The sequence below is a fragment of the Streptomyces sp. WMMC500 genome (assembly GCF_027497195.1).
Classification (GTDB): Bacteria; Actinomycetota; Actinomycetes; order Streptomycetales; family Streptomycetaceae; genus Streptomyces.
Window position 1 is genome coordinate 5,584,550 of sequence record NZ_CP114905.1, and the last position, 230,686, is coordinate 5,815,235.

The window sequence follows — 230,686 nt, forward strand, 5'->3', positions numbered from 1 at the left end:
GCGGCGCCAACGGCCACCGCGTGTACGGCGACGACGCGCTGCGGCTCGTCGCGCAGATCCGCACGCTGCAGGACTTCGGCTTCGAGCTGGAGGACACGCGGCCGTTCGTGGAGTGCCTGCGCGCCGGCCATCCGGCGGGCGACTCGTGCCCCGACGCGCGGGCCGTGTACCGCAGGAAGATCGCCGAGCTGGACGAGCTGATGGCCGAGCTGCGGGCGGCGCGCGACCACCTGACCGCGCAGTTGGCGCGGGCGGAGGCGCTGCCGTCGCCGTGCGGCGCCGGCGGGGCCGAGTCGGACGTGCCGCTGTGCGGCGGCTGAGGGGAGAGGTCACATGACGACGACATCGCAGACGACGGCGGAGGGCGTTCCGTACGTCACGGACGAGACGTTCACCGAGGAGGTGCTGCGCGCGGACGTACCGGTGCTGGTGCAGTTCACCGCCGCGTGGTGCCCGTCGTGCAGGCAGCTCACCCCCGTCCTCGGCGCGCTCGCCGCGGAGCTGGGCGACCGGGTCAGGGCCGTACGCCTCGACGTCGACCACAACCCGCGGACGACCGTCGCCCACGGCGTCCTCGCCGTGCCGACGCTGCTCGTCTTCCAGGGCGGCGAGCCCGTACGCTCCGTGGTCGGCGCCCGCTCCAGGGCCCGCCTCCTGCGGGACCTCGACGGCGTGATCTGACCCCTCCGCCCCCTGTCGCGTACGGGACTCCGTACGAGATGCTCTCTGCGACCGTGCAGAGGAGGGGCGTTGATCTCCCGCTTGATCCACCGCGACCGGCAGAGTCGGCTGCAGAGGCAGTTCACGAAGGCCGACGGGCTCATGGACAAGGCCGAGATGGACAAGGCCCTGCCCCTCCTCGAAGAGCTGCACGGCGAGCTGGCCGGCGAGGAGGACAACCCGCTCGCCTCACCCGTCGCGTACCGGCTGGCGTTCTGCCACTGGGTGAGGGGTGACGAGGACAAGGCCGTTCCGCTCGCGGAGCACGAGTACCGCACGCACACCGACCCGTTCGAGAAGGGCTGCCGCGGCCGGCTCCTCGGCATGTGCCACCTCACCACGGGCCGTACGGAGGAGGGCACCCGCCTCTTCGAGGAGAGCCTCGTCCACCTGGAGGCCGGCCGGCCCCTGGCCGGGCTGACCACCCGGCACACGCGCGAGCTGGCGGATCTCTGCGTGGAGGCGGAGCGCTGGGCCGATGTCGCGGTGCTGCTGGAGAAGGTGCTGAAGGGATACCGGGAGGGCCAGGCCCGGCTCGTCATCGACCAGTACGACGTCTTCAGCGTCCGCTGGACGCTGGCGCTCGCGTACTGGCGGGAGCGGCGCTACGACGAGGTCATGGAGCAGCTTGCCAAGTTCCGCGGCTACGGCCCCCTCTTCGAGCGGCACCCGGACTGGCGCAGGACCGCGGGGCAGGCGAGCGCGATCTACAACTACCTGGAGCATCACGGGCCCGACTTCGATGACGCCGACGCGGACCTGGAGCAGATCGCGGGGGTGGTCGCGGAGGACTGGCGCTCCCAGGGCCTGCTCTACAAGGGCCCGCGCGCGGACGGCATCGGCTGGGGCGCCGCCTCGGGGGCGTAGCGGCCGGGTCGTCCGGGCCGGTGGGAAATGCGTGGCGGCCGGGGCTGATCCTTGCGAGGGTCGTAGGTCCTCGATCCCAGCTCAGAAGGAGTGCCCGTGCCCTCTGCCGTCACGCTGATCCGTTCCGCCTCCCTGTCGGACGTCGCCGAGTACGCCTACGCCGCCACGGCGCCCGCCGGGGCCCGGCTGATCTACCTCGCGGGCGCCTGCCCCCTCGAAGCGGACGGCTCCACCGCCGCGGTCGGGGACTACGCCGGGCAGGCGGCCAAGTCCGTCGAGAACCTGCGCACGGCCCTGGCGGACGCCGGCGCCGCGCTGCAGGACGTCATCAGCACCCGCGTCCTGGTCGCCTCCACCCGGCAGGAGGACCTGGTGACCGCGTGGCAGGTGGTACGGGACGCCTTCGGCGCACACGACGTGCCCAGCACGCTGATGGGCGTCACCGTCCTCGGCTACCACGACCAGCTCGTGGAGATCGAGGCGGTCGCCGCCGTGCTGGACTAATCGCGGTCGTTCTGCCCGTCGGTCCGCAGGCTGTGCGCGAGCACGGCGCGGACCCGGCGGACGTCCGGGCGGGCGTCGGTGAGCAGGATGTCCGCGCACAGCCCGTCCGTCGCGGCGACGAGCGCGTCGACCGCCCGCGGGTCGGAGGTGTGCCGCTCGCCGATCTTCGCCACGACCTCCCGCCACCGCCGCGCGACCGGGCGCAGGGCGGGGCGGCGGGCCGCCATGGTGGACAACTCGCGTTCGGCGAGCGCGCGTTTGCGGCCGTCGCCGCCCGCGGACGCGACGAGGGCGGCGAGGCCGTCGAGGTCGTCGCCCTCGCCCTCGATGATCTCGTGCAGGCGGTGCGTGTACTCGTCGGCCACCGTGGACAGCGCCGCGACCAGCAGGTCGTCCAGGGTCGCGAAGTAGTACGCGGTGAGGCTGGTGGGGACGTCCGCCTCGCGGGCGACGGTGCGGTGCGTGACGCCGCCGGCGCCGTCGCGCTGGACGACCCGGAGCGTGGCCTCGATGATCTCCGCCCGGCGGCGCAGGCCGCGGGCGCGGCGGCCGTCGGTGACGGGCTCGGCCGCGCGTCGTGTCACGCCCTGCCCGGCCTTGCGTCGCGTCACGCCCTGCTCCACGATGCGGGCCTCCCGTCGGGGTCGTGGGTGGGACCAGGGTAGTCGGCGGGCTCAGCCCGTTTCCCGGGCCTCTGCCGGCTCCGCCGCTTCCGCCGCCTCCGTCGGCCCCACCCCTCGCAGCGCCACCGACGCCACCACCGCGAGCGCCGCCACCGCCGCCCCCGCGATCCCCGTGGCCACGTTCAGCCCCGCGACGAACGCCTCCTCCGAACGCCGCAGCACCCACGCCGGCAGCTCCGCCTCCCTCCCGGCCGCGGCCGGGAGGCTGTCGCCCGCCGCCGCCCGCGCGCCGTCCGGCAGCCCGGCCGGAATCCACCCCTCCATCCGCGCGCGGTACACCACCGTCGTGACGCTCCCCAGCACCGCGACCCCCACCGCCAGCCCCAGCTCCTGCACCGTCTCCGACAGCGCCGACGCCGACCCCGCCTTCGCCGGCGGCGCCGAGCCGACGACGAGGTCCGTACCCAGCGCGGCGAGGGCGCCGAGCCCGAGGTAGACGAGCGCGAAGCCGGTGACGACCGGGCCCGCGCCGGCCGTGCGGTCGACCGTGGCGAGCAGCCCGTACCCGATCGTGGACACGCCCAGTGTCGCCCCCACGACGTACCCCGGGCGGATCCTGCGCGCCAGCAGCGGCGCCCCGATCGCCGCGACGAACATCATCAGCGCCGGCGGTCCCATCCACACCCCCGCGGCCAGCGGCGTCATGCCCTCCACCAACTGCAGGTGCTGGGTGACGAGATACATCACCCCGCCGACCCCGACGAGCCCGGCGAGCAGCAGCCCCAGCGCGACCCCGAACGTCCGCTCGGCGAACAGCCGCAGGTCCAGCAGCGGCGCGGCGAGCGTGCGCTGCCGCCGTACGAACCACACGCCCGAGGCCGCGCCGACCGCGAGCGCCGGCACCGTCGCACCGCCCAGGCCGCCGGTGCCCTCGGCCGCGACGTGCTTGACGGCGTAGACCACGGGCAGGATCGCGCCGAGCGACAGCGCGACGCTGGGAAGGTCGAACGGGCCGTCCTGCCGCGCCCGGTACTCGGGCAGCAGGAAGGGCGCCGCGACCAGCACCACCGCGACCATCGGCACGGCGACGAGGAACGCCGAGCCCCACCAGAAGCGCTCCAGCAGCGCCCCGCCGACGAGCGGGCCGGCGGCCATGCCCAGGGCGAACATGGTCGCCCAGATGCCGATGGCGAGCGCGCGCTGGCGGGCGTCGGCGAACATGTTGCTGATCAGCGCGAGCGTGGACGGCATGAGGGTCGCCCCGGCGACCCCGAGCGCGGCCCGCGCGGCGATCAGCGCCTCGGCACCGGGCGCGTACGCGGCGGCGACCGAGGCTGCGCCGAAGGCGGCGGCGCCGACGAGCAGCAGCCGGCGGCGGCCGAAGCGGTCGCCCAACGTGCCCATGGTGACGAGGAATCCGGCGATGAGGAAGCCGTACGCGTCCATGATCCACAGGGTTTGGGTGCCGCCGGGGTGCAACTCGGCGGCCAGCGCGGGGAGCGCGAGGTAGAGGACGGTGACGTCCAGGCCGAGCAGCACGGTGGGGACGGCGAGCACGGCGAGGCCCGCCCATTCCCGGGGGCCGGCGCGGCGGGCGACGGACGTGGTCATACGGGCTCCCTCGGCGCGGTGGACGACCTTTCTTGAACGATAGTTCTAGTTGTTGTTTTGTTCAAATTGTTGGCTGGTGCGGAGAGGGGGGTGGGGTGGGGCTGGTTCAGGCGGTCCGGCCGGCCTCGGCGAGGAGCCCGTCGACGATGATCCGCAGCACCTGCGGGTAGAGGTCGAGGGCGGACCGCTCCGGCCACAGGGCGCCGATGGCCGCCAACTGCGGCTGCCGGGACGGGTCGAGGCGGCGCAGGCCGAACGCCAGGTCGGCGGCGCCGACGTCCGCGCGGCGGCGGTCCGAGCGGGCGCGTACGAGGACTTCGCCCACGGTGTAGTACCAGATGCTCCGGAAGACGTCGACGGCCTGCTCCCGCGTGCAGCCGGAGTCCACCGCTCCGGCGACGATCGTCTCGACGATCCACAGGGCGGAGTCGCCGAGCCGGCCGAGGAAGCCGTCCGCGGTCAGCGCCTCGGCCGCCCAGGGCCAGGCGGCCAGGGCGTCGTGCATCGTCGTGGCGGCGATGACGATCCGCTCGCGCGGGTCGTCGGGCAGCTCGGGGCGGTCGAGCTGGCCGAGGTGCTGGTTGACCAGCTCGACCACCAGGTCGTCCTTGTTGTGCACGTGGTGGTAGAGCGTCGTCGTCCCGACGCCGATCTCGGCGGCCAGCCGGCGGACGGTCAGCGTCTCCCAGCCGTCCTCGTCGATGACCCGGCGGGCCGCCGCCAGGATCTCGGCGCGCGACGTCGAGCGCGGCCGGCCGGTGCGGCCGGGGGGCGGGGAGGCGGGCTGTCGGCTGTCTCGTTGTCCGGGCACCGTCCCATCATGCTGCCCCGGGGTCTGCCCGGGAAATCGCCCCAGGTCGGGGGCTTGGCAGGGGTGTTGTCGGAGGGGTGGTGTACTTTAGGAACGTGTTCCGGAACATGTTCCGGAAGTCGGGCGATCGCGGGAGGGGCGATGACGGGGGACCGGGACGGGACGGCGGGCCGGGAAGAGGCGGGGAGCCGGAAGGGGGAGGCGGGCCGGGAAGGCCCGCCGGGCGGCTCCGCGGGTGCGGCGCGGGCGGGGCTCGTGCTGGCCACGGCGGCGGTGGCGCAGTTCCTGGTGTCGCTGGACCTGTCGGTGGTGAACGTCGGGCTGCCGGAGATCGGCGCCGCCCTCGGCTTCGGCGAAGTGGGCCTCACGTGGGTCATCCACGCCTACGCGCTCACCTTCGGCGGCCTGCTGCTGCTGGGCGGCAAGGCCGCCGATCGCTACGGGCAGAGGCGGATGCTGCTCGTCGGCCTCGGCCTGTTCGGCGTCGCCTCGCTCCTCGGCGGCTTCGCCACGGAACCGGGGCACCTGGTGGCGGCGCGGGCCGCCCAGGGCGTCGGCGCCGCGGCCCTCGCGCCGGCGGGGCTGGCGCTGCTGACGGCGACGTTCCCGGGAGGGCGGGCGCGGGTCCGGGCGTTCGGCATCTGGAGCGCGACGAACGCCGCGGGCGGCGCGCTCGGGGTGCTGATCGGCGGCGTGCTCACGGAGTACGCGGGCTGGCGCTGGGTGATGTTCATGAACGCGCCGATGGCGCTGATCGCGCTGGCCCTGACCTGGCGCTGCGTCACGGCCGACGGGCCGCGGGGGCTCGCCGGCGGCGAGGACGGGGGCGGGGCAGAGGGCGAGGACCGGGGCCGGGGCCGGAAGCGGGGGCGCCCCGATGTGCTCGGGGGAGTGCTCGCGACGGGCGGCATGTCGCTGCTGGTGTTCGGCATCGTCCGTACGGACCGGCACGCGTGGACCTCCGCCGTCACGGTCACGACGCTGGCCGTCGCCCTCGCGCTGCTCACGGCGTTCGTCCTGGTCGAACGGACCACGAGCCGTGACCCGTTGGTCCGCCTCGGCCTGCTCGCCAACCGCGCGGTGCTCGGCGCGATCACGTACACGCTGGTGATCGGCGCGGCCATGGCCTCGTCGTTCTACTTCGTGTCGCTCTACCTGCAGCGGGTGCTGGGGAACGGCCCGGCGGAGACGGGCCTGCAGTTCCTGCCGTTCGCCCTCGGGGTGGTCGCCGGCTCGGTGCTGGCGGTGAAGCTCGGCTACCGGTACGCGCCGAGGCTCCTGCTCGCCGGCGGCGGGCTGCTGACCGCCGCCGGCTTCGCCTGGTTCGGTCTCATCGACCCGGACGGCACGTACGCGGTGGACGTGCTCGGCCCCTCGATCCTGGCCAGCGTCGGCTTCGGCCTCGTCCTCGGCCCCCTGGTCAACGTCGCCACCGGCGGTGTGGCGGCGCACGAGGCGGGCATGGCCTCCGGCCTGCTCAACAGCGCGCGCCAACTGGGCGCCGCCCTGGGCCTGGCGGCCCTCGGCACCGCCGCGCACGACCGCACGGGGGAGTCTCCGACACCGGAGGCCCTCAGCGAGGGATACGCGCTGGGTCTGACGCTGTGCGCGGCGCTGCTGGTGGTGGCGGTCCTGATCGCCACCACGGCGCTGCCACGCAGCGCAGACGCTGGCGGGAAGCGACCAGCCGACGCGGCGCCGGGGAACGCCGCCCCGGCAGGCCCGGAAGCCGGCCGGCCACCGGCTCCGGCGCCACCACCGCCGGCGGACGCCGACCCGACCGCGGAGCGCCCGGCACCCGCCCCCGTTGCACCCCGGTCCGCACCCGCCCTCGCGCACCCGGCGGAGTCGCCGCGCACGATCTCCGGGCTTCTCCGCCCCCACCTCCGGGGGTTCGCCGCCGTCGTGCTGCTGCAGGTAGTCGGCGCCCTCGCCGGCCTCGTGCCGCTGCTCGCCGTCGTCGAGGCCGGCCGGACGCTGCTGGCCCCCGGGCCCGTCGACCGCGACCGGCTCTGGGCCGTCGTCGCCGTGGGCGCCGCCGGGCTGCTCGTGCGGCTGCTGTTCACGGCCGCGTCGTCCGGCGTCGGCCATCTCCTCGACGGCCGGGTGCAGTTGGCGTTCCGCCGCCGGCTGGCCGCCGGCCTGGGCCGTGTGCCCCTCGGCTGGTTCTCCCGGCGCCGGACCGGCGAACTCGCCAAGGTGGTCGGTGAGGACGTGGCGGCGATGCATCCGCTCATCGCCCACGCTCCCGGCGAGCTGATCTCCGCCTTCGTCGTGCCGGCCGCCTCGCTGGCGTACCTCTTCACCGTCGACTGGCGGCTCACGCTCCTCACACTCGTCCCGGTGGTCGTCGCCCTCGCGCACGTCCCGCTGTTCATGACTCCCGCGCGGGTGCGCGACCAGGAGGAGTTCGACGCGGCCATGGGCCGGATCTCCAGCGCCTCGGTCGAGTTCGCGCAGGGGATCGCCGAGGTCAAGGCGTTCGGCGGCGGCGAGCGCGCGCACCGCGCGTTCCGTACCGCAGCGGACGACTTCGCCGACACCTTCCAGCGGATGGTCCGCGGCCTCTCCCCGATCGGGGCCGGCATGCAGGTGGCGCTGTCGCCGCCGTTCGTGCTGCTGGTCGTGCTCGTCGGCGGCACCTCCATGATCACGGCCGGGGCGCTGGCCCCCGCCGACCTCCTGCCCTTCCTCCTCCTCGGGCTCGGCCTCACCGCCCCCGTCGCCGCCCTGGGCCACGGCTTCGACGACCTCCAGGGCGCCCGCCGCGCGGTCGGCCGTATCCGGGACGTGCTCGACGTGAACCCGCTGCCGCAGCCCACGCGTCCGCTCACGCCGCGGGGTCACCGCGTCGAGCTGCGCGACGTCCGCTTCGGCTACGACGCGGGGCGGGAGGTGCTGCGCGGGATCGACCTGGTCCTCGAACCGGGCACCGTCACCGCGGTCGTGGGCCCCTCGGGCAGCGGGAAGTCCACCCTGGTCCGGCTGCTGCCGCGGTTCTTCGACCCCGACCGGGGCGCGGTCCTCCTCGGCGGCGTCGACCTCCGCGACGTGGCGGGCCCCGACCTGTACCGCGCGGTCGCGTTCGTCTTCCAGGACGTCCGCCTGCTGCGCGCGTCCGTCGCCGAGAACATCGCCCTCGCCGTCCCCGACGCCGACAGGGCGGACGTCATCCGCGCCGCCCGCCGGGCGCACGTCCACGACCGGATCCTGGAACTGCCCCGCGGCTACGACACGGTGATCGGCGAAGAGGCGGAGCTGTCCGGCGGCGAGGCACAGCGCCTCTCCCTCGCCCGCGCCCTGCTCGCCGCGGCCCCCGTGCTCGTCCTCGACGAGGCGACCTCCTTCGCCGACCCGCAGACCGAACTCGCGGTGCGCCGCACCCTCGCGACACCCGCGGGCGACGACAGGACGACGCTGATCATCGCGCACCGGCCGGAGACCGTCGCGGAGGCCGACACCGTCGTGATGCTGGTGGACGGGGTGATCGCCGAGCAGGGCAGCCCGGCGGAACTGCTGGCCCGCGGCGGCGCCTTCGCCGAGTTCTGGCGTACGCATCAGATGGCGACGGCACCGGAGACGGCACCGGATCCGTCGCCGCCGCCCGCGGCCGCCGCGGCGGCGACGCCCGCGGCCGCCGCCCGCGGGGCCACGACCGCCGCCGCCCCACCCCGACCGGCCCGCACCCACGAGGCCCCACCCACGCCCAACACCCCACCCACGTGCGAGCCCGCACACACCGCCGACCCCCCACGCACCGCCGACACCCCACCCACCCCCCGCAGCCGACCCGCCTCCGACCCCCCGACCACCCCCGCGAGCGCGACGGTCGCCCCCGGTGCCGTCCCGCAAGGAGACGAGCAGCGATGATCCGTACCCTGCTGCGGGTGCTGGGCCACCAGCACGCCCGCCCACTGCGCCGGACCGTCGCGCTCATGCTGGTGACCGCGGTCGTGGAGGGACTGTCCTACGCGCTGCTGGTCCCCGTGCTGCGCGCGCTCTTCGGCAGTTCGCCCGAGGACGCCTGGCCCTGGCTGGCCGCCTTCGGCGCCGCCTTCGCGGTCTACGGCGTGCTGCGGTTCACCAGTGACCTCGCCGGCTTCCGCGTCGGCACCGAGTTGCTGCGCGGGCTGTACCACCGGCTCGGCGACCACCTCGCCCGGCTGCCCGTCGGCTGGTACAGCCCGGGCCGCGTCGGCGAGGTCTCCGCCCTCGCCGGCCAGGGCGTGCTGCAGGCCATGAGCGTCATCGCGCACCTGCTGGCCCCGTCCCTCTCCGCCGCCGTGACCCCGCTGACGATCGTCGCCGTCATGCTCGTCTTCAACTGGCAGTTGGGGCTTGCCGCGCTCGCCGCCGTCCCGGTGGTCGCCGCCGTGCAGGTCTGGACGAGCCGGTCGATGGCCGCCGCCGACGAGGAGCGGGTCGCGCGCGACCACGAGGCGACCGGGCGCGTCATCGAGTACCTCCAGGCCCAGCCCGTGCTGCGCGCCGGCGGCAGGTCCGCCGAGCGCTTCCGGCTGCTGGACGACTCCCTGCACGACGTGCAGCGCGCCTCCCGCCGCACCACGCTGTCCGTCCTGCCCGGCGCCCTGGGCCTCACGCTCACCGTGCAGGCGCTCTTCACCACGCTCCTCGCCCTCGGCGCCCACCTCGCCCTCACCGGCGACGCCGGCGCGGCCGAGGTGCTCGCCCTGCTCGTCCTCGCCGCCCGCTGCGCGGACCCGCTGCTGTCCCTGTCGGACGTGGCGGGCAAGTTCCGCGCGGCGCGCACCGTGGTGACGAAGCTCGACACCGTGCTGCGCACGGAGCCCCTCCCCGAAGCCCCCGACCCGGTCGAGCCGGTCGGCCATGCCCTGGAGTTCGACGCGGTGACCTTCCGCCACGGCGACCGTACGGTCCTGGACGGCGTGTCCCTCACCGTCGCGGAAGGCGAACGCCTCGCCGTGGTCGGCCCGTCCGGCGCCGGCAAGAGCACCCTGCTGCACCTCCTCACCCGCTTCTACGACGTCGACGAGGGCGCCGTCCGCGTCGGCGGCCAGGACGTCCGCGCGATCGGCACCGAGACCCTGATGTCCCGGATCGCCGTCGTCTTCCAGCACGTCCACCTCTTCGACGGCACCATCGAGGACAACGTCCGCCTCGGCCGCCCCGACGCCACCGACGCCGAGGTCCGCGCCGCCGCCACCGCCGCCCGGCTCGACGAGGTGGTCGACCGCCTCCCCGGCGGCTGGGCGACCGCCGTCGGCGAGGCGGGCACGGCGCTCTCCGGCGGCGAACGCCAGCGGGTGGCGATCGCCCGCGCGCTGTTGAAGAACGCCCCCGTCGTCCTGCTGGACGAAGTCACCTCGGCGCTCGACCCGGTGAACGAGGCGGCCGTCCACCAGGGCGTCGAACGCCTCATGGCGGGCCGCACGGTCGTCATCGTGGCCCACCGGATGCGCACCGTCCGCAACGCCGACCGGATCGTCTTCTTCGCCGCCGGCCGCATAGCAGAACAGGGCACCCACGAAGCCCTCCTGGCCCGCAACGGCCCCTACGCCGCCTTCCACCACGCCACCCGCACCCCGGCCCGTACCCCCTGACGACCGGCGCAGCCGGCTGCCCTGCCGGTTTGCCGCCCTGATCGGACGGCCCACGACATCGTGTTCTTCTAGGTGAGTCCGCCGCCGAGGCTCGACCAGCCGTTCCAGTTGCCGCCGGGAGTGGTCTGCCAGTTGTGGTGGAGGGCGCCGTCGGTGCCGCTCGCGAACACCTCGAGACGGCCGTCGGCGTTGCGGCCCACCACCGGATTGCTGGTGAGTTGACCGCCCAGAGTCGTCCAGTCGCCGAAGGCGGCGTTGGGGGCGGTCTGCTTCCTGTAGTGCAACGCGAAGTCGGTGCCGCGCACGAACACCTGAATACTGCCGTCAGCATTGCTCGCCACCGCCGCGGCGCTGGTGAGTCCGCCGCCGAGGCTGGACCAGCCGTTCCAGTTGCCGCCGGGAGCGGTCTGCCAGTTGTGGTGGAGAGCGCCGTCGGTGCCGCGCACGAACACCTCAAGTCGTCCGTCGATGCTGCGGCCCACCGCCGGCTCGCTGGGGAGCACGCCGCCCAGGTCCGGCTGATCGGTGAGTGCGCCGCCCAGACTCACCCAATCGTTCCAGTTGTCACCGGGAGCGCCCTGCTGCCTGTAGTGCAAGGCGGCGTCCCCACCGCGCACGAACACCTGAAGGGAATCGTCGGCATTGCGACCCACCACCGGGACGCTGGTGAGGAAACCGCCCAGGCTCGTCCAGTCGGCGAAGCCGGCATTGGGGGCGCCCTGCTTCCGGTAGTGCAGGGCGCCGTCGTTGCCGCGCACGAACACCTGAAGGCTGCTGTCACCGTTTGCGGCTACCGCCGGGGCGCTGGTGAGTCCGCCGCCGAGGCTGGACCAGCCGTTCCAGTTGCCGCCGGGGGTGGTCTGCCAGTTGTGGCGGAGGGCGCCGTCGGTGCCGCGTACGAACACCTCGAGACGGCCATCGACGCTGCGGCTCACCGACGGGCCGCTGGCAAGTCCGCCGCCCAGAGTCGTCCAGTCGGCGAAGGCGGCGTTGGGGGCGGTCTGCTTCCTGTGGTGCATGGCGCTGTCGGTGCCGCGCACGAAGACTTGAAGGCTGCCGTCTCCGTTTGCGGCTACCGCCGGGGTCATGGACAGCACCTGCGTTGACGCATCGGGCATGGAATCCACCTGTCCTGAACGGGGAGACGTAACGAGGGGAATCGCTGACCACGCCGACCACCGACAAGCGTCAGCGCGACGTGCCCACGCCGGCGCGAGTGCAGCGACCAGGTGTCGCCCGGAGTCCACGGGTCACATTTGTCACTATTGCTCACCCGTGGCGGAGTTTCACGCGGGTGGGGCCATGTGGGTGAGAAGGGCCCGGCCCTCGCGGTGCACGCCGTCCCGCCGCCCGCCCGGGGGTTCGCCGCCCGTCAGCGACGCGCGTGGCGTACCGTCAGCCGGCCGAAGCCCATGACGCCGGTGATCCGGATCGTCGGCCCTCCGGTGGCGGGGCGGCGCGGGGGCTTGTAGACGACGTCCCGGTAGCCGGTCGTGAGGCCGTCGAGGTCGACCGCCGCGTCGTGCGGCACCGTGATCGCCGCCTTGCCGGTGCCGACGTTCAGCACGATGTCGACCACCGGGTGCTCGATCACCGCCCGCGACAGGTCCAACTGCACCCGCCCGTACGCCGACTCCACCCGCAGTGTCCGCGGCACCCGCCACGGGCCGCTGCGCCGGACCCGCCCGGCGGCGGCGCCGATCGTGGTCGTCGTGCCGGGGTCCTCCGCCGGCAACGACGCCAGGGCCGCGGCCAGTTCGCCGCGCGTCGTGGCGGAGAGCACCCCGTCGAGGCGCGCGTCCATGTCCTCGCGGGTCAGCCGGCCTTCGGCGTACGCGTCCCGCAACCGCCGTGCGCCGCTGTCCCGTTCCTCGTCGCCGACCAGCGTCGAAGCGTCATCCGCAGGGGAGGTCACGCCCTCACTCTAGCGCCGCCCGCGTACGCCCCCGCCTGTGCGGCGCGCCCGCGCGCCGCCACGCGTCGTGCAATCCCCGCACCGGTCCCGGGGATTGGCGGAAATTCGCGCCGAAGGGTTCTACAACCCCTGAGGGGCGTCACGGGTCTTACCGGGTATCCAGGGCATGAGCCGCATGCTTCTGAAATCCCTCTGTGTCCAGAAAAGGGAGTACAGCTATGCGTTCCACCCGACTCAGGAAGTTCGCTCTGGCCGTCGCCGCGACCGCGCTGGTCCTCACGCCCGCCGGTGCCGCCTACGCGGGCAGCGGCCCCGCGCCGGCGCCCGCCGGCAAGGGTGACCGGGCCGCGGCCACCGCGCCGACCGCCCAGGGCAACCCCGAGAGCAAGCGGGCGCAAGCCGCCGGGGTCTGCGACGACGCGTACCAGATCGGCGCGACCGCCCACATCAAGCGGAGCGGCGCGACCGTCGCCTCCGTCAAGCAGTTCTACTCGCCGTCGTGCAAGGAGAACTACGGCTACCTGTGGGTGTGGGACAGCTTCCACACCACCGCCAAGCCCTACGACGTGACCCTCGGCGTGTTCAGCTACGACCAGGACGCCGTGCTCGGCAAGATCAGCCACGCGAACACCAAGCAGCAGGAGTTCTGGACGCAGGGCACCGACACCGCCGAGGACTGCACCGCCGCCGTCGGCACGCTGCGGGCCGAGGGTGCGCCGCTGCCCAACCAGGCCGCGTCCGAGAAGCGCTGCTGACGCCAGCGCCCGCCGCCGGGTGCCGTACGCCGACGGTCCCGCGCCCCGTGTCGCGGGGCCGTCGGCCCGCCTGCCGGTTCACCGGCCGGCGTCCGGTCCGGCTCACCCCCGGGCGGACGCCGGGCCGAAGGCGTCGACGCCCGTCATCTCCGCCGACAGCGCCCACAGCCGGGCGGCCTGGTCCGGATCGGCGGCGTAGTCCCGTACCCCCGGGCGCAGTTCCCGCTCCCCGCCGGGGCCGGCCGGCTCGGCGACGTCGCAGTCCTCGCAGTAGACGCCGCCCAGGCCGGCCAGCCCCGGCGCGGTCGCGGCCCAGACCTGGGTGGCGGCGCCCTGCTCGGTGGTCTTGAAGGCGCCGCTGATGTTGCCTTCCTCGTCGATCCAGCCCTGCGCGATCTGCTCCTCGCGGGGGATGTGGCGGGCGAGTTCGGTCAGGATCGACCCGGGGTGCACGCTGAAGGCGCGTACGCCGAAATCCCGGCCGAGGGCGTCGAGATGGAGGGCGAACAGCGCGTTGGCGGTCTTCGACTGGCCGTACGCGGCCCACTTGTCGTACGGCTCGGCGCGGAAGTGCGGGTCGTCCCAGCGGATGCCCGAGAAGTCGTGGCCGCGGGAGGACAGGGCGACGACGCGTGCGCCGCCGTCGTGTACGAGGGCGGGGCGGAGGTGGTTGGCCAGGGCGTAGTGGCCGAGGTGGTTGACGGCGAACTGCCCCTCCCAGCCCTCGGGTCCGACCCGGGTCTCGGGGCTGGCCATGACGCCGGCGTTGTTGACGAGGATGTCGAGCAAGCGGCCGGAGTCGAGGAACCGGTCGGCGAAGCGGCGGACGCCGTCCAGGCTGGCGAGGTCCATCTGCTCGACCTCGACACCGCCGGGGCCGGCGCCGTTCCCACCGGCGCCCGCCAGGCCGGCGAGCGCCTGCTCGGCGGCGTCGCGCCGCCGGGCCGGTACGACGACGCGGGCCCCGGCCCGTACGAACGCGCGGGTCGTCTCCAGCCCGAGGCCGACGTAGCCGCCGGTGACGACGGCGGTCCGGCCGCTCAGGTCGACGCCCCGCAGGACGTCGGCGGTGGTGCTCCGGGCGTCGAAGCCGGAGCCGGTTGGCTGCTGCGGAGTGGTCGTGTGCGTCATATCGGGGACGCTATGACTTCGAGGGCGCTCTATCGCAAACCCGACACGGGCGGGGGCGGTCGTGTCGCCCCCGCCCGCCTCCCCCGATGCCCGGTTTCTGCTGCTCCGGGGCTTGCCGGCGGTGCCCGGCGGATCCGGTCCCCTGTTCCGGACCCGCCGGCACCGACGGCGTGGAACGGTCGGGAACGACCGTTCTCCGCCCAGAGAGTAGTGTCGAGAACGGTCGTTCTCAACCGGCCGGACGCCCCCGGGACCGGATCGGGACGGCGCCGGTACTTTGTGATCGGCGCAGCGGTGTGACGGGCGGGCACAGCGGCGGGAACGCGGGACGGAGCAGGGCACATGGACGACGCGGAGAACGAGGCGGCCCGGCGGCGCGTACTCGAAGCCGCCGACGCACTCTTCTACGCCCACGGCATCCGCGCGGTCCGCATGGACCGGATCCGCGACGCCGCCGGCGTCTCCCTCAAACGGCTCTACCGCTGCTACGCCTCCAAGGACGAGCTGGTCGAGGCGTATCTGCGGCGCCGCGACCGCTGGGTGCGCGGGGAGCTGGCGGACTTCGTCGCGAAGGAGGCCACCGGCCTGCCGCACGAGCGGGTGCTGGCGGTCTTCGACTGGCTGCACTGGTGGTTCGGCCAACCGGGCTTCCGCGGCTGCCCCTTCACGAACGCCTTCAACGAGGTCGGCGCCGAGAGCGCCCGCGCCGCCGCCGCGGTCCACGACCACCAGCGCGCCGTCCGCGCGTACCTCCGCGGCCTGATCGCCGCCACCGGGGTCCCCGACCCGGACGCGGTCACGAACCGCTTCCTGGTCCTGTACGCGGGCTCCCTCACGGTCGCCGCCATCTCCCGCAGCAGCGCGCCGGCGCTGTACGCGCGCGAGACGGCGGCGACGATCCTGGCGGCGGAGTCCGCGCCCGGCTGAAGCGCGCCGCCGCCCGCCAGGGGGAGTCAGCCGGCGACCGATGCTCCGCCTTCGCGTGATCACCTGACGATCTGTAGGGTGGCCCGCCGAACCGGCCGTGGGATCAAGGGGGAGTGCATGCGGGGTGTGAGGTCGGCGGTCGGGGCCGTGGCGGTGCTGGGGCTGATCGCGGGCTGCGGGGGCGATTCCGGTGGCGACGGCGGCTCCGGCGACCCGGGCAAGGCGGGCGCAGAGGCGGGTGCCGAGGCGGACGGCGGGGCGGCGGCCGGGCCGGTGGGGACGTCGCCGGTGCCGCAGGCGTACGACGGGGCCGAGGGCTGGTCGCAGCCGCTGGAGTGGCTGGCCGGCTCGACGGCCACCGCGACGCCCGTGACCGTAGCGCCGCGCGCGGACACCGTGGCGTACCTCCTCGGCACCTCCGACGCCTCCGGCGGCTCGGGCGGCTACACCGTCGAGGCCCGCGACGCCCGCTCCGGCGATCTGCGCTGGTCGAGCGGGAAGTGGACCCCGCCGCCGCCCGCCGAGGATCCGTCGGCCGACGGGGCGCCGACGGTCCCCAGCGTGGCCACCGTGGTGCAGGACGGTCGCGAGTACGTCGTCGTCTGGGCACACGGCATGGAGGGCAAGGACGAGTTGCACGACGGCAAGGAGGTCGTGCGGCTGGCGGTCTTCCCCGCGGACGGCTCCGGCGACGCGACGGCGCCCGCGCGGCAGGTCTCCGTACCGGTGGACGCCCCGACCGGCGTGCAGGTGCGCGACGGCGGTGACGGGGCGCTGGTCACCTGGGAGCCCGTCGGGTCGGACACCTACGGCGTGTCCGTGGACCTGACGACCGGCGAGAGCACCGCGTTCGGCTACGAGGACCTGGAGATGCCGCAGTGCGGTCCGGGGTCGTGCATCGACGGGAAGGTCGTCGGGGCGGGCGGCGACGGTCCCGTGGTGAGCATGGCGAGCGGCGGCTTCGGCGTCCCGGGCGGCTGGTTCAACGAGGACTTCGCGCCCGAAGGCGTGTGGAAGGACCCGTACGGCGACGAGATCAACGGCCGGGTGACGGCCGCCTCCCCCACGCACGTGGCCGCCGCCTGGCGGGTCGGCGAGGGCGGATTCGACGCCGACTACATCTGGTCGGTGCACGACGCGCGGACCGGGGAACTCCGGGCGGAGGTGGACTGCGACGCGGAGGACGTGGCGGAGCAGGGGAGTGTGTGGGAGCGGGGGTCCGGCCGGACACCGGAGATGTCCGTCTCGCCGGGCGGCCGGTACGCGGCGGCGGGCCCGGCGGCGTTCGACCTGAAGACCGGCGAGGGCGTCTGCCTGGCCGGCGACGGCGACCGCAAGGACATGCACCTGCTGTCGGTCACCGACGACGGCACGGGCTACGGCTTCGTCACCGAGGAGACGGAGGGCCCGCAGACCGCCGTCCAGGTCGACCTCGCGACCGGCGACCCCGAGGCGCTGCCGGACGGCACCGACCTCCCGTACCGCCCCCTGCGGGACACCGCGCTGTTCCTCCCCCTGATCGGCGGCGGCGACACCCCGGCGGTGCAGGTGCTGCACCGGCGCTAGGAGCCGCCGCCGGGGCGGATCGGACCCGGGCGGTGCGCCGGCGCGCCCGGAGCGGGGCGGGTTTCCCGCCCGGCGAGGTGTGTGGCTTCGGGATCGCGGGCATGCCCTCGATCGCCGTTCGACCGAGAGGTGAGACGCCATGCAGCCAGCCACGTCAGCCACGGCCCGTGCGACACCGACCGCCACCGCGACCGCCGCCGCCCCGTCCCGGCGGCGCCGTTCGGCGGTGGCCGGGATGGTGACCGCGCTGGTGGCCCTGGGCACCGCGCTGCCGGGCACCGCCGCGGGGTCGGCGAAGGGGCCGGACGGGCACGGGGGTTGCGACGCGTCGGTGCCGTTCGTGTCCGGCGAGGGCGCGACGCTGTACCGCGTGCCCGCGATCGTCCGGGCGGCCGACGGCGCGCTCGTCGCCTTCGCCGAGGCACGCGAGACGCGCGCGGACACCGGCCCGATCGACATCGTCAGCCGCCGCTCCTCCGACGGCGGCTGCACCTGGGGGCCGCGGACGGTGGTCGCGGACCAGGGCGAGGACACGATCGGCAACCCCGCACCCGTGGTCGACCCGGTCACCGGCGACATCGTGCTGCTCAGCACCCGCAACGACGGCGACGCGACGGAGACCGAGATCCGCCGGGGCGAGGTACCGCCGGAGGACAGCCGCCGGGCGTTCGTCCAGACCAGCCGGGACGACGGGCGGACGTTCAGCCGGCTGCGCGAGATCACCCCATCGGTGAAGCGGCCCGACTGGCGCTGGTACGCCACGGGACCGGGCCACGGCATCGCGCTGACCCGCGGCGACCACCGCGGCCGGCTCATCATCCCGTCCGACCACACCAACGCGCCGCCCCCCGGGTCGCCGGACCTCGGCGACGAGCGCAAGTACAACGCCGCCCACAGCCTCTACAGCGACGACCACGGGCAGACCTGGCAGATCGGTTTCAGCGACGACACCGACGACGGCTACGTGAACTCCAACGAGACCACCGCGGCCGAACTCCCCGACGGCACCGTCTACTTCAACACCCGCGACGGCTACGGCAGCTCCCCCGAGAACCGCGCCGACGCCACCTCCCACGACGGCGGCGAAACCCTCACCACCCCGTTCCGCCCCCAACCCGACCTCGCCGGCCCGATCGTCCAGGCCAGCGTCCTGCAGATCCGCGGCCGCGGCGGCCCGCTCCTCTACTCGGGCCCGTCGGACCCCGGCAGCCGCGCGGCGATGGCGATCCGCGTCAGCGAGGACGGCGGCCGGAGCTGGCAGCACCGGTACCTGGTCTCCGACGCCCGCGCCGGGTACTCGGACCTCGTCCAACTGCCGGGCGGGCAGGTCGGCCTGCTGTACGAGACCGGTGAGACCGACACGTACGCGACGATCAGGTTCGTCCGCATCGACCTGGGGGACATCGCGGGGGCGAACGACTGAGCCACCGCCGCTGGGCGGACCGGCGTTCCCAGCCCCGGAGGTAGCCGAGGACCGCACGCAGCTCGGCGGGGTGAGCCGGGAGACGCTGCCCCGGGCACGCGGTGCAACGCCGCATGGGCCGCACGGGCCCTCGGACTCCCGGAGGCCCCCGGGTGGGAGCGATCAGGCGAGCGATGCCGGGTTCTGCCCGGCCGCGCTCGCCGTGGTGACCAGGCGTTTCGCCGTGCACCGCAGGGCTTCCACCCGCGCCGGCACCACCTCCATGCCGAAGGCGACGGCCATCTCCTGGCAGGTCAACGGACCCTGCCCGAGCCGGATCCGGTCCGCGAGCACGGCCAGGATGCGCTGGTAGTCCACCGACAGCACCGACCGGGCAAACCCCTCGCGCCACACCGGCACCTGCGACTTCGGCTTCGCCGCCCCCGGGACACCAAGGGTGCCTCCCCATCCCGCACCCGGGCGGCGACCTTGGTCTCGGCGGTGATGCCCCCGGCCGGGGCCAGCACCGTTTCGACCCGCCCACGGGCGATTACCCACTCCTGCTCCGCGAGTTCGGCCTGAACACGGTCGGCCTCCTCACGCAGTTCGTCGACACGACGACGAGCGGCGAGCTCGTGTTGTTCCAGCAGCCCGACCACCGACGGCATCCGCGCCCTCCCAGGAAACGACGACCCGACAGGCCACCACTCCCACGCACACACCGCACCCGTCCCCGACCAGCGAAAACTCAGTGATCACACCCGGAAAGACAACGGTTTCTCAGGGCTGGCGGTCCTCGGTGAGCGCTCGGCGGATGCCGGCCAGGCCGTACGCGAAGGCTCCGTCGACGTCGCCCCCTAGTCGGAAGACGCCGTTCAGCTCCATATCCATGAAGCCGATTGCCCAAGCCAGCATCAGGCGCGCAGCATCCTGCGCTTCCTGCTCCCCTACGAGATCCCTGGCGGCGATCAGTACCGGGCCGGCCACGCGGACGAGTGCCTGGGTCGGTGCATGCGTGGAGTTCATGAGCCGGAACCCCTCAGGCCGGTCCCGGGCGAACCGCCGGTACGCGTGTGCCAGTTCCTCAAGTGAGCCGTCGGTCGACTCCAGCAGGGCAACCAGGTCCCCAAGGGTGGCCTCTGCTACGGCGGCGAGCAGGGAAGCCCGGTTGTCGACGTGCTTGTACAGCGACGGTGCGCGCACCCCCACACGCTCGGCTACGTTCTGCATCGTCAATCCCTGCTGGCCACGCACCTCCAGCAGCTCGCGGCCAGCAGCGATGATCGCGCTGAGCGACGTCTTCTCAGGGGTTGGCATCGTCCGTCCTTCCACCTTCGACACGACAGCTATTGACGCTAGCCATCATAGCTACGTAGATTAGCCATCGCTCCCCAGGTCCTAGCTCACGGGAGGCACTCGTGACGCTCGCGCCCCCTCTGACCCACCGAAACGACGACGTGGTGGCCTGCCATCTCGTCGGTACTGCGGCAGGTACCACGCTCATCGGCGCCGGGTCCGCCCGGCCCCCGACGGGACCCGCCCCGCGAGCTTCGCTCCCCGGCCAAGTCCACCGACGATATCGGCGGACTCGCATCGATTCGCAGTGACTGCGATCACATCGGCCTCGCCGGCCGCCTGCGGGCCGCGGCGGCAACCACGCCGATTGCTGACGCGGATCGCCCGCGCGGTTTTTCCCCTGGCCACTCTCGTGGCTCCGGTCCGTTCTGCGTCCACGACAACCAAGCCGATCACGGTCGCCGGCTCGGCGACAGAACCAAAGGATGCCCTGGCGGAATCATGAACGAGCCCCATGAAGGATCTTTGCGGTTTTCGGTGCTGGGGCCTGTGCGCGGGTGGCGTGGTGATCGGGAGTTGGAGTTGGGTTCGCCCCAGCAGCGGGTGGTGCTGGCGGCGTTGTTGTTGCGGTGCGGGCGGACGGTGACGGCTGGTGAACTGGTCGATGCGGTATGGGGGGAGGAGCCGCCGGCCGCGGCCGTTTCCGTGCTGCGTACCTATGTGTCGCGGTTGCGTAGGGTGCTTGAGCCCGGTCGTGGTGCAGGTGTTGTGCCACAGGTGATTGTTTCGTCTGCGGACGGATATTTCGTCCGGGTTCCAGAGCTTGCCGTGGATCTGCATGTGTTCGAGCAGCGGGTTGCCGGGGCAAGGCGGTTGCGTGCTGCAGGTAACGTGCCGGCTGCGGGGGAGAAGTTGCGTGCCGCGCTGGAGGGCTGGGAGGGGGTGCCGCTGGCCGGGTTGCCCGGTCCGTTCGCGAAGGCTGAGCGATCCCGGCTGACGGAGCAGCGGCTGTCCGTGACGGAGATGCGGCTGGAAGCCGATGTCCAGTTGCGGCGGCACAGCGAGGTGATCGCCGAGTTGGCCGTGCTGACCGCTGACCATCCGCTACGTGAACAGTTGAGCCGGCTTCTGATGCTGGCGCTGTACCGGTCCGGGCGGCAGGCTGAGGCACTGGCGGCGTATCGCACTTTGCACAGCACCCTGGCGGCCGAGCTTGGTATTGAGCCCGGTGCGGCGCTGCAGGAGTTGCACCACCGCATCCTGAACGCCGACACCTCCCTGGAGTTCGCCTCCGCGGATCACGTCTCCGCGCAGTTGGACGGCAGGCAGGGCAGGGACGGGGACGGGGAGGGGAGCAGGGTTTCACCGGCCGCCGAGCGCCAGGGCCGTCCGGCGCAGTTGCCCGCGGATTTGGCCACGTTCACCGGCCGGCATGCCGAGCTGGCGCAGATCGAGGCCATGCTGCCCGTGGGGGAGGAGCATCCGGCCACGGTGATCAGTGTGATCGGTGGTATGGCGGGGATCGGCAAGACTGCCCTGGCGGTGCACTGGGCGCACCGGATTGCGCATCGTTATCCGGACGGGCAGCTCTATATCAACCTGCGTGGCTTCGACCCGGCGGACTCGGCGGTGCCGCCGGCGGAGGCTGTCCGGATCTTCCTCGACGCGCTCGGTGTGCCCGCCCACCGTATCCCCACCGACCTGGAGGCGCAGGTCGCGCTGTACCGCAGCCTGGTCGCCGGCCGGCGGATGCTGATCCTCCTCGACAACGCCCGCGACACCGAACACGTCCGCCCCCTGCTGCCCGGCTGCCCCGACTGCCTGGTCATCGTCACCAGCCGCAGCCAGCTCACCGGCCTGATCGTGACCAACGGGGCGCAGCCGCTGACACTGAACCCCCTGCCGTCCACCGAGGCCCACGACCTCCTGGCCCGTCGCATCGGCACCGCGCGGCCTGCCGCGGAACCGGCGGCGACACGAGAGATCATCACGCGCTGCGCCCGGCTGCCGCTGGCCCTCGCCATCATCGCCGCCCGGGCCGCCACCCACCCCGGCTTCCCCCTCAGCGCCGTCGCCGAAGAACTGCGCGTCAACCGGGGGAGCCTCGACGCCTTCACCGGCGGCGACCTCGGCACCGACATCCGCGCGGTCTTCTCCACCTCCTATGACGCCCTGTCCGTCCCGGCTGCCCGGCTGTTCCGGCTGCTTGGTCTGCACCCGGGCGCCGACATCTCCGCCCCCGCCGCGGCCGCCCTCTCCGCACTCCCCGTCCGCGAAACCCGGGGCCTGCTCACCGATCTGGCCCGCGCTCACCTGCTCACCGAACACGCCCCCGGCCGCTACACCCTGCACGACCTGCTGCGCACCTACGCCGCCGAACGCGTCCAGGCGTACGAAGCGGAGGAAGACCGCACACAGGCAACCGAACGGGTGCTGTCCTGGTACCTGCACACCGCGGACGGCGTCCACCCCCACCTCACCCCGCACCGCCGCCGTATCCCCCTCACCCCACCACTCCCCGGCTGCACCCCGCTGGTGTTCACCACTCGCGACCAAGCCCTGGAGTGGTGCGAGAAAGAGCGCCCCAACCTCGTCGCCGCCGTCCACCAGGCCGCCGCCCTCCAGCACGTCGGCATCGCCTGGAACCTGAGCGCCGCCCTCTGGGGATTCTTCTATCTCCGCAGCCACCTGCACGACTGGCTCGATGTCGCCAACACGTCCCTCAACGTCACCCGTGAAAACCACGACCGGGTCGGGCAGGCATGGAGCCATGGCGACGTGGCCAATGCGCTGACATCGATGCGCAGATTCGACGAAGCCGCCACCCACCTCCGCCGGTCGATGATCCTCTGGCGGGAACTCGGCGACATCCGCGGCAGGGCCCAAGCCGTGAGCAATCTGGGCAACGTCTCTCTCCATGTCGGCCGGCCTGACAAGGCCGTCGAATACGGCCGCCGCGCCCTGGCACTTCACCGGGCCGTCGGAAGTACCTGGGGAGAAGGCATCGTCCTGGCCAACCTGGGCGACGCCTACCAGCGCCTCGGCCGCTACGACGAGGCCGTCAGCCACCTCCAGGAGGCGCTGACGCTCCTGCGCGCCACCGGCAACAGCTGGGTCGAGGGCGTGACGCTCGACAGCCTCGGCACCCTCCAGCACCGGCTCCACCGCCACGAAGCAGCGATCGACCGCTACCACGAGGCACTCAGGGTGCACCGGGACGTCGGAAACCGCTGGGGCGAGGGCGACACCCTCGGCCACATCGGCGACGTCCTCCTCGACACAGGCGACCCGGAAGGCGCTCACACCACCTGGAGACAGGCACTCACAGCCTTGGAGGCGATCGACCACCCCGACACAGAGAAGATCCGGGAGAGGCTCCGCCGTATGGACGAACGCTCGCCCGGCGCGGTGCCGCACACCGTCGATGCGGTCGGGGCGCCATTCCTTGCCCCTACTGAACTTGATCGGGTGATGTCGGGCGGTCGGTCCGACAGTTGAGGGATTCGGTAGGTCAGTGCGGGTTTCGTAGCCGCGGGCCAGCCGGCGCGAGCGCATCAGCCAGGCGAAGGTCCGCTCCACGCACCATCGGCGGGGCAGCACCGCCAGCAGCAGGCCGAGAGTGTCGGTGACGATGTGCCGCTTGCGGCCGTTGACCTTCTTGCCGCCGTCGAACCTGTGGTGGCGGCCGGCACGCTCGCGGCGGCCTTGACCGCCTGGGCGTCGATGATGTCCGCGCTGGCTCGGCGTCCCGGCCCGCCGCCTGCCACACCTTCCCGCGCAGCCGGTCGTGCAACTCGGTGATCAACCCACTGTTGCGCCAGCGTCGCCAGCACGCGTAGACCCGCTCCCACCGCCCATTCTGTCCGTCATGTCCGTGGGATACCGAAGCTGACGCGCAGGCCGGCGCCAGCCGCCGGAGTGAACCGTTGCCAGAGCCCAGCCGTAGTGCCGGCCGAGCCCGCCCAGTGCTGCATCGAGAGGAGCCCGATGGCCGAGGCAGCCGCAGTCCTGGCCCGTTTCAGTGAACAGGTGCTGGGCGTCCCCCTGCCCGTGGGAATCCGCCTCTGGGACGAGAGCACGGCCGGTCCCGAAGACGGGCCGGCCTTCGTCCTGCGTAACCGCGAAGCCCTGCGGCGTCTGCTGTGGCGGCCCGGAGAGCTGGGGCTCGCCCGCGCCTGGGTGGCCGGAGACCTCGAAGTCGAGGGCGATCTGTACGAGCTGCTGGCACGGATCTCGACGCTGCTGTGGGAACGGGACCAGCCCGGCACCCGCGCGGCGGCGATCCGCAAAGCGCTGAGCGTGCTGACCACACCCGACAGCGTACGTACGGTGAGCCGGACGCTCGCCCTCGCGGGGAACGGGCTCCCACCGTCACCGCCCGACGAAGAGGTGGTGCGCCGTCGTGGGCCTGCGCACAGCCTGCGCCGTGACAAGGCAGCCATCAGTCACCACTACGACGTCGGCAACGACTTCTACCGCCTGGTGCTGGGCCCCTCCCTCGTCTACTCCTGCGCCTACTGGGAGGGGGACCCGTCCTCCACCGACTCCGGCGGCACTCTGGAACAGGCCCAGGAGGCCAAGCTGGACCTGGTCTGCCGCAAACTCGCCCTGCGCGAGGGGCAGCGGCTGCTGGATGTGGGCTGCGGGTGGGGATCGCTGGCCATGCACGCGGCCGAACACTACGGCGTACACGTCGTAGGGGTCACCATCTCCGGTGAGCAGGCCGCATTGGCTCGCGAGCGTGTCGCCGCGGCAGGGCATGAGCATCTGGTGGAGATCAGGTTGCAGGACTACCGGGAGATCGATGGCCCCCCTTTCGACGCGATCTCCTCGATCGGCATGGCCGAGCATGTGGGCAGGAAGCGGTACCGTGCGTACGCGGATGTCCTGTACGAACTGCTGAAGCCGGGCGGGCGGTTGCTCAACCACCAGATAGCGCGGCGCCCTGTGCGGGACGAGAAGGAGTACCGCATGGACCCCTTCATCGACCGGTATGTCTTCCCCGACGGCGAGCTGGCGCCCGTCGGCTCCACTGTGTCGCTGCTGGAGGAAGCGGGCTTCGAGGTAGTCGACGTCGAGTCCCTGCGCGAGCACTATGCCCTCACGCTACGTGCGTGGGTGGCCAACCTCGAAGCGCGCTGGGACGAGGCGGTCAAGCTGACCTCGCCCGGGCGGGCGCGGGTGTGGCGCCTGTACATGGCGGCCTCAGCCGTCGGGTTCGAGAACAACACCATGGGCGTCAACCAGGTACTGACGGTCAGGACCGGCGGTGACGGCCGGTCCGGCATGCCCTTGCGCAGCAACTACCTCGGGACCTCGGCCTCGGCGCTCGCCTGACGCGCCGCCTGGCCGTCGACGGCCCGCCGACGGGTGACCGCAGCTTACTGCGCGCGGGTGCCGCGGTGCCGGAGAGGGGCCCGAAGCTACGAGGCAATCGCCAATCTCCTCAACGTCGACCTGATCGCACACCCGCCACCGGAGCCCGTCGAGCCAAGCCGGGCGGTGGGCCGGTGGACCTACGGACCTGCGGCGCGAACGTGCCCGGATCAGCAGATCCATCGCCGAGCAGTAGGCGGCCCGCACGATGCTCGACGCCATCATCGGGGCCACCAGACGCTCACCGTACCGTGGACGGTGTCGGATGCCGCTGGGCAAGCGACAGCCGCCCGGACCAGGGCAGGCACACGACTGGGAGTGCCTGCCAAACAGCTCGGCGTCGGCCGTGTCGTGGCGGTGACGAAGTTCCAGCAGATCAAGTCCCTGGCCGGATCAGGCGCTGACGCCGCGTTCGCCGAAGACCTCGCGGACCACTCCGACGGCGTTGAGCGCCCGGGGGAATCCCGCATAGGGGACGGTCTGGATGACGGTCTCGATCACCTGCCGGGGTGACAGGCCCACGTTGAGCGCGGCGTTCACGTGTACCCGCTGCTGTGGCGCGGTGTCGCCGAAGGCGATCAGGCCGCCCAGCGTGACGAGCTGCCGCTGGGGCAGGTCCAGACCCGGCCGGGGGTACACGTCGCCGAAGGTGAACTCGACGATGTACCGGCCGAGATCCGGCGCCACGTCTTTCAGCGACTCGATGACCTCAAGACCGTGCGCGCCGTCGACCGCGCGCAGCATCTCCGCCCCCCGCCCGTAGCGGTCCCCGCCCGCGGGCACCTCGACCGGAGCGATGTGCTCGTGCCGCTCCTCGAAGACGGCGCGGGCGGCGGTCAGCGCGTTGAGCGTGCGGGGAAAGCCGGTGAAGGGGACCAGGTGGATCAGTGCTTCGACGATCTGCTCCGGGGCCAGGCCGGTGTGCAGTGCGGCAGCTATGTGGAAGCGGAGCTGCGAGGCGGTGTCTCCGGTTGCGGTGAGGGCGCCGACGGTGACGAGCTGCCGCTGACGCGCGTCCAGACCGGGCCTGGCGTGCACGTCCCCGTAGGCGAACTCGACGACGAAGCGCCCCAGATCGGGTGCGACATCGTCCAGGGCGGTGACGGTGTCGAGGGCGTCGGGGCCGGCGATCTGCCGCATGCGCGCCACGCCGCGCGCGTACCGCCGGGAACTCCCGTCGTGCGCCGCGGCCTGGCCGCCTGCCGGCAGGGAGGCGGTCATCGCGCCGGCTCCGCCGGCGGCTCCGTAGCGCAGCAGGGAACGGCGGCGGGCGGGCTTATCCTGCGGGATCGTCATCCTGGTCCTCCAGTAACCCTTCGTAATGGGTGATCTTGTCGCTGATGGCGGCGAGGTTGCGCATGACCGCCGCCTGCTCGTCGCGGACGCGGCGCTCGTGGGTGCGCAGCAACTCCAGCCGGTCGCGTACGGTGGCGTCCCCGCAGCGGCGGAGCCGGGCGAAGCGCAGCATCTCCTGGATGGGCATCGCTGTCGTACGCAGCCGCAGCAGGAATGCCAGCCAGGCGAGATCCGACTGCTGGTAGCGGCGGTGGCCGTCCGGGGCCCGGTCCACACGGTCGATGAGCCCGATGCGCTCGTAGTAGCGGAGCGTGGTAGGGCTCAGCCCGGTGAACGCGGATGTCTCGGCGATGGTCAGGGGCTTGGCGGTGGTCGAGGTGATCCGGGGTATGGACATGCCGGGGACGGTAAGGGTTGGAGCGCGCTTCAAGGCAACAGACCCCTCGTCATCCGGGCACGCGGTAGACGGCGGAGTCGCCCCAGGTCGCGGTGTGCAACTCGCCCGCGGCGTCGATGCCGAGGGCGACGGGCGAGTCGAGGCCGCGCAGGACGGGCCGGGTCGAGCCGTCGGGCCGTACGCGGGTGACCTGACCGCCCGCGCGGTCGGCAACGTACAACTCGCCGCCCTCGGTGACGACGATCCCCACGCCAGGGCCCTCGACGTCGTCCGAGAGGGGCTCAGGCTTCCCACCCGGCCGGATGCGTGCGATGCCGCCGTCGTAGTTGGCCACATACACGGTGCCGTCCGGATGCGCGGCCACCCCCACGGGGGTACGCAGACCGTCGGCCAGCGTGCTGCGTGCCCCGTCCGGTCCGATCCGGACGATCTCGTCGCTCGCCCGGTTGGCCACCAGCAGGTTGCCCTGCCGGTCGAAGCCGATGCCGGTGGGGGTGCGGAAGCCGTCGGCGAACTCCTCGAACTCACCTGCCCCGGTAGCCCGGTAGATCACGTCCGCGCTGTAGTCCGCGACGTACAGGACACCGTCGTCCCCCATCGCCAGCCCTGCGGGAGAGTCCAGGCCGTCGAGGTACGTCGAGCGGGCGCCGTCCGTACCGATGCGCTCCACGGTGCCCGCGGACCAGTTGGAGACGTACATGGCGCCGTCCGGGCCGAAGGCCAGCCCGGTCGGGGACGAGAAGCCCGTGTGCAGCGCCCCCGTCTCGTGCGCGCCGCTCGCGGAGGTCGGCGGCCCGACCGCCGCCGGGTCGCCTCCGTCGGCGCAGGCCGTGACGAACGCCGTCAGGAGTGCGCAGATGATGAGCTGTGACCGGTGGGAACGCATGATCACCTCGTGCTGGAGCGGCTGGCGGGTTCCGACTCGGTGAACGTACGAGTTGCAGCGCGCTACAACGCAAGAGGCGAAGTTCATGGCACGGATCCGGGTGCCACGACCCACCGGACGCCCCCGGACCGGGCCAGAGATGGTCCTCGGGGACAAGGCGTACTCGTCGCGGGCGATCCGCTCCGACCTGCGACGCCGTGGGATCCGGGCGGTGATCCCGCAGCCCTCGGATCAGGCCGCCCACCGCAAGCGGCTCGGCGGTCGCGGTGGCAGACCACCGGCCGGTGGCCCCGGCACCCGGGCCGCCGCCGGTCTCGACGACCCGGACCGCCTCGTCCGCGGCCTGCCGGAGGCGGTGTGCATGCACCGCCCAGACGAGCCGTAAGAGGCGACAACCCTCAGTCGGGTTGTCCGGTCGCGGCCTTGGTCTCCCGTTCGAAGGTGAGCAGGGCGTTGATGACGAGGGCCCGCTCGGCCGGTGTCAGGGGTTCGAGGGCCGTGCGCCAGGCATCGGCTCCGGCGGCCAGCCAGCTTTCGATGGCGGCGCGGTGTTCTTCGTCGATGCTGACGATGGTGCGGCGGCGGTCACCCTCGTCCTCGCGGCGCTGGAGGATCCCCTGACGGTTCAGGTCGCCGACCATGAGACTCACGGTCGTGGACGCGACCTGCAGTCCGGCCGCCAGTTCCTTGACCGTCGCCGGGCCGTCGTAGAGCAGCAGCGCAAGCAGCGACAGGTGACGGGGAGTCAGGGCGAAGTCACGCAGTTGGTCGGGGATGGGCATCCGCTTGGAGCGCGCCACGAGGCGGGGCATCAGGGAGATCATCTCGCGCACGCCCTCATCCAGCGTCGGCAGGTCCTTTGACACCGAGCACCTCCCGGTCTTAGGTTTGCAATCAAATCTATTTTAGAAAGCAACGCGATACGAGCCTTCAGGAGTACGCGATGACTGTCTACGACCTGGACCATCTCACGCTCGGTGTACGCCACCTCTACAAGGGCGCCGAACGACTGCGCCGCGAGACCGGGCTGCGCAGCCACGAAGGCGGCTGGCTGGATCAGATGCCCACGGCCAACCGGATCGTCCCGCTGCCCGGCGACGCCTTCCTCAACATCGAATCCGTCATCGATCACTGCACCGACGACCTGCCGCCCGGCGTCGGCGCTTTCGCCGCCTGGTTCGCCGGCACCACGCAGCGGGCCGACCACTGGATGAACTGGAACCTGCGCACCCGTACCCTGGCGGACCTTGAGGCGGTCGCGCGCCGCTTCGGCGGCACGGTCGTGACCGCACCGGGCTCCCACCGGCCCGACGGCACCGTCGCGACGACGGTCATGGCGCCCGGCAACGCGGCGGTCACCTGGGCGCGCGGGCTGCCGAACTTCTCCTACCACGCCGACATGGCCGCTCACCCCGCCCGCCGCGTTCCGCACGACCACGAGCGCCCGGTGCAGCGGATCGCATGGCTCGAAGTGGGCGGCGACCCCGCCGAACTCGCCCAGCACGTCGGCAGCGCGACGTTCGCCACCCTCCCGCTGCGCTTCGTCGACGCCCCGCCAGGACTGCACGGCATCGGCCTGACCACCCGTGACGGCGAGGAGCTGGCGGTACGTGCCCCCTCCGCCGCAGCCGACCTCGCAGAACTCGCGGCCCGCACGGCGTAGCGCTCTCGGCCACTGCTTCGACCCGCCAACGACGAGAACGGAACCTCATGGGCACCCTCCTTTACCGGCTAGGCCGCTTCAGTCACACCCGCCGCAGGCTCGTGGCCGCCGTGTGGCTGGCCGTCGCAGTCGCCTTCGGCGGCGCCGCCGCCACGCTCTCCGGCTCCACAGTCGACTCCTTCAGCCTTCCGGGAACCGAGTCCCAGGAGGCGTTCGACCTCCTGGACGAGCGATTCGCGGGTGTGCCGATGGACGGCGCCTCGGCCCGTGTGGTGTTCCTCGCCGAGGACACGGCGACGATCGACGCCGGCCGAGGGTGAGGTCCGCGACATCCTCAGGGACCTCCGGGCCGGTGAGCAGGTGCTGGAGGTCGTGAGCCCCTTCGACTCCGGACTGGTCAGCGAGGACCGCACGACGGCGCTCGCCGAGGTCACCTACTCCGCCCCCTACCCCGACCTGGAGCCGCAGACCAAGGACGCGCTGCACGCCGCGGCCGAGGCCGGGGAACGCGCCGGGCTGAGGGTCGAACTCGGCGGTGACGCCCTCGAACCCGAGCTGGCGGTCGGCGGCGAGCTGGCGGGCCTGGCCGTGGCGGCGCTCGTCCTGGTACTCACCCTCGGCTCCCTGCTGGCCGCGGGCATGCCGCTGGCCACCGGGATCACCGGCGTGCTCATCGGGGTCTGCGGCATCACCGCCGCCACCGGCATCGTCGACCTCGGCGCGACCACGCCCATCCTCGCGCTGATGCTGGGCCTGGCAGTGGGCATCGACTACGCCCTGTTCATCGTCTCCCGCTACCGCCACGAACTCGCCGACGGCCGCGCACCCGACCAGGCCGCCGGGGTCGCCGTCGCCACCGCCGGATCCGCGGTGGTGTTCGCCGGGCTCACCGTCGTCATCGCCCTCGCAGGGCTCTCCGTGGTCGGCATCAGGCTGCTCACCGAGATGGGTCTGGCCGCCGCCGCCACGGTGATCGTCGCGGTACTCATCGCGCTCACCCTCCTGCCGGCCCTCCTGGGCTTCGCCGGCCACCGGATACTCCCGCGCCGGCTGCGCCGGGGACGTACCACCGAGCTCGAACGCCCCGGACTCGGACGGCGGTGGGCCGGGGTCGTCACGCGCCGGCCGGGCGCGGTCCTGGCCCTGACCGTCGTGGCCCTGGGCGTCCTGACCGCACCGGTCGCGGCCCTGCGCCTCGGCTTCCCCGACCACGGCATCTACCCCGAACAGACCACGCAGCGGCAGGCGTACGACGCCATCGCCGAGAACTTCGGGCCCGGACACAACGGCCCGCTCATGGTGGTCGTCGACGCCGCGAACACCCCCGACCCGCAGGCTGCCGCCAAGGGCGTACGCCGAGCGCTCTCCGCCACCGACGGCGTCGTCACCGCCACTCCCGCACAGTTCAATCCCGCCCGGGACACCGCGGTCCTGACGGTGATCCCCGACGGCGGACCCGACAGCACCCGCACCGAGAACCTCGTGGAGACGATCAGAAACGACGTCCGCCCCGTAGCCGAACAGGCCGGCGCCACCATGGCCGTCACCGGCGGCACCGCGGTCCTCATCGACTTCAACGACACCATGGGCAAGGCGCTCCTGCTCTACCTGCCCGTCGTGATCGGCCTCTCGTTCCTCCTGCTGGTGGTCGTCTTCCGCTCCCTCGTCATCCCACTCAAGGCCACCCTGGGCTTCCTGCTCAGCCTGGGCGTCACGTTCGGCACCCTCGTCGCGATCTTCCAGTGGGGCTGGCTCGAACCGCTCGGCATCCAGCCGACCGGCGCGGTGGTCAGTACGCTGCCCATCCTGCTCATCGGCATCGTCTTCGGTCTGGCCATGGACTACGAGGTCTTCCTCGTCTCCCGCATGCGGGAGGAGTACGTCCACGGCAGCACCGCCACACAGGCGGTACGCCACGGCTTCGAGCACGGTGCCCGCGTCGTCGCCGCAGCCGCGATCATCATGATCAGCGTCTTCGGGGGGTTCGTGCTCGGCGACTCCAGCGACATCATCCAGATCGGCGTCGCCCTCGCCGTGGCCGTCGCGGTCGACGCCTTCGTCGTCCGCATGGCCATCGTCCCCGCCGTCCTCACCCTCGCCGGCGACCGCGCCTGGAGGCTACCGGCCGCCCTCGACCGAACCCTCCCCCACCTGGACCTCGAAAACCACCAGCTCGCAGACGACCCCACCCCCAAAACACCCGCCATCACGCCCGACCGGGACCCCACCCTCCTGTGACGCGCTTCCGGAGAGGCTCCATGACAACCCACCGACACCACGGCATGGCTGAGTTGCGGCTACTGGGTACCGTTGAACTGCGGGTCGAAGCCGGCAAGCCTGTCGACCTGGGCCCACCGCAGCAGCGCTGCGTACTGGCGGTTCTGGCGATGTCCTCCGGTCGTCCGGTGACGGTCGAGACCTTGATCGACTGCGTCTGGGGTCGGCAGCCGCCGGAAACCGTCCGGGACATCGTGTACACGTATGTCTCGCGATTGCGGCGAGTCTTTCGACAAGCCGGTATCCCTGACGTCCTCCGCCGCGGTGACGGCAGATATCGGCTGGAACTCGCTCCCGACGAAGTGGACCTGCATCGCTCGCGCATGCTCGTCCGTCGCGCACGAGAGGAACGCGAAGGGGCCGCTGAGCTACTGCGCGCGGCCACCGGTCTGTGGCGCGGCACTCCCCTTGCGGGCCTGCGCGGCGACTGGCCGGCCCGGGTCCAGGCCGGGCTGGTACGCGAGCGTGTCACCCTTCTCGGCAGACGTTTCGACGCCGAGCTGGAGTTGGGCCAGAGGCAATCGGAGAGGGCCCTGGCCCGTCCCTGCGTAAGCTCCACCACCACATCCTCCGCCAGGACCCCGGCCTGGACCACCACTGCGCCTCACTGCCCCGTCCTGCCGCAGCCCCGACCCTGCTGCCGGCCCAACGGCTCCCGGATGGAACGGTGGTCACCGGGCCGGGACGACGGCCCCGGCCGTCGATGCGCGGGAGGCTGATCGCGGCGCTGGTCGCCCCGTCTGCCGAGGGAGGGCACTCTGCGGGAGTGGCGCTCCCATGCACGCGCCCCGTGACGTCGGGGGACGGTTCGCCGTCGACCGCGTAGCCGCCGCAGCCCCGCGTGCGATGGCCTGCGGCACGCACTCTTCCCACGGCGGCCGATACCGCCGTGGAACCCGTAGTGGAACTTAGGGCACCGGTATGGCACGGCCGTGATCACGGGGAGGGGCCAATTCGAGAGGATCAAGCCTCTGAGCTGGCCCTTCGGCGTGTGCCCCCGGCAGGGCACCACACAGATGGGAACGGTCGTAGCCCCTGGTCGCCGGGCGGACGGATCTCCATCGGGTCCACCTTGCCCCTCTGAAGCCCCAGCGCTGACCGCGGGGAACTCAACTGCTCACCGGTCGGTCACGACATGGACTGAACCCGGCGTACAGACCGACTCGTCCGCCTTCACGGCCCTGAACTGGGTGTTACCTGGATCAGGGCCGTTTTCCACGTCTCTACCTACGGTTTCCCGGGGGTTCCCGCGCGGTTGCGTAATGGCTGTGTAACGCGATCTTGGTCGGGGGCAGCAGTGAGGCTGGATGACGGCTGGAGAGCGCTCAATAGGCGAGTCGGCGCAAGGGGACACTCGGTGTGTACGCCCGCGTCGGACGAGCCCTTCTGAGAACACGCCCCCAGGATGTGACCCGGGTGAACGGCCCTGCTTTCGCCCGCGTAGGCCACTGGGTGGAGCCGCTTGGCCATCCCGTCCCTTTGCTTGGCCGCAGGTTCGAGTCCTGCACGCGGCGCGGCGGTCATCTGTCAGCGCCCTCCGCTGCCCCGGGCCGGGTGACACGTGGAAGCGGCACAGGGGACGCCGTAGCCGCGCATTCCCGTTGGGCCCGCGGCAGCAACGCCGCCGCCGGTAGGCCGGCGGGGCCGGGGATGCCATAGAGCTCTTCGAAGGAGGCGGGGGGATTGGCCCAGCCGACCTCCCAGACGAGATAGCCGTACGTGTCCAGTGTCTTGGCCAGCCGCTTTCCCGGACGCACCCCGTTCAGCTCGCCCCACGCGGCCCGGGAGCGCCGCGACATCGGGAGGGGTGATCCCCGTGACGAAGCACGGGACTCCGACCCCGCCGGGTGGCGCGGGGTGCGCCCTGTGGTTTAGTCCTGTTCCCCGCTCCTGCGGGGAGGCCGAGGACGGCCAGGGGACCGAGGGGATCGGACGCGCGGATGGCCGAACAGCGGCTGACACTCGCGGCGGGCACGCGCCTGCTGCACATAGGCCCGTACAAGACCGGCACGACCGCGCTGCAGGGCGCGTTCCACCATTCGCGGGAGCGGCTGGCCGCGGGCGGCGCCGTGTACGCGGGGAAGGGCCGGCAGGCGCGGGTGGCGGCGGCCGCGGTGACGGGGGCGCGGCTGCGCAAGGGCTCGGTGACGCCGACGGCCGCCGACTGGGACGGGCTGTGCGCGGAGGTGGCAGAGGCCGGGGAGCGCCGGGTGATGATCAGCAGCGAGGCGTTCTGTAACGCGGAGGCGGACGCGGCGCGGCGGGCGGTCGAGGGCCTCGGCGGGGAGCGGGTCCACGTGGCGGTGACGCTGCGGCCGCTGGTGAAGATCGTGCCCTCTCAGTGGCAGCAGGACGTCAAGGACGGGCTCTGCACGCCGTACGAGGAGTGGCTGGAGACCGTCTTTCGCGGCCCGCGGCAGGATCCGGTGGCGGCGACGTTCTGGCTGCGGCACCGGCACGACGAGCTGGTGGCGCGGTGGGCGCGGGCGGTGGGCCCTGACCGGCTGACGGTGGTGGTGGTCGACGAGACCGACCGCGACATGCAGCTGCGGGTCTTCGAGGAGCTTTTGGGGGTCGCGGCGGGGACGCTGGAGCCGGAGGACGGGGTGATCAACCGCTCGCTGGCGCTCGGCGAGGTGGAACTGCTGCGGCAGCTGAACATCGAGGTGGAGGCCCGCGGCTGGTCGGGCGACCATTACCACAAGGTGATCCGCAACGGCGTGATGCGCCACCTCGACCAGACGTACGCACCCCCGCCGGACGCCCCACGCATCATGACCCCGCGCTGGGCGACCCAGGCCGCGGCGGCGGTGGCGAACGAGGTAGTCGCCGGCATCACCGCCGCCGGCGTCCGCGTAGCCGGCAACCTCCACTCCCTGGCCCCGCCCCTGACACCCCCCACCGCCCCCTCCGCTGCCCCGGCCGCCCCGCCGACGGCGACCCTCCCGGCGGAGGCTGCGGCGGCGGCGCTGTGGGGAGGCCTCCGGGCAGCGGCCCGCAAACCGAAGACGCCCGCCGCGCACCACCGCTGATGACTCGCGTGGAAGTGGAGGACTGTTCGCATAGGAGTGTCCAGCCGAAAGGTGCTGTGACCTGACCTGAAGCCATCTGTAACGGATCTGCTGATACTGGGCGGCCAGGAGGACAAGGCAGAAAAGGGTCGTGCTGGCCTGTAATTCCTCGACCAGGCCGCCCATTCCCTTCCTCGGCATGGACGGCGTCCTCAGCCCAGCCGAGCGTAGGCGATGCCGACCGCGGGACCCGGGTCTCGCGATCGGCATCGAAGACGACATGCAGCGCGCCGGCCTTCCCGTACTGGGCTGCGTCACCACGAAGAACAACTGGCAGAACCCCGCCGAGCCATCCACAATCCTGGCTAGCCGCCCGACGACGGCGTCGGCCACGTCGCCACCGCGATTCGCACCGCCTGGTAGAGGACTGTACAGCGCAGCCTGGGCGCAGCCCGCTCCCCCGGGGCCGGTACGACGCTCCTTCGGCGAGCGGGAGCAGGGGGTTGCCTCGATGCATCGGCACCGAGCGTCCGCCTGCACCTGGCTCCGGTGCGAGTTCTGCCGCGGCCGAGGCTCTCAGTACGCGCGAGGCTGGAGTCACGGGGGCGCCGGGTTGGTACTCCGCCTACAGATCGAACAGCGCGCGCAGTTCCACCTCGACGGCTTCCGTGACCAGCTCGCCTACCAGGCCGAGGTCGTCTTCGAAGCGGTCGGCGGACAGGGTGCGCAGCTCGGTCAGGGCGATCGTGCCGGCGGAGGGGGGTGGGCGACCGGGACGTCGACGACGGTGGACTTGTGGGTCTCCGGTAGATCAGCACGCAGGTGGCCGCCCTCTACACGTCGTTGAACACTTTGGAGGAGACGACGAGCACGTGGGCGGGAGCCGCCGGCGAAGTGGATCGCGTAGACGTGGCCGCACTTCAGCGGCCGGTCACCCGGCCCCCCGGGTCAGCGCCTCGTCCTCGCTCTCGCCGGGCACGGCCGTGGTGGGCATGATCCCGGCCTCCCGCCGCAGCCGCGTGGAGCGCTCCAACTCGTTCTTGATCATTTCCTGCCGCAGGACAGTCCGAGGGCTGCCAGGGGCCGTTGTTGGTCTCGGGCGGTGTGCCGGAGGTTGCGGCCGATGTTGGTGTGGCCCTTATTGGCGGCGGACGCTGATGGCGAGGACGCGCAGGTCGGCTACGACGCGGGGCCGGTGTCGGCTGCGGATCTTCGAGGTGTCCTCATGGAGGCGTGGTCGCGGACGTGGTGGAGTTCCGCTTCAACGTGTGAATCTTTCGAACAATCCCAGCTGTCCTGTATGCGTGCAGGTCAGAGTACGTTTCGTGTTCGAACGTGGTGGAATTCGACTGGAACGTTGAAGGGCGGTTCCAGGCGTCCGGCTATCTGTTTACGCAGGTCAGGTCGGTGTGATCGGATCGTTGGTCCCGGTTTGGGTTTCCCGGCCGCTGGATTTGTGCTGGATCCGAGACATACCCGCGGGGGTATGACGGGCGACGACTCCTGGCTCACGAACCGACCCCTGAGGGGGGTGGGGGCTGCCGGGTTGGCAGCCCCCACCGTGGATTGGACGGATCTCGCTTCAGCCGAGGGTTTGGTAGTTGGCGAATTGTTCGGAGGCTACGGTGATTGCTCCGGGTCCGTCTGGGGTGAAGTCTGCGAAGAATCGGAGTCTGCCGCTGTTGGGGGTGGTGGTCCAGAGGTCGAATGTGCCGTTGTTGTTGGCGTCGGGTGCGGCGGTGAGCATCGGGACGGTGTTCGGGCCGAAGTTGTTGGCGATGAGGATTCGGTGGGTGGGGTCGATCTGGCCTGGCCAGGTGGATGCGTCGGGGTTGATGGCGTCGTAGAGGAACAGCCCGCTGCCGTCGTTGTCGAAGCGGACGGCGAGGTCCGCGTACCCGTCCGCGTCGAAGTCACCCGGCGCGGTCATGGTGACGTTGTCGAGGGTGTTGGTGCCGGTGCTCATGCCGTCGCCGGCGGCCAGGAGGACGGGGTCGCGGAAGGCGTCGAGGTAGGCGCTGCCGCCCGGGTCGCCGTAGTAGAGCCACAGGTGCTGGCCGTCGTTGACGAGGAGGTCGGGGTAGCCGGGGGTGTCGATCTGGCCGTCGTCGTCGGTGTCGAGGGGGCCGTCGACGTCGCCGACGGCGAGGATTTGTTTTGCCCCTGTCTTCCAGTGGTTATTGGTCTCTTCGAGGACGGTCATTTCCTGGCGTTCGTAGGTGGTGGTGCTGCAGGTGGTGCAGGCGAAGCCGAAGCCGTTGTTCGGGTTGATCCACATACGTTTCTGGCCGGTGGCGGGGTCGTCTCGCAGCGCGATGAGGTCCTCGTAGCCGTCGCCGGTCCAGTCACCGCGGTGGGTGATCCGGGAGTTGGTCCAGTCGATGCTGCTGGCGAGACTTTGCTGGTCGGTGGCAGTGCCGTCGCCGTTTCCGTAGTGGCGGTGGAGTTTGCCGGTGCCGTCGACGGCCCACAGGTCGGCGTTGCCGTCGCCGTTGAGGTCGCCGGGAGTGTCGGGTGTGGACAGGCCGTTGACGTAGAAGAGGTAGGTGGCGACGTCGGAGCGGTTTCCGGCTTTGTCGAGGCTGCGGGCGTAGAGGTTGATCGGGCCGGTGAGTGTCGGTGTGACCTTGATGGAGACGGCGGCGCCGGGGGAGGGCGCGTTGACGGTGACGGGATCGGGGCTGGTGTCCAGCCAGTACTCGTAGGCGGTCACGTCCTTCACGCCGTTGGCAGCAATGGTGAAGGTGCCCTCGGTACGGGCCTCGCCGGTGTCGGCGGGCCAGCCTTCCGCACCGTCGGGGAACTGGGTGGAGGAGACGGCCGGGGGAGTAGAAGGGCGGTTGGGGTCGAAGACGAAGCGGCAGCCGGGTGCGCCGAGGGTGGGGTTCCAGTCGGAGGTGGCTTTGCCGTCGTCGGCCTGGGCTTTCCAGGAGAAGTTGCCGTTCGCCGTACCCAGATAGGGGGTCAGGGCGGACTTGGGCACTTTGACTCGTGCGACGGTGCCGGAGGTGACCGACACTGTCTGGTTGATGATCAGTGTTCCGTTGGGGTCGTCGTTGGGGTGGTGGCCGGTGGGCCACAGGTGGAATCGGGCCTTGACGGTGCCGCCGTCGCGGTCGCTGACCTTGGCGGTGAGGTAGAAGTCCGTGTTGCCTATCAGTCCGTAGGGGGACTGGTCTCCGCAGCCCTTGCTGTTGCGGGTGGAGACGGGCGCGGTGTCCAGGGAACTGGGCACGTTGGGGCGGGTGTTGTATTCGGTCGACAGGACGGAGGATTTGGCGGCGAACTTCTTCCAGCCGTAGACGTCCGTTTCGTCGGTGGCTTTGAGGCCGAGAGTGATGCTGTTCCACTTGCTGCCGGCGGCGTCCTTGGCCGCGGCGGTTGTGTCGAAGGCGAGGTTGCCAGCGGGGCAGTCGGAGGACCAGCCTTTGGCGTCGTTGACGATGTCGAGGGTCTCGCGTCTGTCGGGGCGGTTGTTCCAGGTGGTGTTCTCGTTCATCGGCGCGGTGCGCCAGAGTTCGACCTTGCGTGAACTGCACGACCAGGACCAGGTGTTCTTGATCCTGAAGGTGGACTTGGTGACGATCTTGTCGGTGGACCAGAGGTTCGCGGTGCGGAATCGGAAGTAGGAGCGGGCGAGCCCGTTGGTCTCGTTTTCGTACCCGACACGGGCGGTGGACGTGCCTCCGTCGAATCCCGAGCCGTTGTAGTAAGAGGTGTTGGGGTACTTCTGGTAGGCGATGGTCCAGGCCACCCGTGACCCGGAGACGGACGGGTCGAGGTAGACCGGGTACTGGGTGTCTGCGCCGGTCAGCAGATCCTGGTCGGGGGTGAGGGTGACGGTGTCCCCGGTCACCTCCAGGCCCATGGCAGCGTCGCGGCTGCCGACGGGCACCTCGAAGTCGCTCGTGGTGCGGGGCGCTTCCTCATCCCCGGCGACGCGCGGGGCGGTCACGGGTGGGCTGCTGTCCCACATGAGCGGGGTGGGCGCAGTGAACACCGTTTGTCCGGCCGGGTTGACGGCTTTGAGGTTGCCGTGATCATCGGTGCTGACGTCGACGCCGTCGGTGCCGAGGGCGAAGGTGATCTCCTTCAGCTGCGGACTGGCCGCGGCTTCCGCGGTCTTGACCACGAGGAGCTGGCTGAAGCCGGCCGAGGTGGCTTTGAGCTTGAGGTCGACGTCATCGAGCACGTTCGGGTAGGTGGCCGTATCGCCGGCCACCGTCGGCTCGGGCAGTGCCTCCGGCCACGTCCACGACATGCTGCGGCCATCGCGCGTCACGGTGACTGCCGGGGTGTCGCCGCCGCCGGAGAACCGAACGCCGACTTCTGCGGCCTGGGGGGAGAAGGTGCCGTCGGGGTTGGCCGCGAGTTCCGTGTCGATGGGCACCAGTCTGCTGCTCTGGCGAACGAACTGGGGGAGCACGTAGGTGTCTTCGGTGAAGGAGCCGTCCGGGTTGGCGAACACCTGGCTCGTCTCGGTGCGCCACGACATGATCTCCACCTGGTCGCCGCTCGCGGCAGCGGCCTGAAGGGCCCGAGTTTCCTCGGTCTGAGTTTCCTCGTACGGAGACGGGGCTGGATCGGCGGCAGCGGAAGCGCCGCTGAGCAACGGCGCGAGAACTGCCAGCGCCACTGTGGTGGTGAGTGTTCTCAGTTTCCGTCTCACGTAGAGGACCTCGCCCTTCATCGACGACAGATGGGTGCTCGGTGCGGCGAGACAGCACAGATCGGGAAAGGGTTGTACGCCAATCCGGAAGATCCTTAAAAGTCCTCTATGGGAACCGATACGTGCATAACGAATCGATGAAGATGGGCAGGTCAGAGCTACCCAACTCCCGGAAGTTCGGGGTAACTTCGCCGTCACTTTGGGTGATTCGATCTCGGTGGTGGGGAGACGTATGTCTTCGGGCGGGGACGGCTGTAGACGGCGCTTGGGCTGGGTGGGCACGCTGTGCGCCATGCTCGCCGGGCTGTTGCTGACTTCCTTCCTGGGCGGGCCGGTGGCCGCAGCAGCGGAGCTTTCGCTCCCCGGCCTGCAGGAGACCAAGCCGGTCCCGGTGGACGAAGTGGAACGCAAGGCACTCAAACGAACCGATGAGGCCGCCGACCACGCCCGCAAGACCCTCCCGGACAGTGCATGGCCGAAGGCCGGCACGGACGAGGCGGCCCTGCCCACGCCGGGGAACGGCACCGCCGATCTCAAGGCGGGCTCCGTGCCGTTGAGCCTGAAGCCGCTGGCCGGCGACCGCGCCCCCAGGCGCGTGCAGGCACAGGTGCTGAACCGATCCGCGACACAGGCACTCGGTGTCGACGGCGTGGCGGTCGCACTGCGGGGCGCCGGCGGTGAGGACGGTAGTTCTGTCCGGCTTGAGCTTGACTACGGCAGCTTCGCGCAGCGCTTCGGCGGCGCGTGGGCCTCCCGGCTCACGCTCCGGCAGATACCTGCCTGTGCCCTCCTCACGCCCGGCAAGACCGGGTGCTCCCCCCGGGGGAAGTTGGTTGGGTCGAGCAACAACCCCAAGGCTGGAACCCTTTCGGCCCGTACCGAACTCGACGCCGCATCACACCTAACCGGCGCCCCCGTCAGGCCCGTCCCTGCCGCTCAGCGCTCGGCCACCGGCTACACCGCCGGTGAAGGAACGGTACTGCTTGCCCTGACGGCCGCGGCCTCCGGAGCCTCCGGCGACTTCTCCGCCACGCCGCTCTCGCCGTCGGGCAAGTGGAGCGCCGGCGGCTCCTCCGGCGGCTTCTCCTGGTCGTACGACCTGGATGTGCCCGAGATCGCGGGGGACCTCCAGCCTGACTTGGCGCTGGAGTACTCCTCGCAGTCCGTCGACGGCCGCACCGCCGCCACCAACAACCAGGCCAACTGGGCCGGTGACGGCTGGACGATGTCCGCCGGGGCCGTCGAACGCCGGTTCGTGGCGTGTGAAGACGACCGATCAAGCGGTGGCAACAACCCGTCCTCGAAAGTCGGGGACCTGTGCTGGAAGACCGACAACGCCACCCTCACCCTCAACGGCCAGACCCACGAGCTGGTCAAGGACGACGGCAGCGGCGAGTGGCGTTTCAAGGACGACGACGGCACCCGGGTCGAGCTGATGACGTCGGCCAACCGGGCCAACGGTGACAACAACAATGAGTACTGGCGCGTCACCGCCCCCGACGGGGTCCGGTACTACTTCGGCACCCACCGGCTGCCCAGCTGGAAGGACGGCGACACCACCACGCAGTCGGTGTGGACGGTTCCGGTCTTCGGCAACCACTCCGGGGAACCGTGCCATGCCACCGCGTTCAAGGACTCCTGGTGCCAGCAGGCATGGCGCTGGAACCTCGACTACGTCATCGATCCGCACGGTCAGGCCCTGACGTACTACTGGGGCAAGGAGCACAACCACTACGGCCTGAACGTCAACGACGCCACCGGCAAGGCCACCTACACCCGCTTCAACCGCGGCGGCCACCTGGAGCGCATCGACTACGGCCTGGACGGCGACGCGCTCTACGCCGCCAACGGCGCCCAGGCACGTGTCGACTTCACCGTGTCGGAACGCTGCCTGCCCACCGACACCTTCGACTGCGCGGCGGCCAAGCTCAACACCACCAACGCTAAGCACTGGCCCGACGTGCCGTATGACCAGTTGTGCGGCTCGGGGCAGGAGTGCAAGACGTACTCGCCGTCGTTCTTCTCCCGCAAACGCCTGACCGGCGTCACCACAAAGGTGCGGGTCGACGGCGCCTACAAGCCCGTCGATTCCTGGAAGCTGGAGCACAGCTTCCCCGCCACCGGCGACGGCTCCGATCCGGCGCTGTGGCTGAAGTCCGTCCAGCGAACCGGGCACACCGGCGGCAGCGATATCTCCCTGCCCGCGGTCACTTTCTCCGGTCAGATGCTGAAGAACCGCGTGGAGAAGGCCGTCGACGCGGTACCGCCGCTGAACCGCTACCGCGTCTACGGCATCAAGACCGAGACCGGCGGCACCATCGGCGTCACCTATTCACCCGAGGACTGCACCGCGGGCAATCTGCCCGACCCGGCCGCCAACTCCAAGCGCTGCTATCCCGTGTATTGGTCACCCCCGGACGCGCCCGCCCCGGACTTCGAGCCCTACCGTGACTGGTTCCACACCTACGTCGCCACCCAGGTCCTGGAGTCCGACGACGTCGCAGGTGCGCCGGTGAAGACCACGTCGTACGAGTTCCTGGACGGCCTGGCGTGGGCCAAGGACAGCGATGAGCTGACCAAGGCCAAGCACCGCACCTACTCCGAACGCCGCGGCTATTCCCGCGTCCGTACGCGCGTCGGCGCCGGCAGCGAGACCAAGTCGCTTGCCGAGACCCGCTACTTCCGCGGCATCGATGGTGCGGACGTCGCCGACTCCGAGGGCAACAACGTCACCGACCGCGAAACGTTCGCGGGCATGGTCCGCGAGGAGATCGGCTACGGGCGCGATGGCGGCAGCATCATCGAAGCCACCGCCTACACCCCGTGGCGCTCGGCGGCCACCGCCACCCACGCCCGCGACGGACTGCCCGACCAGAGCGCCCACTACACCGGCGTCACAACCGAAGCCACACGCGAACTGAAGAAGGACGGCACCTGGCGCCGCACGACCACCGAAGCCACCTTCGACTCGTACGGGATGGTCAAGTCCGCCTCCGAGACCGGCGATTCGACCAAGACCGGGGACGAGCGCTGCACCACCACCTCCTACGCCCGCAGCACCGGCGCGAACATCATCGAGACCATCGCCGAGGAGAAGACCGTCGCCACCACGTGCGAGGCCACTCCGACGCTGCCGAAGGACCTGGTGTCCCTCAAGCGCACCTACTACGACGGATCCACCACCCTCGGGCAGGGCCCCACCAAGGGCAACATCACCCGCATCGACGAGCAGGACAAGGCCGGCACCGGCACCCAGACCGTCACCACCGCCACCTTCGACACCCACGGCCGCCCGCTCACCCAGACCGACATCCGCGGAAAGACCACCACCACCGCGTACACGCCGGCAACCGGCGCCGCGCCCACCAAGACGGTGGTGACCAACCCGCTGGGTCACACGCAGACCACCGAGATCGATGCTCGCCGCGGTATCCCCACCACCTCCATCGATGCCGCCGGCGCTCGCACCGACGCCGACTACGACGCCCTCGGACGTCTGGTCAAGGTGTGGCAGCCGGGCTGGGCCAAGGCCGACTACCCGTCAGCCCCGTCCCTCCAGTACAGCTACACCGTCTCCAAGACCGCGCCGGCGGCCATCGCCACCAAGACCATCCAGCCGGACGGCACCTACACCACCGCTTACACCCTCTACGACGGCCTGCTGCGCGAACGCGAGAAGCAAACCCCCGCCCCCGGCGGCGGCCGCGTCATCACCGAGACCTTGTACGACACCCGCGGCCTGGAAACCAAGATCTACCACGCCTACCACGCCACCGGTGATCCGTCCGCGAGCCTGGTCAAGGCAGCCGACAACACGGTGCCGAACATGACCGAGAACATCCACGACGGATCCGGCCGTGTCACCGACGCCATCTCCCGCAAGTTCGGCGACGAGACCAAGCGCACCACCAGCAGCTACAGCGCCGACCAGACCACCGTCATCCCACCCGACGGCGGCACCGCCACGACCGACCTCACCGACGCCCGCGGCCGCACGGTCGAGCGCCGCCAGTACACGAACGCCGCCCGCACGACCCATCAGTCCACGGCCTACGCCTACGACAAGCACGACCAGCTCGCAACGATGACCGACCCCGCCGGCAACATCTGGACCTGGACCCGCGACGCCCGCGGCAACGTGACCGAGGCGAAGGACCCCGACAAGGGCACCTCGACCACCACGTTCAACGCCGCCGACCAGCCCGCCACCGTCACCGACGCCCGCGACGTCACCCTGAGTACGAGCTACGACGACCTCGGCCGCCCGACCGCCGTCAAGAAGGGCGAGCAGACCCGCGCCGAATGGGTCTACGACACCCTCGCCGAGGGACAGCTCACCTCCACCACCCGCATCCACGACGGCAGCCGCTACACCACCGCGGTCGAGGGCTACAACGCCCGCATCCAGCCCACCGCCACCACCGTCACCGTCCCGGACACCGCCGGGGCGCTGGCCGGCATCTACCGCGTCGGTTACACCTACGATCCCGAGACCGGCAAGCGCACCTCGATCAGCCAGCCCGGCGTCGGCGGGCTGCCGAGCGAGCGGACGGCGACCGAATACAACTCCCTGGGTCTGCCCACCGCCACCAGCAGCGGCGGTGTCGCTCTGGTCTCCCAGGTCTCCTACGACAGCTTCGCCCGCCCCGTCCGCACCGAGTACGGCTCCGGCGACCGCAAGCTGTACCGCACCCACGAGTACGATGAGCACACCGGCGACCTCACCCGCCAGGTCACCGACCGCACCACCGGCCCGCAACGCTTGGACGACGTGCGCTACACCCGTGACGACGCCGGGAACATCACCTCCCAGACCACCACCAGCGGTCAGGACGCCCAGCAGACCACCGACCGCCAGTGCTACGCCACCGACGCACTGCGCCGCCTGACCGACGCCTGGACCACCACCGCCGACACCTGCTCCAACGAACCCGCCCCCGCGAGCGTCGGCGGCGGCGCCGAAGCGTACTGGCACTCCTACACCTACGACGCCATCGGCAACCGCACCACCGAGACCCAGCACGCCGTCGCCGGCACCGCCACCGACCAGGACGTCACCCGCACCTACGCCCAGCCCGCCCCCGGCCAGCCCCGCCCCCACAGCACCACCGAGGTCACCACCGCCGGCGGCACGGCCAACGGCACCAGCGAAACCCTCGACTACGACGCCACCGGCAACATGACCACCCGCACCGGCGGCACCGCCGACCAGACCTACACCTGGGACGACGAAGGCCACCTCGCCACCGCCACCGAAGCCGGCACCACCACCGACTACGTCTACGACACCGACGGCAACCGCCTGCTGGAAACGACCAGCGACAACACCGCCACCCTCTACCTGCCCGAAGGCAACGAACTCCGCCTCAACGCCGACGGCAGCGTCACCGGCACCCGCTATTACGCCCACGACGGCGAAACCGTCGCCGTCCGCACCCCGGGCAGCCCCATGCACTTCCTGGTCTCCGACCACCAGGGCACCGCCATGCTCGCCGTCTCCCTCGCCGTCGGCCAGGCCGTCATCCGCCGCAAACAACTCCCCTTCGGCGCCCCCCGCCCCACCACCCCCACCGGCACCGAACCCGACTTCCCCGGCACCAAGGGCTTCGTCGGCGGCACCCTCGACGACACCGGCCTGACCCACATAGGCGCCCGCGAATACGACCCCACCCTCGGCGCCTTCATCTCCCCCGACCCCCTCCTCGACCCCGCCAACCCCCTCCAGGCCAACGCCTACACCTACGCCAACAACACCCCCGTCACCGCATCCGACCCCACCGGTGAGATGCTCTACGACGAAGTCACCAAACACGGCTACGGCAACAACAAGGTCCGCAAAAGCTGGTACCGCAAACAGGGCTACACCAACAGCCGGGGCTACGTCACCAGCAAGTACCGCGCCCTCGTCCGCCACAACACCAGAAGCTTCAACTCCTACTGGGCCCAAACCCGAGCCCAACAAGCCAGAGCCCAGGAAGAGCGCTACCGCCTCGACAGCATCAAACGCGCCCAACTCCTCGCCGCCGCAAAGGCCAAAGCCGAATGGCAGAGAAAGCAGAACGAGAGAAGAGGCGGCATTCTGAGTAACCTGGTCCGAGGCGACATCGGAGGAGCGGTCGACGCATTTACCCGAAAATACGTACCTGAGTCGGGCGGAATCTGTGCCAATTTCGGCGCGTCGTTCGGTCTGTCAGTCGGTCTCAGCGCGTGCATCGTGAACATCGAAGGACCTGATGGCGAGTCCCACTCTTCACTCACCGTGGCACCCTCCGTTGGCCTGGGTGGGGTAGAGTTGAACGCTTCCGTAGATACTGCATATACGAATGCGGACGATATCAGTCAACTTGAAGGGTGGGGAGGCCAACTCGACCTCAACGAGGGTGAGATAGTCTCTGCGCATCAGTCGCTCGCCACGGGTGGCACACGGAACAGCAAGGGTGGACAAGTGTACTTTTCCCAAATTGGAGTCGGAGGTGGCGTAAACTACCTTCCACCAGCCATACCGGCCAACATGACTGGTGGAGTTTCGTATACGTTCACGCCCTTTGGATTCAATTGAGGAAGGAGTTGCCCGGGATGTTCGACACTTCCACCAGTGTCATGGCAGCAGAATATGCGGGGCAGACTTCTTCCGGGGCGAAGATGTTTACCCTGTTCGTGGGGCTGATCTTCTGTGCGTTCGGATTGCTTTGCTTCATTCGGTATCGCGATGTAGCGAGGTTCCTGCAGTCTCTTGTCTCGCAGACGGGCTCTCGCGTAAAGGGCGAGTTCCCTTCGCCTCGATATGTTCGGAATTTTGGTATCCTTTTCCTCGTCGTCGCAGCTGGGCTCTGCATCTTCGCAATCGCGCTGTTTTCCGGCTGGGACCCCTCGGCTGCTCCGAGGTCGTAGACCGGACCCCGCGCCTTGGGTTTCGGAGGGTTTGGTAGAGCGGCAGGTTTCACTACCGTAGAAAGTGCAAACCAGTCATGGTTTAGTTACAGGCATGCGCCAGTGACATCCATGGAGGATGTGTGACCGGAGGGCCTGTCGCCAATCCGGACCTTCCTGCGTATTCAGTGGATAAGGCGTCGAGCCAGGTGTGGTGGGGCGGAGCATCCTACATCCCGGGGTTTGGTGTATTCGTGGGAATGAAGTTCTCCTACGTGATCCATTGATTAAAGGGGAAAGGCGTGTCGGAAGATGTGGTATTTGCAGCTTCAAGGTCCCCTGGGCCGCCGCTGGCCACCTTGCTCCTGAGTCTCGTGTTGGTTGCAATCGGCGGAGGTGTTGCATGGAATTTCTTCGGGGTTCCTGAGAAAATCTTTGAAAAATTGTCAGGTAGGAGTGCGGTCGATCCAAAGGTCCCTTTTGGTGGCTCGTTCCGATTTCAGCGTCTCGCGGGTGCTTTCATGGCGATTGGTGGAAGTGTTGGTGTTATTTCCTCTGTGGTTCGGATGATTTAGAGGTCGGTCGTCCTTTTCCAGGTCCCATGCGGCGTCTTCGCTGGCAAGGTGAAAAGTATTACTGTCACGGAACTCTGGGCTGTTGTCGGCGTATCTCTGCAGATGTGGTGGATGTTGTTGATGCGGGCGGTTCTGGAAGCCCGGCAGAGGCCACCAGCCATGCAGTGAAGCAGCTCGAAGCGGCGTCGGAGTGGGTGCGGGCGGCTCTGGCGGATGTGGCAGAAGGGCACCGGTGCCGGGCGATTGGTCTGCAGCAGTGCCGCCCGCCGGCATGGCCAACGGTTCTCGCGGAGAGCCGGTCGGATCGCGCCCGGCGCGCGAGTGAAGGAGAGCTTGGTTTGCGTACGGCTGCCATAGGTACTGTGACAGATAGCGTGTTCGATGTGGGACGTAGCGCTGGCGATGATGACGAGTCTGGCGACGCCGGGCTCCTTGTCGAGCCGGACGAGGCGGGCCTCCGCTCTGCGGAGGTGATCCTCGTCGCATGCCGATACGGGCAGGGCGGGGAGCGTGCCAGTCCTGCCGAACGATCACGCACAACAGGCTGGCCAATCAAGCTGCGGGGTTGCGCGCTACGCCAGCTGGATACACATGGCATCATCATCAGGACAGCGGGCTCATGCAGTTGATCGACAGGAAAGTCCATGCGCAGACAGGGCACACGGGAGGGTTCTGATGACGGAGCTGTTCGAAGACAGCGATTACTACACCGGCCCTCCTGTCGATGGCGACATGATTCGTCGAGCGGAGGAAGTCCTGGGGGTGCGGCTACCGCGCAGTTACGTCGATGTTCTTCTCCTTCGGAACGGGGGAACTCCGAGGCGTCGCTGCTTTCCCACGATCTTTTCGACATCTTGGGCCGAAAATCATTTTGAGATCAGTGGGATTCGAGGGATTGGAGGATCGTGGGGGATTGCCTTGTCGTCGGGCAAGGGCAGCCCATATCTAATCTCGGAGTGGGGGTATCCGGAGATCGGTGTGGTGATTTGCGATACCCCTTCCGCTGGACATGATACGGTCATGCTGGACTACTCTGAATGCGGCCCTAAGGGGGAACCTGCTGTCGCGTATGTTGACGAAGACCGCGTTCCCCGCCGAGTGGCCAACACCTTCGATGAATTCATTAGAGGGCTGGTTTCCTGCGAGTCGATTGAATAGGGATTTTATCCGCTGCACGGAGTTTGCAGGTTGATCGACTCATAGGTTCAGTAGGTCTTCTCAGGGGGATATGATCTCTGTCAGCGTGCTGATCGGCGGATGTCCGGGCTTGACGGGCCCCGGCTCTGGGCAGATGTGAAGTCCCTGGTCGGAACACATCTGCCAGGGCCACTTCCGCTGATCCCCGCAGCCGAGTGCGGGCGCGCAGGGCGGTCTTCGCCCGGTCCTTGGATCCAGCGTGAACAGGGGGATGAACCCGCCGTTTCCGGTGGCTGGATACTGGCTGGATCCCGCTCGGACTTCCGGCGTTTCCGCAGGTCGAAACTGTGTAACCCGTGTTCCGCTTCAATGCATAGGCCACGCAATACCGTGGTTGCGGAGAATTGGCAAACTGCCAGGTCAGGCGGGAGCGGCCCGGTTTCGGGCCGTGTATCGTGGCTGGATTCTGGCTGCATGGCCTGACGGCTCGTGGTTGCGTCCTGGGAAGTGGTGTACGGGTTCGACCTGATCCGGGGGTTTGCTCCGGTGTCAGGATGAGTCCCGCATAGATGAACGGCCACCGGCTGATCTTCGAAGTGTCAAAGCCTCGAAGGAGATCAGCACGATGACCGCACCTGACAGTGTGCCCCTGCACGCCCTGACCGAAGACCATCTCGCCGCGGCGAGTCCGGATCTGCTGCGCGCGATGGTCAAGACGTTCGCCGACGCACTGATGTCCGCGGAAGCCGATGCGGCTTGCGGCGCCCCGTATGGGCAGGTCAGCGACGAGCGGGTCAACCAGCGCAACGGCTACCGCCCACGCGAGTGGGACACCCGCGCAGGCACCGTCGAACTCGCTGTCCCGAAGCTGCGGCACGGTAGCTACTTCCCGCACTGGCTGCTGGAGCGCCGCCGACGGGCCGAGCAGGCCCTGATCAGCGTGGTGGCCACCGCCTACCTGCTGGGCGTCTCCACCCGCCGGGTGGAGAAACTCGCCGAGACCATGGGCGTGACGCAACTGTCGAAGTCGCAGGTCTCGGCGATGGCCAAGCACCTCGACGAGCAGGTCACCATGTTCCGTAACCGGCCACTGGACCAAGGCCCCTACACCTTCGTCTGGGCCGATGCACTGACCCAGAAAGTCCGTGAAGGCGGCCGCATCGCCAACGTCCACGCGCTGATCGCAGTCGGTGTCAACGCCGATGGCCACCGCGAGATCCTCGGCCTGGACATCGCCACCACGGAAGACGGCGCCGGCTGGCTGGCCTTCCTGCGCTCCCTGACCGCCCGCGGCTTATCCGGCGTCCAGCACGTCGTCTCCGACGCCCACCCGGGCCTGGTCGACGCCATCGGCGCCACCCTGCCCGGCGCCTCATGGCAACGCTGCCGCACCCACTACGCCCGCGCCCTGCTGGCCCAGGCACCCAGAACCGCCCAGCCATGGGTGGCGACCATGCTGCGCACAATCTTCGAACAGCCCGACGCCGACGCCGTCCACGCCCAACTACGACACGTCCTCGACGCCCTGGAGACGAAGTTCCCCAAGGCCGCCCAGCATCTCGACACCGCCCAGCACGAACTGCTGTCCTTCACCGCCTACCCCCGCCAGCTCTGGCCCCAGATCTGGTCCAACAACCCACAGGAACGCCTCAACAAGGAGATCCGCCGCCGCACCGACGTCGTCGGCATCTTCCCCGACCGCACCGCCGCCATCCGCCTCATCGGCGCCGTCCTGGCCGAACAGAACGACGAATGGGCCGAAGCCCGCCGCTACATGGGCACCGAACTACTCACCAAAGCCCGCATCCACCCAATCGAGTCAGACACCCACGACCCCATCACCCACACCGAACTCACCGCCTAACCTCAACCAAAGATCACGCCAGTGGCCACCAATACACCACCACAACGGACGTGACCCGGCTCGTCATCTGTCGTCATCATTCGTTCTCCGCACGTTGTGGCGAGCCAGCGCACGGGGTGCGGCGGACGGCATGTACGCCAGGGTCGGCCGAGTTATCGGTAGAACGCACCCCCGGGGGCCCTGCGTGTGTGAACGGCACCGTCGCCGCCCCCGTGGGCCGCGGGCGGGGCCGCTCGGTCATCCCGTTCCCCCTCGAATCCTCGGTAAGGGACCCAGAACATGGGAGCAGGCGGGGACATCGGAGTGCGGGGGCCGTCAGTGATCGCCAGCACGATCCGGGTCAACCGATAGACAGCCGGTCGCCGGTTCGTGTCCTCCGCGATGGACGCTGCGCCTGAACCCACGTCACACGCGATCGCGACATGACCTTCTGCTCCCAACCCAGTGACAGCGATGCCCGCCGCGATCCGGAGGTGCCTGAGTGGCTGACGGAGCCCCTGAGCGAGGAGGCGGCCGAGGGAATCGCACGCGTGTGCCCGGATCTCTTCCGAAGTATGCCGACTTGAGTGCTATTTGGTTCATATCCACTGTGCTTTGACGAAGTACCTATTCCTGACTGGCTGTTCTCTATCCGCTCGGGTGGTCGGTGATGTTCGAACAGGGGCCTGGTGCGGGTGAGTTTGCCGGTGGGGGTGCATGGAAGAAGGGCCTCTTGGTAGCTCGCGGATGTCGAGTCCAGCGAGGAGCAAGAGGCCCTGTTGTCGAAGTGTCGCGTGGTCACGGTTGTCGGGTCCAGTTGGTCCACTCCTGGGTGTGACTGTCTCGCCCACAGGTTCGGGAATGCGGCCGACCGGCCGGGTCGCCGGCCGCGGTACGGCTCGGACATGAGCGATGCCGAGTGGGCTCTGGTGCGGGATCTGCTGCCGGTTCCCGGGTGGCTGGCGGGCCGGGGCGGGCGGCCGGAGGGCTACTGTCACCGACAGATGCTCGACGCGATCCGCTACCTCGTCGACAACGGCATCAAGTGGCGGGCGATGCCGTCGGACTTCCCGCCCTGGCCTCGGGTCTACGCCTTCTTCGCCCGCTGGCGGGATGGGGGACTCGTGGCCGAGTTGCACGACCGGCTGCGTGAGGCTGCCCGCGAGGCCGAGGGACGTGAACGTGAGCCCAGTGCGGGGGTCATCGACTCGCAGTCGGTGAAGGCGGACGCCACCGTCGCTCTCACCTCTCGCGGCTTCGACGCCGGGAAGAAGGTCAACGGGCGCAAGCGGCACCTGCTCACCGACACGCTCGGGCTACTGCTGGCGGTGCTGGTCACGCCTGCGTCGACCACCGACCGGGACGCCGCCCGCGTTCTGCTGCCGGCGGCCCAGGACCGCTTCGGGCGGCTGGCACGGGTCTGGGCCGACGGCGGCTACACCGGCCACCTCGTCGACTGGAGTGCAACACAGCTCGGCATCGCACTCGACATCGTCCGCCGCAGCGACACCGCCCGCGGCTTTGAGGCCCTGCCCCGCCGCTGGGTCGTGGAACGGTCGTTCGCCTGGTGCCTGCGCAGCCGGCGTCTGGTCCGTGACTACGAGCGGCGCACCGACACCAGCGAAGCCGTCATTCTGTGGTCGATGTCCATGCTCACGAGCCGCCGCCTGGCCGCCCGGCACCAGGGTCCTGCTCCGATGCGGGCAGCGTGAATCTGCCCGCCTTCTTCTCGACCAGCCAGCCTCGTTCCACCAGCCGCTTCAGCCGTGCTCTGGCTCCCTCGACACGGGAGGCCGACGCGCTGTCCCAGCCCAGCACCACCGCCGCCCGCCGGGCACCGAGCCCGTCGTCTCCCGCATCGGCCGCAGCAGCCATCAACGCCTGATAGTCCGGCGACAACTCCTCCACTTCACTCGCCTGTCGCCGGTGAGGCACCGCCCGGCGTGGACCGACCGGCTTCCTCCGCGACCCCTCACCGACCACGTCGGCAGGCACGTCCTCCTCAGCCAGCGCCTCCAGATACTGCTCCAGGCCGATCACCCGGCACCAGTGCACCTCTTCCGCCTCCGCCAGAGCCGCCCGCACCCGTTCCAACTCGGCTTCGAGCTGCTTCACCTCCGCGGCCGCGGCCTTCCGCCGCGTTTCCAAAACCGCCCGCATCGACGGCATCCGCCACCTCCACGACATCTCACCCGGCAACGAGCCGAGACTCCCGCAGCAGCAGCTACTTCATGCCTGACCAGCAAAGACCTCACACGAGGTTCGGAAAGAGAACGACCTCTGAAGGGGCAATTGGTGTGATGCAAGTCACGAGTGGCACGGGTGGATTACCGGTTTTGCCCCTTAAGAAGGTCTAGTCCAGTCGCACTCATCCCGTTAGGTTAACGCGACGTTACGTTCCGTTGTCTCAGGGGTGGGGCTCTGTGGTGATGCGTGAGCAATGGCGGCGATATCGGGCTTGGTTGATGGCGGGGTTGGGCGCTGCGCTGCTTCTGGGCATGGCGCCCGTCGTGGATGCGAGTGCCGCTCCGGGCAACACGCGCGCGCTCTCGGCGGCGTCGGATGCCAAGGCTGGTGCGGCGGCCGCGGACACCGAGGCTGCGGACACCGAGGAACAGGCGGCCGCACTGGCGGAACGTACCGGTGAGCCGGTAGAGATCGCCTCGCTGCGCGGAGAAACCAGCGACGTGTTCGCCACCCCTGACGGCAACCTGGAGGCGCGCGAGTACCTCCGGCCCGTACGGACCCGCGTGGGCGGTGAGTGGAAGGCCATCGACACCCGACTGGCCCCGGCCGACGGCGGCATGGTGGCGCCGGGAGCGACCACCGTGGGGATGGAGTTCTCCGGCGGCGGAACGGCGCCGCTAGTGCGGATGTCCAGGGCCGGGCGGGAGTTGTCACTCTCGTGGCCGGGCGCGCTGCCGCAGCCGCGGCTGGAGGGGGATGCGGCCGTCTACCCCGAGGTGCTGCCGGGGGTCGACCTGCGCATGGGGGTGCAGGCTGACGGCTTCACCCAACTGCTGGTGGTCAAGTCCGCCGAGGCGGCGCAGAATCCGGAGTTGGCGGAGCTTCGGCTGCATCTGGACTCGACGGGGATGTCGGTGCGCGAGACCGCGGCCGGCGGCCTTGAAGCGGTCGATGCCGGGGCCGGGGGTGCGGTGTTCGAGGCGCCGCAGCCGGTGATGTGGGACTCCAGCGGCGGGACCACCCCCGGCGCCCGCGGTGCGGCCGGCAGCGATCCTGCGGATGAGCCGGCGGCGGGGGAGTCGGGCAAGCTGGCGCCGGTCGATGTCGAGGTCGCGCAGGCGCCTGACCAGTTGGTGCTCACGCCGGACCCTCGGGTATTGAAGGGCGCGGACACGGTGTATCCGGTGTTCATCGATCCGCAGTGGTACTCGCCGCGGGCGTCGGCGTGGACGTTCGCGTCGAAGTACTGGGCGTCGTCGCCGCAGTGGAAGTTCAACGGTGAGGACAACGCCGGGATGGGTTACTGCGGCTGGGACTACTGCGCGCCGCACGACACAAAGCGTGTCTTCTACCGCATCCCGACGTCCCGCTTCGCGGGCAAGTCGATCCTGTCGGCGGAGTTCGTCGTACGCAACATCTGGTCCGCCTCCTGTTCCGAGCGGAGCGTGGAGCTGTGGCGGACGAAGGACATCAGCTCGTCCACCACGTGGAACAGCCAGGATGCGGGTTCCGGGTTCTGGCTGGACAAGCTGGACACGCGATCGTTCGCGTACGGCCATGACGGCTGTGCCGGGAAGGACGCGGAGTTCGGTATCAAGTCCGCGGTGCAGCAGGCGGCGAACAACAAGTGGTCGACGATGACGTTCGGGCTGCGTGCGGCCAGCGAGGATGACAAGTACGCGTGGAAGCGGTTCTCGGACAAGGCGTTCCTGCGGGTGAAGTACAACCGTCCGCCGCCGCAGATCAAGATGGCGCAACTCACCATGGAGTACGGCGGAGTGTGTAAGCGGCCCGGTGAGAAGGCCCGCATCCGCTCGTTGGGCAAGATCTCCGCCAACGAGATCCGGGACCCGGACGGTGACCACGTCGCGGTGCAGTTCCAGGCCAAGTGGACCGACGCGAGCGGTGCAACTCATAGGTGGAGTCCGTCTCGGACTCCGTTCGAGCCGTCCGGATCCAGCTTCACGGTCTCACTGCCGAATTCGGGCTCCAACTCCATCCCGAAGAACGAGAACGTGAACTGGTATGCCCGCGCCTATGACGGGGCGCAGTGGTCGCCGTGGTCGTACTCGGGTGATACGAAGACCGCCTGCTACTTCGTCTGGGACACGAACGAGCCCGCTGCGCCCACCGTCGTGTCAGGTGAGTATCCGGAATCCGATCCGGCGGACCCGAATGATCCATGGCTCGACGGAGTCGGCCAGTACGGGACGTTCACTCTCGACTCACCCTCGTCAGATGCGAACCGCTACTGGTACGGCGTCAACGGTGACCCCGTCCCCGGCAATCAGATCTCCACTTCTGGCGGCGCCGCCAGGGACGTGAAGATCCTCCCGACCCGGTCCGGGCTGAACTTCATCACGGTCCAGTCCTTGGATACCGCCGGTAACAACAGCACGATCCGCACCTACCAGTTCCGGGTGAAGGCGGGTCAGCCGGATCGTGCGACGTGGCAGTTCGACGAGCCGGCCGGTGCGACGCAGGCGGAGGGCTCCACGCCTGCACGGACGCTGGCCCTCAAGGGCGGGGCGGCCACCGGCGCCGCCGGGGCTGATGGCACGGCGCTCGGGCTGAACGGCACCGATGCCTATGCGGCCACTGATCTGTCGCCGGTCAACAACACCGGCGGTTTCACGGTCTCGGCGTGGGTGAAGCTGGATGCCAAACCGGTGACCGGGGCGGCGGTGGTCGCTTCGCAGCCGGGTAACGAGCGGATGGGTTTCGCCCTCCACTACGCGGCCGCCCATGACCGCTGGATCTTCAACGGTTTCTCCGCCGATACCCCCGACGCCACCGTCCACCGGGCCATGGCACCCAACCCCGGCGGCGTGCAGACCGGCACCTGGACCCATCTGGTCGGCTCGTACGACTCCGTCGAGGACAAGCTGCGGCTGTTCGTCAACGGCACCCTCGTCGGCGAGACCGCCTTCGTCAGCACCTGGAACGCGCGCCGCGGCCTGCAACTCGGCGCCGGCTCGGGCAGCGGTGTGGCGAAGGACTTCTTCCCCGGCACCCTCGACAAGGTCCAGATCTTCGACAAACGCATCGCCCAGGACGAGGTCGACAAGCTCTACGCCAAGCAGACCATCGGCGACCCCGGCCGCCCCGCCATCGCCGTCTTCGAACTCGACGAACCGGCTGGCGCCACCGAGGTCTCCGGCCGCGGCGGCGTCCTCCCCGCCCACTACCACGGCGGCGTGACCACCGGCGTGCCCGGCGTGGCCGGCAAGGCCACGAAGTTCAACGGCACCGACGGCTACGCCCGCATCGGCCAGACCTCCGGACCGCACATCAACAGCGAACGCTCCTTCGCCGTCTCCGCCTGGGCGAAACTCGACGCCAAACCAGACCGCCAGGCGACCGTCGTCGCGCAGGCAGGCGAGTTCGCCCTGGGCTTCGAGCTCTACTACTCAGCCGCCTACGACCGCTGGGTCTTCAACCAGTACGCCTCCGACACCCCCGGCGCACCCATCATCCGTGCCATGGCCGACCAGCCAGGAGACGCCTACGCGGGCACCTGGGCACACCTGGTGGGCGTGCACGACACCACCGCCAACACCCTCACCCTCTACATCAACGGCAAGAAGGCCGGCTCCACCACCCTGGTGGACGCCTTCTACGCCGCCGGCTCCATGTACGTCGGTGCCGTCTCCGTCAACAACAACCTCAAGAGCCACTTCCCCGGCACCATCGACGACGTCCGCCTCTTCGACCGCCCCATCTCCCCGGCCGAGGTCCAGCAGCTCTACAAGCAGCGTGCCTTCGTCAAAGGCCGGTGGCTCTTCGAGGAGATGTCGGGCGGCGTCCCGGCCACCACCCCGGACGCCAGCGGGGAGGGCAGGCCCATGACCCTTGAGGGCGGAGCAAAACTGGGTCCAGGCTGGATCGACTTCTCCGGTCTGCAACTCGACGGCGTCGACGACCACGCTGCCGCGAGCATGCCGGTGGACACATCAGGCAGTTTCACCCTCACCGGCTGGGCCCAGGCCGCGGCCATGCCCGGCGGCGCAGTGACCGTAGCCAGCGCCGAAGGCGGCGCCACCAACGCCTTCTCCGTCCGGTACCTGCCGGACGCGGGGGATCCGAACGCGCCGGGAAGATGGCAGGTCGTGCTGCCGTCATCCGATGCCGCGGATGCGCCGGTGGTGCGCGCGGACAACGCGAACTTCTCCGACGTACGCGAGTGGAATCACCTGGCGCTGGTGTACGACGGCTTCGCCCGGGAGCTGAAGCTGTACGTCAACGGCGTACTGGAGGAGACCGCCTGCTCCGACAGCGACGGCGACGGCGAGCCTGACCAGGCCGGGTGCAAGGACCTGGTGCCGTGGGCGGAGCACGCGCAGTCGTTCAAGGCAACCGGTGAACTGCAGATCGGCCGCGCGAAGACAGCCGGCGGCTTCGATGAGTACTTCCCCGGGACGATCGACGACGTCTGGGCCTTCCAGGGCCCGCTGAGCGAAGACCAGGTCGCCTGGCTCGCCTCGCAGTGGTTCGACGTGCCCACCCAGGTGCCGCCGGGCGGCTGACGCACCGCCGAATTCCGCCAGCCAGTCTTCGATCTTCTCTTCTGATGCCCGCTGCTGTTGGTCGGCGGGCGCCGCGCCCGGGAGGGGCAAGCATGAGCATGATCAGAGCGCGTGTGCGTATCAGGGCCGGGCTGCGCCGAAAGGTGGCTCTCGGCGCGGCCGCGGTGATGAGCGCTACGTTGCTGCAGGCTGCAGCTCTACCGGCGGCCACCGCCGACAGCGGGGGATTGCCCCAAGCGCCCTCGCCCGGCGAGACAGTCCCCGGCACGGTGGGCAAAGTCAAGCCCCGCCCCCAGAGCGACGGTCCCCGCACGCCGGTACGAGCCCCCGAGGCGACATGGCCCAAACCGGGTAGCACGACCGTCGAGATTCAAGCCGCGGGCGCGCGTAAGGCGGATTCGGCCGGCGGGCCACCCGTCCGGCTGATTGCCGCGAAGGTCGGCGGGAAGCAAGCCGAGCGGTTCGCGACCGGCCGAGCCGAGATCAGGGCCTTGGACCGCACGACTGCGGAGAAGACCGGTGCCAACGGGCCCGTGTTCAGCGTCACCGGCAAGGACGGTACGCAGGGTCGTGCCGGCGTCGAAGTGGACTACAGCAGTTTCGCGGAGGCGTATGGCGGCAGCTATGCCTCCCGGCTCACGCTGGTCCAGTTGCCCGCCTGCGCACTGACCACCCCCGCGAAAACGGCCTGCCACACGGCCAGGCCCATCACGACGACCAACGACACCGAGAACCAGACTCTGACCGGCGACGCGGTCGCTCTGCGCGCTGGCGAGCCGACAGTCCTGGCTGTCACCACCGCGGCGGAGGGCGATCAGGGTGACTTCAAGGCCACCCAGTTGTCTCCCTCCGCGACCTGGAACACCAACCTGAATACGGGCGACTTCACGTGGAGCTACGACCTTCCCGTCCCTGAGGTGCCCGGTGAGCTGACTCCGAAGGTCGGCCTGTCGTACTCCTCCGGTGGCGTCGACGGCCGCACCGGCGGTACGAACAACCAGTCCTCGTGGGTGGGCGACGGATTCGAGATGTGGCCCGGGTTCATCGAGCGCCGCTACAAGCCGTGCGCGGACGACGGGGTCGAACACCCTGACGGCAACAAGCCGGCCGACCTGTGCTGGGGCTACGACAACGCGTTCATCTCCTTCAACGGCCAAGCCGGCGAACTCGTCCCGGCCGGCGCCGACGAGTGGAAGCTGAAGAAGGATGACGGCACGCGCATCAAGCGTCTGGAGTCCGCCGACCGCGGCAACGGCGACAACGACGGCGAATACTGGCGGCTGACCGACCCCAACGGCATCCGCTACTACTTCGGCTACAACCGGCTGCCCGGCTGGGCCAGCGGCAAGGAGACCACCGGTTCGGCCTGGAAGGTCCCGGTGTTCGGCGACGACTCCGGCGAGCCGTGCCACGACGCCGCCGGCTTCGGTTCGTCCTGGTGCCAGCAGGCCTGGCGCTGGAACCTCGACTACGTCGTCGACCCGCACGGCAACGCCATCTCCTACTACTACCACCAGGAGGAGAACTCCTACGGCCGCAACCTGAAGGCGGACAACAACACCCGCTACACCCGCGGCGGCAGCCTGGACCGTATCGAGTACGGGCTGAAGCACTCCTCGGTGTACGACACGAAGCCCCTGGCCAAGGTCGACTTCAGCAGCGGTGAGCGCTGCCTGCCCAACGCGCAGACGACCTGTGACTCGATCGGCAGCGACTCCGCCTACTGGTACGACACGCCCTGGGACCTGAACTGCGGCGAAACGGCCACCTGCGACCAGGGCCGGTACTCGCCCAGCTTCTGGACCCGCAAGCGCCTGACCGAAGTAGTCACCCAGGTCCTCAAGAGCGACGGGACCTACGGCCCGGTCGACTCCTGGAAGCTGGCACACCGCTGGGGCCAGGCCGACATCGACTACCAGCTCCTGCTCGACTCGATCCAGCGCACCGGGCACACGGCCACTCCGGCGATCACCCTGCCGAAGACCACCTTCGCCTACACCCAACTGGCCAACCGCCTGGACAAAACCGGAGACGGCTACGCGCCCTTCATCAAGGCCCGGCTGTCCAGCGTCGCCGACGAGTACGGCGGCCAAATCACCGCCAACTACTCTCAACCAGCCTGCGACTGGGACGCGCTGCCCACCCCGCAGACGAACACCACCCGCTGCTTCCCGCAATACATCGGCGGCAGCGCCACCGCCGATCCGGAGCGGCAGTGGTTCAACAAATACGTCACCGTCTCCGTGACCGGTACCGACCGCACCGGCGGCGCCTCCGGTTCGATGACCCGCTACGAATATCTGGGCGGGGCGGCCTGGCACTACGACGATGACGACGGTCTGACGAAGGAGAAGTTCAAGACCTGGTCCCAGTGGCGCGGCTACGGCCAGGTGCGCGTCAAGACCGGCGGGCTGCTCGGCGACGAGGCGATGGAGTCCCAGTCCGACACCTACTTCCTGCGCGGAATGCACGGCGACCGCGAGAGCCCCACCGGCGGCACCAAGAACGTGTCCGTCAGCCTCGGAAGCGGCGAGGGCGACCCGCTCACCGACCATGAGTCGGCCGCCGGCTTCGCGTACAAGACGGTCGAGTTCTCCGGCCCCGGCGGCAAGGTGCTGAACAAGGCCGTCAGCCGGCCCTGGCACCACCAGACGGCGAAGAAGGAACGCAACTGGGGCACGGTCACCGCCAACTTCACCGGCGCCGCGCAGCGCAAGACCTTCACCTCCCTGGACAACGGCGCCGGGAGCGACTGGCGCACTACCCAGGTCAGCAACACCTACGACACCGTCGCCGGGCGCGTCACCCACGTGGACGACTTCGGTGACACCTCCACCGCGGTCGACAACCGCTGCACCCGCACCACGTACGCGACCAACGCGGACGACAACATCCTCACCTTGCCTGCCCGGGTCGAGACGGTCGCCAAGGGCTGCGACGGGACGGTTGACCGCACCAAGGATGTGATCTCCGATACCCGCACCGCCTACGACGGCGACGCCATCACCGCCGCCCCCGGCAAGCCGACGAAGGGTGACGCCACCGCCACCGCCGTACTGAAATCCCGCACCGCCTCCGAGGCGGTGTACCTGGAATCCGGCGCAACCTACGACGCCTACGGCCGTGAGACCAGCGCCACCGACCTGACCGCGAACCTGGTGTTCGACGCGGTTGGCACGTTCGTCTCACGGACGCAGCGGGACGACGGCCGCACCGACAAGACCCAGTACAAACCTGCCGCCGGCCTGGTCACCCAGGTCGTCACGACCACTCCACCGGCCAAGGCGGGGGACGCCACCACGGCGCAGACCACGACGACGGATGTGGGCACGCTGCGCGGCCTGCCGACCAGGGAAACCGACACGAACGGGAAGGCCACCGAGTTCGCCTACGACGCACTCGGCCGTTCCACCAAAGTCTGGCTGCCCGACCGCAAGACCGGCCAGTTGCCCACACACGAGTTCGACTACCAGGTCACCGAGGGCAAGCCGGTCGCCGTATCCACCAAGACGCTCACCGAGGGCGGCGGCGGGCAGCTCACCTCCTACTTGCTGTATGACGGCTTCCTGCGCGAGCGTCAGACCCAAACCCCCGGGCCCGATGGCGGGCGGCTGGTCAACGACGTCCTCTACAACGAGCGCGGTCTGAGGGAGAAGGTCTTCTCTCAGTACTACGCCACTGGCGCCCCCGCCGCGGCCCTGTTCGAGCCGGTCGACGCGCTGAGCGTAGAGACCCAGACCTGGTTCGGCTACGACGGTCTGGGCCGGGTCATCAAGGAGCAGCAGGTCTCCGGCAACGGCGAAGGCAATCCCCACCGGGTCCTCGCCACCACGACCACCAGCTACCACGGTGACCGCACCACCGTGATCCCGCCGCCAGGCGGCACGGCCACCACCACGCTGACCGATGCCCGCGGGCAGACCACCGAACTGCGCCAGCACCACGCCCGCGTGGCCGAGGCTGCCTACGACACCACGCGCTACGACTACACGCCCCGAGGCGAGCTGGCGAAGTTCACCGACCCCGCCGGCAACGAATGGTCCTACCGCTACGACCAACTCGGCAGGCAGACCACGGCGAACGACCCCGACAAGGGGACCACCACCTCCACGTACGACGACCGCGGCCAGCTCACCACGACCACCGACGCCCGCGGGGTGAAGCTCGCCCACGTCTATGACGGCCTGGGTCGCAAGACCGAGCTGCGCAACGACTCACCGACCGGAACCCTGCGGTCCCAGTGGGTCTACGACACCATCCCCGGTGCCAAGGGACAGCTCGCCACCTCCACCCGCTACGAAGACGGCGCCGCCTACACCTCCCGAGTCACCGCCTACGACCAGCTCTACCGGCCGATCAGAACCGCCGTCACCATCCCCGCCAAGGAGGGCGCGCTGGCCGGCACCTACCAGGCCGGCACCGCTTACAAGCCCAACGGCCTCGTCGGGGGGGAAACCTACTCCGCGGCCGGATCACTACCCGGCGGCGGCATCACCTTCGCCTACGACGACATCCTGCGGCCCACCAAGGCCTACGGCCTCTGGGGCAGCTCGTCCGTCATCGCCTACCGCAACACCGGCCAGCCGATGCAGTACGACCTGGCCGCCAGCGACGGCAGCCAGCGCGCCAGGATCACCAACACCTACGAGTGGGGCACCCAGCGCCTGAAGAACTCCCGCGTGGACCGGGAGAACGTCCCCGGTGTCGAGAAGTACGCCACGTACGCCTACGACGAGACCGGCAACATCACCTCGGTCTCGGACGTCAACCGCACCGGCACCGACAACCAGTGCTTCACCTACGACTACCTGCGCCGCCTGACCGAAGCCTGGACCGAAGCCGACGAGAACTGCGAGACGGCACCGTCCCCAGGCGTAGTGGGCGGCCCGGCGGCGTACTGGCAGTCCTTCACCTACGACAAGGCCGGCAACCGCACCACCCACACCGACCACACCGCGCCCGGCGGCGCAGCCCAGGACACCGAGTACACCTACAGCTATCCGGCCCCCGGCCAGCCGCAGCCCCACACCCTCACGGACGTGACCAGCACCGGCCCGACGGGCACCAGCACCGACAGCTACACCTACGACGAAGCCGGCAACACGACCACCCGCACCCTGGCCGGGAACACCCAGACCCTGACCTGGGACGCGGAGGGCCACCTGGCTTCGGTCTCCGAACCGGACGGCGCCGGCGGCACGAAGAGCACCTCATATCTCTACGACGCCGACGGCAATCGCCTCATCGGCCGCACCCCCGCCGAGACGACCCTCTACCTCGGGCACACCGAGGTCACCCTCCCCAAGGGCGCCACAAAGGCCCAGGCCACCCGCTACTACGACCTCGGCGACGGCCACCAGGCCGTCCAGGAAGACGACGGCAGCGTCTGGTTCACCATCGCCGACCACCACTCCACCGGCCAACTCGCCATCAACGCGGCCAACACGGACCTCCAGCGCCGCCGGGAACTGCCCTTCGGCAGCCCCCGCGGCCAGGAACCGGCCGACTGGCCCGGCAGCAAGGGCTTCGTCGGCGGCACCACCGACACCACCACCGGCCTGACCCACCTCGGCGCACGCGAGTACGACCCGACAACCGGCAGATTCATCTCCGTCGACCCACTGATGGATCTCACCGACCCCCAGCAATGGCACGGATACGCCTACGCCAACAACAACCCGATCACCCACGCCGACCCCACCGGCCTCTTCTGGAAAGGCATCATCGACCTCATCCAGGAAACGGTCGAACGGGTCGTCCAGCACAAGAACTACCACCGCAGCGTCTCCAGCGGCGGCAGCAGAGGAGGCGGCGGAGGCGGCACGACCGCAACCCAGGCAGCCTTCACCGCCGCCCCGGCAGGCGGGTGTGTGGGCGTGGCCTGCATACCCCGCATCACTCTGCCCTGGAAGGAGACAGTGGAGGGGTGGTTTGAGAACATCGTGCCGGGATGGGGTTGCTTGATTAATCCCGGATTCAACTTGGACTGCGGGGCGGCTGTCCTGGAAGTCCCGATGACCAAGGCCGTCGGGGCCGTGATGAAAGCCGGCAAGAAGATCGCCGACAAGATTCTGGATGCCCGGAAGGCCAAGAAGGCCGACGAGGCGAAGCCCAAAGCAGATTCCAAATCACCTGAGTGTGAAAGCAACAGCTTTACCGCTGGCACGCCGGTTCTGATGGCCGACGGCACCACGAAACCCATCGAAGACGTGAAGGTCGGCGACAAGGTACTTGCCACCGACCCCGAAACCGGGGAAACCAGCGTCGAAACCGTCACAGCAGAGATCATCGGCACCGGGTCCAAGAACATTGTCGAGATCACCATCGACCTCGACGGCAAACAAGGGAAGAAGACCGCTACCGTCACCGCCACCGACGGCCACCCCTTCTGGGTCCCCGAACTCGGCGAATGGATCGACGCCACCGACCTGCAGACCGGCCAGATGCTGCAGACCAGCGCAGGCGCCCACATCCAGATCACCGCAATCAAACGATGGACCACACAGACCACCGTCTACAATCTCACTGTCAGCGACAAACACACGTACTATGTGCTGGCGGGGCAGACGCCAGTCCTCGTTCACAATTCGAATGGGATTTGCGGAAGTGCGGATGCGCACAGCTTCAGGCGTACGGAGGCTCTGTCAGGAAACGCGTCCAAGAGGAACGTCGATTCGCTGACTGCTTCAATGAAGGAGAATGGCTGGCAGGGTGATCCGATATCCGTGGCGAAGATCGGGGATGACCTGTACGTCCTGGACGGCCACCACCGTGTTGCTGCGGCGAAGCGTGCAGGGATTGACGTGCCGTATCGGGTGCTTTCGGATGCTGACATTCGTGCCAGGTATCCCGGGGGTGCCGATGACATCACAACTGCTTGGGCTGAGGTAGGGCCGGACCGCCTAGTGAACAAGTACAAGAGACCGGGGTATCGATGACAGGCCAGCCTTTGAGGGAAGTCGAGGCGTACTTGCAGGCCCTCTCCCGGGTGCGCAGCGCTGTTCAGCGCTGTCACCCGGGTGGTCAGGGGCTGGCTAGCATCCTCCACCTGTATCGGTCGCGATCCCTGGAGAAGGCCGGGCGCATCCAGGAAAGTGTTGAATACAACGTCCACGGTTCTGGATGCCTTTTCATTGAGGCCAGTGGAGCCGAGGTTGACGTGGACTTCCTAGAGGAAGGGACGGAAGTCTTTGATGCCTGGAGGATCAGGAGGCTTTCGGTAAGTATCGGCGAGGAATCCTCGGAAAGCCTGGACGAAATCGTTGCCGCGTGCAGAAAACTGGTATCGCTCGGACGTTTGTCTGAGCCGCGCAGCGGATGGTTTTCGGCAGTTGAGTAGCGCCATCCCCTGGTTTGTATGAAGGTCGACTCCATTCCTTTTCGGTGTCGAAGTGAAATGACGAGGCCCCCTCTTCCTGTAGCTCTTGGAGAGGGGGCCTCGCGATGCCTTGACGGCAACGCTGACGGCAACGTCAGCGGACGGATGCTGTGACGGGCGGGTCGTCGGGGCGGTCGTTGATCCCACCGAGCGCACCGTTGAGGCTGTCGATGGCTTGGCGCTGGAGGCGGAGTCGGACGTGGGCGTAGACGCCGGCCGTCACGCCGATGTGGACGTGGCCGAGCAGCTCCTTGATCACGACGAGGTCGATGCCCTGCTCCAGGAGGAGGGTGGCGGTCGAGTGCCGGAGGTCATGGAAGCGGATCACTCGAAGTCCGGCGCGTTCGAGTAGGTGGCGGAAGCGGCGTGTGAGGTTGGTGGGATCGAAGGGCCTGCCGATTGGGGTGGTGAAAACGAGACCGGTGTCCGCCCATCGTGATCCCGCAGCCTGACGATCTTCCTGCTGCCGCTCCTGGTGGATCTTGAGAGAGTTGATGCATTCGGTGGGCAGCGCGATACGGCGTTCAGAGGCGCGGGTCTTGGTGTGCAGGATGGTCAGGCCGCCGGTGTGAGTGCGCTGGAGGGAGCGGTGGATGGCGGCGGTTCCCGCGTCGAGGTCGAGGTCTTCCCAGTGCAAACCGAGGAGTTCGCCCTTGCGGAGGCCGGCGCGCAGGGCGAGTTCGTACAGCGCGTGAAGCCGGTCGCCGCTGGCGGCTTGGAGGAACTGCCGGGCCTCGCTCGCGGTGAAGGGCCTGAAGCGCCGGGGGCGGGGCGCGGGGGCCTTGACGTTTCGGGCGACGTTGCGGGGCAGGTCGTCTTCGCGGACGGCGTGCTCAAGTGCGGACTTGAGGACCGAGTGGACGTAGGTCACGGTCAGTGGCGAGAGCCGCTTGTTGCAGCATTGGCCGATGGTGCAGCAGGAGTGCCGGGCGGTGTCCCGTCCATGTACGCAGCACTGGCAGGCGACGCGGAGGCGGTCGAGGAAGGTGCGGACGTCGCGGGCGGTGAGCCGGGCGAGCTTCTTCGCGCCGAGGCCGGGGATGAGGTGGAGACGGATGCAGGCGGCGTAGCGGGTGTGGGTGTTCTCCCGGACCTGGTGGACGGCGATGCTGTTCAGCCAGTACGTCAGGTAGTCGCTCACGGTGCAGTCGGACACTGCGACGGGCAGCCCGAGGTTGCTCGCGGAGATCTTCTCGGTGAGCTTGCCCAGGGCTTCCTTCCGGCTTGTGCCGTAGACGCGGACGCGCTTGCGAGTGTTGCCGGGGGCGAGGACGTATCCGGCGGCTTCCCAGCGGCCGTCCTTGCGCTGGTAGATGGTGCCGTCTCCGTTGGCGCGGGAGCGGCTGCGGCGGGAGGCGGCGGGGCGCGGCGTGGTCATCAGGCAGCTTCCTGTTCGAGGCGGGTGCGGATGAAGTCGGTGAGCGCGTAGACAGGGATGCGGCGGGCGCGGCCGAGGGTGATTGAGGCGAGCTGGCCGGTGCGGAGCAGGTCGTAGACGGCGGAGCGGCTGAGCTGGAGGCTGGCCATCACCTGGGGCACCGTGAGCAGATCCAGCGCCGGCGCCGCCTCCACGTGGAGGCAAGCGGGCGGGGGCGAGGCCATCAGCAGCCCCCTTCGGCCGCGAACTGCCGTTCCAGTTCCTTGCGATGCCAGACGTCAGCCGCGAGGAGGGCCGCGCCGGGGCTGTAGCCCGAGCCGAGGTAGTCCCAGTGACCGACGACGAGCGTGGTCGTCGGGTCAGACTCGGGCAGGCCGGCGTGGGCGCGGGCCTGTTCGGTGCGCCAGGTGCGGCGGGCGGCGCGCAGCGCGCCGAGGGTGGTGGAGTAGGAGCGGGATTTGGTGGAGAAGTGGCCGCGGAAGCCGAGCATGTGTGCCCACTTCCAGAGCTTGAGGTGGGCGAACTCGGGCAGCCTGCCGAGTTCCCAGCAGGTGCGGATCATCTGCCGCACGTGGCGGGCGACGGCGAGGCGGGGCAGGGGGCGGGCCTGTCCGGTGCCGCCGCAGGCGGTGCAGGGGAGCGGGGTTCCGTGGGGCAGGAGGGTTGCGCCGCGTCCCTGGCAGAGGCGGCAGAACAGGGCGCGGTCGAGGGCGCCGGAGGCGTCGGCGGACTTGGTGGCGTACTTGGCCACGTAGGCGGCCACGGCCTGATCCGTGAATTCGGCGTCACCGCCGAAGGCGGCGATCTCGCGTACGTCGAGCTGTTCGCCCCAGGCGAGTTCGCGTTCCCCGACCGCATCTGACTCGACCGTGACGCGAACCCGTGCGGCGGCGGTGCGTACGGCATCGGTGAGCACGGCGACAGTGGCATACGAGGGTGGGGGCTGGCTGGTGCCGTCGGGGTCGTCGAGTCGGATCACGGCGTGGAAGTGGACCAGGCCGCGCTGCTGGTACTCGGCGACCTTGGCGAAGGACACCCGCAGCACGGCGCGGGCAGCCCTCTGGGTGAGGCCGAGCCGGGCGGCGAGTTCGCGGCGCAGGTAGGTGGTGAATCGGGCCCACAGGGCTCCGGCGTGGGCGTTGAAGAGGACCGCGCCCGTGTAGTCGTACGTGGCCGGGTCAAGGGGCGTGCCCAGCACGGGGTCTGTGGGTTCGTGGAGCTTGCGGCAGCGGCAGGGACGGATGTCGCCGCCGGGCGTGGTGGGGCGGTTGTGGACGGGGCCGAAGGACGGCGGGGTGAGGGTGACGAAGACGCGGGGGTGGGTGCGGACGGTGTCGGGGACGGTCTTGCCGCCGGAGAGGCCGGCGCGGATGAGGTGGTAGGTGTCAGCGGCGTAGAGGCGGGAGCAGGTCGGGCAGCGGGAGGCGCGGCGGTTGCCGCACGCGGTGAGCAGGCTGCCCGTGGGCTCCTCCGTCGTCGTGTAGGAGCGCAGGACCTCACCGGTCGCGGTGTCGACGGTGGTGCTCTGCCCGGTCAGGCGGACGGGTTCGGTGCAGCCGCCGAGGCGTTCGATCTGCTGCTGGGCGCGGTCGAAGTCGGGGTGGTTGACGAGGTGGAACAGGTCCCGCACGGCGGGGCTTGCCACATGGCGCAGGTCCAGGGTGACCATTCGGGGCGTGTCCCTTCTGTCGGGTGTGTGGCCCGAGCAGTAACCGGCCGTGGTTGTGGGCGTGTTGGTGCTGCTCGGGGCATGACGAGCCAGGCCCATGGGGTGGGCGTGGGTTTCAGGGAGGGGTGATCCGGCCGGTGGCCGGGGTGGCTCAGAGTTGAGCGAGGGCGGTGGTGGCCACCGGCAGGGCGATGCCCATGCGGGTTGCGAGCTGGGCGGCGGTGACCGGTGTTCCGTGCTCGGCGTGGTGGGTGTCCGCGATGCGCCGGGCCGCACTCAGCAGTGCGGCGGGCAGGGCCGGGCGAGGGCCGGTGGCAGGGGCCTTGGCGACGGCCGGGGCGGAGCCGGGCGCCTCCATCACGGCGGGTGCTTCGGCCAGGGTCGGCGCAGGTGTCGCGGTGGGGACCGGTTCAGGGGCCGGGGGCGCGGTCTCGGGAGCGGGCGCGGTAGTGGGCACCGGCTCGGCGATGGGCGCGGGGGCTGGGGTGGTTGTGGTGGCGTCCTCCTGGTGTGCGGCGGTGTGGAAGTGGGCGAGGAAGGTGGGGCCGACGTGGCCCCAGCCCAGGAGCAGGAGCGGGGCGACGGTGTCCAGGCAGGCCCGTCCGTAGCGTCCGGTCAGCAGTGGTTCGGCGGTGTTCAGAGGTCGTTCTCTTTCCGAACCTCGTGTGAGGTCTTTGCTGGTCAGGCATGAAGTAGCTGCTGCTGCGGGAGTCTCGGCTCGTTGCCGGGTGAGATGTCGTGGAGGTGGCGGATGCCGTCGATGCGGGCGGTTTTGGAAACGCGGCGGAAGGCCGCGGCCGCGGAGGTGAAGCAGCTCGAAGCCGAGTTGGAACGGGTGCGGGCGGCTCTGGCGGAGGCGGAAGAGGTGCACTGGTGCCGGGTGATCGGCCTGGAGCAGTATCTGGAGGCGCTGGCTGAGGAGGACGTGCCTGCCGACGTGGTCGGTGAGGGGTCGCGGAGGAAGCCGGTCGGTCCACGCCGGGCGGTGCCTCACCGGCGACAGGCGAGTGAAGTGGAGGAGTTGTCGCCGCACTATCAGGCGTTGATGGCTGCTGCGGCCGATGCGGGAGACGACGGGCTCGGTGCCCGGCGGGCGGCGGTGGTGCTGGGCTGGGACAGCGCGTCGGCCTCCCGTGTCGAGGGAGCCAGAGCACGGCTGAAGCGGCTGGTGGAACGAGGCTGGCTGGTCGAGAAGAAGGCGGGCAGATTCACGCTGCCCGCATCGGAGCAGGACCCTGGTGCCGGGCGGCCAGGCGGCGGCTCGTGAGCATGGACATCGACCACAGAATGACGGCTTCGCTGGTGTCGGTGCGCCGCTCGTAGTCACGGACCAGACGCCGGCTGCGCAGGCACCAGGCGAACGACCGTTCCACGACCCAGCGGCGGGGCAGGGCCTCAAAGCCGCGGGCGGTGTCGCTGCGGCGGACGATGTCGAGTGCGATGCCGAGCTGTGTTGCACTCCAGTCGACGAGGTGGCCGGTGTAGCCGCCGTCGGCCCAGACCCGTGCCAGCCGCCCGAAGCGGTCCTGGGCCGCCGGCAGCAGAACGCGGGCGGCGTCCCGGTCGGTGGTCGACGCAGGCGTGACCAGCACCGCCAGCAGTAGCCCGAGCGTGTCGGTGAGCAGGTGCCGCTTGCGCCCGTTGACCTTCTTCCCGGCGTCGAAGCCGCGAGAGGTGAGAGCGACGGTGGCGTCCGCCTTCACCGACTGCGAGTCGATGACCCCCGCACTGGGCTCACGTTCACGTCCCTCGGCCTCGCGGGCAGCCTCACGCAGCCGGTCGTGCAACTCGGCCACGAGTCCCCCATCCCGCCAGCGGGCGAAGAAGGCGTAGACCCGAGGCCAGGGCGGGAAGTCCGACGGCATCGCCCGCCACTTGATGCCGTTGTCGACGAGGTAGCGGATCGCGTCGAGCATCTGTCGGTGACAGTAGCCCTCCGGCCGCCCGCCCCGGCCCGCCAGCCACCCGGGAACCGGCAGCAGATCCCGCACCAGAGCCCACTCGGCATCGCTCATGTCCGAGCCGTACCGCGGCCGGCGACCCGGCCGGTCGGCCGCATTCCCGAACCTGTGGGCGAGACAGTCACACCCAGGAGTGGACCAACTGGACCCGACAACCGTGACCACGCGACACTTCGACAACAGGGCCTCTTGCTCCTCGCTGGACTCGACATCCGCGAGCTACCAAGAGGCCCTTCTTCCATGCACCCCCACCGGCAAACTCACCCGCACCAGGCCCCTGTTCGAACATCACCGACCACCCGAGCGGATAGAGAACAGCCAGTCAGGGCGAGGGTGAGCAGCCCGCACAGGTGCAGCAGCCTGGTACCGGCCCTCAACTCCGACTTGGACACCCCGCGCAGGGCCAGGAACCGCAGAGCGACCAGGAGCCCGACGACGGACAGGTCCACCATGGGGGCGATCAGCGGCGCGATCGGACGGGGGACACCGAGCCGCAGGGCGAGTGCCCAGACGTTGCCGAAGGAGAAGACGAAGGCCAGGGCCGCGATGACCGCCATGACCACGGTCACGGTGCGTCGGGTGAATCGTTCCTCCGCCATGATCTCAACCTCCCTTCTTGTGTGGGTGTTTCGGGATCACTTGGTGAGTGAGGGCGCGGGCGGTGTCGTCCGGCCGGTCGAGCGCAGGAGGGCGTCCAGGCACAGGTCAGGGTCGGCGGTCAGGTACGAAGTGGCGTCCGCGACGCGGGCGGCGTCGGCATCCGAGACGTAGGGGGTGCGGATGCGGGTGTAGCCGGGGCGGCCCTGCATCGCCATCACCGCAACGCCGACGTAGGCGGGGTCCTGCAAGGTCACCGGGCTGGCATCGGGCCAGTTACGGATGTCCTCACCCAGCGCGGCCACCGCTGCCTCCACCGTCTTCTGCGCGAAGGACAGCCCAATGGGGCACACGTCTCGGATGAACGTGGGGATGGCGTCGCCGGTGGTCTTCTGGCTGATCAGGATCACCAGGATGCCGACGCTGCGCCCCTTCTTGACCAGGTCCTCCACCAGCCGGGCGTTCTCCGCCGTCAACGCGGCCAAACGTTTCGTCTCGGCGTCGTTGCCCTTGTACTCGCGGAAGTACGTGTGCGCTTCGTCGATGATCAGGACCGTGAGCGGCCATTCAGAGGAGGGGCCGACGTGCCACATGTTCTTCACGCCCAGTACGTCACGGATGGTCGCCGAGCGCCGCTTGCGCAGCTCCACCAGACGCTTGAACAGCGCGTTCGCCTCATCGAGGTCGTCACCGCAGAACGCGAACATGCGCTTGACCAGGTCGGCGTAGTCGCCCTCCGAGGCCCGTGACACCTTGCCGTCCGCAGTCGCGATCTGCACGGCGGCCGACGGCGCGAAGTCGCAGACGAACTTGTTGACCCCCGAGGTCTTGCCCGCACCCGGGACGCCGGCCACCGTCACCCCGGGAACGTTGGCCAGGGACACACACACCCGGGAGGCGTACTCGTCCACGCCCAACTCCCAGCGGGTCAGCTCCGCGAGTGGCTGGCCGGTGGGCCGATGCGTGGTCGGCGTGGTCAGCGGATCGGAGCGCACACCCCGGATCACCACCCTGCCGGGGCCATGCGGCAGCACGGACACCCGCGTGCACCGCCAGGCGTCCGCAAGGAACCGGGCCGACTTCTGGTACTCCTCCAGCCCGACCTGCGGCAGCGTCCGCGCCCTCACGATCACCCCGAACCGGTCCGGCGTCACCTTGATCTTCGGAGTCAGCACCCGAGGCGCGGGTGTGGCGCCGTCCTTCTGCGGGGTGAGCTGCGCGAGCAGGCCCGGGGTCCTGTCGGTGACCGTCAGCCCGGCCATCCGCGCGAGCCGTACCCAGCCCCAACGGACCCGCGCGGCCTGCCGCATGCTGACCCGCGTGCCCCGGTCGGCCCGCACGTAGCGCACCACCGTCACCAGCAGCCACACACCGACCAGCGCCGTAGCGATCGGCAGCGCGTACGACGCGTATCCCGTGACGGCTTCCACGTCAGGCCCCCTCTTCGCGTATCAGGCGGAACACGTCGCCCAGGTCGAGGCGGGCCGCCTGCTCCGGGCTCAGGTCGAGCAGATCGAGCACCGCACCGGAGGCGAAGAACGTGGCCTTGCCCTCGGACCCCGGCAGTGGCCGGAGCGGAGACAACGCCCGCTCCGGCGCGGGGTGTTCGAAGCGGATCACTGGGCGGCCTCCGCCGTCACCAGCTCCAGGCGGGCGGCGCGGTAGGCGACACCGTCGGAGAGCTGACCGTTGAAGATCCGCGCCCACGGGGTCGCGAACAGCTCCACCGACCGCACCATCGCCCCCGGCTTGAGCCCGGCCGCCAGGCCCGTCTCCGGGACCGTGATCTTCAGGACCTCGGCGCGGCCGTCCTCCATGAGCATCACGGTCACCGTGTACAGCGACGCTCCGGTCTCCCGGTCGGTCGCGATTTCGCCGGTCTGCTGGTCCTTGATCTTCAGTACTGGGTCGGTGCCCGCGATACACACCGCCGACGGCAGCAGGGCGACACGGATTCGAGTCATGGCCATGCCATCACATCCTCGTTCGATGGAGTCGCTTGATCGACTCGCCACGACCATAGCGGCACGCTCGCTACACCCGCAACACTCGATCCGTATCGATACGCCGATACGGTTGGAACGCCGAGGACGCCCGGGTGTGCCGCGAGTGCCGACGCCGCTACCCTCGTGCCATGAAGCTGCCCCTGGGAGAGGACCCCCGGCCGCCGTACGTCCAGGCCGCCGACGTCCTGCGCACCGCCATCCACGACGGCGAGCTGCGCCCAGGTGAACGGCTCCCCGCCGCGCGCGAGCTGCAACGACGCTTCGGCATCGCCAGCTCTACGGTCCAAAACGCCCTGCGGGTCCTCAAGGAGGAGGGGCTGATCTACTCCGTCCTCGGCCGGGGCAGTTACGTACGCGCGCCAAAGCCAGTGGTGACCGCCGAAGCGGAGGTGGCCGCAGCAGAGGAAGACGAAGTCGATCTCGGCGAGTCCGATCCTGAGTACATCGGTCTCGGCGACCTCCGACGCGGTTGGCAGACCGCCGACAGTCCTGCCGACGATCCGCGCCCCCCGTACGTGCGGACTGCGGACGAACTCCGCGAGCAGATCCAGGACGGCCGACTTGCGCCGGGCGCCAAGCTCCCGTCCGCCCGCGACCTGCAAGCTCAGTACGGCATCGCCAATTCCACCGCGCAGAACGCCCTGCGGGTCCTCAAGGAGGAGGGGCTGATCTATTCCGTGCAGGGCCGGGGCGTCTTCGTCCGCCAGCTCAGCCCGCGCGCTCAGTTCCTCAAGCGCTACAACGAGGGGTTGAAGGAAACGGCGGCGCAGCGCCGTGCGGACGAGGAAGCGGTGCGGCTCAGCGGAAAGAGCGACGACGAAGTGGCCGCCGAACTCGCCGCCGCCGAGGAACGGTTCACCAAGGCCAGCACCGAGTTCGAAGCCGCCACCGCCCACCGTGATGCCATGCGCGCCGTCATGGAGCAACGCAAGCGTCTCAGCGGCAACTACACGCCAGAAGAGACCGCCGCCAAGGCCCAGCGCCTGCACGACCGGCTGAACGAAGGCAGACGCCGACGCTGAACCGACCGCACGCGGTAGAGCGGCAGGACACGAGGCACCCAAGGCGAGCTGTTCAGAGTTTCTTTACTTGATCAAGGGCGTCCCGCTGACGCGGGCCGCCGCGCGCCGGCGGTCGGTGACCGCCGCCCGCTCCTGTCTGCCGCCCCGCCGGCGACGGCCGCCGACCACTCGGCGCGCAGAGCCCGGGAGCGTAAGCCGGACCCCCAATCGGAAGCCCCGGTCCGACCGCTCAGCAGCAGACTGGCCGGGCACCTGAGAGGCCGCCCGGGGGGCTCGCGCCGTCCCGGACGCGCCCATGCTTGCTGCCCGGCTGGGGGCCGTGACGATGGAGATAACTGGGCTGATGCCGGTGCGGGGTTGAGCGAGACACACGTGGCGGGTGGTGGGTTGGCGCGCCCGCCGTCGTGGCTGACTTTCTGTGGCTGAGGCCAGAACCCCCATGGGCACGGCACGCACGTGAGGGCCCGTCCCTGCCGGGGCTGACGAGTGCGGGGGAGCCTCGATCGGCTGCGCCCGGCAGGGACGGGAGTTGGGTGGTCAGCGCGGTGCGGCGCCTGGGCGAGCGAGGCGGATCACGTCTGGCGCCAGGTCCGCCAGGGGCGGGTGATGATCTCCCGATAGGTGTGGTGGGACGGGTTCTGACCGCAGTGCCGCAACACCCACTCCTGCGGTTCGGCGAACTCCTCGCTCGTCGGTGAGGTCTCTCCGTCCACGGCGCACTGCATCGCGTACAGGACTGGCTCCGCGTCCGGCTCGCGGTCGGGCTGGAGCGTCCAGGTCTCGTAGCGCAGGACCGAGCGAGGGGTCACCGTCCCCACCTCCGGTTGGCCACGGCCACCTTCGCGCTCAACTCCTCCGTCGGAGTCGGTGGACGTACGTCCTCGGGCGGCACGTCCCACTCCCGGCCACCGCGCGGCGGCCGAAGCTGCACGTACGTCCCCACATGCCCCATCACCACGCCCACCTTGCCGCTTCGCCGGTCGACCATCAGGGCGCCGGCATCGGGCGAGACGGTGTGCCCGTCGGCATCAGGGGTGGGGGCCGTCATCGTGACCACCCCGGCGAGGCGGCGCGTGACCGGGCGTCCAGTCGCGGGGCAGGAACACGTGGGGTGGCGCTCATTCGCACGGTGACGCTCCTCGGCGGCGTTGATGCGTGCCCCTGGGCCTGTTGGTGCCGCAGGGTCGGCACCGATCCTCACGCCGGTCACCGGGACGAAGGAACCTCCACCAAACCCCATTTCAGGACGTCCTGCACCGTGTAGAACGTCCCTAGTGCCGTCCTGAGACGAAGGGGGAGACTCGTGCCGAACGAGAGACTACGAGCCGTCATGGCGGCGGGAGGCTGGACGTACGCCGCACTCGCTCAGCAGGTCGAGGTCGACCCCAAGTCGGTCGAGCGCTGGGTGAACCTCGGGCGTATCCCACGTCGTGCCACCGCCCTCCAGGCGGCCAAGGCCCTGGGAGAAGACGTGCACGCACTCTGGCCGGCGCTCCGCCAGGCCCGCCCCGCCCGCGCCATCAGCCCCGAACTGGTCGCGCTCTACCAGCAGCGGGCCGACATCCCTGTCTCGACGTTCACCGACCTGATGGCCCAGGCCCGGGAGCGGATCGACATCCTCGTCTACGCGGCAGTCTTCCTCCACGAGGCATACCCGCGGCTGAACGAACTCCTCACCGAACGCACCGCCGAAGGCTGCACCGTCCGCATCGCGATCGGGGACCCCGACAGCGACAACGTCCAAGCCCGCGGCCAGGAAGAGCGGTTCGGCCACGGCATCGAATCCCGCTGCCGCCTCGCTCTCATGCACTACCGGCCGCTCGCCGACACCCCGGGCATCGAAGTCCGCACCCACGAAACCACGCTCTACAACTCCCTCTACCGCGCCGACGACCAGCAACTCGTCAACGCCCACGTCTGGGGCGTCAACGCCTACGCCGCCCCCGTATGGCATCTTCGCCGACACGAGACAGGCGGCATGTTCGACACCTACGCCGACAGCTTCGACGCCGTGTGGACGACGGCAACCCCCGTACGAGAGGAAGGCTGACCGTGGCCCGCACCGAGTACTACGACGACCCCAACGCGCCCAAGCCGAACAGCATGGTCGTCGCCGCATCCGCCGTCGTCACCGACGACCACGGGCGCATCCTCCTCCAGCGCCGCCGCGACAACGACCTATGGGCCCTGCCCGGAGGCGGCATGGACCTCACCGACTCCCTGCCAGGCACAGCCGTCCGAGAGGTCAAAGAGGAGAGCGGCCTCGACGTCGAGATCACCGGCCTGGTCGGCACCTACACCGACCCGAAACACATCATCGCCTACACCGACGGCGAGGTCCGCCGCCAGTTCAACGTCTGCTTCACCGCCCGCATCACCGGCGGCCAACTGGCAATCTCCGACGAGTCCACCGAACTCCGGTTCGTGCCGCCCGAAGAAATCGAGCAGTTGCCGATGCACCACACCCAACGACTCAGGCTCCAGCACTTCCTGGAACAGCGCGAAAAGCCGTACCTGGGCTGAACCGTCTGACGGCAGTAGCGACGGCAACAACCCCGCACAACCACGGACGCCCGCGCACGTCACCGGACCAGCAAGCCGCACTTGACCTGCGAAAAAGCAGGTCGAAGGCTTCGCGTAGCACACGTACTATGTGCTCGCCGGGGCGACACCGGTCCTCGTCCACAATTCCGGAGGAGATGCCAGGTTTAAGTACCTTGATCGACCTGGATACAGCAATTACGTACTTGTCGATCGCGGCGGTAACGTTTACTACTCCGGAATGTTTGGTCCGGGCGATACGCCGGCGGGTGTTCAGTATCGTCACGGCAACAACAACAATCGTTTCAATGACGGTTTCTCAACGTCATTCATTTCCATGTGTTGTTGAGGGTGAGGGCGGCCTGGGCGATGTGTCCGATGCGGCTTGGGCTGAGGGTGACGTGCTGGAGGGCACGCCAGCGTTGTTTGAGTTCGGCGGCGGCGCGTTCGCCCAGGGCGCGGATGCCGCGCAGGAGCCGGTTGTGGGCGCGGGTGTCGGTGGCGAGCGGGGAGGTGATGTCGGGGTGGGGGCGGAAGGGGGTGTGCACGCCGATGCCGGCGCCGGTGTAGCCGACGTCGGCCAGGGTGGGCACGCCGTCGCGGGCCGCCGGGTAGAGGGCCGGCAGGGCATGGATCCGGGCGGCACGCAGGTCGTGGACCGAGCCGGGCTCGACGTCGGAGACCCACAGCGGGGTGCCGTCCGGGGCGGCGAGGAACTGGACGTTCCCGGCGAAGTGTTTCGCTTTGCCGGAGTACCACAGGTCGTTGCCGTTCTCGGTGGTGCCGGCGACCCGGTCACAGGAGATCAGGGTGCCGTCCAGGACCACATGGCTCATGCCCTGCATGCGGCAGCGGGCAAGGACGTCGTGGAGGTCGGGCGCGCGTTCGGCCAGGACATCGATGGCTTCGTGAAGGTAGCGGTAGCCGGTGGCCTGGGAGATGCCGGCGTCGCGGGCCAGGCAGTGCACGCAGCCGGCCTCGCGGAACCAGCGCAGTACGAACACGGCCTGGCGGAACGGGCCCAGTGCACGTGAGCCCTTCGGGGTGCCGATCTGGCGGCGGTGGGCGGCCAGTAAGCGGGCGGTGTACTCGACCACGTGGCGCGGGACGTCGAGCATGGCAGCATAGGGGACCAACGTGAAGCCTCTGGTGACGTGGACGATCTTGTGGTGAGAACCGTCCTACCAGGGGCTTCACGTCCGTCTGCACTCGGGGGCACCACTGTCCGGCCTGACCCAAGGGCGCACCCCACATCAACCCGCTTCACGAAAACCAACTCGCTGAGAAAACGTCAATGCCGCAAATGGGGACTCGATGAGAGTGATGCCTGGTACGAGGACGTATGGCGAGTCGTGCCTCATGGAACAGCGACTCTCCGAGCGGTACGGTACGTACATCGGCCGCGACGGTAGCAACTATCGTGGCAATCGCCAGAATCCGCTTGATGGAAGCAAGCTGGCGGAGTACGAGGGCTACGAAGCCAAGAAGCTTGGAGGATGCTAGTGGGTGACGTCGAGGCTTTGGCTCCCAAACTTGCTGCACTCGCGACCGAGTTCGAAGAGCAAGTCGGCAAGAGGCCGTCCCTTGGAGAACTTCTGGAACTCCTCGGATGGGCATCCCATGGAGTTTATCCGGTGCCGCTCGCTTTCAACGTGAAATTGAAAGGGGGCAAGCGTTACTCAAGTCTGGGCCGTTCGCTTGTGGGTGAGCTGAATGACTCAATCTTTGTTGACGCGGCTTCATTTCTGTCCGCCATGGCGAAAGGGGCAAGTGGTCGGCTTCTGCCGACGTCGGAACTGGCCTCCTCTCTGGTGCTGACTCTTAAGGATTCCAGGATTTCCCTGGAGGATGTTGCCCGCGAAGAGGTTGCGGAGCTGACTGTTCACACTGCAAAGAAACCCACTAAACCTAGGATCGGCGACGTCCTGGCCATTCCTGCTAGTGGTGGCGGGTATCGTATTGCTTCGGTCGTAGCGCGAAATCGCTTTGGTACTGCACTTGGATTCATCCGTGGGAGATTTGACGTTCCGAGACCCGCAAGCGGGGAACGTTTGGTGGTGCACCAATTCCCCATCTATACGGATGATCGGCTTGTCGCGACTGGAGCCTGGAGGGTTGTTGGTCACGACGAGAACCTGCTGTCCCTATTTCCTGCGGAACCGGAGATCTATCACGCGCCGGACTTGCAGTGGCCCGGCATCGACCTCGGTAAATTTGGTGCTGCCGAAAAAGCGGCTGGGGAGATCCGTCTCATCGAAATCGATGAGGCTCGCGCAGTGGGCCTTCTTGATGGCACTTACCGGCAGTCTTACCTCGGCGAGCTCCTGGAGCAATTCATGGAGAGTTCGCTCGATTACTAAGCTGAGCTCTCCAAATGCCCTGGAGCGCTCACCATCACAATTGGTGAGCGGCGTTGATGGGTGAGATGGAATGAACTGCTGGTCGCCAACGCAGGACCCAGCTGTCAGACAGAGCAAGGGCCTCGCCGAATGTCACGGCGAGGCCCTTCTGGCATGCTCTGACGGCAACGGTGACGGCAACGTCAGCGGACGATTGCTGTGGCGGGTGGGTCGTCCGGGTCGCATCCTGGCCGCCGAGGGCGTGATCGATGGCGTCACGCTGGAGTCGGAGTCGTACGTGGGCGTAGAAGCCGATGTGAGCGTGGCCGAGGAGTTCCTTGATCACGACGAGGTCGACCCCCTGCCCCAGGAGCGAGGTGGCGGAGGTCGTAGAAGCAGACGTGGCGAAGGGCGGCCTTGCGGAGGAGCGCGGTAAAGGTACGGGTGAGGTTGGTCGGGTCGATCGATCTGCCCCTGCGCAGTGGTGAAGGTGTGCCTGCTGGGCTGCCACTTGGCGCTTGCTGCCTCGCGTTTGTGCCGCTGCCGGTCGGGATGGCGCTTCAACGGCGTGCCGCGGCAGGCGAGGAGAGCGATGCGGCGCTCAGCGGCCTGTGTCTTGGTGGGCAGTGTGGTCAGCCGCCTCCGCTGGTGCGCTGCAGGTTCGGCGGATTGAGGCGGTTTCCGGTCCAAGGTCGTGGTCTTCCCAGCGGAGGCCGAGCAGTTCGAATTGTGGAGTCCAGTACGGAGAGCGAGTTCGAAGAGCGCATGCAGCCGATGTCCGCGCGGCGGTGGACTGCCTCATCGGCGACGAGTTGAAGGCGTGTGGTTCGCCTCTGAAGCTGGTTCCCTCGCAGGGTTCGAACCTGCGACCGGGCCTGGGCTGGTGCTGGGTTGTTGCGTAGGCCCCTGACCTTGGTGTTCGCCGCCTACCTCAAAGACGGGATGCGGCCGCGGGGGCCTCACCAACGTGCGCCGCAGCAGTGGCAGCCGAGTGTGCGGAGCCGCGCTGACCTGCGGGTTCATGCGGCGCAGGCTGGTGCCCCCGGCAGGATTCGAACCTGCGACACCCGCTTTAGGAGAGCGGTGCTCTATCCCCTGAGCTACGGAGGCGGGGAGGCGCGGTGGGCCGGGTCGAGGGTCCGGGGCGCCCCGGACAGTCTAGCGGGTGGGCCACGGGGCACGTGGGCGGCTCTGGCCCTCGGCAGTGTGCGCCGCTGGGCTTCTGCCGAGTGCCGGGTCTGGGCGATTCTGCGTGAGTCGTCCAGACCCGGCAACTCAGGCGCTCGGGTGCCTCGGCGGTGTCGTCGAAGCCGGCAACGGAGATATCGGAGATCAGGGGGCAAGGTCCGTGAGCACCACGGGCGAGCGTTGTGGAGGAATGGGGTACCTCGTGCAACCGTTGCCCCCGATATGAGCGAGACAGTCGCAGTAGTGGCGGGCGCATACGGCGGCCCTGAGGTCCTGTCGGTGATCGACGTCGCCGTCCCGGAGCCGAAGCCGAACCAGGTGCGCATCACGGTCCGCGCGGCCGGCGTCAATCCCTTCGACTACAAGTCGTACAGCGGTGCCTTCGGTGCCGATCCGGAGAGACTGCCGCTGCGGCTCGGTGTCGAAGCTGCGGGTGTGGTGACAGCGGTCGGTGCCGACGCGGTCGGCCCCGCAGGTCCGATTGCAGTGGGTGACGAAGTGATCACCTATCACGCCCCGGGCGCGTACGCCACCGAACTCGTCGTACCGGCTTCGTCCGTGGTGCCGAAGCCCGTCGCTCTGTCATGGGAGCAGGCGGCCGGGCTGTTGGCCGCCGGTGTCACCGCCGTACATGCTCTCGAAGCGATCGGCGTGGACAAGGGCGACACGGTGCTGATCCACGGTGCCGCGGGAGGCGTCGGCCTCGTGGCCGTGCAGCTTGCGGTGGCACGCGGCGTCGCTGTGGTGGCCACCGCAAGCCAGGCCAAGCACGACCTGCTGCGCGAGCTGGGAGCGACCCCGGTCGCGTACGGGCCGGGACTGGCGGACAGGGTACGCGCGGTGGCGCCGGAGGGCGTGCACGCGGCCGCCGACCTCGTGGGCACCGACGAGGCGGTGGACGTCTCCGTGGAGCTCGTACCGGACCGCTTGCGCATCGCCACCATCGCGGGCCACGAGCGCGGGGGTCGCGCTGGAATCAGACTCCTGGGTGGCGTGCCGGGTGCAGATCCCGGCACCGAGATCCGGGAAGCCGCCCGCCTGCAGCTCACGGAAGCCGCGGCAGCCGGTCGACTGCGCATCGTGGTCTCGGACGCCTACCCTCTGCGTGAGGCCGCCGCTGCCCACCGCGAGATCATGTCCGGCCACGCCACGGGAAAGATCGTCCTGGTTCCGTAACCCGTCCCCTGTCCACACCGCACAGACACCTGCCTGGCTGGTCGTCGACACGGACCTCAGCCGGAGGAATCGACGTCCACCTCGTTCTTGACGCTCCATTCGACAAGTGGGTTCAGCACACGCATCAGGCCGGCGCCGCGATCGGTGGGCCGGTACGTGATCTGGACCGGCGTCGTCGGCACCACGATCCGCTCGATCAGTTGGTGGCCCTCGAGCTCACGCAACCGCTGGGACAGCAGGTGGTTCGAGATCCCGGGGATCCGCGCTCGGTAGTCGACGAATCGGCGGGCGCCCTGCATCGCCGCCATGAGCACCGCGGCGGTCCACTTCTTGCCCACGATCTCGACCGAGCACTGGAAGCTGCGGCACACCTCGTCGTCGATGTGCTCGTAGCCGGCTTCCGGGCGGCTCTGGTCCGGGGGAGCGGAGGACTCGTCGGGCTGTCGAAAGCTGGTCATGTGGTCATGATACTGAAGTGCGTCATCTTTGATGACCTGGTCATGTCCCCATTGGCGCCCATGGTCATCACCGTGCAGCCTGGGGCCATGACCACACACTCGGCCCCTCACCACGCGCGATGAACTACGGACATGCGCTGAGGTTCGGGCTGCGCCTGCCTACTGACGCCGGCCGCGGACCCGGCCGGTTGATCGAAGTGGCGGGCCTGGCCGAGCAGGGGGGACTGGACCTGCTGGTCATCCCGGCCGGAACCGCGGGCGCCGACCTCGAACCGTCGACCGTGTCGTCCTGGATCGCCGGGGCGACGGTCTCGCTCGGACTGACGGTGGAGGCACACCCCGCCGCCGTCCATCCGGCGATGCTCGCGCGAGCCGTCGCAAGCCTGGACCGGCTCACCGAGGGCAGGGTCGAACTGGCTCTCCACGCGGACCCGTCAGCGGCCGGATCCGGGACAGTCGGGTCGATCGCGGCACTTGGCGAAGCGATCGGCGTCGTCCGTGAGCTGTGGAACGTCCTCGACCGCGGCCTCGGCCGATTCACCGGCCGCTTCTTCCGTCTTGCGGGAGCGGAGAAAGCCGCACCCGCGCACGACGTGCCGATCACGGTGGACGGCCAGGGCGGAGACGTGTTTCTGCTGGTCGGACGGCAGGCTGACGAATGGTCGGCAGTCGGCTTCGACGTCGCCGCCCTGGCGCTTGGCAACCGTGCGGTTGACGAGGCGGCGCGAGGGGCGGGTCGCGATCCACGCGAGATCCGCAGGCGGGTCACGATCCGCGGTGGTTTCGGCGAGCGGACAGGCAGCTTCACCGGAATGGCTGCGGACTGGGTGAGCGATCTGCTGCCACTCGTCGTCGAACACGGGGTGGGCACCATCGTGCTCGACACCGACGAGCGAGACGTCGTGGCCGGGTTCGCGAGCGAGGTCGCACCCGCCCTGCGGGCGGCCGTGGACGCAGCGCTTCCACGAGGCTGGTCGAGCACACGGGTCCGGCGGTCCGCAGCGGTTGCCAGGCGTCGGCCGGGGATCGACTACGAGGGCGTTCCGTCGGGGATGGCCGAGGTCGTTGAGCCGGGCGATATCGCCTACGCCCGGCTGCGGTCCGGGTACTTGCGTGGTGGTGCGCCCGGGATCATCTTGCGGGCCTCGACGAACGAGCAGGTGACACAGGCGCTCGCGTACGCCCGCCGGCACCCCGGCGTGCCCCTGTCCCGCCGAAGCGCCGGGCACGGGGTCTCCGGACGCTCCACCAATGACGGCGGGATCGTCATCGACGTGTCGCTGATGAACGCGATCGAGGTGCTCGACGAGAGGACACGCCGGGTGCGCATCGGGCCGGGTGCGCGCTGGGCCGAGGTGGCGACCGCACTGGAGCCCTACGGCTGGGCGTTGAGCTCGGGCGACTATGGGGGTGTGGGAGTGGGCGGCCTCGCTACGGCGGGGGGCATCGGGTACCTCACGCGCGGGCACGGCCTGACGATCGATCGCCTGCGGGCCGCGGAGATGGTGCTCGCGGACGGCTCGGTCGTCCGGGCCAGTGATGCGGAGAACTCTGATCTGTTCTGGGCCGTACGGGGGGCGGGCGCGAACTTCGGGATCGTCACCGCCTTCGAGTTCGAGGCCGACGACATCGGTGCGGTCGCTTTCGCCCAGCTCACCCAGGACGCGAGCGACCTCGAACGCTACCTCGTCGAGTGGGGCCGGGTGGTCGCGGACTCACCGCGGGACCTCACCGGGTTCCTGATCGTGCCGCCTCCGCGGGGTGGGCGACCGGCAGTGGCGCTCAGCCGCACCATGGTCGACGCCGCGGACCGGGAGACCGTGCTCGCCCGGCTGGAGCCCCTGGCCGCGATCTCTCCGATGTACGCCCAGGACGTCGTCGTCACGTCCTACGCGTCCGTGATGAACAACGCGAGCGACGACGAACCGGTCTCCCACGGTGAACCGGTCTCACGCAGCGGCCTGCTCCGGCACGTGACCCCGCAGTTCGCCGCGGCGGCCGCCCGCGTGATCCGCAGCGGCGCGATCGGATGGTTCCAGCTCCGCTCGGTCGGCGGCGCCGTCGCCGATGTTCCCGCTGACGCCACCGCCTACGCCCACCGCGACGCGAACTTCTCGCTCGTGGTGATGGGCGGTACGGACGAGGCGGTCGACAAGGCATGGGCCCGGCTGAGGCCCTACCTCCATGGCCTGTACCTCAGCTTCGAGTCCGGTCTCCGGCCCGAGCGCCTCGCCGAGGCATGGCCCCCACGGACTCTGGCGCGTCTGCGTGAGCTCAAGACCGTCTACGACCCGGAAGGTGTGTTCAGCGACAACTTCGCTCTCACGCCCCCGCGAACCACCCCGCAGGAGGCAACCCATGACTGACTACGGCCACGAACTGTGGTTCGGCAGCTTCGTCACCCCCGCCGCCCGCCCACCTCAGGCGCCGGTCGAGCTGGCCCTGACGTCCGAGCGGGCCGGACTCGACTTGGTCAGCTTCCAGGACCACCCCTACCAGTCGGCGTTCCAGGACACCTGGACCCTGATGTCGTATGTCGCGGCACGCACCGAACGGATCCGGATCAGCGGCAACGTGCTGAGTCTTCCGTTGAGGCCCCCGGCCGTACTGGCTCGCGCAGCCGCAAGCCTGGACCGTCTGACCGGCGGGCGGGTCGAACTGGGTATCGGCGCGGGTGCGTTCTGGGACGGCATCGTCGCGATGGGAGGCCGCCGGCTCCAGCCGGCCCAGGCCGTGCGGGCGGTGGAGGAAGCCGTGAGCGTGATCCGGGGGCTGTGGGCCACCGACGAGTCCGGGCCGCTCCGGATCGAGGGGGAGTTCTACCCCGTGACCGGCGCGAAGCGAGGGCCCGCACCCGCCCACCGGATTCCGATCCGCATCGGTGCCTACAAGCCGCGCATGCTCCGGCTGACCGGCCGGATCGCCGACGGCTGGCTGCCCTCCCTGGCCTACCTGCCCGATGGCCCCGCATCGCTGGACGCGATGAACGAGCAGATCGACGAGGCCGCCTCCGCCGCCGGCCGCGAGCCCGCAGCGGTCAGCCGCTTGCTCAACGTCAGCGGCCGATTCACGACCGGCGCCGGCGGCGGGCTCTTGGAGGGGACTCCTGGCGACTGGGCAGAGCAGATCGCCGATCTCGCCCTGCGATATGGCGTTTCCGGGTTCGTCCTCGCCTCGGACGAGCCTGCCGACCTGAACACCTTCGGCCACGAGGTCGCGCCGCGCGCCCGCGAACTCGTCCAGAGCGAACGCGGGGCATGACGCGGCGCGCGACGGGACCGGAGGCGCGCTCGTGTGGTGGGGCGAGCCGGGTATCGGCAAGTCGGTCGCCCCTGTCGGCTACGGCCCGGTGAGCACCTTCACTGCCGGAGACCGGTGCGCGAGGCCTCCTCGACCCGGGCGATCAGGCGGCTGTTGTGGACGGCGTGGTCGAATCCCGGGGTGTGGTGGGTCCCGTTCGTGAGGTCGCGCGCCAGGCTGGCATACACCTCGCTCACGTTGATGGACGCGCCCCTCCAGATCTCGGCGGCGGTGGGTCCGGTGCCGGTGGCGACCGGGCTGTCGGGCGCGGTGAAGTCCACGCTCGACGAGAGCGCGAGGTCGCCGACCTGAACACCCGCGGGGTGATCGCCGGTCAGCTTCAGCCAGCCGTCCGACCCGCGTACTTCCAGGCTGAAGTGGGCGTCGGACGCGGGCACGCCCGCCAGGATCTGCACCCCGACCGGCGCCCCCGAGGAGGTCTTGGCGATGGCGTCGAGGTGGTCCGGGACTTCCCGGACGGACATCGCGCCCGTGTCCACCAGCTTCACCTGCGGCCAGAGGAGTTCCGTGCGCGCATCGACTTCGGTGATGTCACCGAGAACGGCTTCGACGACATCCAGAACGTGGCCCGCCGCGATGGTCAGGAAGCTCGCTCCCGCCGCCGCCTTGTCGAAGTACTCGTACGCGCTCACCGACTCCGGGCCGTTGCCGAACGTCGTCGCAGCGACTCGTGCCGAGAGCAGCCGCGCGAGCCGGCCCTGCGCGATGATCTCCGCCGCGCGGCGGACCGAGGGATTCAGCCGGCCCTGCAGACCGATCGCCGTGTGGAGCGAGCCGGCCGCGCCGGCCATCTCTTCCGTCTGCGCAACGGTCGCGCCCAGCGGAGACTCCGCATACACGGCCTTGTTCGCCGCGAGGGCCGCCAGGACGAGGTCGCGGTGTGCCGGGACCTTGACAGCCACGGTGATGAGGTCGATCGACGGATCGCGGATGAGGTCGAACGGATCGGCGAACCAGCGCTCGGCGCCGAACGCTTCGGCCGCGTTGCGGGCACTCTCCTCGTGCCGTGTCGCCACCCCCGCCAGGTGGAGGTCCGGCTGTGCCGCCAGCGCGGGGATGTGCGATGCCCCGGCCCAGCTCGCCTTTGTGTCCGCACCGATAATGCCGACACGAATCACGCTGCTTGACATGTCGTAGTGCTCCGCTTCTTTCCTTGCAGAAGGAATGACGTGGATCAGCCCGGTCCGCCACTTGCGGCGTGGACCGACCCGGTGCTTGTCTCACTGGTCGATGGCGGCCATGTCGGGCTCGGAATGGCGTTCTCCCGACGCCGGTGTGAGGTTTTTGAGACGGGTGATCTGGTCTGCGGTGAGCCGGATTCCATCGGCGGCGGTGTTCTCCTCAAGCCGGTCGATGTGCTTCGTCCCCGGAACAGGGGCGATGCCGTCTCCCTGAGCGAGCAACCAGGCCAGAGCGACCTGCGCGGGCGTGGCCGCCACCTCATCGGCGATCTCGCGTACCTGGTCGACGATGCGCAGATTGCGCGTGAGGTTGTCGCCGGTGAACCGAGGATTGGTACGACGCCAGTCGGCGGCGTCCAGGCCGTCCAGGGTGCGGATGCCGCCGGTGAGAAAGCCGTGCCCCAGCGGTGCATAGGGAACCAGTCCGATGCCGAGCTCACGCAGCGTGGGCAGCACGTCGGCCTCGGGGTCTCGTGTCCACAGCGAGTACTCGGTCTGGACGGCGGCCAGTGGGTGAACCGCATGGGCCCGGCGGATGGTCGCCGCAGCCGCCTCCGACAGCCCGATATGGCGGACCTTGCCGGCGTCCACCAACTCACTCAACGCTCCCACCGTCTCCTCGATGGGAGTGCCCGGGTCGACCCGGTGTTGGTAGTACAGGTCGATGTGGTCGGTTCCGAGCCGCCGCAGCGACCCGTCAACGGCCGCGCGAACGTTGGCGGGGGTGCTGTCCGGGCCCGGTCGGCCGGTGTGGGAGACGAGGCCGAACTTGGTGGCGAGAACGACCTCGTCCCGGCGCTTCCTGACCGCGCGGCCCACCAGTTCCTCGTTGACGTAGGGCCCGTACACCTCGGCGGTGTCCAGATGGGTGACGCCGAGATCCACAGCGCGCTGAAGGGTACGGATCGACCGGGCGTCGTCCCGGCCGGCGCCGGTGTAGAACGCGGACATGCCCATGGCACCCAGGCCGATGCGCGAGACCTCGAGCTCTCCGAGCGACGTGAACTGCATCGGTTTGTCCTTTCCCGTATCCATCCGGCGGCCCCGCCACGGCGCACTGCGCCGCCAGCGGTGACGCGCTCAGGTGGCAGCGAAGAACTTGATGCGTCAATAACTACACGGTCAAACTTGACGCGTCAACAAGGGGTCCTAGTATGGCCTCATGGCGAGTACCGCAGACGGCACCAACGGGCGACGCCGCCGACGTCCGCAGAACGGGTCGGCGCCCGGGGCAACGGCGCCTGCCGAAGGAGGCTCCGGCTCGGAAGAGCCCACTGGCCCGGTTGCCGAAACGCGATGGCTGAACGAAGAGGAGCGGGCGGCATGGCTGGCCAACTCCGCGATCATGATCAGCCTGCCGGCCGCGCTGGACGCGCGGATGCAGCGCGAGGCTCGGCTGACCTTCTTCGAGTACATGGTGCTCTCCGTCCTCTCCGAACAGCCGGCTCGCACACTGCAGATGAGCGCCCTGGCCGCGCGAACGGCGGCGTCGCTGTCGCGGCTGTCGCACGTCGTCGGACGGCTGGAGAAGCGCGGACTCCTCGCACGGGCCCGGATCCCCGGTTCCGGGAGACGCACCAACGCGACGCTGACCGATGCCGGTTACGAGGTGGTCGTGGCAGCGGCGCCGGGACATGTCGCCGCAGTCCGCGAGTACCTGATCGATGAACTCGAGCCCCACGAGCTGGCGACACTGCGCCGCATCGGCGCCGCGGTCGACTCCGCCATCAAGCGCGAACAGCTCGGCGCGGGCTCTGCGGCGCCGACTCCGCCCGAAACACCGACGACCCGCGGTGGACGGCGGCGTACCGCGGACTGATGCAGGAGCAGCGCCACGCGACGGTGACGCCGGCTACTTCCGGCTCTTCCGGCAGGGGCCGCCGGCCCGGTGGCCGGAGGGGCGGATGCGGATGACTGAACTGACGCGGTGGCCGGGGCGAGGGTCCGGGGTGCCCGGGACAGTCCAGCGGGCGGGTGGGCTGGTCCGGTGGGTGGGGTTGTCGGGTCCCCGGTGCCGCGTGCCGTGCCCCCGGGGGCCGGCACGCGGCGGGGGGCCTGGTCAGGGGTAGCTGACCAGGTTGGCCACGTTTGTCTGGGGGTTCGACGGGCCGCCCGTGTCGTTGATGACGTGGTTGATCGTTCCCGTGCCGCCCAGGGACACGGTCACCATGCTGCGGAACGTCACCTCCGGGTGCTGCGGTGCCTCAATGGCGCGTTCCGCCGTGACCGACGGGTTGGCGCTGAAGAAGCAGTAGCTGCCCAGGCCGTGGGCCTCGTGGCTGGTGACGGAGTCGGCCACCTTGTACGCGGGGTAGCCCAGGGTGTCGCCGTTCATCCAGGCGCCCTGGTCCGGCGGGTCGTACGGCATCTCGTTCTGGTAGAAGTACGTGCGCCCGCCGTTGCCGTTCCAGATCGTCTGGGTCTTCTGGTAGTGCTCGACGAAGAGGCCGTACATGGTGACGTCGTCGCCGTTGACCACCAGGCCCGTGTCGGCCGTGTTGGTGCCCCAGCCGATGCCGTCCCCGTGGTCGCCGCGCCACAGCCACAGGTGGTCGGCGATCACGTCGGAGCTGTTGACGACCAGGCTGGTGGTCGCCTTGCCCACGCCGGGGCCGCCGATGCGGAAGAACACGTCGTGCAGCGAGATCGGGTCGGCCGCGTGGTCCTGGCCCGAGCCCTCGGTGCCGATCGTCATCAGGGTCTCGGAGTTGTCGGGGCCGGCGTCGACGAGCAGGCCCGCGATCCTGACGCCGTCGACGTCCGCGACCGTGATCGCGGTGATGCCGCCGTCCGGGATGAGCGTGGCCAGGCCGAGGCCCAGGACGACGGTGCCGGGTTCGGTGACGTTCAGGGGCTGGTCGAGGTGGTAGACGCCCGGGGTGAACAGCAGGTGCCGGCCCTGGGACAGGGCGTCGTTCAGCTCCGTCGTGGGGGTGTCCGGGGTGGCGATGAGGAAGTCGCCGATCGGTACGGACTCGCCCTCGGTGCCCGACGCCCAACTGATGCCCTGGCTGTCCGTGCGCAGCGCGGGGACGAAGACGTGGAAGTCGCCGGCGTCGTCGGCGTACAGGAAGGGCTTCTCGCGTACCAGCGGCGTGCTGTCGACGCGGGTGTACGGCGGGTCGGGGAAGTCGCCGCCGGGGGCGTTGACGGCGCCGACGAAGACCATGTTCCAGTTCGAGCCGTCCCAGCTCGCCCACTCGGTGTTCCGGGACAGCCACTGCTGCTGCGAGCCGGACCGCACCTGGCCGTCGATCTTCGTGTCGGCCATGAAGCCCCCGCTGGACCAGCCGCCGTCGTCCAGCACCAGGTCGCCGCGCACGTGCATGCGGCGGTACGGGGCGGCCTGGGAGACCGCCCAGCGGTCGGCGCCGCCCGCGGGGGTGACGGAGAGGTTCTCGGCGCAGCGCCAGAAGTTGTGCGTGGCGTTGCCGTCGAACCAGTCGGCCTCGACGTGCACGGCTCCCTGGATCGTGACGTCGTCGGGCGAGAGGCCGAGGCCGGCGACGTGGGTGTAGTAGCCGACGTTGACGTCCACGTCGTACGTACCGGGGAGGAAGAGGAACGCGTGCCTGCCGGGGCCGAACTGGGCGGTCTCCTGCTCGGCGAAGACCGCGTCCACCCGGTCCTGGATCTCCTGGGCGGACATCGACGGGTCGAAGATCGCGACGTTCGGGCCCAGGTCGGGGGCGGCGGCCGGGCGGGCGGACGCGGTGTCGCCCGGTCCCGCCAGCGCCTTTGCGGCGCCGAAGACCCCGGCGCCGACGGGGGCGAGGGCGAGGGAGGCGAGGACCGTGCGCCGGGTGGTGCCGCGCGGGGTGGCGTGTTCTGCCATGGTGTCGAACCTCGGTGTGGGGGGTGGGGGGTGGACGCGATGGCCGGCCGGGGGAGGGATGCGCCGCCCGCGGCTCTCGGCGCCGATGCCACGCGCATGACAGCTTGAGGGGGACCGGCTCGCGCCGGAAGCTGTGAGGTACAGGAGTTAATTCACGTAGTGAGTTAAGGGGGTGGCGGTGGGGGTGTCAAGGGTCAGGTACGGACCAATGGCGGGCCTTGCGCTTCGGCCGCCGGGCCTCCGAACGGCCGCCGCGCCCTGGGGAGATGACGTACGGGGGGTCATGCCGGGGGCCTCTCGTCAGGTGCGGGGAGGCGCAGGGTGTCCTGTTCACCGTCGGGCCACGTCACCTCCGTGAACAGGGTGGTCCCCTCGCCACGGACGGTGATCCGGGGGAGCGCCGCGGGGTCGCCGGCGCCGAGGTGGATCAGGGCGACGTGGACGGTGCCGTGGGCGGCCGGGCCCGCGGTTTCGAGGACGGGGGTGGCGGACGCGGGGCCGAGGGCGTTGCTGTCGGTGCCCGGGATCACGGTGGCGTGGGGCAGCCCCGCGGCGCCGGTGACGAGCGAGACCAGGCCGTCCGCGCCGGCCACGCGCGCCGTGCCCGGGGGCGTACGGTCCGCGGTGGGCCCGGACTGCGCGTCGACCGCCAGGGCCCAGCCGCCGATACGCAGGACGTGCCCGGTCGTTGCGTCGTCGCCGGTGGCGGGGTGCGTCGCGGAGTCGTCCACCGAGCCCGCCGCGGAGTCCCCGGCAGAGTCCGCCGCCGAGTCCCCCGCCGGGTCGACGCGCACCGCCCGCACCTCCACCGAGCCCCGCAGCGCGGAGCCCACGGTGATCCACGGCCCGGGCGCGTACGCCGTGTCCGGGCCGCCGATGGGGGCCCACGTGGCGTCCGCCGGCCAGTGGGCCCGGCTGCGGGACACGGCGGTGGTCTCGCCGACCGCGAGCCTGGTCGACGGGCGGCGGTGCGAGGCGCGGCCGGCGGCGTCGAGGAGGACCACCGCGTTGTCGAGCGGGTCGGCGTCCGCGCAGGCGCCCGGGCCCGCGGTGGGGTCGCCGGGCGTCTCGGGCGCGGTGTGGGTGGAGTAGGCGAAGCGCGCGTAGCAGGGGTCGTCCGCGTGGGGGCGGGCCGGATCGGCGTGGTCGCCGCCGTGGTTGACGACCCGTACGACACCGTCGGCGGCCGTGCCGGAGACGAGCCAGCCGGGCGCCGGCAGCGAGCGGGAGACGTCGGCCCGCTCGACGGCGAGGGGGACCTCCGGCTCTGTCCACACCGGGTGGTCGGGCGGCAGGGCGAGGCCGATGAAGCCCTTGCTCGCCCAGTACGGGGACGCAGGACCGGAGTACGTCTGGAGGATGCCGCGGTACGGCCGGTGCCAGCCGAGCGTGAGCAGCCCGTGCTCGTCGGTGGCGCCGTGCGCCGTGAAGTGGTCGAGCACGCGGTTCGCGAGGGCGCGGGTCTCCCCCGGGGCGAGCGGCGTGGCGTCGAAGAGCGCGCCGGTCCACAGCGAGGCGAGCGCGGCGTGCCGGTACGTCAGCGAGCGGCCCTGGACGAGGGGGGAGCCGTTGGCGCCGACGAGGACCCGCTGGTCCGCGAGGAAGCGGGCGAGCCGCGCCCGGTAGCGGTCGAGCAGCCCGGCCGGCGCCGCGTCGCCGAGGATGCGGCAGAACCACAGGGGGTACAGGTGCATCGCCCACCCGTTGTAGTGGTCGAAGTTGCGGCGCTCGCCGCCGGCCAGGCCGTCGGAGTACCACCCCTCGCCCGCGTACCAGCCGTCGGTCAGCGCGATGGTCCGGTCGAGGTCCTCCTGCCGCCAGGCGCCGCCCGCGGTACGGGCGAACGCCTCGGTGACGCCCTGGAACCAGACCCAGTTGTTGCCGATCATCGGGTCCCCGACCATCGGGGCCAGCCAGTCCAGGACGCGCCGGCGCACCCTGTCCGGCAGCCGGTCCCAGATCCAGGGGCGCGTCTCGTGCAGCGCGAGCGCGACGGAGGCGGCCTCGACCTTGGCCTGGGGGCACTCGGCGAAAACCGGCCAGCGCCGCGGGTGGTCCGGGTCCGTGCCGGCGGTCAGGCCGGCCGCGTACCAGCCGGCGAGGTCGTGCGGGTCGGCGCCCGCCGCCCCCGCCAGCCGGAAGGCGGCCAGCAGGAACGTGCGCGCGAACCCTTCGAGTCCGTCGCTCCGCGTGCCGCTGACGCTCGGCACGCCGGGCAGGTCGATGAGGGAGTGCCCGTCGGTGGCGTACGGCCGCACGGCGAGCAGCATGCGGTCGGCGGTCTGCTCCCAGTGGGCGCGGGCTTCCGTCGCGGTACGGCGCATCAGTAGCACATCTCCTCTGCCGGTCCGAACTAGCCACGCATCGTACGGGCGCGCGGGAGCCGTGACGTGTCGTCTTTTCCGGGGCGAATTGAACGCGTACGGTCAAGTTGTAGACCGCAACGAACCGGAGGACTCCTGCATGCGCCCACGCCGTGCTCTGCTCGTCCCCCTCTCCGCCGCGCTCGCCGCCCTCCTCGCCCTCCCCCTCACCGCCCAGGCCGCCGCACCGCAGCCCGCGCACGGCATCGACATCGACGTGCTCTCCGGCCGCCCCGGCACCGTCACCGGCGGCGACGCCCTGCTCCGCGTCGCCGCCCCCGAGCCGGACGACGTACGGATCGAGCTCAACGGGCGCGACGTGACCCCGCTCTTCGCCCCCGAAGGACCCGGCGCCGTCTCCGGCGTCGTCGAGGGCGTACGTGAGGGGCGCAACACCGTCACCGCCACCGCCCCCGGCCGGCGCCCCGCCCGGCTCACGCTCACCGGCCACCCGGCGCAGGGCCCCGTCTTCTCCGGTCCGCACCAGCGGCCCTTCGTCTGCGAGACCGGCACCTTCCGGCTGCCCGTCGTCGGCGGCACCCTCGGCGACCCCCTCGACGCCGACTGCTCCGCCCGGACGCGCGTCGACTACTTCTACCGGAACACCGCCGGCGTCTACACCGCCTGGCCCGCCGACGCCACCGACTACCCCGCCGACCTGGGCCGGACCACCACCTCGAACGGTCGCACCGTCCCCTTCATCGTGCGCATGGAGACCGGTACCGCCAACCGCGGCATCTACCAGTCCACGATCCTCCACGACCCCCTCGCCGAGCCCGCCCCCGATCCCCGCACCCGCCCGGCCGGCTGGAACGGCCGCGCCGTCTACACCCTCGGCGGCGGCTGCATCGGCGGCTGGTACCGGCAGGGCAACACCACCGGCGGCGTCACCGACACCTTCATGCTCGGCCGCGGGTACGCCCTCATGTCGTCGTCCCTCAACGTCTTCGGCGCCAACTGCCACGACCTGACCGCCGCCGAGACCGCCATGATGGTCAAGGAGCGGTTCACCGAGGCGTACGGGCCCGTCGACCACACCATCGGCTTCGGCTGCTCCGGCGGTTCGTACCAGGCGTACCAGATCGTCGACAACTACCCCGGCATCCTCGACGGCATCCTGCCCGCCTGCTCCTTCCCCGACGTCGGCTTCGCGATGACGAACCGCGTCACCGACACCCGCCTGCTCCTCGAGTACTTCGACGGCGACACCGAACTGGCCTGGACCGAGGAGCAGAAGCGCGCGGTCACCGGCTTCGCCTCCTACGCCGTCGCCACCGGCACCCGGGGCGACGCCGCGCGCATCGACCCGCAGGGGGACTGCGGCGTGCTGCCCGAGGAGCTGCGGTACGACCCGGAGACCAACCCCCGCGGCGCGCGCTGCGACCTCTACGACCACGCCATCAACGTCTACGGCCCCGACCCCCGCACCGGCTTCGCCCGCCGCCCGCTCGACAACGTCGGCGTGCAGTACGGCCTCGGTGCGCTGGCCGCCGGGACGATCGGCAAGGAGCAGTTCCTGGAGCTGAACGAGCGCGTCGGCGGCTACGACCACGACGCCCGCGTCGTCGACGCCCGCACCACCGCCGACCCGATCGCCACCCGTACCGCGTACCGCACCGGCCGGCTCACCAACGGGGGCGGCGGCCTCGCGGACGTGCCGATCATCGAGTACCGCGCGTACGTCGACGACGCTCCCCGCGGCGACACGCACCTGCGCTACTACTCCCTGTCCATGCGCAAACGCCTGGTGAAGGCCAACGGCACCGCGGCCAACATGGTCAGCCTCATGGAGGACGGCCGCTACGGCGGCCAGAGCACCGCCAGCCCGCTCGTTCGCCACTCCCTGACGATGATGGACCGCTGGCTCACGAACCTCGCCGCCGACGCCGCAACCGACGCCGCCGACGACGAAGCCCCGCGGATCGACAAGATCACGGCGGCCAGGCCCGCGGACCTGCGCGAGGGCTGCCTGACCCGGGACGCCGAGCCGCGGTTCGTCGCCGAGGCGCTGGACCGCGACCCGGACAGCACCTGCGAGCGGCTCTACCCGTCGCACTCCTTCCCGCGCGAGGTCGCGGGCGAGGACATCGCCACGGACGTCATCAAGTGCCGTACGCAGCAGCCGCGGCGGGACACGTACGCGAGCGAGTACGGCGTGACCTGGACGGACGCCGAGTGGCGGCGGCTGCGGGACGTCTTCGACCGGGGCGTCTGCGACTACTCCCGGCCGGGGGTGGGACAGCAGGGGCTGGCCGGAACATGGCTGTCCTTCTGAAGGTTTGAGCGGTCGGAGGGACAGAAAGGCTCAGACCGCTCTCATCCGGTTCTCACGGAGCCTCGATAGCCTGCATGCATGACTGGAAAGGCACCCGCAGGGTGGTATCCCGACCCGGACCGGAGCGACGACGGGTCGCCGAGGGAGCGGAGGTGGGACGGTGAGGGCTGGACGGACGAGGTCAGGCCCGCCGCCGTCGCCCCGGATGTCTCTGCGCAGAGCCCGGCGGGGGTGAGCGACGCCCCCACGGAAGTCATATCCGGCGGGTCCGCGGCACCGCTCGGTGCCGAGGGCCCGTACGGGAAGAAGCGCTGGACCGGCCGGCGTCCGCTCGCGCTCGGCGTCGCCATCGGCGTGGCCGCCGCGGCGCTCGTCGGCGGCGGCATCGCCGGCGGGTACGCGCTATGGGGCGGCGACGACGATGACCGGGCCGACGGCGGCCGCCGGATCTCCGGCCCGGACGGCGGACCCGGCGGCTCCGGCGGCGACTCCGGCCGGTCCCCCGCGCCGCAGGACCCCGAGGGCGGCGAGCAGGACCCGGACGACCCCGACGGCGGGCAGCCGCCGATGGAGATCCCCAGCGAGGACGGCTTCGCCACCGACCTGGCCAGCGGCATCAAGATCCCGGTGCCGGACGGCTGGGAGGGGCAGTCGGGGCAGATAGGCGCCTCGGTGTCGGTGGGCGAGTACAAGTGCCCGACCTCGCCGGAGGACACCTGCGTACGCGGCGGGGTGAACTCCGCGCCCGCCCTCGCCCTGGGCATCGACGCGACCAGCCCGAAGACGGTCGCCGAGAAGGACATCGAGCCCAACGCGGAGGCGTCCTACGGCGACGAGGCGTACGGCGGCATCACCTCGCACGACGAGGTGGAGTCCGGCGAGGTCGAGGTCGCCGGCGAGGAGGGCTACCTCGTGCGCTGGAAGGTCGTGACGAAGGAGGGCGACGACGGCTACGTGCAGTCGCTCGCGTTCCCGTCCCCGGCGAACCCGGACACCATGGTCCTCGTACGCGCCGGCTTCGACATCGGCGACGAGGCGCCCGCGCTGGACGAGCTGGACGAGATCACGGACGGCATCGAGGAGTCCGAGGGCGGCGCGGGCCTGCCCGGCGGGGGCGGCCAGCCGGTGAGCCTCGCGCGGCCGTGAGCCGTCGCGCAGCCGCGGGGAGCCGGTTGACCGGTCGCGGTTGAGTCGCCGCGGCCGATACGGCGGATGACCCGCCGGGTGTGAGACACCGCGGCGGCCGGCGTGCTGCGGCGCGGCACGGCGGACACCTCCGGGCCGCCGTGCGGCGCGCCCAGGGGCGTACGTACGGCCCCGGGCACCGCGCCGCGACGCGCGCGTCCGGCCCGTCGCCGGGCCACCGGCGCGGCCCGTCGGCGGAGCACGCCCCGCCCGTGCCGCGCGGCGGCTCACCCGTACAGCCCCTCGATCTCCGTCGCGTACGCCTCCGCCACCGCGTGCCGCTTCACCTTCAGCGACGGCGTCAGCATCCCGTTCTCCTCCGTGAACTCCCCGTCCACGATGACGAAGCTGCGGATCGACTCCGCCCGCGACACCGCCTCGTTCGCGTAGTCCACCGCCCGCTGCACCTCCGCCCGCAGCTCCGGGTCGTCCCGCAGCTCCCCGAGCGGCGTGTCCCGGGGCCGCTTCCGCACCCCCAGCCAGTGCGCCACCGCCTCCGGCTCCAGCGTCACCAGCGCCGCCACGTACGGCCGCCCGTCGCCCACGACCATCACCTGGCCCACCGGCGGCCTGCTGCGCAGCCGGTCCTCCAGCACCGCGGGCGAGACGTTCTTGCCGCCCGTGGTGATGAGGATGTCCTTCTTCCGGCCGGTGATCGTCAGGTAGCCCTCCTCGTCCAGCGCGCCGAGGTCGCCGGTCGCGAACCAGTCGTCGGCCAGCACCTCCCGGGTCGCCTCCGCGTTGCGCCAGTACTCGCCGAAGACGATGCCGCCCTTGACCATCACCTCCCCGTCGTCGGCGATCCGGACCGCCGTCCCCGGCAGCGGCCGGCCCACCGTGCCGGGGCGGGGGCGCAGCGGCGGGGTGACGGTGGCGGCGGCGGTGGTCTCGGTCAGGCCGTAGCCCTCGTAGATGACGATGCCCGCGGCGTAGAAGAAGAGGTTGAGGTTGCGGTCCAGCGGGGAGCCGCCGCTGATGGCGTAGTTGAGCCTGCCACCCAGCTCCTTGCGGATGCGCCGGTAGACCAGCAGCTCGTACAGGCCCCACGCCAGCGAGAGACCGACCCCGGGGCCCCTGCCGGTGCCGAGGAACCTGTTCAGGTGCGCCTCGCCGAAGCGCACGGCGATGCGGTCGGCGCGGTCGAACGACGAGCCGCGGCCGAGCTTCTCGGCCATCTCCCGCCCGGTGTCGTGGATCTTCTCGAACAGGTACGGGACGCCGACGAGGAACGTCGGCTTGAAGACCTTGAACTCCGGGCGCAGCTCGTCCGGTTTGATCGACGGCCAGTGGCCGATCTCGATGCGCGCGGACAGGCAGGCGATCTGGATCGTACGGCCGAGGATGTGGGCCAGCGGCAGGAAGAGGAGCGTCGAGGCGGTCTGCCCGGTGACCTCCTTGAAGATCGGGTGCAGCAGTTCGACGCTGTTGGCGGCCTCGGCGTACAGGTTGCCGTGGGTGAGGACGCAGCCCTTGGGGCGGCCGGTGGTGCCGGAGGTGTAGCAGACGGTGGCGATGGTGTCGGGGGTGAGGGCGGCGCGGCGTTTGCCGATCTCGTCGTCGGGCACGTCCCGGCCGAGTTCCCTGAGCTCGTCGAGGCCGCCCGCGTCGAGCTGCCAGACGCGCGCGTCCGCGGCGGCGGTACGGGCCGTCCGCTCGTTCGCGGCGGTCTCGGTGACGACGAAGCGGGTGCCGGAGTCGCGCAGGATCCACGCGACCTGCTCGGCCGAGGAGGTCGCGTACACGGGTACGGACTGGCCGCCGGCCGCCCAGACGGCGAAGTCCAGCACGCACCACTCGTACCGCGTCCGGCACATGATCGCGACCCGGCCGCCGGGTTCGAGCCCCGCGCCGACGAGCCCCTTGGCCACCGCCGTGACCTCGGCGGCGAACGCCGCGGCGGTGACCGGCACCCACCGGCCGCCGGTCTTGCGGCGGATGACCGCGGCGCCGGGGTCCTCCGCGGCGTTGGTGTAGGGGATGTCGGCGACGGCGCTGCCGCTCGCGGGGGGCGGCGCGGCGAGCCGCGGGGCGGCGGCCTCGCGTACGACGCCGCCGTCGGTGCGGACGTCGACGGGGGCGCGCTCGGCGAGATCCGAGCGCTTCTTCGCGGTCCTGAGATCCTTTCGTACGCCCACGATCGCTCCTTCGGGTAGCGGAGGTTCAGGCTTCGAGCAGCGCCGTGACGCCCTGGCCGCCGGCGGCGCAGACGGAGATCAGACCGCGTACGGGCGCGGCGGCACCGGGCCCGCCGCCGTCGGCATCGCGCTCCGCCGACCGCTCGTGCAGCAGCTTCGCCAGCGTCGCGACGATCCGCCCGCCGGTCGCGGCGAAGGGGTGCCCGGCGGCGAGCGAGGAGCCGGCGACGTTCAGCCGCTCCCGGTCGACGGCGCCCAGCGGGCCGTCCAGGCCCAGGCGCTCCTCGCAGAACACGGGGTCCTCCCACGCGGCGAGGGTGGCGAGCACCTGGGAGGCGAACGCCTCGTGGATCTCGTACAGATCGAGGTCCGCGAGCCTCAGCCCTGCGGCGGCCAGCAGCTTCGGCACGACGTACGCGGGGGCCATCAGCAGCCCGTCCGGTCCCTCGACGAAGTCGACCGCGCCGGTGCGCGCGTGCGTGAGGTACGCCAGCACGGGCAGCCCGCGCGCGGCGGCCCACTCCTCGCTCGCCAGCAGCACGGTGGCCGCGCCGTCGGTCAGCGGGGTGGAGTTGCCCGCGGTCATGGTGGCGTCCGGCTCCGCGGCGCCGAACACCGGCCCCAGGCGCGCCAGTTTCTCCGGCGTGGAGTCGGGGCGCAGGTTCTCGTCGCGGTCCAGTCCGCGGAAGGGCGTGAGCAGGGAGTCGAAGAAGCCCGCGTCGTACGCCGCGGCGAGCCGGCGGTGGCTGGCGGCGGCCAGCTCGTCCTGCGCGGCGCGCGGCACCCGCCACTCGCGGGCGGTGCGCGCGGCGTGCTCGCCCATCGAAAGACCGGTGCGCGGCTCGGCGTTGCGCGGGATGTCGGGGACGACGTGCCGCGGGCGGAGGCCGGCGAGGGCGGCGACGCGCCGGCCGGGCGACTTCTGCCGCCGGGCGCGGAGCAGCACGCGGCGCAGACCGTCGTTGAGGCCGAGCGGCGCGTCGCTCGCGGTGTCGACGCCGCCGGCGACGCCCGCGTCGATCTGGCCGAGCGCGATCTTGTTGGCGACGAGCAGCACGGCCTGGAGGCCGGTGCCGCACGCCTGCTGAATGTCGTACGCGGGGGTGCGGTGGTCGAGCCCGCTGCCGAGGACGACCTCGCGCGCGAGGTTGAAGTCCCGGCTGTGCTTGAGCACGGCGCCGGCGACGAACTCGTCGAGCAGTGCGCCGCGCAGCCCGTACCGCTCGACGAGGCCGTCGAGGGCGGCGGAGAGCATCTCCTGGTTGGACGCGGTGGCGTACGCGCCGTCCGCGCGGGCGAAGGGGATCCGGTTGCCGCCGACGATCGCGACGCGGCGCGCGCCGCCGCCGGTACGTACGCCCGGCTGCGCCGGTGTGGTCATCGCTGCGCTCCGTCCCTCGCTTGCCCGCGGCTTCTTGTGCCGTGGGGGGCTCCGTTCCTACGCTTCCTTACTCCGGAGTAAACTTACTCAGGCGTAAGGGGAAAGCCAATGGCCGATCGCTACCAGAAATTCACGAGCCGCGGAGCCGGGGCCTTCGTCGCCAAGCGGCTCGGCCTGCCGCGGCCCGCGCGACTGGAGCGGTACCGGCCGGGGCGGCCCGTGGCCCGCGGGCCCGTCGTGCTCGGCGGCGCGGCCGGCGGCCGGATGCGCAAGACGCTGCGTGAGCTGCTGGACGCGGCGGGCGCGGACGTCGCGGAGGCCGGGTCCGAGGAGGCCGTACGGGCCGGGGCGCTGGTCTTCGACGCCACCGGCATCGACTCCTCCGCGCGGCTGCGGGAGCTCTACGACTTCTTCCACCCCCGGATACGATCACTCGCGCCCTGCGGGCGCGTCGTGGTCGTCGGCACGCCGCCGGAGGACGCCGCCGCACCCGGGGAGGCGGTGGCGCAGCAGGCGCTCGACGGGTTCGTCAGGTCGGTGGGCAAGGAGCTGCGGGACGGGTCGACGGCGCATCTGCTGCTGGTCGCGCCGGGCGCCGAGGGCGGGGTGGAGTCGACGCTGCGGTTCGCGCTGTCGGCGCGCTCGGCGTACGTCTCGGGGCAGGCGCTGCGGGTCACGGGCGCGGCGCCGGTGCCGCGGACGGCGGACTGGGAGCGGCCGTTGGCCGGGAAGACGGCGCTGGTCACGGGCGCGGCGCAGGGGATCGGCGCGGCGGTCGCCGAGACGCTGCACCGGGACGGGGCGCAGGTGGTGTGCCTGGACGTGCCCGTGCAGGGCGCGGAACTGGCGCGGACGGCGGCCCGGGTCGCCGGCGGGGCGCTGGAGCTGAACATCACCGCGCCGGACGCCGCGGCCCGGCTCGCGGCGTACCTGGAAGACCACCACGGCGGCGTCGACGTCGTCGTGCACAACGCGGGCATCACCCGCGACAAGACGCTGGGACGGATGCGCGCCGAGCAGTGGGCGGGGGTCGTCGAGGTCAACCTCACCGCCGTCGAGACCCTCACCGCCCGCCTCCTCGGCGACGGACTGGTGCGCGCGGACGGCCGGATCGTGTGCACGTCCTCGATCAGCGGCATCGCGGGCAACACGGGCCAGACCAACTACGCGGCGAGCAAGGCGGGCCTGATCGGCTACGTTCGGGCCGCGGCCCCGGCGGCGGCCGAACGCGGCGTGACGGTCAACGCGGTCGCGCCCGGGTTCGTCGAGACGCGGATGACCGCGGCGGTCCCGCTGGTCGTCCGCGAGGCGGGGCGCCGCATGAACAGCCTGAAGCAGGGCGGCCTGCCGGTGGACGTGGCGGAGGCGGTGGCGTACCTGGCGGCGCCGGGCAGCGGGGCCGTGACGGGACAGGTGCTGCGGGTGTGCGGCCAGTCGCTGCTGGGGGCGTGAGGTGGAGACACGGGAGTTGAGCAGGGCACCGGGTCTGCTGCCGCTGTACGCGCGGGCGGTGGTGCCGAAGCGGCGGGGACGGGCGGCGTACGGGGCGGAGACGGAAGCCGGTGCTGCGGGAGAGACGGGAGCCGTCGCCCGGCCGCCCGCCGTACCCGAACGCCGCCTGGTGCTCCCCGGCGTACGCCCCGACCCCGCCCGGCTGCGCCGCTACGCCGCCGTCTGCGGCTTCCCCGACGAGGGCCGGCTGCCGGCCACGTACCCGCACGTCGTGGCCTTCCCGCTGGCCATGTCCCTCATGACCGCCCGCGACTTCCCCTTCCCGCTGCCCGGCCTCGTCCACCTGGCCAACCGCGTCGAGCACCTGCGCCCCGTCGACGCCGGCGAGCGGCTGACGTACGTCGTCGCGACGGGCCCCGCGCGGCCGCACCCCAGGGGCACCGCGTTCCCCGTCGCCGCCCACGCGCGCCTCGACGGCGAGACGGTGTGGCGCTCGACGAGCACGTACCTGAGCCGCGGCCCCGGCCGCGGCCGCGGCACCGGAACCGGCACCGGGGAGGCGTCCGCCCACGGCACCGGGGCGCCGGACCTCACCGGCGCGGCGCGGCGGGAGACCTGGCACCTGCCGGGCTCGCTGGGCCGCGCGTACGCCGCCGCCTCCGGCGACCGCAACCCCATCCACCTGCACCCGCTGGCCGCCCGGCTGTTCGGCTTCCGGCGCGCGGTCGCGCACGGGATGTGGACCAAGGCGCGCTGCCTGGCGGCGCTGGCGGACGAGCTGCCCGGGGCGTACACGGTGGACGTGGCGTTCCGCGCGCCGGTGCTGCTGCCGGCGGCGGTGGGCTTCCGCGCGGAGCGGACCGGACACGCGGCGGGCGGCTGGGAGTTCGACGTACGGGACGCGGACGGCGCCCGCGCGCATCTGCGCGGCGCCCTCTCACCCCTCGGCGGCTGACGCGCCCGGCGGCGGTGGCGGCGGGGTCCAGGTTTCGCCGCCGAGCACGTTGCGCATGCCCACCCAGATCATGTTCATGAGCCGCCGCGTCATGCCCTCCGGCGACTCGGCGGGGTGCTCGGCCATCCAGTCCGTCAGCGCGTCCGCCGCGCCGACGATGGCGTGCGCGACGAACTCGGCGTCCTCGTCCCCGAGCCGGGCGGGCCCGCCGTTCTCCTCGATCCCGGTCCGTACCAGCGCGGTGACCTCGGCCATCACCGCGCGCCGCGCCTGCGCCGACTCGGCGGCGATGGCCTCGCTCAGCTCGGCGGCGTGCCGGTGCAGCACGACCCATCCGTCGCGGTGCTCGGAGACGAACGAGAAGAACGCGCGCAGCCCCGCCCGCAGCCGCAGCTCCGGCGTGAGCACCCCCTCCGCGGCCCCCTGGAACGCGGCCACGAGCCGCTCCGCCTCGCGCCGCAGGCAGGCGATGAACAGCCCTTCCTTGGACTCCAGATAGAGGTAGACCATCGGCTTGGAGATCCCGGCGAGCTCGGCGATCTCGTCCACGGAGGCGGCGTGGTAGCCGCGCTTGGAGAAGACCTGTACCGCCACGTCGATGATCTGCTGCTCCCGTACCTGCCGGGGGAGCCGCTGCCTGCGCTTTTCGGTCACGCTTGCGAGCCTACTCTGCCCCCTCCTATATTTAACTACTCGGTAAGTCTACTGTTCGGTAAGAAAAGATGGGGTGTGCAGATGACCGACGACACGCCGGGCCTGGAGGGCCTGGACCTCGCCGCGGTGTCTCCCGACGAGTACGCGCGCATCATCAGGGGCCTGTCCTCGCGGGAGATCGAGGAGCTGGGCCGGGACGAGGCGCTGCGCGGCCGGGTCGTCGGGGAGGTCTTCGGGCGGATGGAGCAGCAGTTCCAGCCGGAGAGGGCCGGGGACCTGGACGCGGTCATCCGCTGGCAGATCGCGGGCGTGACCGAGGTGGTGTACGACGTCACGGTGTCGGGCGGCGCCTGTGCCGTGCGGGAGGGGCGCGGCGACCGGCGGCCACGGGTGACGCTGGAGATGGGTGACGAGGAGTTCCTGAAGGTCACGTCCGGGAACGCCGGGCCCGTCAAGCTGTTCATGACGCGGAAGTTGAAGGTCACCGGCGACGTGGCGCTCGCGCTGAAGCTGACCGGCATGTTCGACATCCCCAAGGCCGGCTGAGCGCGGCGACGCCCCTGTCCCACACGGTCCTGCCCTGCCAGTCGATCAGCTCGGCGGTTTGGTATGTCCCGTGATCGGGCCCGCCGACGGCAGGTCCGCCTGGTCGCGCAGCCACAGCGCCCGCAGCGTCGCCTCCAGCGCGAAGCGGCGGTCGGGCTCGGAGAGCTGCGCGCCGAAGTGCTGGCCGAGGGTGCGCATCCGGTAGCGCACCGTCTGCGGGTGGACGTGGAGTTGCTCCGCGATGCGCCCCGCGGTGCCGCGCGTGGTCAGCCAGACCCGCAGCGTCTCCACCAGCCGTTCGCGCCGGCCGGTCGTCACGGCGGCGAGCGGCTGGAGCTGACGGCCGGCCATCTGCTCCACGAGGGCGGGGTCCGTCAGCAGCCACAGGGTGAGCAGGTGGTCCTCGACCCGTACCGGCGAAGGGGCGCGGATCGCGCCCGAGTCGACCATGTCCAGGGCCTGGCGCGCCCAGCGCAGCGAGTCCGCGGTCCTGTGCAGCGGCACGGTGAGCCCGACGGCCACGCCGGCCGGGCCGAGCGCGACGTCCAGGGCCTCGCGGCGTTCGTCGTCGAACGGGCCGGGGATCAGCAGGTACGGGTGCGGGCCCGCGGTGTCGGCGAGCACGTCGTCGGGGAGCGCGGACGGTGAGGCGAGCCGCTCCGCCGGCGCCAGGGCGGCCGGCGTCACCTCGTCCGGCAACTCCCAGCGGGCCTGCGCGGCGAGGTCCTCGATCGTGTGGCGCGGCACCGGCGGCTCGGCGACCAGCGTCCGCAGCAGCCGCCTGCGCAGGCTCCGCAGCCGCTCCGCCGAGTCGGCCTCCGCCTGCAGGTAGCCCTCCCTGGCCAGCTCCGACAGCTCGTCGATGTAGGCGAACAGGGCGTCGGCGAAGGCGTTCATGACCTGCGAGGCGAGGTGGTTGCGCTCGCCCACGAGCATCGCGCGCCGCCACGCGACCCGGCCGCCGATGCGGTACGCCGACTGCAGGGCGTCGAGGCTCCGGCCCTCCTGCGCCTCGTACCGGCCGAGTCTTCGGTGCACCTCGGCGAGGTTGGCGGCCCGCTTGCGGGGGGTGGCGACCCGGTCGGTGAAGGTGTTCAGCGACTGCCGCACGCCGAGCCGGAGCGCCTGGTCGTATGCCTCGCCCTGCTGGAGACCGTACTCGGGCACCGCGCGGCGGATCGCCGCGACGATCTCGCGGTAGAGGCTCGGTAACTCGGGCCGGATCAGGGCGGCCAGCTCCCGCGGCAGCGGCTCGGGCGGCTCGGCCACTGCGATCGCCTGCACTTCGGACGGCATAGGTCTACCCCTCACGCCGCCGGCGAGGCAGGGGACACCGACCCGGTGGGGGGTGTGCGAGTCAGGTGCCCTCCGGTACGGGTGGTGCCGGCGGCTCACTGTTCGGATGAAGATCCGCGGGCCTCCGGCAGCGCACCGGTGACCGCGGTGTTGCGCGTGGCTCGTCGTGTTACCGGGAGGAACGTTGTAGCGAACACAGAGTGGATGCGGCACTACTCACCGGGCAAGCGCTTGTACGCATCTTTTGTATGCCGGTGATAGTTCGCGGCCCGTGCCCGGCCGCCCGCCCGGCCGGGTGCCGGCTGCCCGCCGCGGCGCTCAGCCGTCGTCGTCCCGCTGCCGCAGATGCAGCGTCCGCACCGCGACCTCCACCGCGAACCGTACGTCGTGGTCGTCCAGTTGCATGCCGAACAACTGGTGGAGTCTGCGCAGCCGGTAGCGCACGGTCTGCGGGTGCACGTGCAGCATCCGCGCCATCCGCGCCGCCGTGCCGCGGGTCGTCAGCCAGACGCGCAACGTGTCGACCAGCCGGTCCCGCCGGACCTGCGTGTGGCCGGCGAGCGGCGCCAACTGCCGGCGGGCCAGCTCCTCGGCCAGCGGCGGGTCGGCCATGAGCCACAGGGTGAGCATGTGGTCGTCGCAGGCGAACACCGGGTCGTCCCGGACGATGCCGGTCTCCGCGTGGCCGAGCGCCTGCCGGGCCCAGCGCAGCGAGTCCGCGGACCTGGCGAGCGGCACCGTCACGCCGATGGCGGCGCGGCAGCCGGCGAGCGACGCGGCCAGCATGGCGCGGCGCTCCGCGGTGAGGGGACCGGGCACGAGCAGGTGCGGCTGCGGGTCGGCGAGTTCGCCGAGCACGTCGGCGTCGAGCGCCCCGGCCTCCGGGCGGCGGTCCGCGGCCAGCGCGACGGGGGTCGCCACCTCGGGCAGCGGCCAGGCGGCCTCCTCGGCGAGTTCGGTGACCGCCGGGTGGGCCGGGAGCAGCGTCCCGCCGGCGAGCAGCAGCCGCAGCAACCGCCGCCGCCGCGCCTCCGCGTCCTCGGGCCCGGACTGCGCCTCCCGGTAGCCCTCGCGGCACAGCTCCTCGATCGCGTCGATGTGGGCGAAGACGGCGTCGGCGAACATCGCCATCAGGGTGGGGGAGATGGTGTAACGGGCGCCCACCGTCTTGGCACGGCGCAGCGCCACGCGGGCGCCGATGCGCAGCGCCGAGCGCAGGTACTGGAAGCTGCGGCCCTCGTACGCCTCGAACCTGCCCAGCCGGCGGCACATTTCGTCCCTGCGGGCGGTCGGGGTTTTCGGGTTCGCCACCTGCTCGACGAATGCGGAGAGATTCTGTTCCACACCTTGGTGCAATACCTCGCCGTACGGGCCTTCCAGTAACTGGTCGTATTCCGGGATGCCCCTCCTGATCTCCTGCGCGATTTCCTCGACGAGGCTGGGCAGTTCCGGCCGCATGATCGCGGCGAACTCGGGCGGCAGCGGCTCGGGCGGCTCGACGAGCCCGGCGGCGGGACCTGCGTCTGGCATCTGCATGGCTCCTCCCACCCGGGGCGGGGCGCCGGCCGACGGGCTCCGTTGCGGGTGGCGCGGTGAGACGGGGCAGTGAGACGGGGCGGTGAGTCGGGTGTGGGGGTGGGCCGTGCCGGGTGCGCGGCCGGGGCCGGACGGGGGCGCACACGTGCCGCGGACCAGCATGCGGCGCGGGGCGGCCGTACGGGAGTGGAACGGCTTCGATTGCGCACCAGGCGACAAATTCCGGCGGCGGGATGCTGCGCGGCTGACAAGAAAATACCCGGCCGTAACGAAGTTCCCCGATTCCCTGTTCGAGGTATTGCGTTCACTTGTTACTCGTACGTAGCGTACCCCCCTGCAAGGCGCTGGTCGGGGCATCCTTTGTGGTCCATGCCGGGCCCGGATCGCTCCACGGTTTCGATTTGCCGCGCGCCGCCTGCTCCCGGGAGGCGGACGGCGCAGCGGCCCAGAACCGTCACTTCAACTCACGAGGGGAATCGCAGTGCGAAGACTCACGAGAAGCGCCGCAGTCGCAGCAACGGCCCTCATGGCGGCCGTCGGCTTCACGGTCAGCTCCGCCTCCGCGACCGCGCAGGCGACCTGGACGGTCTCTCCGGGCGGACCGTTCACGGCTCACTCCGGAAACACCCAACTCGAGGTGCCCAACGCCCTCCTCCTCTGCACCGACTCGGACGCGGTCGGGACGCTCAAGAGCGGGTCGGGCCTGGACGGCGCCGGCATCGGCAGCATCACCAACCTGACGTTCACGAACTGCTCCGTGGCCGGAGTCGTGTTCGACGTCGACACGTCGGTCGCGCTGCCCTGGGAGCTGAACGTCACCGGTGTCGACCCGGCCAACCCCGACCGCGTGCTGGGGTCGATCTCGGGGATCATCGCGAAGATCTCGGACCCGGACGGCATCTGCACGGCGACGTTCGCCGGCCCCGCAGGACCCACCGACGAGGGTGAGGTCACCGGGTACTTCGACAACGCGACCAGCCAGCTCGTGGTGCAGGACGGTGACCTCACCGCCCACGAGGCCGACTGCCTGGGCATCATCAACGACGGCGACCACGCCGCGTTCACGGGCACCTACGACGTCTCGCCGGACCAGACCATCACCCTGGACTGACGCCCGGCAGGCCCGGCCCGGGGCCGCGGCCGACCCGAGTTCCCGGTCGGCCGCCGGTCCCGGGCCCACCGCGTTCCACCCACGCCGGAAGGAGTTCGATGAGTCCACGTACCGGGCGGCTCACCGTGATCGCCATCGGTGCGCTCGTCGCAGGAACGCTCCCGGCTGCCGGCTCGGCGGCCCAGGAGGGGACCGTCTCGGTCTCCGCCGGCTACGTGTGCGAGCCGGCCGGCGGTGGAGCCGTCGACACCACGGTCGAGTTCACGGGGTCCTTCCCGGCGTCCGTACGTCCCGGCGAGGCCATCCGCCCCGGCGATCTGACGATGTCGGCGACGCTGGGCGGCGGGCTGCTGGACGGGTTGCCGGCCGACGAGGGGACGGCCGTCGCCGGGTCGGCGTCGGTCGCCATGACCGTGGCGCAGGGGCAGGAGTCCGCCGACTACCCGTGGGCGGGCGTGACGGCGGAGCCCGCGGAGGTCGCCGCGGACGGGACGGCCACCGTGTCGTTCTCCGGCGGAATGTCGTCGGCGACGGCGGGCGGCTCCGGCGACGTGGTCTTCACCCTGGGCTCGCTGACCCTGGAACTCCAGGGGACCCCGGCGGCGCCGGGCGGCACCTCTTCGCCGCCGGCCGATCCGGCGTCCCCGCCGGACGACCCGGCCGACCCCGCGGCCGCGACCCTCACCTGCGTCGTCGCCGACGGCCAGGACGCCACCCTGGCGACGGTCGCCGGTCAGGACGAGTCCGGCACCCCGGGCGGCGACGACAGCGGCGGCGACAGCGGCGGTGACGACGGCGGTGCGGGGCAGGGCACTCCCGGTGCCGGCGGCACCGGGCCCGGCGGCGCGGACGCCGGCGTGGGAGCCGCTCCCGGGGACGCGCCCGCCGAGACCGTCGACGCCAAGGAGTGCCCCGCGGACCAGCCGCCGACGGCGGAGCTGGACCCCGACCGGCTGATCGAACCCCCGCCGGGCTCGATCATCAGAGACTTCCCGGGCGTCTACAACTGCACGGCCGCGGTCGGCATGGTGAACTCCAAGAAGCTGGACGGCGCGCTCATCGCCAACGATCCGCGCGCCCCGGAAGTCGACAGCGTGCGCGTCATGCTGAACAAGCAGATGATTTTCGGACCCGACTTCTACAACGGCACCCGCAGCGTCGCGGAGTTCACGCTTCCGGACTCCGCGGCAACATTCCTGACCTTCGGATTCATGCCGGTCTCGGGAAAGGTCGAGTTCACGAACGAGCCGATGACGATCGTCACCGAGCAGTTCCGCTTCATCGAGACCAACGAGACCACGGCGGGCTTCTACCAGTCCCTGAGGATCTACGACGTGAAGGTGAACGGGGTGCCGTTGGACGTGGGCGACGACTGCCGCACGAGCCGGCCCCTCGACGTCGTACTCAAAGGCAAGTATCCGGACTACCAGGTTTTCATCGGCGGCACGTTGAAAAGCCTGGTGACGGTGCCGCCCTTCACCGGTTGCGGCACGGGCGGTGAAGACCTGGACGCCGTCTTCACGGCGGCTCTCTCCGGCCCCGGAAACTACGTCGAGCTGGAACAGTCCAGGCTGTGCAGGAGTCCGTGCAAGCCGGTGGTCCCCGATCTGCCCGTCCACGACTGAGCGCGAGACTCGCCCGGTTCCCTCCCTCCGCGAGGGAAGCCGGGCGAGCCGTCGTCTCCGGACGTCAGCCCGTCGGCGCCTGCGCGGCGCCGAGCTTCAGACTGATGGTGTTCCCCTCACCCGGGATGATCGCGTTGATCAGGGGGGTGGCGAGCAGGCAGTGCTCGAAGTCGGGAATCGCGTACGTGCCGCTGAGCGTGCCGCCCCTGAACGGGTTGAACCCCGGGTCCGACTTCAGGGCTATCTCGGCGGGCACCTCGGTCTGGCAGCGGCTGCCCACCCAGATCGGCAGCCCGGCGACCTTCAGCTCGGTGATCCGCAGCGTGAGCTTCGAGACGGTGTTGACCTCGCCGGTGGCGTTGCTGATGGTGCCCGCGGTGGGCTCGGTCTCGATGAACTCGGTGGTCGCCGTCGCCGGGATCAGGTCGAGCGTCTTGAACGACCCGGTGGCCGGCGGCAGCTTGGTGTTCGCGGTGAGCGCACCGGTGGCCAGGTCCACGGTGGTCTCCAGCTTCCCCGGGCCCAGTTCGAGGTCCGAGTCGGTGCCCGCGAGGTGCGTCGTGCCGGACAGCGGATAGTCGAGCCGCACGGGCGCGGCGTTCGCCGTGCCCGAGGTGGCTACGGTGAAGCCCGCCGCCGCGAGCAGCGCCAGTACCGCGCGGCTCAGATTCCTCTGCCCTCTCGACAGAGTCAACCGTCTGGCCATCGAGAATCTCCTCAATGTCGTTGTGGGGAGCCCGCGTTGGGGTATTGCCGACTGTCGGCGTGGGAATGCTACGCGCCGGTAATAAGGCTGGCAATGTGCCCGGTGCGGCGATCTCGAAATGGGCGACTTCATTGTCATGCGGTGAGAATCGGGGCCGCCCGATGTGTTGCCGGGTGAGCATCGCCCGGCCCTTCGGGACTTTGTCACGCGCTGACAAAACGGCACGGCGGACTGCTCAGCGGACGACAAGAAAATACCCGCTGGTAAGGAGCCGGTGACTTTCCCTGCCATGGCTATTGATTCGCCGGTTACCCGTGCGTAGCGTCTCCCCCCGCAGGTGCTCGTGCAGCCCGTCCCCCAGCAAGGCCGCACCGCAGAAGTCGGGTTCCGCCGCGGCGCGGAACTCGTAGGCGCAGAGGCCGCACCGGCTGCTGCTGGACCCCTCATGGAGTGATGCACGCATGTGCACGGCAGAACACGCGTCGCTCGGCGGCAAGGCCAGGCCCGCTCCTCTTTGCTCATGCGGAGACAAGGCCGCGCCCCGGGATTGTCACCGGTTGCCAGTCGTCGCGGACGACGGGCTCACCCCGGCGACGGCCGTGTTGTGCTGTGCCCGCACCGGAGTTGACGGGACCGGCCGGGGTGTACAGGGCCGCCGCCGTACACCCGCTTGGGGGCTGTGATGGGTATCGAAGTGGTCGTCGACGGCCTGACGAAGTCCTTCGGCCGCCAGAACATCTGGCGGGACGTCACGCTCACGCTGCCGGCCGGCGAGGTCAGCGTGATGCTGGGCCCGTCCGGCACCGGCAAGACCGTGTTCCTCAAGTCGCTCATCGGCCTGCTCAAGCCCGAGGAGGGGCAGGTCCTCGTCGACGGCGTCGACATGGTGAACGACCGCGAGCGCGACGTCTTCGAGGCCCGCAAGAAGTTCGGGCTGATGTTCCAGGACGGCGCGCTGTTCGGCTCGATGAGCCTCTTCGACAACGTCGCCTTCCCGCTGCGCGAGCACACCCGCAAGAAGGAGTCCGAGATCCGCCGCATCGTCATGGAGCGGATGGACCTCGTCGGCCTCGGCGGGGCCGAGGGAAAGCTCCCGGGCGAGATATCCGGCGGCATGCGCAAGCGGGCGGGGCTGGCTCGCGCGCTCGTCCTCGACCCGGAGATCGTGCTCTGCGACGAGCCGGACTCCGGTCTCGACCCGGTCCGTACGGCGTTCATCTCGCAACTGCTCATCGACGTCAACGCGCAGATCGACGCGACGATGCTGATCGTCACCCACAACATCGACATCGCCTCCACCGTCCCCGACAACATCGGGATGCTCTTCCGCCGGCACCTCGTCACCTTCGGGCCCCGCGAGGTGCTGCTCACCAGCGAGGAGCCGGTGGTGGCGCAGTTCCTCAGCGGCAGCCGGCTGGGCCCCATCGGGATGTCGGAGGAGAAGGACGCGGCGACGCTGGCCGCCGAGGGCTTCGACGCCGCGGCCACGCGCAACGGCGTGCGCGAGATCGTGCCGCAGTTGGAGCCGTCGCCCGGGATGCCCCCGCGGCAGGCCGTCGGCCGGCACCGGGAGCGGGTGCTCGGGATGCTGGCGCACCTGCCGACCGCCGCGCGCAACGCGATCGTGGCGGGCCTCGGCACGTCCGTCGCCGAGGCACGGACGCTGACCATGCCGGCCGTCCCCGAGGAGCGGCCGTGACCGCCACCCTGCCGCCGGTGCCGCAGCCGCCGGACCCGCCGGACCCGGACCCGGACGAGGCGCCGGAGGCCGCCGCGCACGAGGAGCCGCGCCCGGCCCGGACCGTGCCCGGCGCCGGCGCGCTGCGCGAGACGGGGAAGCTGTTCGCGCTGGCGCTGTCCGTCGCCCGGCTCACCTTCAAGCGGCCCTTCCAGTTCCGCGAGTTCGTCGAGCAGTTCTGGTTCATCGCCAGCGTGACGATCCTGCCCGCCGCCCTGGTGTCGATCCCCTTCGGCGCGGTGATCGCCCTCCAGGTCGGCTCGCTCACCCAGCAGTTCGGCGCCCAGTCCTTCACCGGCGGCGCCAGCGTCCTCGCGGTCATCCAGCAGGCGTCGCCGCTGATCGTGGCGCTGCTGATCTCCGGCGCCGGCGGCTCGGCGATCTGCGCCGACCTCGGCTCCCGCAAGATCCGCGAGGAGCTGGACGCGATGGAGGTCATGGGCGTCTCGCCCGTCCAGCGGCTCGTCGTGCCCCGGGTGCTGGCCACCATGGGCGTGGCGGTCCTCCTCAACGGCCTGGTCTCGGTCGTCGGCACGCTCGGCGGCTACTTCTTCAACGTCATCCTGCAAGGCGGCACCCCCGGCGCGTACCTCGCCAGCTTCTCCGCCCTCGCGCAGCTCCCCGACCTCTACATCAGCGAGATCAAGGCGCTCATCTTCGGCTTCATCGCCGGCATCGTCGCCGCCTACCGCGGCCTCAACCCGCGCGGCGGCCCGAAGGGCGTGGGCGACGCGGTCAACCAGTCCGTCGTCATCACCTTCCTGCTGCTGTTCTTCGTCAACACCGTCCTGACGTCGATCTACCTCCAGGTCGTCCCTCCGAAGGGAGGCTGAGCGATGGCCCTGGCGCAGAAGGACGAGAGCGCACGCGAGGAGTACGGGCCGGCCCCCCGGCGCCCCGGTCCCGGCAGGTTCCTGGACCGCGGCCTCTCCTGGCTCGACCAGGCCGGCGACCAGCTCATCTTCTACGTACGCGCGCTGCTGTGGACCCCGCGCGCCGCCCGCCGCTACCTCAAGGAGGTGCAGCGGCTGCTCGCCGAGGTCGCCTTCGGCAGCGGCGGCCTCGGCGTCATCGGCGGCACGATCGGCGTGATGTTCGCGATGACCCTGTTCACCGGCACGGTCGTCGGCCTCCAGGGCTACGCGGCCCTCAACCAGATCGGCACCGCCGCCTTCACCGGCTTCGTCTCCGCGTACTTCAACACCCGCGAGATCGCCCCGCTCGTCGCCGGACTCGCGCTGTCCGCCACCGTCGGCGCCGGCTTCACCGCCCAGCTCGGCGCGATGCGCATCAACGAGGAGGTCGACGCGCTGGAGGGCATGGGGGTGCGCTCCATGCCGTACCTGGTCACCACGCGCATCGTCGCCGGGGTCGTGGCCATCATCCCGCTCTACGGGATCGGGCTGCTCAGCTCCTACCTCGCCTCCCGCGCCGTGACCGTGTTCTACAACGACCAGGCCGCCGGCACGTACGACCACTACTTCAATCTGTTCCTCTCCCCGACCGACGTGCTCCTGTCGTTCCTGAAAGTGCTGATCTTCAGCGTGATGGTGATCCTCGCGCACTGCTACTACGGCTTCCGCGCCACCGGCGGCCCCGCCGGCGTGGGCGTCGCCGTGGGGCGTTCGGTGCGTACCGCGATCGTGCTCATCGCGGTCACCGACTTCTTCCTCAGCCTGGCGATCTGGGGCACCACGACCACGGTGAAGGTGTCCGGATGAGCGGGAGGCTGGAGACGACGGGACGCAGGGCCGCCGGGCTGGTCTTCCTGCTGGTGATGGCCCTGCTGGTGTGGCTGTCGGTGGCCGTCTACCACAAGGAGTTCACCGACACCGCCACCGTCACGGTCGAGACCGGCAGCGTCGGCAACGAGATGCACCCCTACGCCGAGGTGAAGATGCGCGGCGTCGTCGTCGGCGAGGTGCGGGAGATCTCCGCGGAGGACGGCGGGGAGACCGCCCGGCTGACGCTCGCCCTCAAGCCGGGGCAACTGGACCGGATACCCGCCGACGTCTCCGCGCGGATGCTGCCCACCACGCTCTTCGGCGAGCGGTTCGTCTCCCTCGTCCCGCCCGCGGACGGGGGCACGGCGGGCGAGACGCTGGCGGCGGGCAGCGTCATCCCGGAGGACCGCAGCGAGAACGCCGTCGAGCTGGAGCAGGTGCTCGACAACGTGCTGCCGCTGCTCACCGCCGTGAAGCCGGACAAGCTGTCCGCCACCCTCACCGCGATGGCCGACGCGCTCGACGGCCGCGGCGAGAAGCTCGGCGACACCCTCGTCGAACTCGACGCGCACCTGGAGAAGCTCAACCCGCACCTGCCGACGCTCAACCGGGACATCCGCGAGCTGGTCGAGTTCGGCCACCTGTACGCGGACACCGCCCCCGACCTCATCAACGCGCTGCGGGACGCGACCACCACCAGCGGCACCATCGCCGACAAGCGCGAGGACCTGGGCGGCCTGTACGGGTCGCTGACGATCGCGTCGCAGGACCTGGACACCTTCCTGGAGCAGAACCAGGAGAACATCATCCGGCTGTCCGCCGACGGCCGGCCCACGGTGGAGAAGCTCGCCGAGTACGCGCCGTCGTTCCCCTGCACGCTGCGCACCCTCGCCGACTTCGTGCCCGTCATGGACAAGGCGCTCGGCAAGGGCACCGACCGGCCCGGCCTGTACGTGGAGGTCGAGGTGCTGCCCCACCGCGGCAAGTACGTGCCCGGCCGGGACACCCCCCGCTTCGACGCCGGCGGCGGCCCCCGGTGCTACGGCGTCCCGTACACCGGCGCGCCCGCCCGGAGCGGCGACGCCGGTGGCGCACCGCAGTCCGCGGAGACCCTCGCCACCGGCGACGGCGGCCTCGGGCTGCCCAACTCGCCGGAGGAGAACCAGCTCGTCAACGAACTCCTCGCGGCCGGCACCGAGAGCCCGCCCGCCGACCTGCCCGACTGGTCCAGCGTGCTGGCCGGACCCGTCTTCCGCGGGACGGAGGTGCGGCTGAAGTGAACAGAAGAAGCCTCGCGGGCCCCCTGATCAAGTCCCTCGTCTTCGTCGCGGTCACCGCGCTCGCCACCACCGCGCTCGCCTTCTCCATCGCCAACACCGGCGTCGGCCCCACCGACGGCTACAGCGCCCGCTTCACCGACGTGACCGGCCTGGTCGAGGGCGACAGCGTGCGGGTGGCCGGCGTGAAGGTCGGCGAGGTCGAGTCGATCGAGCTGAGCGGGCGGCGGCACGCGCGGGTGGAGTTCACCGTACGGGAAGGGCGTGAGCTGCCCGCCTCCGTCAACGCCTCCGTCAAGTACCTCAACATGGTCGGCCAGCGCTACATCGAACTGGAGCAGGGCGAGGGCCCGGTGGGCGAGTCGCTCGCCCCCGGCGGCACGATCCCGCTGGCGCGCACCCGGCCCGCGCTCGACCTCACCCAGCTCTTCAACGGCTTCCAGCCGCTCTTCCAGGGGCTGTCGCCGAAGGACACCAACAAGCTGGCGAACGAGATCGTCCAGGTGCTGCAGGGCCAGGGCGCCACGGTCGACAGCCTCGTGGAGACCGTCGGCTCGCTGACCGCCACGCTGGCCGCGAAGGACCGGGTGATCGGCGAGGTCATCGACAACCTCACCGAGGTGGTGGAGACCGTCAACACCCGCGAACAGGACTTCAACGACCTGCTGGTCACCCTCCAGGAGCTGGTGTCCGGCTTCGCCGACGACCGCGAACCGCTCTTCCGCGCCGTCGACGCCATGGGCGAGCTGACGACCAGCACCGCCGGTCTCGTACGCGACGGCCGCGCCCCGCTGAAGGAGGACATCCGCCAGCTCGGCCGGGTCTCGGACCGGCTGGCGGACAACGCGCCGCTGGTGGCGGACTTCCTGGAACAGACGCCGGTGAAGATGGCCACGCTGGGGCGGCTGTCCTCCTACGGCTCCTGGTTCAACCTCTACCTCTGCGAGGCGCGGGTGACCGGCGTGAGCACGTACGACGGCAGCGAGCCGCCGACCGGGATCTCCGTGACCCAGCCGAGGTGCGAGCGATGAGACTCCCGGAGCTGAAGCCCGTACGCGAACGCAGCCCGGTCGCGGTCGCCCTGGTGGGACTGCTGGTCCTGGCCCTCGGCGGCCTCGCGGCGTACCGCGCCGACGCGCTGCCCGGCGTCGGCGGCGGCACCTCCTACACGGCGCACTTCTCCGAGGCCGCCGGGCTGCGCTCCGGCGACGAGGTGCGGGTCGCGGGCGTGAAGGTCGGCGAGGTGGACGCCGTCGGGCTCGACGGGCCCAGGGTCGCGGTCGACTTCACGGTGCGCGGCGCCTGGATCGGCGACCGGTCCACCGCCGCCATCGCCATCGAGACGCTGCTCGGCGAGAAGTACCTGGCCGTGGATCCGCTGGGTGAGGCCCGGCAGGACGCCGACCAGCCCATCCCGGTCGACCGCACCACGTCCCCGTACGACGTCACGCAGGCGTTCCAGGACCTGTCGTCCACCGTCGGCGAGCTGGACACCGACGCGCTGTCGGAGAGCTTCGAGGTGCTGTCGGAGACCTTCGAGGACACCCCGCCGGACGTGCGCAAGGCGGCGACCGGCCTGGCCGACCTGTCGCAGACGATCTCCTCGCGGGACGCCGAGCTGGCCCGGCTGCTGTCCGGCAGCAACCGGATCACCAGGACGCTGAAGAACCAGAACGAGACGTTCGAGACGCTGCTGAAGGACGGCAACACCCTCCTCGCGGAGGTACGCGGCCGGCGCGACGCGATCCACGCCCTCTTCACCGGCACCCGCGACCTGGCGAAGGAGCTGGACGGGCTGGTGGCGGACAACGAGAAGCAGCTCGGCCCGACGCTCGACGCCCTCGATCGGATCACCGGCGTCCTCCAGGACAACGAGAAAAACCTCGACAGGGCGCTGGCCACGGCCGGGCCGTACTACCGGCTGGTCGGCAACACCCTCGGCAACGGCCGGTGGTTCGACAGCTACCTGTGCGGGCTGGTGCCCGGGAACTACGCGCCGGACGTCGTGCCGGACACCGGGTGCAAGCCGCCCAAGCCGAAGGGGGGCCGATGATGCCACGGCCGGGAACGGGAGCGGTCCGGCGGATCCGCGCGGCGGCCGGCCGGCTGCGGGGCCGCAGGCCGGTCGCGCTGCTGGTGGCGGCGGCCGTGCTGGTGGCCGTGGGCACCTGGGGCGTACGAGCGCTCACGGGCCCCGAAGGCAAGGCGGTCACCGCGTACTTCGACTCCGGCGTCGGCCTCTACGGCGGCTCGGACCTGAAGATCCTGGGCGTCACGGTCGGCAGCGTGGACTCCGTCGAGCCGGAAGGCGACCGGGTACGGGTCGAGCTGACCCTCGACCACGACGTCCGGGCGCCCGCGGACGCGCAGGCGGCGGTCATCGCGCCGAGCGTGGTCTCCGGCCGCTACGTGCAGCTCAGCCCCGCCTACTCCGGCGGGCCCGAACTCGCGGACGGCGACGAGATCCCCGTCGAACGCACCGCGACCCCGGTGGAGATCGACGAGCTGTACGCCTCCCTCACCGACCTCAGCGACGCCCTCGGCCCCGACGGCGCCAACGCGGAAGGCGAGCTGAGGGAGCTGCTCGCCACCGGCGCCCGCAACCTGGAGGGCAACGGCAAGGAGATCGGCGACAGCATCGACCGGTTCGGCGACGCCACCCAGACGCTCTCCGGCCGCAGCGGCGACCTCTTCGGCACCATCGAGAACCTGCAGTCCTTCACCACCATGCTCAAGCGGAACGACCGGCAGGTGCGCGACGCCGAGCGGCAACTCGCCGACGTCGGCACCTTCCTCGCCGAGGACAAGGACGAACTGGCCGCCGCGCTGAAGGAACTGGGCAAGGCGCTCGGCCGGGTGCAGGGCTTCATCGAGGACAACCGCGGCCGGATCAGGACCAACGTCGGCAAGCTCGCGTCGCTGACCCGCACGCTGGTCGACAACCGGGCCTCGCTCGCCGAGGCGCTGGACACCGCGCCGCTGGCCACCGACAACCTGCTGAACGCCTACAACCCCGGCAAGCGCACCATCGACGGCCGGGGCAACCTCAACGAGCTGAGCATGGGCGGCACCCCGGACGCCGAGGCCGCGGACGCCGGCGGCGCCGCCGCCAGCCGCGAGGGACTCGTGCCGGCGCCCGCGGAGCGGCGCGCGGAACTGCCCGGGCTGCCGCTGCCCGCGGTCGGCGACGTCTACGGCACGCCGGAGCGGGGAGGCGGCCGATGAGACGGCACCTCAAGGCGGTCGCCGGGATCGTGGCCGCCGCGCTCCTCCTCGCCTCCCCGCTGGTGGTCATGGAGGTCTACGAGTCCGCCGACGTCGAGTTCACCGGCATCCAGGACCTGCCGCTGCCCGGCGGCGCCGACCTCGGCAGCCGTCCGTACGAGGTCACCGCCGAGTTCGAGGACGTGCTGAGCCTCGTGCCGCAGTCCTCGGTACGGGTCAACGACGTGGCCGTCGGCAGGGTCACCGACATCGAGGTCGCCGACGACGGGTGGACCGCCCTGGTCACCATGAAGGTCAACGGCGACGTGCGGCTGCCGGCCGGCGCGTACGCCCGCATCGAACAGTCGAGCCTGCTGGGCGAGAAGTACGTCCAGTTGCTCGCCCCGCCCCGCAAGGAGCGGGTCGACGCGCAGCAGGCGGGCACCCTCGGCACCGCCCCCGGGGACGTGACCACGGCCATACTCCCCGACCCCGACGCGAAGCAGCGGCCCGACATCCCGCTGGCGCGCACCAACCGCAACCCGGAGGTCGAGGAGGTCTTCGGCGCCCTGTCGATGCTCCTCAACGGCGGCGGCATCGAGCAGTTGCGCACCATCAGCCGCGAGCTGAACGACGCACTCGACGGCAACGAGCCGCAGGTCCGCTCCATGCTCAAGCGCGTCGACACCCTCGTGACGAGCCTCGACACCAACAAGGACGACATCACCGACGCGCTCGACAGCGTCAACCGGCTCTCCGCCACCCTCGCCACCCGCAAGACCGGGATCGGCGTCGTGCTCGAAGACCTCAGCCCCGGCATGAAGGTCCTGGAGGAGCAGCGCGGCGCGCTGGTCACCATGCTGCGCTCGCTGGACCGGCTCTCCGACGTCGCGGTGGAGACCATCGACGCGAGCAAAGAGGACATGATCGCCGACCTCAGGGCCCTCGGCCCCGTGCTGAAGAACCTCTCCGACGCCGGGCAGGCCCTGCCGGAGTCGCTGGAGGTGCTGTTCACGTACCCCTTCACCGACGAGGTGCTGCGCGGCGTCAGGGGCGACTACCTCAACATCTACCTCGCGGTGACCGCACCGCGCGGTACGGAGGTCATCCCGCCGCTGACCGAGGACCCCATGCCCCACTCCGGCGACCCGGAGGGCGCCGCCGCCCCCGGCACCGCGCTGTCCCTGCCGCTGCCGCTGCCGTCCGTGGCGCCCACGGCGCCCGCCGGCGAGCCGCCGTCGTCACCCGGGGCGGGCGACCCGGCGCCGGGCGGCACCGGATCCGCGTCGCCCGGCGGGGACGGCCCGTCGGGCGGCGACGGGGACGGGGACGGGGACGGCGACGGCACGCCGTCCGGGTCGCCGTCCGGCAGCCCGGCCGGCACGGCGCCGCCGGAGTCGCCCGCGGCGTCCGGCAGCGAGGAGCCCGGGGGTGAGAGCCGGTGATCACCAGGTCCGTCATCGTCAAGAACGCCGTGTTCGCCGTCGTCGCGGTGCTCGTCATGGGGTACGTCGGCGTGCGCTACGCCGACCTCGGACGCTACGCCGGCATGCGCGACTACTACACGGTGCGCGTCGAACTCGCCGAGACCGGCGGGCTGTTCACCCACGCGGAGGTCACCTACCGCGGCGTGTCGGTCGGGCGCGTCGGGCCGATCGAGCTGACCGCCACGGGCGTCGAGGCCGAGCTGCAGATCCGCGACTCGGCCCCGCCGATCCCCGCCGACCTGTCGGCCGAGGTCGCCAACTACTCCGCGGTCGGCGAGCAGTACATCGACCTCAGGCCCGCCGGCGACTCCGGCCCGTACCTGACGGACGGCGCCGTCGTCGGCCGCCAGCACACCGCGACGCCCGCTCCCGTCACCAACCTCCTCACCAGCGTCGACTCCTTCGCCACCTCCGTCGACACCGGCGAGCTGCGCACCGTCGTGGACGAACTCGGCGACGCCTTCGCCGGCCAGGGCGAGAACCTGCAGCGGCTCCTCGACACCGGCAGCGAGTTCGTCCGCGCCGCCGACGCCGCGCTGCCGTACAGCACCCGGCTCATGATCGACGGCGAGACGGTGCTGCGCACGCAGAACGAGTCCGGCGAGGCGCTGAAGGAGTTCGCGGCGGGCGCCGAGGAGCTGACCGCGCAACTGGAGCGCTCCGACGGCGACCTGCGCCGCGTCATCGAGGCGGGACCGGGCGCCGCGGGCCAGGTCACCGGGCTGCTGCGGGACCTCGACCCGAGCCTGAGCGTGCTGCTGGCGAACCTGCTGACCACCTCGGAGATCGCCGTCACCCGGCAGGACGGCCTGGAGCAACTGCTCGTCCAGTTGCCGCAGGTGGCCGCCGCCGGCTCCACCGCCATCACCTCCGACGGGGCGCGCTTCGGCCTGGCGCTGAGCTTCTTCGACCCGCTGCCCTGCACGCAGGGGTACGGCGCCACGCCGTACCGCAACGGTCTGACCACCGCTCCCGCCGGGTTCAACACCGCCGCCCGCTGCACCGCCCCCGCGACCAGTGGCACGGGCGTCCGCGGCTCCGCGCACTCCCCGGGCGGCGGCGGTGTGCCGAAGCCCGCCGAGCCCGGCTCCGGCCTCGCGGACGACCGGCCGGGCACCGGCGCCGCGCGGGGCGCGCTGCCCGGCGCGCTCGGGCTGCCCTCGGTCGGGGACGGGCCCACCGACATGGCCGGGCTGCTCGGCCTTGAGGAGGCGCGATGAGCACCGGACCGCCGTACCTCCGTACGGCCGCGCAGCGGCGGGCACTGGCCGTCGCGCTGGTGGCCGCGCTGGTCCTCGCGTTCGCCGGCTTCGCCGCCTGGCGCTACGCCGCCGCCGCGAGCCGCGACGACCTGGACTTCGGCCGCGAGCGCGACCGCGTGCTCGCCGCGAGCCAGGCGCACGTCGGGACGCTCAACAGCATCGACCGCGCCGACCCCGACGCGGGCCTGGCGCGCTGGCTGGACGCCACCACCGGTCCCCTCCACGACGACCTGCGACGGTCGCGGGCCGCGAGCGCCGACGCCTTCGCGCGCGCCGGCGTCACCGTCCGCGCGACGGTGACGGAGGCCGCCGTCACCGAGCTGGACACGCGGGCGGGCACCGCGAAGGCGCTGGCCACGCTGCGGGTGGAGACGAGCGGCGGGGCGGACGGGGCGCGTACGGACCGCAAGCGGTTCGAGGCGGGCCTGGAACGGACCGCGGACGGCTGGAAGATCGCGTCGCTCACGGCGATCACCGTGGAGGGGAGCGGGACATGAGCCGGGACAGCAGCACGGCGGAGGACGTCGTCACGTCGCGCGGGCCCGAGGACGCCGAGGACCCCGTGGAGCCTCGGGAGCCCGTGCGGCCGGCGGAGTCCGCCGCGGTGGACCGTACGGGCGGCAAGGACCCCGGCGCGGCCCGGCGCCGGTGGCGGGCCGGCGGCGTCGCCGCGCTGGTGGTACTGCTCCTCGCCGGCACCGGTCTGCTCGTCCAGGCGGCCCGCCTGAACGGCGACGACGCGCTGGCCAACCGGGCGCTCACCGACGCCTCCGCCACCGCCGCCGTCGCCGGGGACGTCGGCAACGCGCTCAGCAAGGTGTTCTCGTACAGCCCGGAAGACCCCGGTGTCACCGCCGGCGACGCCGACGAACTCCTCGCCGGCCGCGCCCGCGAGCAGTACCGGCAGTTGTTCGGCCGGATCCGGCAGCGCGTCGTCGCCCAGGAACTGACGCTGACGACCCACGTCGTACGCACCGGGGTGATCCGCCTCGACGGCGACGACGCCTCGCTGCTGGTCCTCCTCGACCAGGTCACCGAGCGCGGGGGCGAGGACCCGACGAGCGTCGGCGCGCAGCTCTCGGTGACCGCCGAGCGGCAGGACGGGCACTGGCGCATCACCGACCTGAAGTCCCGCTAGCGAAAGGGCGGATCGACGTGACCCTCAGGAAGAACCCCCTGCTGACGCTGGCCCTCGCGGCGGCGGCGCTGGCGGCGGTGCTCGCGGTGTGGGCGGGCACCTCCTGGTACGCGGCCGCGCACGACGACGCGGCGGACTTCGCCGCCTCTCGGGACGACGCGCTGGCCGCCGCCCGGCAGGCCGTGACGAACCTCAACACCCTCGACCACCGCGAGCTGGACGCGGGCCTCGACCGCTGGGAGGACTCCGCCACCGGCGAACTCCTCACCCAACTGCGGCAGGGCCGCGAGGGGTTCGAGAAGGAGGTGCGCAGGGCGGAGACGGTGACCACGGCCGAGGTGCTGTCGGCGGCGCTGACCGAGCTGGACGACCGGGCCGGCCGGGCGGACGTGCTGGTCGCGGTCCGGATCACGGTCGCCGCGCCCGGGGAGAAGCCGCAGGCCAAGGAGAGCCGGATGCTCGGCGAGGTCACCCGCACCGGCGACGGCTGGAAGCTCAGCGCGCTCGGGCAGGCGCCGGCGGGCGACTCCGCGGGCGGGGACGCGAGCGTGGGGTCGGGGTCCGGCGCCGGCCCGGACTCGGGCCGGGCCGGGTCGGCGAAGCCGGGCAGTCAACTTCTCGGCCGTGTCCGACCGAGCTTGTCGGCTCAGTCGTCACACCGATTCGCGCTCTCCTGCGCGGCTGGCTTCCGCGCCCGAAGTCGCATCCACCGCAGATCCCGCGGTGCGGGACCGTTGACAAGGCCCCACGCCGGTACAGGCCCGGCGACATCCGTCCGATCAACACCAACAACAACCGTGTCCACAGGGCGAAACCCCGCTTCGTGCCTTCCAAGGACTCCCGGACGGAACCGAGTGTAATCCTATCAGCACTCTGCGACACCGTCGCACCGGTGAACTTCCGGAGAGGACCGCACAGATGTCGACCACACGCCACCTGATCAACCGGCGCCGCCGCACCGCACCCGCTGCCGCCGAGGAGTCCCCGCCGGCGGCCCGGCGGCCGTCCCCCTCCGCCGTACGGGCCAGGACCAGACTCCGGCCCGGGGCCCGGCCGCCGGAGCCCGCCGGAAAGCAGGGCCCGGCCCCCGCGCGCCGGCCGCCGCGCGGGTCCGGGCCGCGGGCCGCGTCCGGGGCGGCGTCGGCGACCGCCTCCGCAACGGCGCGCCGCGGCGGGCGGCTTGCCGTGGCGCTGGCCGCCGCCGTGCTGCTCGGCTGCTTCGCCGCCTTCGCGGCGGTGCGGGCGAGCGGGGGCGGCGACCCGGCCGCCGCGAACGCCGCGCTCGTGGACGCGCCGCTGACCAGTGAGATCAAGGGCGGCGTCGGCGAGGCCGTGGAGGCGGTGTTCTCCGTCGACTACACCGACCTCGACGAGAACGGGCGGGCGGCGCGTACGTACCTCACCGGCAAGGCCGTCGACCAGCACCTGCGGATGCTCGCGGACGTCCGCGAGCAGGCCCCGTCGCAGAAGCTCGTCCTCACCACCACCGTGACCGACTCCGCCGTGGAACTGGCCGGTGACGACGGGGCCCGCGTGCTGGTCTTCGCCGACCAGCGCAACACCCGTACGGACACGGACGAGACGTCGTACGGCGCCGCGATGCTCGCGGTCGACGCGGTGAAGGACGGCGACAGGTGGCGGATCGCGAACATCGACACCTTCGGCTGACGGCACGCGGCACACCACGGCAGCACCCTCGACTTCCGCCGGGAGGCAGGTCCATGGCTTCACCCAGCAGGATGCGCCACGGCGTGGCGACGGCGGCGCTCGCCGCGGCGGCGATGGTCGCGCTCACCGCCTCGCAGGCGCCGGGCGACGCGGCCGGCTCGGAGGCGGGCGGCGGGGCGAAGGACCGGCTCGCCACGGTGCCCGTGCTGCCGCCCGGCACGCCGGGCGACGGCCAGTACCACACCGAGATCCCGCCGCTGCGTGGCATGGACCCCGTCGTCAGCACGCAGCCGACGCCGCCCGCCGTGATCGAGCAGCAGTCGGGCATCCCGGCCACCGTGCTCGCCGCGTACCGGCAGGCGGAGCGGCGGCTCGCGGCCAGCGACCCCGGCTGCGGGCTGCGGTGGGAACTGCTCGCCGCCATCGGCAAGGTGGAGTCCGGGCACGCCCGCGGCGGCGCGGTGGACGCGGACGGCACCACCCTCGCGCCGATCCTCGGGCCGGTGCTCGACGGGAACGGCTTCGCGCACATCTCCGACACCGACGGCGGCCGCTACGACGGCGACACCGGCTACGACCGGGCCGTCGGGCCGATGCAGTTCATCCCGTCGACGTGGGCGGGGTGGGCCGCGGACGGCAACGGCGACGGGCGGTCCGACCCCAACAACGTCCACGACGCGACGCTGGCGGCCGGCCACTACCTGTGCGCGGGCGCGCGGGATCTCAGGGTGGCGGCCGACCTGGACCGGGCGATCCTGAGCTACAACCACTCGCGGGACTACCTCGCCACCGTGCTGGCCTGGCTCGGGTTCTACCGTTCGGGCGTGCACGCCGTGCCGGACGGTACGGGCGTGCTGCCGGCCAGCTCCGGCGCGGGCAACGCCGGTTCCGTACCGGGGAAGGGCAGCCGCAGGGCGCCGGACGGGTCCGACGGGCCGGGCGGCGGCATCGTGGTCGGCCCGCGGCCGAGCCCGCCGGGCGGCGACGCGGGCGGTTCCGGTGGGTCCAGCGACCCGGGTGACTCGGGCGGTTCGGGTGATCCCGGCGGCTCCGGTGATCCCGGCGGTACGGGCGACCCGGGCGGCGACTCCGGCGGCGGCGACCCGAGCCCGGGCCCCAGCCCCGGCGACCCGGGGGAGACCGGCGACCCCGGCGGCGACGCGGGCGGCAGCGGCGACCCGGGCGGCGACCCGGGCGGCGACCCCGGCGGCGGCACGGGCGACCCCGGCGACCCGGACCCCGGCGACAGTTGCTCCGCCGACCCGGACGAGTCCCCCTCGCCGACCTCGGGCGACCCCGGCGACCCCGGCGCGTCCCCGTGCCCGGACGACTCCACCTCACCCGACCCGTCGGGCACGACCTGACGGGCCGCCCTCAGCCGATCGCCCGGTCCGCGCCGTGGCGCCGACCGGGCGATCCGTTCGTACGGTGTCCGCTCAGACCAGGGTGGCGTTGAGCGTGATGTTCTTGACGCCCGCCAGCGCCTGGCTCACCGGGCAGTTCTTCTTGGCGTCCTCGGCGGCGGCCTGGAACTCCTCCTCGGACAGCCCCGGCACCGTCGCCCGCACCGTCAGCACGATGCCGGTGATGCCCTCGCCCGGCTGGAACGTCACGTCGGCGCTGGTGTCGAGGGACTCGACGGTGTGCCCCTTGCCCGCCAGGCCGTGCGAGAAGGCCATGGAGTAGCACGCCGAGTGCGCCGCCGCGATCAGCTCCTCGGGGCTGGTCTTGCCGCCGGGCTCGGCGGAGCGGGCCGGCCAGCTCACGTCGTACGTGCCGATCTTGGAGGACTCGAGGGCGACGGTTCCCTTGCCCTCAAGCAGGTTGCCCTCCCAGTGGGTCTTCGCGGTGCGGGTGGTTGCCATGGCGGTCAGCCTCCGAGTCTGGAGCGAAAGACGTTACGTGCCCAAGTTATCGGTGCCGGGGCGCCCGAGCGCGTCCGGGCCGCGGGCGGAGGCGGGCGTGGCGCACGTCACAGCCGGGCCGGGAAATAGCGGGGAGTGCCTCCCCGTTTAGCAGGTGTCCGAAGAAAGCGGGGAGTCATTCCCCGGAAGCCACCAGGGAGGCACCATGGGCACGGGCAAGGGCGCCACGCTCGGGGAGCGGCAGCCGCGTATGCGTGCCGACGCCTCCCGCAACCGCGAACGGATCATCGACGCCGCCCGGGAGGCGTTCGTGGAGTGGGGCCCGGAGGTCCCGCTCGACGAGATCGCCCGCCGCGCCGGCGTCGGCAACGCGACGGTCTACCGGCACTTCGCCGACCGCCGTGAGCTGATCCTCCAGGTGACCATGGAGTCCATGCGCCGCATCGCGAGCCTGGCCGAGGCCGGGCTCGCCGAGGACGCCGCACCGTTCGAGGCGCTGCGGCGCTTCGTGCACGAGGGCGCCGACGAGCGGATGGGGTCGCTGTGCTCGCTGCTCAACGAGGGCATCGACGTGACGGCGGCCGAGGTGACCGAAACCCGCCTGCGGCTCGACACCGCCCTGGAGAACCTGATGGCGCGGGCCCGCGCCGAGGGCACGCTCCGGGCGGACGTGGGCATCGGGGACCTGATGGTCGCGCTCGCCCAGCTCACCCGGCCGCTGCCGGGGCTGGCGTGCAGTGTGCGGTTCGACACGTACATGCACCGGCACCTGGATCTGTTCCTCGACGGGCTGATGGCTCCTGCCAGGTCAACGCTGTCCGGCACGGCCGCCACCTTCGAGGATCTGCGGCAGAGGGGCACGTAAATGAGGTGATCCACGAGCGGTGAGTCTGTTCTGATCATCGAGACCCTGCTGCCGAGCCTTGTGCGGTGTTGAGCACCGGTTCGTCCTGCTTAGTACATAGATCAACCCCTGAACTCGAATGGTGGGTACCCCCATGCCAGAAACGGCTGTGCAGCCTGATCCGAGGCGCTGGAAAGCCCTCGCGTTCATCGCTGTCGCCCAGTTGATGGTCGTGCTCGACGCGACCATCGTGAACATCGCGCTGCCCTCCGCGCAGGAGGACCTCGGCATCTCCGACGGCAACCGCCAGTGGGTCATCACGGCCTACGCGCTCGCCTTCGGCGGCCTGCTGCTCTTCGGCGGCCGCATCGCCGACCTCTGGGGCCGCAAGCGCACCTTCATCACCGGCCTGGCCGGCTTCGCCGCCGCCTCCGCGCTCGGCGGTGCCGCGACCGGTGAGGTCATGATGTTCGGCGCACGCGCCCTGCAGGGCGTCTTCGGCGCACTGCTCGCGCCCGCCGCGCTGTCCCTGCTCGCCGTCCTCTTCACCGACGGCAAGGAGCGGGCCAAGGCGTTCGGCATCTACGGCGCCATCGCCGGCGCCGGCGGCGGCGTCGGGCTGATCCTCGGCGGCGTGCTGACCGAGTACCTCGACTGGCGCTGGACGTTCTTCGTGAACATCCCGTTCGCCGCCGTCGCCATCCTCGGCGCCATGGCCGTCATCCGCGACCCGAAGGGCAGCCGGAACCGCTCCACGCTCGACATCCCGGGCGTCGTGCTGGCGACCACCGGCCTGGTGGCGCTGGTGTACGGCTTCACCCGGGCCGAGGCCGAGGGCTGGACCGACACCCTGACGCTGGTCATGTTCGTCGCGTCCGTGGTGCTGCTGGCCGGGTTCGTGGCGGTGGAGTCCCGGGTCAAGAACCCGCTGCTCCCCCTGCGCGTCCTGCTGGACCGCAACCGCGGCGGTGTCTACCTGTCGCTCGGACTCGCGGTCATCGCGATGTTCGGCGTCTTCCTGTTCCTCACCTACTACCTGCAGGTCGTGAAGGGCTACACCCCGGTCAAGACCGGGCTGGCGTTCCTTCCGATGATCCTGGGCATGATCATCGGCTCGACGCAGATCGGCGCCCGGCTGATGACCCGCGTGAAGCCGCGGCTGCTGCTCGTGCCCGGCTTCCTCGTGGGCGCGCTCGGCATGCTGGTGCTGGCCCAGATGGAGCCCGGCAGCTCGTACGCCGTGGTCGTCCTGCCCGGCCTCATCCTGCTCGGCCTCGGCCTCGGCACGGCGTTCATGCCGGCCATGGCCCTGGCCACCTTCGGGGTGGAGCCGCGTGACTCCGGCGTCGCCTCGGCGATGATCAACACCTCGCAGCAGGTCGGCGGCGCCATCGGCACCGCGCTGCTGAACACGATCGCGGCCAGCGCCACGACCGACTGGATCTCCTCGCACGCCTCCGAGGCCCGCACCCTGGGCCGCGAGGGCTTCGCGAACTCCGCGGCCGTGCACGGCTACTCCACCGCGATCTGGTGGGCGGTCGGCATCCTCGTGGTCTCCGCCGCGATCGCCTACGGCCTCGTCACCGCCCGGGCCCAGTCGGGTCACGAGACGGTCGGCGACGGGACCGGCGCGCAGGACGAGGTGCAGGCGCCGGTGATGGTCCACTGACCGCGCCCGTGCACTGACTCAAAGGAGAGTTCAGGGCTGAGCGAAGGCCCCTTTCCGTTCCTCGGGGGGACGGGAAGGGGCCTTTGCCGTGCCCGGGCCCGGGCCCGGGCACGGGGTCAGCCGAGCTGGAGGGAGCGCTTGGCGAGGCCCATCCAGAAGCCGTCGATGACGCTGCGCTGGGTCGGCAGGTCGTCCTCGGCGGCGCCGAGGGTGACGAACAGCGGCGCGAAGTGCTCGGTGCGGGGGTGGGCCAGCTTGCCGGCGGGCGACTTGTGCGTGAAGTCCAGCAGCGCGTCCACGTCCTGCGCCGCCAGCGCCTCGCGGCCCCAGGCGTCGAACTCCGCGGACCACGCGGGCGGCCCGTCGCCGGCGTGCCGCAGCGCGGCGAGGTTGTGGGTGAAGAAGCCGCTGCCGACGATCAGCACGCCCTCCGCGCGCAGCGGCGCGAGCCTGCGGCCGAGCGCGAGCAGCCGGGCGGGTTCGAGGGTCGGCATGGAGAGCTGCAGCACGGGGATGCCGGCGTCCGGGTACATCTCCACCAGCGGCACGTACGCGCCGTGGTCGAGGCCGCGGTCGGGGAAGTCCTGCACGCCGTCGCCGGGGGTGCGCAGCAGCTTGCGTACGGACTCGGCCAGCGCGGGGGCGCCGGGGGCGGGGTAGCGGACGCGGTAGTAGTGCTCGGGGAAGCCCCAGAAGTCGTAGACCAGCGGGACGGTGGCGGTGGCGCCCAGGGCGAGCGGGGCCTCCTCCCAGTGCGCGGAGACCACGAGGATCGCGCGCGGGCGGGGCAGCGCCTCGGCCCAGGCGGCCAGCTCGGCGGGCCAGAGGGGGTCGTCGGCCAGCGGCGGGGCGCCGTGGGAGAGGTAGAGCGCGGGCATGGTGGGCATGGTGGTCGCCGCCTTCCGGTCCCGTCGACGTCCCGGGACGCTTGAAGTTTAGACTTCAACCATACCCGCGCTCGGGGTGCGTCAGAACGCCGGGTCGATGAGCGCGACGGACTGGAGCGCGGCGCCGCGCGCCGTGTCGTCCCCGACGTCCAGCGCGGTGTCGACGAACTTGATCGTGTGCTCGTCGCCGTGCGCCGCGGCCCGGGTCAGCAGCTCGTCCGCGGCTGCCGCCGCGTCCCCGGCCGGCGGCGCGGGGATGCGCTCCTGCGGCAGCGGGGCGGCCGGTCCGTACGCGGCGGTGACGGCGGCGCTCGCCGCCCACGCGGCGGCGTAGCTCGGCACCCACAGGTCGCGGGGGAGCGCGGGCAGGGCGCGCAGGACGGCGTTCGGGGCGGTCGCGGCGTGCACCAGCATCACCGGCTCGCCGTGCCCGTACGCCGCATAGCGGTGGACCGCCGCCCGCACCAGCCCGGCCAGCGCCTCGCGGGCCTCCTCCGGCGTACGCGCCGGGACCAGGGCGCTCACCGCCGCCGGCCAACCGGGCGTCGCCTCCGGGGTGAGCTGCGCCAGCCGCTCGCGGATGCCGCCGGCCTGCGCGGGCACGGCGGGCACCGCGGCCAGCGCGGCGTCCGGCGCCGCGGTGCCGGCGGGGACGGGGGCGCTGGGCAGGCGGGCGTAGCGGGCGGCCCAGTAGCCCAGGGCGTGCGCCAGCTCGGTGACGCGGGGCGTGGAGGGGGCGTGGCCCCCGGCCTCGGCGTCCTGCAGCGTCCGTACGGCGTGCCCCGCGCGGATCACGGTGTGCGTGGCGGCGCCGGCCAGCCCGGGCAGCAGCCGCGGCCACCACTCGGCCAGCACCTCGCGCCACGGTCGGGCGGCCAGCTCACGCCCGAAGTACGCCGGCCAGTCGCCGAGCCGCCCCGGATCGCCGAGCGCCTCGTGCCAGGCGGCGGGGTCGATGGGCCGGGCCTCCGGCGGCATGTCCTCCAGCTTGTCGCGGTAGCGGTCCAACCAGTGGTGCACGGTCGCGGCCCGGTCGCCGTGCACCAGGGCCTCGACGGCCATCGGCCCGTGGTTGGTCAGCCAGCCCTGCCGCTCGGGGCCGGCGGCGTGCAGCCGCTCCAGGGCCTCGTCGAGCACCCCGCTGCCGTCCACCCCGCTGTCGCCCCGGGCGCCGCCCGGCCCCGTCTCCGTACGCTCGTCCTCACGGCTCGTCTCCATGGCGGCGACGCTACGTCCGCCGTGGCCCGGCCCGTAACGGCCGCGGGCCCTAGGTCTCCGTAGGTCTGCGGACCCAGGCACCCCACCCGCGCTTTCCGGCCGCAGGGAGCAACCAGAACGCCGCGCGTGCCGTCTTCACAGAGGAAGAGCAGTTCTGGAAGGCGCTGGCCAGGGGGAGGTCACGATGCCGGATGTGACGGGCGTCTCACGGACCCGCGGCGGCGCGCACCGGTCCAGGACGCGGCCACTCGCCGCCCGCCCCCGGCCTGACCAGGCCCTCTCCGGCCCGTACGGCGCTGAGTGCGGCGCTCCGCACGGCACCGGAACCTGCCTTGAGGCGGGGCAGGATACTGCAAGATCCGGAAAATCGGTGTACCCGAGGGGAATTCTGTCCTGATTCTCTGCGTTGGACAGGGTGGAAACGGACACCCGGTAGGTGTCGGACCACCGGTTAAGGAACTCACTCGCAAGGGAGCACGCATGGCAACCCGTGCCGTCGCCCGGCGCCAGGCCGAGACCCCGGCCGGCGCGGCAAGCAGCGCCCGCGGCGCTCGCGCCAAGAGCGGCGAGATCGCCGACCGCGACCTCGTCGGGATGTACCTCGACGAGATCGCGCGGACGCCGCTGCTCGACGCCGCGAAGGAAGTCGAGCTCTCCCTGGACATCGAGGCCGGCGTCTACGCCGAGAAGCTGCTCGCCGGCGAGGCGAAGCCCGAGGCGGTGGACGCGCCGAGCGCGTCGGCGAACCGGGAGGAACTCGAAGCGATCGTGGCCCAGGGCGAACGCGCCAAGGACCTCTTCATCCGCTCGAACCTCCGCCTGGTCGTCGCCGTCGCCCGTCGCTACCCGCGCAGTGGGCTGCCGCTCCTCGACCTGATCCAGGAGGGGAACGCCGGCCTGGTGCGCGCCGTCGAGAAGTTCGACTACAAGAAGGGCTTCAAGTTCTCCACGTACGCTACGTGGTGGATCCGCCAGGCCATCACCCGCTCCATCGCCGACCAGTCCCGGACGATCCGGCTGCCCGTCCACCTCGTCGAGGAGCTGGGCCGGATCCGGCGCGTACAGCGCGAGTTCAACCGCGAGCACGGCCGTGAGCCGGAGCCCGCCGAGGTCGCCGCCGAGCTGGGCTCGACGCCCGAGCGCGTGACGGACGTCCTGGACTGGGCCCGCGACCCGGTCAGCCTCAACATGTCGGTGGACGACGAGGGCGAGACCCAGTTCGGCGACCTGCTGGAGGACACCGGCGCGGACTCGCCGGAGGACTCCGTGCTGGTCATGATGCGCCGCGAGGAGCTGGAAGACCTCATCGGCCGGCTGGAGCCGCGGACGGCGTCGATCATCAAGGCGCGCTACGGCATCGAGGACGGGCGCGAGCGCACGCTGACCGAGGTCGGCAAGCAGCACGGCCTGACCCGCGAGCGGATCAGGCAGATCGAGAAGCACGCGCTGGTCGAACTGAAGAACCTCGCCCGCGACACGGGCTTCGAGTCCGCGGCGTAACGCCGCACCCCGAGCCCTCGGTGTCTCCCCCCGGCGCCGAGGGCTTCCCCATGCCGCGGCGCGGGCTTACGGGCCGCGGAATCACGGGCCGATGGCCGCATCGGTCATGTAGGCCGCGGACGCCAGCGCGAGGAGCAGAAAGACCCCCGGGAACGCGATGTTGTAGAAGACCCGGGCCCTGACGTGCGCGCCGACCGCGCCGACGAAGAACAACGTCAGGCCGGCACCCGCCGCGACACCCGGGTGGCGGAGATCCTCGGCACCAGCCCGGCCAGCGCGAAGAAGCACGCGAGCCGCGCCCGCGGCCGCATCGAGGGAACCGAGCCCCCGCCGACGACCACGCCCGCCGCCACGCCCGCCGCCACAACCGCTGCCTCCGCCAGCGCCGCCGCCTTCCTCGCGGCGGCCGCCGGCGGCGACATCGACCGCCTGGTCACGCTGATGACCGACGACTGCGTACGCACCGCGGATCCGGCCCTTCTGCCACCCGGTACGCCGACCACCGTCAGAGGCGCCACCGCGGTGGCGCGGGAGACGACGCACTTCAGCGCCAGAATCAGCGCAACCACCCGCCTGCTCGTCGCCGGCCGGCCCGCGCACGTCATCGCCCCGGGCGGCCACGCGCTGGCCACCGTCGGCATCACCGTCCGGAACGGCCTGGTCAGCCGCATCGCCCTCACCCGCATCCCGGCCGGGACCCCGCTCGCCCTGCCACCGGCAGCACCTGACGCGCCGCCGCCGGCCACGCGAGGCCCACGCCGCTAGGCGATGCCGTAGAGGTCGCCGTACGACGGGAAGACACCGCCCGGGCCGTCGACGCTCTCGGCGGCGCGGAGCGCCTTGGCCATGGCGCGGGTCAGGACGTCCGCCCCGGCCGCGAACACCTCGTTGAGGGCGCCGGCTTCCTGGTGCACCGCGAAGGCCGGGTCGGCGGCGACGTCGTCCGGGGGCAGCAGCGGCCGGGCGCCGGTGGCCAGGGCGAACACGGTGTCGCCGTCGGAGAGCAGGTGCGCGGGGCGTACCGCACGGGCCAGGCCGTCGTGCGCGGACCCGGCCAGCTTCTGGGCCTGCGCCTTGCCGAGCGCGGCGTCCGTGGCGACGACGGCCAGCGTGGTGTTCAGCGGCGGCCGGGCCGAGGCGGCGAACCGGCGGGCGGTCTCCTCCCGGGCCGCCGCCAACCGCCGCAGGGCGGCGGCGTGCACCTCGCCCGCGGGCCGGCTGCCCGCAGCGACCCCGCCGGACGCCGACGCGGCCTCCCCGGGACTCCGAGGGTCCTCCCGCGAAGAACCCCCGGGGGGGACCCCCCGCCCCCCATCCCCACCCCTTGCTTCGCCACGCGCTGCGACGCGGCCTGCGGCCCCGCCGGCATCGCCGTACAACTCGGCGTAGAGCGCGCCCGTGGCCGGATCGACGCCCGAGCCGGCCGCGTTGACGACGGCCAGCGCCGCGACCGTGGTGCCGGACGGCAGGACGACGCTCGCCGAGCCCACCCCGCCCTTCATCGCCCCGCACACGGCGCCCGTGCCCGCGCCGACGTTGCCCTGCGCGACCGCGGCGCCGACGGCGGAGGCCGCCGCGGCGGCAGCGGCCTCCCGGCCCATGGCGGCGTCGGGGCGGGCCCGGAAGTCGCCGCCGCGGCCCAGGTCGAACAGGGCCGCCGCCGGCACCACCGGGACCACCTGCGCCGGATCTGGCCCCACCCGGAAGCCGCGGCCCCGCTCCTCCAGCCAGGCCATCACGCCGGAGGCGGCGGCCAGCCCGTAGGCGCTGCCGCCCGTCAGCACCACCGCCTCCACCCGCTGCACGATGTTGCGCGGGTCGAGGGCGTCGGTCTCCCGCGTGCCCGGCCCACCTCCGCGTACGTCCACGGAGGCGACGGCGCCACCCTCCGGGGCGAGCACCACCGTCGTCCCGGTCAGCCACCCGTCCCCGGTCCGCGACGCGTGCCCGACGCGCACCCCCGCCACATCCGTGATCCCGTCCACGCCCATGCACCGCACCCTAACCGCGCCCCGCCGGCGGACCGCAGCACCGCCCGAGCACCGACCACGGCCGTCTACGGGGCCCTCACGGCACGCCGCCGCGTACCCTGGTGCGTATGAGCACCGAGCCCGAGAACCCGCTCGTCTTCGACGATCCTCTGACGGAGCGGAGCCGGGACGACACCGACGAGGGCTGGGGGGACCGGCCCGCCGCCGAGGGGAGCGCAGCCGACCTGGCCCGCTTCCTCGACGAGAAGCCCCCGCACCACATCTGACCCCGCGGCCCTACCTCTGGCTCGGCAGCGTGCCACCGTCGCGGTGCGGCGCCGGGCCGTTCCGCTGGGCCACGAGTTCGTCGCGGATCTGCGTCAGCAGCTCGATCTCCGTGACCTCCGCGGCGCTCGCGTCCACCGGTGTCTTCGCCGCCTGCCGCTCCCTGAGCTTGTTCATCGGCAGGATCATCGCGAAGTACACGACGGCCGCCGTCACGACGAACGTCAGCGTCGCGCTCAGCACCGGGCCCCACAGGATCGCGACGCCCTTGGTGACCTCGCCCTCCGGGCTCGTCGTGCAGACATCGCTGAAGCAGGAGTGGTACTTGTCGAGGTTTCTGGAGCCGAAGAGGCCGACGAGGGGGTTGATGACGCCCTTCACCACCGCGTTCACGATGCTCGTGAACGCGGCGCCGACGACGACGGCGACCGCGAGTTCCATCACGTTCCCGCGCATCAGGAACTGCTTGAACCCGGCGATGACGCCCTGACTTTCCGAGGCGCTCCCGGCACCCTGCGTGCTCAATGCCCTTCCTCGCTTCACTCTCGACGGGTCGGCCGACCCAGCTAGGTATGGCAGAGATACGGAAGGATTGTCCAATCCTCCCCCACCTGCCGGTGACGATCCGCGCAAGCGTCGTCATCGCAGCGTCACCGCCAGACGTTCGCCGGCCGCACCGGCCAGCGCCGCGGCCGCGGGCCGGGGTACCGACAACACCACCAGCGTCCCGTCGTCCCACCCCGTCGACTCCGGCGCTCCCGGGGGCCATTGCGCCTCCGGCGCTCCCGGTGCCCCCGGTGACAACGTCCCGTCCGGCGCCTCGGTCGACTCCGTTGCTCCCCATGCCCCTGTCGCGTCCGTCGCCCCCTCCGTCTCCGCGGCCCCCGTCTCGTCCGCCCCCCGCTGCACGCCGGGCGCCTGCGCCGCCCCCGGGATGTGGGTCACCCGGGCGGCGCGCGCCACGACCCGTGCCGGGCCGCCGTCCTCGCCGCCGGCGGCCAGCACGTCCACCATGTCGCCCGGCGCCAGCAGCCCGACCACCCCGGCGTCCGCGATCCGCACCGGCGCCAGCACCTCCCCGCCGCCTCCGGCGGCGCCGCCGGTGCCCCGCCCTCCGGCGGCCGACCCGGTGACGTCACCCGGCGCTCCGGTTTCCCCGCCGTCCGGCGCCGCGGCGGGCGGCGGGCTCTCCGCGTCGCTGCGCGGCGCCGCCGCCAGCGCGGCTGCCACCATCGCGAGTAACGCGGCCAGCAGCCGCCGGCGGCTCGCCACGGCCCGCCGGACCCTGGCCCCGCGCCCCGGGCGCAGCGGCTCGAACTCCGGTACTCCGCGCGGTGGCGGCGCCCCGCGCGGCAACGGACCCGGTCCCGCCGCGAGTCCGCCGCCCCCGGGTGAAGGCACAGCCCCGGCCGGACCGTTGCCCCCGGCGGCAGCCATCCCGTACCGCAAGCCGGCACCGGAGCCGGAACGGGAGTCCGAGAGGGCGGGGGGAGGGGAGCCGGGAAGAGTGCGGGCATGGGGGGACATGGCGGTCACCACCTGTTCGTGACGAGTCGGTCGCGTTCCGTGACGCCCTCGACTCTGCCCGATCTCCGCCCTCCCCGCTTGAGCCTGTGGATAACTCCCCGGTTGTGGACAACCCGCCGCCCACGCCCCCGAGAGACCCTCGTCAGCCGCGCAACCGGCCCTAGGGCAGCTCGATCCCCGGGTCCATCCCCGCCAGCGCCCCCGCGCACAAGCAGTCCCGTTCCGCCGTCTCCGGCAGCCGCCCCACCGCGTCGAACAGCACGTCCCGCAGCCGCCCCACGTTCGCCGCGAAGACCTCCAGCACCTCTTCGTGCGAGACGCCGTCGCCCGTCTCGGCGCCCGCGTCGAGGTCCGTCACCAGCGTCATCGACGTGTAGCAGAGCTCCAGTTCACGGGCCAGCACCGCCTCCGGGTGACCGGTCATCCCGACCACGGCCCACCCCTGCGCCCGGTGCCACACCGACTCCGCCCGCGTGGAGAACCGCGGCCCCTCGATGACCACGAGCGTCCCCCCGTCGACCGCCGCCCAGCCGCTCTCGTGCGCCGCCTTCAGCGCGGCCCGGCGCCCCGTCGGGCAGTACGGGTCGGCGAGGCTCACGTGCACGACGTTCGGCGTGGCGCCGTCGGGCAGTTGCTCGCCGTCGTAGTACGTCTGCGTGCGCGACTTCGTACGGTCCACCATCTGGTCCGGTACGAGCAGCGTGCCCGGCCCGTGCTCCGGCCGCAGCCCGCCCACCGCGCACGGCCCCAGCACCTGCCGTACGCCCAGGGAGCGCAAGGCCCACAGGTTGGCGCGGTAGTTGATCCGGTGCGGCGGCAGATGGTGCTTGCGGCCGTGCCGGGGGAGGAACGCGACGCGCCGCCCCGCGATCTCGCCGAGGAACAGCGAGTCGCTCGGCGGTCCGTACGGTGTCTCGACGGCGATCTCCGTGACGTCGTCGAGGAAGGAGTAGAACCCCGAGCCGCCGATGACGCCGATCTCTGCCCGCTCTGCCGCTGCCTCAGCCATGCCGCAACGATAACCGTGCGGCCGGCGCGGCGTTCTTCAGGCCGCCGACGTACCGCTGGGCGACTTGGACGACGACGAGGAACCCGACGAAGACGACGAGGAGGAGGAAGACGAAGAATCCGAGGAGCCCGAAGAGGAGGAGGAAGAAGACGAGGACGACGAAGTCGACGACTCGGACCCCTTCTTCTCACTCGACCCCGACCCGGACCCGCCGGAACCCGACCCGCCCGAAGCCGAGCCGCTGCGGCTGTCCGTCCGGTAGAAACCGGAGCCCTTGAAGACCACGCCGACCGCGGAGAACACCTTGCGCAGCCGCCCCTGGCAGGCGGGGCACACCGTCAGCGCGTCGTCGGTGAACTTCTGCACCGCTTCGAGGCCCTCGCCGCACTCGGTGCACTGGTACTGGTAGGTCGGCACGTGCTTCCTCCTGGCACTCTCAACTGTTGAGTGCTAACGACGCTTCATCATGCAGCATTCCCGCCCGTCAGTCCACCGACGCGGGAACCGGGCGCCCACCGCCACGGACCGTGATCGTCCCGTGGCTCTCCGCGGCCCGCAGGCGCGCCCGGAGCAGCAGCAGGGTGGCGCACGCGAGCGCGGTCGCGGCCAGCGGTACGAGGAACCCGGCGTGGGCGCCCGCGCCGTCGGCCAGCCGGCCCGCCGCCGTCGTCGCCGCGGCCTGCCCCAGCGCGACGGCGCCCGACAGCCACGTGAACGCTTCCGTACGCGCCTGTCGGGGCACCAGCGCGTCCGCCAGGGTGAAGCCCGTGATCAGCGCGGGCGCGATGCACACGCCGACCGCGAGGCCGAGGCCGCCGAGCGCCGCCGCGGACTCCAGCCCCGCGACCGCCCAGAGCCCTGAGGTGGTGGCGACCAGCAGCGGGTACGCGACGAGCAGGCGCCGCTGCGCCGGGCCGCGCCAGTGGATCACGCCGATGGCCACGCCGGCGAGCATGTTGCCGGCGGCGAAGACCCCGTACAGGACCCCGCTCAGACCGGGGCGGCCGATCGCCTCGCTGAACGCGGTCAGCGACACCTGCATGCCACCGAAGACCGCCCCGACGCCGAAGAACGCCGCGACCAGCACCGGCAGCGCCGGTGCCCGCAGCGCGGAAGCCCGCCGTCCGCGGGGCAGGTCCCCGCGGCCGGTGCGCACCACCGGCGGCGCGGTCCGCCGCTGAGCGGCGAACAGCAGCCCGCCGGCCAGCGTCAGCACCCCCTCGGCCACCAGGCCCGCCGACGGGTGCACCCCCGTGCACAGCGCCGCGGCGAGCACCGGCCCGACGACGAACGTGAACTCGTCCGTCACCGACTCGAACGCCGTCGCCGTGTGCTGCAACGGGGTGCGCGGATCCGGCCCGGCGGCGAAGAGATGCGACCAGCGGGCCCGCACCATCGGCCCGATCTGGGGTATGGAGGCGCCCGTCGGGACCGCCGCGGCCACCAGCGCCCACCCCGGCGCGCCCGCCAGCGCGAGCACGCTCAGCAGGGCCACCGCGGCGGCGTGCAGCAGCACGCTCGGCAGCAGGACCGCCGGCTGCCCGTAGCGGTCCGTGAGCTTGCCGCTGACGGGCGCGCACAGCGCCATGGACAGACCCGCCGCGGCCGCCACCGTGCCGGCCAGGCTGTACGAGCCGGACGTGTGCTCCACCAGCAGCACGATGCTCATGGTCAGCATCGCGAACGGCTGCCGCGCGGCGAAGCCGGGGAGGACGAAGCTCCGCGCCCCGGGCGTACGCAACAACTGAAGGTAGCCGGGCCGCGCACCGGCGCGGCCAGGGGGCGTACCCGACGGGCCGGAAGCCGGATCCATGGGCGTACCGGCCGGATCGATCGGCGTACCGGAGGGAGATCCCGAAGGCGAAGGGTGAGGCGGGCGCGACACGGCCCGGTCCTTCCTGCTGCCTGGTAGTGCGCCGACCGCGCGGCTCGCGCGGGCCCGCCCCGCCCGGGACCGGGCGGGAAGCGAGCCGGCCGGCACGCACCGAGGGCCGTCCGCTGTGCGCGCCCGTCAGGCGCGCCGACCCTGCATCAGACAGAGACATCTGTTCGTACGAATTCCACGCCGACCCTACCGAACGCCGCCCCGCCACCGAAGACCGGCGGCAGGCCGGTGGCAGACGGCAGTCCCGGGCCGCCCTACCGCGCCCCTCGCTCGTTCGTCGCCAGCCAGCGCGCCAGCTTGCCGCCCCGCCCCACGTCCCGCAGCCGCTGCTCCGCCGCGTCGCGCACCTCGTCCGTCGCCACCACCAGCAACTCGTCCCCCCGCCGCAGGATGTCCGTCGGCGCCGGCACGAAGCTCGCCCCGTCCCGCACCACGAGCGTCACCGCCGCCCCCGGCGGCAGCCGCAGCTCGCCGACCTCCACCCCGTGCATCCGGGAACGCTCCGGCACCGACAGCGACAGCAGGTGCCCCCGCACCCGCTCCAGCGGCGCCGACTCGATGCCCAGGTCGTACGCCGCGTCGCCGTCGCCGAGCCGCAGCCAGCGCGCCACCATCGGCAGCGTCGGCCCCTGCACCATCGTGTAGACGATGACGAGCACGAAGACGATGTTGAACACGCGGCCGGAGTCGGGGACGTCGTTCACCATCGGGATCGTCGCCAGCACGATGGGCACCGCGCCGCGCAGCCCGGCCCACGACATCAGCGCCTGTTCCCGCCACGGGATGCGGAACGGCAGCAGGCTCACGATCACCGACGCCGGCCGCGCCACCATGGTCAGCACCAGCCCGATGACCACCGCCGGCATGATGTCGTCGCCCAGCTCGTGCGGCGTCACCAGCAGCCCGAGCAGCACGAACATCCCGATCTGGGCCAGCCAGCCCACCCCGTCGGCGAAGCCGCGGGTGGCCGACCAGTGCGGCAGTTTCGCGTTGCCCAGGACCATCGCCGCCAGATAGACCGCCAGGAAGCCGCTGCCGTGCGCCAGGGAGCCCACGGCGTACGCGACGATGGCGAGGGCCATCACCGCGATCGGGTAGAGGCCGGAGGCCGGCAGGGCCACGTGCCGCAGCGCGAAGGAGCCCAGCCACCCGATCGCCAGCCCCAGCGCCGCCCCGATGGCCAGCTCCAGCAGGATCTCGCCGAGGAGGACGTACCAGCTCTCGATGTGCCCCGTGGTGGAGAAGGCGACGACCAGGATGACCACGGGGGCGTCGTTGAACCCCGACTCGGCCTCCATCACGCCGTTGACCCGGCGCGGCAGGGGCACCTTGCGCAGCACGGAGAACACCGCGGCGGCGTCCGTGGAGGACACGACGGCGCCCATGATGAGCGCCTGCTTCCACTCCAGACCGACGAGGTAGTGCGCCCCGGTCGCCGTGACGCCGACGCTGACCGCGACGCCGGCCGTGGACAGGACGGCCGCCGCGGGCAGCGCGGGTCTGATGTCACTCCACTTCGTGCCGAGGCCGCCCTCGGCGAGGATCAGCGCGAGGGCCGCGTAGCCGAGGACCTGGGTGAGCTCCGCGTCGTCGAAGCCGTAGCCGAACAGTCCGTCCTCGCCGACGAGGACGCCGATGCCCATGTACAGCAGAAGGCTGGGCAGGCCGCTGCGGGACGCGAGGCGGACCGCCGCGACCGCGACCAGCAGAACCAGGGCGGCGACGAGCGCGAGCTTGTTGAGTTCCTCGACTGACAGCTTTCTCCCTCTCGTCTTTTCTGCCTTGACGGAGAATTTACCCGGAGGGAGCGTCCGCCTGCTGCTTCTGGGGAGAGCACAGGGGCCGTACGGAGTCCCTTGACCGGACGCCTAAGGTTGCTCCAGCAAGTGCTCCGCTGGCTCCAGAAGGACAGGCATGCCCCTCAACGAGAACGGCCGCACGGCAGGCAAGAGGCGCCGCCTCATCTACGTCGCGATCGGTCTCGCCACCGTGCTCGTGCTGGGCGTGGGCGCCGCCGCGTTCTGGACCGTCAGCACGGTGCGCGACTCCTTCCCGCAGACCACCGGTTCGCTCAAACTGAGCGGTCTGGCCTCGCCGGTCACGGTCAAGCGCGATGCCCGCGGGGTGCCGACACTGTACGGGGACACCGCCGAGGACCTCTTCAGGGCGCAGGGCTTCGTACACGCGCAGGACCGCTTCTGGGAGATGGACGTCCGCCGCCACATGACGTCGGGCCGGCTGTCGGAGATGTTCGGCGCGGAGCAGGTCGAGACCGACGAGTTCCTGCGCACGCTGGGCTGGCGGCAGGTGGCGCAGAAGGAGTACGACGAGGAGCTGTCGGCGGAGACCAAGAAGTACCTGCGGGCCTACGCCGACGGGGTCAACGCCTACCTCGCGGACCACAGCGGCTCCGGTCTGTCCGTGGAGTACGCCGCCCTGGGGTTCGTCAACGACTACGAGCCGGAGAAGTGGAGCCCCGTCGACTCCGTCGCCTGGCTGAAGGCGATGGCGTGGGACCTGCGGGCCAACGTCGAGGACGAGATCGACCGCTCGCTGCTCTCCCAGCGCTTCGACGAGGGCGAGATCGCCGACCTGTACCCGCCCTACCCGTACGAGCGCAACAAGCCGATCGTGGAAGGCGGCTCCGCGACCGCCGACGGCTACGAACCGCAGAGTGCGGGAGGGGCGCAGAGCACGTACAGTGCCGCCACCGCGGGCCTCAGCAGCCAGATGGGCTCGCTGGCGAAGACCATGGACGACATCCCCGCCCTCCTCGGTCCCAGCGGCAGCGGCATCGGCTCCAACTCCTGGGTGGTCTCCGGCGACCTGACCACCACCGAGAAGCCGCTCCTCGCCAACGACCCGCACCTGTCCGCGCAGCTCCCCTCGGTCTGGTACCAGATGGGTCTGCAGTGCACGAGAGTCAGCGACGACTGCCCCTACGAGGTCAGCGGCTTCTCCTTCTCCGGCATGCCCGGCGTGGTCATAGGTCACAACGCCGACATCTCCTGGGGCCTGACCAACCTGGGCGCCGACGTCGCCGACCTGTATCTGGAGAAGGTCGAGGACGACGGCTATCTCTACGACGGCGAGTCGCGCGAGTTCGGCACCCGGGAGGAGCTGATCAAGGTCGCGGACGGCGAGGACAAGCGCATCACCGTACGCACCACGCGCAACGGGCCCGTGGTCTCCGACCGCAGCGACGAGATGGCCGAGGTCGGCAAAGAAGCCCCCGTGGGCAACTCCGCGCCCGACCGGGGCGACGGGTACGCCGTCTCGCTGCGCTGGACCGCCCTGGAGCCGTCCAGCACCATGGACGCCGTCTTCGGCATCAACAGAGCCGCGGACTTCGATGAGTTCCGCGACGCGGCCCGCGACTTCGCCGTGCCCTCGCAGAACCTCGTCTACGCCGACACCGACGGCAACATCGGCTACCAGGCGCCCGGCAGGATCCCGCAGCGCGCCGGCGGCGACGGCAGCCTGCCCGCCCCCGGCTGGGACCCGGCGTACTCCTGGGACGGCTACGTCCCCTTCGACTCACTGCCCTGGGAGCTCAACCCCGACCGCGGCTACGTCGTCACCGCCAACCAGGCCGTCGTCGACGAGAACGACTACCCGTATCTGCTGACCACCGACCCCGGCTACGGCACCCGCAGCCAGCGCATCTCCGACCTCATCGAGGAGAAGATCAAGGACGGCGGGAAGATCTCCCCTGACGACATGCGCACCATGCAGCTCGACAACCACAGCGAGATCGCCGAACTCCTCACGCCGCTGCTGCTGGACATCGAGATCGATGACCCGATGGTGCGCGAGGCCCAGGACCTGCTGAAGGACTGGGACTACAGCCAGGACACCGACTCCTCCGCCGCCGCGTACTTCAACGCCGTCTGGCGCAACATCCTCAAGCTCGCCTTCGGCGACAAGATGCCCAAGGAGCTGCGCCCGGACGGCGAGTGCCTCCAGGTGCCGCCCGCCAACCCGGCGGCCGACCCCGACGGGCCCGCCACCGTGCGCGAGTGCGGCGAGCGCGACGCGGACGCCGCCCAGCCGGACGGCGGTGACCGGTGGTTCGAGGTCGTACGGAGCATCCTCAAGGACGAGGACAACCGCTGGTGGACGACCACCGACAGCCGCGGGGAGTCCCTCGACGGGAACCGCGACGAGCTGTTCGAGCACGCCATGAACGACGCCCGCTGGGAGCTGACCGCCGAGCTGGGCAAGGACATCGACACCTGGTCCTGGGGCCGGCTACACCGGCTGATGCTGCGCAACCAGACGCTGGGCACCGACGGTCCGGGCATCGTGCAGTGGGTGCTCAACCGCGGCCCGTGGAACCTCAGCGGCGGCGAGGCCGCCGTCAACGCCACCGGCTGGAACGCGGCCGGCGGATACGACGTGCTGTGGGTGCCGTCCATGCGGATGGTGGTGGACCTGGCGGACCTCGACGCCTCGGGCTGGGTCAACCTCTCCGGCGCCTCGGGGCACGCCTTCCACCCGAACTACACGGACCAGACCACGGCGTGGGCGAAGGGCGAGCTGTACGAGTGGCCGTTCTCCGACAAGGCGGTGGAGGACGCCGCGGAGGACACGATGACGCTGTCGCCGTGAGGCATACCGGGGGATGCCGGTGGCCGGGCGCTACGGCCGCGGGAAGCGGTGCACCGCGGAGGGCGTGACGGCGGCGGTCACGGGGCGGTCGTGGGGCTCGGCGGGCACGTGGTCGAGGACTTCGCCGTCGTAGAGGAGCACGACGAGGGCGGGCCCGGCGGCGGACGGCGCGCCGGCGGGGGACACGCCGGTCTCCGCGCCCGTACGCCGGCCGCCCGCGCCCGTACGCCGGAGGCCCGCGCCCCCAGTCCCGGCCTCCCCGCCCGAACTGCCCGAACCGCCTGTGCCCCCCGGGTCCTCCGCGCCGCCCCCGCCCCCCGCCAGCCGCGCCAGCACCCGGTCGTACGAACCGCCGCCCCGCCCCAGCCGCAGCCCCCGGCCGTCGACCGCCAGCCCCGGCAGCAGCACCGCCTCCGCCGTCCGCACCGCCGCCGGCCCGAGCCGCGGCCCGGCCGGCTCCAGCAGCCCGCGCCGGGCGGCCCGCAGCGTGTCGGGACCCTCGTACTCCGCCCAGTCCAGGTCGTCGTCCGCGAGCAGCACCGGCAGCAGCACCGCCGTCCCCCGCTCCCGCAGCGCCTCCAGCAGTTCGCGCGTGGCCGGCTCGCGCCCCACCGACACGTACGCCGCCACCGTCCGCGCCTCCGCCAGCTCCGGCAGCTCCAGCGCCCGCCGGGCCAGCCGCCGCCCCGCCGACGCGGCCTCACCCGGCGGCACGGCGGCCCGCGCGGCGAGTAGGGTGCGGCGCAACGCCGCCTTTCTGGCCTGGTCGCTGCCCACTTGTCCGTACCTACCCTTATGGTGCTGAACATGGATTCTTCGCGTACTCGGATCACCAAGGCTGTCATCCCGGCCGCCGGCCTCGGCACTCGCTTCCTGCCGGCGACCAAGGCGACGCCCAAGGAGATGCTGCCCGTCGTCGACAAGCCCGCGATCCAGTACGTCGTCGAGGAGGCCGTCTCGGCCGGACTCACCGACGTCCTCATGATCACCGGGCGGAACAAGCGCCCGCTCGAAGACCACTTCGACCGCAACCACGAGCTGGAAGAGGCCCTGCGCAAGAAGGGCGACGAGGCGCGCCTGGCCAAGGTCGCGGAGTCCAACGACCTGGCCAACATCCACTACGTCCGCCAGGGTGACCCCCGCGGCCTCGGCCACGCGGTGCTGTGCGCCGCCGAGCACGTCGGCGACCAGCCGTTCGCCGTCCTCCTCGGCGACGACCTCATCGACCCGCGCGATCCGCTGCTGGCCCGCATGGTGCGCGCCCAGGCCGACCACGGCGGCAGCGTCATCGCGCTGATGGAGGTCGACCCGGAGCAGATCCACCTCTACGGCTGCGCGGCGGTGGAGACCACCGCGGACAGCGACGTCGTGCGCGTCACCGACCTCGTCGAGAAGCCCGCGGTCGCGGACGCGCCCAGCAACTACGCGGTGATCGGCCGCTATGTCCTCGACGCCGCGATCTTCGACGTGCTGCGCACGACGGAGCCCGGCCGGGGGAACGAGATCCAGCTCACCGACGCGCTGCAGCGGCTGGCGACGGACGAGGCGCTGGCGAGCCCGGTGTACGGCGTGGTGTTCAAGGGCCGGCGGTACGACACGGGCGACCGCAGCGACTACCTCCGGGCCATCGTCCGCCTCGCGTGCGAGCGTGAGGACCTCGGCGCCGACCTGCGCGCGTGGCTGCGGAAGTACGTCGCGGAGGAGATGGCGGATTGAGCGAGGCGGTGAAGGGCGCGACGGAAGCGGGGGAGCAGGAGCCGGCGACCGGCATGCAGGAGCCCGGAGAACCGGCGGCCGAAAAACCCGAGACGGTGGAACCGGAGACCGGGGAGCCGGCTGCCGGGGAGCCGGAGTCCGGCGCGCCGGAGACGGGCGCCGGGGACCCGGAGGCCGGCGACGCCCGGCAGGGGCGCCGGCCCTCCGGGGTGTGGTCCGTCGAGGAGCACCTGGACGACATACTGCGGCAGGTCCGCCCGTTGGAGCCGCTGGAGATGCAGTTGCTCGACGCCCAGGGCTGCGTCCTCGTCGAGGACGTCACCGCGGCCGTCGCCCTCCCGCCGTTCGACAACAGCTCCATGGACGGGTACGCCGTGCGCACCGTCGACGTGGAGCGCGCGAGCGACGAGTTCCCGGCCGTCCTGCGCGTCATCGGCGACGTCCCGGCGGGCGGCGGCGGTGAGTTGCCGCACGTCGGCGCGGGCGAGGCCGCCCGCATCATGACCGGCGCCCCGCTGCCGCCCGGCACGCAGGCCGTCGTCCCCGTGGAGTGGACCGACGGCGGCACGGGCCGCGGCCGGGTCGACGCCATGCGCCCGCACAGCGAGTCCCCCGCGGGCGCCGGCGGCGAGGTGCGGATCTACGCCCCCGCCGACACCGGCCGGCACGTCCGCACCCGCGGCAGCGACGTCGTCGCCGGCGACCTGGTGCTGCCCGCCGGCACGCTGCTCGGCCCGGCGCAGATCGGGCTGCTCGCGGCCATCGGCCGCGGCACGGTGCGGGTCCGCCCGCGCCCGCGGGTCGTCGTGCTGTCCACCGGCAGCGAGTTGGTGCCCCCGGGCGAACAGCTCGCCCCGGGACGTATCCACGACTCCAACAGCTACGCGCTGACCGCCGCCGCCCGCGACGCGGGCGCCATCGCGTACCGCGTGGGCGCCGTCGCCGACGACGCCGAGACCCTGCGCGCGACCGTCGAGGACCAGCTCATCCGCGCGGACGCGCTGGTCACCAGCGGGGGCGTCAGCGTCGGGGCGTACGACGTGGTCAAGGAGGCCCTGGCCGAGCTGGACGGCGAGGCGGGCGGCGGGGTGGAGTTCCGGCGGCTGGCCATGCAGCCGGGCAAGCCGCAGGGCTTCGGCCGTATCGGCGCGGACCGCACCCCGCTGTTCGCGCTCCCGGGGAACCCGGTGAGTGCGTACATCTCCTTCGAGATGTTCGTACGGCCCGTGATCCGCAGACTGATGGGCGTGGAGCCGGAGCACCGCCCGGTGGTGCGGGCGCGCCTGGCCGGCGACGAGCCGCTGAGTTCGCCGCCGGGCCGCCGGCAGTACCTCCGCGGCCGGTACGCGGACGAGCCGGCCGGCGGCGGCACGCACCCCGACGCCGGTGAGGTCACCCCCGTGGGCGGCGCCGGCTCACACCTCATCGCCGCACTGGCCCGTGCGAACGCGCTCGTCGTCGTGCCCGAGGAGACCACGGAGGTGGCGCCGGGGTCGCCCGTGGACGTCGTCCTCCTCGACTGAGCGGCGGACCGGGAAACGCGCGGAGCCGAACGGCAGGCCGTGGAGGTACGGTGGCTCCGCGCGCATTCACCCCGGGAGCTCCACGCCATGAGCCAGCCAAGCCGCCTGACCCACCTCGACGACACGGGCGCCGCCCGCATGGTCGACGTCTCCGCCAAGGACGTCACCGCGCGCACCGCCCGCGCCTCCGGGCGCGTCCTCGTCTCGCCGCGCGTCGTCGAACTGCTCCGCGGCACCGCGCCCGGCGAGACGCTGCCCAAGGGCGACGCCCTGGCCACCGCCCGCCTCGCCGGCATCATGGGCGCCAAACGCACCCCCGACCTGATCCCCCTCTGCCATCCGCTGGCGCTGTCCGGCGTCACCGTCGACCTCGGCGTCGCGGACGACGCGGTGGAGATCGCGGCGACCGTGCGCACCACGGACCGCACCGGCGTGGAGATGGAGGCGCTGACCGCGGTGTCGGTGGCGGCGCTCACGGTGGTCGACATGGTCAAGGCCGTCGACAAGGCGGCGGTCATCACGGACGTGCGGGTCGAGACGAAGACCGGCGGCAAGTCCGGCGACTGGAGCCGGTCATGAGGGCCCTGGCGGTCACGGTGTCCAACCGCGCGGCGGCCGGGGTGTACGCGGACACGGGCGGCCCGCTGCTCGTCGCGGGCCTGACGGAGATGGGCTTCGCCGCGGAAGGCCCGCGGGTGGTGCCGGACGGCGAGCCCGTGGAGGCGGTGCTGCGCGAGGCGGTCGCCGCCGGCTACGACGTGGTCCTGACCACCGGCGGCACGGGCGTCTCGCCGACCGACCGCACCCCGGAGATGACTGCGCGGGTGCTGGACCGCCAACTGCCGGGCGTACCGGAGGCGATCAGGGCGCACGGATACGCGAAGGTGCCCACCGCCGCGCTCTCCCGCGGCCTCGCCGGGGTCGCGGGCCGTACGGTCATCGTGAACCTGCCGGGCTCGTCCGGGGGCGTACGCGACGGGCTCGCGGTGCTGGCGCGGCTGCTGCCGCACGCGGTCGACCAGGTGCACGGCGGCGACCACGCGCGCGGCGACGACGGCCCGGCCGGGGACGCGGACGGCGGGTCCAGACACCCCGGCGGTGCCCACTGAGCGCGTCCTGGCCCGCGGTGCTGGCGGAGGGGCCCGTGACCCTCCGCCCCATCCGCGCGCGCGACCAGCGCGTCTGGCGGGAGATCAACCAGCGCAACCGCGACTGGCTGCGCCCCTGGGAGGCCACCATCCCACCCCCGCCCCCGGGCACCCCGCACACCCGCCGCCCCACCTTCCGGCAGATGGTCCGGCACCTGCGCAGCGAGGCGAGCGCGGGGCGGATGCTGCCCTTCGTCATCGAATACCAGGGCACGCTGTGCGGGCAGTTGACCGTGGCGGGCATCACGTGGGGCTCGATGCGTTCCGGGCACGTCGGTTACTGGATCGACCGGGATTACGCGGGCCGGGGCGTGATGCCGACGTCGGTGGCGCTCGCGGTGGACCACTGTTTCCGGACTGTGGGGCTGCACCGCATCGAGGTCTGCATCCGTCCGGAGAACATGCCGAGCCGTCGGGTGGTGGAAAAGCTGGGCTTTCGGGAAGAGGGCGTGCGCCCGCGCTACCTGCACATCGACGGGGCCTGGCGCGACCACCTGGTGTACGTGCTGACCACCGAGGAAGTTCCGGAGGGGCTCGTCAACCGGTGGCGTGGGCTTCGCCACTCGGAGAAATAAAACAAAGATTCGATAGTCCGGGCGTAAAAAGTCAGAAGAAAAGGTCGAGATATCAGCCAGATGGTGCGACACACCGAGCCAATTGGCCCATGCGCTGTCGCCGCGGCCTCTACCGTGTAAGGCGTGAGCAGCAGCGGCCTCATCTACGCAATGATCGTCGGGGCCTGGGCCGCCTACTTGGTGCCGATGTGGCTCCGTAGGCAGGACGAGCTGAACGAAGCCCGTCCGACGGAACGCTTCAGCACCGCCATCCGGCTGCTGACCGGACGGGGTGGGGCGGACCGTACCCAGGGCCGGGACGGCGCCGACTCCGGCTCCGGCCCGCCGGCCTCGGCCTCGGGCCCCTCCTCCGGCTCGGAGGAGGACGCCGGAGGCGCCGACGAGAGCCCGGACGCCGCACCCGCCGCAGGCGGCGTGGTGGACGTCCGGGCCGCTGCCGTGCCCGTGACCGACCCCCGCGCCGCCGCCCCGCGCCCGCGCCGTACCCGCCAGGAGACCCCGGCGGCGCCGGTGGCGCGCCCGGGGGCGGCGGCGCAGGCAAGGGTGGAGGAGGAGCCGGAGGCGGCTCCGGCGGGGCGTACCGACGCGCAGCCGGGCGTGACCGCGAGCCCGCACGCCCCGGAAGGCGACCCCGCCCCCGCGGCCGGAGCCGAACCCGCCCCCGCGCGCAACCAGCCGTCCCCGTACACCCCTGAGCGCCGGGCGCGGGCACGGGTGCTCGCGCGCCGGAGGCGCACGCTGACGATGCTGTTCGTGGCCCTGACCGCGGGCGCCGTGGCGGCCTCGGTGGGCGGCCCGCGCTTCCTGTGGGCCGTCGTCGTCCCGGGGCTGCTGCTCACCGCGTACGTCGTCCGCGTACGCACCCAGGAGCGCCACCGCCGCACCTTCACCGCGGACCAGGCACGCGGCGAGGCGGCGGCCCGCCGCCTGCGCGAGGACCGCGAAGCCTCCCCCCGCCGGACCCACGACAACGCCGACGACACCCGCGACGGAGACGACGGGGAGGGGGCCGAAGACGACGCCGGCGACCCGTCCGCCACCGCCCCGTTCGACGCCCCGGCGGCGGCGTACGAGGCGGACCGCAGGGCGCTGGTGGAGCAGACCGACCACGCCGAGTGGGTCGACCAGCAGCGCGAACGCGACCGCCCGGCCGACGCCGGCTGGGACCCCGTACCGGTCCCGCTGCCCACGTACGTCACGGCCCCCGTGGCCCCCCGCGCCACCCGGGGCCTGGACTTCGACGCCCCGGACACCTGGAGCTCGGCCCGCTCCAGCACCGCGGAACCCCACAAACCGCAGCCGGAAACCACCCCCGCGCCCCCCGACCCGGCAGACCCGCCTGCCGACCCCGAATCCCCACCCCGCCGCCCCCGCCCCACCAACCGCACCCCTCTCTTCGACCAGTACGCCGACCCACCCCGCCGCCGCGCCGCCAACGAGTAGCGCGCTCCTCCCGGCGGCAGGAACCGATTTCCTGGCCAGCGACCCGGGATGCTAAGGTTCCTTCCGTTGTGAGGGCCTGTAGCGCAGTCCGGTAGCGCACCTCGTTCGCATCGAGGGGGTCTGGGGTTCAAATCCCCACAGGTCCACTCCAGAGGCGTTGACGAGATCCCGTCCGATCCCCGATCGGGCGGGATTTCGCCGTCTCCGGGTCCGTCGAGTTCTGGGTGTGCTGACGTCGACGATTACGGTTCATCGCTGCGGGACGCCGGGGGAGATCAGTAGGTGGCCCGTGCGAAGGCCGCGGTGGGCAGCGGGGCCTGGGTGTCCTCCCAAGCGATGTAGATCCCGTACTCGTCCTCGAGGAAGCGCAGGAAGGCGACGTCGGGGAGTTCCTGGCCGGAGTAGACGAAGCCCGGCACCCCCTCCCGTGCACCCACGCCTCCCAGATGCGGCAGCCCCGGTTCGTAGTAGGCCAGCACCTGGCCGTCACGTGCGTAGCCGACCTGGTGCTCGCCGTTGACGCCGCGGAACACCGTGTACGCGCGCGTGCCGCGCGACAACGCCGTCAGGTAGGCGGGGGCGCGGCTGGAGATGTCCTCGATGGCATAGGCCCAGCCGGGGACGCTGCCGGCGCGGACGAGCACCTCCGGGTGGGAGAGGAATCCCGCCTCCGTGAGCCGCGCCACCCACGCCTCGTCTTCCCAGTCGAGAAACTCCAGGTCACCCAGGTGGCCGTCCTCCGGCCACATCTGGAGCTCAGCGACCGCATCGTTGGTCAGCTCGTGAATGTGCCGCGGCTCCGCGCCCATCCGGCCCAGCAACTCCCGTGGCTCGATGCCCTCACACAGCGTGAAGGTGTAGCCGAGGTCGTACGCGGTCGCTATCCACCGCAGCCCGCTCGCCACGTCCGCCCTCCCCGCAGCCGACAACTCACGCTGCAACCTAGCCGAACAAGCCGCGGGGGAACGATCGCTTCGCGAACGGGTCCTTCGTAGCCCTCGGAAACGGTGTTCCGGCTTCGTCTGGGTTCATCCGGTGCTGGGTTGTGGTCTTGGTGCCTCTCCTCGTCTCCTGCGACGTCGCTTCCGCCTCTCCGGCAGATGGAGAACGTCGTGTAGCGGCGTCCCGAGTTCGGCCCATGCCTGCAGCCGGTCCCGGTTCGTCCAGTGGATGCGGTGTCGGTCGCCCCAGACTTTGGCGTCGCGGGTGAAGTCCGCGTTGGTGACGACGACCGCGTTGTCCGCACGGTGTACCGGGCGGGCGGTGCCCTTCACTTGGTACATCACCGAAGAGCCGACCTTGTTCCCGACGCGGGTGTGCTTGGCCTGGAGCACGATCCGGCCTCGCCGTTCGTGGTCGCCGATGACGTCGGCGGCCTGGTCGCCCTTCCGGCCGACGACGCGAGCGGTCCAGCCGTCGCGAATCAGCAGGTCCCGAAGTGCGAACTCAAAAGCCTTGTCGCCCATGGTGTCCAGGTCTGTGAGTGGGATGCGCAGCTTGGCGACCATCGCGGCGCGTATCCGCCGGGCTCGGGCTGTGCGCCGAGTTCGCCAGATCCCGTACGCCGCGGTACCGATGGCTGCGGCGACCAGCACCGGCCAGCCGCGGACCAGGGAGTGGAGCGCGGCCGAAGCCTGCTGGACCGCCGCCACCATGACCGCCACGAACACGACACAGGCGGCGAGCAGTTCACGACCACCGCGGGGCCTGCGCAAGCGCAGCCGGCGAGCGGCCATCAACGGTCCGCCGACTCGGATACCGACGTCTCCGACGGAGGCGGTCCCTCCGCCTCAGCGCCACCGAACCCGAAGACCTGCCCCCACAGCCACACTCCCGCGACCAGAGCGGCGATGGTCCAGCCGCTCAGCATGCCGCGACCGGCCCGGCCCGTCGGCTTCCGGCGTAGATGCGACCTGACGTGGACGAAACCCTCCGGTACGCGATTTCCCTGAGACATCCGCTCTCCCCATTCCCGTCAATGACCGGCCGCCCGGTGCGGCCCTTCCTGGGAAATGTGTCTAGCAACCGGCACTGACAATTCCCGGTCGGCGGGACAGGGGAAAGCCGGTCCGGGAAACGGAAAGAGCCATGGGGGAGGTGCCGGCTGCGGCTTGTTCGACCGGCACGTCTTCGGGGCTGCTGAGCTGCGTAAACGTCCAGGATGGCCTGACGGATCGTCAACTCGGTCAACTCCGGCACCACGAGTAATCGAATTCCTTTCGGCCAACGGTCAGAACAAGACTTTGCCGGGTGGCCAAATCTGAGGTCTGTTCGAAAATGCAGGCAGACCTGGGGCTTGTCACTCTCCGCAGCGGCCGGGGCTGTAGCTCGCGACGAACGCGGGGGCGGGAACCGTGGCCACGCGCATGCACACCGGGTGCTGCCCGAGCAGATTGGTGACCTCGAAGGCCGCAGCGTCAGACTCCCAGCCGCTGAAGACTGTGCTGTACGGGTCAGAGGTCCGTAGCCGCAGCCAGCCGCTCTCGCGGTCCAGCGCCTGTTCGGCTGCCTCCTCAACGGTGAGGCCCTCGTCGTTCAGCCCGCCGTAGTTGAGGTCCTCGGTCGCGCGCTGGACCGAGTCGAGCACCTCGGCCCGGTCGTAGGCGGTCAGCGTCAGATACCCCAGCACACCACTGGCCACCACCAGCACCGCCCCGGTCACCCCCAGCATTCGCCGCCGGCGGTCGGCTCGACGTACCTGCGCTGCCGTGGCCGGTGGCGCGGCGGAGGCTGTAGCGGGCGGCGCCGGCATCACCTCGGCGTCCTCTCCTGCCTCCTGCCCTTCGGCCGGCTCGACGGTGTCCGCATGCAGTAGGTCGACGACATCGGCCCGCGGTGCCGGGGGCTTTGCGCGCAGCGCGGCGATGGCCGCCGCGGCCTGCCCGGCGTGTGCGGGCCGGTCGGCCGGTTGCCGGGCCATCAGGGTGAACACCAGGTCGTCCACTGCCTCGGGCACCGTGTGCACCGCGCGGCTGGGCCGCAGCGGCAGGCTCTGCTGATGCTGCTCCAGTACCTCGGCCACGGTTCCGGCGTACGGCGGGCGGCCGGCGAGCATCTCGTACAGCAGGCACCCGATCGCGTACACGTCGGCGGGCGCGCCGGCCGGTGCCGCGGTGCCGCACTCCGGCGCAAGGTACGCCACGGCCCCGACGTGCCCGGCGTCGGCCTCGGCGGGCGGGAGGTCGGCGCCGGTGCACTCCGCCAGGGCGGTGTCCAGCACGGTCACCCTGCCGTGCTCGCTGCCCTCGTCGTCGTTGGCGTTGTCGATCAGCACACCGGCGGGCTGGAGAGCGCCGTGGGCCAGCCCGACGGCATGGGCCGCGGCCAGCCCGCGGCATATCTGCTCCGCCCAGGCCAGCGCCCGGCGCCAGTCGATGCCGCCGGGTTCACGCAGCACCTGCCCCAGCGAGCGGCCGCGCAGCGGTGCCAACGCCAGGTAACCCCTACCGGTCCGGCCGGCGAGCTCGGTGGTCCCGTGGCCGACGACGGCCGCCAGGTGCGGGCTGTCCAGCCCGGCCAGTCGACGCGCCACCTGCTCGAAGCGGGCCCGCTCCTCTGCCCCGTCTGCCACTGCCGCCGGCTCGGGCGGAGGCAGTAACTGCACGGCCACCTCGCCCCCCTGGGTGCGGTCGCGGGCCCGCCACATCTCCCCCACCGCGCCGGCATCGAGCGGTTCGGCCAGCTCGTAACGGCCGTCGAGGACGACCCCCTGCAGCCCCGTCTCCGACACCCGACGCCCCCTTCTCCCCTCGCGCCCTGGGCCAGACCCGGTCACGGCCGACGGCCTCCCCCTCTCGGGCCCGGCCGCAGCGTAGTGCCCGCCGGGGCGCCGCCGCAGGACCACGCCCCCCCCGCCGGCCATCCGCCCCGAGCGCGTTTCCCGTCCGGGTCGGACGGCGTCGGACGGAGCGCTGGACGGGGGTACGTCCCGGGTCCCGAGCGCGTCGACTTGCGGGCGCATCGTCCCGGAGGATCATGGATGGGGGAGTGCAGGTGGGCTTACGTGCCCTGACCTGGGGTGGCCTCGCGCACCGGAGGGGGACCCGGCCCGCGTGGGAGGCCGCGGGACCCGACCCCTTCTCCCCGCCGGCCGGGCGCCGGTCCGTAAAGGAGGCCCTCATGGACGAAGAGCTGCACAGGGAGTGGACGCGTCGCCTGCTGTCCCTCCACCCGGAAATTCCGCCTGACGCTGCCAGCCTGTTCGTCGCCGACCTCTACGCCCAGGCGCAGGCCGACCTCGACGCCGAACGGGCCGAGGTCGACTTCCAGCGAGAGGAGTGAGCGCCGTGAGCGGTCTGTCCCCGGGGTTCCGGGGCCGCGGCGGCGGGCAGGCGTTCGCCGAACGGCTGCCCCCGGGTCAGTACCCCACGGAGTCCTTCCCCGTGCTGTCCGCCGGGCCCACCCCGCGCGTGCCGGAGGACCGGTGGTCCTTCACCGTCACCGGTGAGACGGGCGAGTCCCGGAGCTGGACGTGGGCGGAGATGACGGCGCTCCCGCAGGAGGAGCCCGTCGTCGACATCCACTGCGTCACCCGCTGGTCCAAGTTCGACACCCGCTGGCGGGGCGTCTCGCTCGACGTCCTCCTCGACGCCTTCGTCGAGGAGGTCGGGACCACGGCCGACTACGTCGTCGCCGAGTCCTTCGACGGCTACACCGCCAACCTCCCCCTGAAGGACGTCACCGGCGGCAAGGCGTGGCTGGCGCACACCTTCGACGGCTACCCCCTCGCCCCCGACCACGGCGGCCCGGCCCGGCTGGTGATCCCGCACCTGTACTTCTGGAAGTCGGCGAAATGGGTCAAGGGACTGCGGCTGACGCTGCAGGACGAACCGGGCTTCTGGGAGACCGCCGGCTACCACAACTACGGCGACCCCTGGCGCGAACAGCGCTACTGGAGCGACTGATGCCGGCCGCCGGCGCACCTGCCCGGGCCGGCTGGCGCGTGGCGCGGCTCGCGGCCCGCGACGACCAGACCGCCACCGGACGCACGCTGCGCTTCGAGCTGCCCGGCTGGCCCGGGCACCGGCCGGGCCAGCACGTCGACGTCCGGCTGACCGCCGACGACGGCTACCAGGCCGTCCGCAGCTACTCGCTGGCCGCACCCGCCGACGGCGACGTCATCGAGCTGGGCGTGCAGGAGGCGGCGGACGGCGAGGTGTCGCCGTACCTGGCCGACGCGCTGCCCGTCGGCGCGGAGGTCGAGATCAAGGGCCCGCTGGGCGGCTGGTTCGTGTGGACGCCGCCCGGGCCGGGTCCGCTGCTGCTGTTCGGCGGCGGCTGCGGGGTGGTCCCGCTCGTGGCGATGCTCCGGGCCCGGCGGGCGGCGGCAGCCGACCCGGAGCCGTGCGTCCTCCTGTACTCCGTACGCGGTCCGGACGAGGTCTGGTACGCGAAGGACCTCACCGAACCCGGCCACCCGGAGGACATCCGCCTCCTCTACACCCGCCGGGCCCCGGCCGGCCACGCGCGGCGGCCCGGGCGGGTGACCGCGGACGATCTGGCGGACCTGCCCGCGCCGGGTGCGGCCCACTGCTACGTGTGCGGGCCGACCGGCTTCGTCGAGCACGTCGCCGACCTGCTCCAGGACGCCGGGTATCCCCGGGACCGGATCCGCACCGAGCGGTTCGGCTGACCGCCCGCCCTCACCCCGTTTCCGTACCGGGTCCGACCCCCAAGGAGCACCGTGAACCAGCCCCCGCCCCACCGCCTCGACGGCAATGCTCTCGCCGGGCCGCTCGCCCAGGTCTTCGCGCTCGACCCCACCACCGCCCTGCGTGTCTGCCCGGCCTGCCGGCTGCCGTCGACGGTCGGCGAACTCCACGTCTACGGTCCGGAACCGGGCATGACCGCGCGGTGCCCGGGCTGCGAGCAGCTCGCCCTGCGGGCCGTCACCCGGCCCGGCCACCTGTGGCTCCAGCTCGGCAACGGCCAGGGCCTGTTCCGGTTCGACCTGCCCGCCCCGTCCCCCTGACCGATTCCGCCCGGCCGGCGCCGGCGCAGGCCAGGTGGTCAGTCGGGCTGCTTCTCCATGTGTGACAGGACGCGGTTCGAGATCCGGGTGAGGGTGTCGAGTTCCTCCCGGGTGAGGGCGTCGATGAACAGCCGGCGCACGTGGTCGACGTGCATGGGCGCGGCGTCCTCGATCGCCCTGTAGCCGTCCGGGGTGGCGACGATGAACGCTCCGCGCCCGTCGTCGGGACATTCCTCCCTGGCCACAAGGCCGCGCTTCCGCATCCGTCCGACCTGGTGGGACATGCGGCTCTTCTCCCACTCCACCAGCTTCACCAGTTCCATGAAGCGCATCCGCCCGCCGGCTTCGGTGAGTTTGACCAGCACGAGGTAGTCGGAGGCGGACATCCCCGAGTCGGCCTGGACGCGGCGGGAGAGCCGTCCGATGAGCTTCTCCTGCATGCGGATGAAGCTGTCCCAGGCGGCCGACTGCTCCGAGGTCAGCCAGCGAGGCGTCGCGTCCATGGAGGGAGCGTAGCGAGCACGTGGAGAGCTCCTCCATCCTCCGGACGCGGCGGATTCCCACGGCCCGCGGCCGGTCGCGGAGGTGCCGCCCGGCGGGCCGGCTCCGGCCGCCCCGCCTGCGGCTCGGCCGCGTCCGCGTTGCCGGCCGGTGGTCAGGAGCTCGGGCCGGGGTCGTTGGGATGGGGTTCGAGTGCGGTGACCGTAACGGTCATCCACGGGCTCAGCGGCAGGGTCCCGAGGACGTTGTCACGGAGATCGTCCTCGTCGGTGGCGCGCCAGATGCCGATGCTGCGCCGTTCTCCGACCGGTCGCCACAGGCGTGCCAGGCGGCCGTCGGCGGCGAGTTCGCGGGCTCGGGCAGCCTCGGCGGAGCGGCGGCGGTCGACCTCTTCGGGGGCGGTGCCGTCGGGAATGGCGGTGGTGATCTCGACCAGGTACTCGTTCATGGTCCTGTGCTCTCTTCGGAGATCTGCGGCGGCCCCCACCCGGTCTCGGGCGGGGCCATGATCTCATCGTGCGCCGGACGACGAGGGCGGCGCCACGACCGGTGTGCTCCCTGGTGAGAGGCTGAGCCTCCTACCGGCGCCGTAGCATCGAGGCGTGGAGCTTCGCCAGTTGCGGTACTTCGTCGCGGTTGCCGAGGAGCTGAACTTCGGCCGGGCGGCCGCCCGGCTGCTGATCGCCGGTCCGTCGCTGTCCCAGCAGATCAAGGCGCTGGAGCGGGACCTGGGGGTGGTGCTGTTCGAGCGCGACCGGCGTTCGGTGGCGCTGACCCCGGCGGGCACGGCGCTGCTGCCGCACGTGCGGTCCCTGCTGGACCGGGCGGACGACCTCAAGGCCCGGGCGGCGCGATTGTCGGGTTCACAGCCGGTCCGCCTCGGGTACGTCAACTGGCTGCCGCCCGATCTCGCCGCCCGTACCGCAGGAGCGGCGAGGGTCCACGTGGACGCGTGGGTCGCGCCGTCCCACACCCAGGCGTCCCGGGTCGCGGACGGCAGCCTCGACCTGGCGGTGTGCTGGGTCCGCGAGGAGGACCTGGAGCGGCTCGGTCTGGCGGCGCGTCTGGTCGGCGCCGACCGGCTCTTCGCCGTGTCGCCGGGGAGCGGTACGGATCCGGTGCACGCCCGGGACACCGTCGTGCTGCTGGACGCGGACGCCACTTCCTGGTCGTCGTGGAACGACTACGCGCAGGCGCTGTCCGAGGACACGGGCGCCCCGGTGGAGCGGATCTCGGACGGCGGGGTGACCGGTCCGGCGTTCTTCGACCACGTCAGGCGCATCGGCCGTCCGGTCCTTAACTCGCCGAAGGGCCAGGCCGCCGCGCTCCCTCCCGATCTGGTCCACCGCCCGGTGACGGAACCGCGGGTGTACTGGACGTGGTCACTGGTGCGGCGCGCGGACGAGGAGCGTCCCGGCGTGCTCGCGGTGGTCGACGCGCTCTGCGACGGCGTCGGCGATCTCGGACTGCGGGAGCCCGGCGTCTGGCTGCCGGCCGGTGACCCGTACGGGCAGGGGCCCGGACGGAGGGGCTGACCGGCGCTGGAAGCCTGGGCCTTCCAACAGGGAGGAAACCGGTCCCGGGCCGGGGCCGGTTCGGCGTTGCCCGGCGCGAAGCGTGCTGCCTACTGTCGAGGAGTCGACCGGCGGCCGCAGCCGAGGTCGAGGAATCCACCCCCCGAGCGCGTACCCGTGCTCGCCCGCACACCAGGAGAGATGTCATGAGCATGACTATAAAACGGAAGGTCGCCGTCATCACCGGAGCCTCGCAGGGCATCGGCGCCGGCCTGGTCGACGCCTACCGCAAGCTCGGCCACGCCGTCGTCGCCACCTCGCGCACCATCGCCCCCGCCGACGACGCGGGCGTGCTGACCGTCCCGGGCGACATCGCCGACCCGACCACCGCCGACCGCCTGGTCTCCGCCGCCGTCGAACGCTTCGGCCGGATCGACACCCTGGTCAACAACGCCGGGATCTTCGTCGCCAAGCCGTTCACCGACTACACCGAAGAGGACTACGCCGCCACGCTCGGCGTGAACCTGACCGGGTTCTTCCGCCTCACCCAGCTCGCCGCCGGCCAGATGCTCACGCAGGGCGCCGGCCACATCGTCAACGTCACCACCAGCCTCGTCGACAACGCCGACGCCCGGGTCCCGTCCGTGCTTGCCTCGCTGACCAAGGGCGGCCTGCAGTCGGCCACCAAGTCCCTCGCCATCGAGTACGCCACCCGCGGCATCCGCGCCAACGCCGTCTCCCCCGGCACCATCCGAACCCCGATGCACGCCCCCGAGACCCACCAGTTCCTCGACGGCCTCCACCCCGTCGGCCGCATGGGTGAGATCTCCGACATCGTCGACGCCGTCCTCTACCTGGAGAACGCGCCCTTCAGCACCGGCGAGATCCTGCACGTGGACGGCGGCATGAGCGCCGGCCACTGAACCCGACCGCCACGTCCCACCGACCTCCGGGAGAACCGCCGTGCGCCACACCACCACGGACGACGAGAAGATCCTGCGCGGTGTCCTCGACGGCTGGAAGGACGCCGTCGACCGGCACCAGCCCGACCGGGTCGCGGCCCACTTCACCGAGGACGCCGTCTTCCAGGGCCTGCACCCCTACACCGTCGGCCGCCCCGGCATCGCCGCCTACTACGACGCGCAGCCCCTCGGCCTGCGGGCCGACTACCGCGTCCTGGAGACCCGGCGCCCGGCCGGCAACCTGATCCTCGGTTACCTCACCGTCGACTTCTCCTTCACCGACCGCCCCACCCTCACCGTCAACCTCGGCATCCTGCTCCAGCAGACGGACCGCGGCTGGGCCATCGCCCACTACCAGGTGTCCCACCTGGCGTGACCCCAACTGATTGACGATTCAACGATCGACGCCTAATGTAGATGATGCATCAACTAGATGTGTAGGCACGTGGAGGACACATGGCAGTGGAAGTGACCGACGCTCCCGAAGCCCATCGGTACGAAGCCCGGGTGGACGGAGAGTCCAAGGTCGCGGGCTTCGCGGACTACATCCGTACGGGAGAACTCGTCGCGTTCGTGCACACGGAGGTCGCACCGGCGTACGAGGGCAGGGGGATCGGCGCGGCGCTGGTGCGCACCGCCCTCGACGAGGCGCGCGCGGCGAACCTGCGGGTGCTGGCCATCTGCCCGTTCTTCGCGGGGTGGATCGCGCGGCACCCCGAGTACCGGGACCTGCTGTACCAGTCCCGCAGCAACGTCAGTGACTGAGCGGCGGGCATGGCGGAGACGGAGGCCGGTATGAGCCGGGGAACCGAGCGGAAGGCGTACGAGGGCCGGTCGGTCACCGTGACGTTCGAGGCCAGGCGCTGCCTGCACGCCGCCGAATGTGTCCGCGGGCTGCCGGAGGTCTTCGACCTGGACGAGCGGCCGTGGATCCGGCCGGACGGCGCCGAGGCCGGGCGGCTGGCCGAAGTGGTGCGGCGCTGTCCCTCGGGTGCGCTGCAGTACGCACTCGTGGACGGCGCGGCGGAGGCCCCGGACCTGCCCACCCAGATCACCCGCGGCTCCGCCGGTCAGTTGGTCCTGCGCGGCGAGGTGAGCGTGGACACGGCGGAAGGCCCGCGCACGGAGACCAGGGCCGTCCTGTGCGGCTGCGGGCAGAGCCGTCTGCAGCCGTACTGCGACCACGCGGGGCCCTGCGGCCGGGAGCCCTCGGACTGACCCACACAGCCCTCACGCGCACCGCCGTTCACCGCGGGTGCGACGGGCGGGCCGCAGGCCGAACGCGCCGCGCGCGGCCGTCCGCTGACGCGGAGGTGCGCCGTCGACGCCAGGTATCGACATCACAGCGACTCGGAACGGACGAACCCATGGGATACATCACCGTAGGGAACGAGAACAGCACGCCGATCGAGCTCTACTACGAGGACCAGGGCGCGGGTCAGCCCGTCGTCCTCATCCACGGCTACCCGCTGAACGGTCACAGTTGGGAGCGCCAGACGCGCGACCTCCTCGACGCCGGATACCGCGTCATCACCTACGACCGCCGGGGCTTCGGCAAGTCGTCCAAGGTGAACTCCGGGTACGACTACGACACCTTCGCCGCGGACCTGAACACCGTGCTGGAGACGCTCGACCTCCGCGACGTCGTCCTGGTGGGCTTCTCGATGGGTACGGGCGAACTCGCCCGTTACGTCTCGCGGTTCGGCCACGAAAGGGTCGCCAAGCTGGCGTTCCTGGCCTCGCTGGAGCCTTTCCTCGTCGCCCGGGACGACAACCCCGAGGGTGTGCCGCAGGAGGTCTTCGACGGAATCGAGGCCGCGGCGAAGGGTGACCGGTACGCCTGGTACACCCAGTTCTTCGCGGACTTCTACGATCTCGGGAAGAACCTCGGCAGCCGGATAAGCCAGGAGGCCGTCACCGCGAGCTGGAACGTGGCGACGTCGAGCGCCCCCGTGGCGGCCTACGCGGTCGTCTCCGCCTGGATCGAGGACTTCCGCGCCGATGTCGAAGCCGTCCGCGACAGCGGCAAGCCGGCGCTGATCCTGCACGGCACCGCCGACAAGATCCTGCCCATCGACGCCACCGCCCGCCGCTTCCGGCAGGACCTGCCCAAGGCGGAGTACGTGGAGATCGAGGGCGCCCCGCACGGGTTGCTCTGGACGCACGCGGACGAGGTCAATTCGGCTCTGCGCGCCTTCCTGGGCTAGATCCGCGACGAGACCGGAGACTGTTCGGGAGACCCGTGGCCTGTTGCCGGGTTCTCTGCGGAACGGCCGCCCCCGCTTTCCGCAGGAGCGCGAGAGCGGGGGCAGCCGTTCCCGCGCAGCAGGTGTCCGTCTGCACGGAGGAGAACGAATGCGGTCGATGATTCCCGACTATCTGACCGAGGCACTCGGAGACGTCGAGCCGGACACCTCCGGAGAGCAGGCGGCGTACATCCCCGAACTCGCGGCAGCGGACCCCGACCGCCTCGGCGCGGTCTTCGCCACCGTCGACGGCAAGGTCTACGGTGCCGGCGACACCGACACCGAGTTCACGATCCAATCGATCTCCAAGCCGTTCACGTACGCCCTGGCACTGGGCGACCGCGGCTTCGACCCCGTGCTCGCCAAGGTCGGCGTCGAGCCGTCGGGCGAGGCGTTCAACGAGATCTCCCTCGAAAGCGAGACCGGGCGCCCTCGCAATCCCATGATCAACGCGGGTGCCATCACCGCCCACTCGCTCGCCGGCCCGGCGGACATGGATCCGGCGGAGCGCGTGGAGCGCGTGGTCCACGGCCTCTCGGCCTTTGCCGGCCGCCGGCTGGGGATGGACGATGCGGTGTGCGCGTCGGAGATGGAGCACGCGCACCGCAACCTCGCCATCGCCCACATGCTCCGCAGCCACGGCATCCTCACCGAGGACGCGAGGGCCGTCGTCGAGGGCTACACCCGCCAGTGCTCCGTGCTCGTCACCGCGCGGGACCTGGCCATGATGGCCGCGACGCTGGCCAACCGCGGGGTGAACCCCCTCTCGGGTGAACAGGTGATCCGCGAACCGGTGGTACGCCAGGTGCTGAGCGTCATGGCCACCTGCGGCATGTACGACGCGGCCGGTGACTGGGCGACCCAGGTGGGCATTCCGGCGAAGAGCGGCGTGGCCGGCGGCCTGATCGGCGCGCTCCCCGGTCAGATCGGCATCGCCACCTTCTCACCGCGACTGGACCCCCACGGGAACAGCGTCCGCGGGGTGTCGCTCTTCGAGCGGTTCTCCTCCGACATGGGGCTGCACGTGATGGAGGTCCCGGCCGCCGCGCGCGCGGTCGTGCGGTCCAATCACGTCGTCGGCAGCGGACCGGACGCGCTCCGGGTCTTCCAACTGCAGGGCGGGATCGGCTTCGCCGCGGTCGAGAGGGTGGTCCGGGAGACCGTGGACACCGCGCCCGCGGAGGCCAGGGTCGCCTTGGATCTCACGATGGTCCATTCGCTCGATGACGTGGCACGGCGCATGCTGCTGGAGATCGTGCGCCGGCTCACGCTGGACGGTCACGAGGTCTACCTCGTCGACCCGGAGTCGATCATCCCCGATCCGGATCCCGGCGACGGTGGCCGGGTCACCGTCGTCGGCAGGCTCGATCAGGCCCGTACCGCCTGAAACGGTGATCACTGTACGAGGGTCCCTGAAGGGTGTGCCCATTTGCCTAATCGGTGTAGGCAAATGCATAATCGACTGTGGCGCAACCCCGGAAGTGATTCGGAGGTGGGGCATGGCGCGAGTAGGACTGACCACGCAGCGCCTGGTCCTGGCGGGCGCGGACCTGGCCGACGAGATCGGCTTCGAGCAGACGACCCCCGCGGAGCTCGCCCGGCGCTTCGGCGTCAAGACCGCGAGCCTGTACTCGCACGTCAAGAGCGCCCACGACCTCAAGACCCGGATCGCCCTGCTGGCCCTGGAGGAACTCGCCGACCAGGTCTCCGCCGCGGTGGCCGGGCGGGCAGGCAAGGACGCCCTGACCGCCTTCGCGAACGTCTACCGCGACTACGCCCTCAAGCACCCGGGCCGCTTCGCCGCCGCCCGGTTCCGGCTCGACCCTGAGGCGGCGGCCGCCGGCGCCGGTGTCCGGCACGCGCAGATGACGCGGGCGATCCTGCGCGGATACGACCTGGCCGAACCCCACCAGACCCACGCGGTACGGCTGCTGGGCAGCGTCTTCAGCGGCTACGTCACCCTCGAAACCGCCGGGAGCTTCAGCCACAGCACTCCCGACGCGCAGGAGAGCTGGACCGAGATCCTCGACGCGCTCGACGTCCTGCTGCGCACCTGGCCCACCGCCTCCTGACCGCCCGCCCGGCCGGTCCGACCGACCCGCCCGGCTGCCCCTCCCGATCGAAGAGGCCGAGGACATGCACACCGAGCACGACTGGACCACCACCCCCCTCACCGCCGACCTCCTGCGCGGCGCTCTCGACCTGGAGCACACCGAACGCGGCGTCCTGCCCCACCGGTTGCCTCCGCACGCCCGCCGGCAGATCCCCGACGGCCAACTGGCCATGGCGGAGTCGCAGCCCTCCGGCGTACGACTGGCCTTCCGCACCCCGGCCACCGCCGTCGAGTTGGACGTCGTGGCCACCAAGCGGGTCTACGTCGGCGCGCCGCCGCGCCCCGACGGGGTGTACGAACTGCTCGTCGACGGACGGCTCGCGGGCCGGGCCGGCGTGCCGGACGGCGACGTACTCACCATCGACATGGCCGCCGGGACCGCGGAAACCCGGTCCGGGCCGGTGCAGACCCTGCGGTTCACCGGCCTGTCCGGCGACGACAAGGACGTCGAGATCTGGCTGCCGCACGACGAGACCACCCACCTGGTCAGCCTGCGCACCGACGCCCCCGTCCGGCCCGCGCCGCCCCGCGGCCGCAAGGTCTGGCTGCACCACGGCAGTTCGGTCAGCCACGGCTCCCACGCCGCGACCCCGACCGGGACCTGGCCCGCCGTGGCCGCCGCCCTGGGGGAGGTGGAGCTGGTGAACCTGGGATTCGGCGGCGGCGCCCTGCTCGACCCGTTCGCCGCGCGCACGATCCGCGACACCCCCGCCGACCTGATCAGCCTCAAGATCGGCATCAACATCGTCAACGCCGACCTGATGCGGCTGCGCGCCTTCGGCCCGGCCGTGCACGGCTTCCTCGACACCATCCGCGAGGGACACCCCGCCACCCCCCTGCTGGTCGCCTCCGCCATCTACTGCCCCATCCACGAGGACACCCCCGGGCCCAGCGCACCCGACACCGCCGCGATGAACGAGGGGCGGCTGCGGTTCACGGGCACCGGCGACCCCGCGGAGACCGCCGCCGGGAAGCTGACCCTCACCGTGATCCGCGACGAGCTCACCCGCATCGTCCGGGAGCGCGCCGCCGCCGACCCGAACCTGCACTATCTCGACGGCCTCGACCTCTACGGCAAGGCCGACTACGCCGAACGGCCGCTGCCCGACGAACTCCACCCGGACCCCGCCACCCACCGGCACATCGGCGAACGCTTCGCCCGCCTCGCCTTCGGCGCCGGCGGCCCCTTCGCCCCGGAGCACCGCTGAGCCGGCGCCCGTAGCGCCTGACCGGGCCGGGAGAGGTTCCGAAGGGATGGCGGTCCTCGCGCGAATCCCCGGTGAACGAGGCGCGAACATTGCACCGCAATCGTCGGCCCTCATCCGTAATCCGTACAGGAGATGCGAAAGTGCACCGCAGGGGAAGGGTGGGGCTGCTGAGCACGACACCGGTGCTCGCAGGAGTCAGAGGGTGGGATCTCCGTGTCCTGGTGTCCGCCGCTGCCGTGCGGCGGACAGCCGCTGCCGTTCCGCGACAAGTGCCGGCGCACCCGGTCTCCCGGCGGGCGGCGAGGCATCGACCGACGTGAAGGACATGACAACGTGAGACGCACGCTTGTAGCAGTGGTCAGCCTGTGTGCCGCGCTCGGGCTCTCCGGGCTGGGTACGGCCGCCGCGGAGCCCGGCTCGTCGCCCGCGGGGGCGCCCGACGGGTGGCAGGAGATCAAGGGCGCGCAGCCGGCCGCTCTGGCCGACGGGGCGCGCGCGGACGCGGCGAACGCGCAGGACCCCGTCGCGATTCAGTCCGTGCGCAACGGCGGCTTCGCGACCGCCGAGGTCAACTACGCGGCTCCGCGCACCGGCGTGGTGCGCGCCCGCTCCGCCAACCCCGGAAGCTGGGAGACCTTCGACCTGGTCTGGGACGGCACCACCGAGACCTACGCGCTGAAGTCCAGGGCCAACAACCGGTACGTGGCGGTGGAGCGCAACTTCACGGGCAGCGCCAAGAACGTGCTGCGCGCCCGCTCTACCAGCGCCGGCGCCTGGGAGCGCTTCTCGCTCTGGTACAACGAGGAGCTCGACCGCTGGGCCTTCCGCTCCGAACTGAACGGCATGTTCGTGGCGATGGAGAACAACTACACCGGCTCCCTCCAGTACGTGCTGCGCGCCCGCTCCGAAACCGTCACCGGGGCCTGGGAGGAGTTCAACCTCTACGACCGGAGCTGACCCGTAGCTGACCGACGCCGTCCCACCCCCCACCTCCGGCGTCCCCTCCGGCCGCCCGCACCGCGGGCGGCCGGAGTTCCGGTCGGGAAGACGGGTCAGGTCCGGCTGATGCCGTCCGCCGTGTCGTGCGCCGGCCCCGCCGGCCCGGGGGCGACGGGGCGTATCCAGCGCATGGCGCAGGCGACCGTGTGGATGTCGTCATCGAACCTGGCGCCGGGGAAGACCGCCCCGTACGCCTGGTGGTACTCCCGGCGGGTCAGACGCGGGCTTCTGGTGACCATGGCGAGCCAGGCCGGGTGCAGCCGCAGCCGCAGGATGTCGGCGGCGGCGTCGGGGCTGCGGGAGCGCCGCGGATTGGTGTAGCTGTCGTGGGCGTCCTGGAAGGCGTGGCTCTCGTGCCACTCGCGGGTGGCCCGCGCCCCCGCGGGCGCGGTGTCGACGATGTCCACCAGCAGCGCGTGCCCGCCGGGGGCGACGAGGCTCCTCACGTGCGGCAGCACCTCCCGGTGGTCGCCCGCGTGGTGGAGGGTGTTGACGGCCAGGACGAGGTCGAAGCGGCCGTCGCGCTCCGGTACGAGGTCCGCCAGCGCCTGCTGCCGGTAGACCACGTTGGGGAGGGTGTTCCGGGCCCGGGCCATCTCGATCTCGCGGGCGGCGACGTCGATCGCGAGCACTTCCTCGTACCGCGCGGCCAGTAGTCCCGTGAAGCGCCCGTAGCCGCAGCCGAGGTCGACGGCGCGGCCGCCCTCGTGCAGGTGCTCTTCCAGCCAGGGCTGGAAGAGGCCGCGGGTGTCCTCCGCGAATCTCTCGAACAGGTGGGCCAGCTCGTCGAAGTCCGCCATGCCGGATGCAGCCCTCTCGTGTGCCGAAGAACCCCGCGTGTGCCGGATGCCCGATGCTAGCGCCGGGTTCGAACTCGGGTACGTACGGGGTGGCGGCGCGTGGGCCTCTCCACGGGCGTGTTGCAACGTTACAAGTCCTGCCGCGGCAGCCTCGTCAAGGTGTGGTTTACAACGTTGCATCTTGATGCTGAGATGGCGGGGAAGCACCCCGTCCGACCCGATGCCTCCTCCAGGAGACCCTTCGCCATGTCCGATGCGCACGTTCCCCCCGCCCCCGCGGGGACTCCCCGGCCCGAGTACCCCCGGCCCAGCTTCGTCCGGGCGGACTGGCTCAACCTCAACGGCACCTGGCAGTTCGCCCGCGACCCCGGCGACAGCGGGCTGGAGCGCGGCCTGGCCGGGGCCGAGTTGCCCGAGCGGATCGTCGTTCCGTTCTGTCCCGAATCGGAGTTGTCCGGGATCGGGGACACCGACTTCCACCACGCCGTCTGGTACCGCCGCACCGTGCGGATACCCGGCGAGTGGGCCGGCCGGCGGGTCCTGCTGCACTTCGGGGCCGTGGACCACGACGCCACCGTGTGGGTCAACGGGCGTGAGGTCGTCCGGCACAGCGGCGGGTTCACCCCGTTCACCGCCGATCTCGGCGGTGTCGTACGGGCCGGGGAGGACGCCGTCGTCGTCGTGCGGGCGCGGGACGCCGCGCAGGGGCCGCAGGCGCGGGGCAAGCAGTCGACCGCGTACGACAACCACGCCTGCTTCTACACCCGTACCACCGGCATCTGGCAGACCGTCTGGCTGGAGCCCGTCGCGGACACGCACCTGCAGCGGCCCCGTATCACCCCCGACCTGGCCGCCGGCTGCTTCCACGTCGAGGTCCCGCTCGCCGGCCGCCGCACCGGCCACCGCGTCCGCGCCGAACTGCGCGACGCGCAGGGCGTCGTCGTCGAGGCCGCGGTCGCGGCGGACTTCGACCTCGCGCCGCGCCTCGTGCTGCCCGTGCCCGACGACCGGCGCCGCCCCTGGTCCCCCGAGGATCCGCACCTGTACGAGCTGACGCTGGAACTGACCGGTCCCGACGGCACCGTGACCGATCGTGCCGTCTGCACCGCCGGTCTGCGCGCGGTGACGATCGACGGGAAACGGATCCTGATCAACGGCAAGCCCGTCTTCCAGCGGCTGGTGCTCGACCAGGGCTGGTACCCCGACGGCCTCATGACCGCCCCCGACGACGCCGCCCTCGTCCGCGACATCGAACTCTCCCTCGCCGCCGGCTTCAACGGCGCCCGGCTGCACCAGAAGGTCTTCGAGGAGCGCTTCCTCCACCACGCCGACCGCCTCGGCTACCTGGTCTGGGGCGAGTTCGGCGACTGGGGCGCCAGCACCGGAGGGCCCGTCGGCCCCGACAACCAGCAGCCCACCGCCGGCTTCGTCGCGCAGTGGCTGGAGGCCGTCGAGCGCGACTACTCCCACCCCGCCGTCATCGGCTGGTGCCCGCTCAACGAGACCCGGCAGGACCTGACCGACCGGCAGAGCGTCCTCGACGACGTCACCCGCGCGATGTTCCTCGCCACCAAGGCCCACGACACCTCCCGGCCCGTCCTCGACGCCTCCGGGTACGCCCACCGCGTAGCGGAGACCGACGTCTACGACTCGCACTGCTACGAGCAGGACCCGAAGGTCTTCGGCGAGCTGATGGCGGGCCTCGGCGCGGGCACCCCGTTCGTCAACCCGCAGGACGAGGCGGCGGGGCGGACCTGGTCGCTGCCGTACGGCGGGCAGCCGTACTTCTGCAGCGAGTTCGGCGGCATCTGGTGGAACCCGGAGGAGGCGGCGGCCTCGGCGGGCGAGGACCGGCTGGTGTCGTGGGGGTACGGGCAGCGACCGCGCGACGAGGAGGAGTTCCACGAGCGGTTCGACGGGCTGACCGGGGTCCTGCTGGCGGACCCGGACATGTTCGGCTACTGCTACACGCAGTTGACGGACGTCTTCCAGGAGCAGAACGGGATCTACCGGTTCGACCGGTCGGAGAAGCTCGACGTGCGGCGGGTACGGGCCGCGCAGCTCCGGGCGGCGGCGTACGAGGGGGAGGGGGACGCGGGGGCGTAGGGCCTGCCCGCCGTGGGGGCGTGTGCGACCGGGTGCGTACGCGCGAGCGCGTACGCACCCTCACGCGCTCCGCCTGACCTCCAGCCGGTGCGCCGCCACCACCTGCCGCGCCGCCCGCCCCCCGTCCGCGATCCGGTCCAGCAGCAGCCCCAGCGCCGTCCGGGCGATCTCCTCCTTGTCCGGCGCGATCGTCGTCAGCGTCGGATTGCTGTACCGCCCGTCGTCGATGTCGTCGATCCCGATGACCGCCACGTCCTCCGGCACCCGCAGCCCGCGCTCGTGCAGCGTGTGGATCGCGCCGAGCGCGAGGAGGTCGGTGTAGCAGAACACCGCGTCGGGCCGGGCGCCGCGGTCCAGGGCCGCGGCCATGGCCAGCGCCCCGTCGCGGCGGTGGTAGGAGGGCGTGTGCACGACGAGGGCCGGGTCGTACGGCACGTCCGCGGCCCGCAGCGCCCGGCGGTAGCCCTCCGTGCGCCGCGGCGCGGTGCCGCCGCCGCGCGGCTCCTGGTGCCCGAGGGCGGCGACGCGCCGGCGGCCCCGGCCGAGGAGGTACGCGGTGGCGTCGGCGGCGGCGGCGACGTTGTCGATCGCCACGTGGTCGACGCCGGTGCCGGTGATGCGCTCGCCCAGGAGCACCAGCGGGGTGCTGCCGCGGCGGCTGTCGAACTCGTGCCGCTCGATGCCGAGCGGGCTGAAGAGGATCCCGTCGACCATGCCCGGGTTCATGCCGCTGAGCACGAAGCGCTCGGCTTCGAGACGGCCCTCGGTCTGGTCGATGAGCACGGTGTAGCCGCTGGTACGGGCGGCCTGCACGACGTGCCGCGTCAGCTCCGCGAAGTACGGGATGTCGATCTCGGGCACGGCGACGGCGATCAGGCCGGCGCGGCGCAGCCGCAGGTTGCGCGCGGAGAGGTTGGGGCGGTAGCCGAGCTGGTCGATCGCCCAGTGCACGCGCTCGCGGGTGGCCGCGCTGACGGGACGGTTGCCGGAGAGCACGTTGGACACCGTCGTGGGTGACACCCGCGCCAGCGCGGCCACGTCGCGCACGCCGATGGCGCTGCGCTGCGGCGATGCTTCGGGGGACGGCATGGGGTCATCTTCTCAGGCAGGGGCGGCGGGGGCGCGCGGGGAAGCGGGCGCGTGGGGGACCGGCGTGCGGGAACTTTGCGGAGCGGACGATCCGTTGTTTCGGACGTTCGCAGAGTTACCGAGGTGCGCCCACCCCTGCCGTCCACTGCCACGGAAGGCCCGCAACCATGACTCCGAACCACCCCCACCCCCGGCTCTCCCGCCGCCTGCTCCTCGGCGCCGCCGCAGGCGCGACGCTCACGGCCGCGACGGCGGCCGGCACGGGAGCGGCGTACGGCGCGAGCGGCCCGCACGGGACGACCAGGCCGGCCGGCCCGGCCGGTGCGAGCGCGCGGCACGGCCGCGGCGGCGACTGGCCGACCGAGTTCCCGCTCCCCGACGGCTGGCTCCCCGAGGGCATCACGATAGGCAGCCGCCCGTACGCATACATGGGCTCCCGCGCCAACGGCGCCGTCCTCCGCGCGGACCTGCGCACCGGCGCGGGCAAGGTCGTCCACGCCGGCGCCCCCGGCACGGCGTCCATCGGCCTGAAGCTGGACCGCGACGGCCTGCTGTACGTGGCGGGCGGCGCCGGCGGTACGGCCAGCGTCATCGACGCCCGTACCGGCGCGGTGGTCGCGACCCACCGGCTGACGCCCCCGACGGGCCACTTCGTCAACGACACCGTCCTCCTCGGCCGCAGCGCCTGGTTCACCGACTCCCAGGCGGCCGTCCTCTACGCCGTCCCCCGCGGCCGCTCCGGCGAGGTCCGCACCCTCCCGCTCACCGGCGACTGGGTGCAGACGCCGGGCGTCTTCAACGCCAACGGCATCGTCGACACCCCCGACGGCCGCGGTGTCATCGTCGTCAGCAGCTCCCCCGGCCGCCTGTACCACGTCGACCTGCGGACCGGCCACGCCACGGAGCTCGCGCTGCGCGGCGCGACGGACGTCGCCAACGGCGACGGCCTGGCCCGCGTCGGCCACACCCTGTACGTGGTGCGGAACCGGGACAACCTCGTCGCCGCCTTCCGCCTCGACCGTGCGATCCGTACCGCCACCCTGCACCACACGATCACGGACCCCCGCTTCGACGTCCCCACCACGGCTGCCCGCTACGGCAACCGCCTCTACCTGGTCAACGCCCGCTTCACGTCCCCCCAGGAACCGGACACCACCTTCAACGCGGTGGCGGTCCCCCTCTGAGGGCGGTACATGAGCGAACGCGAGCTCAGCGCACGGGAGATCAGCGAGATCACGGCGTACGCGGCCGGCGGCGCGGGCCGGGGGTGTCGGTGGCGCCGCGGGAGCCGCGTTTGTGGGGTTACTTCGCTCGTGTGCGTGTGTGACCTCTCTGCTAGGACGACTCCTCGAAGTAGGCGTCGAGGGTCGACTCCAGGTCGCTCGCCCACTGCTTCAGCGTCCCCTTGTCCGGGGCCTCCACCTCCGCCGGGCAGATGCCGCGGCTGTCGTGGACGCTCAGGACCAGGCGGCGGCCGAACCGGGAGGTCTTGTACTCGACCGCGCCGATCTCCGGCCACGTGAACTCGGCCTCGGTGTCGTCGAGCTGGAAGCGGACGCCGGTGCTGTCCACGGTCACCGAGCCGCGGCGGTCGGTGGCCTCGAAGACGGGTCCGTCGCCGGCCGCGTCGCCGGTTCCCGTCGCCTCGTCCTCGTCCTCGGCCCCGTCGTCGTCCTTGGCCTCGGCCTCGGACTCGGCCGTGTCCTCCTCGCCGTCCCCGTCCCCGTCCGTGTCGGCGTCCTCGGTGTCCTCGGTGTCCGTCTCGGGGTCCTGCGTCTCGTCGGTCGTTGTGGCTTCGTCCTCCTCCTTCTCGTCCGGCGGCGGCGATACCAGGCCGGGCAGAGCGGCCGGGTCCGTCGCGGCGGCGGCGTAAACGGGCGTGACGTTCAGACCTTTGTTCTCCTCCACGGTCCCAAAGTATGGCCGCTGGCACCCCTCGCGGTCTCCGGGTCCGGCCACCTGCACCGGGATGCCCGGTTCGGCACCGGGCGGCGGGTTCGTACCATGGCCGCCATGGAGATCGTCGCCGTGCCCTACGACCACCCCGACGCGGTCACGCTCAACGACCGCGTCCAGATCGAGTACGCCGAGCGGTACGGCGAAGGTGATCACACGGAGATGGACCCGTTGCAGTTCACGCCCCCGCGCGGCCTGTACCTGCTCGCGTACGACGCCGACGGGACCCCCCTCGCCACGGGCGGCTGGCGGGCCATGGACGCGACGCCGGAGGGGCACCGCGCCGGCGACGCGGAGCTGAAGCGGATGTACGTGGTCCCCGAGGCCCGCGGGCGCGGGCTGGCCCGGCGGATACTCGCGGCGCTGGAGGAGAGCGCGCGGGCCGCGGGGCGGGTGCGGATGGTGCTGGAGACGGGCAACAAGCAGCCGGAGGCCATAGCGCTCTACATATCGGAGGGGTACGAGCCGACCGAGAAGTTCGGCTACTACCGCTTCGAGCAGGACAGCCGCTGCTTCGCCAAGCCGCTGCGGGCGGCCGGCACCGCGGGCGCGGGCGAAGAGCACGACGGCGAGCAGGCCGAGGGCGCCGCGGCACGCTGAGCCGCGGCGGCGGCCGTCCCCCTACCCCGCCCGCTCGTCCACCACCCTGCGGATCTTGCCCACCGACCGCTCCAGCGTCTCCGGCTCCACGACCTCGACCTCCACGCCCACCCCCACGCCCTCCCGCACCCGCCGCGCGATCGCCTCGCCCGCCGCCGCCCGCTGCTCCACCGGCGCCCCCGGCCGGGCCTCGGCCCGTACCGTCATCCGGTCGAGACGGCCCTCCCGGTGCAGCCGCAACTGGAAGTGCGGGGCCACGCCCGGCGTGCGGAGCACGATCTCCTCGATCTGGCTCGGGAAGACGTTCACGCCGCGCAGGATGATCATGTCGTCGCAGCGTCCGGTGACCTTCTCCATCCGCCGGAACGCCGGCCGCGCCGTCCCGGGCAGCAGCCTGCTGAGGTCGCGGGTGCGGTAGCGGACGACCGGCATGGCCTCCTTCGTCAGCGAGGTGAACACCAGCTCGCCCCCCTCGCCCGCCGACCTCACCTCGTCCGTCACCGGGTCCACGACCTCCGGCAGGAAGTGGTCCTCCCACACGTGCAGCCCGTCCTTGGTCTCCACGCACTCCTGCGCGACGCCCGGCCCGATGACCTCCGACAGGCCGTATATGTCCACCGCGTCCAGGCCCGCCCGCTCCTCGATCTCGCGCCGCATCTCCTCCGTCCACGGTTCGGCGCCGAAGATGCCGACGCGCAGCGAGCTGGTCCGCGGGTCGATGCCCTGGCGCTCGAACTCGTCGATGATCGTGAGCATGTAGGACGGCGTCACCATGATGACCTCGGGCGCGAAGTCCCGGATGAGCTGCACCTGCCGCGCGGTCATCCCCCCGGAGGCGGGGATGACCGTGCAGCCGAGCCGCTCGGCGCCGTAGTGGGCGCCGAGGCCGCCGGTGAACAGGCCGTAGCCGTACGCGACATGCACCCGGTGGCCGGGCCGGCCGCCCGCGGCGCGGATGGAGCGCGCGACGAGGCCGGACCAGGTGTCGAGGTCGGCCGCGGTGTAGCCGACGACGGTGGGCAGGCCGGTGGTGCCGCTGGAGGCGTGCAGGCGGCGGACGTCGGCGACGGGGACGGCGAACATCCCGAAGGGGTAGTCCGCGCGCAGGTCGTCCTTCGTGGTGAAGGGGAAGCGGGCGAGGTCGTCGAGCGTGCGGCAGTCGTCGGGGGTGACGCCGGCGGCGTCGAACTTGCGGCGGTACAGGGGGACGTTGTCGTACGCGCGGCGGAGCGTGGCGCGGAGGCGGTCGAGCTGGTACGCGCGGAGTTCGCCCGGGGACATGCGCTCGCCGGCGTCGAGCAGGGGGTCGGTGCCGTCGGTCGTCGTCGTGTCGCTCACGCGTGTCCCTCCGAGCCGTTCTCGTCGCGCGCGCCGTTCACGCGGCCGTTCCCGTTGCCGCTCCCGGTCGCCGCGTGCTCGCCGTGCGCCGCGGTAGCGCCCGTCGCCGGGTCGCGGACGATACGGCTCCGGCCCCGGGGCTCCGCGGCCTTGTGGCCCGACCGATCATTCGGTTAGCTTGCGGAGCGGCCGGATCCCAGTCAAGAGGTACGACAGGACGTACGACATGACGCACGAGTTGACCGACGACACCGAGCACAGCACAGCGCCGGACGCGCCCCGCGCCGTGGCGGTCGTCGGCGGCGGCCGGATGGGCGCCGGGATTGCGCAGTCGTTCGCGACCGCCGGGTCGCGCGTCGTGATCGTGGAGAGCGGCGCGGACGCGGCGGCGGCAGCGGTGGAGCGGGTCGCCGGCGGGCTGCGGCGGGCCGCCGAACGGGGCCGGCTCGCCGCCGGCGTGGACCCGGAGGAGGTGCGCTCGCGGGTGCGGGCCGTCGCCTCCGTCGCGGAGCTGCCGGCGGACGCGGGGCTGGAGCTGGTGGTGGAGGCGGTGCCGGAGGACGCCGGGCTGAAGGCGCGGGTGCTCGCCGACGCCGAGCGGGCGGTGGGCCCGGACGCCGTGCTGGCCACGAACACCAGCTCGCTGTCCGTCACCGAGCTGGCCGCCGCCCTCGGCCGGCCGGGCCGGTTCCTCGGCATGCACTTCTTCAACCCCGTGCCCGCCTCGGAGCTGGTGGAGCTGGTCACCGCGCCGGAGACCGGTCCCGCTGCGCTCGCCGCGGCGCGCGGCTGGGCGCGGACGCTGGGCAAGACGGCGGTGGTCGTACGGGACTCGCCCGGCTTCGCCAGCAGCAGGCTCGGGGTGGCCCTGGGCCTGGAGGCGATCCGCATGGCCGAGGAGGGCGTGGCGGCGCCCGCGGACATCGACACCGCGTTGGAGCTGGGCTACAAGCACCCGATGGGCCCGCTGCGCCTGACGGACCTCGTCGGGCTCGACGTCCGGCTGGCCATCGCCGAGCACCTGTGCCGGACGCTGGGGGAGCGGTTCGCGCCGCCGGAGCTGCTGCGGGCGAAGGTCGCGCGGGGCGAGTTGGGGCGCAAGACGGGGCAGGGCTTCTACGCCTGGCCGTGAGCGGCGCCCCGGAAGGGTGGTCTGCCCGGCCGGGCGGGGTTCAGGGCCCGTAGCGCGTCCCGGGACACCCGATCCGGCGCATTCGTGGCTACCTGCCGGTAGGGGGACGGTTCGGGGCGGGAAATGCGACCCGGGAGGGGTTCCCCCGGGGGGCGTACTGCTCCGGCAGTACGACCCAGAGCATCCGCCAGGATGACGACTTTCGCCACCGATCGCGGGATCGTTGCTATATGAGCCCACTCATGCTGTCGGTGTTGCTTTCGCTGGTGTCAGCGGTGGCGTACGCCGGCGCCGCCCTCGTCCAGGAGCGTGTCGCGGCCACGACGACCGACGCCGACGGCGCCGGCGGGTCCTTCGCGCCGCTGCACCGCGGGAGCTGGTGGGCCTCCGTCGTGCTCAACTGCTCGGGTGCGCTGCTGCACATGATCGCGCTCGCGTACGGGCCGCTCAGCCTGGTCCAGCCGCTGGGCGCGCTGACCATCGTCTTCGCGCTGCCGATGGCGGCGCTGTTCCTCGGCCGCCGCGCCGGGCGGGCCGCCTGGCGCGGGGCGCTGCTGTCGACCGTGGGGCTCGTGGCGCTGCTGGCGCTCGTCGACCCCGTGGAGTCGCAGGCACTGGGCGGGACGACGGCGATGGGGCTGGCCGTGGCGACGGTGGCCGTGCTGGGCGTGCTGACCCTGGCGGGCATGCGGATACGGCATGCGGCGGCCCGGAGCGTGACGCTGGCGGTGGGCTCGGGTGCGGCGTTCGGCATGGCGTCGGTGTTCACCAAGGACGTCACCGCGGACTTCACCGACCCGCTGGCGATCGGCATGATCGCGATCCTGGCCCCGGCCGGGCTGCTGCTGTCGCAGGCGGCGTACCGCGGCGCGGGCCTCTCGGCGCCGCTGGCGACGCTGACGGTGGTCAACCCCGTGATAGCGGCGGCGGTCGGCGTCACCGCGCTGAACGAGACGGTGCGGTACGGGGTGCTGGGCGCCCTGCTCGCCGTCGGGGCGGGCGTGGTCGCGGCGGCGGGGCTGATAGAGCTGACGGTGCAGGCGCACCGTACGCCGCCGGAGGAGCCCGCCACCGAGCCCGCCGCGGGGCCGGACGACGTGGCCGCGGCGCCGGTCACCGGCCGGGTGCCGGCGCCCGCCGCGCCGCCCGAGCAGGTCACCCCGCCGGAGCACGTCACCCCGGCGGAGCCCGCCGCATCTGCCGACCCGGTAGTCCCGGTCCCGGACGGGCCCGGGACTCCGCCCGGCTCCGTACCCGCGCCCACCCCGGCGTACCACGCGGGCGCGGCAGCGGCGGCGGTGCTCTACGAGACCGCCCCGGCCGCGGAGGCCGGGACGGAGGCGCCCGAGACCGATGTGTCCAGGACGGATGCGTCGGGGGCAGGTGCCTCCGGTAAGGATGCGCCGAGGACGGATGTGCCCGGGACGGACGCGTCGAGGACAGGCGTGTCCGGGACGGGTGCGTCCCCCGCCGGTCGCGCCGACGCCGGTCACACCGGCCCCCGCGGCCCCGAGACCGGTACGCCCGACACCCCCGCCCCCCACACCCCGGCGCCCGGGACCCCCGCACCCCGGGGCCCGGCGCCGGAGAACGCCGCCCCCGCGGGCCCGTCACCCGCGGTGGCGGCGCTCATCCTCGCCGCTGCCGCCGCCTCCGGCGGAGCCGCGCTGGCGCCGCACCACGTGGGCTGCTCTCGCTTATCGGCCCCGCCGGGCTCCGGCCCGGCCACGGCGACGGGCGCGGCCGGCCCCGTCGCCACGCGCGCCCCCGCGGACCCCGCGCCGGCCGCTGCCGCCGACGACACCGACGCGGCCCTGCCCCCGTGCGGCGCGACGGCTGTGTCAAGGTGGCCCCATGCGCCGCATCACCGTGACCGTCTGCGCCCTCCTCGCCGTGGCCCTGGCCGCGTGTTCGACGGGGGATCCGGAGGCGGCGGCGACCAATGGGGGCACCCCCGCCAGTGAGGGCGTAGCCGGCGGGGGAGGCCGGAGCCCGGCCCGTACGGACCAGGCCCCTCAGGAGCTACGGGTACGGGTGCTGGAGCGCCTGCCGCATGACACCGAGGCGTTCACGCAGGGCCTGGAGCTGCGCGGCGCCGACCTCTACGAAGGCACCGGCCTGGAGGGCAGCTCCTCCGTCCGCCGCGGCCCCGCCGGCGGCCCGCCCACCGTCCGCCGCGACCTGCCCGCGCCGCTCTTCGGCGAGGGCCTGACGCTCGTCGGCTCCCGGCTCTGGCAGCTCACCTGGCAGAACGGCATCGCCATCGAGCGGGAGGCGGACACCCTCAAGGAGCTGCGCCGGGTGCGCTACGACGGCGAGGGCTGGGGCCTGTGCCACGACGGTACGGACGGCGGCGCCGGCGGCCGGCTCGTCATGAGCGACGGCAGCTCCCGGCTCACGTTCCGCGACCCGGAGACGTTCGAGGCCACCGGCCACGTGGACGTCACCCGCGACGGCGTCCCCGTCGACCGGCTCAACGAGCTGGAGTGCACCGACGACGGCAGCGTCTACGCGAACGTCTACCAAACCGAGACCCTGGTCCGCATCGACCCGGACACCGGCGCCGTCACCGCCGGCATCGACGCCTCGGGGCTGCTCACGCCGGCCGAGCTGCGGGCCGGGGCGCGCGAGCTCAACGGGATCGCCGCGGTCCCCGGCGGCGACGAGTTCCTGCTCACCGGCAAGTACTGGCCGCGGATGTTCCGGGTCGCGTTCGTGCCGCGCTGACGACGCCGTAAAAAAACTCCGCGCCCGTGTCGATCCGGCAGGGTGTCGTTCGACGCAGGGGCAGAGGACGGCACACGGCCGCCCGCGACGAGATCGAGGAGACGCGCGATGCGCTACATGATGCTGATCGAGCCGGACCTGGAGCGCAGCCCGAAGGACGGGATGCCCAGCCAGGAGATCATGGACGAGATGGGCAAGCTGCTGGAGGAGATGACCAGGTCGGGGGTGCTGCTGGACACCGCCGGGCTGAAGCCCGCGGAGGAGGCCGTACGGGTCACCTCCGACCGCGGCAACCTGTCCGTGGTCGACGGGCCGTTCACCGAGGCCAAGGAACTGGTCGGCGGCTATCTGATCGCCCAGGTCAAGTCGAAGGAGGAGGCCCTGGAGTGGGCCAACCGCTTCCTGAAGGTGCACGGTGACGAGTGGGTCATCACCCTGGAGCTGCGGGAGATCATGGAGCCGTAGTCGATCGTGACGGCCCAGGTCAGGGCCGTTGCGAGTTGCCTCCGGCCGGGGCGGGCTGTTCTGATGTGGGGCTGTGACGGCTTCGCAGGACGCCCGCCCCCGGCGGGAGGACGCACCCCGGCCGCCCGCCGGCGCGCGGGGGGCCGCCGACCGCGCCGTGGCCGCGGTCTGGCGGATCGAGTCCGCGCGGATCATCGCGGGCGTGGCCCGTATCGTGCGCGACGTCGGGGTGGCGGAGGAACTGGCGCAGGACTCGCTGGTCGCCGCCCTGGAGCAGTGGCCCGAGTCGGGCGTGCCCGACAACCCCGGCGCGTGGCTGACGGCCACGGCCAAGCGGCGGGCCATCGACCTCGTACGCCGCAAGGAGCGCTACGCGCGCAAGCTGGCGGAGATCGGCCACGACCTGGAGAGCCGCCGCCCGGAGGGCGAGGCGCAACTCGCCGCGGTCCTCGACGACGACATCGAGGACGACCTGCTGCGGCTGGTGTTCACGGCCTGCCACCCGGTGCTGTCCACGCCCGCGCGGGTGGCGCTCACGCTGCGGCTCCTCGGCGGGCTGACCACCGACGAGATCGCGCGGGCGTTCCTGGTCACGGAGCCGACGGTGGCGCAGCGCATCGTCCGGGCCAAGCGGACGCTGGCGAAGGCGGAGGTGCCGTTCGAGCAGCCGCAGGGTGCGGAGCGGGCGGAGCGGCTGGCGTCGGTGCTGGAGGTCATCTACCTGGTCTTCAACGAGGGCTACTCGGCGACCGCGGGCGACGACTGGATGCGCCCGGGGCTGTGCGAGGACGCGCTGCGGCTGGCCCGGGTGCTCGCGGGGCTGATGCCGAAGGAGCCGGAGGTGCACGGGCTGGCGGCGCTGCTGGAGATCCAGGCGTCGCGGGCGGCGGCACGCACGGGGCCCGACGGTGAGCCGGTGCTGCTGCTGGAGCAGAACCGCCGACGGTGGGACCACCTGCTGATCCGGCGCGGGTTCGCGGCGCTGGCGCGGGCGCAGTCGCTGGTCGCGGCGGGGGCGCCGGGGCCCGGCCCGTACGCGCTGCAGGCGGCCATCGCCGCCTGCCACGCGCGGGCGCCGCGGGCGGAGGACACGGACTGGGGGCAGATCGTCCGGCTCTACGAGGCGCTGGCGCGGGTGGCGCCGTCGCCGGTGGTGGAGCTGAACCGGGCGGTGGCGGTGTCCATGGCGTACGGGCCCGGGGAGGCGCTGCGGATCGTCGACGGGCTCGCGGACGAGCCGGCGCTGAAGGACTACCACCTGCTGCCCAGCGTCCGCGGCGACCTGCTGCGGCGGCTGGGGCGGGCGGCGGAGGCGCGGGCGGAGTTCGCGCGGGCGGCGGACCTGACGCGCAACGCGCAGGAGCGCACGCTGCTGCAGACCCGAGCGGAGTCCTCGCCGGACGGGCTATAGCGGACGGCGGTGGTCCGTGACGGAGGGGCCGTGGCGGCACGGGGCGTGGCCGACAGGCGTGGGGGAGACGGGCCGTGGCGGGACAGGCGAGGCGGACCGCGGGGGGGACCGGGCGGGCTGAGACGGGCCGTCGCGAGACGGGGCCGTGGCAGGCCAGGTCGTGGCGGGGCGAACCATGGGAGACGGGGCGCTGCGGGGCGGAGGCGCGGAGAACGGTGGTGGACAGGGCTGCGGTGACGCCCGCGCGGACGCGCCCCGGGTGCCGGGCGGTCCCGGAGCCGGCCCGGTCCGGCTGCGCCGGTCCTCCCGTTCTCAGTCCTCCAGCACCAGCGGCAGGCCGAAGAGGGGGAACAGGCGGTCCACGCCCAGGAAGTTGTTCATCCCCGTGACCTTGCCGTCCTCGATCTCCAGGATCTGGATCGCCCAGGCGCGGTGCCCGCCGGTCTCGGGGTCCGGGTGGTACTGCGCGAAGGCCGGCATGCCGTTCGCCGAGCAGGGGACCAGGCGGGAGCCGCGGCAGACCGAGCCGGTGCCGAGGAACCAGGTGCGGATGTCCTCCGGGCCGCGCAACCACAGGGGCAGCGGGGGCATGGAGAGGACGACGTCCTCGCGCATGAGCGCCGTGAGCGCATCCAGGTCGTACCGCTCGAAGGCGTCCACGTACCGCTCCAGGAAGCGCTGCTGGTCCGCGTCCAGCGGCTTGGCCGGCTCGCTGTCCGCCGGGGCCTCGGTGGCCAGCGTCGCGCGGGCGCGCTGCAGCGCGCTGTTCACCGACGCCACGGAGGTCTCCAGCAGCTCCGCGACCTCGCTCGCCTTCCAGGCGAACACGTCCCGCAGGATCAGCACCACGCGCTGGCGCGGCGGCAGGTGCTGCAGCGCGGCGACGAAGGCGAGGCGCACGGAGTCGCGCTGGGCCGCGACCTCGGCCGGGTCGCCGCCCTCGGGGAGCACCTTCGCGTCCGGCATCGGCTCCAGCCACGTGGCCTCCGGTAGGGCCGCGCCGAGGACGACCTCCGGGGACGTCGTGGCCGCGCCGGGCGAGGACAGATCCATCGGGCGGGCGCGGCGCTGGGGGCTGCCGTGCATGTCGAAACAGACATTCGTGGCGATGCGGTACAACCACGAGCGCATCGACGCGCGGCCCTCGAAGCGGTCGAAGCCCTTCCAGGCGCGCACCATCGTCTCCTGGACCGCGTCCTCCGCCTCGAAGGCGGAGCCGAGCATGCGATAGCAGTACCCGGTCAGCTCGACGCGGTGGGACTCCAGGCGATTCTCCACCGGCTCTTCCGCGGCGGGGGCCGCCACCGTTTCTCTGGTCACGCCCGCCATCGTACGGGCGGGCACCGACAACGGTCATCGGGTGCGACAGATGCACAGAATTCACCAACCGGCTATCGCAAGGGCTTACTTCCCGCCACCCGGCGTGGCACTGTGCGGCTGATGTTGATCAGAGCAACCCGACCAGGAGTGCCCATGACCGGCAGACCCACCCGACGTACGGCCCTGCTCACCGCCCTCGGCGCGGGCGCCGCCGCCACGCTTCCGGCCGCCGGCGCGCACGCGGCCGGCGCGAGGCCCGAGCCGCCCGTCGCCGTCACCGACCAGAAGTCCCGCCGCGTGCTCGTCCTCGACCCCCGCCTGCCGTGGGACTCGGCGGACGCCGTGCGCTGGGCCTTCTCGCCGGAGGGCGACGAGAGGTACGCGGACCTGGTGCCGCAGGCGAGCTGGACGTACGTCGACGAGGCCAAGGCCCGCCGCCGCAGGGGCCGTACGTACCTGCTGACCACCGCCTCCTTCGGCTTCGCCGCCGTCGTCGAGGTGCCCACCGGCCGCCGCTACTGGGCCGGTGCCCTCGCCGGCGGCACGGACACGGTCAACCCGCACAGCATCGAGCTGCTCCCCGACGGCAACGTCGCCGTCGCCGGCAGCACCGGCGACACCATCCGCCTCTACGCCGCGTCGCAGGGCCCGGCGAACGACACGTACGCCGAGTACCGCTTCGACGACGCGCACGGGCTCCAGTGGGACACCTGGCGCGGCGTGTTGTGGGCCATCGGCTACGACGAACTGATCGCCCTGAAGGTCGGCGGTACGCGCGCGGAGCCCACGCTCACCCGCGTCCACGGCGCCGCGCTGCCGCACCCCGAGGGCGTCCGGGCCGGCGGGCACGACCTCAGCCTCGTCGCGAGCCGTCCCGGCCGGCTGTGGCTGACCACCAACCACGCGGTGTACCAGTACGACATCGCCCGGCGCGAGTTCCGCCAGGACTTCGCCGGTGCGGCGCAGATCAGCCGGCGCAGCGTGAAGGCGGTCAGCGACGTGCGGGGGAGCGGCCGGGTCGCCACGACCGTGCCGGAGCCGGGGCTCGGCGAGACGTGGTGGACGACGACGGTGTCGGCGCACAACCCGGAGGGCGCGTACCGGCTCCCGGACGGCGGGATCTACAAGGCGCGCTGGTGGGTGCCGGAGCCCCGGTGAACGCCCGGTGACCCGGCCCGGGTCCGGCCGCGCCGGCGCCCCCACCGGACCCGACCTCCGGTGAGGTGAGGCTTCCGGCGTTCTGAAAGCCGGTGCCGGCCCGGCCCGTTCAGCCCTCGGGCTCCTCGGCGGTGGACCCGGCGTGCGTGCGCTTCCACTCCTCGAACTCCTTGCGCACCCGCCGGTCCATCGCCATCGCCACCTCCGCCTCCAGCACCTCCATCGACACCGGCCGCAACTGCTCCAGCGCGTCCGTCAGCCGCTCCACCTGCTCACCCGTCAGCTCGCCCGCCGGTGTGTCCAGGACGTCCGCCAGCACGTGCGCGCGTATGAGCCCGGTGAACAGCTCGGCGAGGTCGTCGGCGTGCGCGCGCACCTCGCGGCCGGCGGCGAGCACGGCGGCCAGCGGCACGCCCTTGGCCACCAGCTTCGACGAGGCGTCCAGCAGCCTTCTGCTGACGTGGATGAACTCCTCGCCCTCCACGGCGACATAGCCCATGTCGATGGACGTGGCGAGGTTCTCCGGCGAGACCTCGCCCGCGAACCGGTCGGCCAGCTCCTCCGGCGTGATGCGCACGGGGGTCTCCTCCGACCACGGCTTGGCCAGCGTCTCCTCCAGACCGAGCAGTTCGGCGGCGCCCCGTACGTCCCTGCCGCTCTCGAAGGCGGAGATCAACTCCGCGATGCCGCCCAGGGTGTGGCCGCGGTCCAGCAGAGCGGCGATCGTCCGCAGCCGGGAGAGGTGGTGTTCCCCGTACCAGGCGATACGGCCCTCGCGGCGCGGCGGTTGGAGGAGCTTGCGCTCGCGGTAGAAGCGCAGGGTGCGGACGGTGATGCCGGCGTGCTCCGCCAGCTCCCCCGTCCGGTATTCGCGTCCCACCGTCTGTCCCTTCCGCCGGTCTTCCGCGGTCTCTCGTCGGTCCTTCGTCCGTCTCCCGGCGTCCTCGCAGGTCTGCGCCGTACGCCCCGACCACCAGGGTAGGACCTCCCGCCGACACCCCACTCCCGGGCGGAAACCGATCACGCCGGCCCCCTACCCATGGGTAAGAAGAGGCCCTACTCTCATCGTGCCAGTGAATGCTGGCGCAATCGCGGCTCCACGGCAGGGAGGACGACGGCGATGACGCGCGAACACGTCAGGGTGGCGGTGATCGGCTCCGGCTTCGGCGGCCTCGGCGCCGCCGTACGGCTGCGCCGGGAGGGGATCACGGACTTCGTCGTGCTGGAGCGCGCGAGCGCGCTCGGCGGCACGTGGCGGGACAACGCCTACCCGGGTTGCGCCTGCGACGTCCCCTCCCACCTGTACTCGTTCTCCTTCGCGCCCAACGCCGAGTGGCCGCGCACCTTCTCCGGCCAGGAGCACATCCGGGAGTACCTGGAGCAGGTCGCCGACATCTTCGGCGTACGGCAGCACATCCGCTTCGACCACGAGGTGCGCGGCATCCGCTGGGACGACGACGAGCTGCACTGGGAGATCGACACCGCGCACCGCGAACTCACCGCCGACGTCGTAGTCTCCGCCACCGGGCCGCTGTCCGACCCCAAGGTCCCGGACATCCCCGGCCTCGACACGTTCCCCGGCAAGGTCTTCCACTCCGCGCGCTGGGACCACGACGTGCCGCTCGGCGGCAAGCGGGTCGCCATGGTCGGCACGGGCGCCTCCGCCATCCAGATCGTGCCGTCCATCCAGCCCGAGGTCTCCCGGCTCACCGTCTTCCAGCGCACGCCGCCGTGGGTGCTGCCGCGCGTGGACCGCGCCATCAGCGCGCCCGAGCGGTGGCTGCACGCGCGCGTACCCGCGACCACCAAGCTGCGCCGCGGCCTCCTGTGGGGCATCCGCGAACTTCAGGTGCAGGCGTTCACCAAACGTCCCAACGAGCTGGGATTCGTGGAGCTCATGGCCAAGCGGAACCTGAGCCGGGCGATCAAGGACCCCGACCTGCGCCGCAAACTCGTACCCGACTACCGGATCGGCTGCAAGCGGATCCTGCTGTCCAACGACTACTATCCGGCGCTCGCCCAGCCCAACGTCGACGTCGTCGCCTCCGGTCTGCGGGAGGTGCGCGGGTCGACCCTCGTGGCCGCCGACGGCACCGAGACCGAGGCCGACGCGATCATCTTCGGGACGGGCTTCCACGTCACGGACATGCCCATCGCCGACCGCATCAAGGGCCGTGACGGCACCACCCTCGCGGAGGCGTGGCGCGGCGGGATGGCGGCGCTGCGCGGCGCGAGCGCGGCCGGCTTTCCCAACCTGCTGACGATCATCGGCCCCAACACCGGCCTCGGGAACAGCTCGATGATCCTCATCATCGAAGCGCAGCTCACCTACATGGCCGACTTCGTCCGCCGCCTCGACCAGCTCGGCGGGTCCGGCGGCCGGGTCGCGCTCGACGCGCGCCCGTCCGCGGTGAAGGACTGGAACACGCGCGTGCAGGAGCGGATGAAGCGCACGGTGTGGAACACCGGCGGCTGCGATAGCTGGTACCTGGACGCGAACGGGCGCAACACGACCGTGTGGCCGGGCACGACGACCGAGTTCCGGAAGGTGACGAGGAAGGTGCACGTGGAGGAGTACGAGCTGCTGCGCGCCGGGGACGGGACGCCGCGCGCGGCGGGCCTCGCGCCGGAGTCCGCCGGAACCCACCGGGGTGAGGAGGCCGTCCGATGAGCCGGCTCATGCACGTCACCTCCGGCCCGTACGCCCCGCCCGTACCCCGGCGCGAGCTGACCGCCGTCTCCGCCGACGGCACCCGGCTGTACGTCGAGGAGCACGGGCCGAAGGACGCGCCCGCCGTCGTCCTCGCGCACGGCTGGTGCTGCTCGACGGCCTTCTGGGCGCCGGTCGTCCGGCAGCTCGCACCCGCGCACCGCGTCATCGTCTACGACCAGCGCGGCCACGGCCGCAGCCCCGCCGGCGGCGTCGGCTCGTACCACACCGCCACCCTCGCCGACGACCTCGGCGCGGTGCTCGACGCGGCGCTGGCGCCCGGCGAGAAGGCCGTGATCGGCGGCCACTCGATGGGCGGCATGACGCTGATGGCCGCCGCCGGGCGGCCGTATCTGCGCGAGCGGGCCGCGGCCGTGCTGCTGTGCAGCACGGGCAGCGCGCAGTTGGTGCCCGAGTCGCGGGTGGTGCCGCTGCGGGCGCGGGCGCTGCGCTCCGCGGTGCAGCGCGCGCTGCTGGTCTCGAAGCTGCCGATGGGGCCGGTGACGCCGCTGTCGAAGAAGGTGCTGGGCCCGGCGATCCTGGGGCGCGGCGCCACCCCGGCGCAGATCGAGGCGAGCGTCCGCATCGTCTTCGCCAGCCCGCGCAGGGCGCGCGGCGCCTGGGGACGGGTGCTGGCGACCCTCGACCTGGACGCGGAGGTCGCGCGGATGCCGGTGCCGGCCGCGGTGGTGCACGGCGCCGCCGACAAGCTCACGCCGGTGCGGCTGGCGCGGAGGATCGACGAGCTGCTGCCGCAGAGCGCGGGGTTCACCGAGCTGCCCGGGCTGGGGCACATGACGCCGATCGAGGCGCCGTACGCGGTCGCCGAGGTGCTGCGCGAACTCGTACGCGACCACCTGGCGGGAGCACCGGCGGGGGCGCAGGCTGAAGAGACCGCCGGGGGACCGGCCGAGACCGTCGAGCCGGCCGGGACGCCCGGGACGGCAGCCGGGCCGGCCGCCGCGGCGGCCACCGAGAAGGAGGAGGCGGGCGCATGAGCCGCCGGCACGGACTGGAGGGCAGGACCGTCGTCGTCACCGGCGCCGCCCGCGGCGTCGGCGCGCTGCTGGCGCGCCGGCTGGCGGCGCGCGGGGCGCGGCTCGCACTGGTGGGGCTGGAGCCGGACGAGCTCAAGAAGGTCGCCGACGCGCTGCCGGGCGACTCCGCCCACTGGCACGCGGACGTCACCGACCACGAGGCGATGGCCGGCGCCGCCGCCGAGGTCGAGGAGCACTTCGGCGGCGTCGACGTGGTCGTCGCCAACGCGGGCGTCGCCACCGGCGGCCCGTTCCTCGACTCCGACGCCCGCTCCTTCGACCGCGTCATCGAGGTCAATCTGCTGGGCAGCGTGGCCACCGCCCGCGCCTTCCTGCCGGCGCTGGTCCGCGCGCGCGGCTACCACCTCCAGATCGCCTCGCTCGCCGCGATCACGCCCGCGCCGATGATGGCGGCGTACTGTGCGTCGAAGTCCGGCGTGGAGGCGTTCGCGCACTGCCTGCGCGCCGAGGTCGGCCACCAGGGCGTGGACGTCGGCGTCGGCTATCTGAGCTGGACCGACACCGACATGGTGCGCGGCGCCGACGCGGACGAGGTGCTGCGCGACATGCGGGCGCGGCTGCCGTGGCCGTCGAACAAGACGTATCCCCTCGCGCCCGCCGTCGAGCGGCTGGTCGCGGGCATCGAGCGGCGCTCGCCGCACGTCTATGGGCAGTGGTGGCTGCGCGGCATGCAGTCGGTGCGCGGCGCGCTGCCGTCGGTCGTCAGCGGGCCGCTGGCGAAGCGGGAGATGGGGAAGCTGGCGCCGCTGCTCGCGGCGACGCGCGCGGCGCGCGGCGGGCTGGTCGGCGCCGGTGGCGCGGCGGACGAGCGGACGCGGGCGCTGCGCGGGAAGCGGAAAGCGTAGGCCCCGGAGCGGGACTACGGCGGAGGGGCGCACCCGCGTGGGGTGCGCCCCTCGTGCGTGCCCGAACCGCGTCGGGTCAGCGTTCGTCCTGCTCGTCGTCGCGGCGCTCCCGCATACGGTCGCGGCCCTGCTCAGCGCCCTCCTGGGCGCGCTGCGAAGGGTCCTGGTCCTGCTGCCGGCCGCGCTCACGGCTCTGCTGGCCCTGCTCGCGGCTCTTCTGCGCGGCTTCCTTCGCCTTCTCGGCCGCGTCGCTGGCCATGTCCTTCGCCTTGTCGAATGCGCCCATCTTGTTCATCACTCCTAGTGCGAGAGGGTGTTGGGGCCCTCCTCAGGCTTACATACGCGGCTCAATGCCGCATTTCGGGATCAAGTGCCTTTGCGTCCCGCGGGTCTTCTACGCCTGCCGCGAGCGCGCCGGCAGCGGCGGCCGGCTCCGGTCCGGCACGTCGGCGTAGTCCGGCGGCACCGCGGCCGGGTGCTCGCGCAGCAGTTCCAGCGCGGTGGCCACCGCGACGTTCAGCTCGGAGGTCCGGCCCTCCGCCCAGTCCAGCGGCGTGCGTTCGGCGACCACGTCGGGCGAGACGCCGGCGTTCTCCACGCCCCAGCCGTACTCGTCGAACCAGGCCGCGTTCATCGGCACCGTGATCACCGTGCCGTCGCCCAGCCGGTGCCGGCCCGTCATGCCGACCACCCCGCCCCACGTGCGCAGCCCCACCACCGGGCCGAGGCCGAGCAGCTTGAACGCCGCCGTGATCATGTCGCCGTCCGACGACGTCGCCTCGTCGGCCAGCGCCACCATCGGCCCGCGCGGCGCGGTCGAGGTGTACGAGACGGGCTGCGCGTTGCGCGTCAGGTCCCAGCCCATGATCGTGCGGGTCAGCTTCTCCAGCACCAGCTCGCTGATGTGCCCGCCCGCGTTGCCCCGTACGTCCACGATCAGCGACTCGCGGTTCATCTCCATCCGCACGTCCCGGTTGAACTGCGCCCAGCCGCTGGCGACCAGGTCCGGGATGTGCAGGTAGCCGCAGCGCCCGCCGCTCAGCTCGTGCACCACCGCGCGCCGCGCCGCCACCCAGTCCTGGTAGCGCAGCGGCCGGTCGTCGACCAGCGGCACCACGGCCACCCGGCGCAGCCTCCCCCCGCCGCCCGCGATCGCGAACGTCAGCTCCACCGACGTGCCCCCCGCCCCCTCCAGCAGCGGGTACGGGCCCGTGACCGGGTCGACCGCGCGGCCGTCGACGTGGGTGAGCACCGAGCCTTCCGGGATGCCGGTGCCGGCCAGCGGGGAGCGGGCGCGGGTGTCGGAGGAGTCGCCGGGCAGGATGCGGGCCAGGGCCCAGCCGCGGCCGTCGCGGGTGCGGACGAAGTTCACGCCGAGGAAGCCGATGGGCCGCCGGTAGTGCGGCGGGCCCTCGTTGCGGCGGGCGGGCGTAACGTACGCGTGCGACGTGCCCAGCTCGCCCAGCACCTCGCGCAGCAGGTCGGCGAACTCGTCCGGGGTGGCCACGCGGTCCAGCAGCGGCCGGTACTGCGCCAGCACCGCGTCCCAGTCGACGCCGCACATGTGCGGCTCCCAGAAGAACGCCCGCATGATCCGGCCGGTCTCGGCGTACGCCTGGTGCCACTCGGCCACCGGGTCGGCGACGTGCAGCACCCGCCGCAGGTCGATGTACACGGTGGTGTCCGGGTCCGCCCGGTCGGTCGCCGGGATCGCGCGCAGCGAGCCGCCGTCGTTGACCACCAGCCTGGTGCCGTCGCCGCTCACGGCGATCTCCGTGACCAGCGACGTCAGTTCGGTGAGCCGGGCGGTGGAGATGTCGAAGTGCTCCAGCGTCGGCCGGCCCGAGGTGTCCGCGGGGTTGGCGAACGTCTCGCCGAGCGCGCCGGAGATCGGCCAGCGCAGCCACACCAGCCCGCCGCCCGCGACCGGCAGCAGCGAGGAGTACTTCGACGCCGGCACCGGAATCGGCGCCACCCGGCTCTCCAGCCCCTCCGGTTCCACCAGCACCGTCCCGCCCCCCGCCGCCGACGGGCCGACCCGGTCCATCCCGCCGGCCGCGGGGCGGCCCTCGGCGGACAGCGCGAACGGCGAGGGCGTCGCGGGATGCAGCGGTACGAGGTAGGGGCGGGAGCCCAGCGGGAACGACAGGTCGCCGGTGTGCACGTCGTACACCGGGTCGAAGCCGCGCCAGGACAGGAACGCCAGATAGCGCCCGTCGCGCGTGAACACCGGCTCCTCGTCCTCGAACCGGCCGTCCGTCACGTCCACGATCGTCCGGTCCGCGATCCGGGCGATCTTGATCTGCCGCAGCGAGCGGCCGATGCCCGGGTGGGCCCAGGCGATCCACCTGGAGTCCGGCGAGAACGCCAGGTCGCGTACGGGCCCGTTGACCGACCTGATCAGCTCGGTGACCTGGCAGTCACCCGCCGCCTCGGCCGGCGACAGCTCCTCCGCGGCCCGTACCGCCTCCGCGAACTCCTCCGCCACCTCCACCGACATCCGCTCGTCGACGTGCACCCGCTCCGGCACCCGCACCAGCAGCAGCCGGCCGTCGTGCGTGGCGATCGCGATGTGCCGCCCGTCCGGCGAGGGCACCAGCGCCAGCACCCGGCCCAGCCGCCCCGCCGCCAGCCGCAGCGGCTCGCCCACGGCGCCGGTACGCGGCAGGTCCGCGATCTCGATGGCGTCGTCACCGGCCGCGTCCGTGACGTACGCGACGCGGTTGGTGTCGCCCAGCATCTCCGGCAGTCTGATCCGCGCCCCGGGAGCGTCGGTGATCGTGCGCGCCGGGCCGTCCCGGTGGGTCAGCCAGTACAGCGCGCCGCGCACCGCGAGCGCGCTGGCGCGCCCGGTGGTGTCGACTGTCAGCCCGTGCACGTTGTTCTCCGCGGCCACCTGGTACGGCCGCCGCCCGACCCGGGGGCTGCCGAGCCGCACGTCGAGGCGGCGCGGCTGCCCGGCGGGGCCGAAGTCCTCGGCGAGCCACAGCTCGCCGGCGCACTGGTAGACGACCCGGTGGCCGTCCGTGGCGGCGTTCCTGGCGTAGAACTCGGCGTGGTCGCTGTGCCTGCGCAGGTCCGTGCCGTCGGGGAGGCAGGAGTAGAGGTTGCCGACGCCCTCGTGGTCGGAGAGGAAGGCGATGCGCGTGGCGGCCGGCGGGCCGACGAACATCACGCACTCCACGTGCCCGCCGAGGTTCGCGAGCAGCCGCTCGCCGTGCAGGTAGATGCGGCCGGTGGCGCCGCCGCGGTAGCGCTTCCAGGCGGCGGGCTCGTGCGGCGGGCGGCCGGTGAGCAGCAGCGTCCTGCGGCAGCCGGACAGCTCGGCGACCGCGATGTCGTCGACCGGCCCCCAGGGCAGCCGGCGACCGGGGGAGCCGTCGGTCGGCACCAGATAGGACCACGTCTGGTACGACAGCGGCTGCCCCTGTGAGGAGACCGCGAGGATCTGCGGCGCGGCGTCCTCGGCCGGCGGCGTCCACCCGCACACCCGGGTGTCCGGGCTGCCCCAGTACGTCAGCCGCCGGGCCCCGCCGCCCTCGGCGGACACGACGTGGATCTCGGCGTCGAGGCTGTGCCAACTGGTGAACGCGATGGACCGCCCGTTCGGCGAGAACCGCGGATGCCCCACGCGGGTGCGGTCGACGGTCAGCCGCCAGCCCCGCTCCGGCTTCGCGCCGGGCGCGGGCAGCGGGGCGAGCCAGAGGTCGTCCTCGGCGGCGAAGCAGAGGAGGTCGCCGTGGAGGTGGGGGAAGCGGAGGTAGGGCAGGCCGGGGCCGGGCGCGGCGGTGCTCTCGGAACCGTCTGTCACAATCTCCATGTTTCGGGGCGTAAGGGGCAACGGCAAGTCGGCGGCGGTTTCGCGAGGTGAGCGCTGTTGCCATCTCTTTGCAATTGGTTTGTATGACCGGGTGCCGTCCTGCCGATACATATGGGCGAACCGCCTGCCGGCCGACGGAGGGACGCCGCCATGCATGTGCCCGACGGATTCATCGACGCACCCGTCTCGGTCGCCGCCGGCGCGGTCGCCGCCGGGGCCGTGGCCGTCAGCCTGCGCGGCGCCCGGCACGAACTGGCCGAACGGACGGCGCCGCTGGCGGGGCTCGTCGCGGCGTTCGTCTTCGCCGTGCAGATGCTGAACTTCCCCGTCGCGGCGGGCACGAGCGGGCACCTGCTCGGCGGCGCGCTGGCGGCGATACTCGTGGGGCCGTGGACGGCCGTGCTGTGCATCGCCGTGGTCCTGCTGATGCAGGGACTGCTCTTCGCGGACGGCGGGCTCACGGCCCTGGGCGTGAACATCACGCTGATGGGCGTGGTGACGGTCGCCGTGTCGTACGCCGTGTTCCGTGCGCTGTTCGGGGTGCTGCCGCGGGGGCGGGGCGGACTGGGCGGGCTGGGGGTGGCCACGTTCGTCGCGGCGGCGCTGTCGGTGCCGGCCTCGGCGCTGGCGTTCACAGGGCTGTACGCGCTGGGCGGCACCGCGGACGTGTCGCTGACGAAGGTCGCCACGGCGATGGTGGGCGTCCACCTCCTCATCGGCCTCGGCGAGGCGGCCATCACCACGGCGACCGTCGCCTCGGTGGCCGCGGTCCGCCCGGACCTGATCCACGGCGCGCAGGGCGTGCGGCGCCCGCTCGAACTGCGCACGGCGACGGTGGCGCGGCCGGGCGACGGGGCCACGGCGCCGCTCCCGGAGCGTACGGGCACCGTCCCGGCGGGCGCCGGCACGGTCCCGGCGGGCGGCGGCACGGTGCAGGGGGCCGCCGGCCCGCGGCCGGGGCGCAGCCCGGGGCGGGTCTGGGCCGTCGGTGTGGCCGCGTCCCTCGTCCTCGCCGGGGTCGTGAGCTTCTACGCCTCCTCCGACCCGGACGGCCTGGAGAAGGTCGCGGGCGACAAGGGCATCGCCGAGGAGGAGAAGGAGCACGCGCTGTCCGACTCGCCCCTGGCGGACTACGGCGTCGAGGACATCACCGACGCCCGTCTCTCCGGCGGCCTCGCCGGCGTCATCGGCGTCACGGTCACGCTGGCGGTGGGCAGCGGGGTGTTCGTCGCGGTCCGCCGCCGCCGGGGCGGCGCGGCACCTCTGAGCGCCGCGGCGGGAGCGGGCGGCGGCGAGGGACCTGGCGAGGGACGCGGCGAGGGACGTGCGGACAAGGATCCCGGGAGGGTGCCCGCCGCCGGACCGGCGACCGCGGCGGAGGAGCCCGGCTCCCCGGACCGCGGAGGCGCGGTCCCGGGCCCCCGCGAGACGGACCCGCGGCCCCCGGCCCGGCCGGAGGGCTGAGCCCTGGGAGCGGGGCACGCGCACAAGCTGTACCGGCACGGCGACTCGCCCGTCCACCGGCTGCCCGCGCACGCGAAGCTCGTCGCCGCCTTCTCCTTCGTCCTGGTCGTCGTCGCCACACCCCGCGAGGCGGTCTGGGCGTTCGGCGCGTACGCGCTGCTGCTCGCCGGCGTCGGCGCCGCCGCGCGCGTGCCGCCGGGGTTCGTGCTGGGGCGGCTCGTCATCGAGGTGCCCTTCGTCGCCTTCGCGGTCCTCCTCCCCTTCGTCGCGGAGGGCCCGCGCACCGACGTCCTCGGGCTCTCCCTCAGCGAGTCCGGCCTCTGGAGCGCCTGGAACGTCCTCGCCAAGGGCACCCTCGGCGTCGCCGCGTCCGTGCTGCTCGCCGCGACCACCGAACTGCGCGCCCTGCTCCTCGGGCTGCAACGGCTGCGCATGCCGCCGCTGCTCGTGCAGATCGCGACGTTCATGGTCCGCTACGGCGACGTGATCGCCGACGAGCTGCGCCGGATGCGCATCGCCCGCGAGTCCCGCGGCTTCACCGCCCGCGGCCCGCGCCACTGGGGTGTGCTCGCCCGTACCGCGGGGGCCCTGTTCATCCGTTCCTACGAGCGCGGTGAGCGCGTCCACCTCGCCATGGTCAGCCGCGGCTACACGGGTACGATGCCGGTCGTCGACCGGGCCGTTGCCACCCGGGCACAGTGGTCGTCCGCCGCCGCGCTGCCGCTGACCGCCCTCGCCGTGTGCCTGCTCGGATGGAGCTCCCTGTGACAGAGCCGACCCAGCCGACGGAGCCGACGGAGCCGGCACGGAGACCGCCCCCCTCGCTGGAAGTCGCCGGTCTCGCCTACGCCTACCCCGACGGCCACCAGGCCCTCTTCGGCGTCGACCTCACCGTCGAACGCGGCGAGCGCGTCGCCGTCCTCGGGCCCAACGGTGCCGGCAAGACCACGCTCGTCCTCCACCTCAACGGCATCCTCGGCGGCGGTGCCGGCACCGTCCGCGTCGCCGGACTGCCCGTGGAGAAGCGGAACTTCGCCGAGATACGCCGCCGCGTGGGGATCGTCTTCCAGGATCCCGACGACCAGTTGTTCATGCCCACCGTCCGCGACGACGTCGCCTTCGGCCCGGCCGCCGGCGGCATGCGCGGGCCGGAACTGGAGGCGTGCGTACGGCGGGCACTGGCACAGGTCGGCATGGCGGAACACGCGGACCGGCCGCCCCACCACCTCTCTTTCGGCCAGCGCCGCCGGGTCGCCGTCGCCACCGTGCTGGCCATGGAACCGGAGGTGCTCGTGCTGGACGAGCCGTCCTCCAACCTCGACCCCGCCGCCCGCCGCGAACTCGCCGACATCGTGCGCTCCCTCGACGTCACCGTCCTGATGGTCACCCACGACCTCCCCTACGCCCTCGAACTGTGCCCCCGCTCCGTCGTCCTCGGCGGCGGGCTGATCGTCGCCGACGGCGCGACCAAGGAACTCCTCCTCGACGAGGAGCTGATGGCCGCGCACCGATTGGAAATACCCTTCGGCTTCGACCCGGGCCGGGCATAGGGTCCGAAGCATGCCCGAACTCCCGCGCGCGATACCGGCCCCGACGCCCGCACCGGAACAGTCCCACGCCACCGTCGCCACACTGCGGCGCTTCCCGGTCAAGTCCATGCTCGGCGAACGGCTGCCGCAGCTCGTCATCGACGAGCGCGGCACGGTCGGCGACCGCCTCTGGGCCGTCACCTACGGCGACGGCAAGCTCGGCAGCGGCAAGAACTCCCGCCGCTTCCGCCGCGCCGAGGGCCTGCTCCACTTCTCCGCCTCCTACCCCGCGGGTGACGAGGGCACCGGCCGCCCGCACGTCGTCACCCCCGACGGCCGCGACCTGCGCGACGACGCGCACCTGGCCGAACTGCTCGGCGCCGACGTACGGCTGGCCCGCGAGGACGCCGTCCCGCACTTCGACGAGTGCGCCGTGACGCTGATCGGCACCGCCTCCCTGCACGCACTGGGCCGCATTCTCGGCGACACCGAACCGGCCGACGCCCGCCGCTTCCGCAAGAACATCCTGCTGGACACCGAGGAACCCTGGATCGAGGAGGACTGGGTGGGCCGGGAGGTGGCCGTGGGCGAGGAGGTGCGGCTGCGGATCATCAAGCGGGTGAAGCGCTGCGTGATGACGACGATGGCGCAGCGCGACCTGCCGGAGGACCGCCGGGTGCTCAAGACGCTGACCGCCGACCGCGGGATGTGCCTCGGCGTGGCCGCCGACGTCCTGACCCCCGGCACCGTACGCCTCGGCGACGCCGTACGCCCCCGCTGACCGGTCGCCGGGCGCCCGGCTCCTCAGCCCACCCGCGGCGGACCGGCCGGCGGCGGGCCCGCGGGCGGCGGCCCCGCCGAGGGCGGTGCGGCGGGCGGCGGCGCGGCGGGAGGCGGTGCAGCGGGAGGCGGTGGCGCGGCCGGCGCCGGGGCCCGCGGTGTCGCGTCCTGCCGCGCCTGCGGCTGGAAGCGCGGCTGCGCCCCGGGCGCGGGCCGCCCCGCCGGCTGCGGCGGTACGTAACCGCCCGCCGCCGGTGCGGACACCCCGGCCGCCGTCTCCGGCGCGCGCAGCATCAGCGCGATCACCGCGACGGCTATCAGCGAGCCGCCGACGTAGGTGGCCAGGACGAGCCAGCCCTCCGTGTCCTCCGTGTACCCGTCCCAGCCGAGAACGGGTATCCGGCCGTCGGTCGGCACGTCGTTCGGGTAGTCGGTGATCGTCATGCCGATCATGCGGCGGACGTTGATGTAGAGGTAGACCCCGAGGACCACGATCGCCGCTCCGCGCACCACCGGCCTGCGCATCAGCGCCAGCACGCCGACCAGCAGCAGCGCCGCCGGGAAGACCGCCTCCCAGAACTCCGTGGACCCGGCGAGCGCCGGGGCGAACGACTCGCCGGGGTCGGCCAGGCCCTTGAAGTACTGCCCGGCGCTGATCCCGCCCTCGTCCCGGGTCAGCATGCGCACGATCCAGCCGACCAGCGCGAGGCCGAGCACCAGCATCAGCCCGCCGGAGACCAGGTAGGACTGCGACCCCCGCGCCGGCGCCCCCGCCGCGCCTCCGCCCGGCCGGTCGCCCGCGCGCAGCATCAGCACGACCACGGTCGCCGAGAACAGCAGGGCGACCCCCCAACTGCCGAAGATCGCGACCTCCAGGTCGTTGCCCCCGACGTACCAGTGCCGGAACTGGTCGCTCGACGCCAGACCGACCAACTCGCGCGCGGCGGTCGCGAACATCACGAACCCGCACAGCAGCGCGGCCCCCCGCCCCGCCCGCCGGTTCAGCGCCACGAGCACCCCGGTCACCAGCAGCGCCACCGTGAACGCCCACACGTACGGGCTGAAGAGCTCGGGCTCCAGCAGGATCCGCGGGTCGTAGAGCGCCTTCAGGAAGTCGTCGACCCCGGTGCTCACATGGTCGAAGTCGTAGGCGAGCCAGCCGACGACCATCCGGCCCAGGGCCGTGAGCAGCACCGCCGCGGCCAGATACGCACCCAGGTGCCGCGGCGGCCCATACCGGTCCGGCGCCGCCGCGGACGGCTGTTTCGTCCCCTGGTCGAGCACTGCCATGGTCGTCCCCCGTTGCCTGCGGTGCGGAGATTCCATCCTGAAGGCGAACTCCCGCGGAAAAAACCCCTGTGGATAACCCCTGTTGCGTACTTGTCACCCGCCGCGGACCGGCCGGCTACGAAGCCGGCGGCACGGGCACTGCCCGGCCGCCGAGCGGGCTGCTACCTTTTCCGTAGTGGGGCATTCCGCAGGTATGGATCACGCCTGCAGGGGCCTGGGTCCCGCGCCAGATCGAGTATCTCGGTACGTGGAATGACCGCCCCCCCACATGTGGAAGGAGGTTGGGGACGGGACCTTCCATGGGCGCCCGCCCCCGACTACCCATGAGTCGTGGAAAGTTATCGGCAGTCGTCGCCCTGGGTCTCGCGTTGACGTTGTCCGCGGGCATGGCGCCGGCGGCTGCCTCGGCGTCACCGGCCGAAACCCGGCAGGTCCGGGTTGCGCTGACCAAGGTCGCCACCGCGGCGGCGCCCACCGCCGGGGCCGTCGGTCCTGACGGCTCGGTGTGGATCGGCGAACGCGCCGGCGCCGTGCGGGTGCTCGACGACCAGGGTCTGAGCGAGCCGGTCGTCGACATCACCGGTGAGACCACCACCGACGGCGAGCGCGGGATCGCCGACATCGCGTTCAACCCCGACTTCACGCGCTTCTACCTGTCGTACACCGACATCGACGGTCACAGCACCGTCGACGAGTTCGACGTGGTCGACGGCGAGGTGCGGGAGGACACCCGGCGCACCGTCCTCTTCCAGGAACAGCCGGGCCCCGCGCACAACTCCGGCCACATCGCCTTCGGCCCCGACGGAATGTTCTACATCTCCCTCGGCGACGGCGACTTCTCGCTGGAAGGCGATCCGTACGACAACGGCCAGAACCTCGGCACCCTGCTGGGCAAGGTGCTGCGGATCGACCTCGACGCCGGTGACCCGTACGGGATTCCGCCGGACAACCCGTTCGTCGACGTCCCCGGTGCCCGCGGCGAGATATGGGCGTACGGCCTGCGCAACCCGTGGCAGTTCTCCTTCGACGCCGCGAACGGCGACATGTGGCTCGGCGACGTGGGCCACCTGGAGCGCGAAGAGATCAACCTCGCCCCCGCCGGAGTGGGCGGCCAGAACTACGGCTGGCCCCTCATGGAGGCGACCCGCCCGCACCGGGGCACGGAACCGGCCGACCACAGCCCGCCGGTGCACGAATGGCAGCACGGTCTGAGCGGCGTCTGCGACTCGGTCACCGCCGGCTTCGCCTACCGGGGCGACGACATCCCGGATCTGCAGGGCTCGTTCGTGTTCGCCGACTACTGCAGCGGCGATCTGCAGGCCCTGGAGACGCAGAACGGCCAGGTGACCGAGGTGCTCGACCTCGGCGCCAACGCCGGCTGGGTGAGCACGTTCGTGCAGGGGCTCGACAACGAGCTGTACGTGTTCGACATGGGCGGCTTCGGCGGCGGCGGGGGCACACCCTCCGGCTCCGTCTACCGCATCGGTCCCGCCTGACGGCACCCGGTCGGGCGCCGCGGTTCGCCGTCACGTTCCGGCGGCGCACCGCGGCGCACCCCGGGCACCCCGCCCGCTACGCCGGAAGCAGAACCAGCGCGATCCCCGCCAGCATCAGGCACGCCCCCGCGATCCGCGGCCCACCGAACCGCTCCTTGAGGAACACCGCCCCGATGGCCGCCCCCACCACGATGCTCGATTCGCGCAGCGCCGCTATCGGCGCCAGCGGGGCGCGCGTCTGCGCCCAGAGCACCAGCCCGTACGCCGTGATGGAGATCGCCCCGCCCAGCAGGCCGCGTACCGCCACCGGCCCCAGCGTGCGCACCACCCCCGGGCCGCGCAGCACCAGCGCCGTCAGCGGGATCCACGGGCCCATCAGCAGCACCAGCCAGGCCGTGTAGCCCATCGCGCTGCCGGAGGCGCGGACGCCGACCCCGTCGACGATCGTGTACGCCGCGATGGCCAGGCCCGTCGCGAACGCCGCGGCCAGGGCCGGCCAGTCGGGGCGGGTGTCCGCGCCGCGCAGCCCCCACAGGGCGATGCCGCTCAGGCCCGCGCACGCCACCGCGACGCCCGCGGTCTGCCACAGGCCCAGCCGCTCGTCGAGGAAGAGATGCGCGACGGCCGCGACGACGAGCGGGGCCGTGCCGCGGGCAATCGGGTAGACCTGCCCGAAGTCGCCCAGCCGGAACGACTGCATGAGCAGCGTCATGTACAGGAGGTGGACGGCGACCGAGGCCAGCAGCCACGGCCACGCGCCGGCCGCCGGGACCGGCACGAAGAACACCGCGGTCCCCGCGATCAGCACGTCGCCCACGCCGATGAGCGCGAAGACGACCAACTGGTCCTTGAACCCGTGCGCGAGGGCGTTCCACGAGGCGTGCATCACGGCCGCCGCGAGGACCGCCGCGGCTATGAGGGGCGTCACACCCCCGGCTCGCGCACCTCGGCCACGTCGGCGACCCGCGCGCCCGCGTGCGCGACGAGGTCCTTGGGGGCGAGGGGGAACACGGTGTGCGGGTCGCCGGCGGCGGCCCAGACCTCGCCGTGGTCGAGGAGCCCGCGGTCGGCGAGGACCGTCATGCGCGTCACGTGTCCGAAGGGCGGCACGCCGCCGATGGCGTACCCCGTGGCCTCGCGCACCACCGCCGCGTCCGCCCGGCGCACGACCGCGGCGCCCAGCTCGGCCCGTACGCGCTCGGTGTCCACCCGCGAGGCGCCGTCCATCAGGACGAGCACCGGTACGCCGTCCGCCGCGAAGATCAGGGACTTGACGATCTGGCTCAGCTCGCAGCCGATGGCCTCCGCCGCCTGCGCCGCGGTGCGGGTGGCGGCGGGGAAGCGGCGTACCGGGACGCTCAGGCCGAGGTCGGCGAGGGCGGCGGCGAAGAGCGGGTGTGCGGTGTCGGCTGTCGTCATGCAGGTGACGTTAACGCCCGGTGTACGGGCCACGCGAACACATTCCGCGCCCCGGGACCCGGCGCGTACGGGCCGGGCCCCGGGGGGCGTACGCCTCAGCCGCCGTGCGCCTCCAGCACGTCCCTCACCAGCGGGCCGGCGAACTCCCCGCCGTGCCCGATGTTCGGCACCGTGGCCGCCGCCGCCAGATCACCGCGGTACGCGGTGAACCAGGCGTCCGTCTCCTCCTGGCCGCCCATCTCCGCCGAACCCGTCTTCGCGCCCACCCCGGTCAGCCCGCTCATCGCCGCCGCCGCCGTCCCGGACGTCGCCGTCTCCTCCATCAGGGCCCGCAGCGACTCCGCCGTCGACGGCTTCATCGTCTTCGGCGCGGTCGCGAACTGCCGCCCGTCGAACTCCTGCGGCACCAGGTACGGCTGCTTGAACACGCCGGCCTTCGCGGTCGCCGACACCGACGCCATCGTCAGCGGGTTCATCCGGACGCCGCCCTGGCCGATCAGCGACAGCGCCATCTCCACGCCGGACTGCACCGGCACCGACCCGTCGAAGGTACGCACGCCCGTCTGCCAGTTGAGCCCGATGCCGAAGACGTCCCGGGCCTGGTTCGTCAGGTCGTCGTTCTCCAGCTTCTCGGCCATCGAGATGAACGCGGTGTTGCAGGAGGCGGTGAAGGACTGCGCGAACGTGCCGCCCTCGATGGTGAACGAGTCGTCGCCGACGTTCTCGAACTCCCAGCCGCCGTAGGCCTTGTACCGGGGGCACGGGTGCGCCCTGTCGGGCGCGGCCAGACCCTTGTCCATGAGCATGGAGGCCGAGACGACCTTCATCGTCGAGCCGGGCGGCAGCGTGCCCTGCAGCGCGGTGTTGAAGCCGTTGCCGGTCTGGTTGGCGACGGCGAGCACCTCGCCGGTGCTGGGCCGCAGCGCCACCAGCGCCGCGCCGCCCTGCCTGGCGACGGCCGCCTCGGCGGTCTCCTGCACGTCCGCGTCCAGCGTCGTCTTCAGCGTGCCGGTCTTGGGCCTGGAGAGCTCCAGAAGCGTCTCGGGCGTGCCCGCCTTGTCGTCGTCGTCCTTCTCGCCCTTCTTCCTGCGGTCCTCGTCCCGCTTGGCGGGCTCCGTCCAGACCTTGACGCCCGCCTTGCCGCCAGCTTTCGCGCCGTAACGTTCGCGCAGGTCGGCGATGACGGGCACCAGCGAGGGGTACTTCTCGGGGTCGAGCTTGACGCCGTTGCGGTCCACCGCCCTGATCGGCGGCGCCTCGGTCGATCCCGTGCGCAGCCGCTCGCCCTCGGCGAGCTTGGGATGTATGACGGACGGATCCCAGGCGACCTCGACCTCGCCCGTCTTCTCGTCCCGTACGACCTCGAGCGCCGAGTTGTACGCCCAGGGCTTGACGGTGTCCTCGAAGGTCACCACCGCGTCGACGCTGAACGGCACCTTCGTGCCCTGCGGCCGGCCGGGCGTCAACTTGACCTGCTCCACGCCGGCGTCCTTGCGGTAGGAGGTGAGGCCGGCGAGGGCCGCCTTCCTGTCGTCGGTCATCCCGGCCGCGGTCTGGGTGCTGTCGCCCGCCCAGGCGGCCAGGAAGTCCGCGGCGGCCTCGGCGGCCTCCTTGGGTCCTGGCGGCCCGGTCTTCACCGGATCGGATGAGGCCGGCGCCGACAGGGTGTTGCCGGCGCCTTCCGTCTCGTCGTCCTCCAGGAGGCTGTACGCGCCGAACCCCGCCGCGCCGACGACCGCGGCACCGACTCCGACGACTACTGCGATCCGGGTGCGCGTCGCTCGCGTCGACGCACCTGATCCGGCGCGTCTGCGCCGGTGGCTGCCCGCCATCTGCCGTGCTCCCTCTGCGCGCCCCGAGACCATGTCGACCCTGCGTCAAGCACATTAAGCCACCTGCCGCACCGGCGCCCACCCGTGGTGGCGGCGCTCAGACCCAACTCCCCAGCCACATGCGCGCCTCCCAGGCGTCGCGCGTGAGGGTCTCGCCCGTGTAGATCGGCCAGAAGTAGATGAAGTTCCACAGGACGAGCAGGACGAGCACCCCCGCGGCGACCACGCCCGCCGCCCTGCGCCATTCGGTGGGCTGGGCCGGGCCCGGGCCATCGGCGGACGTGCCCGTGCCCGTGAGCGCGGCGGTGCCGGCGCGGGCCATCGCGCCGAGCATCATCGTCACCGCCAGACACAGGTACGGGACGAAGACGACGGCGTAGAAGAGGAAGATCGTGCGCTCCTGGTAGAAGAGCCACGGGACCCAGCCGGCCGCGACGCCGCACAGGATCGCGCCCGCGCGCCAGTCGCGGCGCAGGCCCCAGCGGTAGAGCGCGTAGACCACGGCCGCGACGCCCAGCCACCACAGCAGCGGGGTGCCCAGGGCCAGGACCTCGCGGGCGCAGTTCTCCGTCGCGTCGGCGGGGCAGCCGTCCTCGCCGGGGCGGGGGTCGTCCCAGAAGTACGACACGGGCCGGCCCACCACGGGCCAGCTCCACGGGTTGGAGTCGTAGGTGTGGCCGGAGTCGAGGTTGACGTGGAACCTGTAGACCACCGCGTGGTAGTGCCACAGGCTGCGCACGGCATCGGGGACGAACGGGAACGCGGTGTCGCGGTCCTCGGCCCAGCCGCGGAAGTAGCCGTTGTCGGAGGTGAACCAGCCGGTCCAGGAGGCGACGTAGACGGCCGCGGCCACCGGCACCGTGGAGAGGAACGCCGGCACGACGTCGAGGCGCAGTGCGCGCGCGTACGGGCGGCGGGATCCGGCCGTACGGCGTGCGCCCGCGTCCCACACCACCGTCAGCAGGCCGAACGCGGCGAGGATGAACAGCGCGTTCCACTTGGTGCCCAGCGCGAGGCCCATGCACACGCCGGCGGCGAGCCGCCACGGCCGCGCCCCGAGCCGCAGCCCGGAGGCCACCGCGTCGTCCGGCCGCCCCGCGGGCAGCGCGGCGGCCAGCCGTTCGCGTGCCCGGTCCCGGTCCACCAGCAGGCAGCCGAACGCCGCCAGCACCCAGAACATCAGCACCAGGTCGAGCAGCGCCGTGCGGCTCATCACGAAGTGCAGCCCGTCCACCGCCATCAGCAGCCCCGCCAGACAGCCGAGGAGCGTCGAGCGGAACAGCCGGCGGCCGATGCGGCACAGCAAGAGCACCGACAGCGTGCCGAGCAGGGCGACGACGAAGCGCCAGCCGAAGGGGTCGAGGCCGAACGCCCACTCGCCGAGAGCGATCATCCACTTGCCGACGGGCGGGTGGACGACATAGCCGGGGTCGTCGCTGAGCGGGATGACCTGCGGGTCGTCGAGCAGCTTGTCGTTGGCGTCCTTGGGCCAACTGCCCTCGTAGCCGAGCTGCAGCAGCGACCAGGCGTCCTTCGCGTAGTACGTCTCGTCGAATATCACAGCGCGCGGGCTGCTCAGGTTCACGAACCGCAGCACCCCGGCGAAGAGCGCCACGAGCAGCGGCCCGCCCCACGCGCTCAGCCGCGCGACCCGCGCCGCCGTCGCCGCGGGCACCCCGGCCACCTGCAGCAGCCGCGCCCCGGAGCGCCGGTACGGCGGCACCAGCCGCTCCGTGACGCCGGGCTCGCGCCGGGGCACGTACCCGAACGCGCGAAGCCGCCGCTGCCACGCGGGGGCGGGCGCGGACCGGCTCTGCGCGGGCTGCGTCACGGTGTCACTGCTCACGGGGGCCCATCCTAGGTGTGCCCGCCCGCGGCGCAGGCGGGCCGATCCGCACCGGCGCGCACGGCCCGTACGCCGGCCGCGCCCGCCTCGCGGGCCGTGGCGGCCGGCGTGGCAGTATGAAAGGTCGCCGAAGGCACCCGTGGCCTTGACGCAACATGGTGAAGATGCAGGTGAGATGACGGTGACAGGACTCCTCGTACTGGCGGGCACGCCCATCGGCGACCCCGCCGACGCCCCGCCGCGGCTGGCGGCCGAGCTGGCCGCCGCGGACGTCATCGCCGCCGAGGACACCCGCCGGCTGCGCCGGCTGACGCAGGCGCTCGGGGTGCAACCGACGGCCCGCGTCGTGTCGTACTTCGAGGGCAACGAGAGCGCCCGTACCCCCGACCTCGTCGAGGAACTGGCCGGCGGCGCGCGCGTGCTGCTGGTCACCGACGCCGGCATGCCCTCCGTCTCCGACCCCGGCTACCGCCTCGTCGCCGCCGCCGTACGGCGCGGCATCACCGTCACCGCCGCGCCCGGCCCGTCCGCGGTGCTGGCGGCGCTCGCGGTCTCGGCGCTGCCGGTGGACCGGTTCTGCTTCGAGGGCTTCCTGCCGCGCAAGCCGGGGGAGCGGCTGGCGCGGCTGCGCGAGGCCGCGGCCGAGCGGCGCACCCTGGTGTACTTCGAGGCCCCGCACCGGCTCGCCGGCAGCCTGGTGGCGATGGCCGGCGTCTTCGGCGAGGACCGCAGGGCCGCCGTGTGCCGGGAGCTGACCAAGACGTACGAGGAGGTCAGGCGCGGCCCGCTGAAGGAACTGGCGGACTGGGCGGCCGACGGCGTGCGCGGCGAGGTCACGGTGGTGGTGGAGGGCGCCGCCGAGGCGGACCGCGAGCGGCCGGACGCCACGGAGCTGGCCCGCCGGGTCACCGTCCGTGAGGAGGCGGGAGAGGCGCGCAAGGAGGCCATCGCGGCGGTCGCCCGGGACGCGGGGGTACCCAAGCGCGAGGTGTTCGATGCGGTGGTGGCCGCGAAAAACTCGGCAAACAACTCTGTGTAGTCGAATCAAAACTCCTTCAATTGATGGTATTGACGGCTGCGGCCGGTGCCCGATGGGTGTCCACTGGAATAGGGGATGCGTTCCGGTGACTTGTCCCTCACATGGACAAGAGGAGCTGCCGATGTCCGAGCCCGAGCCAGTGACAGAGTCGTATGCCTTCGCCTGCATGATGTGCGGGCACGGCTGGGAACAGACCTACGAGATACACCACCACGTCGACGCGAAGGGCCGTCCCTTCGTCACGTACCACACCGGCGGGGAGCGGGTGCCCTCGCCGCTCACCCGGCCCACGTGCCTGAACTGCGGCGAGCACGTCGTACGGATCATGCGTGCCGGCCAGGTCCGGTCCGTCGAGTCGGTGCGGCAGCGGTCCCGCCGCGACTGACCCCGCGGGGGATTCCACCCGCCCCGCACGGCGTTGTCGTACCGGGCCAGTAGAGTCCCCGGCATGGGTCAGCACACCTCCGGCGGCGCGGGCGCGACGTCCGCGCCGCCGCCGCCCGAGCCGCTCGGCCACCCCGCGGCGGACTCGCACACGCACCTCGACATGCAGGACGGCACGGTCGCCGAGGCGGTGGCCGCGGCCGCCCGGGTGGGCGTCACCACGCTCATCCAGGTGGGCTGTGACCTGGAGCGCTCCCGCTGGTCCGCGGAGACCGCCGCGGCGCACGACGCCGTGTGGGCGACGGTCGCCCTGCACCCCAACGAGGCCCCGCGGCTCGGGGCCGGCCTGGACGACGCCCTCGACGGGATCGACGCGCTCGCCGCGCTGCCGCAGGTTCTCGGCGTCGGCGAAACCGGCCTCGACTATTACCGGACGGGCCCCGAGGGCGTCGCCGCGCAGCAGCACTCCTTCCGCCGCCATATCGAGATGGCAAAACGCCGGCAAAAAGCCCTCGTCATTCACGACCGGGAAGCGCACGAGGACGTGCTGCGCATTCTTGAGGAAGAAGGGGCGCCGGAGCGCGTGGTATTCCACTGCTATTCCGGCGACGCGGCGATGGCCGAAATCTGCGCGCAAAACGGCTACTTCATGTCCTTCGCGGGGAACGTGACCTTCAAGAACGCGGGGCGGTTGCGCGAGGCGGTGGCCGTGGCGCCCGCGGACCTGCTGCTCGTCGAGACGGACGCACCCTTCCTGACGCCGATGCCGTACCGGGGCCGCCCCAACGCGCCGTATCTGATTCCGGTCACGCTGCGGGCGATGGCCGAGACGCGCGGCACGGACCCCGACGAACTGGCCGCGGCCGTCGCGGCGAACACCGCGCGCGCTTTCGGCTACGACCCGGCAGGCCCCCTGGCCCCGGCAGCCCCGGCCGCCCCCCTCGCCTCGCCGGAAGGACGCCGCGACGGAGGGCATAACCTGGAGCGGTGAGCGCCCCCACCGGCGAGCCGGACCCGCTGCTCGGCCCCGCGGACGTCCGCGAGCTGGCGGCGGCCCTCGGCGTACGCCCCACCAAGCAGCGCGGCCAGAACTTCGTCATCGACCCCAACACCGTCCGCCGCATCGTGCGCGCCGCCGGCGTGCGGCCGGACGACGTCGTGGTCGAGATCGGCCCCGGCCTCGGCTCGCTCACCCTCGCCCTGCTCCAGGCGGCCGCCCACGTCACCGCCGTCGAGGTCGACGACGTGCTCGCCGCCGCCCTCCCCGCGACCGTACGGGCCCGGCTGCCGCGGCGCGCGGAGCACTTCGCGCTCGTGCACGCAGACGCGCTGCGGATCGCCGACCTGCCGGGCCCGCCGCCGACCGCGCTGGTGGCCAACCTCCCGTACAACGTGGCCGTGCCAGTCCTGCTGCACATGCTGGCCACCTTCCCCGGCATCGCACGCACCCTCGTCATGGTGCAGGCCGAGGTCGCCGACCGGCTCGCCGCCGCCCCCGGCTCGAAGGTCTACGGCGTGCCGTCGCTGAAGGCCGCCTGGTACGCCGACGTCAGGCGGGCCGGCGCCATCGGTCGCACCGTCTTCTGGCCCGCGCCGAACGTCGACTCCGGGCTCGTCTCCCTCACCCGCCGCGAGCCGCCCGCGACCACCGCCACCCGGACCGAGGTCTTCGCGGCCGTCGACGCCGCCTTCGCCCAGCGCCGCAAGACCCTGCGCGCGGCGCTCACCGGCTGGGCCGGCTCGGCGCCCGCCGCCGAGGCCGCGCTGCGCGCCGCGGGCGTCTCGCCGCAGGCTCGCGGCGAGTCGCTGACCATCGAGGACTTCGCGCGGATCGCGGAGTCCCGGCACCGGACCGCCACCACGAGGAGCAGCACGCCGTGACCCCCGGATCGACCGCGCCCGCGGAGGGCTCCCCGGCCGCGCGGAGCGTCACCGTCCGCGTACCCGCGAAGGTCAACGTGCAGCTCGCCGTCGGCCCGCCGCGCCCCGACGGCTTCCACGACCTCGCGAACGTCTTCCTCGCCGTCGGACTCTACGACCACGTCACCGCCACCGAGGCCGACGACCTGCGCGTCACGGTCTCCGGCCCGGACGCCGCCGCCGTGCCCACGGACACCTCGAACCTCGCCGCCCGCGCGGCGCGGCTGCTCGCCGCACGGCACGGGCGGAAGCCGGACGTCCACCTGCACCTCGCGAAGGACATCCCCGTCGCCGGCGGCATGGCCGGCGGCAGCGCGGACGGCGCGGGCGCCCTGCTGGCCTGCGACGCGCTGTGGGGCACCGCCACCGGCACCGACGAGCTGCTGCGGATCTGCGCGGAACTGGGCAGCGACGTGCCGTTCAGCCTGGTCGGCGGGGCGGCGCTGGGGCGCGGGCGCGGCGAGCGGCTGACGCCGCTGGCGGCGAAGGGCCCGCTGTACTGGGTCTTCGCGGTGGCCGACGGCGGCCTGTCGACGCCGGAGGTCTACGGGGAGTTCGACCGCCTGGCGGCGGGCCGCTCCGTACCGGAGCCGGACCCGTCCCCCGCGGTGCTGGACGCGCTGGGCTCCGGCGACCCGGCGGACCTGGCCGCGGCCCTGACGGCCCTCGGCGGCGGCAACGACCTCCAGCCCGCGGCCCTCTCCCTGCGCCCGTCCCTGGCCGACACCCTCGCGGCGGGCACCGCGGCCGGCGCTCTGGCGGCCCTGGTCTCGGGCTCGGGCCCGACGTGCGCGTTCCTCGCGGCGGACGAGGGCGCGGCCACGGAGATCGCCGCGGCCCTGGAGACGTCGGGCACGTGCCGGGGAGCCCGGGTGGCCGAGGCCCCGGCGCCGGGCGCGACGGTGGTCGGCTGACGGAGGCTGCGCCCGCGCGCGCCGTCGCGCGAACTACCCTGGGAGGCCGCCCGCCGAGGGCCCCTTCCCGACCCCCCCGAGGAGCACCGCACCGCCATGGCCGCCGCCAACCTGGTCAACCTGGAAGCCGTCGACAAGGTCTACGGCACCCGCGCCCTCCTCGACGGCATCTCCCTCGGCGTCGCCGAAGGCGACCGCATCGGCGTCGTCGGCCGCAACGGCGACGGCAAGACCACCCTCGTCCGCCTCCTCGCCAAGCTCGAGGACCCCGACGCCGGCCGCGTCACCCACACCGGCGGCCTGCGCCTCGGCGTCCTGACCCAGGGCGACACCCTCGACTCCGCCGCCACCGTCCGGCACGAGGTCGTCGGCGACATGGCCGACCACGAGTGGGCCGGCGACGCCCGCGTCCGCGACGTGCTCACCGGCCTCTTCGGCGGCCTCGACCTGCCCGGGTTCGACCACGGCCTCGACACCGTCATCGGCCCGCTCTCCGGCGGCGAACGCCGCCGCATCGCGCTGGCCAAGCTGCTCATCGGCACCCCCGACCTCGTCGTCCTGGACGAGCCGACCAACCACCTCGACGTCGAGGGCATCGCCTGGCTCGCCGAGCACCTGCGCACCCGCCGCGCGGCGCTCGTCGTCGTCACCCACGACCGCTGGTTCCTCGACCAGGTCTGCACCCGCATGTGGGACGTCCAGCGCGGTGCCGTCCACGAGTACGACGGCGGCTACTCCGACTACGTCTTCGCCCGCGCCGAGCGCGCCCGCATCGCCGCCACCGAGGAGGCCAAGCGGCAGAACCTCGTGCGCAAGGAGCTGGCCTGGCTGCGCCGCGGCGCCCCGGCCCGTACCAGCAAGCCCCGCTTCCGCATCGAGGCCGCCAACGCGCTCATCGCCGACGTGCCGCCGCCCCGCGACTCCGCGGAGCTGACGAAGTTCGCGAACTCCCGCCTCGGCAAGACGGTCTTCGACCTGGAGGACGTCACCGTACGGGCCGGGGGCGGCCCCGAAGGCAGGGTGCTGCTCAAGGGGCTGACCTGGCAGCTCGGCCCCGGCGACCGCGTCGGGCTGCTCGGCGTCAACGGCGCGGGCAAGACCTCCCTGCTGCGTACGCTCGCCGACGCGGCCCGCTCCGGCGGCGAGCGGCAGCCGGCCGCCGGGCACATCGTCGCCGGCCGGACGGTGCGGCTCGCGTACCTGTCGCAGGAGGTCACGGAGCTGGACCCGGGGTGGCGCCTGCTCGAGTCGGTCGAGCGGGTGCGGCAGCGCGTGGACCTCGGCAAGGGGCGGGAGATGACCGCCTCGCAGCTCTGCGAGCAGTTCGGCTTCGGGCGCGAGAAGCAGTGGACGCCGGTGGGCGACCTGTCCGGCGGCGAGCGGCGGCGGCTGCAACTGCTGCGGCTGCTGATGGACGAGCCGAACGTGCTGTTCCTCGACGAGCCGACCAACGACCTCGACATCGAGACCCTCACCCAGCTCGAGGACCTGCTGGACGGCTGGCCGGGGACGCTGGTGGTCATCAGCCACGACCGGTACTTCATCGAGCGCACGACGGACACCGTGCACGCGCTGCTGGGCGACGGGACGCTGCGGATGCTGCCGGGCGGCATCGAGGAGTACCTGACCCGCCGGGCCCGGGTGCGCGAGGCGCAGCAGGACCGGCCGGCGCAGCCGCCGCCGTCCGCGCAGCCGGCGCCCGCCGGGGACCGGCCGATGTCCGCGGCGGACGCGCGCGCGGCGAAGAAGGAACTGCAGCGCATCGAGCGGCAGTTGGACCGGATCGGCGGCAGGGAGGCCGAGCTGCACGCCGCGATCGCCGCACAGGCGACGGACTTCGCGCGGGTCGCGGAGCTGGACGGGCAACTGCGCGAGCTGGCGGCCGAGCGCGAGGAGTTGGAGCAGCGCTGGCTGGAGCTGGCGGAGGCGGCGGAGGCGGGCTGAGCCCGCGCGCGGGCGGGCGAGCGGCCAGGGGGGCGCACGGCCGGTCGCCGGGTTATCCACAGGCCGCGGCGGCTGTCACGTGCGAGTGGTAGAAATGAGCCACGCGACCGCAGCTCGTACGCACATCCATCCGGGGGGACAGGGACATGTCGCAGCCACCGCCGCCGGGCGGGCCGCCGTCCGGCGGCTTCGGGCCGCCGCCGGCCGAGGACCCGCAGCAGCCCGGTTACGGATATCCGCAGACCCCGCCGCCGCCCGCGCCCGGCGGCGGCTTCGGCGCGCCGCAGGAGCCGCCGCCCGGGCAGCAGCCCGCGCAGCCGCCCCAGTACGGCTATCCGCCGGCGCAGCCCCATGCCCAGCCCTCGCAGCCGCCGCAGACCCCGGCCGCGCAGCCGTACGGCCAGCCCGCACAACCGCCGCAGGAGCAGCCCCAGTACAGCTTCGCGCAGCAGGCCCCGCCGCACTCCGGCGGCTATCCCCAGGCCCAGGTCCCGGGCCTGCCCGCCCAGCCCGCGGCGCAGAAGGTCGTCCCGGTCTGGACGGTGATCGCGGCGGTGGTGGCGATCCTGGTGGTCGCCGGTGGTACGGGCTGGTTCCTCACCAGCGACGACGACGGCGCGCAGGCCGGCGGCGGGGGCGGTGGCGGCGGTCCCAAGAAGTCCGTCAGCGAGAGCAAACCCGCCAGCGCCGACGGCGAGTTGCTGTTCGGCGTCCCGTACCCGCAGGTCGCCGAGGGTGCGACGTGGCCGGCCTCGGGCCAGTGGGCGACCGAGAAGATCTACGCCAAGGCCGAGCTGAACGCCGTGAAGGGCTACGACACCAAGACCGGCAAGGAGGTCTGGGAGCTGCCCACCGACGGCCTGGTCTGCGGCGCCTCGCGGGCGGTCACCGCCGACGGCAAGGCCGCCATGCTGGTGCAGGACGGCAAGGTCTCCGACCCCGACGACTCGTACGCGCCGTGTACCGAGGTGGTGTTCTTCGACGTCGACAGCGGCGAGGAGCTGTGGCAGCAGCACGTCGCGAGCGCCGACGAGAACGTGCGGTTCGAGCACGTGACCATCGCCGGTGACCGGGTGATCGCCTCCGGCCTCTCCGGCTCCGCGGCCTTCCCCCTCTCCGGCGGCGACCCGGCCTGGCAGACCAAGCCGACGACCGAGTGCAAGGACCACGACTACGCCAGCGACGGGACGAACCTGCTCGGCCTGGTCTTCTGCGGCTCGATCGACGAGGACATGAAGGTCCAGAAGGTCGACCCGGCCACGGGCGGCATCTACTGGTCGTACGACGTGCCGGACGGCGTGCAGAGCGTGCAGGTGCTCTCCGTCGAGCCGCCGGTGATCACGATCGGCGCGGGCAAGACCACCGAGACCGACATCTTCGCCCTCGACGAGGGCGAGTTGCGCTCGAAGATATCGCTGGGTACGGAGACGGAGGGCCCGCGCTACAAGCCGGGCTGCGACTACTCCGGCGGCGCCGAGTCGTGCTCGACGGTGGCGGTGGACGGCGACACGATGTACCTGCCGTCGCGCGAGCACCAGGGCAAGAGCGACTACGGCGACACGAACGAGATCGTCGCCTTCGACCTCGACACCGGCAAGCCCACGAAGAAGTACGACGCCGGCGAGAAGCGGACGATGGTCCCGCTGCGGATGGAGAACGGCAAGGTCATCGCGTACCGCAGGGGGACGTACGACGCCGGGGGCGAAATCCTCGCGATAGACCCGAAGTCCGCGAAGGAGGAGGTCTGGCTGGAGCTGCCGAACGACACGGCGGAGGCCGAGTCGACGCTGACCTACAGCGACCGGGTGCCGTACATATTCGCGCACGGCCGGTTCTACCTGGCCCAGGACCTCATCAGCGACCGCGACGACCTGGAGTACTTCGCCCTCGCCTTCGGCAGCAAGGACCAGTGACGGCGGCCTGAGGGCCGGGCGCGCGCAGACGCGAGGCCCGGCCCGATCCGGAAGGTCCGGCCCTGTCCTGTCCGGCCTCAGGTCAGGCGGTGGGCGCCCGGGCCGGGGACGGCGGCGAAGACCCGCGGCGGGCGGAAGTCCGCCGCGGCGAAGGCCGACTCGACGGCCTTGCCCACCGTGTCGGCCGCGTCCGTCTCGACCAGCACGATCGCCGAGCCGCCGAAGCCGCCGCCGGTCATGCGCGCGCCGAGCGCGCCCGCGGCGACCGACGACTCGACGACCACGTCGAGTTCGCGGGCGGAGACGCGGAAGTCGTCGCGCAGCGAGGCGTGTCCGGCGAGCAGCACGGGCCCGATGTCGCGGGTGCGCCCGGCGTCGAGCAGCGTGATGCACTCCTCGACGCGCCGGTCCTCGGTGACGACGTGCCGCACCAGCGGGCGCAGCGCCGGGTCCGTCAGCCGGGCCAGCGCGGCGTCCAGGTCCGCGTGCGGCACGTCGCGCAGCGCCGGTACGTCCAGCGCCCGCGCCGCCGCCTCGCAGCCGGCGCGCCGCCTGGCGTACTCGCCGTCGCCCAGGGCGTGTTTGACCTGCGTGTCGACCACGAGGAGCGTGAGCCCCTCGGCGGCGAGGTCGAAGGGGACGGCGCGCTGCGTGAGGTCGCGGGTGTCGAGGTAGAGCACGTGCCCCGCGGTGCAGCAGGCGGACGCCATCTGGTCCATGATCCCGCTGGGTACGCCGACGAAGTCGTTCTCGGCGTGCCGGCAGACCTGCGCCAGGCGTACGGGGTCGAGGCCGAGGCCGTACAGGTCGTTGAGCGCCAGCGCCGTGGAGACCTCCAGCGCGGCCGACGACGACAGGCCGGCGCCCGTCGGGACCGTGCTCTCGTAGTGGATGTCGGCGCCGCCGAAGTCCGCGAACGCCTCGACGGTGCGGCGCAGCGCCCACACCACGCCCGCGGGGTAGGCGGCCCAGCCGCCGCGGTCGCCGCCCACCGTCAGGGGGTCGATGCCGTCGACGCCCAGCTCCACCAGGCGGGACTCGCCGTCGGCCGTGTGCAGCCGGAGCACGCCGTCGTCGCGGCGGCGTGCGGCGGCGAGGGTGGTGTGGGGGAGGGCGAGCGGCATGACGAAGCCGTCGTTGTAGTCGGTGTGTTCGCCGATGAGGTTGACCCGGCCCGGCGCGGCCCACACCCCGTCGGGCCGCTGACCGTACAACTCCGCGAAGGCCGCGGCGGTCGCCTCGGCGCGGCTGCCGTCCGCGCCGCTGCCGTCCGCCCCGGTGCCGTCCGCGCCGCTGCTGTCCCTACCCGGGCCGTCCGCTTCCGGGCCCGTCGCGCCGCGCGTCCCCGCCGTCTCCCCAGCCGTCATCTGTCCCCTCCGCCTTCCGTCCCGCCCGCGATCCGCCGCGCGAAGTCCCAGGCGTCCGACACGATCCCCGCCAGCTCCGTACGCGACGGCCGCCAGCCCAACTGCTCCTTCGCCGCCGCCGCCGACGCCACCAGCACGGCGGGATCCCCCGCCCGCCGCGGCGCGACCACCTCGGGCACGGGGTGCCCCGTCACCTGCCGGACCGTCTCGACGACCTCGCGCACGGAGAACCCCGCCCCGTTGCCGAGGTTGCAGATGCGGTGCTCGCCGGGGCGTACCGCGTCGAGCGCGAGGAGGTGCGCCTCGGCGAGGTCCGCGACGTGGATGTAGTCGCGGACGCAGGTGCCGTCCGCGGTGGGGTAGTCGTCGCCGAAGACCGAGATCGCCTCGCGCCGCCCCAGGGCCACCTGGAGGACCAGCGGGATGAGGTGCGACTCGGGGTCGTGGCGCTCGCCGTACGGGCCGCCGCCGTGCGCCGGCAGGTAGGCGCCCGCGACGTTGAAGTAGCGCAGCGACGCGGCGGCCAGCCCGTGGGCGTGGCACTCCGCGCCGATCATCTGGTCGACGGCGAGCTTGGACGCCCCGTACGGGTTGGTCGGCGCGGTGACGGCGTCCTCGGTGATCGGCACGGACTCCGGTTCGCCGTAGGTGGCGGCGGTGGAGGAGAACACCAGCCGCCGCACGCCCGCGTCGCGCATCGCGGCGAGCAGCTCCAGCGTGCCGCCGACGTTGTTGCGCCAGTACTTCTCGGGGTGCGTGACGGACTCGCCGACCTGGGAGGAGGCGGCGAAGTGCAGCACGCCGTCGTACGAGGAGTCCAGCCACTTCGCGGCGTGCTGGATCCGGTCCTCCACGAACTCGGCGCCCTCCGGCACACCGTCGCGGAACCCGGTCGACAGGTCGTCGACCACCGTCACCGCGTGCCCGGCCTCCAGCAGGTGCGCCGCGACGACGCTCCCCACGTACCCGGCTCCGCCGGTCACCAGATACTTCCGCGCGCCCCCGTCGCGCCCGCCCCCGTCGCCCCCGCCTGCGTTCTCACTCACGTGCTCGCTGCCTCTCGCAGTCGTTCCAGATGTCCATGGTGGGCCCGGACCCCGCGGGATCGCCCGCGGGGCCCGCGTCCCGCGGTCCGCGGCGGGGCGGCGTACGGAGGGCGGGCGGTGCGCCGCCGGTGTCCCGGCCGGGGGCCACGCACCGCGCGCGGACACCGGGGGTCCGGTCGCCGTCGGCAGACCTCACGTGCTTGCTACCTCTCGCAGTCGTTCCGCCGCTGCCTCCGGCGGCACGTCGGTGACAAAGGCGTCCATCGCGGACTCCGAGCCCGCGAGGTACTTCAGCTTGCCCGGGCTCCGCCGGATCGTGAACAGTTCGAGGTGCAGAGCGTAGTCATCGCGGCCCGCCGCCCGCACCGGCGCCTGGTGCCACGCCGAGATGTACGGCGTAGGGGGCTCGTCGGGGCCGAAGATCCGGTCGAATCTGCGCAGGAGTTCGAGGTAGATCCCCGGGAACTCCTCGCGCGCCGCGTCGCCCAGCGCCGGAAGGTCGGGCACGCGCCGCCGCGGGTAGAGGTGGACCTCGTACGGCCAGTGCGCCGCATACGGCACGAAGGCCACCCAGTGCTCCCCCGCCAGCACCACCCGCGTCCCCGCCGCCGTCTCGGCGCCGACCACGGTGTCGAAGAGGTTCTCGCCCGTCTTCGCCCGGTGCAGGTCGACGCAGCGCATCATCTGCGCGGTACGCGGCGTGACATAGGGGTACGCGTAGATCTGGCCGTGCGGATGGCCGAGGGTGACCCCGATCTCCTCGCCGCGGTTCTCGAAGCAGAAGACCTGCTCGACGCCGGGGAGTTCGGCCAGCTCCACGGAGCGGTCGGTCCACGCCTCCAGCACGAGCGCGGCCTGGCTCTCGGAGAGGTCGGCGAAGGAGGCATCGTGGTCGGAGGTGAAGCAGACGACCTCGCAGCGCCCCGCGCCCGGGGCGCTGACGAACGGGGGCTCGCCCGTCACCGGGCCGGGGCCGCCGGTGAGCGAGGGGAAGCGGTTCTCGAAGACGGCCACCTCGTAGTCGTCGGAGGGGATCTCGGTCAGCCGCCCGTCGCGCGAGGGACACAGCGGGCACGCGTCGGCGGGCGGCCGGTACGTACGGCCCTGGCGGTGTGAGGCGATGACGACCCACTCTCCGCGCAGCGGGTCGAAGCGCGCCTGCGAGGCGGTGCGCGTCGGCTCCAGGGGGCGGCGGTCGGGCGCGTCTCGGACGGCGTCGTCACGCGCGTCGAAGTAGATCAGCTCGCGCCCGTCCGCGAGCCGCGTGTGCGTCTTCTTCACTGGAGCCTCTTCCTCGGCCCTGGCCTGCCTGCCCTGCCCGCCGGTCGTCACGGTCCGGTCCCCAACACAATCGAACACAATGAACCACAAGCCAACAGGCGAGTCAACGCCGGAGAGTCGCTTACCCCAATTTATCCCTTATCAGACATTCTGGGTGCGGGATCCAACAGACAACCAAACAGTCCCAACAGAAGCTTTCGGAATCCAACGCCACCGTCTGGCTTCGTCTTCTGAACGCATCACGCACGGAAGCGGACCTGAATCATGCACTCACTAGCGGCAGAGCTGCGCCTCGACACCAACGCCCTCGACTACGTGATCATGGCGATGTACTTCGCCGTCGTGCTCGGCATCGGCTTCCTGGCCCGGCGAAGCGTCAAGACCAGCCTCGACTTCTTCCTCTCCGGCCGCTCCATGCCCGCCTGGATCACCGGTCTGGCGTTCATCTCCGCCAACCTCGGCGCCACCGAGATCCTCGGCATGGCCGCCAACAGCGCCCAGTACGGCGTCTACACCACGCACTGGTACTGGATCGGCGCCATTCCGGCCATGGTCTTCCTCGGCCTGGTGATGATGCCCTTCTACTACGGCTCGAAGGTCCGCTCCGTGCCGGAGTTCCTGCTGCACCGCTACGACCGCAGCGCGCACCTGCTCAGCTCGATTCTCTTCTCCTTCGCCGCCGTGCTCATCGCCGGCGTCAACCTCTACGCCATGGCCATCGTCGTCGAGGCGCTGCTCGGCTGGCCGGAGTGGGTCGCCATCGTCGTCTCCGCCGCCGTCGTGCTCGTGTACATCACCCTCGGCGGGCTGTCGTCGGCGGTCTACAACGAGGTGCTGCAGTTCTTCGTCATCATCGCCGCGCTGCTGCCGCTGACGCTCCTCGCCCTCAAGCGCGTCGGCGGCTGGGACGGCCTCAGCGACACCCTGACAAAGTCCCGCGGGGACGACTTCGTGACCGCCTGGGGCGGCACCGGCATCGGCAGCGACAACCCGCTGGGCGCCAACTGGCTGACCATCGTGCTCGGTCTGGGCTTCGTCCTCAGCTTCGGCTACTGGACGACGAACTTCGCCGAGGTACAGCGCGCGCTGTCGGCCAAGAACCTCTCCGCCGCCCAGCGCACGCCGCTCATCGGCGCGTACCCGAAGATCTTCATCGTCTTCCTGGTGATGATCCCCGGACTGGCCGCGGCCGCTCTGGTGCCCGAGATCGGCACGTCCGGCTCGGACCTGACGTACAACGACTCGATCCCGTACCTCATGGAGCAACTGCTGCCCAACGGCGTCCTGGGCGTGGCCGTCACCGGCCTGCTGGCGGCGTTCATGGCGGGCATGGCGGCCAATGTCTCGTCGTTCAACACCGTGTTCACCACCGACATCTGGGAGCCGTACGTCAAACGCGGTCAGTCCGACGCGTACTACCTGCGCTTCGGGCGGATCATCACCGTGGTCGGGGTGGCGGCCAGCGTCGGCACGGCGTTCATCGCGGCCAGCTTCAGCAACATCATGGCCTACCTGCAGACGCTGTTCTCCTTCTTCAACGTGCCGATGTTCGTGGTCTTCATCATCGGCATGTTCTGGAAGCGCACGTCCGTCAAGGCCGGCTTCTGGGGGCTGCTCGTCGGCACGGTCGCCGCGATGCTCAACTACTTCTGGATCTACAAGCAGGACGTCATCAGCATCCCCAGCGACCAGGGCGCGAACTTCGTCTCCGCGATCGTCGGCTTCGTCGCCGGCGCCGTCGCGATGCTGGTCGTCACGCCCTTCACCCGGCCCAAGGCACCCGAGCAGCTCGCGGGCCTCGTCTACGGCACCCGCTCCCCGGGCATGTCCGAGCCCCCCGCCGAGGGAGACGACGCCTGGTACCGCAAACCGGCGCTGCTGGGCTGGGGCGCGATCGTCCTGGCCGCCCTGTGCTACATCCCCTTCTCCTTCTAGGAGCGCACCATGAGCGAGAGCAACGAGCGCCCGGACGGGCCGGACCGCCCCACCGCGGAGACCGAGGAACTCGCGCAGCAGGTCGAGGAGCTGGAGCGCAAGTCCGCGACGGCCAGCAGGCTGTTCGACGTACGGCGGCTGATCGGCGGCCTGTTCCTCGCGTACGGGCTCATCCTCGTGATCGTCGGCGCCTTCGACTCCGACGCGGAGATCGCGAAGGCGGAGGACGTGCGCATCAACCTGTGGACGGGGCTGGGGATGCTGGCGCTCGGGCTGTTCTTCGTGGTCTGGCAGCTCCTGCGCCCGGTACGGCCGCCGTCGGCGGAGGAGCTGGCGGAGGCGATGGACACCGGCCAGGGACAGGGCGGGGGGCATGGCCAGGGTCAGGGCCGTCCCGACGACCACTGACCCGTACGCCCCGGCAGACCGCCCGTACCCGAATGTCCGAAAGACGCCGCGCCCCCGGCCGTCCGGAAGCCGCTACGCCCCCGCGTCGCCGTCCGCCGCCGGGCGGGCCGCGGCGCGGTCCAGCAGGCCCGTGCGCGCCGCCAGCGCCGCCGCTTCAAGCCGTGAACCCACCCCGAGCTTCATCAGCACCCGCTGCACGTGCGTACGGGCCGTGCTCGCCGCTATGCGCATCCCCTGCGCGATCAGCCGCGTGTCCTCGCCCTCCGCCACCCGCACCAGGACCTCGACCTCCCGCGGAGTCAGCAACTGAAGCAGCCGGGCGCCCTCGTCGTCCGGCTCCGCCGTCGGGTTCAGCAGCTCCGTGAACGCGCTCTGCAACAACTGAGGAGCCACCGCCGCCTCCCCGGCCCGTGCCTTGACCAGCGCGCGCTCCACGCCCTCGATGCGCTCGTCGTGCCGTACGTAACCGGAGGCGCCCGCGGCGAACGCCGCCGCTATGCCCCGCGGGTTCGGCACCGGGCCGAGCACCACCACCGCAATCTGCGGACGCTCCCGCTTGATCCGCAGCACGGGGTCGAACGCCCCGGGTGCGGCCGGGGTGGCCGTGCCCAGCAGGCACACCTCAGGTCCTCTGCTCACCACCAGCTCCGCGGCGCCCGCCGTGGGCGCGGCCGCGGCCAGCACCCGGTGTCCGCGCAGCTTGAGCGCGGACGCGAGAGCCTCGGCGAGCAGGCGGTGCTCGTCGACCACGATCAGCCGAACGGCCATCTCGCCCTCCCCCCGGGGGTCTACTGCCCCGGCAACGTACAGCCTTACCGCTCCCGGGCCCGCCGGAACTCGGGAATCGGCCCCCGACGGGGCTGTATCCGGCCGGTTTCTACTCCGCGTGGCGAACTCGCCACGGAAAGTCGGCCGTTGGGCTTCCCTTGTCGGTCCCGAGCCTTACTCTGTGGGGCAGCACCGGTGGGGGCCGGTGCCGTTCAGGGGGCGAGACCGTGGGTACGGGGCACGGGGCGGGGTAGCTATGGGACGCGGCGGCGGCCGCTGCTCAGGCGGGCGCTCCGCTCTCCGCGCGCCGTATTCCGCATTCCGCGAGTTCTGGTTGTCCGCGACATGGGGGTGTCCGTGGTTCGGATCCGGGTCCTGGTGGCCGATGCCCACCGCGTGTTCGCCGAGTCGCTGGCCGCGGCGCTGGCAGCAGAGCCGGATGTCGACGTGCTGCCGGCCGGCAGCGGTCAGGCCGCGCTGCGCTCGCTGGAGCGGGCCGCGGCGGAGGGCCGCCGGTTCGACGTCTTCCTCGTCGACGCCGACCTCGACCGCGACGCGACCGCGGGCGCCCCGGTGCCCGCGCAGGCGGTCGCGGGGAACGGCGCGGGGGCCGGGTCGGGGGCCGGCGCGCTGGGCGGCATATCGCTCACCGCGCGCGTCCGCTCGGCCCACCCGCAGACGCGCACGGTGGTCCTCGCGGCCCGCGACGACCCGGCGCGGGCGGCGGCGGCGCTGCAGGCCGGGGCGTTCGGCTGGGTCGCCAAGGACAGCTCGCTGTCCCGGCTGCTGGCGGTGATCCGGGGCGTGCTGCGCGGCGAGACGCACCTGCCGCCCGCGCTGCTCACAGGGGTGCTGCGGGAGCTGACGGCGGCCCGGGAGCACCGCACGGAAAGCGAGCAGCTCGTCGAGTCGCTGACCCCGCGGGAGCACGAGGTGCTGCGCTGCATGGTCGCGGGCCTGGGCCGCAAGGCGGTCGCCGAGCGGCTGTACCTGTCGCCGCACACGGTCCGTACGCACATGCAGAACGTGCTGGGCAAGCTCGGGGTGCACTCGACGCTGGCCGCGGTCGCACTGGCCCGCCGCGCGGGCGTGGGCCCGGTGGACCTGGGCGAACCGGCCCGCGTCAGCGGCTAGCGCCGGCACCGATCACCCGCGGGGGCGGGGCAGCCCGGAGGCCCGGGCCGGTGCCGCGCTCGCGGCGCGTACGCCGCGGCGTACGGGGGAGCGAATGCGCCCCCGGGCGCGCCCGCGCCGCTCCGGGTTCGAAGCGCGCGGGCCGGGTGGTTCGGGGTGGACCCGGCGGGCGGCGGCGCGTGCGATGACCTTGCCGTTCGGGCGCACGTCGTATCCGGTCCGCTTCCGGGCTCCCGGCACCGCGCCGCCCGCAGGGCGCACCGTGCCGCGCTCGCGGCGCGTACGCCGCGGCGCGCGGGGGAGCGAATGCGCCCCCGGGGCGCGCCCGCGCCGGTTCCGGTTCGGCGCGTGCAATCTTTTGCCGTGCGGGCGCACGCCGGATCCGGTCCGTTTCCGTGCCCGTCCGCCGCCCCCCGATCCCGCCGCGCCGCCCGCAGGGCTACGGCACGTTGTCGAACGGTGCCGTCAGTTGCCGCAGCAGCCCCGCCAGCTCCCTGCGCCGCTCCGCCGGCAGCTCCGCGAGGATCGCCCGCTCCTGCGCCAGCAGCGCCGCCAGCGCCGCGTCCGCGCGTTCGCGGCCCTCGGCGGTGAGCCGGACGAGTACCCCGCGCCGGTCGCTGGGGTCCGGGAGCCGCTCCACGAGGTCCTTCTTCGCCAGCCGGTCGATGCGGTTGGTCATCGTCCCGGAGGTGACCAGGGTCTGGGTGAGGAGCTGGCCGGGCGAGAGCTGGTACGGCTCGCCGGCCCGGCGCAGCGCGGTCAGCACGTCGAACTCCCAGCCCTCCAGGCCGTGTTCCGCGAACGCCAGCCGCCGCGCGCGGTCCAGGTGGCGGGCCAGCCGGCTCACCCGGCTCAGCACCTCCAGCGGCTCCACGTCGAGGTCGGGGCGCTCCCTGCGCCACGCCGCGACCAGCCGGTCCACCTCGTCCCGCATGCGATCAGTGTAGTCGGTCTGTCGACATGAAGTCTCTTGACATCGAGATACATCGGCGGAACGCTGGACGCATGACCTCACCCTCCTGGGACCCGCAGCAGTACCTGCGCCACGAGGGGCCCCGCACCCGCCCCCTCGCCGACCTCCTCGCCCGCGTCGGCGAGCTGCCCCGCCACCCGGCGCGGATCGCCGACATCGGCTGCGGCACGGGCAACGGCACCGCCATGCTGGCCGCCCGCTGGCCCGCCGCCCACGTCACGGGGTACGACAACGCGCCCAGCATGCTCCGCGCCGCCGCCGCCCACGCCGGCCCCACCCCCGGCGGCGGCCGGATCGACTTCGCCCGCGCCGATCTCGCCGGCTGGACGCCGGAGCCGGGCGCGTACGACCTGATCCTCGGCAACGCCGTGCTGCAGTGGGTGCCCGACCACTGGGAGCACTTCCCCCGCTGGCTCGCCGGCCTCGCCCCCGGCGGCACCTTCGCCTTCCAGGTCCCCGGCAACTTCGACGCCCCCAGCCACGCCCTGATGCGGCAGCTCACCCGCGACCCCCGCTGGCGCGACCGGCTGCACGGCGTCCTGCGCGACCAGCCTGTGCTGCAGCCCGTCGCGTACCTGGAGCTGCTCTGCGACCTCGGCTGCGCCGGCGACGCCTGGGAGACCACGTACACCCACCTCCTGCACGGCCCCGACCCGGTCCTGGACTGGGTCAAGGGCACCGGGCTGCGCCCCGTCCTCGACGCCCTCGGCGACGAGGCTGACGCCTTCGTCACCCGCTACGCCGCCCTGCTGCGCACGGCCTACCCGCCGGGCCCGCACGGCACCCCGTTCCCGTTCCGCCGCATCTTCGCCCTGGGAGTCACGCCATGATCACCGGACTCGACCACGTCCAGCTCGCCGTCCCCGCGGGCAGCGAGGAAGTGCTGCGCATCTTCTACGGCGACGTCCTCGGCATGACCGAGGTGCCCAAGCCCGCGGTGCTCGCCGCCCGCGGCGGCTGCTGGTTCACCTCCGGCGCCGTGACGCTCCACTTCGGCGTCGAACAGGACTTCCGCCCCGCCCGCAAGGCGCACCCCGCGCTCGTCGTCACCGACCTCGACGCCCTGGCCCGCCGGCTCGCCGCCCGCGGCCACGACGTGACCTGGTCCGACGGCGAGATCCCGGGCGTACGGCGCTTCCACACCGCCGACCCGTTCGGCAACCGGCTGGAGTTCCAGGCCGCGTGACGGCTCCGCCGGAACCGGATCCGGGGGCTCCGCCCCCTGCCCCCCGGGTGCCGGATTCGAGGGCTTCGCCCCCCGACCCCCGGGGGGTGCCGGATCCGGGGGCTTCGCCCCCTGCCCCCCGGGGCTCCGCCCCCTGACCCCCGCGGGCCGGATTCGAGGGCTTCGGGCCCGGGGCCCCTGGTACCAGCGGCGTCCCGGCTGCCCGGACCGGCACCGCCGGCCTCGCGCCCCGCGGGCCATGCGCACCACGGACTACCCGCGCCGCTGGCTGTGCGTACCGCCGGCCCTGCGCGCCCCCACCGCACCGCCGCCCCCGCAGGCCGCGGGCCCATCGCACTGCCCGGCCCTGTGCACCGGTGCCGTCGCCGGCCCCGCGCCCCGCCGGCCCCGCGCCCCGCGGCCCCCGCGCCCCGCGGCCCCCGCGCCCCGCGGGCTACGCGCGCCGGTGGCCGATCAGCCGCGGCTTGGCCTCCAGGTCACCCAGGCCGTGCCAGGCCAGGTTCACCAGATGCGCCGCGACCTCCGCCTTCTTCGGCTTGCGCACGTCCAGCCACCACTGCCCCGTCAGCGCCACCATCCCCACCAGCGCCTGCGCGTACAGCGGCGCCAGCTTCGGATCGAAGCCGCGGGACTTGAACTCCAGCCCCAGGATGTCCTCCACCTGGGTGGCGATGTCGCTGATCAGCGAGGCGAACGAGCCGTGCGACTGCGCCACCGGGGAGTCCCGGACCATGATGCGGAACCCGTCGGTGTACTCGTCGATGTAGTCCAGCAGGGCGAACGCCGCCTGCTCCAGCAGCTCCCGCGGATGCCCCGCGGTCAGCGCGCTCGCCACCATGTCGAGAAGCCGGCGCATCTCCCGGTCGACGACGACCGCGTACAGCCCTTCCTTGCCCCCGAAGTGCTCGTACACGACCGGCTTGGACACGCCCGCCTTCGAGGCGATCTCCTCCACCGACGTCGCCTCGAAGCCGCGCGCCGCGAACAGCGTGCGTCCCACGTCGACGAGCTGCTCGCGGCGCTCCTTGCCCGTCATCCGCCGCCGGGTGCGGCGCGGCGGCTTCCCCTCGCCGCCGTCGCCGCTGTTGCCCGTGCTGCTCTTACCGCCGGTAGCCACGGCTCCATCATGCCGCGTCGGCGGCGGCCCCCTCACGCCGGGCCGACGCGGCGGACCCGTCCCTGCCCGCGCCCTTGCCGGCGTCGCCGTCCTTGTTGCGCTTCGCGTCGATACGGGACTGGGTCGGCCAGCGCACGTCGTACGCCCAGCCCAGCTTCTCGAACCAGCGGATGATCCGGGCGCTGGAGTCGATCTGGCCCTTCATCACCCCGTGCCGGGCGCAGGTCGGGTCCGCGTGGTGCAGGTTGTGCCACGACTCGCCGCCGGACAGGACCGCCAGCCACCACACGTTCCCCGAGCGGTCCCGGGACTTGAACGGGCGCTTGCCGACCGCGTGGCAGATCGAGTTGATCGACCAGGTGACGTGGTGCAGCAGCGCCACCCGTACCAGCGAGGCCCAGAAGAACGCCGAAAGCGCGCCCTGCCACGACCAGGTGACCAGGCCGCCGACCAGCGGCGGGAACAGCAGCGAGACCGCCGTCCACAGCACGAACTGGCGCGACACCCGGCGGATCGCCGAGTCCTTGATGAGATCGGGCGCGTACTTGTTCTGCGGCGTCTGCTCCTCGTCGAACAACCAGCCGATGTGCGCCCACCACAGGCCCTTCATCAGCGCCGGCACCGACTCGCCGAACCGCCACGGGGAGTGCGGGTCGCCCTCGGCGTCCGAGAACTTGTGGTGCCTGCGGTGGTCCGCGACCCAGCGCACCACCGGGCCCTCCACCGCCATCGAGCCGGCGATGGCCAGCGCCACCCGCAGCGGCTTCTTCGCCTTGAACGAGCCGTGAGTGAAGTGCCGGTGGAACCCGACCGTCACCCCGTGCAGCCCGAGGAAGTACATGAACGTCATCAGTCCGAGGTCGAGCCAGCTCACCCCCCAGCCCCAGGCCAGCGGGATCGCCGCGACCAGGGCGACGAACGGCAGCACGATGAAGGCGAGCAGCGTGATCTGCTCGATCGATCTCTTGTTCTCACCACCGAGCGTCGCGGAATCGGTGGTGACCGTGGCCGAGCGGGGCTGCTCGTCGATCACATCGGACGTAGACGGCATGGGCATCCCTCGGAGGCTGGGGGGAACATGGACTGGGGAATATGAGCCAGAGGCTACGGTCCCGTAACCTACGTTGGCGTAAGTATGGCATGCCTCAGTTCCGGGCTGAAAGAGGCACGGTCCCCACGGGCGTACATGAGCGCCCGTGTGGAAGGAACATCTCTTGAGTGCCCGCAGACGCCGGTTCCCATGCCGCAACCCCGCGGGCTTCGCCCACCCGGGCAACCAGGAGGGCCTACTAGTCTGGGGACGTCGGACAGCGCGGTCCGCACCCCTGCCCGCCGCGCGCCGCCGCGCACGGGCGGAAACACCAGCGCCGCACGCCAAGGAGCCGCACCAGTGACCAGTGCCGACACCCACGCGCACCGCCCCGCCGGAGCCGCAGGCCCCGACCCGGGCGCCGCGGCCGCCGGCAACGCCGAGCTGCGCGCCGACATCCGACGCCTCGGAGACCTGCTCGGCGAGACCCTCGTCCGCCAGGACGGGTCGGAACTGCTGGACCTCGTCGAGCGCGTACGCGCCCTCACGCGCACCGACGGCGACGCCGCCGCCGAACTGCTGCGCACCGTCGACCTGGAGACCGCCGCCCGGCTCGTGCGCGCCTTCTCCACCTACTTCCACCTCGCCAACGTCACCGAGCAGGTGCACCGCGGCCGCGAGTTCCGCACCCGCCGCGCCGTCGACGGCGGCAGCCTCGCCCGTACCGCCGACATGCTCAAGGACGCCGACCCCGCACACCTGCGCGAGACCATCGCCAGCCTCGGCGTACGCCCCGTCTTCACCGCCCACCCCACCGAGGCCGCCCGCCGCTCCGTCCTCACCAAGCTGCGCGACGTCGCCCGCCTCCTCGAAGCCGACGAGGGCACGTCAGCCGCCGACCGCCGCCGCTGCGACCGCCGCCTCGCCGAGGCCATCGACCTCATCTGGCAGACCGACGAACTGCGCGTCGTCCGCCCCGAGCCCGCCGACGAGGCCCGCAACGCCATCTACTACCTCGACGAGCTCAACCGCGGCGCCGTCGGCGACGTCCTCGAAGACCTCGCCGCGGAACTCGAACGCGTCGGCGTCGAACACTCCGCCGTCCTGCCCCCCGGCACCCGCCCCCTGACCTTCGGCACCTGGATCGGCGGCGACCGCGACGGCAACCCCAACGTCACCCCCCAGGTCACCTGGGACGTCCTCCTCCTCCAGCACGAACACGGCATCACCGAGGCCATCGGCCACGTCGACGAGCTGCGCTCGGCCCTGTCCAACTCCATCCGCAACGGCGGCGCCACCGACGAACTCCTGGAGTCCGTCCAGCACGACCTGGAGCATCTCCCCGAGATCAGCCCCCGCTACAAGCGGCTCAACGCCGAGGAGCCCTACCGGCTCAAGGCCACCTGCATCCGGCAGAAGCTCCTCAACACCCGCCGCCGCCTCGCCGACGGCAGCGCCCACGTACCCGGCCGCGACTACCTCGGCACCGCGCAGCTCATCGACGAGCTCACCCTCGTCCAGAACTCCCTGCGCGCACACCGCGGCTCCCTCGTCGCCGACGGCCGCCTCGAACGCACCATCCGCACCATCGCCGCCTTCGGCCTGCAGCTCGCCACCATGGACGTACGCGAACACGCCGACGCCCACCACCACGCCCTCGGCCAGCTCTTCGACCGCCTCGGCGAGGAGTCCTGGCGCTACCTCGACATGCCCCGCGACTACCGCCGCGGCCTCCTCGCCAGGGAACTGCGCTCCCGCCGCCCCCTCGCACCCACCCCCGCGCCGCTCGACGACGCCGGCACCAGGACCCTCGGCGTCTTCGAAACCGTCAGGAAGGCCATCGACGCCTTCGGGCCCGAGGTCATCGAGTCGTACATCATCTCCATGTGCCAGGGCGCCGACGACGTCTTCGCCGCCGCCGTCCTCGCCCGCGAGGCCGGGCTGCTCGACCTGCACGCCGGCTGGGCGAAGATCGGCATCGTGCCGCTGCTGGAGACCACCGACGAACTGAAGATCGCCGACGACCTCCTCGACGCGATGCTCTCCGACCCCTCCTACCGGCGCCTGGTCTCCCTGCGCGGCGACGTCCAGGAGGTCATGCTCGGCTACTCCGACTCCTCCAAGTTCGGCGGCATCACCACCTCCCAGTGGGAGATCCACCGCGCCCAGCGGCGGCTGCGCGACGTCGCCCACCGGCACGGCGTACGGCTGCGCCTCTTCCACGGCCGCGGCGGCACCGTCGGCCGCGGCGGCGGCCCCACCCACGACGCGATCCTCGCCCAGCCCTGGGGCACCCTCGAAGGCGAGATCAAGGTCACCGAGCAGGGCGAGGTCATCTCCGACAAGTACCTGGTGCCGTCCCTGGCCCGGGAGAACCTCGAACTGACCGTCGCCGCCACCCTCCAGGCGTCCGCCCTGCACACCGCACCCCGGCAGTCCGTCGAGGCGCTCACCCGGTGGGACGCCGCCATGGACGTCGTCTCCGACGCCGCCCACGCCGCGTACCGCCGGCTGGTCGACGACCCGGACCTGCCCGCCTACTTCTTCGCCTCCACCCCCGTCGACCAACTCGCCGAACTCCACCTCGGCTCCCGCCCCTCCCGCCGCCCCGACACCGGCGCGGGCCTCGACGGGCTGCGGGCCATCCCGTGGGTCTTCGGCTGGACCCAGTCCCGGCAGATCGTGCCCGGCTGGTTCGGCGTCGGCTCCGGGCTGCGCGCCGCGCGGGAGGCCGGGCTCGACACCGTCCTGGACGAGGCGTACGAACACTGGCACTTCTTCCGCAACTTCCTCGCCAACGTCGAGATGACTCTCGCCAAGACCGACCTGCGGATCGCCCGGCACTACGTCGACACCCTCGTGCCCGACGAGCTGAAGCACATCTACGCCGTCATCGAAGCCGAACACGAACTGACGGTCGGCGAAGTGCTGCGCATCACCGGCGAGACGGAACTGCTGGAGGCCAACCCGGTCCTCCAGCAGACCTTCCGCATCCGCGACGCCTACCTGGACCCCATCTCGTACCTCCAGGTCACGCTCCTCGGCCGGCAGCGCGAGGCCGCGGAACGCGGCGAGGCGGCGGACCCGCTGCTGAGCAGGGCGCTGCTGCTGACGGTCAACGGGGTGGCGGCGGGCCTCCGCAACACGGGGTGACCTCCGGTCCGGGCGGCGGGTCCGGCGGTGCGGTGGCGCCGTGGCTGCCGGTGGTCACCGGGGTGGCGGCGGTGCCGCGCGGGCGACCTCCGGCCGGGGCGGCGGGTCGGACTGCGCGGTGGCGGCCTGCGGGTCGGCCGTGCGCCGGGTGGTGAGTCCGGCAGCGGTGCGGTGTCCCTGCCGGGGGTCACCGGAGTGGTGAGGGTCCCGCGCGGGTGATTTCCCGTCGGGCCGCGAGGCCGGCTGTCCGGCGGCGGGGTGGCCCGGTGGTCAGTCGGGTGCTGCCGGTGGTCAGCGTCGGCCGGTGGGGTTGGCGGCTCCGGTCACCTCCGGTCGGGGCGGCCGGTCCGGCGGTGGCGTCGCCCGTCAGCCGTCCGCCCGCGGCCGCCTGGCGGAGCACCGGCCCCGGGGGCGCGTCCGCTGCCGGTCGGCCCCCGGGTGTGCCGCCCGGTCGTCTCCGTGTGTGCCCCGGCCCGGCTCCCGCGTGTGCCGCGCCCCTACCTCCGGCCCGCCCCCTTGCCCGCCGGCCCGCCCGCGGGACCCGTACCGGGCCCGGGTCAGCCGTTGTACGTGTTCTGGGCGCGTTCCAGGCCCTCCGTGACCAGGGTCTCCACGGCGTCCGCCGCGCGGTCCACGAAGTAGTCCAGATCCTTGCGCTCCGCGGCGGAGAAGTCCTTCAGCACGTAGTCCGCCACCTCCATCCGCCCCGGCGGCCGGCCCACCCCGAACCGCACCCGCAGATACTCCCGCCCCAGCGACTTCGACAGCGACTTCAGCCCGTTGTGACCGTTGTCGCCGCCCCCCAGCTTCAGCCGCAGCGTGCCGTAGTCCAGATCCAGCTCGTCGTGGACGACCACCAGCCGGTCCAGCGGCACCTTGTAGAAGCCGGCCAGCGCCGAGACCGGACCGCCGGACAGGTTCATGAACGCCATCGGCTTGGCCAGCACGATCCGCCGGCCCGAAGGACCCGGCGGGCCCAGCCGGCCCTCCACCACCTGCGCCCGCGACTTGTGCGCCTTGAACCGCCCGCCGACGCGCCCCGCCAGCAGATCGGCGACCATGAACCCCGCGTTGTGCCGGTTGCCCGCGTACCCCGGGCCCGGATTGCCCAGGCCCACGACGAGCCACGGCTGCGCTGCGTCCGACATCTGCTGGCTCTCCCGGGATGCGTGTGCGTGCTCGTACGGAAACGGGGGGCGGCGCAGCCGCCGGGCCGGGGCCGGCGGGCCGGCCGGGACGCACCCGGCCGGCCCGCCGAACCGGCCCCCGGCTCACTCCTCCGACGCGCCCTCGGCGACCGCCGCCTCGCCCTCGGCCGCCTCGCCCTCCGCCGCCGGCTCCTCCGCCTGCGGCGCGACCACGTGCAGCACCGTGTCCTCGGCGTCCACCGCCAGCGTCACCCCCGCCGGCAGCTTCACGTCCTTCGCCGCCAGCGTCGCACCGGCCTCCAGCCCCTCGACGCTGACCGTCACCGACTCCGGGATGTTCGTCGCCTCGGCCTCCACCGGCAGCGCGTGCAGCGTGTGCTCCAGCAGATTGCCACCCGGCGCCAGGTCGCCCTCCACCTGGATCGGGACCTCGACGGTGACCTTCTCGCCGCGCTTGACGACCAGCAGATCCACGTGCTTCAGCACCCCGGTACGCAGCGCGTCACGCTGCACGTCCTTCGGGATGACCAGCTCGGACTTGCCGCCGACCTCAAGGCTGATCAGCACGTTCGACGTCTTCAGCGCCATCAGCAGGTCGTAGCTCGGCAGCGACACGTGCCGCGGGTCGGCGCCGTGGCCGTAGATGACACCGGGGACCTTGTCCTCACGGCGCAGCCGGCGGGCCGCACCCTTGCCGGTCTCGGTCCGCGGCTCCGCGACGATCTTGTACTCGGCCATGACTGCACTCCTCGCAGTAGGTGAAGCTGACGGGACGGTCACCCGGCCGCAATCGGCCTGCTACGAAGAGCGCGTCGATAACGGAGCGCCGACCGGAACCGTACGAACCGGCAGCGGCCTCCCTCGCCGAGCAACTCCCGGAGTCTACCCGGCGGCGAGAGGCCGCCCCAAGTCGATCTTGCGCGCCGAACAACCTACGCGTGCTCGTCGAAGAGGCTGGTCACCGACCCGTCCTCGAACACCTCACGCACCGCCCGCGCGATCACCGGCGCCATCGACAACACCGTGATCTTGTCCAGGTCCAACTCGCTCGGCGTCGGCAGCGTGTTCGTGAAAATGAACTCGCTGACCTTCGACCCCTTCAAGCGGTCACCCGCCGGACCCGACAACACGCCGTGCGTCGCCGCCACGATCACGTCCTCCGCGCCGTTCGCGAACAACGCGTCCGCCGCCGCACAGATCGTGCCCCCCGTATCCACCATGTCGTCCACCAGCACACACACCCGGCCCGACACATGCCCGACCACCTCGTGCACCGTCACCTGGTTCGCCACATCCGGATCCCGCCGCTTGTGCACGATCGCCAGCGGCGCACCCAGCCGGTCACCCCACCGGTCCGCCACCCGCACCCGCCCCGCGTCCGGCGACACCACCGTCAGCTTCGACCGGTCCGTCTTCGACGCCACATAGTCCGCCAGCACCGGCAGCGCGAACAGATGATCCACCGGCCCGTCGAAGAAACCCTGGATCTGATCCGTGTGCAGATCCACCGTCAGGATCCGGTCCGCACCCGCCGTCTTCAGCAGATCGGCGATCAGCCGCGCCGAGATCGGCTCCCGGCCCCGGTGCTTCTTGTCCTGCCGCGCATAGCCGTAGAACGGCACGATCGCGGTGATGCTCCGCGCGGAGGCACGTTTCAGCGCATCCACCATGATCATCTGTTCCATGACCCACTTGTTGATGGGCGCCGTGTGACTCTGCATCACAAAACAGTCGGCACCCCGCGCCGACTCCTGGAAACGGACGTAGATCTCACCATTGGCGAAGTCGAACGCCTTCGTCGGCACGAGGCCCACACCAAGCTGGTGCGCGACCTCCTCGGCAAGGTCGGGGTAGCCACGGCCGGTGAAAAGCATCAGCTTCTTCTGGCCGGTCGTCTTGATCCCGGTCACAGCACGTTCTCCTCGGTGTCGGGGCAGGCGGCCGGGCGGGCGGCCGGTCGGTGTCCCCCTCACCGTACGCCCCGCACACCCCCACCCCGCACCCGCTCACCCCGCCTGACCGGCCCCCTCGTCCCCCTCCGCACCCTCCCGGCGCGCCGCCTCGGCCGCCTGTGCCGCCGCACTCCCCGGCCGCTTACGGGCCACCCAGCCCTCGATGTTGCGCTGCTGGCCCCGCGCCACGGCCAGCGAACCCGGCGGCACATCCTTCGTGATCACCGACCCCGCCGCGGTGTACGCGCCGTCCCCGATGGTGACCGGAGCCACAAGCATGTTGTCCGCACCCGTACGGCAATGACTCCCGATCGTCGTGTGATGCTTCGCCACCCCGTCATAGTTGACGAACACACTCGCGGCACCGATGTTCGTGTGCTCCCCGATCGTCGCGTCCCCCACATACGACAGATGCGGCACCTTCGTCCCCGCACCCACGTCCGCGTTCTTCATCTCCACGTACGTCCCCGCCTTCGACCCCGCACCCAGCCGCGTCCCCGCCCGCAGATACGCGTACGGACCCACACTCGCCGCCGGCCCGATCTCCGCCCCGTCCGCAACCGTGTTGAGCACCCGCGCCCCCGCACCCACCGCCGTGTCCGTCAGCGTGCACCCCGGCCCCACCTCGGCACCCGCCCCCAGATGCGTGGCCCCCCTGAGCTGCGTCTGCGGCTGCACCACCGCATCCGGCTCGTACGTCACCCCCACGTCGAACCACGTCGACGCCGGATCCACCACCGTCACCCCGGCCAGCATCGCGTCACGCAACAGACTGTCGTTCAGCAGCCGGCGCGCCTCCGCCAACTGCACCCGGTTGTTGATGCCCAGGATCTCCCGGTGATCGACGGCCAGCGACGCACCCACCCGGTGACCCGCCGCACGCAGAATCCCCAGCACGTCCGTCAGGTACTCCTCACCCTGACTGTTGTCCCGCCGCACCTGCGTCAACGCCGACGCCAGCAGCTTCGCGTCGAACGCGAACACCCCCGAGTTGATCTCCCGGATCTCCCGCTGCGCCGCCGAGGCGTCCTTGTGCTCCACGATCCCGGTCACGGCCCCGTCCGCGCCCTCCCGCACGATCCGCCCGTACCCGGTCGCGTCCGGCACCTCGGCGGTCAGCACGGTCACGGCGTTCCCGCCGTCGGCGTGCGCTCCCGCCAGCCGCCCGAGGGTCTCCCCGGCCAGCAGCGGCGTGTCACCGCACACCACCACGACGGTCCCGTCCAGCGCGACCCCGCTCCCGGCCAGCTCCTCCAACGCGATCCGCACGGCGTGCCCGGTCCCGTTCTGCTCCTGCTGCACCACGGCCCGCGCCTGGGGCGCGATCTCGGCGAGATGCGCGCTGACGGCCTCCCGGCCGTGGCCGACGACGACGACGAGATGCTCGGGGTCCAGCTCTCCGGCGGCGGCGACGACGTGCCCGACGAGGGAGCGACCACAGATGCGGTGCAGGACCTTGGGGGTCGCGGACTTCATACGGGTGCCTTCGCCCGCGGCGAGTACGACGACGGCTGCGGGGCGGTTCGCGGTCACGTGAAGGTCCTTACGCAGGCGGAATCGGGGGTACGGGCAGGATACCGACGGCGTACGCGGGGGTAACGCAAACGAGCCCCGGCGGCTGCCGGGGCCCGGAACCCGTAGGTGGGGTGAAGCTCCGCTGCCAGGACTCGAACCTGGACAAAGGGCACCAAAAACCCTCGTGCTACCCATTACACCACAGCGGATAGTAAATCCAGCAAAACGGACATCTGCTCACGTGGTCCGTTCTGCAGCCACCACTATGCCGTACCACCACCCCTCAATGCGACGGTAGAGGTCCGCGCCTTGTAGGACGCGAACCGCCAGGCAGCCGTGGTAGTCCTCGCCCACGTTCTTGCGCGTGGTTGCCGGGTTGTGCTTTTTGAGGGACGTCTTGTCGAAACTGGACGAATCTCTGCCGACGAGCTTGATCCAGAACTGTTCGGCCGCAGCCACGTCTGCGGACTCATGGATCATCAGGTGGAAACGTAGCCGTTCGGGCTCGATGCCGAGTAAGCGCAGCCAGGCGAGGAAGACCTTGATCATGTCTGGGTCGCTGTTGACGAAGATCACGCGCTCCTTCGGGAGGTGGGGCTTGCTCTTGGTGCCTTCGGACCAGTAGAGGCCGACCCCGACGAGGAACAGCTCATGATCGGTGAGCCGCCCGATCTCGCGTGACGCGGTGAGTTTCGTCTTCTGCCGTTCGGCTTCTCTCCTCCGGAGAGTCGCTTCCCAGCCCCGTTTGGCGATGGCCGACGCCTCCTCCCGGGTCCGCGGTGGCGGCTTCGCCAGGTCGCGTACCCACAGGGAGATCGAGCTTCTCGAGCAGCCCAGCTCCAGTTGGATCTGGTCGTACGTCCTACCCTCCTTGCGTAGCTCGCGGGCTCGTGCCCGCAGGTCGTCCTTTGCATTCGGGCGCTTCGTCCACTCCGGGGGTGGTTCGCCTTCCAGGAGGCGGTTGAGAAGGTCGTTGTTGCCGACTTTCAGGCGGTCGCGGATCTGTCTGCGGCTGAGGCCCTCCCGGCGGAGGGTCACCGCCTGGTCGCGGAGTTCGTCGAAGGTGGCCGTGCCGCTGAGCAGGCCGCCCGTGCCGTCGCCTGGGCGGCGTTGTCGTGCGTGGGTCATGGTGGTCAGCCTGGCCGGGCTTCGCGGGCCGAGATGCGAATATGCGGTCGATTCACCAGTTCGGGGCTTACCTGTTGGTTTCGTGTGCGTTCGAATCCGTTGCGTGCTGTCGAACCCCGGGCCTGTTCCCGGGCGACAGGCCCTTACGCTGGTTGGTATGACCACGTCGGGGGAAGCCGTGAGCGAGGTCTCCGGGGGGCGGAGGCCGGTCTGGTGGTGGGCGCGGCGCCGGTCGATGGTGCTGGACGTCGTGCTGGCGGTGGCGTCGGCGGCGGAGTGTGCGGTGCAGGGGGTGCCGTTCTCGCGGGATGCCGGGTTGCCCGTGGGGTTCGGGATCGTGCTGGGTGTCGTCGCGGGGAGCATGCTCGTGCTGCGGCGGCGGTGGCCGATCGTCCCGGTGCTGGTGGGTCTGGCGGTCACGCCCGCGGAGATGGGCTTTCTGCTCAACATCGTCGGCCTGTACACCCTTGCCGCTTCCGACATTCCGCGGCGGGTGACCGCGGCCCTGGCCGGGATGTCGGTGTCGGCCGTGATCATTGTCACGTTCGTGCAGATGTACCAGACCTTCGAGGAGCACGACCGGGGTTCGCCCTTCGTGCTGGCGGCGCTCGTCGCGGTGCTGATGTCGGTGGGCGTGACGCTGCCGCCGCTGCTGTTCGGGCTGTACGTGGGGGCGCGGCGCCGGCTCGTGGAGAGTCTGCGGGAGCGGGCGGACGGGCTGGAGCGGGAGTTGTCGCTGCTGGCGGAGCGGGCGGAGGAGCGTGCGGTGTGGGCGCGGCGCGAGGAGCGCACGCGGATCGCGCGGGAGATGCACGACGTGGTGGCGCACCGGGTGAGTCTGATGGTGGTGCATGCGGCGGCGCTGGAGCGGGTGGCGCTCAACGATCCGGAGAAGGCGGCGCGGAACGCGGCGCTGGTCGGGGACATGGGTCGGCAGGCGTTGACGGAGTTGCGGGAGATGCTGGGCGTGCTGCGGATGCCGGCGGGGTCGGTGGCGGCGTCGGGGGGCGGGTCGTCGGGTGGTGCGGCCGGTGCGGCCGCGGAGGGTGCCGCGAGGGATGCGGTGGCCGCGGGCGGGGCTGTCGCGGGCGGGGGCGGGGCCGCTGCCGTGAAGGCGGACGGTGCGGGTGCCGTGTCCGGGGCCGGCGGGGCTGCCGGTGGTGGCGGAGCTGTCGGTGGTGCCGGTGGTGGCGGTGGTGGGGTGGCCGTCGCCGGGGGCGGCGGGGAGCCGGCCTCCTCCGGGCTGGACGGTCTGGAGTCGCTGATCGGCGAGTCGCGGGTGGCCGGGATGGCCGTGGACTTCGCGGTGGAGGGCGATCCGGGCCCGTATGCGCCCGAGGTGGAGCAGACGGTCTACCGGGTGGTGCAGGAGGCGCTGACGAACGTGCACAAGCATGCTCCCGGTGCCAAGACCCGGGTGCTGCTCGCGCACCGTGTCGCGGAGGTGGCGGTGCTCGTGGTCAACGGCCCGTCGGACGCCGCGTCGCAGAGTGCGGGGCTGCCGAGCGGCGGCAACGGTCTGGTGGGCATGCGCGAGCGGGTGACGGGTCTGGGCGGCGGCTTCGTCTCGGGTGCGACGGAGTCCGGCGGGTTCCGGGTCTCGGCTGTTCTGCCCAGCGGGAAGTAGGACCGGGGCGCCCGTGCGCGTGACGGTCGCCCCGGCCCGTACGGGCGGCTGAGGCCGCTCTGCGTAAGCGTCGGCCTGCCGCTGCGTCGGCTATCCCGCCTCGGGTGTCAGGCGCCGCGGTGCGAGGCCCGTCACGAGGGTTACGAGCGCCTCGTCGACGCTGTTGCCCAGGAACCAGTCGCCGGTGTGGTCCAGCGCGTACGCCCGGCCGTCGGCGTCGACGGCGAGGACGGCCTGGGCCGTGCTGCCGTCGGGGGCGAGTTCGGCGCCGAGCGGGCACAGTTCGGTCCGGAGCGCGCGGCCGAGGTCGGCGAGCGTGCGGGTGAGGTGGAGGCCGTGCATCGGGTCGACGTGGAGGTCTGCCGGCCCCAACTGGCGGCCGGGGCCTTCGCCGACGACGCGCAGGCCGCCGAACTCCGCCCAGGCCTCGACAGCCGCCGGGAACACCGCGTGGAGGTGTCCGCCCGGTGACACGTGTGCCCTCAGGGCGTCGGCCCAGCTTTCCGCCTGTCTTATGTCCCACCGGCCCGGCGCCCAGCCGGCGACGCGCAGCGCGCTGTCGACTTCGACGGGGAAGCGCGTGTGGTGCGCGGCCAGGTCGCGGGGGTCCGTGGGGACCACGGTTCAGCCCTCGGCGTGCGCGTCGCCTACGGTGCGCACGCCGAAGTGGGTGAGGAGCGCGGCGCAGGAGCGGCACGGCGGCGCGTACCGCCCGTGCAGCGGGTCGCCGTCCTCGCGGATGTGCCGGGCGGTGATCTTCGCCTGCTTCAGGGCCCGCCGCGCTTCGCCCGCGGAGAGGGGTTTGCGTGCGGCGAACTTGCCGCGGGCGGCTTCGACGGCGGCGAGGTGCCGCGAGAGGAGCACGGCTTCTGGGCAGCGGCCGGTGAAGCGTTCGCGGCGGCCGCTGGTGAGGGTGTCGAGGAAGTCCTGGATCAGTGGGTGGAGCAGGGGTCCCTGCTCGGCGCGGCCCGCGGTGCAGGTGAGGGTCTGGCCGCGGACGGAGAGGGCGGCGCCGATGGCGGGCAGGACGCCGTCCCGCCGGCTGGTGAGGCGTGGCGCGCCGTCGCCGGGTGCCGTGTCGCGCCAGTCCGTGCGGGGGTCGGCCGCCGGGCCGGTCCCCGTCCCCATGTCCGTGTCCCTGTGTCCGTACGGTGTGTCCGTCTGGCCGAACGTGCTTCCCGTACCGCCGTACGGGCCGCCGCCGGTGAGCGGATCTGCTGTGTCTGAGCGTGC

At 72.0% G+C, this 230,686-nt stretch carries 188 protein-coding genes, 3 tRNA genes and 6 pseudogenes (1 of these 197 only partly in view); 113 read left to right on the forward strand and 84 right to left on the reverse strand.

Translation table 11 applies throughout. From position 1 onward, the window contains the following. From O7599_RS24110 to O7599_RS24125, 4 genes are all read left to right on the forward strand, one after another. On the forward strand, positions 1 to 320 hold the 3' portion of the coding sequence (locus O7599_RS24110) for a MerR family transcriptional regulator (protein WP_281617700.1). Its footprint begins 91 nt before the window's first position; only the last 320 of its 411 coding nucleotides appear in the window; the start codon falls outside the window, past its left edge; the stop codon is at positions 318 to 320. Positions 321 to 333: 13 nt separating this feature from the next. Further along, the gene (locus tag O7599_RS24115; protein WP_281617701.1) at positions 334 to 681 is read left to right on the forward strand and encodes a thioredoxin domain-containing protein; all 348 of its coding nucleotides are present in this window, start codon (positions 334 to 336) and stop codon (positions 679 to 681) included. A gap of 69 nt (positions 682 to 750) precedes the next feature. Beyond that, positions 751 to 1,587 (forward strand): hypothetical protein, encoded by an 837-nt coding sequence (locus tag O7599_RS24120; protein WP_281617702.1) that lies wholly within the window; start codon positions 751 to 753, stop codon positions 1,585 to 1,587. A 96-nt stretch (positions 1,588 to 1,683) separates the two neighbouring features. Next, positions 1,684 to 2,091 (forward strand): Rid family hydrolase, encoded by a 408-nt coding sequence (locus tag O7599_RS24125; protein ID WP_281617703.1) that lies wholly within the window; start codon positions 1,684 to 1,686, stop codon positions 2,089 to 2,091. Here O7599_RS24125 and O7599_RS24130 read toward each other — a convergent pair. From O7599_RS24130 to O7599_RS24140, 3 genes are all read right to left on the reverse strand, one after another. Beyond that, positions 2,088 to 2,702, reverse strand: a complete 615-nt coding sequence (locus tag O7599_RS24130) for a TetR family transcriptional regulator (protein WP_281617704.1) — start codon at positions 2,700 to 2,702, stop codon at positions 2,088 to 2,090. The genes O7599_RS24125 and O7599_RS24130 overlap by 4 nt on opposite strands. Before the next feature lie 63 nt (positions 2,703 to 2,765). Continuing rightward, positions 2,766 to 4,325, reverse strand: coding sequence for an MFS transporter (locus O7599_RS24135; RefSeq protein ID WP_281617705.1), 1,560 nt, complete (start codon positions 4,323 to 4,325; stop codon positions 2,766 to 2,768). Positions 4,326 to 4,431: 106 nt separating this feature from the next. After that, positions 4,432 to 5,136, reverse strand: a complete 705-nt coding sequence (locus tag O7599_RS24140; protein WP_281617706.1) for a TetR/AcrR family transcriptional regulator — start codon at positions 5,134 to 5,136, stop codon at positions 4,432 to 4,434. A 255-nt stretch (positions 5,137 to 5,391) separates the two neighbouring features. Between O7599_RS24140 and O7599_RS24145 the strand changes: the two genes are divergently transcribed. Together O7599_RS24145 and O7599_RS24150 are read left to right on the forward strand one after the other, a co-directional pair. Beyond that, the gene (locus O7599_RS24145; protein ID WP_281623492.1) at positions 5,392 to 9,006 is read left to right on the forward strand and encodes an MFS transporter; all 3,615 of its coding nucleotides are present in this window, start codon (positions 5,392 to 5,394) and stop codon (positions 9,004 to 9,006) included. Further along, positions 9,003 to 10,718: an ABC transporter ATP-binding protein gene (locus O7599_RS24150; protein WP_281617707.1), complete on the forward strand. Its 1,716-nt coding sequence runs from the start codon at positions 9,003 to 9,005 to the stop codon at positions 10,716 to 10,718. Before O7599_RS24145 ends, O7599_RS24150 begins: the two co-directional genes overlap by 4 nt. A gap of 68 nt (positions 10,719 to 10,786) precedes the next feature. On the opposite strand, the gene O7599_RS24155 is transcribed toward O7599_RS24150, so the two are convergent. Both O7599_RS24155 and O7599_RS24160 read right to left on the reverse strand, forming a co-directional pair. Beyond that, positions 10,787 to 11,836 (reverse strand): hypothetical protein, encoded by a 1,050-nt coding sequence (locus O7599_RS24155; protein ID WP_281617708.1) that lies wholly within the window; start codon positions 11,834 to 11,836, stop codon positions 10,787 to 10,789. Between the two features lie 254 nt (positions 11,837 to 12,090). Then, positions 12,091 to 12,633 (reverse strand): DUF1707 domain-containing protein, encoded by a 543-nt coding sequence (locus O7599_RS24160; RefSeq protein WP_281617709.1) that lies wholly within the window; start codon positions 12,631 to 12,633, stop codon positions 12,091 to 12,093. 218 nt (positions 12,634 to 12,851) lie between these two features. Here O7599_RS24160 and O7599_RS24165 point away from each other — a divergent pair, with 218 nt between their 5' ends. Beyond that, positions 12,852 to 13,388, forward strand: coding sequence for a hypothetical protein (locus O7599_RS24165; protein ID WP_281617710.1), 537 nt, complete (start codon positions 12,852 to 12,854; stop codon positions 13,386 to 13,388). A 102-nt stretch (positions 13,389 to 13,490) separates the two neighbouring features. On the opposite strand, the gene O7599_RS24170 is transcribed toward O7599_RS24165, so the two are convergent. Beyond that, entirely contained in the window at positions 13,491 to 14,519 is a 1,029-nt protein-coding gene (locus tag O7599_RS24170; protein WP_281617711.1) for an SDR family NAD(P)-dependent oxidoreductase, read from the reverse strand. 342 nt (positions 14,520 to 14,861) lie between these two features. Between O7599_RS24170 and O7599_RS24175 the strand changes: the two genes are divergently transcribed. The 3 genes from O7599_RS24175 to O7599_RS24185 all read left to right on the forward strand — a co-directional run bounded on the left by O7599_RS24175 (position 14,862) and on the right by O7599_RS24185 (position 18,435). Then, complete coding sequence (locus O7599_RS24175) at positions 14,862 to 15,446, forward strand: TetR/AcrR family transcriptional regulator (protein ID WP_281617712.1); 585 nt, start codon at positions 14,862 to 14,864, stop codon at positions 15,444 to 15,446. A gap of 117 nt (positions 15,447 to 15,563) precedes the next feature. After that, positions 15,564 to 17,012 (forward strand): hypothetical protein, encoded by a 1,449-nt coding sequence (locus tag O7599_RS24180; protein WP_281617713.1) that lies wholly within the window; start codon positions 15,564 to 15,566, stop codon positions 17,010 to 17,012. A gap of 139 nt (positions 17,013 to 17,151) precedes the next feature. Beyond that, positions 17,152 to 18,435: a sialidase family protein gene (locus tag O7599_RS24185; RefSeq protein ID WP_281617714.1), complete on the forward strand. Its 1,284-nt coding sequence runs from the start codon at positions 17,152 to 17,154 to the stop codon at positions 18,433 to 18,435. Positions 18,436 to 18,597: 162 nt separating this feature from the next. On the opposite strand, the gene O7599_RS24190 is transcribed toward O7599_RS24185, so the two are convergent. Next, positions 18,598 to 18,834, reverse strand: a complete 237-nt coding sequence (locus tag O7599_RS24190) for a hypothetical protein (RefSeq protein ID WP_281617715.1) — start codon at positions 18,832 to 18,834, stop codon at positions 18,598 to 18,600. Between the two features lie 360 nt (positions 18,835 to 19,194). Next, positions 19,195 to 19,731, reverse strand: coding sequence for a TetR/AcrR family transcriptional regulator (locus tag O7599_RS24195; RefSeq protein ID WP_281617716.1), 537 nt, complete (start codon positions 19,729 to 19,731; stop codon positions 19,195 to 19,197). 480 nt (positions 19,732 to 20,211) lie between these two features. Between O7599_RS24195 and O7599_RS24200 the strand changes: the two genes are divergently transcribed. Continuing rightward, positions 20,212 to 23,208 carry a BTAD domain-containing putative transcriptional regulator gene (locus O7599_RS24200; RefSeq protein ID WP_281617717.1) on the forward strand — a complete coding sequence of 999 codons (2,997 nt, stop codon included), beginning with the start codon at positions 20,212 to 20,214 and terminating at the stop codon, positions 23,206 to 23,208. Positions 23,209 to 23,232: 24 nt separating this feature from the next. On the opposite strand, the pseudogene O7599_RS24205 reads toward O7599_RS24200, so the two are convergent. Beyond that, a pseudogene (locus tag O7599_RS24205) lies at positions 23,233 to 23,459 on the reverse strand (transposase); the annotation flags it as partial. 238 nt (positions 23,460 to 23,697) lie between these two features. Between O7599_RS24205 and O7599_RS24210 the strand changes: the two are divergent. Further along, entirely contained in the window at positions 23,698 to 25,047 is a 1,350-nt protein-coding gene (locus tag O7599_RS24210; RefSeq protein WP_281617718.1) for a cyclopropane-fatty-acyl-phospholipid synthase family protein, read from the forward strand. 432 nt (positions 25,048 to 25,479) lie between these two features. Here O7599_RS24210 and O7599_RS24215 read toward each other — a convergent pair whose 3' ends face one another. The 3 genes from O7599_RS24215 to O7599_RS24225 are packed head-to-tail and all read right to left on the reverse strand — an operon-like array spanning position 25,480 to position 27,665. Continuing rightward, positions 25,480 to 26,382: a carboxymuconolactone decarboxylase family protein gene (locus O7599_RS24215; RefSeq protein WP_281617719.1), complete on the reverse strand. Its 903-nt coding sequence runs from the start codon at positions 26,380 to 26,382 to the stop codon at positions 25,480 to 25,482. Continuing rightward, positions 26,363 to 26,779, reverse strand: a complete 417-nt coding sequence (locus tag O7599_RS24220) for a MerR family transcriptional regulator (protein WP_281617720.1) — start codon at positions 26,777 to 26,779, stop codon at positions 26,363 to 26,365. The genes O7599_RS24215 and O7599_RS24220 overlap by 20 nt, the downstream gene beginning before the upstream one ends. 49 nt (positions 26,780 to 26,828) lie before the next feature. Beyond that, positions 26,829 to 27,665, reverse strand: a complete 837-nt coding sequence (locus O7599_RS24225; RefSeq protein WP_281617721.1) for an NHL repeat-containing protein — start codon at positions 27,663 to 27,665, stop codon at positions 26,829 to 26,831. Between the two features lie 85 nt (positions 27,666 to 27,750). Between O7599_RS24225 and O7599_RS24230 the strand changes: the two are divergent. After that, positions 27,751 to 27,942 (forward strand): annotated as a pseudogene (locus tag O7599_RS24230) (IS5/IS1182 family transposase); the annotation flags it as partial. 121 nt (positions 27,943 to 28,063) lie between these two features. Here O7599_RS24230 and O7599_RS24235 read toward each other — a convergent pair. Further along, positions 28,064 to 28,489, reverse strand: a complete 426-nt coding sequence (locus O7599_RS24235; protein WP_281623493.1) for a MarR family winged helix-turn-helix transcriptional regulator — start codon at positions 28,487 to 28,489, stop codon at positions 28,064 to 28,066. Between the two features lie 119 nt (positions 28,490 to 28,608). Between O7599_RS24235 and O7599_RS24240 the strand changes: the two genes are divergently transcribed. From O7599_RS24240 to O7599_RS24255, 4 genes are all read left to right on the forward strand, one after another. Next, entirely contained in the window at positions 28,609 to 29,328 is a 720-nt protein-coding gene (locus tag O7599_RS24240) for a VOC family protein (protein WP_281617722.1), read from the forward strand. A 47-nt stretch (positions 29,329 to 29,375) separates the two neighbouring features. Next, on the forward strand, positions 29,376 to 29,648 hold the full coding sequence (locus O7599_RS24245; protein ID WP_281617723.1) for a hypothetical protein: 273 nt from the start codon (positions 29,376 to 29,378) through the stop codon (positions 29,646 to 29,648). Positions 29,649 to 29,688: 40 nt separating this feature from the next. Next, positions 29,689 to 31,566 carry an MMPL family transporter gene (locus tag O7599_RS24250; RefSeq protein ID WP_281617724.1) on the forward strand — a complete coding sequence of 626 codons (1,878 nt, stop codon included), beginning with the start codon at positions 29,689 to 29,691 and terminating at the stop codon, positions 31,564 to 31,566. A 1,979-nt stretch (positions 31,567 to 33,545) separates the two neighbouring features. Continuing rightward, positions 33,546 to 34,637, forward strand: a complete 1,092-nt coding sequence (locus tag O7599_RS24255; protein WP_281617725.1) for a hypothetical protein — start codon at positions 33,546 to 33,548, stop codon at positions 34,635 to 34,637. A gap of 1,561 nt (positions 34,638 to 36,198) precedes the next feature. On the opposite strand, the gene O7599_RS24260 is transcribed toward O7599_RS24255, so the two are convergent. Further along, on the reverse strand, positions 36,199 to 39,111 hold the full coding sequence (locus O7599_RS24260) for an FG-GAP-like repeat-containing protein (RefSeq protein WP_281617726.1): 2,913 nt from the start codon (positions 39,109 to 39,111) through the stop codon (positions 36,199 to 36,201). A gap of 466 nt (positions 39,112 to 39,577) precedes the next feature. Here O7599_RS24260 and O7599_RS24265 point away from each other — a divergent pair, with 466 nt between their 5' ends. From O7599_RS24265 to O7599_RS24285, 5 genes are all read left to right on the forward strand, one after another. Further along, positions 39,578 to 45,844 carry an RHS repeat-associated core domain-containing protein gene (locus tag O7599_RS24265; RefSeq protein WP_281617727.1) on the forward strand — a complete coding sequence of 2,089 codons (6,267 nt, stop codon included), beginning with the start codon at positions 39,578 to 39,580 and terminating at the stop codon, positions 45,842 to 45,844. Positions 45,845 to 46,457: 613 nt separating this feature from the next. After that, positions 46,458 to 46,730: a hypothetical protein gene (locus tag O7599_RS24270; protein WP_281617728.1), complete on the forward strand. Its 273-nt coding sequence runs from the start codon at positions 46,458 to 46,460 to the stop codon at positions 46,728 to 46,730. A gap of 675 nt (positions 46,731 to 47,405) precedes the next feature. After that, positions 47,406 to 47,888: an SMI1/KNR4 family protein gene (locus O7599_RS24275; RefSeq protein WP_281617729.1), complete on the forward strand. Its 483-nt coding sequence runs from the start codon at positions 47,406 to 47,408 to the stop codon at positions 47,886 to 47,888. Positions 47,889 to 48,492: 604 nt separating this feature from the next. After that, entirely contained in the window at positions 48,493 to 49,731 is a 1,239-nt protein-coding gene (locus O7599_RS24280) for an IS256 family transposase (protein ID WP_281617730.1), read from the forward strand. 884 nt (positions 49,732 to 50,615) lie between these two features. Next, complete coding sequence (locus tag O7599_RS24285; protein WP_281617731.1) at positions 50,616 to 51,422, forward strand: IS5 family transposase; 807 nt, start codon at positions 50,616 to 50,618, stop codon at positions 51,420 to 51,422. Here O7599_RS24285 and O7599_RS24290 read toward each other — a convergent pair. Beyond that, positions 51,364 to 51,870, reverse strand: coding sequence for a hypothetical protein (locus O7599_RS24290; RefSeq protein ID WP_281623316.1), 507 nt, complete (start codon positions 51,868 to 51,870; stop codon positions 51,364 to 51,366). The genes O7599_RS24285 and O7599_RS24290 overlap by 59 nt on opposite strands. A 644-nt stretch (positions 51,871 to 52,514) precedes the next feature. On the opposite strand from O7599_RS24290, the gene O7599_RS24295 reads away from it, so the two are divergent. The 3 genes from O7599_RS24295 to O7599_RS24305 all read left to right on the forward strand — a co-directional run bounded on the left by O7599_RS24295 (position 52,515) and on the right by O7599_RS24305 (position 63,762). Further along, on the forward strand, positions 52,515 to 56,423 hold the full coding sequence (locus O7599_RS24295) for a LamG-like jellyroll fold domain-containing protein (protein WP_281623494.1): 3,909 nt from the start codon (positions 52,515 to 52,517) through the stop codon (positions 56,421 to 56,423). Positions 56,424 to 56,521: 98 nt separating this feature from the next. Continuing rightward, positions 56,522 to 63,361 (forward strand): polymorphic toxin-type HINT domain-containing protein, encoded by a 6,840-nt coding sequence (locus O7599_RS24300; protein WP_281623495.1) that lies wholly within the window; start codon positions 56,522 to 56,524, stop codon positions 63,359 to 63,361. Continuing rightward, the gene (locus O7599_RS24305) at positions 63,358 to 63,762 is read left to right on the forward strand and encodes a hypothetical protein (protein WP_281617732.1); all 405 of its coding nucleotides are present in this window, start codon (positions 63,358 to 63,360) and stop codon (positions 63,760 to 63,762) included. Before O7599_RS24300 ends, O7599_RS24305 begins: the two co-directional genes overlap by 4 nt. Positions 63,763 to 63,895: 133 nt before the next feature. Here O7599_RS24305 and O7599_RS24310 read toward each other — a convergent pair whose 3' ends face one another. The 4 genes from O7599_RS24310 to O7599_RS24325 form a co-directional block, all read right to left on the reverse strand. Further along, positions 63,896 to 65,179 (reverse strand): site-specific integrase, encoded by a 1,284-nt coding sequence (locus tag O7599_RS24310; protein ID WP_281617733.1) that lies wholly within the window; start codon positions 65,177 to 65,179, stop codon positions 63,896 to 63,898. Then, positions 65,179 to 65,403 (reverse strand): helix-turn-helix domain-containing protein, encoded by a 225-nt coding sequence (locus tag O7599_RS24315; protein ID WP_281617734.1) that lies wholly within the window; start codon positions 65,401 to 65,403, stop codon positions 65,179 to 65,181. Before O7599_RS24315 ends, O7599_RS24310 begins: the two co-directional genes overlap by 1 nt. After that, complete coding sequence (locus O7599_RS24320; RefSeq protein ID WP_281617735.1) at positions 65,403 to 66,848, reverse strand: replication initiator; 1,446 nt, start codon at positions 66,846 to 66,848, stop codon at positions 65,403 to 65,405. Before O7599_RS24320 ends, O7599_RS24315 begins: the two co-directional genes overlap by 1 nt. A gap of 151 nt (positions 66,849 to 66,999) precedes the next feature. After that, on the reverse strand, positions 67,000 to 67,209 hold the full coding sequence (locus O7599_RS24325) for a hypothetical protein (protein ID WP_281617736.1): 210 nt from the start codon (positions 67,207 to 67,209) through the stop codon (positions 67,000 to 67,002). A 399-nt stretch (positions 67,210 to 67,608) separates the two neighbouring features. Between O7599_RS24325 and O7599_RS24330 the strand changes: the two genes are divergently transcribed. Beyond that, the gene (locus tag O7599_RS24330) at positions 67,609 to 68,115 is read left to right on the forward strand and encodes a hypothetical protein (RefSeq protein WP_281623496.1); all 507 of its coding nucleotides are present in this window, start codon (positions 67,609 to 67,611) and stop codon (positions 68,113 to 68,115) included. Here O7599_RS24330 and O7599_RS24335 read toward each other — a convergent pair. The 5 genes and pseudogenes from O7599_RS24335 to O7599_RS24355 all read right to left on the reverse strand — a co-directional run bounded on the left by O7599_RS24335 (position 68,057) and on the right by O7599_RS24355 (position 71,376). Then, positions 68,057 to 68,863 carry an IS5 family transposase gene (locus tag O7599_RS24335; RefSeq protein ID WP_281617731.1) on the reverse strand — a complete coding sequence of 269 codons (807 nt, stop codon included), beginning with the start codon at positions 68,861 to 68,863 and terminating at the stop codon, positions 68,057 to 68,059. The two genes, O7599_RS24330 and O7599_RS24335, sit on opposite strands and share 59 nt — an antisense overlap. A gap of 269 nt (positions 68,864 to 69,132) precedes the next feature. Continuing rightward, a pseudogene (locus tag O7599_RS24340) lies at positions 69,133 to 69,408 on the reverse strand (DUF2637 domain-containing protein); the annotation flags it as partial. A 36-nt stretch (positions 69,409 to 69,444) separates the two neighbouring features. Then, complete coding sequence (locus tag O7599_RS24345; RefSeq protein ID WP_281617737.1) at positions 69,445 to 70,836, reverse strand: cell division protein FtsK; 1,392 nt, start codon at positions 70,834 to 70,836, stop codon at positions 69,445 to 69,447. Between the two features lies 1 nt (position 70,837). Continuing rightward, positions 70,838 to 71,026, reverse strand: a complete 189-nt coding sequence (locus O7599_RS24350) for a hypothetical protein (protein ID WP_281617738.1) — start codon at positions 71,024 to 71,026, stop codon at positions 70,838 to 70,840. Next, a complete protein-coding gene (locus O7599_RS24355; RefSeq protein WP_281617739.1) occupies positions 71,023 to 71,376 on the reverse strand; it encodes a hypothetical protein in 354 nt (117 codons plus the stop codon). Before O7599_RS24355 ends, O7599_RS24350 begins: the two co-directional genes overlap by 4 nt. A 164-nt stretch (positions 71,377 to 71,540) precedes the next feature. On the opposite strand from O7599_RS24355, the gene O7599_RS24360 reads away from it, so the two are divergent. Next, the gene (locus tag O7599_RS24360) at positions 71,541 to 72,434 is read left to right on the forward strand and encodes a GntR family transcriptional regulator (RefSeq protein WP_281617740.1); all 894 of its coding nucleotides are present in this window, start codon (positions 71,541 to 71,543) and stop codon (positions 72,432 to 72,434) included. Between the two features lie 572 nt (positions 72,435 to 73,006). On the opposite strand, the gene O7599_RS24365 is transcribed toward O7599_RS24360, so the two are convergent. Both O7599_RS24365 and O7599_RS24370 read right to left on the reverse strand, forming a co-directional pair. Continuing rightward, entirely contained in the window at positions 73,007 to 73,252 is a 246-nt protein-coding gene (locus tag O7599_RS24365) for a hypothetical protein (protein WP_348652562.1), read from the reverse strand. Then, positions 73,240 to 73,491: a hypothetical protein gene (locus O7599_RS24370; RefSeq protein ID WP_281617742.1), complete on the reverse strand. Its 252-nt coding sequence runs from the start codon at positions 73,489 to 73,491 to the stop codon at positions 73,240 to 73,242. The genes O7599_RS24365 and O7599_RS24370 overlap by 13 nt, the downstream gene beginning before the upstream one ends. 273 nt (positions 73,492 to 73,764) lie before the next feature. Here O7599_RS24370 and O7599_RS24375 point away from each other — a divergent pair, with 273 nt between their 5' ends. Both O7599_RS24375 and O7599_RS24380 read left to right on the forward strand, forming a co-directional pair. Continuing rightward, positions 73,765 to 74,484 (forward strand): XRE family transcriptional regulator, encoded by a 720-nt coding sequence (locus O7599_RS24375; RefSeq protein ID WP_281623497.1) that lies wholly within the window; start codon positions 73,765 to 73,767, stop codon positions 74,482 to 74,484. A gap of 2 nt (positions 74,485 to 74,486) precedes the next feature. Beyond that, positions 74,487 to 74,957 carry an NUDIX domain-containing protein gene (locus O7599_RS24380; RefSeq protein ID WP_281617743.1) on the forward strand — a complete coding sequence of 157 codons (471 nt, stop codon included), beginning with the start codon at positions 74,487 to 74,489 and terminating at the stop codon, positions 74,955 to 74,957. 347 nt (positions 74,958 to 75,304) lie between these two features. On the opposite strand, the gene O7599_RS24385 is transcribed toward O7599_RS24380, so the two are convergent. Next, positions 75,305 to 76,093, reverse strand: coding sequence for a transposase family protein (locus O7599_RS24385; protein ID WP_281617744.1), 789 nt, complete (start codon positions 76,091 to 76,093; stop codon positions 75,305 to 75,307). A gap of 384 nt (positions 76,094 to 76,477) precedes the next feature. Here O7599_RS24385 and O7599_RS24390 point away from each other — a divergent pair, with 384 nt between their 5' ends. Then, positions 76,478 to 77,335 (forward strand): hypothetical protein, encoded by an 858-nt coding sequence (locus O7599_RS24390; RefSeq protein WP_281617745.1) that lies wholly within the window; start codon positions 76,478 to 76,480, stop codon positions 77,333 to 77,335. Between the two features lie 1,013 nt (positions 77,336 to 78,348). Here the strand turns inward: O7599_RS24390 and O7599_RS24395 are convergent. Then, positions 78,349 to 78,424, reverse strand: a tRNA-Arg gene (locus tag O7599_RS24395). Positions 78,425 to 78,724: 300 nt separating this feature from the next. Between O7599_RS24395 and O7599_RS24400 the strand changes: the two genes are divergently transcribed. After that, complete coding sequence (locus O7599_RS24400; RefSeq protein ID WP_281617746.1) at positions 78,725 to 79,678, forward strand: NADP-dependent oxidoreductase; 954 nt, start codon at positions 78,725 to 78,727, stop codon at positions 79,676 to 79,678. Between the two features lie 56 nt (positions 79,679 to 79,734). Here O7599_RS24400 and O7599_RS24405 read toward each other — a convergent pair whose 3' ends face one another. Beyond that, complete coding sequence (locus tag O7599_RS24405) at positions 79,735 to 80,136, reverse strand: helix-turn-helix domain-containing protein (RefSeq protein WP_281617747.1); 402 nt, start codon at positions 80,134 to 80,136, stop codon at positions 79,735 to 79,737. Positions 80,137 to 80,255: 119 nt separating this feature from the next. Here O7599_RS24405 and O7599_RS24410 point away from each other — a divergent pair, with 119 nt between their 5' ends. Both O7599_RS24410 and O7599_RS24415 read left to right on the forward strand, forming a co-directional pair. Next, the gene (locus O7599_RS24410) at positions 80,256 to 82,502 is read left to right on the forward strand and encodes an LLM class flavin-dependent oxidoreductase (protein ID WP_281617748.1); all 2,247 of its coding nucleotides are present in this window, start codon (positions 80,256 to 80,258) and stop codon (positions 82,500 to 82,502) included. Then, positions 82,495 to 83,397 carry an LLM class flavin-dependent oxidoreductase gene (locus tag O7599_RS24415; RefSeq protein ID WP_281617749.1) on the forward strand — a complete coding sequence of 301 codons (903 nt, stop codon included), beginning with the start codon at positions 82,495 to 82,497 and terminating at the stop codon, positions 83,395 to 83,397. The genes O7599_RS24410 and O7599_RS24415 overlap by 8 nt, the downstream gene beginning before the upstream one ends. Positions 83,398 to 83,495: 98 nt before the next feature. Here O7599_RS24415 and O7599_RS24420 read toward each other — a convergent pair whose 3' ends face one another. Further along, positions 83,496 to 84,587: a Gfo/Idh/MocA family oxidoreductase gene (locus tag O7599_RS24420; RefSeq protein WP_281617750.1), complete on the reverse strand. Its 1,092-nt coding sequence runs from the start codon at positions 84,585 to 84,587 to the stop codon at positions 83,496 to 83,498. 90 nt (positions 84,588 to 84,677) lie between these two features. Beyond that, positions 84,678 to 85,649 (reverse strand): aldo/keto reductase, encoded by a 972-nt coding sequence (locus O7599_RS24425; protein ID WP_281617751.1) that lies wholly within the window; start codon positions 85,647 to 85,649, stop codon positions 84,678 to 84,680. A gap of 151 nt (positions 85,650 to 85,800) precedes the next feature. On the opposite strand from O7599_RS24425, the gene O7599_RS24430 reads away from it, so the two are divergent. Then, entirely contained in the window at positions 85,801 to 86,457 is a 657-nt protein-coding gene (locus O7599_RS24430) for a MarR family transcriptional regulator (RefSeq protein WP_281617752.1), read from the forward strand. Positions 86,458 to 86,697: 240 nt separating this feature from the next. Here the strand turns inward: O7599_RS24430 and O7599_RS24435 are convergent, their stop codons facing one another. Together O7599_RS24435 and O7599_RS24440 are read right to left on the reverse strand one after the other, a co-directional pair. Next, entirely contained in the window at positions 86,698 to 88,473 is a 1,776-nt protein-coding gene (locus tag O7599_RS24435; protein ID WP_281617753.1) for a coagulation factor 5/8 type domain-containing protein, read from the reverse strand. Positions 88,474 to 88,754: 281 nt separating this feature from the next. Beyond that, a complete protein-coding gene (locus O7599_RS24440; protein WP_281617754.1) occupies positions 88,755 to 90,797 on the reverse strand; it encodes a DUF2264 domain-containing protein in 2,043 nt (680 codons plus the stop codon). Positions 90,798 to 90,936: 139 nt separating this feature from the next. Here O7599_RS24440 and O7599_RS24445 point away from each other — a divergent pair, with 139 nt between their 5' ends. Together O7599_RS24445 and O7599_RS24450 are read left to right on the forward strand one after the other, a co-directional pair. Then, a complete protein-coding gene (locus O7599_RS24445; RefSeq protein WP_281617755.1) occupies positions 90,937 to 93,111 on the forward strand; it encodes a DUF6351 family protein in 2,175 nt (724 codons plus the stop codon). 78 nt (positions 93,112 to 93,189) lie between these two features. Next, entirely contained in the window at positions 93,190 to 94,257 is a 1,068-nt protein-coding gene (locus O7599_RS24450; RefSeq protein WP_281617756.1) for a DUF2510 domain-containing protein, read from the forward strand. Between the two features lie 266 nt (positions 94,258 to 94,523). Here O7599_RS24450 and O7599_RS24455 read toward each other — a convergent pair whose 3' ends face one another. Further along, complete coding sequence (locus O7599_RS24455; protein ID WP_281617757.1) at positions 94,524 to 96,431, reverse strand: long-chain fatty acid--CoA ligase; 1,908 nt, start codon at positions 96,429 to 96,431, stop codon at positions 94,524 to 94,526. 25 nt (positions 96,432 to 96,456) lie between these two features. Beyond that, entirely contained in the window at positions 96,457 to 97,812 is a 1,356-nt protein-coding gene (locus O7599_RS24460; protein WP_281617758.1) for an acetyl-CoA C-acetyltransferase, read from the reverse strand. A gap of 108 nt (positions 97,813 to 97,920) precedes the next feature. Here O7599_RS24460 and O7599_RS24465 point away from each other — a divergent pair, with 108 nt between their 5' ends. Next, positions 97,921 to 99,264, forward strand: coding sequence for a 3-oxoacyl-ACP reductase (locus tag O7599_RS24465; protein ID WP_281617759.1), 1,344 nt, complete (start codon positions 97,921 to 97,923; stop codon positions 99,262 to 99,264). A gap of 16 nt (positions 99,265 to 99,280) precedes the next feature. Beyond that, entirely contained in the window at positions 99,281 to 100,219 is a 939-nt protein-coding gene (locus tag O7599_RS24470) for a MaoC/PaaZ C-terminal domain-containing protein (protein WP_281617760.1), read from the forward strand. Here O7599_RS24470 and O7599_RS24475 read toward each other — a convergent pair. Next, positions 100,202 to 100,873: a TetR/AcrR family transcriptional regulator gene (locus O7599_RS24475; protein WP_281617761.1), complete on the reverse strand. Its 672-nt coding sequence runs from the start codon at positions 100,871 to 100,873 to the stop codon at positions 100,202 to 100,204. The two genes, O7599_RS24470 and O7599_RS24475, sit on opposite strands and share 18 nt — an antisense overlap. An 81-nt stretch (positions 100,874 to 100,954) precedes the next feature. Between O7599_RS24475 and O7599_RS24480 the strand changes: the two genes are divergently transcribed. Continuing rightward, the gene (locus tag O7599_RS24480; RefSeq protein ID WP_281617762.1) at positions 100,955 to 101,419 is read left to right on the forward strand and encodes an SCP2 sterol-binding domain-containing protein; all 465 of its coding nucleotides are present in this window, start codon (positions 100,955 to 100,957) and stop codon (positions 101,417 to 101,419) included. A gap of 45 nt (positions 101,420 to 101,464) precedes the next feature. On the opposite strand, the gene O7599_RS24485 is transcribed toward O7599_RS24480, so the two are convergent. Together O7599_RS24485 and O7599_RS24490 are read right to left on the reverse strand one after the other, a co-directional pair. After that, a complete protein-coding gene (locus O7599_RS24485) occupies positions 101,465 to 102,715 on the reverse strand; it encodes a helix-turn-helix domain-containing protein (protein WP_281617763.1) in 1,251 nt (416 codons plus the stop codon). Between the two features lie 318 nt (positions 102,716 to 103,033). Beyond that, positions 103,034 to 104,245, reverse strand: coding sequence for a PucR family transcriptional regulator (locus O7599_RS24490; protein WP_281617764.1), 1,212 nt, complete (start codon positions 104,243 to 104,245; stop codon positions 103,034 to 103,036). Between the two features lie 532 nt (positions 104,246 to 104,777). On the opposite strand from O7599_RS24490, the gene O7599_RS24495 reads away from it, so the two are divergent. Both O7599_RS24495 and O7599_RS24500 read left to right on the forward strand, forming a co-directional pair. Next, entirely contained in the window at positions 104,778 to 105,362 is a 585-nt protein-coding gene (locus tag O7599_RS24495; protein ID WP_281617765.1) for a hypothetical protein, read from the forward strand. A 98-nt stretch (positions 105,363 to 105,460) separates the two neighbouring features. Next, positions 105,461 to 106,987, forward strand: a complete 1,527-nt coding sequence (locus O7599_RS24500; protein WP_281617766.1) for a DUF6801 domain-containing protein — start codon at positions 105,461 to 105,463, stop codon at positions 106,985 to 106,987. Between the two features lie 64 nt (positions 106,988 to 107,051). Here O7599_RS24500 and O7599_RS24505 read toward each other — a convergent pair whose 3' ends face one another. Then, positions 107,052 to 107,693 (reverse strand): hypothetical protein, encoded by a 642-nt coding sequence (locus tag O7599_RS24505; RefSeq protein ID WP_281617767.1) that lies wholly within the window; start codon positions 107,691 to 107,693, stop codon positions 107,052 to 107,054. A 682-nt stretch (positions 107,694 to 108,375) separates the two neighbouring features. Here O7599_RS24505 and O7599_RS24510 point away from each other — a divergent pair. The 14 genes and pseudogenes from O7599_RS24510 (at position 108,376) to O7599_RS24575 (ending at position 122,555) form a co-directional block, all read left to right on the forward strand. Further along, on the forward strand, positions 108,376 to 109,392 hold the full coding sequence (locus O7599_RS24510; RefSeq protein WP_281617768.1) for an ATP-binding cassette domain-containing protein: 1,017 nt from the start codon (positions 108,376 to 108,378) through the stop codon (positions 109,390 to 109,392). After that, positions 109,389 to 110,264, forward strand: coding sequence for an ABC transporter permease (locus O7599_RS24515; protein ID WP_281617769.1), 876 nt, complete (start codon positions 109,389 to 109,391; stop codon positions 110,262 to 110,264). Before O7599_RS24510 ends, O7599_RS24515 begins: the two co-directional genes overlap by 4 nt. Positions 110,265 to 110,267: 3 nt before the next feature. Continuing rightward, positions 110,268 to 111,152, forward strand: a complete 885-nt coding sequence (locus O7599_RS24520; protein ID WP_281617770.1) for an ABC transporter permease — start codon at positions 110,268 to 110,270, stop codon at positions 111,150 to 111,152. Further along, positions 111,149 to 112,435 carry an MCE family protein gene (locus O7599_RS24525; RefSeq protein ID WP_281617771.1) on the forward strand — a complete coding sequence of 429 codons (1,287 nt, stop codon included), beginning with the start codon at positions 111,149 to 111,151 and terminating at the stop codon, positions 112,433 to 112,435. The genes O7599_RS24520 and O7599_RS24525 overlap by 4 nt, the downstream gene beginning before the upstream one ends. Beyond that, positions 112,432 to 113,463 carry an MCE family protein gene (locus O7599_RS24530; protein WP_281617772.1) on the forward strand — a complete coding sequence of 344 codons (1,032 nt, stop codon included), beginning with the start codon at positions 112,432 to 112,434 and terminating at the stop codon, positions 113,461 to 113,463. The genes O7599_RS24525 and O7599_RS24530 overlap by 4 nt, the downstream gene beginning before the upstream one ends. Then, positions 113,460 to 114,485 carry an MCE family protein gene (locus tag O7599_RS24535; protein ID WP_281617773.1) on the forward strand — a complete coding sequence of 342 codons (1,026 nt, stop codon included), beginning with the start codon at positions 113,460 to 113,462 and terminating at the stop codon, positions 114,483 to 114,485. The genes O7599_RS24530 and O7599_RS24535 overlap by 4 nt, the downstream gene beginning before the upstream one ends. After that, positions 114,485 to 115,657, forward strand: a complete 1,173-nt coding sequence (locus O7599_RS24540; RefSeq protein ID WP_281623498.1) for an MCE family protein — start codon at positions 114,485 to 114,487, stop codon at positions 115,655 to 115,657. The genes O7599_RS24535 and O7599_RS24540 overlap by 1 nt, the downstream gene beginning before the upstream one ends. Beyond that, positions 115,654 to 117,081 (forward strand): MlaD family protein, encoded by a 1,428-nt coding sequence (locus tag O7599_RS24545; protein ID WP_281617774.1) that lies wholly within the window; start codon positions 115,654 to 115,656, stop codon positions 117,079 to 117,081. Before O7599_RS24540 ends, O7599_RS24545 begins: the two co-directional genes overlap by 4 nt. Continuing rightward, the gene (locus tag O7599_RS24550; protein WP_281617775.1) at positions 117,078 to 118,343 is read left to right on the forward strand and encodes an MlaD family protein; all 1,266 of its coding nucleotides are present in this window, start codon (positions 117,078 to 117,080) and stop codon (positions 118,341 to 118,343) included. Before O7599_RS24545 ends, O7599_RS24550 begins: the two co-directional genes overlap by 4 nt. After that, positions 118,340 to 118,882, forward strand: a complete 543-nt coding sequence (locus O7599_RS24555) for a hypothetical protein (RefSeq protein ID WP_281617776.1) — start codon at positions 118,340 to 118,342, stop codon at positions 118,880 to 118,882. The genes O7599_RS24550 and O7599_RS24555 overlap by 4 nt, the downstream gene beginning before the upstream one ends. Then, complete coding sequence (locus O7599_RS24560; RefSeq protein WP_281617777.1) at positions 118,879 to 119,523, forward strand: nuclear transport factor 2 family protein; 645 nt, start codon at positions 118,879 to 118,881, stop codon at positions 119,521 to 119,523. The genes O7599_RS24555 and O7599_RS24560 overlap by 4 nt, the downstream gene beginning before the upstream one ends. A 47-nt stretch (positions 119,524 to 119,570) precedes the next feature. Beyond that, a pseudogene (locus O7599_RS24565) lies at positions 119,571 to 120,062 on the forward strand (hypothetical protein); the annotation flags it as partial. 379 nt (positions 120,063 to 120,441) lie between these two features. Continuing rightward, positions 120,442 to 121,191, forward strand: coding sequence for a hypothetical protein (locus tag O7599_RS24570; protein WP_281617778.1), 750 nt, complete (start codon positions 120,442 to 120,444; stop codon positions 121,189 to 121,191). Positions 121,192 to 121,244: 53 nt separating this feature from the next. Further along, positions 121,245 to 122,555: a lytic transglycosylase domain-containing protein gene (locus tag O7599_RS24575; RefSeq protein ID WP_281617779.1), complete on the forward strand. Its 1,311-nt coding sequence runs from the start codon at positions 121,245 to 121,247 to the stop codon at positions 122,553 to 122,555. Positions 122,556 to 122,627: 72 nt separating this feature from the next. Here O7599_RS24575 and O7599_RS24580 read toward each other — a convergent pair whose 3' ends face one another. Beyond that, positions 122,628 to 123,056, reverse strand: a complete 429-nt coding sequence (locus O7599_RS24580; RefSeq protein ID WP_125935238.1) for an OsmC family protein — start codon at positions 123,054 to 123,056, stop codon at positions 122,628 to 122,630. Between the two features lie 205 nt (positions 123,057 to 123,261). Here O7599_RS24580 and O7599_RS24585 point away from each other — a divergent pair, with 205 nt between their 5' ends. Continuing rightward, complete coding sequence (locus O7599_RS24585; RefSeq protein ID WP_281617780.1) at positions 123,262 to 123,921, forward strand: TetR/AcrR family transcriptional regulator; 660 nt, start codon at positions 123,262 to 123,264, stop codon at positions 123,919 to 123,921. Between the two features lie 133 nt (positions 123,922 to 124,054). Next, positions 124,055 to 125,569 carry an MFS transporter gene (locus O7599_RS24590; RefSeq protein WP_281617781.1) on the forward strand — a complete coding sequence of 505 codons (1,515 nt, stop codon included), beginning with the start codon at positions 124,055 to 124,057 and terminating at the stop codon, positions 125,567 to 125,569. 116 nt (positions 125,570 to 125,685) lie between these two features. On the opposite strand, the gene O7599_RS24595 is transcribed toward O7599_RS24590, so the two are convergent. Together O7599_RS24595 and O7599_RS24600 are read right to left on the reverse strand one after the other, a co-directional pair. After that, entirely contained in the window at positions 125,686 to 126,456 is a 771-nt protein-coding gene (locus tag O7599_RS24595) for a class III extradiol ring-cleavage dioxygenase (protein WP_281617782.1), read from the reverse strand. Positions 126,457 to 126,537: 81 nt separating this feature from the next. Continuing rightward, complete coding sequence (locus O7599_RS24600; protein WP_281617783.1) at positions 126,538 to 127,674, reverse strand: questin oxidase family protein; 1,137 nt, start codon at positions 127,672 to 127,674, stop codon at positions 126,538 to 126,540. A 480-nt stretch (positions 127,675 to 128,154) separates the two neighbouring features. On the opposite strand from O7599_RS24600, the gene O7599_RS24605 reads away from it, so the two are divergent. Beyond that, positions 128,155 to 129,174 carry a sigma-70 family RNA polymerase sigma factor gene (locus tag O7599_RS24605; RefSeq protein WP_281617784.1) on the forward strand — a complete coding sequence of 340 codons (1,020 nt, stop codon included), beginning with the start codon at positions 128,155 to 128,157 and terminating at the stop codon, positions 129,172 to 129,174. Positions 129,175 to 129,255: 81 nt separating this feature from the next. Here the strand turns inward: O7599_RS24605 and O7599_RS24610 are convergent. Beyond that, positions 129,256 to 129,596, reverse strand: a pseudogene (locus O7599_RS24610) (DoxX family protein). Between the two features lie 19 nt (positions 129,597 to 129,615). Between O7599_RS24610 and O7599_RS24615 the strand changes: the two are divergent. Beyond that, complete coding sequence (locus tag O7599_RS24615) at positions 129,616 to 129,939, forward strand: hypothetical protein (protein ID WP_281617785.1); 324 nt, start codon at positions 129,616 to 129,618, stop codon at positions 129,937 to 129,939. Here O7599_RS24615 and O7599_RS24620 read toward each other — a convergent pair. Further along, positions 129,936 to 131,165, reverse strand: a complete 1,230-nt coding sequence (locus O7599_RS24620; RefSeq protein ID WP_281617786.1) for a P1 family peptidase — start codon at positions 131,163 to 131,165, stop codon at positions 129,936 to 129,938. The genes O7599_RS24615 and O7599_RS24620 overlap by 4 nt on opposite strands. A 107-nt stretch (positions 131,166 to 131,272) precedes the next feature. On the opposite strand from O7599_RS24620, the gene O7599_RS24625 reads away from it, so the two are divergent. Further along, on the forward strand, positions 131,273 to 131,431 hold the full coding sequence (locus tag O7599_RS24625) for a hypothetical protein (RefSeq protein ID WP_281617787.1): 159 nt from the start codon (positions 131,273 to 131,275) through the stop codon (positions 131,429 to 131,431). Positions 131,432 to 131,441: 10 nt separating this feature from the next. Here O7599_RS24625 and mscL read toward each other — a convergent pair whose 3' ends face one another. The 6 genes from mscL to O7599_RS24655 all read right to left on the reverse strand — a co-directional run bounded on the left by mscL (position 131,442) and on the right by O7599_RS24655 (position 137,607). Continuing rightward, positions 131,442 to 131,954 (reverse strand): large conductance mechanosensitive channel protein MscL, encoded by a 513-nt coding sequence (mscL, locus tag O7599_RS24630; protein WP_281617788.1) that lies wholly within the window; start codon positions 131,952 to 131,954, stop codon positions 131,442 to 131,444. A gap of 114 nt (positions 131,955 to 132,068) precedes the next feature. Further along, positions 132,069 to 132,701 (reverse strand): hypothetical protein, encoded by a 633-nt coding sequence (locus O7599_RS24635; protein WP_281617789.1) that lies wholly within the window; start codon positions 132,699 to 132,701, stop codon positions 132,069 to 132,071. Positions 132,702 to 133,116: 415 nt separating this feature from the next. Then, positions 133,117 to 133,965 (reverse strand): S-methyl-5'-thioadenosine phosphorylase, encoded by an 849-nt coding sequence (locus tag O7599_RS24640; protein WP_281617790.1) that lies wholly within the window; start codon positions 133,963 to 133,965, stop codon positions 133,117 to 133,119. Between the two features lie 36 nt (positions 133,966 to 134,001). Beyond that, positions 134,002 to 134,382, reverse strand: coding sequence for an FmdB family zinc ribbon protein (locus tag O7599_RS24645; protein ID WP_281617791.1), 381 nt, complete (start codon positions 134,380 to 134,382; stop codon positions 134,002 to 134,004). Between the two features lie 67 nt (positions 134,383 to 134,449). Further along, positions 134,450 to 135,778 carry an MFS transporter gene (locus O7599_RS24650; protein WP_281617792.1) on the reverse strand — a complete coding sequence of 443 codons (1,329 nt, stop codon included), beginning with the start codon at positions 135,776 to 135,778 and terminating at the stop codon, positions 134,450 to 134,452. A gap of 326 nt (positions 135,779 to 136,104) precedes the next feature. Beyond that, positions 136,105 to 137,607, reverse strand: a complete 1,503-nt coding sequence (locus O7599_RS24655; protein ID WP_281623499.1) for a potassium/proton antiporter — start codon at positions 137,605 to 137,607, stop codon at positions 136,105 to 136,107. Between the two features lie 157 nt (positions 137,608 to 137,764). On the opposite strand from O7599_RS24655, the gene O7599_RS24660 reads away from it, so the two are divergent. After that, complete coding sequence (locus O7599_RS24660) at positions 137,765 to 140,461, forward strand: penicillin acylase family protein (RefSeq protein ID WP_281617793.1); 2,697 nt, start codon at positions 137,765 to 137,767, stop codon at positions 140,459 to 140,461. A gap of 30 nt (positions 140,462 to 140,491) precedes the next feature. On the opposite strand, the gene O7599_RS24665 is transcribed toward O7599_RS24660, so the two are convergent. After that, entirely contained in the window at positions 140,492 to 141,238 is a 747-nt protein-coding gene (locus O7599_RS24665; protein ID WP_281617794.1) for a 5-formyltetrahydrofolate cyclo-ligase, read from the reverse strand. Positions 141,239 to 141,268: 30 nt separating this feature from the next. Here O7599_RS24665 and galU point away from each other — a divergent pair, with 30 nt between their 5' ends. The 7 genes from galU (at position 141,269) to O7599_RS24700 (ending at position 147,012) form a co-directional block, all read left to right on the forward strand. After that, positions 141,269 to 142,177 (forward strand): UTP--glucose-1-phosphate uridylyltransferase GalU, encoded by a 909-nt coding sequence (gene galU, locus O7599_RS24670; RefSeq protein ID WP_281617795.1) that lies wholly within the window; start codon positions 141,269 to 141,271, stop codon positions 142,175 to 142,177. Next, complete coding sequence (gene glp, locus O7599_RS24675) at positions 142,174 to 143,700, forward strand: gephyrin-like molybdotransferase Glp (RefSeq protein ID WP_281617796.1); 1,527 nt, start codon at positions 142,174 to 142,176, stop codon at positions 143,698 to 143,700. Before galU ends, glp begins: the two co-directional genes overlap by 4 nt. 87 nt (positions 143,701 to 143,787) lie before the next feature. Then, a complete protein-coding gene (gene moaC / locus O7599_RS24680; protein WP_027770696.1) occupies positions 143,788 to 144,279 on the forward strand; it encodes a cyclic pyranopterin monophosphate synthase MoaC in 492 nt (163 codons plus the stop codon). Continuing rightward, positions 144,276 to 144,809, forward strand: coding sequence for a MogA/MoaB family molybdenum cofactor biosynthesis protein (locus O7599_RS24685; protein WP_281617797.1), 534 nt, complete (start codon positions 144,276 to 144,278; stop codon positions 144,807 to 144,809). Before moaC ends, O7599_RS24685 begins: the two co-directional genes overlap by 4 nt. 35 nt (positions 144,810 to 144,844) lie before the next feature. Further along, the gene (locus O7599_RS24690) at positions 144,845 to 145,423 is read left to right on the forward strand and encodes a GNAT family protein (protein ID WP_281617798.1); all 579 of its coding nucleotides are present in this window, start codon (positions 144,845 to 144,847) and stop codon (positions 145,421 to 145,423) included. 123 nt (positions 145,424 to 145,546) lie between these two features. Continuing rightward, positions 145,547 to 146,866, forward strand: coding sequence for a gephyrin-like molybdotransferase receptor GlpR (gene glpR / locus O7599_RS24695; RefSeq protein WP_348652563.1), 1,320 nt, complete (start codon positions 145,547 to 145,549; stop codon positions 146,864 to 146,866). Positions 146,867 to 146,938: 72 nt separating this feature from the next. Then, a tRNA-Ala gene (locus tag O7599_RS24700) sits at positions 146,939 to 147,012 on the forward strand. Between the two features lie 129 nt (positions 147,013 to 147,141). On the opposite strand, the gene O7599_RS24705 is transcribed toward O7599_RS24700, so the two are convergent. The 3 genes from O7599_RS24705 to O7599_RS24715 all read right to left on the reverse strand — a co-directional run bounded on the left by O7599_RS24705 (position 147,142) and on the right by O7599_RS24715 (position 150,596). Beyond that, positions 147,142 to 147,771 carry a DUF6461 domain-containing protein gene (locus O7599_RS24705; protein WP_281617799.1) on the reverse strand — a complete coding sequence of 210 codons (630 nt, stop codon included), beginning with the start codon at positions 147,769 to 147,771 and terminating at the stop codon, positions 147,142 to 147,144. Positions 147,772 to 147,894: 123 nt separating this feature from the next. Further along, the gene (locus O7599_RS24710; protein ID WP_281617800.1) at positions 147,895 to 148,602 is read right to left on the reverse strand and encodes a restriction endonuclease; all 708 of its coding nucleotides are present in this window, start codon (positions 148,600 to 148,602) and stop codon (positions 147,895 to 147,897) included. 563 nt (positions 148,603 to 149,165) lie between these two features. Further along, positions 149,166 to 150,596, reverse strand: coding sequence for a serine/threonine-protein kinase (locus O7599_RS24715; protein WP_281617801.1), 1,431 nt, complete (start codon positions 150,594 to 150,596; stop codon positions 149,166 to 149,168). Between the two features lie 389 nt (positions 150,597 to 150,985). On the opposite strand from O7599_RS24715, the gene O7599_RS24720 reads away from it, so the two are divergent. From O7599_RS24720 to O7599_RS24735, 4 genes are read left to right on the forward strand one after another with little or no spacing between them, the layout of a single operon-like run. After that, the gene (locus O7599_RS24720; protein ID WP_281617802.1) at positions 150,986 to 151,147 is read left to right on the forward strand and encodes a hypothetical protein; all 162 of its coding nucleotides are present in this window, start codon (positions 150,986 to 150,988) and stop codon (positions 151,145 to 151,147) included. Between the two features lie 5 nt (positions 151,148 to 151,152). After that, positions 151,153 to 151,770, forward strand: a complete 618-nt coding sequence (locus O7599_RS24725) for a sulfite oxidase-like oxidoreductase (protein WP_281617803.1) — start codon at positions 151,153 to 151,155, stop codon at positions 151,768 to 151,770. After that, positions 151,770 to 152,498: an FAD-binding oxidoreductase gene (locus O7599_RS24730; RefSeq protein ID WP_281617804.1), complete on the forward strand. Its 729-nt coding sequence runs from the start codon at positions 151,770 to 151,772 to the stop codon at positions 152,496 to 152,498. Before O7599_RS24725 ends, O7599_RS24730 begins: the two co-directional genes overlap by 1 nt. A 51-nt stretch (positions 152,499 to 152,549) precedes the next feature. Further along, the gene (locus O7599_RS24735) at positions 152,550 to 152,837 is read left to right on the forward strand and encodes a DUF6510 family protein (protein WP_281617805.1); all 288 of its coding nucleotides are present in this window, start codon (positions 152,550 to 152,552) and stop codon (positions 152,835 to 152,837) included. A gap of 38 nt (positions 152,838 to 152,875) precedes the next feature. Here the strand turns inward: O7599_RS24735 and O7599_RS24740 are convergent, their stop codons facing one another. Continuing rightward, on the reverse strand, positions 152,876 to 153,340 hold the full coding sequence (locus tag O7599_RS24740; RefSeq protein ID WP_281617806.1) for a MarR family transcriptional regulator: 465 nt from the start codon (positions 153,338 to 153,340) through the stop codon (positions 152,876 to 152,878). Between the two features lie 152 nt (positions 153,341 to 153,492). Next, positions 153,493 to 153,786, reverse strand: coding sequence for a muconolactone Delta-isomerase family protein (locus O7599_RS24745; protein WP_281617807.1), 294 nt, complete (start codon positions 153,784 to 153,786; stop codon positions 153,493 to 153,495). Between the two features lie 154 nt (positions 153,787 to 153,940). On the opposite strand from O7599_RS24745, the gene O7599_RS24750 reads away from it, so the two are divergent. From O7599_RS24750 to O7599_RS24795, 10 genes are all read left to right on the forward strand, one after another. Further along, the gene (locus O7599_RS24750; RefSeq protein ID WP_281617808.1) at positions 153,941 to 154,873 is read left to right on the forward strand and encodes a LysR family transcriptional regulator; all 933 of its coding nucleotides are present in this window, start codon (positions 153,941 to 153,943) and stop codon (positions 154,871 to 154,873) included. A 185-nt stretch (positions 154,874 to 155,058) separates the two neighbouring features. Then, positions 155,059 to 155,775: an SDR family oxidoreductase gene (locus tag O7599_RS24755; RefSeq protein ID WP_281617809.1), complete on the forward strand. Its 717-nt coding sequence runs from the start codon at positions 155,059 to 155,061 to the stop codon at positions 155,773 to 155,775. A 40-nt stretch (positions 155,776 to 155,815) separates the two neighbouring features. Then, positions 155,816 to 156,190: a nuclear transport factor 2 family protein gene (locus O7599_RS24760; protein ID WP_281617810.1), complete on the forward strand. Its 375-nt coding sequence runs from the start codon at positions 155,816 to 155,818 to the stop codon at positions 156,188 to 156,190. 80 nt (positions 156,191 to 156,270) lie between these two features. Beyond that, complete coding sequence (locus O7599_RS24765; RefSeq protein WP_281617811.1) at positions 156,271 to 156,579, forward strand: GNAT family N-acetyltransferase; 309 nt, start codon at positions 156,271 to 156,273, stop codon at positions 156,577 to 156,579. A gap of 30 nt (positions 156,580 to 156,609) precedes the next feature. Next, positions 156,610 to 157,032 carry a (4Fe-4S)-binding protein gene (locus O7599_RS24770; RefSeq protein ID WP_281617812.1) on the forward strand — a complete coding sequence of 141 codons (423 nt, stop codon included), beginning with the start codon at positions 156,610 to 156,612 and terminating at the stop codon, positions 157,030 to 157,032. Positions 157,033 to 157,181: 149 nt separating this feature from the next. Continuing rightward, the gene (locus tag O7599_RS24775; protein ID WP_281617813.1) at positions 157,182 to 158,021 is read left to right on the forward strand and encodes an alpha/beta hydrolase; all 840 of its coding nucleotides are present in this window, start codon (positions 157,182 to 157,184) and stop codon (positions 158,019 to 158,021) included. A 148-nt stretch (positions 158,022 to 158,169) separates the two neighbouring features. Continuing rightward, on the forward strand, positions 158,170 to 159,447 hold the full coding sequence (locus O7599_RS24780; protein ID WP_281617814.1) for a glutaminase: 1,278 nt from the start codon (positions 158,170 to 158,172) through the stop codon (positions 159,445 to 159,447). 112 nt (positions 159,448 to 159,559) lie between these two features. After that, positions 159,560 to 160,132 carry a TetR/AcrR family transcriptional regulator gene (locus O7599_RS24785; protein WP_281617815.1) on the forward strand — a complete coding sequence of 191 codons (573 nt, stop codon included), beginning with the start codon at positions 159,560 to 159,562 and terminating at the stop codon, positions 160,130 to 160,132. Between the two features lie 64 nt (positions 160,133 to 160,196). Beyond that, positions 160,197 to 161,381 carry an SGNH/GDSL hydrolase family protein gene (locus O7599_RS24790; RefSeq protein WP_281617816.1) on the forward strand — a complete coding sequence of 395 codons (1,185 nt, stop codon included), beginning with the start codon at positions 160,197 to 160,199 and terminating at the stop codon, positions 161,379 to 161,381. A gap of 333 nt (positions 161,382 to 161,714) precedes the next feature. Continuing rightward, a complete protein-coding gene (locus tag O7599_RS24795) occupies positions 161,715 to 162,338 on the forward strand; it encodes a hypothetical protein (protein WP_281617817.1) in 624 nt (207 codons plus the stop codon). A 95-nt stretch (positions 162,339 to 162,433) separates the two neighbouring features. On the opposite strand, the gene O7599_RS24800 is transcribed toward O7599_RS24795, so the two are convergent. Further along, positions 162,434 to 163,180 (reverse strand): class I SAM-dependent methyltransferase, encoded by a 747-nt coding sequence (locus O7599_RS24800; RefSeq protein ID WP_281617818.1) that lies wholly within the window; start codon positions 163,178 to 163,180, stop codon positions 162,434 to 162,436. A 246-nt stretch (positions 163,181 to 163,426) separates the two neighbouring features. Here O7599_RS24800 and O7599_RS24805 point away from each other — a divergent pair, with 246 nt between their 5' ends. Next, positions 163,427 to 165,286 carry a sugar-binding domain-containing protein gene (locus tag O7599_RS24805; RefSeq protein ID WP_281617819.1) on the forward strand — a complete coding sequence of 620 codons (1,860 nt, stop codon included), beginning with the start codon at positions 163,427 to 163,429 and terminating at the stop codon, positions 165,284 to 165,286. A 60-nt stretch (positions 165,287 to 165,346) separates the two neighbouring features. Here the strand turns inward: O7599_RS24805 and O7599_RS24810 are convergent, their stop codons facing one another. Next, positions 165,347 to 166,375 (reverse strand): LacI family DNA-binding transcriptional regulator, encoded by a 1,029-nt coding sequence (locus O7599_RS24810; RefSeq protein ID WP_281617820.1) that lies wholly within the window; start codon positions 166,373 to 166,375, stop codon positions 165,347 to 165,349. 167 nt (positions 166,376 to 166,542) lie between these two features. On the opposite strand from O7599_RS24810, the gene O7599_RS24815 reads away from it, so the two are divergent. Beyond that, positions 166,543 to 167,559 (forward strand): superoxide dismutase, encoded by a 1,017-nt coding sequence (locus tag O7599_RS24815; protein ID WP_281617821.1) that lies wholly within the window; start codon positions 166,543 to 166,545, stop codon positions 167,557 to 167,559. A gap of 151 nt (positions 167,560 to 167,710) precedes the next feature. Here the strand turns inward: O7599_RS24815 and O7599_RS24820 are convergent, their stop codons facing one another. Next, the gene (locus tag O7599_RS24820) at positions 167,711 to 168,283 is read right to left on the reverse strand and encodes a hypothetical protein (protein ID WP_281617822.1); all 573 of its coding nucleotides are present in this window, start codon (positions 168,281 to 168,283) and stop codon (positions 167,711 to 167,713) included. 96 nt (positions 168,284 to 168,379) lie between these two features. On the opposite strand from O7599_RS24820, the gene O7599_RS24825 reads away from it, so the two are divergent. Continuing rightward, positions 168,380 to 168,931 (forward strand): GNAT family N-acetyltransferase, encoded by a 552-nt coding sequence (locus O7599_RS24825; protein WP_281617823.1) that lies wholly within the window; start codon positions 168,380 to 168,382, stop codon positions 168,929 to 168,931. Between the two features lie 21 nt (positions 168,932 to 168,952). On the opposite strand, the gene paaK is transcribed toward O7599_RS24825, so the two are convergent. Beyond that, positions 168,953 to 170,212, reverse strand: coding sequence for a phenylacetate--CoA ligase PaaK (gene paaK, locus O7599_RS24830; protein WP_281623501.1), 1,260 nt, complete (start codon positions 170,210 to 170,212; stop codon positions 168,953 to 168,955). Between the two features lie 283 nt (positions 170,213 to 170,495). On the opposite strand from paaK, the gene O7599_RS24835 reads away from it, so the two are divergent. The 5 genes from O7599_RS24835 (at position 170,496) to O7599_RS24855 (ending at position 176,004) form a co-directional block, all read left to right on the forward strand. Further along, positions 170,496 to 171,401 (forward strand): 3-hydroxyacyl-CoA dehydrogenase family protein, encoded by a 906-nt coding sequence (locus O7599_RS24835; protein ID WP_281617824.1) that lies wholly within the window; start codon positions 170,496 to 170,498, stop codon positions 171,399 to 171,401. A 230-nt stretch (positions 171,402 to 171,631) separates the two neighbouring features. Next, positions 171,632 to 173,365 (forward strand): DMT family transporter, encoded by a 1,734-nt coding sequence (locus tag O7599_RS24840; RefSeq protein WP_281617825.1) that lies wholly within the window; start codon positions 171,632 to 171,634, stop codon positions 173,363 to 173,365. After that, the gene (locus O7599_RS24845) at positions 173,256 to 174,128 is read left to right on the forward strand and encodes a glutaminyl-peptide cyclotransferase (RefSeq protein ID WP_281617826.1); all 873 of its coding nucleotides are present in this window, start codon (positions 173,256 to 173,258) and stop codon (positions 174,126 to 174,128) included. Before O7599_RS24840 ends, O7599_RS24845 begins: the two co-directional genes overlap by 110 nt. A gap of 108 nt (positions 174,129 to 174,236) precedes the next feature. Continuing rightward, a complete protein-coding gene (locus O7599_RS24850) occupies positions 174,237 to 174,593 on the forward strand; it encodes a YciI family protein (protein WP_281617827.1) in 357 nt (118 codons plus the stop codon). A 73-nt stretch (positions 174,594 to 174,666) separates the two neighbouring features. Further along, on the forward strand, positions 174,667 to 176,004 hold the full coding sequence (locus O7599_RS24855) for a sigma-70 family RNA polymerase sigma factor (RefSeq protein ID WP_281617828.1): 1,338 nt from the start codon (positions 174,667 to 174,669) through the stop codon (positions 176,002 to 176,004). 312 nt (positions 176,005 to 176,316) lie between these two features. On the opposite strand, the gene O7599_RS24860 is transcribed toward O7599_RS24855, so the two are convergent. Then, positions 176,317 to 177,324: a sigma-70 family RNA polymerase sigma factor gene (locus tag O7599_RS24860; protein ID WP_281617829.1), complete on the reverse strand. Its 1,008-nt coding sequence runs from the start codon at positions 177,322 to 177,324 to the stop codon at positions 176,317 to 176,319. A gap of 153 nt (positions 177,325 to 177,477) precedes the next feature. Here O7599_RS24860 and O7599_RS24865 point away from each other — a divergent pair, with 153 nt between their 5' ends. After that, entirely contained in the window at positions 177,478 to 178,482 is a 1,005-nt protein-coding gene (locus O7599_RS24865; protein WP_281617830.1) for a DUF6528 family protein, read from the forward strand. Positions 178,483 to 178,591: 109 nt separating this feature from the next. Here O7599_RS24865 and O7599_RS24870 read toward each other — a convergent pair whose 3' ends face one another. Then, entirely contained in the window at positions 178,592 to 179,362 is a 771-nt protein-coding gene (locus O7599_RS24870; protein ID WP_281617831.1) for a MerR family transcriptional regulator, read from the reverse strand. Positions 179,363 to 179,602: 240 nt separating this feature from the next. On the opposite strand from O7599_RS24870, the gene O7599_RS24875 reads away from it, so the two are divergent. Genes O7599_RS24875 through O7599_RS24885 form a run of 3 tightly spaced genes read left to right on the forward strand, consistent with a single transcriptional unit; the run spans position 179,603 to position 183,095 of the window. Next, entirely contained in the window at positions 179,603 to 181,153 is a 1,551-nt protein-coding gene (locus tag O7599_RS24875) for an NAD(P)/FAD-dependent oxidoreductase (RefSeq protein ID WP_281617832.1), read from the forward strand. Then, positions 181,150 to 182,190 (forward strand): alpha/beta fold hydrolase, encoded by a 1,041-nt coding sequence (locus tag O7599_RS24880; RefSeq protein WP_281617833.1) that lies wholly within the window; start codon positions 181,150 to 181,152, stop codon positions 182,188 to 182,190. Before O7599_RS24875 ends, O7599_RS24880 begins: the two co-directional genes overlap by 4 nt. Beyond that, positions 182,187 to 183,095 (forward strand): SDR family oxidoreductase, encoded by a 909-nt coding sequence (locus tag O7599_RS24885; RefSeq protein ID WP_281617834.1) that lies wholly within the window; start codon positions 182,187 to 182,189, stop codon positions 183,093 to 183,095. Before O7599_RS24880 ends, O7599_RS24885 begins: the two co-directional genes overlap by 4 nt. A 76-nt stretch (positions 183,096 to 183,171) precedes the next feature. On the opposite strand, the gene O7599_RS24890 is transcribed toward O7599_RS24885, so the two are convergent. Together O7599_RS24890 and O7599_RS24895 are read right to left on the reverse strand one after the other, a co-directional pair. Beyond that, the gene (locus O7599_RS24890) at positions 183,172 to 183,390 is read right to left on the reverse strand and encodes a hypothetical protein (RefSeq protein WP_281617835.1); all 219 of its coding nucleotides are present in this window, start codon (positions 183,388 to 183,390) and stop codon (positions 183,172 to 183,174) included. 99 nt (positions 183,391 to 183,489) lie between these two features. Next, complete coding sequence (locus tag O7599_RS24895; protein WP_281617836.1) at positions 183,490 to 186,915, reverse strand: S41 family peptidase; 3,426 nt, start codon at positions 186,913 to 186,915, stop codon at positions 183,490 to 183,492. Between the two features lie 150 nt (positions 186,916 to 187,065). On the opposite strand from O7599_RS24895, the gene O7599_RS24900 reads away from it, so the two are divergent. Genes O7599_RS24900 through O7599_RS24915 form a run of 4 tightly spaced genes read left to right on the forward strand, consistent with a single transcriptional unit; the run spans position 187,066 to position 190,689 of the window. Beyond that, the gene (locus O7599_RS24900; protein ID WP_281617837.1) at positions 187,066 to 188,379 is read left to right on the forward strand and encodes an energy-coupling factor ABC transporter permease; all 1,314 of its coding nucleotides are present in this window, start codon (positions 187,066 to 187,068) and stop codon (positions 188,377 to 188,379) included. A 3-nt stretch (positions 188,380 to 188,382) separates the two neighbouring features. Next, positions 188,383 to 189,147, forward strand: coding sequence for a cobalt ECF transporter T component CbiQ (gene cbiQ / locus O7599_RS24905; protein WP_281623502.1), 765 nt, complete (start codon positions 188,383 to 188,385; stop codon positions 189,145 to 189,147). Beyond that, on the forward strand, positions 189,144 to 189,929 hold the full coding sequence (locus O7599_RS24910) for an ABC transporter ATP-binding protein (protein WP_281617838.1): 786 nt from the start codon (positions 189,144 to 189,146) through the stop codon (positions 189,927 to 189,929). Before cbiQ ends, O7599_RS24910 begins: the two co-directional genes overlap by 4 nt. A gap of 10 nt (positions 189,930 to 189,939) precedes the next feature. Beyond that, on the forward strand, positions 189,940 to 190,689 hold the full coding sequence (locus tag O7599_RS24915) for an MOSC domain-containing protein (RefSeq protein WP_281617839.1): 750 nt from the start codon (positions 189,940 to 189,942) through the stop codon (positions 190,687 to 190,689). Between the two features lie 23 nt (positions 190,690 to 190,712). On the opposite strand, the gene O7599_RS24920 is transcribed toward O7599_RS24915, so the two are convergent. Next, positions 190,713 to 191,978 (reverse strand): hypothetical protein, encoded by a 1,266-nt coding sequence (locus O7599_RS24920; RefSeq protein WP_281617840.1) that lies wholly within the window; start codon positions 191,976 to 191,978, stop codon positions 190,713 to 190,715. 323 nt (positions 191,979 to 192,301) lie between these two features. Between O7599_RS24920 and O7599_RS24925 the strand changes: the two genes are divergently transcribed. Further along, positions 192,302 to 193,474, forward strand: coding sequence for a PQQ-dependent sugar dehydrogenase (locus O7599_RS24925; protein ID WP_281617841.1), 1,173 nt, complete (start codon positions 192,302 to 192,304; stop codon positions 193,472 to 193,474). Positions 193,475 to 193,550: 76 nt separating this feature from the next. On the opposite strand, the gene O7599_RS24930 is transcribed toward O7599_RS24925, so the two are convergent. The 4 genes from O7599_RS24930 to O7599_RS24945 form a co-directional block, all read right to left on the reverse strand. Next, the gene (locus tag O7599_RS24930) at positions 193,551 to 194,402 is read right to left on the reverse strand and encodes an EamA family transporter (protein WP_281617842.1); all 852 of its coding nucleotides are present in this window, start codon (positions 194,400 to 194,402) and stop codon (positions 193,551 to 193,553) included. Beyond that, the gene (locus O7599_RS24935) at positions 194,399 to 194,893 is read right to left on the reverse strand and encodes a YbaK/EbsC family protein (RefSeq protein WP_281617843.1); all 495 of its coding nucleotides are present in this window, start codon (positions 194,891 to 194,893) and stop codon (positions 194,399 to 194,401) included. The genes O7599_RS24930 and O7599_RS24935 overlap by 4 nt, the downstream gene beginning before the upstream one ends. A gap of 95 nt (positions 194,894 to 194,988) precedes the next feature. Continuing rightward, positions 194,989 to 196,725 (reverse strand): penicillin-binding transpeptidase domain-containing protein, encoded by a 1,737-nt coding sequence (locus tag O7599_RS24940; RefSeq protein WP_281617844.1) that lies wholly within the window; start codon positions 196,723 to 196,725, stop codon positions 194,989 to 194,991. 97 nt (positions 196,726 to 196,822) lie between these two features. Beyond that, entirely contained in the window at positions 196,823 to 198,571 is a 1,749-nt protein-coding gene (locus O7599_RS24945; protein WP_281617845.1) for a phospholipid carrier-dependent glycosyltransferase, read from the reverse strand. Between the two features lie 175 nt (positions 198,572 to 198,746). Between O7599_RS24945 and rsmI the strand changes: the two genes are divergently transcribed. From rsmI to O7599_RS24980, 7 genes and pseudogenes are all read left to right on the forward strand, one after another. Further along, the gene (rsmI, locus tag O7599_RS24950) at positions 198,747 to 199,610 is read left to right on the forward strand and encodes a 16S rRNA (cytidine(1402)-2'-O)-methyltransferase (protein WP_281617846.1); all 864 of its coding nucleotides are present in this window, start codon (positions 198,747 to 198,749) and stop codon (positions 199,608 to 199,610) included. Positions 199,611 to 199,731: 121 nt separating this feature from the next. Then, positions 199,732 to 199,968 (forward strand): annotated as a pseudogene (locus O7599_RS24955) (hypothetical protein); the annotation flags it as partial. A gap of 90 nt (positions 199,969 to 200,058) precedes the next feature. Next, entirely contained in the window at positions 200,059 to 200,985 is a 927-nt protein-coding gene (locus O7599_RS24960) for a TatD family hydrolase (protein ID WP_281617848.1), read from the forward strand. After that, the gene (gene rsmA, locus O7599_RS24965) at positions 200,982 to 201,875 is read left to right on the forward strand and encodes a 16S rRNA (adenine(1518)-N(6)/adenine(1519)-N(6))-dimethyltransferase RsmA (RefSeq protein ID WP_281617849.1); all 894 of its coding nucleotides are present in this window, start codon (positions 200,982 to 200,984) and stop codon (positions 201,873 to 201,875) included. Before O7599_RS24960 ends, rsmA begins: the two co-directional genes overlap by 4 nt. Then, positions 201,872 to 202,828: a 4-(cytidine 5'-diphospho)-2-C-methyl-D-erythritol kinase gene (locus O7599_RS24970; protein ID WP_281617850.1), complete on the forward strand. Its 957-nt coding sequence runs from the start codon at positions 201,872 to 201,874 to the stop codon at positions 202,826 to 202,828. The genes rsmA and O7599_RS24970 overlap by 4 nt, the downstream gene beginning before the upstream one ends. 96 nt (positions 202,829 to 202,924) lie before the next feature. Then, positions 202,925 to 204,772, forward strand: a complete 1,848-nt coding sequence (locus O7599_RS24975) for an ABC-F family ATP-binding cassette domain-containing protein (protein ID WP_281617851.1) — start codon at positions 202,925 to 202,927, stop codon at positions 204,770 to 204,772. A 146-nt stretch (positions 204,773 to 204,918) separates the two neighbouring features. Further along, positions 204,919 to 206,685 (forward strand): PQQ-binding-like beta-propeller repeat protein, encoded by a 1,767-nt coding sequence (locus O7599_RS24980; protein WP_281617852.1) that lies wholly within the window; start codon positions 204,919 to 204,921, stop codon positions 206,683 to 206,685. A gap of 77 nt (positions 206,686 to 206,762) precedes the next feature. On the opposite strand, the gene galK is transcribed toward O7599_RS24980, so the two are convergent. The 3 genes from galK to galT form a co-directional block, all read right to left on the reverse strand. Next, positions 206,763 to 208,052 (reverse strand): galactokinase, encoded by a 1,290-nt coding sequence (gene galK / locus O7599_RS24985; protein WP_281617853.1) that lies wholly within the window; start codon positions 208,050 to 208,052, stop codon positions 206,763 to 206,765. Continuing rightward, positions 208,049 to 209,098 (reverse strand): UDP-glucose 4-epimerase GalE, encoded by a 1,050-nt coding sequence (galE, locus tag O7599_RS24990; RefSeq protein ID WP_281617854.1) that lies wholly within the window; start codon positions 209,096 to 209,098, stop codon positions 208,049 to 208,051. The genes galK and galE overlap by 4 nt, the downstream gene beginning before the upstream one ends. Before the next feature lie 192 nt (positions 209,099 to 209,290). Further along, positions 209,291 to 210,379, reverse strand: coding sequence for a galactose-1-phosphate uridylyltransferase (gene galT, locus O7599_RS24995; protein WP_281617855.1), 1,089 nt, complete (start codon positions 210,377 to 210,379; stop codon positions 209,291 to 209,293). A gap of 264 nt (positions 210,380 to 210,643) precedes the next feature. Between galT and O7599_RS25000 the strand changes: the two genes are divergently transcribed. Both O7599_RS25000 and O7599_RS25005 read left to right on the forward strand, forming a co-directional pair. After that, the gene (locus O7599_RS25000) at positions 210,644 to 212,314 is read left to right on the forward strand and encodes a sodium:solute symporter family protein (protein ID WP_281617856.1); all 1,671 of its coding nucleotides are present in this window, start codon (positions 210,644 to 210,646) and stop codon (positions 212,312 to 212,314) included. A 9-nt stretch (positions 212,315 to 212,323) separates the two neighbouring features. After that, the gene (locus O7599_RS25005) at positions 212,324 to 212,722 is read left to right on the forward strand and encodes a hypothetical protein (RefSeq protein WP_281617857.1); all 399 of its coding nucleotides are present in this window, start codon (positions 212,324 to 212,326) and stop codon (positions 212,720 to 212,722) included. A 72-nt stretch (positions 212,723 to 212,794) separates the two neighbouring features. On the opposite strand, the gene O7599_RS25010 is transcribed toward O7599_RS25005, so the two are convergent. After that, the gene (locus tag O7599_RS25010) at positions 212,795 to 213,490 is read right to left on the reverse strand and encodes a LuxR C-terminal-related transcriptional regulator (protein ID WP_281617858.1); all 696 of its coding nucleotides are present in this window, start codon (positions 213,488 to 213,490) and stop codon (positions 212,795 to 212,797) included. Between the two features lie 345 nt (positions 213,491 to 213,835). Here O7599_RS25010 and O7599_RS25015 point away from each other — a divergent pair, with 345 nt between their 5' ends. Continuing rightward, positions 213,836 to 214,624: a response regulator transcription factor gene (locus O7599_RS25015; RefSeq protein ID WP_281617859.1), complete on the forward strand. Its 789-nt coding sequence runs from the start codon at positions 213,836 to 213,838 to the stop codon at positions 214,622 to 214,624. A gap of 439 nt (positions 214,625 to 215,063) precedes the next feature. Here the strand turns inward: O7599_RS25015 and O7599_RS25020 are convergent, their stop codons facing one another. Beyond that, positions 215,064 to 215,558: a MarR family transcriptional regulator gene (locus O7599_RS25020; protein WP_281617860.1), complete on the reverse strand. Its 495-nt coding sequence runs from the start codon at positions 215,556 to 215,558 to the stop codon at positions 215,064 to 215,066. Positions 215,559 to 215,629: 71 nt separating this feature from the next. Between O7599_RS25020 and O7599_RS25025 the strand changes: the two genes are divergently transcribed. Next, positions 215,630 to 216,427, forward strand: coding sequence for a trans-aconitate 2-methyltransferase (locus O7599_RS25025; protein WP_281617861.1), 798 nt, complete (start codon positions 215,630 to 215,632; stop codon positions 216,425 to 216,427). Next, on the forward strand, positions 216,424 to 216,783 hold the full coding sequence (locus O7599_RS25030) for a VOC family protein (protein ID WP_281617862.1): 360 nt from the start codon (positions 216,424 to 216,426) through the stop codon (positions 216,781 to 216,783). The genes O7599_RS25025 and O7599_RS25030 overlap by 4 nt, the downstream gene beginning before the upstream one ends. Positions 216,784 to 217,216: 433 nt before the next feature. On the opposite strand, the gene O7599_RS25035 is transcribed toward O7599_RS25030, so the two are convergent. After that, complete coding sequence (locus O7599_RS25035) at positions 217,217 to 217,819, reverse strand: TetR/AcrR family transcriptional regulator (RefSeq protein WP_281623503.1); 603 nt, start codon at positions 217,817 to 217,819, stop codon at positions 217,217 to 217,219. Positions 217,820 to 217,907: 88 nt separating this feature from the next. Continuing rightward, entirely contained in the window at positions 217,908 to 218,951 is a 1,044-nt protein-coding gene (locus tag O7599_RS25040; RefSeq protein ID WP_281623504.1) for a fatty acid desaturase, read from the reverse strand. 423 nt (positions 218,952 to 219,374) lie between these two features. On the opposite strand from O7599_RS25040, the gene ppc reads away from it, so the two are divergent. Further along, complete coding sequence (gene ppc / locus O7599_RS25045) at positions 219,375 to 222,083, forward strand: phosphoenolpyruvate carboxylase (protein WP_281623505.1); 2,709 nt, start codon at positions 219,375 to 219,377, stop codon at positions 222,081 to 222,083. 557 nt (positions 222,084 to 222,640) lie between these two features. Here the strand turns inward: ppc and pth are convergent. The 6 genes from pth to O7599_RS25075 all read right to left on the reverse strand — a co-directional run bounded on the left by pth (position 222,641) and on the right by O7599_RS25075 (position 227,826). Beyond that, on the reverse strand, positions 222,641 to 223,231 hold the full coding sequence (pth, locus tag O7599_RS25050) for an aminoacyl-tRNA hydrolase (RefSeq protein WP_281617863.1): 591 nt from the start codon (positions 223,229 to 223,231) through the stop codon (positions 222,641 to 222,643). A gap of 123 nt (positions 223,232 to 223,354) precedes the next feature. Further along, a complete protein-coding gene (locus O7599_RS25055) occupies positions 223,355 to 223,969 on the reverse strand; it encodes a 50S ribosomal protein L25/general stress protein Ctc (RefSeq protein WP_281617864.1) in 615 nt (204 codons plus the stop codon). Positions 223,970 to 224,163: 194 nt separating this feature from the next. Next, complete coding sequence (locus tag O7599_RS25060; RefSeq protein WP_281617865.1) at positions 224,164 to 225,141, reverse strand: ribose-phosphate diphosphokinase; 978 nt, start codon at positions 225,139 to 225,141, stop codon at positions 224,164 to 224,166. A 96-nt stretch (positions 225,142 to 225,237) separates the two neighbouring features. Then, positions 225,238 to 226,716: a bifunctional UDP-N-acetylglucosamine diphosphorylase/glucosamine-1-phosphate N-acetyltransferase GlmU gene (gene glmU, locus O7599_RS25065; protein ID WP_281617866.1), complete on the reverse strand. Its 1,479-nt coding sequence runs from the start codon at positions 226,714 to 226,716 to the stop codon at positions 225,238 to 225,240. Positions 226,717 to 226,835: 119 nt separating this feature from the next. Beyond that, a tRNA-Gln gene (locus O7599_RS25070) sits at positions 226,836 to 226,907 on the reverse strand. A gap of 28 nt (positions 226,908 to 226,935) precedes the next feature. Beyond that, positions 226,936 to 227,826: a hypothetical protein gene (locus O7599_RS25075; RefSeq protein ID WP_281617867.1), complete on the reverse strand. Its 891-nt coding sequence runs from the start codon at positions 227,824 to 227,826 to the stop codon at positions 226,936 to 226,938. Between the two features lie 157 nt (positions 227,827 to 227,983). Here O7599_RS25075 and O7599_RS25080 point away from each other — a divergent pair, with 157 nt between their 5' ends. Further along, positions 227,984 to 229,453 (forward strand): histidine kinase, encoded by a 1,470-nt coding sequence (locus O7599_RS25080; RefSeq protein WP_281617868.1) that lies wholly within the window; start codon positions 227,984 to 227,986, stop codon positions 229,451 to 229,453. Positions 229,454 to 229,543: 90 nt separating this feature from the next. Here O7599_RS25080 and O7599_RS25085 read toward each other — a convergent pair whose 3' ends face one another. Together O7599_RS25085 and O7599_RS25090 are read right to left on the reverse strand one after the other, a co-directional pair. Next, positions 229,544 to 230,074, reverse strand: a complete 531-nt coding sequence (locus O7599_RS25085) for an SUKH-3 domain-containing protein (RefSeq protein WP_281617869.1) — start codon at positions 230,072 to 230,074, stop codon at positions 229,544 to 229,546. Positions 230,075 to 230,077: 3 nt separating this feature from the next. Then, positions 230,078 to 230,581 (reverse strand): YwqJ-related putative deaminase, encoded by a 504-nt coding sequence (locus tag O7599_RS25090; protein WP_281617870.1) that lies wholly within the window; start codon positions 230,579 to 230,581, stop codon positions 230,078 to 230,080. Between the last annotated feature and the right edge of the window lie 105 nt (positions 230,582 to 230,686).

Excerpts from the sequence above, each read along its gene's own strand:
- O7599_RS24840 (WP_281617825.1), top strand. The coding sequence starts at position 171,632 with ATGAGCCCACTCATGCTGTCGGTGTTGCTTTCGCTGGTGTCAGCGGTG.
- O7599_RS24525 (WP_281617771.1), top strand. The coding sequence starts at position 111,149 with ATGAGCGGGAGGCTGGAGACGACGGGACGCAGGGCCGCCGGGCTGGTC.
- O7599_RS25005 (WP_281617857.1), top strand. The coding sequence starts at position 212,324 with ATGAGCGAGAGCAACGAGCGCCCGGACGGGCCGGACCGCCCCACCGCG.
- O7599_RS24360 (WP_281617740.1), top strand. The coding sequence starts at position 71,541 with ATGAAGCTGCCCCTGGGAGAGGACCCCCGGCCGCCGTACGTCCAGGCC.
- O7599_RS24255 (WP_281617725.1), top strand. The coding sequence starts at position 33,546 with ATGGCCGAACAGCGGCTGACACTCGCGGCGGGCACGCGCCTGCTGCAC.
- O7599_RS25030 (WP_281617862.1), top strand. The coding sequence starts at position 216,424 with ATGATCACCGGACTCGACCACGTCCAGCTCGCCGTCCCCGCGGGCAGC.
- O7599_RS25075 (WP_281617867.1), bottom strand. The coding sequence starts at position 227,826 with ATGACCCACGCACGACAACGCCGCCCAGGCGACGGCACGGGCGGCCTG.
- galU (WP_281617795.1), top strand. The coding sequence starts at position 141,269 with ATGGATTCTTCGCGTACTCGGATCACCAAGGCTGTCATCCCGGCCGCC.
- O7599_RS24555 (WP_281617776.1), top strand. The coding sequence starts at position 118,340 with ATGAGCACCGGACCGCCGTACCTCCGTACGGCCGCGCAGCGGCGGGCA.
- O7599_RS24585 (WP_281617780.1), top strand. The coding sequence starts at position 123,262 with ATGGGCACGGGCAAGGGCGCCACGCTCGGGGAGCGGCAGCCGCGTATG.
- O7599_RS24600 (WP_281617783.1), bottom strand. The coding sequence starts at position 127,674 with ATGGAGACGAGCCGTGAGGACGAGCGTACGGAGACGGGGCCGGGCGGC.
- O7599_RS24225 (WP_281617721.1), bottom strand. The coding sequence starts at position 27,665 with ATGCGTTCCCACCGGTCACAGCTCATCATCTGCGCACTCCTGACGGCG.
- O7599_RS24220 (WP_281617720.1), bottom strand. The coding sequence starts at position 26,779 with ATGTCCATACCCCGGATCACCTCGACCACCGCCAAGCCCCTGACCATC.
- O7599_RS24305 (WP_281617732.1), top strand. The coding sequence starts at position 63,358 with ATGACAGGCCAGCCTTTGAGGGAAGTCGAGGCGTACTTGCAGGCCCTC.
- O7599_RS24740 (WP_281617806.1), bottom strand. The coding sequence starts at position 153,340 with ATGGACGCGACGCCTCGCTGGCTGACCTCGGAGCAGTCGGCCGCCTGG.
- O7599_RS24315 (WP_281617734.1), bottom strand. The coding sequence starts at position 65,403 with ATGGCCTCGCCCCCGCCCGCTTGCCTCCACGTGGAGGCGGCGCCGGCG.
- O7599_RS24505 (WP_281617767.1), bottom strand. The coding sequence starts at position 107,693 with ATGGCCAGACGGTTGACTCTGTCGAGAGGGCAGAGGAATCTGAGCCGC.
- O7599_RS24590 (WP_281617781.1), top strand. The coding sequence starts at position 124,055 with ATGCCAGAAACGGCTGTGCAGCCTGATCCGAGGCGCTGGAAAGCCCTC.
- O7599_RS24170 (WP_281617711.1), bottom strand. The coding sequence starts at position 14,519 with ATGACGCACACGACCACTCCGCAGCAGCCAACCGGCTCCGGCTTCGAC.
- O7599_RS24510 (WP_281617768.1), top strand. The coding sequence starts at position 108,376 with ATGGGTATCGAAGTGGTCGTCGACGGCCTGACGAAGTCCTTCGGCCGC.
- O7599_RS24285 (WP_281617731.1), top strand. The coding sequence starts at position 50,616 with ATGAGCGATGCCGAGTGGGCTCTGGTGCGGGATCTGCTGCCGGTTCCC.
- moaC (WP_027770696.1), top strand. The coding sequence starts at position 143,788 with ATGAGCCAGCCAAGCCGCCTGACCCACCTCGACGACACGGGCGCCGCC.
- O7599_RS24200 (WP_281617717.1), top strand. The coding sequence starts at position 20,212 with ATGAACGAGCCCCATGAAGGATCTTTGCGGTTTTCGGTGCTGGGGCCT.
- O7599_RS24385 (WP_281617744.1), bottom strand. The coding sequence starts at position 76,093 with ATGCTCGACGTCCCGCGCCACGTGGTCGAGTACACCGCCCGCTTACTG.
- O7599_RS24685 (WP_281617797.1), top strand. The coding sequence starts at position 144,276 with ATGAGGGCCCTGGCGGTCACGGTGTCCAACCGCGCGGCGGCCGGGGTG.
- O7599_RS24175 (WP_281617712.1), top strand. The coding sequence starts at position 14,862 with ATGGACGACGCGGAGAACGAGGCGGCCCGGCGGCGCGTACTCGAAGCC.
- O7599_RS25035 (WP_281623503.1), bottom strand. The coding sequence starts at position 217,819 with ATGACGGGCAAGGAGCGCCGCGAGCAGCTCGTCGACGTGGGACGCACG.
- O7599_RS25040 (WP_281623504.1), bottom strand. The coding sequence starts at position 218,951 with ATGCCGTCTACGTCCGATGTGATCGACGAGCAGCCCCGCTCGGCCACG.
- O7599_RS24115 (WP_281617701.1), top strand. The coding sequence starts at position 334 with ATGACGACGACATCGCAGACGACGGCGGAGGGCGTTCCGTACGTCACG.
- O7599_RS24155 (WP_281617708.1), bottom strand. The coding sequence starts at position 11,836 with ATGCCCGATGCGTCAACGCAGGTGCTGTCCATGACCCCGGCGGTAGCC.
- O7599_RS24785 (WP_281617815.1), top strand. The coding sequence starts at position 159,560 with ATGGCGCGAGTAGGACTGACCACGCAGCGCCTGGTCCTGGCGGGCGCG.
- O7599_RS24615 (WP_281617785.1), top strand. The coding sequence starts at position 129,616 with ATGACCGACGACTGCGTACGCACCGCGGATCCGGCCCTTCTGCCACCC.
- O7599_RS24745 (WP_281617807.1), bottom strand. The coding sequence starts at position 153,786 with ATGAACGAGTACCTGGTCGAGATCACCACCGCCATTCCCGACGGCACC.
- O7599_RS24790 (WP_281617816.1), top strand. The coding sequence starts at position 160,197 with ATGCACACCGAGCACGACTGGACCACCACCCCCCTCACCGCCGACCTC.
- O7599_RS24545 (WP_281617774.1), top strand. The coding sequence starts at position 115,654 with ATGAGACGGCACCTCAAGGCGGTCGCCGGGATCGTGGCCGCCGCGCTC.
- O7599_RS24355 (WP_281617739.1), bottom strand. The coding sequence starts at position 71,376 with ATGGCCATGACTCGAATCCGTGTCGCCCTGCTGCCGTCGGCGGTGTGT.
- O7599_RS24420 (WP_281617750.1), bottom strand. The coding sequence starts at position 84,587 with ATGTCAAGCAGCGTGATTCGTGTCGGCATTATCGGTGCGGACACAAAG.
- O7599_RS24210 (WP_281617718.1), top strand. The coding sequence starts at position 23,698 with ATGGCCGAGGCAGCCGCAGTCCTGGCCCGTTTCAGTGAACAGGTGCTG.
- O7599_RS24265 (WP_281617727.1), top strand. The coding sequence starts at position 39,578 with ATGCTCGCCGGGCTGTTGCTGACTTCCTTCCTGGGCGGGCCGGTGGCC.
- O7599_RS24620 (WP_281617786.1), bottom strand. The coding sequence starts at position 131,165 with ATGGGCGTGGACGGGATCACGGATGTGGCGGGGGTGCGCGTCGGGCAC.
- O7599_RS24440 (WP_281617754.1), bottom strand. The coding sequence starts at position 90,797 with ATGCGCCGTACCGCGACGGAAGCCCGCGCCCACTGGGAGCAGACCGCC.
- O7599_RS25020 (WP_281617860.1), bottom strand. The coding sequence starts at position 215,558 with ATGCGGGACGAGGTGGACCGGCTGGTCGCGGCGTGGCGCAGGGAGCGC.
- O7599_RS24865 (WP_281617830.1), top strand. The coding sequence starts at position 177,478 with ATGACCGGCAGACCCACCCGACGTACGGCCCTGCTCACCGCCCTCGGC.
- O7599_RS24810 (WP_281617820.1), bottom strand. The coding sequence starts at position 166,375 with ATGCCGTCCCCCGAAGCATCGCCGCAGCGCAGCGCCATCGGCGTGCGC.
- O7599_RS24245 (WP_281617723.1), top strand. The coding sequence starts at position 29,376 with ATGGGCACCCTCCTTTACCGGCTAGGCCGCTTCAGTCACACCCGCCGC.
- O7599_RS24275 (WP_281617729.1), top strand. The coding sequence starts at position 47,406 with ATGACGGAGCTGTTCGAAGACAGCGATTACTACACCGGCCCTCCTGTC.
- pth (WP_281617863.1), bottom strand. The coding sequence starts at position 223,231 with ATGTCGGACGCAGCGCAGCCGTGGCTCGTCGTGGGCCTGGGCAATCCG.
- O7599_RS24775 (WP_281617813.1), top strand. The coding sequence starts at position 157,182 with ATGGGATACATCACCGTAGGGAACGAGAACAGCACGCCGATCGAGCTC.
- O7599_RS24260 (WP_281617726.1), bottom strand. The coding sequence starts at position 39,111 with ATGTCGTGGCGCACCGAGACGAGCCAGGTGTTCGCCAACCCGGACGGC.
- O7599_RS24960 (WP_281617848.1), top strand. The coding sequence starts at position 200,059 with ATGGGTCAGCACACCTCCGGCGGCGCGGGCGCGACGTCCGCGCCGCCG.
- O7599_RS24400 (WP_281617746.1), top strand. The coding sequence starts at position 78,725 with ATGAGCGAGACAGTCGCAGTAGTGGCGGGCGCATACGGCGGCCCTGAG.
- O7599_RS24540 (WP_281623498.1), top strand. The coding sequence starts at position 114,485 with ATGCCACGGCCGGGAACGGGAGCGGTCCGGCGGATCCGCGCGGCGGCC.
- O7599_RS24295 (WP_281623494.1), top strand. The coding sequence starts at position 52,515 with ATGGTGGCGCCGGGAGCGACCACCGTGGGGATGGAGTTCTCCGGCGGC.
- O7599_RS24235 (WP_281623493.1), bottom strand. The coding sequence starts at position 28,489 with ATGATCTCCCTGATGCCCCGCCTCGTGGCGCGCTCCAAGCGGATGCCC.
- O7599_RS24880 (WP_281617833.1), top strand. The coding sequence starts at position 181,150 with ATGAGCCGGCTCATGCACGTCACCTCCGGCCCGTACGCCCCGCCCGTA.
- O7599_RS25025 (WP_281617861.1), top strand. The coding sequence starts at position 215,630 with ATGACCTCACCCTCCTGGGACCCGCAGCAGTACCTGCGCCACGAGGGG.
- O7599_RS24575 (WP_281617779.1), top strand. The coding sequence starts at position 121,245 with ATGGCTTCACCCAGCAGGATGCGCCACGGCGTGGCGACGGCGGCGCTC.
- O7599_RS24925 (WP_281617841.1), top strand. The coding sequence starts at position 192,302 with ATGAGTCGTGGAAAGTTATCGGCAGTCGTCGCCCTGGGTCTCGCGTTG.
- O7599_RS24300 (WP_281623495.1), top strand. The coding sequence starts at position 56,522 with ATGATCAGAGCGCGTGTGCGTATCAGGGCCGGGCTGCGCCGAAAGGTG.
- O7599_RS24605 (WP_281617784.1), top strand. The coding sequence starts at position 128,155 with ATGGCAACCCGTGCCGTCGCCCGGCGCCAGGCCGAGACCCCGGCCGGC.
- O7599_RS25080 (WP_281617868.1), top strand. The coding sequence starts at position 227,984 with ATGACCACGTCGGGGGAAGCCGTGAGCGAGGTCTCCGGGGGGCGGAGG.
- paaK (WP_281623501.1), bottom strand. The coding sequence starts at position 170,212 with ATGTCCCCGGGCGAACTCCGCGCGTACCAGCTCGACCGCCTCCGCGCC.
- O7599_RS24845 (WP_281617826.1), top strand. The coding sequence starts at position 173,256 with ATGCGCCGCATCACCGTGACCGTCTGCGCCCTCCTCGCCGTGGCCCTG.
- O7599_RS24335 (WP_281617731.1), bottom strand. The coding sequence starts at position 68,863 with ATGAGCGATGCCGAGTGGGCTCTGGTGCGGGATCTGCTGCCGGTTCCC.
- O7599_RS24915 (WP_281617839.1), top strand. The coding sequence starts at position 189,940 with ATGCCCGAACTCCCGCGCGCGATACCGGCCCCGACGCCCGCACCGGAA.
- O7599_RS24580 (WP_125935238.1), bottom strand. The coding sequence starts at position 123,056 with ATGGCAACCACCCGCACCGCGAAGACCCACTGGGAGGGCAACCTGCTT.
- O7599_RS24660 (WP_281617793.1), top strand. The coding sequence starts at position 137,765 with ATGCCCCTCAACGAGAACGGCCGCACGGCAGGCAAGAGGCGCCGCCTC.
- O7599_RS24595 (WP_281617782.1), bottom strand. The coding sequence starts at position 126,456 with ATGCCCACCATGCCCGCGCTCTACCTCTCCCACGGCGCCCCGCCGCTG.
- O7599_RS24150 (WP_281617707.1), top strand. The coding sequence starts at position 9,003 with ATGATCCGTACCCTGCTGCGGGTGCTGGGCCACCAGCACGCCCGCCCA.
- O7599_RS24920 (WP_281617840.1), bottom strand. The coding sequence starts at position 191,978 with ATGGCAGTGCTCGACCAGGGGACGAAACAGCCGTCCGCGGCGGCGCCG.
- O7599_RS24815 (WP_281617821.1), top strand. The coding sequence starts at position 166,543 with ATGACTCCGAACCACCCCCACCCCCGGCTCTCCCGCCGCCTGCTCCTC.
- O7599_RS24940 (WP_281617844.1), bottom strand. The coding sequence starts at position 196,725 with ATGGCGGGCAGCCACCGGCGCAGACGCGCCGGATCAGGTGCGTCGACG.
- O7599_RS24875 (WP_281617832.1), top strand. The coding sequence starts at position 179,603 with ATGACGCGCGAACACGTCAGGGTGGCGGTGATCGGCTCCGGCTTCGGC.
- O7599_RS24625 (WP_281617787.1), top strand. The coding sequence starts at position 131,273 with ATGAGCACCGAGCCCGAGAACCCGCTCGTCTTCGACGATCCTCTGACG.
- O7599_RS25010 (WP_281617858.1), bottom strand. The coding sequence starts at position 213,490 with ATGGCCGTTCGGCTGATCGTGGTCGACGAGCACCGCCTGCTCGCCGAG.
- O7599_RS24780 (WP_281617814.1), top strand. The coding sequence starts at position 158,170 with ATGCGGTCGATGATTCCCGACTATCTGACCGAGGCACTCGGAGACGTC.
- O7599_RS24975 (WP_281617851.1), top strand. The coding sequence starts at position 202,925 with ATGGCCGCCGCCAACCTGGTCAACCTGGAAGCCGTCGACAAGGTCTAC.
- O7599_RS24290 (WP_281623316.1), bottom strand. The coding sequence starts at position 51,870 with ATGCGGGCGGTTTTGGAAACGCGGCGGAAGGCCGCGGCCGCGGAGGTG.
- O7599_RS24215 (WP_281617719.1), bottom strand. The coding sequence starts at position 26,382 with ATGACGATCCCGCAGGATAAGCCCGCCCGCCGCCGTTCCCTGCTGCGC.
- O7599_RS24720 (WP_281617802.1), top strand. The coding sequence starts at position 150,986 with ATGGACGAAGAGCTGCACAGGGAGTGGACGCGTCGCCTGCTGTCCCTC.
- O7599_RS24800 (WP_281617818.1), bottom strand. The coding sequence starts at position 163,180 with ATGGCGGACTTCGACGAGCTGGCCCACCTGTTCGAGAGATTCGCGGAG.
- O7599_RS24640 (WP_281617790.1), bottom strand. The coding sequence starts at position 133,965 with ATGGCTGAGGCAGCGGCAGAGCGGGCAGAGATCGGCGTCATCGGCGGC.
- O7599_RS24240 (WP_281617722.1), top strand. The coding sequence starts at position 28,609 with ATGACTGTCTACGACCTGGACCATCTCACGCTCGGTGTACGCCACCTC.
- O7599_RS24805 (WP_281617819.1), top strand. The coding sequence starts at position 163,427 with ATGTCCGATGCGCACGTTCCCCCCGCCCCCGCGGGGACTCCCCGGCCC.
- O7599_RS25090 (WP_281617870.1), bottom strand. The coding sequence starts at position 230,581 with ATGGGGACGGGGACCGGCCCGGCGGCCGACCCCCGCACGGACTGGCGC.
- O7599_RS24330 (WP_281623496.1), top strand. The coding sequence starts at position 67,609 with ATGCGGGCGGTTTTGGAAACGCGGCGGAAGGCCGCGGCCGCGGAGGTG.
- O7599_RS24520 (WP_281617770.1), top strand. The coding sequence starts at position 110,268 with ATGGCCCTGGCGCAGAAGGACGAGAGCGCACGCGAGGAGTACGGGCCG.
- O7599_RS24835 (WP_281617824.1), top strand. The coding sequence starts at position 170,496 with ATGACGCACGAGTTGACCGACGACACCGAGCACAGCACAGCGCCGGAC.
- O7599_RS24405 (WP_281617747.1), bottom strand. The coding sequence starts at position 80,136 with ATGACCAGCTTTCGACAGCCCGACGAGTCCTCCGCTCCCCCGGACCAG.
- O7599_RS24180 (WP_281617713.1), top strand. The coding sequence starts at position 15,564 with ATGCGGGGTGTGAGGTCGGCGGTCGGGGCCGTGGCGGTGCTGGGGCTG.
- O7599_RS24495 (WP_281617765.1), top strand. The coding sequence starts at position 104,778 with ATGGCGGCCGTCGGCTTCACGGTCAGCTCCGCCTCCGCGACCGCGCAG.
- O7599_RS24900 (WP_281617837.1), top strand. The coding sequence starts at position 187,066 with ATGCATGTGCCCGACGGATTCATCGACGCACCCGTCTCGGTCGCCGCC.
- rsmI (WP_281617846.1), top strand. The coding sequence starts at position 198,747 with ATGACGGTGACAGGACTCCTCGTACTGGCGGGCACGCCCATCGGCGAC.
- O7599_RS24465 (WP_281617759.1), top strand. The coding sequence starts at position 97,921 with ATGGCCGATCGCTACCAGAAATTCACGAGCCGCGGAGCCGGGGCCTTC.
- O7599_RS25055 (WP_281617864.1), bottom strand. The coding sequence starts at position 223,969 with ATGGCCGAGTACAAGATCGTCGCGGAGCCGCGGACCGAGACCGGCAAG.
- O7599_RS24710 (WP_281617800.1), bottom strand. The coding sequence starts at position 148,602 with ATGGCCGCTCGCCGGCTGCGCTTGCGCAGGCCCCGCGGTGGTCGTGAA.
- O7599_RS24890 (WP_281617835.1), bottom strand. The coding sequence starts at position 183,390 with ATGAACAAGATGGGCGCATTCGACAAGGCGAAGGACATGGCCAGCGAC.
- O7599_RS24450 (WP_281617756.1), top strand. The coding sequence starts at position 93,190 with ATGACTGGAAAGGCACCCGCAGGGTGGTATCCCGACCCGGACCGGAGC.
- O7599_RS24435 (WP_281617753.1), bottom strand. The coding sequence starts at position 88,473 with ATGGCAGAACACGCCACCCCGCGCGGCACCACCCGGCGCACGGTCCTC.
- O7599_RS24490 (WP_281617764.1), bottom strand. The coding sequence starts at position 104,245 with ATGCCAGACGCAGGTCCCGCCGCCGGGCTCGTCGAGCCGCCCGAGCCG.
- O7599_RS24535 (WP_281617773.1), top strand. The coding sequence starts at position 113,460 with ATGAGACTCCCGGAGCTGAAGCCCGTACGCGAACGCAGCCCGGTCGCG.
- O7599_RS24935 (WP_281617843.1), bottom strand. The coding sequence starts at position 194,893 with ATGACGACAGCCGACACCGCACACCCGCTCTTCGCCGCCGCCCTCGCC.
- O7599_RS24375 (WP_281623497.1), top strand. The coding sequence starts at position 73,765 with ATGGCGGCGGGAGGCTGGACGTACGCCGCACTCGCTCAGCAGGTCGAG.
- O7599_RS24430 (WP_281617752.1), top strand. The coding sequence starts at position 85,801 with ATGGCGAGTACCGCAGACGGCACCAACGGGCGACGCCGCCGACGTCCG.
- O7599_RS24185 (WP_281617714.1), top strand. The coding sequence starts at position 17,152 with ATGCAGCCAGCCACGTCAGCCACGGCCCGTGCGACACCGACCGCCACC.
- O7599_RS24765 (WP_281617811.1), top strand. The coding sequence starts at position 156,271 with ATGGCAGTGGAAGTGACCGACGCTCCCGAAGCCCATCGGTACGAAGCC.
- O7599_RS24980 (WP_281617852.1), top strand. The coding sequence starts at position 204,919 with ATGTCGCAGCCACCGCCGCCGGGCGGGCCGCCGTCCGGCGGCTTCGGG.
- O7599_RS24650 (WP_281617792.1), bottom strand. The coding sequence starts at position 135,778 with ATGGATCCGGCTTCCGGCCCGTCGGGTACGCCCCCTGGCCGCGCCGGT.
- O7599_RS24570 (WP_281617778.1), top strand. The coding sequence starts at position 120,442 with ATGTCGACCACACGCCACCTGATCAACCGGCGCCGCCGCACCGCACCC.
- O7599_RS24460 (WP_281617758.1), bottom strand. The coding sequence starts at position 97,812 with ATGACCACACCGGCGCAGCCGGGCGTACGTACCGGCGGCGGCGCGCGC.
- O7599_RS24485 (WP_281617763.1), bottom strand. The coding sequence starts at position 102,715 with ATGCCGTCCGAAGTGCAGGCGATCGCAGTGGCCGAGCCGCCCGAGCCG.
- O7599_RS24895 (WP_281617836.1), bottom strand. The coding sequence starts at position 186,915 with ATGGAGATTGTGACAGACGGTTCCGAGAGCACCGCCGCGCCCGGCCCC.
- O7599_RS24885 (WP_281617834.1), top strand. The coding sequence starts at position 182,187 with ATGAGCCGCCGGCACGGACTGGAGGGCAGGACCGTCGTCGTCACCGGC.
- O7599_RS24165 (WP_281617710.1), top strand. The coding sequence starts at position 12,852 with ATGCGTTCCACCCGACTCAGGAAGTTCGCTCTGGCCGTCGCCGCGACC.
- O7599_RS24280 (WP_281617730.1), top strand. The coding sequence starts at position 48,493 with ATGACCGCACCTGACAGTGTGCCCCTGCACGCCCTGACCGAAGACCAT.
- O7599_RS24415 (WP_281617749.1), top strand. The coding sequence starts at position 82,495 with ATGACTGACTACGGCCACGAACTGTGGTTCGGCAGCTTCGTCACCCCC.
- O7599_RS24825 (WP_281617823.1), top strand. The coding sequence starts at position 168,380 with ATGGCCGCCATGGAGATCGTCGCCGTGCCCTACGACCACCCCGACGCG.
- O7599_RS25000 (WP_281617856.1), top strand. The coding sequence starts at position 210,644 with ATGCACTCACTAGCGGCAGAGCTGCGCCTCGACACCAACGCCCTCGAC.
- O7599_RS24755 (WP_281617809.1), top strand. The coding sequence starts at position 155,059 with ATGAGCATGACTATAAAACGGAAGGTCGCCGTCATCACCGGAGCCTCG.
- O7599_RS24730 (WP_281617804.1), top strand. The coding sequence starts at position 151,770 with ATGCCGGCCGCCGGCGCACCTGCCCGGGCCGGCTGGCGCGTGGCGCGG.
- galK (WP_281617853.1), bottom strand. The coding sequence starts at position 208,052 with ATGACGGCTGGGGAGACGGCGGGGACGCGCGGCGCGACGGGCCCGGAA.
- O7599_RS24195 (WP_281617716.1), bottom strand. The coding sequence starts at position 19,731 with ATGCCAACCCCTGAGAAGACGTCGCTCAGCGCGATCATCGCTGCTGGC.
- O7599_RS24410 (WP_281617748.1), top strand. The coding sequence starts at position 80,256 with ATGAACTACGGACATGCGCTGAGGTTCGGGCTGCGCCTGCCTACTGAC.
- O7599_RS24480 (WP_281617762.1), top strand. The coding sequence starts at position 100,955 with ATGACCGACGACACGCCGGGCCTGGAGGGCCTGGACCTCGCCGCGGTG.
- O7599_RS24310 (WP_281617733.1), bottom strand. The coding sequence starts at position 65,179 with ATGACCACGCCGCGCCCCGCCGCCTCCCGCCGCAGCCGCTCCCGCGCC.
- O7599_RS25015 (WP_281617859.1), top strand. The coding sequence starts at position 213,836 with ATGGGGGTGTCCGTGGTTCGGATCCGGGTCCTGGTGGCCGATGCCCAC.
- O7599_RS24320 (WP_281617735.1), bottom strand. The coding sequence starts at position 66,848 with ATGGTCACCCTGGACCTGCGCCATGTGGCAAGCCCCGCCGTGCGGGAC.
- O7599_RS24425 (WP_281617751.1), bottom strand. The coding sequence starts at position 85,649 with ATGCAGTTCACGTCGCTCGGAGAGCTCGAGGTCTCGCGCATCGGCCTG.
- O7599_RS24500 (WP_281617766.1), top strand. The coding sequence starts at position 105,461 with ATGAGTCCACGTACCGGGCGGCTCACCGTGATCGCCATCGGTGCGCTC.
- O7599_RS24560 (WP_281617777.1), top strand. The coding sequence starts at position 118,879 with ATGAGCCGGGACAGCAGCACGGCGGAGGACGTCGTCACGTCGCGCGGG.
- O7599_RS24770 (WP_281617812.1), top strand. The coding sequence starts at position 156,610 with ATGAGCCGGGGAACCGAGCGGAAGGCGTACGAGGGCCGGTCGGTCACC.
- O7599_RS24445 (WP_281617755.1), top strand. The coding sequence starts at position 90,937 with ATGCGCCCACGCCGTGCTCTGCTCGTCCCCCTCTCCGCCGCGCTCGCC.
- O7599_RS24850 (WP_281617827.1), top strand. The coding sequence starts at position 174,237 with ATGCGCTACATGATGCTGATCGAGCCGGACCTGGAGCGCAGCCCGAAG.
- O7599_RS24135 (WP_281617705.1), bottom strand. The coding sequence starts at position 4,325 with ATGACCACGTCCGTCGCCCGCCGCGCCGGCCCCCGGGAATGGGCGGGC.